Here is a 226805-nt window from a genome sequence, read left to right as displayed (position 1 = left end):
TTAAAATTCCAAGCTCGACTAGCGAACTAGCATTACAAGCGTTTGTGGCTAAATTTAGATGAACCGCGTTTTCTATCAAACAATAAGCCAAAATTTGTTTTAAAAACGACCTTCTTAAAATAAATCCGCAAACCCCAATCCAAAATGTAAAAATTGCAGCACAAATAACCACTTCGTTTTGAATAATTGCAAATTTCATAAATATCGGCGTTAAAAGAAGTGCCAATCCAAGCGAAAATGCAAAAGCTATCACAGGCGATAAGAAAAATCCTGTGTATGGATCATTTTCATAACGCATATCGATTTTACTAAGAGCATAAAACAAAATCGCAGGAACCAAAATAACCTTTGTAATAATCGCAATTACCGCCCAAGAACGAAGCTCGTGAGCATCAAATTTAGCTGCCATAATAAAAAATAGAGTTACCAAACAAACAGTATTTAACGCATAAAGAGAAATTGAAATTTTATAATCCCTAAACGAAAATACCGCCAAAGAAATCATCATTAAAAGTATTGCAAATGCTTCCATATTAAACCCCCGCAGCAAACAAAATCACGCTTAAAACGCCAAGTCCTAACATCCACGAAGCGTTTAATTTCAAAGTCGAAAGCATTGCATACCTAGGACCGAAGTTATCGATTAGCACAGCAGCCGTTGTGGCAAATTCGACCAAAATCACCGTAAAAATGCAATCTAGTAGTAAATTATTAAACCCAAAAGGAATAAAAATTTTAACAAATAGGCAAATTACGGCAAATTGTTTTAGCATAGCGCCAATGTCGATGAGCGCCAAATCTCTACCGCTAAATTCAGCCACGACACCTTCTTGAACCTCTTGTTCTGCTTCTGCTATATCAAAAGGCTTTCTTGACATTTCGATATAAACAGCCCACAAAAACACAATCCCAGCGACTATAAACGATGCTTTTGCGCCGATTTCGCCATTTATCACAGCTTGGTGAATTTTGACCAAATTTGTATCGCCAAACATCGCACAAACCACGATTACACCGCAAATCATAATAGGCTCAGCATAAAGAGCAAGCATATTTTCTCTGTTTGCGCCGATTGCCGCAAATGGGTTTAGGCTATCAAATGCTGCTAAATTTAGAATAACTCTAAATGCGACCAGCAGATACACGATAACAATCAAATCTGAAATGCTCTCACATCTAGCAGCCGTTAGCATTACCAAAAACGCTCCGATTGCCACAAGCAAATACGGCGTCCATTTAAAGACAAAATGGGCTGAATTTGGAGCCGTTCGCTTTCTGCGCAAAAGTTTTAACAAATCATAATAAGTTTGCCAAATCGGCGGTCCTTGGCGAGACTGGATTTTTGCACGCAAACTTCGACAAATACCGTCAAATAGTGGCATCAAGGCAAGAGCTAAAAGTAGTTGTAATATCATAGTTTGCCTCCAAAAAAGTAAAATATTCCCACGCCCATAACGCCAAGATAAAGCACCATATAAAATGCGTAAGTCGCACTCTTGCCATTTTGCATAATGGCGATTTTATCGGCTATTTTCATATTTATATCAATTATAGGCTTGTAGATATATTCCATAAAAACATCTTTTACGATAATGCTATAAGATGAGCCTTTTTTGCGCATTTTTATGCACATAAATTTAGATAAAACTCGCCTTAAATCGCCTACGGCTGTGTTTGAATTTGGCAAGAAATCATTGCTAAATTTAAATCCGTTCGCCCATGGATCGCTTAGTTTTGGTTTATCAAAAGGCGATTTGAAAACTAACAAAATCACAAATGGCAAGATTAACATAGCAATCAAACATAGCCAAAGCAATGAAAACGATAGCGTCGCTCCGCTATCTGCCACTGGCATAAATGACCAAATTTTGCTTACAAACATAGGCGATGAAAGAGCCAAAATCACGCAGAAAAGCGCCAAAATCACCATAGGCACGAGTGAGAAAATCGAAGCCTCCCTATACTCGCCTTTGGCTTTGCCACTAAATATTAATCCGTAAAATTTAACGAAGGCAAACGCACAAAGCACGCCAGCTAGCGTCAAACCGATAGTCGAAAGCGCAAAAACTAATCTTGAAATTCCAGGATCTGTTTTTGATAAAAGTGCTTTATATATCAACCACTCGCTCGCAAAGCCGTTAAATAGCGGAATTGCGACTATGCTTAACACAGCTATTAGCGAACAAAACGCAGTGATTGGCATAAATTTGGCCAAACCGCCCAAAGAGTTGATTTTTAGCTTTTTGCTTGCATTGTAGATATTTCCAGCAGCAAAGAACAAAACAGCCTTGAACACGCTGTGATTTAAGCTATGCAAAATCGCACCAGCCAAACCAAACGCAGCTAATATATTATTATTAGTCGCCAAGCCATAAAGTCCAGCACCAAGTGCTAGCAAGATAATTCCCATATTTTCAACAGAACTATATGCGATTAGTTTTTTATACTCGTTTTGAAGCGCAGCAAAAATGATACCCCAAACAGCACCAAATGCGCCCAAAATCATCATAGCTAAGGCAAAAGAGGCAGGGATTTTGGCAATTAACATAAATTTAATCAAACCAAAAATTGCGACCTTACTCATCGCAGAACTAAATAGTGCTGAGACATTTGAATTTGCAAGAGGATATGCTAGCGGGCTCCACACATGAAACGGTGCAAGACCAGCCTTCGTGCCAAATCCGATAAAAAGCAAAATGCAAATAAATAAAGATGAAGCATTGAAATTCCAGTCGCTAAAATGCAAGCTTCCAGCACTATGCGCCATAATCAAAAACGCTATAACGATACAAAACGCGCCCACTTGCGCCACGCCAAGATATAGCATAACTGTGAAATTCGAACTTGGAGTGTCGTTGAATTTGAGCATTAGCGCAGAAACTAGCGTCATTAACTCCCATAAAACCACGAATCCAAAAACATCATTACTACTAATAACCATTAGCATGCTTAGCATAAAAAAGCTAAAAAGCGCAGATTTTACAGCAAAATTTAGCTTGAAATTTTGCAAATATCCAAGCGAATAAATCGCACTCATCGCGCCTATAAAACATACTATAAAACTAAAAAATGCACCCAAAGGCGTTAGCAAAAAGCTTGGTTCAAACAAAAATCCCCTAAGCACAAATTCGCTACTTCCATGCAGTTGCGATAGGAAATACAGCGCGCCCACTACCGAAATAGTGGCATTTGAAATAAATCCAAAATACAAAGCAGTCTTTTGCGAATTATAAAGAGCTAAGCTGATAACGCCTATTAATAAGTATGAAATAAAAATAAATTCAAGCATTGTCATCCTTATTATCGTTAGATTTCAAATTTGGATTTTTTGCCCCTTTGCTCTCTTTTTTCGGTTTAGAGGCTACTTTTTGCGGTTTTATCTCATCACTAGGCTTAGCTTCTACTTTTGGCTCAGCTTTTAGCTCGGTTTTTGCTTCGACCTTTTGAGGAGTCGGTTTTTGAGCTACTTTCTCAGCTGGCGCAGGAGTTAGGGCAGGAGCTGTTTGTGGGGCTAGTTTTTCAGCCGGTTTTTGGGCTGACGCACTCTGTGGCGCAGAAGCCGTATCAGAAGCCGCTTTTTCAGCCACGCTCGCTTCTGGCGCAGGTTTTGGCGCAGGTGGAGCCACGAACTCGCTTAGATCAACATCTCTATCGCTGATAGCCTTGATGAAATTTTGCATATTTTCCGTATTTTTGAGTTTTTTTCCGATTTTATGCTCTGAATTTGAATCTAGCATTATAATCGCGCCTTTTGGACAGGCTTCGACACAGGCCGAGCCCTCCTCTCTACCATCACAAATATCGCATTTGACAGCGAGACTTGGAAATCCCGGTTGGCTAAGATAGTTCGCGTCTTTTTCGACTCCAAAAACACCAGTGCTATCTAATGAGACGGCGCCATACGGACAGGCTACGGTGCAAAGCCCACAGCCGACGCATAAATGCTCATTGAGATGGACAAAATCTGTTAAATTTTGCAAAGCACCGCTTGGGCAAACTACGGCGCATGGAGCATCGTCGCATTGGCGACATTGGTTTGTAGAAGAGGTTTTTTCTACTTTGAATACTCTAATGCGTGTAATTCCTAGTTTGCCGCGTTTTATAGATTCTTTAACACAAGCCTTCTCGCACGCCTTACAACCTATGCAAAGCTCCGGATTTGTGATTACAATTTGATGAATTTTACTCACACGACAGCCTTTTCAAAGAAATCTGATAATTGACATGTGAATTTATCAAAATTCGTCTAAATTTAGGTTGAAAAATTTATTTATTATTAAAATTTTATTAATATGAAACTAAAATTTAACTACCAAATTTCAAAATTTTAAAATTTCGGCGTGAAAAATGTGTCGTCGTGGATGTTGTTAAACGCACTTTCTAGGCTGATAAAAAATTTCGGGTGAGCCTTTTCATACTGGGCTAAAAGCTCCTTTGTCGCGGCTCTGGCGATTGGTTCCTTGCCTCCGTATTGTTTGGCTGGACAGCTATCTTCTTCGTTCATCACTGGAAGCTCATTTTGCGCCGCACACGCGCTTAGCTGGCGCTCTCTGGCTAGGATTAGTGGGCGGATTATTACTAGGCCGTTTTGGGCGGTGTATTTTGGAGCTAGGGTGCGAAGTGCGCCATTGTAGGTGAAATTCATAAAAAAACTCTCCGCAGCGTCGTCTAAATGGTGAGCTATGGCGATTTTGTTAAAGCCGTTTTCGAGTGCGTATGTGTAGAGATAGCCTCTGCGCATGCGCGAGCAAAAACTGCAAAATGTGGTGTTTGCGCGGATTTTTTCCTTGCCAAATTCGAAAATTTTGGTTTCAATGATACGATATGGGATTTCGTGTTTCTTAAAATGCGCTGAAATTTCGCCTAAATTCTCGCCTATACCATAGCTTATCGTGACGGCCTCGAACTCCCATTTTAGCGGGCTTACACTTTGGAAATGCTTCAAAATATGTGCCAAAGACATGCTGTCTTTGCCACCACTTAACCCGAGCAAAATTTTATCGCCCTCTTCGAACATTTTGTATTTTGCGTTGGTTTGGCCGACCACGCGCAAAAGTTTTTTGGAGATATTTATCAAAGAAGTTCGACCATTTTTAGGGCTAAATTCGCGCTGATTTTCGCGCTTTTTACGACGAATTCGTCGAAATCAAACTCGGCTTTGTTTCCAGCCTCGTCGCTAATGGCTCTTAACACGCAAAAGCCAACACCTAGCGCGTGGCAAACCTGCGCTACGCTAGCGCCCTCCATTTCGACCGCGCTCGCGTCAAATTCGGCCCCAATCCAAGCTTTGCGCGCCTCGTCGCATACGAATTGATCGCCACTTGCGATAATGCCTGATTTTAAATTTAGCCCCAATTCCCTTGCCGCGCGCTGTGCGATTTCGTTAAGATTCGCGTCAGTATCCACAAAAATCGGGCTTCCTGGCACAAATCCGTGCGGATGACCAAAGGCCGTGATATCCAAATCATGCTGGACTAGGCGGGTAGCGTATAAAATTTCGCCGATTTTCAAACCCTCTTTAAGCGCGCCTGCAACGCCCGTAAAAATAAGCTTCTCTGCGCCGAATTTTTCTATCATCAGCGTGGCAGTAAGGGTAGAATTTACCTTGCCGATTTTTGAGTAAGCGATGATAAGCTCGTGCGCGCCGAATTTCGCAAGGTAGAATTCGTTGTTTGCATAATCAATCTTTTTGGCGTCTAAATTCGCCAAAAGTGGCTCTATTTCCTCTGGCATTGCGCCTAAAATTGCGATTTTCAAGCGTTTTCCTTTGCGAATTTTACAAATTCTTCTAGCGAGCTTAAATTTGAAATGCTAAAAGTCGGTTTGTCGGTGATTTTTTTGTTTATCCCTTTTAGCACGCTTGCGCCAAATTCGACGAAGCAATCCACGCTATTTTCGTAGTTTTTCACGCTGTGTTTGTATAGTACTGGGCTGATTAGTTGCGCTTTTAAAAGCCCTAGGGCTTCACTTTTTGTGCTATAAATTTTAGCTGTTGCATTGGCTACGACTGGGGCAAAACTATCATTTAGCGTAGGCTCTAAATGGCTCACAAGCTCGTCGCTTGCGCTTTGAAGCATTGGGCAGTGGCTAGCTACGCTCATATTAAGTAGCATTGCGCGCTTTGCGCCAGCTTCTTTAAATTTGGCTTCCAAACTCGCCAAATCATCGCGGTTGCCAGCCACGACGATCTGTCCGTCGCAGTTGAAATTCGCAGCCCAAACCTGCTTGCCCTGCGCCCTAGCCTCGTCGCAAATAGCGCAAACTACCTCGTCGCTAAGGGCCAAAACCACCATCATACCGGCATTTTTGCCCTCGCAAGCATTTTGCATTAATTTCCCGCGGATATTTACAAGCCTTAAAATTTCCTTTGCCTCAATCGCACCAGCAGCGCCAAGTGCGCTAAACTCGCCAAGCGAGTGTCCTAGCAAAAACTCAGGCGAAATTTTAATCTGCTCATTTAGCGCCAAAACACACATTATCGAATTTAGCGCGATTGCTGGCTGAGTAAATTCAGAAATATCAAGTTTATCGTTTGCCTCAAAAAGCAAATTTGCAAAATCGATTTTAGTATGCGCGCTAGCAGTGTCCAAAAGCTCTTTTGCGCTGGCAAAATTTTCGTAAATTTCTCTGCCCATACCCACGCTTTGTGAGCCTTGACCCGGGAAAATAAATGCGTATTTCATATATTAGTCCTCGTGGTGATGACCGTGTCCGCCGCAGCACTCATGATCGCCATGGTGGTGGTGTCCATGCCCGCCACAACACTCGTGATCTCCGTGGTGGTGGTGTCCATGTCCGCCGCAGCACTCATGGTCTTCGCCATGATGATGTCCGTGTCCGCCACAACCGCAAGTATGCTCGCCCTCTGGCACGCCTGTCATTAGCTCGTCTTCGCTCGGCTCGCGATTTTCGACGACTTTGACATTAAATTCTAGCTCTTTGCCTGCAAATGGGTGGTTAAAGTCGATTGTAACATCTTCTTCGCCGATTGCTTTGACGATTACGCGGGTTGTCGCGCCGTCTTCTGCCTGACCGAAAAGCTCCATACCTACGACCAAATCAATACCTGCAAATTCCTCTTTTGGCAAAATTTGGATAGCGTTTTCGTTGTATTCGCCAACGCCGTCACTTGGTGAAATTCTAACGATTTTGCTCTCGCCCTCGCCTAGGCTTAGAACTTCATCTTCTAGTTTTTGGATAATTTGCTCTTTGCCAGTGATGAAGGCAATCGGATTTGCGTTGAAATTTGACTCTAAAATTTCGCCTGAATTTGCGTCTTTTAGCTCATAATACATTTTTATAACTCTGTTTTGCGCCATAAAATTCTCCTTAAATTAAAATTTATCAAATTTTGATTTTAGCGTGTTGGTGCAGCTTTAGCCTCTTTTGAATCAGGGTAAGATGATTTTAGAGCGTTGTAAAATTTCGTTCCGCTTGCGCTATCCCCGATTTTATCGAAGCTAATTGCTGTGTGATATAAAAGTCTTGGTGTGTAGTCTTGTTTTTGATTGTGCGAAATGCTCTTTTTGTAGTAATTAATCGCGTCCCCGTAAGAGCCCGAAAAATACGCCACTTCGCCTAACATATAATTTGATCTTGCTGGTTGATAATTTTTGCTAGCAAGGTAAGCGTAGCGCTCTTTGGCGCCTGCATAGTCTTTTTTCTTAAATAATTCCTCTGCCTCTTTTGCGATTGAAGCATTGTCTTTGGCGCTAAAATTTGATTTATTTGTGATAGTTGCACTAGCGCCCTTGGCACTTTGAGCGCCAGTATTTTTGCTTATTTCAGCGTTTTTTTTTACGCTTGAATTTCCAAGTTTTGCATTAATTTCAGAAATTTGAGATTTTAGCCATGCGATATCTTTTTTCATCTGATCTAGCTCGCTGCTGCCGTTACTGCGACCAGTCGTGCGAATCTCTAAATCAGCCACTCTGCTTTCTAAATTTGAAACTTTTTCATTAGCCCCTTCTACGACAGTGCGCAAACCCTCCATGTTTTCATTAACACTATTTAGGTTGTTTTGCATATCATTTACTTTTTTACGATTGTCGCGTAGGAATTGCTCGTTTTCTGTCAGACCATAAGAGCTGTCTGAACCGATATTGCCAGCGTCAAATGCCGAAACTTCTGCATGTAAAAAAGCTGTAACGCCAAGAAGCGCCACAGCTAAATTTGATTTGAAACTCAAATTAGAAACCTACTTTGAATTCGTCGCGTCTGTTTTGAGCGTCGCACTCTTTTGTGCCATTTTTGCATACTGTGTTGCTCTCGCCGTAGCTAACAACTGATAGTCTGTCGCCATTTACGCCTTGTGCAACCAATGCATCTTTTGCAGCTTTTGCTCTTTTTAGACCAAGAGCGTAGTTGTATTCATCTGTGCCCCACTCATCGCAGTTACCTTCAACTTTAACAGTTAAAGCCTCTGCGCCAGCTTGGTTGAATAAAGCTGCGTTGTTGTTGATTGTACCTTGTTGATCAGCGCGGATATTAAATCTATCGAAATCAAAATATACATTGCCAACTTCGCTTTGAATTTGAGCAGCTAATGCAGCCAATCTGTCAGCATCGCTTAAATTTGAATCTACCTCTGGATTCTTTTTAGAACAACCGCTCAAAAGTAGAGCAGCAACTGCAACTGAAGTTAAAACTAAATGTTTCATACTTATCCTTTCAAAAAAAATTACAAGATTATAGCATAAAAATATTTAAAATTACCAATCAACCGATTGAATTTGACCGATTTTTAATGGAAATTGAAAACTTTTATTCTCATTTACACGGATAATTCCTACTGAACTTCCACCGCCTGCTTGTTTGATATACATAACACTGCCACCGTCGCTAGAAAATCTAGGGAACATATTTTTGCCACCAGATGTTAGCTGGCGAATCATATCTGTTTGAGTTGAGATCATATAGATATTAAAGCTACCAGATCCGTCGCGACTAGAATAGACTATATAATTTCCATTTGTGCTAATTGAGTTGTTATTTTTGCCATGATAGACCATTTGTGTTACATTTCCACCATTTATGCTAGTGGCAAAAATATTTGGATATCCAAGTCTATCGCTTACAAAAGCCACCCTTGAATCGCCGTCGATGAAATTTCCATTTACATCGATTCCCGGATAATCTGTAATCTGTTTAGCTGAACCTGAGCCTATGTCATATAGATAAATATCTGGTTGGTCTTTTGGTGCGTTTGTAATTAGAAGTTTGCGACCATCAGAGCTTACATCGCCTACGATTGTCATACCTTTACCTGTGAAAATTTTACTTTTTGAGCCGTTTGAAAGGTTGTATTTATAAATCGCAGGGGTATTTTGATTCACATAGTAAGTATAGTAAAATTCATTTTGTGCCGCACTCGCCCATTTAGGGAAGATGTTTAATCCACCACGCAAAACTACCTTTTGGTATGTCAGCGTATAATCAGCCACCATAATCTCACTCTCTTTTGTCGAAGTATATCGAGAGAGCAAAATCATCTCTTTCATCCAATCCACATCAGAATATCCTAGCTCTTTTACGATTTCAGAAACTGCCATGTGAGCCAAAAATGGGTATTTCTCGGCGTTTGAGAGAGAAAAGCTTTTCTCATACATTACTCTGCCAGTCCCAGCCTCGATGACTTTGGCCTTTAAATTCATAGGCGATGTTTTGTCGCTAACTGCGTATCTTACGATAAGCGCAGCCCCTAGCTCGCCCAAATTTGAATTAGCGTCCCCGTTATAATCGCTCACCAAATACTCGTCGCTAACATCGAAAGTAGCGCCAACCTTTAAATCCCCTACCATGAGTTTAAAAAATTTGTTGTTAAACTCAGCGTTTGAAAGATTTGATGCATTTTGAACGACAATTCTTGGCAGGCTTACGCCCTCGTTTGTAATCGTAGTCGTCGCATCTGCCGCAAAAACAGCCATACAAAATGCAAAAATCAACATTAAATTTTTCATTATCTCTCCTTGCAAAATTTTAAAAAAATGCAATTGTAGTAAAAATTTGTAAATTAAAATTTATTTCTAACTACATCGTTTAAATTTATCTCATAAATAAAAGGCTTCCCGTCAGGCGATTTTGGGAAATTTTGCATTTCCAAATTTCCTAGGAAATCTCTTAGTTTTTGGTTAAATTCGGTATTTGCTCCAAGTCTTTTGATCTGATAATCGCTAATCCTGCCGTCCCCGCCAAAGGTTACAACGACGGTAGAATCGTCATTGACGGTGGTTGCGTATTTGCTCCAAAGGCGTTGGAGGATTTTATTTATCTTGCCACGGTATGCGTCGTATTCGCCAGTAAGCTGGGTTTTGCCGGTAACGACATTTGATTTTACTAGCGCGTTGCGCGAAGTCGCCTGATTTTTCGCCTTGGTTTGGGTTTGTTTGTCTGATTTTTTGCTACTTTGCACAGCGTCGTTTTTAGAAACACTCTCGCTTAGCTTTTTGTTATCTTTCGTAGTATCAGAAAACAGATCGTTCAAATTTGGCTCAGGCTCTTTTTTAGCCTCCTCTTTTGGTTTTGGCTCTTCTGGCTTTTTCTCTGGGATTGGCTCGGGTTCTGGCTCTGGTTTTGGCTCCTCTTTTTTTACCTCTTCCTTTGCTGGCTCTGGTTTTGGCGCAGGTGGTGGAGGTGGGGTAGTAACCTCAGTCGTAGTTTTTAGAGTTTCTTCTTCGACTGGTTTTTCTTCTTGCTCGTGTTGGTCGCCCTCTTTGTCCTCTTCGGCGATATTTGGGGCTGTTGGTATCGGCGAATCATCAAAATCTATTGGGATTGCGATATCCATAATCGCGCCCAAATCATCGGTGTATTTTTTCGCTTTATTTTTGTATTCTGAAATTTGATAAAGAAAAATAGCAAGCAAGCTAAAATATAGAGCCAAAGCGATTAGAAATGATCTGAAATTATCATATCTAACCCCGGTGAAATTTGAATATCTAGCCATTTGTTTGAAGCACAACCTTATTAAAACCAGCTTGTTTTAGCGTCTTTAAAACAAACATTACATTATCATAAATGATTTTTTTATCGGCTTGGATATAAACTGGCTTATCCACAGCGTATTTGCCGCTACTTTTGATGAGTTGCAAATTATCTGGAAATTCAGCCAAACTCATAGTGCTAGTGTCGATATAAATTTTGCTATCTGGATCTACGCGCACTAGCATAAATTCGGCTGTATTTTGTGATGAAGCCGATTTCGAACCGCTTGGAAGCTCGATTCTCTCATCATAAATAATCGCAGTTTGCGCCACCATTAAAATAGCGAGCAAAACCAGCATAATATCGACAAGCGGAGTTATATTTAATTCAGGATTTTCATCGAAATTATACATACAACTCTACTTTGCGCCTGCTTTATGAAGCAAGATATCAGATGTGCGGTTTATAATGCTTGTAACCTCATAAGCTTTACGCTTAATAAGTAAAGCAAAAGTATATGCAGGAATAGCGACGAAAATTCCACAACCTGTCGCAACCAAAGCCTCACTAATAGCTGGTGCGATGGTATCTATTCCCGAATTTCCGCCCCCTAGCTTTGAAAATGTATCCAAAATACTAACAACCGTTCCAAAAAGCCCTATAAATGGCGATGTCGAAGCGATAATAGAAAGCCAAGTTAGCCCACTAGTAGCGTCGCGCTCAGCCTTGCTTTTATAGACATTTAGGGCCTCTTTGGTCGTTCGCTCGGGAGTAATTTTTTGAAAAATCGATCCAGAAAGCGCAATCTTGCCACCCATTAAAAGCGATTCTAGCGCCTTTGTTTCTTTGACTTGCCATGCACTAAGCCCTGCGTAGCGCGAAATTAAAATGGTAAATGTAACTATAAAATATATCGAAAGCCAAGAAAGCACAAATATTGTAATAAATGTGCTTCTTGTAAAATAACTTAAAATAAGATCCAACATACTTATTTTTGCCTTGCAAATTCATCAACTCTGGCCATGATAGCAGAGGTAGCCATAGTATCTGTGCTGATAGAATTTAGCAATTCTTTGGCTTTTTGCAACGATTTTGCGACAGCATTTTCGCTATCGCCACCTATCGCCACAGCCTGAGTTGCCAAAATAGTGGTTTTTTCCTCATCGACTTTTAAAAATCCACCATTTACTATGACTAATTGTTTTTTGCCCTCTTTATCTACAATCTCAACGATACCACCCTCGTTGCCGTTTTTCAGACCAGTCAGCAAGGTAGAGTGTCCAGGCAAAACGCCAAGTTCGCCAGTTTGGCCTGGAAGTTGGACAGACGCAACTTCGCCAGAGAATACCAAACCCTCTGGCGTAACGATTTCTAATAGTAAAAATTTATTCATAGCAGATTCCTATGCCTTCATTTTTTCGGCTTTTGCCACTACCTCGTCAATATTTCCTACCATATAGAAAGCATTTTCAGGTAAATCATCATATTTACCCTCTAAAATTCCCTTAAATCCAGCGATAGTCTCTTCAAGGCTGATATATTTACCAGGGCTTCCTGTGAAAACTTCGGCGACAAAGAAAGGTTGTGAAAGATAACGCTCGACCTTTCTAGCTCTATCAACCACAAGTTTATCCTCTTCGCTAAGCTCGTCCATACCAAGAATTGCGATAATATCTTGCAAATCTTTGTATTTTTGAAGCACAGCTTGAACGCCACGAGCTACCTTGTAATGCTCTTCACCGATGATTTGCGGATCAAGCATTCTTGAAGTTGAATCAAGTGGATCAACCGCAGGATAAATTCCTTTTTCTGCAATCGCTCTGTTTAGAACGGTTGTCGCATCAAGGTGAGCAAAAACCGTTGCAGGAGCAGGGTCTGTAAGGTCATCAGCAGGAACATAAACAGCTTGAACTGATGTAATTGAGCCTTTTTTAGTCGATGTAATACGCTCTTGAAGTTTTCCCATTTCGCTAGCCAAAGTCGGTTGGTAACCAACGGCACTTGGAATTCGTCCTAGAAGCGCTGACATCTCTGAACCTGATTGAGAAAATCTAAAAATGTTATCGATAAACATCAAAACATCTAGTCCTAGCTCATCACGGAAATACTCAGCCATTGTAAGACCAGTCAAAGCGATACGGTTTCTTGCTCCCGGTGGTTCGTTCATTTGACCATAGGTTAAGGCAACTTTATCCAAAACTCCGGATTCCTTCATTTCGTTATAAAGGTCGTTTCCCTCTCTTGTTCGCTCGCCAACGCCCGCAAATACAGAGTAACCGCTATGTTTGAAGGCAACATTGTGGATTAACTCCATAATAATAACGGTTTTACCAACACCGGCACCGCCAAATAGTCCAACTTTTCCACCTTTTGCATAAGGAGCTAGCAAATCTACGACTTTAATACCGGTTTCAAAAATTTCGCTTTTTGTGCTTTGATTTTCAAAGCTTGGCGGATCTCTGTGGATTGACCAGCGAGTTTCGAAATTTTCCTCTTCGCCCTCATCAATCAAATCGCCTGTAACATTAAAAATTCTACCCAAAACTTTTTCGCCAACAGGAACGCTAATAGGCGCACCAAGTGCTACGGCCTCCAAACCACGGCGCAAACCATCACTCATATCCATAGCGATTGTTCTTACGCGGTTATCACCTAAGTGAGCTGCAACTTCTAAAATTAATCTTTTTGATTCGCCTTCGACATCGTATTTGACTTCGATAGCTTCGTTAATTTTAGGTAAGTAGTCATTGAAATCGACATCAACGACAGGACCCATTACCTGAGAAATTATTCCCTTCATTAATTCTCCTTTCATTTATTATTTCATTGATTCTACGCCGCTGATAATCTCTATCAGCTCAGTAGTAATAGAACTTTGTCTAGCTTTATTATATGCCAAATTTAGCTGAGCGACACGCTCTTTTGCGTTGTTTGTCGCGTTTTCCATGGCATTCATTCTAGAACAATGTTCTGCTGCAAGTGAATCTATCAGAGCATAATACATACTATAACTCAAATAGCTTTGCACCAAATTCATCATCAAAATTTCTTCATCTTCTGGATACTGAACTTCTACTTCCATTACAGAACCAGTTTTAAAAGCACTCTCATCGATTTCCGGCTGTCCGATAGGCACGAGGGTAGAAACTCTCATTTCTTGCGAAATCATATTCAAATATCCATTGTGGATAAGAACGATTTTATCAGTTTTGCCCTCTCTAAAATCAGCAACCGCAGCATTTACGATATCATTAGCCTTCTCAGGATTTGGCGATGAGCTTACGCCAACATATCTTTCTAAAAGCTCGACACCTTGGAAGTTAAAATACTCGATGCCTTTTTTGCCCACAGCTCTTAGGCGAACTTTTACATTTTTCGCTTTATACTCTTCGATTAGGGCTTTTACTTGTTTAATGGTATTGATATTAAAACCACCGCAAAGTCCCTTATCTGCTGTGATAAAAAGCAAATCAACAACTTTGACTTCTCTGCTTGTGTTAAAAATTTTTAGCTTATCATCATCACCCACGCTAGCGGCTACATAATCTTTGATTCGTGCTGAAATTTCGCCAAGAACATCGTTGATCTTCACAGCATAAGCACGAGAGCGCATAGCAGCTTCTTTGGTATTTTTAAGCTTTACATTAGAAACAAGCTTCATAGCTTTTGTTGTTTTTTCTGTATTTTTTACGCTTTTTATCTTTAACTTAATATCTTTTAAATTTGCCATTTTTTAGCCTTATTATGCCGAAAATGTCGCTTTAAAGTCATTTAATGCTTTTGCCAAATTCTCTTCTAAATCTTTTTCCAAAGTCTTTTTGGTTCTGATTTGCTCGAAAATTTCAGGGTATTTAGCCTCGATAAATGGATAAAGCTCAGCTTCAAATTTGCCGATTGCGCTTGGTGCGACATCGTCTAAATATCCCTTGCTACCTGCAAAAATAATGACGATTTGATTTTCAACTGGAAGCGGGCTGTAAGGTGGTTGTTTTAGGATTTCAACCATTCTTTGACCGCGGTCTAGTTGTTTTCTACTGCTTTCGTCCAAATCGCTTGCAAATTGTGCAAACGCTTGAAGTTCGCGGTATTGGGCAAGGTCTAGGCGAAGTGTGCCTGAAACTTTTTTAATCGCTTTGATTTGCGCTGAACCACCTACACGGCTAACTGAGAGACCAACATTGATCGCAGGGCGGATACCTGAGTTAAATAGACCTGATTCAAGGAAAATTTGACCATCAGTAATCGAAATAACATTTGTAGGGATATATGCTGAAACATCGCCCGCTTGTGTTTCGATAATAGGAAGCGCTGTTAAGCTACCAGCACCTAGCGCATCGCTTAGCTTACTAGCTCTTTCAAGTAAGCGAGAGTGTAGATAGAAAACATCGCCCGGATAAGCCTCGCGACCTGGTGGTCTTCTTAAAATCAATGACATTTCGCGGTATGCAACAGCGTGTTTGCTTAAATCATCATAAATAATCAAAGCATGGCGTGAGTTATCTCTGAAATACTCGCCCATTGTGCAACCTGAATATGGGGCTAGGTATTGAAGCGCAGCGGCCTCGCTAGCACCAGCTGAAACTACGATAGTGTATTCCATAGCGCCGTATTCTTCTAGTTTTTTAACGACTTGCGCTACGGTTGATTGTTTTTGACCGATAGCGACATAGATACAAACGACATCTTGACCTTTTTGGTTGATGATAGTATCAACTGCAACGGTTGTTTTACCTGTTTGTCTATCGCCGATGATTAGCTCTCTTTGACCTCTACCGATTGGAACAAGGGCGTCGATCGCTTTAAGACCTGTTTGAAGTGGCTCATGAACTGATTTTCTAGCCATAATACCTTTTGCTTTTTCTTCAACGAATCTTGTTGTATTTGTATCGATTGGACCTTTGCCGTCAATCGGCTCGCCAAGGGCATTTACAACGCGTCCGATTAGCGCGTCGCCTACCGGAACACGCAAAAGTTTGCCAAGTCTTTTTGCGCTACTTCCTTCATTAATACCGCTTGTATCGCCTAAAATAACGACACCGACACTGCTTTCTTCCAAATTCAGCGCAATACCGCGAGAGCCGTTTTCAAACTCAACCATTTCATTGGCCATAACATTTTTTAGGCCATAAACATTAGCGACACCGTCAGCAACAGATACAACCTTACCTGTCTCTTCGACATCAACGCTAAGATCAAAGCTTTCAATTCGCTCTTTAATTATGCTACTAATTTCGTCTGCTTTAATTTTCGCACCCACACTTTACTCCTTATTAAATTGCTTTTAAAATATATTCACTCATTTTTTGTTTCAATCTATCGATTGAAAAACTAATCTCAAATCCCAAATCCTCGACCTCGATTTTGATACCCTCATAGTCGCATTTGACTAGTTCGAGTAAAATTTCGGCGTTAAATTTCTTTGAAATTTTGCCTTGCAAATCTTTGATTTTATCCTCGCTAATATCTTGATTTGAGTAAATTTTGCCGTGGAATTTGTTATCCATAGCAGAGATATTTTTACGCAAATCATCTGTGATTTGAGGAATCAAACCAATTCTTCTGTTTTTGGCAAGAAATTTAATGAAATTTACGATTTTATCGCTTGGATCTTTGATAAAAGAAAGTATTAAATTCACTTTATCAGCGTCTTTGATTGTTGGAGATTTTATAATATCGCCAAATTTTGAAACCTTAAACGCAGATGAGATAGTCTCCAATGTGCCTAAAACAGCGCCTAATTCATCTTTTTTATAAGTTTTAATCAGTGCGCTTACATATTTTTTCGCCGTATTATCTATCATCACACAGCCTTTTTCTCAATGATATCAAGAAGCTTGTCTTGCTTGAATTCCATAGTATCTTTTGCAAAAACCTCATCTAAGATTTCATTTACGACCTCTTTTTCGATACGGCGTGTTTCGAAATCTTTTTGCTCAGCGAAAGATTTGTTTAAATTTTTAATCTCTTGCTCGCTCATTGCTTTTACTTTATCAGCCGCAAAAACAGCCTCTTTTTTAGCAGTTTCGATTAACGATGCGCCTTGGGCTTTTGCCTCTTCTAAATCTTTTTTTGCTTGTTCTTTTTTCTCATTTGATTCTTTTAAAATTCTTTGATTTGTTTCAAGGCGTTTAGCGATACTATCGATTCTGGCTTTGAAAGCGTCTTTTGCAGGGCCTTTTAGAAGGTAATATAAAATGCCGAAAAACAATACGAAATTTATCGTTCTCCATACTATATCGTAGTCTTTGGGGCCGTCATGTCCGCTAGCTAGCGAGATAAGTGGCAAAATAAGGAAAATTAGATATTTTTTCACGCCGACTCCTTAAATTTTTGAAAGTGCAGATTTGATTTCGTCTTTGAAATCAGGGATTTTCGCACTCAAATCACTTTTTAAGCTTGCTTTTTGTTCGTTTAAGCTTTCGCTAAATTTCGCAAAATCGGCCTCTAATTTAGCTTTTTGCTCAGCAATTTCCTTGCTAGCAACCTCTTTTGCGCTATCTACCGCTTCTTGCTTAATTTTACTTGCCTCGACCCTCGCAGCGTCAAGAACCTTTGCTATCTCTGCTTTGTTAGAATCGACATCTTGTGCGTTTTTTCTAGCATTTTCCTCATCTTCTCTAATCGCTTTTTCGCGCGCTTCCATGTGCGCAAGAAGCGGTTTGTAAAGCTTGGTATTTAAAAATGCTATTAGAGCTAAAAACACAATGATTGTCGTCAGCATTGCAGATACACTAATTTCTAGCATTACACCTCCTTGGCTAAATTTTATATAAACTTTGGATATTACAATAATTAAGATTAAAATTTAATATAATTTTAACCTATTTGTTTCATAAAGTCTGAAATTTGTGAAATTTCGCTAAATTCTATGAGAATTTTCTTATCTTTCACGCTGATTTTTCCAAATTTGTTTAATTTTTCTTTCAGCTTCATAAGTTCTGGCTTAAAGGTTTGGAATTCTTTATGGTTGTTTGCAGTTTTGACATTTTCTTTGCTTTTTAGTTTTTTGATTAAATCCTCGGTCTCTCTGACGCTGAGTTTTTGCCCAGTGATTGTATTTAAAACCAAAATTTGCTCATCTTCGCTAAGACCTACGATTACCTTAGCATGGCCTTGGCTGATTTTTTCTGTGCGCAAAGCATCTTGGAGCGGGGCTGATAAATTTAGCAAACGCATAGTGTTTGTGATTTGCGTGCGGGATTTTTTGATGATATCAGCCAACTCTTCTTGCGTGATTTTATACTCTTCGATTAGTTCGCGGTATGATTTGGCTAGCTCGATTGGGTTTAAATTTTCCCTTTGGATATTTTCGATTAGGGCTAGTTCGCGCATGTTTTGCGAACCAAGGTCCGCTACGACGGCTTTGATTTTGCCTAGACCTGCTAGCTTGGTTGCTCTTAGCCTTCTTTCGCCGGCGATTAGGACATAGGCGCCATTTTTTTCGATGACTACAATTGGCTGGATAAGGCCGTGTCTAAGGATACTCTCGCTTAGTTCGCGAAGTGCTTCTTCGTTGAAATTTAGCCTTGGTTGATATGGATTTGGCGAAATTTTATCCACATCGATTTCGATGACTAAATTTTCAGATTGTCCATCTTCTAGCTCTTTTGTGTATGCCTTTTCGACATCTTCTAAAATACTGCCTAAACCCCGTCCTAGCACACTTTTTTTGACCTTGCTCATCTTTTCTCCATTATTGCTTTTGCTAAATCCTGATACGCTAGCGAACCAGCCGATTTTTTATCATATAAAATTACCGGTTTGCCAAAGCTTGGGCTTTCGGCGAGTTTTACATTGCGTGGGATTACGACAAGGTTTTTATCCTTGCCGATGTAAAATAGATTTTTACCAAAATACTCTTGCAAATTCGCCACAGTTTCCTTGGCAAGGTTGTTTTGCGCAGAATACATTGTCGGCAAAAAGCCCCTGATTTGCAAATTTTTATTTATGGTTTGTTTGACGATTTTTATGGTATTTAGCACGAGTGCAACACCCTCTAATGCGTAAAATTCGCACTGAATCGGGATTATCACGCTATTGCTAGCTGCTAGGGCATTTACCGTGATACTGCCAAGCGTAGGTGGCGAATCAATAATGATATAATCATATATATCTTTTATCTCTTCGATTTTGTTTTTTAGGATTAGTTTGAAATCAGCCTCGTCAGCACTTTCGCGCTCGATACCAACTAGGCCGATATTTGAAGGGGCTAGATCCATATACTCCATTTGTGTTTTTTGTATGACTTCGGAGAGTTTTTTGCGACCAGTTAAGACATGGTAGATATTAAACTCAAAATCGCTTCTGTTAAACCCAAGCCCAGTCGTGGCGTTTGCCTGAGGATCGACATCGATTAGAAGCACTCGCTTTTTTTTCATCGCAAGCGATGCGCTTAAATTTATCGCTGTGGTTGTCTTGCCTACACCGCCTTTTTGGTTTGCAATCGTTATTATCTCGCTCATCTTAAACTATAAATCCTCTTTTTGTTTATTATTATCGCCCCGTCGTCGCAAAGCCTCGCTTGCGAGAGTGGGACCTTTTCGCCCTCGATATGAGCGCAAAAATTTTGAGACAGGCGAAATTGTAACGAAAATTTACTAAAAATTTGCTTCCACGAGATTTTATTTTTGTATAAATTTAAAAACCCCTCCACAGCGTCTTTTGGAGTGATTTTTATGTCTAATATACCCGCAAATTCGGGCGCGCTAACTAGGTTTATACCTATGCCACAAACTAGGATATTTTTTATTTTATTTGTCAAAATTCCGCCAATTTTGCGATCATTTATGTAAAAATCATTTGGCCATTTAAGCCAAATTTCAGAACCACGCGAAGCAAGAAATTCTCTCATTATCATCGCAAAATAAATGCTGCTCGATTGCAGTGGCACATCCTCTGGCAAATCGCTAATCTCCACGCAAAACGAAAACGCCAAATTTCCGCTTGCACTCTCCCAGCTATTTCCGCGCGAGCCCAGACCGCTACTTTGCGCCTGCGCCACTAGACAAAACGGCGCGCGAACGCTTTCGTTTTTCAATCTTTCGATTAATTCGCTTTGCGTCGAGGGCAAAATCCCAGCAAATTCTATCTGCATAAAAACTCGCCTACGCCCAGGCGTTTGCCATTTATAAAATCTAGCGCGCCAACTGGCTTTTTGCTTGGTTCTTGCAAGGCCGTGATTTTAATCGCGCCCCTTTTGCAAGAAAGGCAAAATCCGTCCTTTTGGATACTTAAAATTTGCCCAAATTTATCAAATTCTTTGTCTTTGAAATCCTGCGCTAACTCTAAATTTAAGATTTTAAGCCCCGAGGCAGTATAAATTCCAGGCCACGGAGTTAGAGCGCGAAATTTATTGTAAATCTCGCTTGCACTCTCATTAAAATCCACAAGGCCGTCAGATTTAAGGATTTTTTTGCAATGCGAAGCAAGGGCGGAATTTTGTTTAATCGGCGAAATTTGGGTGAAATTTTGCAAAACTTTGACAATGAGCTCACCTGCCAATTCTCCAAGCTCGCTAAAAAGCTCGCTAGCCATTTTGCCCTCGCACGAAGTGCGGGCAAAACCCAGCATATCGCCAGTATCTAACCCCTCGTCCATGAGCATTGCCGTTACGCCAGTTTGCGCTTCACCCGCTAAAATCGCGCTTTGGATAGGGCTAGCGCCACGGAATTTTGGCAAAATAGAAGCGTGCAAATTTATACACGGCGCAATCTCTAAAATCCCTTTTGGCAAAATTTGACCATACGCTGCCACGACGATAAAATCGGGTGCAAGTTCCCTAATAATGCGCTCATTATCACCCTCGCGCAATCTATTTGGCTGAAAAATCGGCACGCTTTTTAAATTTTCCTGCGCCCAGATTTTCACGCTTGGCGGGGTTAAAATTTGTTTTCTACCCACAGGGCGATCTGGCTGACAAAATATCCCCACAATCTCAAATTTAGCCGCCAATGCCCTTAAAATCGTCGTCGCATACTCTGGCGTGCCCATAAAAACTATTTTCATTTTTCCTCTTTTTTCACAAGTTTAAATAGCTCAAATTTTAGCTCGTTTATACCTGCGCCCGCAACGCTCGAAATCCCCATAACAAAGGCTGGTTTGCTCTCATCGAGCTTGCCAAACATTTCGTAATCTTGCCTTTTTTCGTATCCAAATTCGCGCAAAAATTCCTCGTATTTTTCCTCAAAATTTTCGCATGCGTCAAATTTCGTAAGCGCAATCGCAAAGGCGCGCTTTGCGAGATCTGGCGAGAATTTTTCAAGCTCGGCGCGAAGTGCGCGATATTGCTCGCCTAGGCTTCGATAATTTGCAAGATCAAGCATAAAAAGCAAAATTTTAGTTCTCTCAATATGGCGCAAAAATTTTAGCCCAAGCCCCTTGCCGTCGCTCGCCCCCTCGATAATACCAGGGATATCAGCGATGACGAAATTGCTAAACTCATCTACGCTAACCATGCCAAGCTTTGGCGTGATTGTGGTAAATTCGTAGTTTGCGATTTCGGGTTTGGCGTTTGAAACGACAGAGATTAGCGTGGATTTGCCGACATTTGGGAAGCCTACGAGTCCGACATCTGCGATGAGTTTTAGCTCTAATCGCACATTTTTAGCCTCGCCAGGAAGCCCTGGTTGAGCGTATTCAGGGCGCTGATTTACGGAATTTTTAAAATGCACATTTCCAAGGCCCCCTTTGCCGCCCTTTAAAAACAGCTCCGTTTGCCCGTCAATCGTCAAATCAAGCAAAAGCTCGCCACTATCATCGTCATACACCGCCGTTCCGGGTGGCACTATGAGATATAGATCCTCGCCGCTTTTGCCAGTTTTCTTGCGACCCTCGCCAGGCGCGCCATTTTGGGCTTTGAAAGCGCGTTTGCCTTTATAAAATGAGAGAGTATGGGAGTTTTTATCTACTTTAAAAAATACATCGCCACCTGCTCCGCCGTCTCCGCCGTCAGGTCCGCCTAAAATGACAAATTTTTCGCGTCTAAAACTTACGCACCCTGCTCCGCCCTTGCCGGAAGTTACACTAAATTTTGCACTATCTATAAACATAACAATCCTTAAATTTAAAAACGGCAATTATAGCCAAATCGGTTAAAAATACTTTTTAAAGTGGAAATTTTAAGAAGAAAAGGGGCGAAATGCCCCTAAAATTACGCAACAGGATAAACTGATACTTGTTTGCGATTTTTGTCTTTGCGCTCGAATTTTACTACGCCGTCGATTAGAGCGAAGATTGTGTGATCGTTGCCAAGACCTACATTGCTACCTGGGTGAGTTGCAGTGCCTCTTTGGCGGATGATGATATTGCCAGCTCTAACAAACTCGCCACCGAATTTTTTCACACCTAAGCGGCGTCCGATACTATCACGGTTATTTTGGGTTGAACCTTGACCTTTTTTGTGTGCCATTAGCTATCCTTTATGCGTTGATTGCGACAACTTTGACGCGAGTGTATTGGCGTCTGAAACCGCGTTTTAATTTTGAGTCTTTTCTTCTGCGTTTTTTGTAGATTACGACTTTTTTGTCTTTACCCTCTGTAACGACCTCTAAAACCACCTTTGCACCCTTAACAAATGGCGCACCTACCTTTAACTCGCCGTCATTTAGCGCTAAAACTTCGCTAAGTTCGACTTTACTTTTTGGCTCTGCTGCAAAATGATCTAGATTTAGGTAGTTTCCCTCTTCTACTCTATATTGCTTGCCGCCGTGTTTGATGATTGCATACATCAAAGCTCCTTAAAAATTTGGTAGCCAAAAGGGCATTTGCATTGCAAAATTTAATAGCCCGATTTGGTAATAAACTTGGGATTTTATCTTAAATTTCATAAATTCCTACTGAAACGCATAATAAAATTTAAGATATTTGCAGTTTTAATTTTAAACTAAACATAAATGTGATACTATCAGCCTGAATTTATTTTAGGAGAATTTAGATGAAAAAATTAGCTGCGATAATCCTTTTATCCGCTATTTTCACAGGCTGTTCTAACTGGAATATAGCCAACCAACCAACCGGCGCACGCACTCAAAGCGCTTCTCAAACCACTGCCCCAGCAAATGAGCCGAGCATAAGTGGCGTGACAGACAAAGTCCAAGAGGTCTCAAACGACACCGTAGAAATGGTCGAAGAAAACCTACCAGATGCAAGCACAACCGATGCCGTAGTCAATAAAAGCGATGCTTTTCATATCAACCAAGTAATTTCAGCGTGGAATAAACAGCCAGATTCTATCCGCACTACCGCAAACAACGGCAATATCTACACTTGGAAAAACTACAAGCCAGGTTGCGATGTCTCTTTAACTAGCGATTCTGAAGGCTATGTCCCTAAATCTGCGATCTCATCAGCAATCTCAAAATGCTTATAATCCACCTTCCTTGCCAAATTTGGCAAGGAATTTTTAAAATTTAATCTTTTGTCATATAATCGCCACAATTTTTGTAATCAAAGGATTTATAATGAATAAAATTTTACTCTCCACAGCGCTTTTTGGCGTATTTTGCGCGAATTTGCACGCTAGTAATTTCATCGAAATTTATCAGGGCTTAACCTGCGAGTGCTGCCACAAATGGTCAGCTTATCTGCGCGAAAATGGCTTTGAGACCAAACATATCTACTTGGACGATGAAGCTTTTATCCAAAAAAAATACGATGAAAATGTCCCATTGGAGCTTGCTAGCTGCCACACTGCACTGATTGATGGCTATGTCGTCGAAGGCCATGTCCCAGCAGGCGAAATCCGCATAATCCTAAATCAAAAACCAAGCGATATTGTAGGAATCGCAGTTCCTGCCATGCCATTAGAAAGCCCGGGCATGGAAGTGGGCGCCGAGCCTGAGATTTACGATGTCATCGCAATCAAAAAAGACGGCACCACAAAGGTCGTCGCCACATACAAAGGCAAGGAAAAAATCAAATAAAATTTGGCGAATTTTAAAATTCGCCAAATTTGAGTTACAAGAAGTTATTAGTTAAATTTATAGTTATATCCGATTTCATAAAAATCCTTTCAGATAAAATTTTACTTAAATTAAAAATTTAAATAAATCCTCGCCATGATACCCCCCCCTTTTTTTTTTAAAATTTTCTTAAATTTCGCTGAAATGGGAGCTTGCGAGCAGAATTTTTATAAAAATTTCGATTTTTTGGAGTTTTGGATGGGCTAATAGGGGTCGAACCTATATTCACGAATCCAGAGTTCGTTGTCCTGCCATTAGACGATAGCCCAAGGGGAATTATAAATTTTGTTTGATTAAACTCACTGCCGCGTAAGCGTTTTCGCAGACAAACTCGCAGTGCTTTCTAAGCTGCGCCTCATCGCCATACCCACACATTACACCCACGCTACGCGCTCCGGCGTTGCTTGCGGCTAGTGCGTCTAGCTTCGTATCGCCCACCATAAAAACGCTTTTATCCACAGGCAAACCTAATCCCTTCATCGCGTTTATGATAGGTTCTGCGTGCGGTTTGACATACTCTACATCTTCTCTGCCGATTATCACGCTAAAAAACTCGCCAACGCCAAGTTTGTCTAGCAAGAGTTTCGAGAATTTCGATGTTTTCGTGGTAACTACGCCTAAATTTGCAAATTTAGCACCAAATTCCACAGCTTCGTAAGCACTCTGCAAAAGCGTGGTTTGATCTAGATAAATTTTGACATATTTTTCTTTATAGAGCCTTACATATTCGCTCGTATCGCCCACTACGCCAAGTCCAGCGAAAATTTCATCTAGCGGATAGCCGATTAGTTTTTTGATCGCTTCATTATCTGGGCAAGCCTCGCCCATTTTAGAAAAAGCATAAGCAAAACCCTCCAAAATCGCAGAGGTCGAATCTATCAAAGTCCCGTCTAAATCAAATAAAATTGTAGTGTTAAATTTCTGCATTTTTGTAAATAAAAAAAGCGGAGCCTAAGCCCCGCTTAAAATTTTTAGAAAGATTATTTTCTAAATTTAGCATCAACGCGTCTGTTTTGAGCGCGGCCTTCTTTTGTAGCGTTTGTAGCGATTGGTTGAGACTCGCCATAGCCTACGCTAGAAATTCTAGCAGCATCAACGCCGAAGTTTTGCAATGCGCCAGCAACAGCAGCTGCTCTTCTCTCAGATAGTTTTTGGTTGTAAGCGTCTGAACCAGTGCTATCTGTGTGGCCTTCTAGGATTACGCTGTAATCTGAGTGCTCGTTTAGATAGTCGCTTACATTTTTGATTTCGCTCATGTATTCATCTGAAATTTTTGAGCTATCAGTAGCGAAATTTACGCCTAGGTTTAGTCTGATTACTTTTTCGCAGCCGTATTCATCTACAACTACACCAGCAGCTGTGCCTGGGCATCTGTCCATATCATCGCATACGCCGTCATTGTCTGAATCTACGCAGCCAGTTGCAGCGTCAGCGAATCTTTTACCGAAATCAACAGCGAAGCCAAGTGTGTAGAATAGAACATGGTTGCCGTCTTCGAATCTGATAGCATCTCTTGCTTCAAGTTTTGTAGCGAAGTTTCTTGTGATGTAGTATTTCATACCTAGACCATATTGCCAGAAACCGCTGTCTTGGTCGCCGTCATTAAATACATCTTTGCTATAATCCATATAACCAACACCAGTTAAGCCATATAGTTTGAAGTTGTCAGTGAAATTTACTAAATCTTTTACCAAGTTGATGTGGTAGTATTTAGCGTTTGGCTCTTTGCCACCATTTCTGTGAGCAAGGTCTTCTAAACCGATATCGCGAGAATAGTCAAAACCTAACTCGATTTGATCGATAAATGAATCTTGAAGGTTTTTAGCTAGGCGAAGACCTGCCATGAAATTTGAATCCAAATCCATGTTACCTTCGTGAGTCATACCACCGATTGTAGGAGTGATCTCCCAGTGATAATCCGCATCTGTTGCAAGTAGTGCACTTGATGCACACAAGCTTAGTACAAGTAAAACTTTTTTCATTAAACATCCTTTCGAAATGAATTTAAAACTTTTAATTATAGTAAATCTTTTTTTAAAATTTTTTAAAATTTTCCAATTAAGTTTAAAAAAACCTTGAAAAATAACAGCCAAAACCCTATTATCTTTTTGAGAATTGTGGGCTTCTGCGCGCTTTTCTGCGACCAAATTTCTTTCTTTCTACTGAGCGAGAATCGCGAGTTAAAAGACCTTTTGGTTTTAGAGCTGCTCTGAAATCCTTATCCATAGCTGCTAGTGCGCGTGAAATACCGTGGCGCAATGCCTCTGCCTGAGCCGAATAGCCACCGCCTAGTGTTTGAGCAGTGATATCCATAGATGTCTCTTGTTTTGTAACTAAAAGCGGTTGAATAACCTTTAATTTAATAGCCTCGTGACCGCCAAGCCAAGTATTTAGGTCCATACCATTTACAACCATTTTACCGCTACCTGGTTTTAACCATACCTTAGCTACGGCTGTTTTTCTTTTGCCTGTTGCGTAAATTGTTGCCATAATTATTTTCCTTTACTTGTTGTTTGCGCTGTATGTGGGTGCTCGCTACCCTCATAAACGAAAAGCTTTTTAATCATTGCTTTACCTAGTTTTGTTTTAGGAAGCATACCGCGAACTGCAAGTTTGTATAATTTAGCAGGATTGTTTTTCAACATATCCTCAAATTTAACGCTTTTTAGACTTCCAAAATACCCTGAATAGCTATGATATAGCTTATCCTCGCCTTTGTTTGCACCTGTAAAAACTGCTTTTGAAGCATTTACGATAATGACATAATCGCCACAATCAACATTTGGTGTGTAGCATGGTTTGTGTTTGCCGCGCAATAAAACTGCGACTTCGGTTAGCATTCTACCGAATCTTTTGTCAGTTGCATCAATAACAACCCAGTCGCGTTTGACTTCGCTAGGCTTTGTAATTTCTGTCATGATTTCCGCCTTCTTAAAAATTTTGAAAAATGGGATTTTACAGAAATAACCTTATAAAAAACTGAATTTAAGTAAAATTTAAAGAATTTAAGTTTTTTGGGGCAAAATTTTGGAAATTTTGATACCTTAAATACATTTTCTTTAAAATTTTTTTAAAAAATAATTAAAGTATTCTTTTTTATTTATTATTTATTTATTTTTGTATAGACTTTCAATTTAAGAATTATCAAAAGATAATCTAAATTTATCTTGCAAAGGAGATCTAACGATGCATACCTTGCTAGCCTTTTTACCTATTATCGTCATTTTGGTTATGATGATAGGGTTTAAACTTAGTTCTAAGCTCTCGCTTAGTGTTGCCATGTTTTTAGCGATTGGTATAGCTCTGTCTGCGTTTAGTGTAAATGCCGATGGCACCAGCGTTTTGGCGTATGTGCTTTTGGGCTTTATGAAGGCGTTTGATATCTTAGTCATCATTTTTGGTGCTATTTTGATATTAAACACTATGAAATACTCAGGCGCTATGCAATCAATCAACAACGGCTTTACCAAAATTTCAACCGACCGCCGTGTTCAAGTATTGATTATCGGTTGGGCGTTTGGTGCATTTATTGAGGGTGCGGCTGGTTTTGGAACACCTGCTGCTTTGGCTGCTCCACTTCTAGTAGGTCTTGGCTTTCCTGCTCTTAGTGCAGCTCTTGCATGTCTTGTGCTAAACAGCTCACCTGTTAGCTACGGTGCGGTTGGAACTCCAACATTTGGTGTTAAAACTACCGTTCAAAGTCTTGTAGAAGGAAGCGGTGGAAATATAGAACCGTATATAACTACCGTTAGCACAAATACTGCTATCATCCACTCAGTAGGCGCTATTTTTATTCCTTTTATCGTTGTTATGATAATGGTAAAACTATTCGGTAAAAACAGAAGCTTCAAAGACGCTCTTCCTGCATTGCCATTTGCTATGCTTGCCTCAGTTAGCTTCATCGTTCCTTATTTGATAGGCGCAAAATTCTTGGGTATTGAGTTACCATCACTTCTTGCTGGTCTTATATCTCTTGGTATCCTTATCGCATCTGCAAAAGCTGGATTTATGACTCCAAAAGAGAACTGGGATTTCGTTCCTCGCGCACAATGGCAAGAATTTTGGATAGGTTCAACTCAGGCTTCTGAAAATGCACCTAAACAAGAAGAGAGTAGCAAAAAAGAGATGCCATTGTTTATGGCTTGGTTACCATACATCCTTATTTCATTTATACTAGTTGTTACTCGTATTCCTGCAATCGGATTAAAACCAATTCTACAAAGCTGGAAAATAAATCTATTTACTGCTCCTGATAACTTGATGTTTGGTGTCCCTGGCACTGCATATAGCTTCAACTACGGCTATTTACCAGGTATTATTCCATTTATTTTGGTTGCTATCCTTACTATATTCTTGCACAGAATGAGTGGCAATGATGTAAAAGAGGCTTGGAGCAAAACTTTCAAACAAGTTGCAGCAGCGGCAATTCCACTAGCAGCTGGTTTGGCTTTGGTTCAAATCATGTTAAATGTCGGCACAACAGTTGATGGAACTAACTACTCTATGATTAAACTTATGGCGAAATTCTTTGCTGATATTTCAGGTCAAGCTTATGTTGCTGTTGCGCCACTAGTTGGTATTCTTGGAGCATTTTTCTCTGGTTCAAACACAGTATCAAATATGCTCTTCTCAGGTCTTCAATACGAAACAGCTACGCTTGTTGGCTTAAAAACCGAAGTTATTGTTGCACTCCAAAATGTTGGTGGTGCTATCGGTAACATGGTTTGTATCAACAATATCGTTGCTGTGTGTGCGACTGTTGGCTTGCTAGGTAAGGGTGAGGCTAGATGTCTTACTTACAATATAGCCCCAGCAGTATTTTATGCAATAATAGCCGTTATAATCGGTGTGATATTGCTATAAATTTTATGAGTGAAATTCTATCTTTGCGGATAGAATTTCACTATTTTTTTATCTTATTTTTGCACTTAAATTTTAGAATTTTCAAATTTTTCTTTTTTTAAACTTAAAAAATGTTGTAATAAAAAAATTACATTTCATTTTAATTATAATTTAATGTTATTTTAATCCAAATTTAATACAAAATATTCCAAAAGCGTGATAAAATAACTAGTTAAATTTAAATTTATTCGAGAAAGGAGAATAAAGGTGAATAAGGTTTATTTTTTTGCAACCTGTCTTGGCAACGCGGTTTTTACCGATACTGCTTTAAATGCAGTTAAGCTTTTAAGAAGAGAGGGTGTAGAGGTTATTTTCAAAAAAGATCAAACTTGCTGTGGCCAGCCAAGCTACAATACAGGTTATTTCGAAGACACTAAAAAAATAGCCCTACACAATATCAATCTTTTTAGCGAAAATTATCCTGTTATCGTTCCGTCTGGTTCGTGTGCTGGTATGATGAAGCACGATTATGTCGAGCTTTTCAAAGGCACAGAATACGAAGGAAAAGTCAAAGAATTTAGTTCTAGGGTTTATGATTTGTGCGAGTATTTGGACAAGGTTTTGCATGTCAAATACGAAGACAAAGGCGAAAAAGTAAAAATCACTTGGCACTCGAACTGCCACGCTTTGCGCGTCCAAAAATCAATCCAAAACGCTAAAAATTTGCTAGCTCAATTCAAAAATGTAGAATTAATCGAGCTTGAAAGAGAAGAGGAGTGTTGCGGATTTGGTGGAACTTTCGCTGTAAAAGAGCCTGAAATTTCTAACGCTATGGTTCAACAAAAGATTAAATTCATAGAAGAAAGCGGAGCTGATTATATTGTTTCAGGCGATGGCGGCTGTTTGATGAATATCGCAGGGACTATGAAAAAAAATGGTTCAAGAGTAAAAGGTATTCATCTGTATGATTTCATAATCAAAAGAATTGAAGGAGCAGCGCTATGATGAATCATGAAAATTTAGTAAATCAAAAGCTTGCTGACAAACAACTAAGAGCAAACCTTGACTCTGCAATGCACACTCTTCAAGGTAACAGAAACAGACTTAGCACTACAAAATTTAAAAATTTTGATGAGTTAAGAAGCAGAGCAAGAACCGTTAAAAATAACTCTCTTGCGACACTTGATGAAAGACTACTCGAATTTGAAGCAAATGCTACAAAAAACGGCATGAAAGTGCATTGGGCAGTAAATGGCGAGGAAGCAAACGAGATAATTTATCGAATTATAAAATCTCACAACGGAGATAAAGTTCTAAAACAAAAAACAATGGCTAGTGAAGAAATTCACCTAAACCACTATTTAGAAGAAAGAGGCATCAAAGCCCAAGAAACCGACCTTGGTGAATTGATTATTCAATTAATCCAAGATCCGCCTGTTCATATCGTCGTCCCTGCGATTCACAAAAACCGCAATGAAGTCGGTAAAATTTTCCAAGAGCGCTTAGGTGCGCCATTAGAAAGCGAACCTGAAAAACTAAATGCAATCGCTAGAAACCACCTAAGAAACGAATTTAGAACGATGAAAATCGGAATTTCAGGCGCAAATTTTGGTATTAGCAAGGCAGGAGCCATTTGGTTGCTAGAAAACGAAGGTAACGGTAGAATGTGTACCACAGCCCCTGATGTGCATATCGTAATCTGTGGTATAGAAAAAGTTTTAGAGACATTTGAAGATGTAGTAAGCGCTCACTCGCCTGTTACTCCATCAGCCGTAGGTGCGCCTATTACTTGCTATAACAACATCATCACAGGCCCTAGAAAAGAGGGCGAGTTAGACGGTCCAAAAGAAGTCCATGTTGTCTTACTAGATAACGGTAGAACCGATATGCTAACAAATGAAGAATACTTCGAAGCTCTAAGATGCGTTAGATGCGGTGCTTGTATGAACTACTGCCCTGTTTATGATAAAATCGGTGGTCACACATACCACGCTGTATATCCAGGACCAATCGGTGAAGTAATCAGCCCACAAATTTTTGGTATGGAAAAAAATGCAGATATTCTTAATTTCTGCTCACTTTGTGGTAGATGTAGCGAAGTTTGCCCTGTTAAAATTCCGTTAGCAGAGACAATCAGAAAGCTAAGAAGCAATAAAGTAGGTGAAGGTAAGAAAAAAGCAAAAGGCTCTGATTTGCTAGAACACAGCAAAATCGAAGCAATGGGATTTGCTGGATTTAGAACAGTTGCTACAAATGGATTTATGTGGAGAACTGGAATTTCCATAGCTTCTAAATTCTCAAATTTCGTAGTTAAAAAGGCAGATTCAATCCCTGTGGTAAAACTATGGACAAGACATCGCTCAGCACCTGTCTTAAAAGGAAATCTACACGCAGATATCCAAAAAATCGAAGGAGTAATCTATGAGTAGCAAAGAGACAATTTTAGCTAAAATTAGGTCAAACAGAGTAGCTAAAAGAACAGAAATCGAACCACTAGATATAACTAAATTTGTCGAAAACGAAGGCGATAAATATGAAAACTTTAAGACAAATTTGACAAACAATAAAGCCGTTGTTCATGAGACAGACGAAAAAGGACTTCAAGCGCTAGTAGAAGAGATCGTCAAAACAGTCGGCGCAAAAACAGTTATGTTTGGTTCAGATTTGCCAATCAAAACAGACAAATTGCAAGCAGAAAAATTGCCGTTTGACAAACCAGTAAATGAGATAAGAGAAGCGCTTTTTGATGCGGATACTTCGATTATAGAGGCGAAACTTGGCGTTTCAAACTTTGGCGTATGCTGCGTAGTTAGCTCAAAAGCACAACCAAGACTTCTTAGCTTGCTTCCGACAAACTGCATTATTTTGCTTAGAAAAAATGCCCTTGTAGAAAGCTTAGATAAAGCCTTAGCAGAGGTTACAAAAGATGAGTTGCCTACAAATATCAACTTTATCATGGGACCATCTCGCACCGCAGATATCGAGCTTATCACAGTTCTTGGCGTGCATGGACCACGAAATGTCCATGTAGTGCTATACTAAAATTTAACTCCCATTTTGGGAGTTAAATTTATTCTTTTACCTCTTCGATTTTTACAGAATTTTCTAAAACCACGATAAATGTGCGAACGCTCAAATTTGGATTTTTGCTTGACAGGATTAAATCTTTTTTGTATGATTTAATCTGTTTTTTGTTTTTTTCCAAGAAATACGGCGAACTTTTATAATCAAAAAGCAAAATTTCATCGTTTTTTACACACATCAAATCCACCCTAGAAACTCCGCCATTTTCCCGTTTTATCGAAATTTCTTTGTAAATTTCGCACCCTGATATGTATGATAAAAACTCCTCATTAGCGCACAAGCTTTCGACCTTTTGCCTAATCTCATCAAAATCGCTCGAATCCAAATATTTCGCATAGCGATTTTTTGCCAAATTTAGCGCACTCTCCAAGCTAGAAACCTCAAAATCATCGAGCATTTCAAGCGTGTAGTGCAACGCCTCGCCCTTATAAACCTTGCTAAATTCCGCCACGACAGCCCTATCGCTGGCTCTTTCATACTCTGTGATATTTTGTTTCGCGACTGGTTGTAGATTTATCTTTTTTGGTTTTTGCACTAGCGCTGGCGTAACGCTACTTGGTATGATGTAGCCATACTCAAAATCCTCGATAACTAAAAATTTCTTCTCCACTTTATTTGAAGTATAAGGCGTAAAATAGCTAGGGTTGTTTCCGTTTAAATCACCGCCTTTTTTTACGATTATCAGCGATTTTTCGGCTCTTGTAAAGCCCACATATAGCTTGTTGAAAACCTCAGCTCGTTCCAAATTTTCGCTATCTTTTTTAAATTTTGCATACTCTGCATCGTAAATTTCTCTATTTGTCATACGGTATTTTATGCGCCACTGCCCGTCGTAACCTAGCATAAATTTATCCCTCTCGCCGCCTCCTTTGCTAAGCAAATCGCACAAAATCACATGCGCAAATTCTAGCCCCTTTGACTTATGCACTGTCATAATCTTGACCCCGCTAAGCTCCTTGGCATAGGCGTCGCTGTTATCATCTGCGAAAAGATACTGCACGAAACTATCATACTTTTGCAAAATTTCAAAAAATATGAGTAAATTTTCATCGCCAAAATTTAGCCCCAAATTTTCGGCTATTGTCTTAGCTACGCTCACAGCCTCATCGCTTAGCGAAACTGGGCTAAAATCTGGCTTGTCGCTTAAATTTAAAAGTGATTTTATATTTAAAGCGTGAATTTCATCTTTGCTAATTAGATACTTCGCATACTCGCTAATCGCCTTAACTTGGGGTGTAGCAATTAGTTTTTTCGTAGCGCCAGTCGAAGATGGAATATTTTTTAGCGACAAAAGCTCTTGTATCTTTGCTACATCTTTATTCGTCCAGCACAAAATCGCTATGTCGCTAGGGCTTACGCTATGCTCTTTAATCAAGCGTATAGCCTCGCTTACAGCGCCCTCGCAAACATCTTCGTATGTCTTAGCGCAAATATAGCCAAAATCGTCGTCATCTGGCGTGAAAAACGATAAATTTTTATTTTCTTTTGGGAATTTCAAAATTTTATCTAAAACCTCTGCGCTAAATTTGCTCTCATTAAATTTATTTGCTTCTTGCGGTTTGTAATCGTATTTTTCGCCCGTTTCTTCATTTATCTCCAAATCCCCAAAAATCGCATTTACAAATCGAACCAAAAGCTTTAAACTGCGATAATTTTTTGGCATAGTTTCCAAAACTATTTGATTATGCCTATCTTTGAGCGAATCGAAAAGCTCCTTTTTTGCCCCACGAAATTTATAAATACTTTGCTTTTTATCACCCACATAAAAAAGGCTTCCTAGCCCACTTTGACCGAGCCCCGCGACGATTTCATCAATCAAAGGAAGCATGATTTCATACTGCAAAACGCTGGTGTCTTGAAACTCATCGATTAAAAGGTGCTTGATTTTCGAATCGAGCCTGAAATAGAGCAAATCATTGTGCTCTCCAATCTCGCCAGTTTTGCAAAACAGCTCATGCACGCCCACGCTAACATCAGAAAATGTCATCTTAGCGCTTTTTTTGCTAAGTTCTTTTTTATTTTGTGAGTAGAAATTTAGAAATTTTGCCAAAGATGAAATTTGGTAATTTTCAAATTTTATCGCATATTCAAGCATTGCACGCTTTAAATTTGCAAATTCATCATCTAAATCAGGCGAAAAAGCCTTAGCAAAAGTTCTGTAATCTAAACTTGGTTTATCAAACCACGATCTGCCACTTAATTCGCTAATATTGTTAGTTTGCACCATAAAATTTAGTTGTTTATCGCTCGCTTTATTGCGCACTAAAATTTCGTGCATACGGGCTAAAATTTCATTGATTTCGTCTAAATTCGGGACTTTGCTTTGGCTAATATCTGCGCTTATTCCATTTTTCCACAGCTCGCTAATGCCCTCAAAAAACGCTTGTTTGTTTAAATTTGCATCGTTTATATATTCATACATTTTGCCCGATAATTCATCGTTTTTGAAAGCTTCTTTGATAAAGGCGTCATTTTGGGCTTTTAGTATATTATCGTCGTTTTGAAAATTTGGATTAATCCCCGCATTTAGGGCAAACGCGCGCAGTATTTTGCCAAAAAACGCATCAAAGGTCGAAATATTTAAAGCGCAATCCATAAATTTCGCCAAATGCTCATCTCTAAGGCGCAAAATTTCCTCTTTTTCCTTACCCAAAAGCACGCAAAGCGCGTCAAGCTCAGCCTCTTTTTGTGGCGTGTGAAGCAGCGAAAATGTATCAATTATACGCACCTTCATCTCAGCGGCCGCTTTTTTAGTAAAGGTCAAAGCCAAAATTTCATTTATATTCTCGCCCAAAAGCACGAGCCCTACGAACCTAACCGCCAAAGAAAATGTCTTTCCGCTACCCGCACTAGCTTCAAGCGCTAGATATCTTGCGTCCTTGCCTTCATTTGTCTTCATCTTAATCATTGATTTCGCCTTTACAGATTATTTTATACGCGCAATATTTGCATGCACCGCTCTTGCTCGCGCGCTCAAAGCTGATTTCGCTTTCGCAAAGCGCTCTGATTTCTTCAAATTTTTCAGATAAAATTTCAAATGCGCTTTTTCCGGCATCATCTTTTTCGTTTTCATCGAAAGCGAATTTTTTATCCCTTAGCGAGAGATACGCAGCCTCCATTTCATCATCGCCCAAAAGGGCTTTGTAGAATTTTAGCTGCATTGATTTGGCGTTGTAATCGCCTCTTTTGTAATCAATGATAAATCTATCACCACTTTCGTTTGTGTCTATGCGGTCGATTTTTCCGTTAATTGTGGCAAATTCGTTAAATTTAACGCCGTCAAAATTCGCCTCACTTTGCGCAAAATTCCACTTTTGTTCATGTTCGACTATGGTTTTAGCCAAAAATTTAACCCTGCATAAATCATAATAAATGCTGTAAAAATCGGCATTTTTTTTCATAGCCTTTTTAAGGTAAATTTCCTCAAATTTTTCGTAGTCAAATTTAGGGTATTTAGCGTAATACTCCTCAAACGCCTCGTGCAAGATATTTCCCATCGTAGCGTTATCCTCGCCAAATTTCAGCCCCTCTTTGATATTTAAAATATATGAGTAATAATACTTTCTTTTGCATGTGCTAAATGTATCAAATCTAGCGTGCGAAACAGGCTGGGCAAAAAAATCGTGCTTCATATTTGGCGTAAAATCGCTAAATTCTGGCTTTTCATAGAGCTTGCCATTAAAAATGCGCAAATAATCTTGCATACTAAACTCGTCCATATCTTCTTGCGTGTTAAAATTTTTCAAAAACCTAGACGGCGATTTTTCCACCGTGTCGTGGTAGCAAATCGCCACTTTTTTCGCGCCAAAAATCAAACAAGAGTAATAAAACCTCTGCAAATCCTCCCTGTCTTTGTGGCTAATTAGCCCAGCCTTGGCCCGAAGAGTGCTGTTTAAAAACATCTCGCCCTCACTTCGCTTTGGCACAAAATCATCATTGAAATCAGGGATTATCACAGCCTCAAAGTTTGCACCACGACTCTCTAAAAGCCCCATTACAGTGACCTTTCCGCCATTGATATCATCGAGTTTGACATTTTTTAGCTCGCCAAGGAAAAGATCAATCAAATTTGATAGCGTAAGGTTTTCGCCAAATTTTTCGTTTAGAATTTTGATTAAAAATTTTGGCGATTTTAGCTTGTTTGCTAGGGCATCGTTTTTGGTTTTGACTGCGCGCAAAAGCTCATTTATACAAGCATCAAAAACCTCAAATTCCACGCTTTTGTTGAAATTTTCTCTAAATTTATAAAAAATTTCTTCACTAATCCCAGCCTCTTTAAAAAACAAATCATACTCATTTGGCAAATCCCGCGAAATGTCTTTGCCTAAATTTAGATATTGTGGGTTGAAATTTGGCCTTATGTTTTCTTTAATGCACTCTGAAATTTTAGCCAAACTCACGCCAAATAGGCTATCTCTGACACTTTCGCCCATAGCAAAATTCAGCATTGGGGCGTTTTTGTTAATTTTTTCGTCCAAAGCTTTAAGGGTTTTAGCAAATTTCTCATCAGGCAAGATTACTGCGATTTTTTCCGGATTAATTCCAAGACTAATAAATTTTGAAATTTTCTCAAAAATATAGCAAGCCTGCAAAGCCCTAAGCTCAAATCCTTTTAGCACGATTTCGCTATTTTGTGGGATTGGCGCAGTGTAAGGCTCTAAAATTTTATTCTCGCTTAAATTTAGCTTGTAGCTAAATCCGCTCTCAAAGCTAAGTCCGCAAAGTTCGCCAATACTACGAAGCGTTTTTTGATTAAATTTACTTGCCTTAAAATTTAGATAAATTTGCGTAACCTGCGAAGCTCGCTTTAAAATCTCAAACTCAAATTTACTCGGATTTCCGTCGATATCAATCTCAATGCTATCAAATCTTTTGAGATAGTTTTCGTTTAATTCATAAATTTGCGGAAGCGTGATTTCGTCGTAGCTTTTAGCGTTTTGCAAAAAATTTTGGTAATTTTGCAAAAGCTCTTTTAAGATTTCGAAATGTTCGCTGTATTGCGCGTAAGTATCACTAAAATCGAGAGTTTGCAGGCTCACCTTTTCGCTAGCAAGCTCTTTGAAAAATTTAAACAGATAATCTTTGTGTTGCATAAATTCGAAAAATTCGCTTGGGAAACGGAGTTTTTCGTTTGCATTTTTGGTATTTTTGACGGCCTCTTGCATAAAAAGTGTGCGCTCGATCTGCCCGCACTCATCAAAGCCATTTACAAAAACCGCCTTTTTGTAAAATTCGCTTAAACTCTCGGCGAAAACTATTCCGCCCTCTGCCCTATTTACGGCCTCCTTCAAGGATCTGTAAGTCGTAAATACCCGAAGTTGTTTTGGTTGCGTTGAATTCAAATTTGTAAAATCCTGTGTCTATGGAATCTGAAATTTTCGCCATTACCTGCCACCTGCCAAGCTTTTCGATACTAAAATTTTCGCTTCGTAACGCACCATCTAAAAACTGCGTATTAAGCCTTTTATCAAAAGTCGTGCTATCTGGTCTAGTGAGTAAAATTTCGGCTGAGATTTTATCAAATTTGGCATTATTTTTCGCTTTTATCGGCAAATTTAGGCTAAATTTTTCTGTATTTTGCGGATTTGAAATTTCAAAATTTACCTCATATTTTTTTTCGAAATTTTGCTGTTTTAGCTGAATTTCGTTGTAATTCTCATCGACTTTTTGGTATTTGTCAAAGTAAAAATTATCGCTATGCACCGGATAATCTAGCGAGAAAATTATCGTCGCTACGCACGCTGCGATGATTGCTACTATGCTAAATGCGATACCATAGGGCCACAGAGTTTTTTTATTTTGCGCCATTTTTTCTGCCTTTTTTGTATAGATATGAGCCCAGCGCGAAAATCAGCGTCGCGTAAAAAATATAGCGCAAGAAATTTATGAAATTGTTGTTTGTATTGCCGATAGAATTCTCCAAGCTCACACCCTTTGAAGCGGCGATTTGGTCGCAAATCTCGGCATATCCGTTTAAAAGCGCAGCATTATAAACGCCGATTTTTTGGGTTTTGTTTAGATCTTTTTTTTGCGAAGCGATGATTGGGATTATACGCCCACGGCTTCCCACGCTTAAAATTTGCTCTCTATCAAAAAGTGCTAAGGCTTCAACCGAGCCGTAAATTTCGACCTTATGCTCAGCCTCGGCAAAGACTAAAAGCGCATAAGGCGAGCTTAAATTCGAAGCGAAATTTAGGGCATAATTTTCTAAGCTCTCACCTCCAAGGCTCTTCGTGGCTAGGACATAGACGCCTACGCCGGTTTTATCCTGCGTCTCAGCGCCTAGAATTTCGATTTTTTCTGTAAGCATAGGCGTGATAATCTCGCCTGTGTTTAAAACAAATTTTGCCTGCGCTAAAATGCACAGGCAAAAAATCGCAAAAATTGCTCTCATTAACCGATAAATAGGATATTTCTAGTCAAAACAGAGGCAGCAGTTGCCACAGCCAAAGCGATACAACCAAGTAAAATCAATTTTTCAATCAATGCATCACTCATCACTTATCCTTTATCACAAATACTTTTTTTTGCGTATCGACTGAGCTTTTTTCGCTTACAGAGCTAATGTCTTTTAGCTCATAAGGCTTATCCATGACGGCTTGCTGTGTCTTAATGCCAAGGCAGGTAAGGCATGCAAGAATCGCCAGCAAAAGCGCAGTTGCGATTAGCATTCCAGTTACGCCATTTAGCGCAAAAACCGATCTTTTTACATTTTCCATAATCGCCCCTTTATTTGATAGAGTTGATATACTCGCCAACGGCGCGTTTTTGCACATCGTTTAAACGCCCGTCATCAAAGGCTGGCATTGTGCCGATGAAGCCCTTTTTGCCACGATTTAGCACATCGACGCTAAATTCAGCCGAGCCGTATTTGCTAAGATCTGGCGCTGAGCCGTCCATACCTTTGCCGTCATCACCATGGCAAGCAGCGCAAGTAGGCCATAGCTCTCTACCTTTTTCAACCAAATTTTCATTTTTTGTAGCTTTTAGGCTAGAAATTTCTTTCGCCATAAATGCAGCTACTGCTTTTGCGTCATCAGGGCTAACCATACCTGCTGGCATTTCACCAAGTGGATAATTTAGGCCTTTTGAGCCTTTGTTGATAGCGTCAATTATGCCAGCTTCTTTGCCCCATTTAGTAAGGTCAGCAGACTCGCCGTCGATTCCATCTCCGTCAAGTCCGTGGCATTGTGAGCATTGCACCAAATATACAGACTCTCCCATTGCTTTTAGCGTAGTGCTATCAGCGTTTGCATAGGTTTTTTCAAATTTAGCGTTGTGTTCTTTTACCTCATCGTTATACTCGCCGATTTGTGAGTAAGAATTTAGCGGATAAGCGATGAAAAAATACACTAACGCATAGACAAACATCAAAACAAAACATATAGCCCAGCCTTTTGGCAAGCCATTTTTTAGCTCGGCAATTCCGTCAAAATCTTCGCCAGTTGTCTCAGTGGTTTCGTTTAAGCTTTTACTTTGACCAGCATATTTTTTAACGATAAAAGCCGTAACTGCGACAAGTATAAACGACGCTATCAGCGCCGCAACATTAACATTATCGCTTAAATTTAGCCATTTCATATCATTTTCCTTTTTCTTCTTTCGTAGGTGTGCGAGACTCTATGATTTCACTGCCAAGCTCATCATCAAGCGCCAAATTTGCATACTTTTCATAGTTTCTGCGCCCTGTTTTTTCAGAGTGCTTCAAATGAAACCAGTATCCATAAACTCCAATGCAAGCTAGCACTACAAAGGCGATAAAGCCGTAAGCTTGTAACTCTCTAATGAAATCAGCACTCATCGCAAACCCCCTATTTTAAGCTATTTAAATATGCTATTAACGCAACGATTTCGCGTATTTCGCCATTTTTAAATGCCGCTTTGACATCTTCGTCGCGCATATCATTTACGATTGCCTCAGCCTCTGCCATCATTTCAGCTTTATAGCTTTCGAAATTTGACATAGCGTCCTTGCTAGGATCAGCTTCAAGCTTTGGTGCGCCAGCTGTATCATAAGGGACATTGAAGGCTTTTTTAATCGTCAAAGCCTCAGCATAGGCTGTTTGCATATCTGCGTTTTTCTTAAACATAGATTTGTATGCAGGCATGATTGATTTGCCGACTAGGACTTTTGGATCTTTCATGTGAGTTTCGTGCCAGCCTGTGGTTCTGTTGCGTCCGACCCTAGCAAGATCCGGGCCAGTTCTTTTAGAACCCCACAAAAATGGTCTATCATAAGCAAATTCACCACTTTTTGAATAATCACCATATCTGTCAGTTTCTGATTTAAACGGACGGATAAGTTGTGAGTGGCAGGCATTACAGCTCTCTTGGATATAGACATGGCGACCAGCGAGTTGCAAAACAGTATATGGTTGTTTGCCCTCGATTGGACGAGCGCTATTAGCAAAATCTGGCAAAATCGTAACGATACCAGCATAAGCGATGACTACAAAAACACCAACCGCAAAAAAGAACGGATTTTTTTCTAACCAACTAAACATCTTTCTCTCCTTACGCAGCCATAGGTGAAGCGCTTCTAGGCTCTTGGTCTAAGCTTCTGCCTGCGCGAATAGACATCAAGATATTATATACAAACATACACAAACCTATGAAGTATAATAAACCACCAATCGCTCTAATCCAGTAATAAGGAACTAGCGCGCTAACTGTATCTATAAATGAATATAGCAAGTTGCCATAATCATCAGTTGCTCTCCACATCATACCTTGTGTGATACCAGCAATCCACATTGAGCTGAAAAATAGCACAACACCTGTTGTTTGGATCCAAAATTGAGCCGTCATTAAAGATTTTGAATAAAGCTCTCTTTTAAACATTCTAGGCACCATGTGATACATAGCAGCGATTGTCATAAATCCAACCCAGCCAAGTGTGCCGTCATGGACATGTCCTGGGATCCAATCTGTAAAGTGCGCTAGGGCATTTACTGATTTGACAGAAAGGATTGGACCTTCCAAAGTAGAGAATAGATAGAAGGTAGAAGCCAAAATCATAAATTTGATTAATGGACTTTCTCTTAGCTGATTCCACTCGCCTCTCATTGTAAGGAGCATATTAATACCTGTTCCCCAAGATGGCAAAATCAAAACAACAGAGAAAACCGAACCCATTGTCTGAACCCAATCAGGAACTGGTCCATGGATAAGGTGGTGACCGCCAGCCCATAGGTAGATAAACATCAATCCCCAAAATGAAAACAAAGATAGTTTGTATGAGAAAATTGGCTGACCGCTCTCTTTTGGCAAGAAATAATAAATTTCAGCGATAATCGCTACGGTAAATACAAACGCAACGGCGTTGTGACCGAACCACCATTGAACCATAGCGTCGTTTGTGCCAGCATACATTGATACAGAGTGTATCCAGCTACCCATGCCAGTAAGCAATCTAGTTGGGATTTCCATGTTGTTAAACAAATATAGCATAGCAACGCCAAGGAAGGTAGCGATATAATACCAAACAGAGATATAAAGCGTTTTTTCGCGTCTGATACCGATTAGACCAAAAATGCTAATTCCCCACAAAACCCACACGACAACAACCAAAATATCGATAGGCCACTCTAACTCAGAATACTCTTTTGATGTCGTAACGCCAGCCAAAAGCGAAACCACAGCGAGTAAGATGATTAGGATATAAATCACAAAGTGCAATTTACCCACGCACATCAAAAATTTTGATTCGCTCATCGATGCTTTTAAAACTCTCTGTCCTACATAATACCATGTAGCCCAAATTCCAGATAGCATAAAACCATAAATGACACCATTTGTGTGTAATGGTCTAAGTCTGCCAAATGTACCATACTCTCCAAGCAAGTAGTTAAGATCTGGATATGCTAGCTGAAATGCTATAAGCGTGCCTATAAGCATACCGATGATACCAAATGCAAGAGTAGAATACAAAAACAATTTCGCCACTGTATAATCGTAGCTTAGCATCTTGCCACTGCGTAATGCCTGTTCAGGATTCATAAAACCCTCCTTTAAAATTTGGTTAAAAGTCGAGAAACTTTATGGAGGATTATAAGAGTTAATAAGTTTTAAAAAGCTTAAATTTGACTTTTTATTAACTTTTTGTTTGCAAAAGTTTTAAACTTGTGACATTTTTATCAACAAAAATTTTACTCTTTTTTAGATTCGATTTTATAGCCCAAACTTGGGATATTTTTGATAACATCTGCGCCGATTTTATCTCGAATTCGTTTGATAAAAGTTCTGATTGCCACATCTGAGACTGAGTTGTCGTTCGCCCAGACATATCGTTTAATCTCTTCGTGCAAGACCAAAGTATCGATTCGCGAGACCAAAAGCGAAATAAAGGCTAACTCTTTTTTCGTAAGCGAAATTTCCTCTTCGCCGTGAGTTAAGACCCTTTTTAGTGGATCAAAACTATATCCACCTGAAATTTCTACCACGCTACTGACGCTAAGTTTCGCGCTCATTAGGCTTTTTATCGCTTCTTTAAATTCTTCCATATCAACCGGTTTTATGAAGTATTTGGCTACACCTGCCTCGATTGCCCCTAGAAGCTGAGCCTTCTCGCTAAATCCGCTAAGCACGACAACTGGGGTATCTGGGGAGATTTGTTTGATTTGGCGTGTCATTTCAAGCCCGTCTTCGATAGGCATCAAAATATCTGTAACGACCAAATTTGGATTGTATTTTTTGAATTTTTTAAGTCCCTCTACGCCATCTTTAGCCTCATAGACATTTTTAAAAATCCCTTCAAATGTATTTCTTAGAGAGTTTCTCATCTTACTCTCATCTTCGACCAACAATATGCTTAAATTTTTTAAAATATCACTCATAAAACGCCCCTTAAAATGTAATTTGTCATTTTTTCAAAATTTAACTTATATAAGACTTAAAAAATTTATCTTGTGAGAATAAATCCACAATAAGCCCAATAAATTCCAAAAATAATTATGATAAATGAAGAAATATAAAGCATAGCGCGCGAAAATTTTGCGCTGATAAAATTTGCCACGCCACCAAAAGCTAATAGCGCAGGCAAGGTAGATAATCCAAAAACCGCCATTACAAGCGCACCTTGGAGGGCATCGTGGCTCATTATCGCCATGGCTAGGTAGGTATAAACTAGCCCGCACGGCAAAAGTCCGTTTAAAAACCCAAGCAGACAAAACCCCAAAATATCCTCCCTACCAAGGGCGAATTTCATAGGTTTGGCTAAAAAAAGATTATAAATTTTTTGATTTTCGATAAATTTTAAAAGTGCGCCCCGTTTTAGTAGGGCAATCCCTAAAATAATTAGCAAAATTCCCGCGCAAAACTGCATAAGACCAGCTGTTTTATCGCCAAAAACTATAACCGAGCCAAACGCCCCACCAAGTGCGCCAAGCATGATATAAGCACAAATTCTACAAATTTGATAAACAAGCGAGAAAAAAAACGCCCTAGCAGGGCTAAGGCTAGATAATTTTGCGTTATAAGCTATCACAAAGCCCCCGCACATGCCAATGCAGTGCGTCAAGCTCAGCATTAGCGTGGCGGGTATGATAGCAAAAAAACTAATCATAAAATTTCTAAAAATTCTTTGAAAATGTATTTGCTTTCGTTTGGTCCGGCACTCGCTTCTGGGTGGTGTTGAACCGAAAAAACAGGGTAGTTTTTGTATCTCACGCCCTCGATTGTGCCGTCAAATAGATTTCTGTGCGTGATATCGCAAATCTCAGCTATGGATTCTGGCACATTGTAGTTGTGGTTTTGCGCTGTGATTTCGATAGATTTGTTAAACAAATTTTGCACAGGGTGATTTGCGCCGTGCTGGCCAAATTTGAGTTTGTATGTCTCATAGCCCATAGCGTTTGAAAGCAGCTGATGACCAAGGCAAATGCCAAAAATCGGAATCCTAGCCTCGATTATCTCTTTGATTTGTGCGATTTCGTCTTTTAACATTTTTGGCTCACCAGGGCCGTTTGATAAAAATACGCCGTGAATTTCGCCAGAGTTAAATTTATCAATCAGCGTTTTTGCCTTAGTATTATACGGGAAAACCTCCACACTAAGGCCCAAATCGCAAAGCTCATTTAGGATATTTCGCTTCACACCATAATCCATTACAGCGATTTTTTTGCCATTTTTTTTCGGCGTGCTATAAGCACCCTTGACTGCGTCCCAATGGCCTTTTTCGTGGATATATGGGGTTTTGGTGCTTACAATGCTGACATAATTGACCTCTTCAATCCTAGCTGAGTCTTGAAGAGCTTTTTTCAAGGTTTCTTTATCACTGATTTCAGTCGAGACAAAAACCCGCAAATTTCCCTCATCGCGAAGCATTTTTGTAAGATATCTCGTATCTATATCATACACGCCAAATTTGCCGTTTTTGATGAAATACTCTTCCAAATTTTGCTCGGATCTGAAATTTGAAGGAGTGTTGTTAAACTCGCGGATAAAAATTCCACTAGCGTGGATTTTGCCACTCTCCTCATCGTCGCTGTTCGTGCCTACAATGCCGATTTCTGGCATAGTGAATACTATAAACTGCCCAGCATAGCTAGGATCTGAGATGATTTCTTCATATCCTGTAATAGAGGTGTTAAATACAAGTTCGCCAAAAGCACTTCCGCCCTTGCCAAACGCCTTTGCCTCCAAAAACACGCCGTTTTCTAAATAAACATACGCTTTCACAGCATACCTCTTTTTTTAAGCTCTTTTTCGTAAGTTTGCGCAAACACAAGCTCGTATTCCTCGGTGCCCGGGATTAGCTTTTTGCCATGTCCTTGCATGAGTTCATAGACATCTTCTTCGATTTTTTTGTAAATTTTCAAATACCCCTCGATTGAGTTGTAAATGATAGTTTTGATGCGGTTTTCGCTCACTTGATAATCTACTAAATTTTTCTTCCAAATCGTCTCTAAAATTTCATGCGAGATATTTGAGTATCTATCCTCGAAAATCAGCTCAAAATTCTCTTGTGCGGCGAGTTTGCGCTTGATGAGCCAAAACATATCTTTTTTATTTACATTCATTTCGTCAAATTCATCGATTCTCTCGTCCATTAGCTCATTTGCGCGCTCGTCTATGGCTTTTTCTTTTTGCAAATCAGTTTTGATGATTTCTGAGGCTACCTTGGCTATGGGCTCTACGCCAAAGCTAAGTGTAACCATGCCAGAATTTAATATATCTATCGCAATTTTTTGCGCTATGTATGGAACATGTGCTAGTTGTATTCGCATTATCCGCCTTTCTTATAATATAATTGTATCTGTTCGCTCAGGGCTAGTAGAGATAAATCCTACCTTTGTGCCTGTTAGTTCCTCGATTTTTCTAATATAATTTTGCGCATTTTGTGGCAAATCTTCAAATTTTTTAATTCCTTTTACGCTATCCCAGCCCGGCATTTCCTCATATACAGGCTCTACCACGCCAAGCTCGATTGGGAAATAATCAATCACTTCGCCATTTATCTTGTATGCTTTGCAAATTTTAATACTCTCAAATCCGTCTAAAACATCAAGTTTCATAAGGGCAAATTTATCAATTCCGTTGATTCTAGATGTGTATTTCGCTGCTACGCCGTCAAACCACCCACATCTGCGTCTTCTACCTGTCGTGGTGCCAAACTCATGCCCGATTTCGCAAAGTCTATCGCCATACTCATCTTTGGCCTCTGTTGGGAAAGCGCCGTTTCCTACGCGCGTAGTATAGGCTTTGACGATTCCGATGACCTCGCCAACATCTTTTGGCGCTAAGCCAAGACCTGTGCAAGCCCCAGCTGCGATAGTCGAAGAGCTAGTTACATACGGATATGTGCCGTGATCGATATCTAGCAAGCTTCCTTGCGCCCCCTCTACAAGGACTTTTTTATCATAATCAAGCGCCTTCCAAATCATATTAGTCGTGTTTGCGATATATGGTTCTAGCACAGATTTGTAGCGTTTGATTTCCTCGTAAATTTCCATTTTATCAGGAATTTTGATATTTAAACTCTCGAAAAGTTGCGCTCTGCTCGCAAAATCCCTAACCAAAGCCTCAGTTAATTTCTCTGGCTCTAAAAGCTCGATTATGCGGTGTCCTGTGCGCGAAATTTTATCCGCATACGCAGGTCCGATACCCTTGCCTGTGGTGCCAATAGCCTTATCGCCTTTTAATTTTTCCTTAGCTTGGTCGATTAGCGAGTGATACTCTAAATTTAAAAACGCCTTTTCGCTGATAAAAAATCTACCCTTCAAATCCCCAAATTGCGCCATTTCAGTAATCAAAACATCAGGGTTAATAACCACGCCATTTCCGATGATATTTATGATATTTTTGTGCAAAACACCGCTTGGGACTAAGTGAAGTGCGTATTTTTCGCCATTTACGATGATTGTATGACCGGCGTTGTGTCCGCCGCAGCTTCTACATACGAAATCGTAATTAGCACTAATCATATCTACGATTTTACCTTTTCCCTCATCGCCCCATTGAGCGCCTACGATTACATCAACCTTACTCATGTTTAATCCTTTATCATTAATTTTTCTATCAATGCATCAACCAAAAGTGCAAAACCACTCGACTTCAATCCGTCAATCTCATAATTTCCGCCATTGCAAAGCACGCTATTTTCGTCTAAAAATCTAAAAAATAGCGCCTTGTAATAGCGCATTTTTGAATAATACAAAAGTGAAACTCTGATATTTTTATACTCTACGCCTAAATTTAAAATTTCATCTAAACAAGGCTTGATTTCCTCTGGGACGATTTTTCGTAAATTTTCCACATCGCCCAAATTTGTCGCGCGCGCTGTTTTAGCCAGCCAGTCGCAGTTTTGAGCCAAAATTGTCTCAATCTCGCCCTTTTCAAAAACGCTAATTGGCAAATTTAGTATTTCGCAAATTCGCTTTGGAATTTCGATATTGCTTAGTTGCAAAACAGGTTCTAAGCTAAATTCTCTAAAAATTTGTATTGCGATTTTTATCGCCAAGGCTAGGTTGCTCTCGTCGATTAACTCTGCGCCGATTTGGTAAAATTCCTCGCTAGGGTATTTAAATGTAGGCTGGATATAAAAAAGTCTTTTTAGGCTTTCATCTTTTAATCTTCGGCGCACGATTCGCACGACATCGACCGTGCTATCAGCACGAAGCGCGATTTCGTGGTTGCTAGGATCGGAAAATTTCAAAAGCTTCGCCCCAGCCACGCTTAAATGCTGATGATACGAAAAATACGGTGTGAGAATTTCGCTAAAACCGTGATTTTCTAAAATTTTGCTAGCTTTGTTTTCGAGTTCTCTTTTTAGTTTTGCGCTTGTGCCAAAATATAGGCGCGAACCATTTGGTATTTCGTGATCAAAGTCCGCACTGACGCTATTTATCATGATTCCTCCAAATTTAGTATAAACTTATCTACTCGCGCTTTGTATTTTGTAATGAAGCTTTGTAAATCTTCAAATTCAAGCGCAAGAATATCCAAAATTTGCTTATTAATTTCTGTATTTAGCATAAATTTATGGCTTGTGGATTTTTCGATTCTGGTTTTGATCTCTTTGATTTCTTCTTGGAAAACCTCAAAGCGAAGATCAGTGATATCGCCGTGTTCTGCGTTTTCTAAAAATTCAAGCGCGATATTTTTGTAATCAAGGGCAATCAAAAAATTTTCAAACTCATCTTTTGTGATTGGCTTAGCGCCTTTGGCCTCTTTTAGCTTGGCAATGATAGCGGTGATTTCCTTCCTATCGACGGCTTTTCCGAGGAAATTTCCTTGCATAAAATTAAATTTAAAATTTTTAAGCAAACGGCGTGAGAGCGCGTTTTCGATACCCTGCGCGCCTAGTTTTTCAAATTTCAGCTCGCCGCGCAAGTATTTCACCAAATCTAGCAGATTTTTTATACCTTCGCGCTTTTTAGCGACATCTAGGCAAAGCCTCATATCGATTTTAATGATATCAAAAGGCATACCTTTTAGGTATTTTGAATTTTGGTGATTTGCATTATTTAGAGCAAATTTAATGCCAAAATCAGCGTATCTTTGTCTAATGAGTTTAAAATCAGCCGCGGTTCTGTCGTTAAAATCGGTGATTTCAAACATAAATAGCTCAGTCTTTGGCGCGTATTTTTCTATCGCGCGCGAAGCAAAATGGTAAAATTCATCGCTTTTTAGCACTTCTAGGCTGATATTTATCGAGCAGAGAGAATTTGTCTCTTTGTTAAATTTCAACATTTGCGTAAATGAAAATTTAGAGATTAAAATTTCAAGTTTCGGCTCTCTGATATCAAATAAAAAGTCGCTAGGCAACAAAACGCCCAAATTTTCGCGTCGCCAACGAAGCAAAAGTTCGTAGCCGTAAATTTTGTCTTTATCATCGATGATAGGCTGATAAAGCATGAAAAATTCGTTGTTTTCGATAGATTTTTTCAGCCTTTCCTCGCTGATTTGCAAATCGTCGAAATTCTCTTTATCAAAGATACAATATCTATTTTTTCCGCTCGTTTTAGCGCGGTACATCGCTCTATCTGCCCTACTTAAAAGCTCGTTGAAATCGATTTCTTCGCTTCCGTCGTAAAACGCCGCGCCCACGCTCACGCTCGCACTTACCTCGTTGCCATCAAGATTAAATTTTTTATTCGCAATTCCTAAAAGTCGCTCTAATAGCGCGTGCGCTGCTTTTTCGTCTTTCAAATCCCCTATAATCGCGCCAAACTCATCTCCGCCAAGTCTGGCTAAAATATCGCCCTTGCGAAGTAGGTTATTCATAGTCTTGCTGACCTCTTGCAAAAACAAATCCCCCACATCGTGGCCGAAATTATCATTAATCGCCTTAAATCCGTCAAAATCTATAAATAGCACAGCCGCAAGCCTGTTTTGTTCCTTTGCCGCGCTTAGATACTCGCCCGCTGCGTTCATAATGTAGATTCTATTTGGCAAGCCTGTGAGCGCGTCGTGGTGAGCGATTTTGACAAGCTCGCTCTCTTTTTTCTTAATCTCAGAAATTTCGTTAAACATTAAAATATAGTTGCTTACCACGCCAAATTCATCTTTTATCGCGATAGCCGAAAACAGCGCAGGGAAATCATCGCCGTTTTTCTTGACGCAGTAAATTTCATCTGTATAGCTTAGGCTCTCTTTGTCAAGCTTTTCCTTGATTTCGCCCATTATACCGCCGTCGTGATCGACTCTGAAATACTCTGGCACCTCGCCCACGACATCGGTTTCGCTAAATTGCATAATCGTATAAAATGCCCTATTTGCGCGGATAATCCTACCGATATCATCTGTAATGACAATCGCTTCTAACGACCTTAAAAATACATTTGAATTTAGATTTAGCTCAGCTTCAATGTCTTTTTTAGCGGTGATATCCTCGATAGTAGCGACGATTTCTTCGGCACCGCCACTTCTTTTTTCTTTTTTGCTAGCATATCCTTGCAGGCTAATCCACGCGTATTTTAGCTCGTCGTTATCGCTTAGCTCGTCATTTAGCTTGATTCTGATTTCGCATGAAATCTCATCGCTTATGCCTAGCTTGCATTTGTTAAGTTCGTCGTTAAATTTCTTCAAATCCACATAGTAAATTTTCGCTACGAAATCGCCTATACTCATCTCTGTATCGACGCTAGCTTCCTTACTACCTAAAATCTCCATATACTCTTTGCTAAGCATAATTTTTTTGGCTAGCAAATCAATCGTGCATGGGCTATACGATCTGGTTTTTAAAAGCTCTTCGTTGCTTTTCATATCTGATTTGAGTTTGTTGATTTCCATAAGCTTATCGTGTATGTTGGTAAAATACATAACGACTTTGCGCTCTTTTTTATACACGCAAATCGTAATCTCATAAAACGCCCTAATCGAATTTCTATGCAAAATCGGATAAACCCGCTTGGTAACTTCATTATTTTGCCTAGTATCGCTCATAAGGTTTCTTAGCTCGTTTTGCAAAGAATCGGCGTCGCTTTTTTGAAATAGGCTCCAAAAATATGTCTTACCCTCTAAAATTTGAGTATTTTCATATCCCCAAATTTCACGCGAACTAGCGCTGACATCGATTATTTCGCCACCTTTGATGACTACGGTTACGATTGGAGCGTCATTTAGATATTTATACTTTTCTTTGGTATCGGTGTAAAATTTGCGGTATTTTGAGGCGTCCAGTAGGACATAAAGCACCAAAATATCCTCACCATTGCGCACAAAGGTCTTTTTGATATACATATCCTTTTTGCCGTTTGGGGTATCGTGCGTGTGGATAACATAATTTTCTTTGGTGTAAAGTGAAATTTGGCTTTGGCGGGCGTTTTCATACAGCGAAGTCGCTTCTAGCGTAAAGATATTTTTGCCCACGATATCATCGCCGTAAAGCTCCTTGGCTCTAAGGCTAGCGTTGTTTATCATGCCATTTGTGTTTTCGACGCTAAAAATCATTAGCGAGCTTTTTTTCAGCGCGTCGATAAATGTAAAATCCACCTTGCTAGCCCTGCCAGAATACTGCACGCTTTCATCGAGTTTTTGCGCGATTTCTAAAATTTGATCTAGCGCGCCCATGGTTTCGATTTTACTCGCTGTGGATTTATACACGCCACCTGAAACCGAGCTGTGAAGCAGGTGCAAAGGCTCGAAAATTCGGCGTTTTAAAAATTTGTAATTTGTCAAAGTGATTAGCAAATACAAAAACAAAAAGCCAAGCGCTAGCAAAACCAAAAGGTTTTTTAGGCTTAGATATTCTTTTAAATTTTTGCTTATCATTATGAAATTGTTCGAATCGTCAAATTTCTCAAAATAGACAAATTTGCGCTCGCCAAGGCTTTTTAAAATTTTGAGTTTTTTCTCGCCTTCAAAATCAAATCTATTTGTATAAAGCACGAAAATATCGTTTGTGATATTAAAAATTTCGCCATCTTTGTTAAAAAGCAAAATTTCGCCAAGGCCGGTAAATTTGTCATTTAGCGAGGTTGTGTTTGCAAAGGCTATCAAAAATGTATTTGCCTCGACCCTTTGGATCAAAAAATATCTATTTGCGCCATTAATCTGCATGAAGCGCGAGATATAGCGGTTGTCTTTGATTTTTGAGATAAAATTATCAAGCCTAAGTTCGCCCAAATTTGCCATAGCCGAATCGTTGAAATACGAAGCTATAACCTCGTCTTGGTTGCCCACAGCCCTGACATAAAAAATCGCGTCGAAATTTTGCTTTTGTAAGGCTGTATGCTCGATAAGACGGAAATACAAGGTTCTTCTTGCATACTCGTTTTCGGTTTTTAAACCTTGATAGGTTTTAAGGTTTTCAGATAAAATTTGAAGTTCGCTAAAAAGCTCGTCGTTGCGGTCTTTTACAGCGTTTTTTGCTACGCTTAATTTAGTAGAAAGCTCGGCTTGGATATTTGAGCCCACAAAGCCAAAAATGCAAAAAACAAGCGCGAAAATAGCCAAAATTCCAAGAATCAAAGCTATAAAAAATCGTTTGGTTATTACTCTTTTATCTTCCATTTTTATGCCAAAAATTTAAATTTTTCGCGCCATTTTAGCAAAAAAGTGATTAAAGTCTTATTTTATTTGACCTTTCACCCAAAAAATGCATAGCCAAAAGCACCAAAAAGCTAAAAATCAGCATAATCGCCGAGTATAAATGCGCGCTGGTAAAATCTAAAATTTCAGTCGCCTCATAAATCGCGATCGAAGCCACCTTGGTCTGCTCGCTCACAGAGCCTCCTATCATCAGCACCACGCCAAACTCTCCCATAGTGTGCGCGAAACATATCACCACAGCACTTATCACCGAGGGTTTCATCGCAGGTAGTAGCACCCTAAAAAGCGTAGCAAAAAATCCCTTACCTAGCGACCACGAAGCGTGGCGAAGCGAGATTGGAAGCGAACGAAAGCCACTAAGCATTGGCGAAAACATAAATGGTAGAGAATAAATACAGCTTGCAATCACCAAACCACTGAAATTAAAGACAAATCGCACACCAAAATTTTCATCGAAAAACCTGCCAAGCGTCGAATACGGCGATAAAAACACAAGCAGATAAAATCCCAGCACACTTGGTGGAAGCACGAGCGGAAGCGAAATGACGCTTTCAATCACGCTTTTGGCGCGAAACTCCCTATACGCCATAAAATATGCCAAAAACAGGCAAATCCAAAACAGAGTAAATGTCGTCACCACCGAGAGTTTAAGCGAAATCAAAAACGGCGTAAGGTCTAAATTTTGCAAAGCTTCAATCATCGTTTTCCTCGATTTTTTTCAAATTTATATTAAAGGCCTTTGCGCCCACGCTCACGCTATCGCCCACGCGCAAATCCCTAGCCTCGCTCACGCTTAAAACCACTTCACAAAGTTGCGCCCCAACAGCGATTATAGCGATATTTACGCCACCTGCTTCGCGCAAAGCAACTACCTTGCCACGAAAGCTAAATTTTTGCGAACCGCTAGTTTGCAAGAAAATTTCACTTGGCGAGCCCTCGCGCACAAGGCTTCCATTTTTTAGCTCATACACACGCTCGCACAGCCTGTAAATCTCGCTGATATCGTGGCTGACAAGGATAATTGTAGGGCGAAATTTCTCATGGATTTTTTTGAGATAGTCTTGGATTTTTTCACGAATTTTATAATCTAGCGCCGATAATGGCTCATCAAGTAGCAAAATTTCTGGGTTTTGCATTAGAGCGCGGGCTAGTGCCACGCGCTGTTTTTGTCCGCCAGAGAGCTGCGAAATAGCGAAATTTGCGTATTTTTCAAGCTCTAAAAATTTTAGCATTTCGCCCGCTTTTTGCAAATCTTTTTTGGCAAAAAGCAGATTTTCTATCACGCTCATATTCTCAAAAAGCGCGTAGTCCTGGAACAAAAAGCCGATTTTACGCTGCTTAGCGTGCATAAATTTTCGCCCATTATCTAGCGTGATTTCGCCGTTTGTAATCGCCCCACTATCTATTTTCATAAAGCCAGCAAGTAGCCTTAAAATCGTAGTCTTGCCAGATCCGCTAGCCCCATACAGACAGACAAAGGCGCCTTTTTTTATCTCTAAATTCACGCTGATTTTAAAATTTTCGTTTAGCCGTTTTTCGCAATCAATCTTAATCATAAATTTTCTCTATAAAAATCGCGCTTGCATTTGCGTAAATGTAAATTTCATCACCCACGCAAAGCCCTAAATTTCGCACGCTCTGTGTGGTTGCGATAATGTCAAATTCTAAATTCTGCCCGCTTTTGCAAAAGCTTAAATTTGATAAAATTTCACCAAATTTAATATCTGAAATTTTGGCGCAAATTTCATTTTCTGCTGAAATTTCGCATTTTTTGCGCGCTAATACTGCCTGCGTCGCTTTAAAGCCAATTTCTACGCCAGATCCCACGACAAGGGAGCTTGGGAGTTCCAAAAAAACTCCGCAAAGCCCATGAGAGAAAAGAATTTTATAAATTCCCTCGCTCGCTAAAATTTGCTCTACCCTAACTCTCAAAACTCATATCCGTATTTTGCGAAAATTTCTCTGCCCTTATCGCTTAAAATAAAGTCATAAAACGCCTTTGCTTCGGCGTTATTTTGGGCTTTTTTAAGTATTACCATGCCTTGTGCAATCGGCTCGTAAAGCGAGCTAGGCACAAGCACGAAATGTTTGCCCTCCTCGCACGGCGCGCCTGCACAACCGCCATCTTTCATTTTTGGCGCATACATCGCACTGGCTGCGATAAATCCCACATCAGCGGCACTTATCGCCTGAGTTAGGGCTTCGCCGATTGATTTAGCCTCGATTATTTTTGCTTTTACGCTATCAAAAATCCCAGCTTTTTGCATAGCATTTACGCTGGCTGTGCCGTAAGGGGCTGTTTTTGGGTTTGCGATAGAAATCGTTTTTACCTTTTCGTCTTTTAGCGCGTCAAGCCCTTTCCCTAAATCCACGCTACGCACGCTTAGCATTGCAACCTTGCCCTTGGCGTAAGTTTGCGCCTTTGCCGTAGCAAAACCAGCCTCAAACAAATCATCGGCAAATTTCATATCAGCTGCCATAAAAATATCAAATGGTGCGCCGTTTTTGATCTGCGTATTTAGCGCGCCACTAGCTCCTAGGCTCACATTTAGCTTAGTATCTGGGTTTAGCTTTTCAAACTCAGACTTAATCTCGTCAAAAGCGTAAGTCGTATTCGCAGCCGCTGCGATAGATACCTCGCCCGCATTTAAGACGCCACATAGCGCAAGAGCGCAAAGTAAAAATTTGTGTTTCATAAATTCTCCTTAAAAAAATGGATTTTAAATTTTAAAATTTATCGCTCAAATCACACGCCGATAATGATATCATCGGGCTCTATGCACGCCATCACCTCATCGCCCACGCCCAAATTTAGCTCATTTGCGCTTTTACGCGAGATTATGGCGATTATGTTTTGATGACCTGCGGTATCAAGGCAAATTTGAGCGTTTTTAATTCCGATTTTAACATCACTGATTTTGCATTTCACGCCGCTACGCTCGCCCAAATTTTCGCCTTTTAAAATTTTCACACTTGGAGCTTTAAATATTAGCAAAACCTCTTTGCCGGGCCTTAATTCTAGGTTTTTTTCACTTTCGATTGTGATTTGCGCGTCTAGCTTTTCGCCACCTGAGAGCGTGAGCGTGATCATACTATCGACTGCGCCTCTGCTAATCTCGCTAATTACGGCATTTAATTGATTTCTGGCTGAGAGTTTTATGCCAATTCTTTCAAGTCCAATTAAATTTTCATCGCTGATATCATCGGCCTTTAAAATTTGCTCCAAAAAGCTATCGCCGACCCTGCTGATAATATCATAGGAGCGAATTAGGCTTTTAGCGTAGTCAGTGAGCTCCGAGCCACTATTTTTTTTCGAGCCTTGCGCGCGAGAAATCAGGGGCTTTTTGCTCGCGTTGTTTATCAAATTTAGGCTATCCCAGCAGTTTTTATAGCTAATGCCGATTTTTTGGGCGGCTTTGGTGATTGATTTGGTCTCATCGACAGCTTTTAGCAAGGCGATATGGCGTGAAATCAGCGTCGTATCCTTGCTAAGATAAAGTTCTAGCGCAAATTTAGCGTTCATAAATTTTCCTTTTTATTTCATTTACTTTTTGTGATTTTATCTGTATAAAATAATATATTTAAAAAGCTTAAAAATACCTTTTTATGGGATTTTATTTCATTATTTTAATTTTAATTTCACACATAGACAAAAATTTACTTAAATTTTGTAAAATCGCCCTTTCGATTAAATTTAAAAGGATAAGGGTTGAAATTTCATAGAGCTTTTTTATGCGCCGTTGCGTGTAGCTGTGCGCTGTATGCCACCGATACTAACGCCGAAATTGATGAATTTGACGCTGAGTATAGTCAAAAGGAAGTTTTCGATCCACTAAGTGGCTATAACCGCGTAATGACGGGCTTTAACGATGTCTTTTACCGCTATTTGGTGACACCTGTGGCCACAGGCTATGATTATGTCATGCCAGATCCCATACAAGGGGCGTTTGCGAACTTTTTCCACAATCTAATGTATCCAATGCGCCTGACAAACAACCTTTTACAAGGCAAATTCGAAAACTCATGGGACGAGACAAAGAGATTTTTGATAAACACCACAATCGGTTTTGCTGGGCTTAGCGACGCGGCGACCTTGCATTTTAACATACCGCGCCACGATGAGGATTTCGGGCAGACACTAGGATACTGGGGCGTGCCAGCAGGACCGCATATCGTCTGGCCGATACTAGGGTCTAGCAACCTGCGCGATACTTTCGGGCTTGTGGGCGATTTTTTCACCAATCCGGTAAATTATATCGACGATAGCACCGTGAGCATGTCGGTAAATGCGTTTAGGATTTTTAACGATTACTCTCGCGATCCTGAATTTTACGAGAAAATGACGAGTGGGGCTGTGGATTTATACCCATTTTTACGCGATGCTTATGAGCAAAGCAGAGAACAAAAAATAAAGGAATAAAAATGAAATTTTTTAAAATTTTAACTTTGGCGTTTTTGCTTTTTAGTTTTTCACACGCTATTAGCGACGCTGATATCGAGCCAGTAATGAGCCAAAAGGTCGCCACAGCAGTTTCGATTATGAGGGACGGCGCACTCGCAAAGGACGCAAAACCAGCCAAAATTTTCGCTCTATTTGATGAGTATTTCGACTATAAACAAATGGCAAAACTATCCCTTGCCAAGCATTATGCGAACCTTTCAGACGCCCAAATCGCCGAGTTTAACAAAGCTTACGAGGCGCATTTGAAACGCTCATTTATCGATAAACTCTCGCTTTATACCGACCAAGATATGAAAATTTTAAGCAAAGAAGCTCCAAGCGAAAAAAGACGCGTGCTAAAAACGCAAATCATCGGCGAGGATAAAAACTACGCAATAGATTTTAAATTTTTCCCAGCTGGAAGTGATTGGCGCATTTACGATGTCGATATCGTGGGCGTTAGTCTAATCCAAACCTACCGCTCACAATTTGGCGATGTCGCGCAAAATTTGGGCTTTGACGAGTTATTAAAACGCCTTAATGCGACCGTAATCGAAAGTGGCAAATAACGCTTGAAACGCATTTTTCGCTTAATTGTCAAATTTCCAAAGAGCGTTTTAGCTATATTTAGCGCTCTTGCGCTCTTTTTTGGTTATTTTTGCACGCACCTGCAAATCGACGCTTCTAGCCAAACTTTGCTTTTGGAAAATGACAAAGACTTAGAAATTTGGCGCGAGGTTAGCGCGAGGTATGCTACGCCGAATTTTTTCGTCGTGGCATACACACCCTCGCAAGACTTGCTAAGCAAACAAACACTTGAAAATATCGCAGAACTTAACGCCAAATTTAGCGCGCTAGATTTCGTTGATAGCGTGGTGGATTTGGGAAATGTGCCGCTTTTGTTAAACAAAAAGGGCGATTTGAGCGAACTTTTAAAACATATCCCCACACTAAAAGACGCAGATATCGACCTAGCCGCTGCTAAGCGTGAGCTACTAACTAGCCCATTTTACGCTTCAAATTTAGTCAGCGCGGATTTTGGCACGACTGGAATTTTGATAAATTTAAAACCAGAGAAAAAATACGAAGAGCTACTTCGTGCGCGAGATAGTGCGAAAAATGCCCTAAATTTGGCAAAAAAATCAAATTTGGCGAATTCTGATATTTCAAATTTAAAGCAAAATTTAAAACTTGCCGAGCAAAATTTCAAAGCTTACAGAGATGAATTACGCATTAAAGACCACGAAAATTTACAAAACCTTCGAGCTATAATCGCCGAATTTTCTAGCGCGCACCCTAGCGAGCGGCTGTTTTTGGGCGGTATAAATATGATAGCCGATGATATGATAAGTTATGTCAGAAACGACCTTAGCACTTATGGCGTGGGCGCGCTGGTGCTTTTGCTAGCATGCTTTTGGCTCTTTTTTAGGCAGGCGAAATTCATCGTGCTTCCGCTTATCATTTGCGCTTACTCGGTGGCAATTAGTAGCGGACTTTTTGGACTTTTGGGCTTTGAAATCACCGTAATTAGCTCAAATTTCATCGCCCTTGTGCTAATCATCACGGTTTCAGTATGTATCCACCTAATCGTAGCTTACCGCGAATACAGCGCGCGTTTTGCCAGCTTTTCGCAACGCCAGCTAGTATATGCGGTCTTGCGCGAGCGGGCTAGGCCATGCTTTTTTGCGATTTTTACCACGATTGTGGGATTTATGTCGCTAATCTTTTGCGATATTAAGCCTGTAATTTCGCTAGGAATTATGATGAGCGTGGGAATTGCATGCTCGCTAGTCGTGGTGTTTTGCCTCTTTGGCGCGGTGATGAGCATATCTAGGCGAACGCACAATAATCGCAGTTTTGAGAAACAGTTTCGCTTCACCCATTTTTGTGCGAATTTAGCCCTAAATCACAGAGGCAAAATTTACGCAGTTTGCGCGCTAGCTGTTTTGGCTGGGATTTTTGGGATTAGCAAATTGCGTGTGGAAAACAGCTTCATCGGATATTTTAAAGAAAATACCCCGATTTATGCTGGTATGGAGGTTATCGACACCAAGCTTGGCGGCACGATTCCACTCGATATCGTGATAAAATTCCCAAAATCGCAAAGCGCGCCAAGCGAGGAAATGGACGAATTCGAGGCCGAATACGCTGCGAACGAAAACGACCCAAAATACTGGTTTAGCTCCCAAAAAATGCGCATTATCAATAAAACTCACGCATTTTTAAAAGACCAAAACATTAGCGATCACAAATTTATCGGACAAGTAAGCTCTCTAAGCTCGCTTTTGCAAGTCGGGCGCGAGATAAACTCGGGCGAGGAGCTAGATGATTTAATGCTAGCGCTAATTTACTCCGAACTGCCTGAGAAATACCGAGAAATGGTGCTTTCGCCCTATGTTAGCATAGAAGAAAATGAGGCGCATTTTAGCGTTCGCACGATTGATAGCGATCCAAATTTGCGCAGAAATGAATTTTTGCAAAATTTACAAAATGATTTAGATAAATTGCTCGCAAATGACGGCGTAAGCGCGCAGGTAAGCGGTATAATGGTGCTTTATAATAACATGCTCCAAACCCTAATGAGCTCGCAAATCGGCACGCTTGGCATTACGATTGGGGTTTTGTTTGTGCTTTTTGTCTTTATTTTTCGCTCTTTTTCACATGCGTTTATTGCTATTTTGGTAAATTTAATCCCACTTTGCGTATGCTTTGGGATAATGGGGATTTTGGGCATTCCACTAGATATTATGAGTATTACGATTGCCGCGATTAGTATCGGTATCGGCGTAGATGATGTCATACACTATCTATTTCGCTTCCGACGCGAGTTCGCGCGCACGCGAGATAGCGCAGAGGCAATCCGCGCAAGCCACGCTAGTATCGGGTATGCGATGTATTACACATCGTTTGCGATAATTCTGGGATTTAGCGTTATGATGATAAGCAATTTTTGGCCGACGATTTATTTTGGGCTTTTAATCTGCCTTGTAATGGCACTTTTGTTGCTTGGCGCGCTCATAATCCTGCCTTCACTCTTAATGAGCAAATCTAGGTTAAAAATTTAATCTAAAATCAAATTTAGCCTGCTATAATGGCGAGTTTTGGAGAGGATGATGACCTGGTGGCGTCTGCGGACTTCAAATCCGATAAGAGGGCGGTTGACCGCTTTCTGGGGGGTTCGATTCCCTCACTCTCTCGCCAAAGTCTAAATTTCAAAATTTCAAATTCTTAGCGCAAAATTTTCCAAAATTCACAATTCTGCAAATTTTATACAAATTTAAAATTTAACTCAATGTTTTTGCAAATTTTAAAATTTTAAAATTTACATAAACCCCAACCATAAGGCGTGGCTGGGGTTTGAAATTTAAGAATTTAGAATTTGATTAATTTGAGTGTTCTAGATATGAAATCACGCCAAGGGCGGCTGTCGCGCCGTCTGCGGCTGCGCAAACGACCTGTTTTGGCGCATCTATGCGCAAATCACCCGCTGCAAAAAGACCCGGCAGGCTTGTTTGCATTTTTAGATTTACCACGACCTTGCCCTCATCGTTCATATTGCAGATAAAATCGCCGTTTTCGTCCCTTAACACGCTGTTTCGCACATCAAGCCCCACGAAGGTAAAAATCCCGGGCAAGCTCAATTCTCTTTTTGTGCCCGTGTTTTTATCGCTAACGACGATGCCCGTTACTCCGCTATTATCGCCTTTGATCTCATCGACAATGGCATTTGTGATAAGCTCGATTTTCTCGTTATTTTTGACCTTTTTGATAGTGTTTGGCGTAGCGCGGAAGCCGTCTCTTCTGTGGATTAGATAGACTTTCGAGCAGATATTTGCTAGATACAGCGCCTCTTCGAGCGCAGTATTTCCACCGCCAAGAACGGCTACTTCTTTATTTTTATAAAAAAATCCGTCGCAAGTAGCGCATGTGCTAACCCCGCGTCCGAAAAACTCGTCCTCGCCCTTGACCCCTGCTCTGCGAGGTTTCGAGCCAGTGGCTACGATTACAGCCTTAGCACGAGCAGTTTTGCCACCCTCTAAGATTATGCTAAATGCGCCGTCTGCGTCTTTTTTGATACGCTCGACGCTTATCATTTCGTGTTTGAGCCCGAAGCGAAAGCACTGCTCCTGCCATGGCGCCATGAAGCTCATGCCGTCCATCACGGTCGCTACGCCGGGGTAGTTCTCCATTTCAGAGCTACTTGTGATTTGGCCTCCTGGCATACCCATTTCATACATTACGACATTTTTAAGTCCGCCCCTTGTGGCGTAAAGTCCCGCACTTAGCCCAGCTGGACCGCCACCAATGATTGCTAAATCTAACATTTTTTCTCCTTTGTTTTATTTTTTAATCAAATTTAGGGCTAAATTTCAGTGAAAAATAAAAAGGGCTTTCGCCCTTAAATTTTAAAGTAATGAGTTGATTTTATCAGTGATTACTTGTTTTGATTGCGCGCCGATTAGTTGAGCTGCAACTTCGCCGTTTTTGAAAAATAGCATAGTTGGGATTGAGCGAACGCCAAATTCTACCGCCAAATCTTGCGCTTCATCGGTATTTACCTTGCAAATTTTAGCTTTGCCCTCAAACTCGTTTGCTAGCTCGTCGATGACAGGGGCAATCATACGGCATGGTCCGCACCATGGAGCCCAGAAATCAACTAACGCAACACCCTCGCCTACTACATCTTTGAAATTTGCAGATGTAAGTTCGATATATTTTCCCATAAATTCTCCTTTAAATAAATTTGGTTGAAAATCGGACTATTATAGTTTTACAATATTAATGAAAGGTAAAAATTTGGGTTATAATGAAATATTATTGATAAAATTTATCCGTTGCGGATAAATTTCAATTAAATCAATCTGCCAATCATCGCAAATTTCGTTTGTCAAAATGTAATAATCAATCGCCTTTAAAATTTTACTCATCTTCGCAGGCGTTACACGGCTAGCAGCGCAGTAATCGCCACTAGTCGCCTTAACCTCGATAAAATGCAAAATTTCATCTTTGCTCGCGATGATATCAATCTCGCCAAAGCGTGAGTGAAAATTTCGCGCAATTATCTTAAATTTATTCTGCTCTAACCACCCAGCCGCCCTATCCTCGGCAGAAAATCCAAAGAGATAATTTTTTAGCCCCATTACTCTTCGATTCTAATCATAAATGGTCGCTGTATGATAAACTCCTGCGCGTCCAGCTCGCCCATAGCGCGCTTGACATCGGCTTCTAAGCTCGTGTGAGTAGTGAAAAACAGCGTTACGCACTCTTCTGTTTTTTGCTTTGGTTTTTGCAAGAAACTATCAATTGAGAGGTTGTTTTCGCTTAATATATTTGTGATTTTGGCCAAAACGCCCTTTTCGTCTTTGACGCGAATTCGCAAATAATACTTCGTGCAAATTTCACTCATAGGCGAAATCACAAAATCATTTTCAAGCTCTTTTTTATAGCCTAAAATCGGGCTTTTGTTACCGCGAGCGATATCGATTAGATCGCTTATAACCGCACTTGCAGTAGCCCTGCCACCAGCTCCTGGCCCATAAAACATACTCTCGCTCATACAATCCCCAAAAACGCTCACACCGTTCATCGCCCCACCGACCTTAGAAAGCATTGCGTTTTGCGGGATTAGGGCTGGATGGACACGAAGCTCGACACGGCTTTCGTCAATGCGTTTTGCAATCGCCAAAAGCTTGATTACATACTCAAATTCGTGCGCGAAATATATATCTTCTTTGCTAATCCTATCAATACCTTTAATCAAAATATCCTCAGGCCTACCTTGCGCCCCATAAGCAATGCTAGCTAGGATTAGCAGTTTGTGTGCTGCGTCAAATCCGCCTATATCAAAGGTCGGATCAGCCTCAGCGTAACCTAACTCTTGCGCCTTTTTTAGCGCGTCTTCAAAATTTTCGTTTTTTTGCATCATATTTGTGAGGATATAATTGCTAGTGCCGTTTAATATACCGATAATTTTTTCGATTTTATTCGCACTTAAACCCTCGCGCAAAGCCTTGATTATCGGAATTCCACCAGCTACGCTAGCTTCGTAACCAAAAGGCGTGGAGCTGGCTAAATTTTCAAGTTCATATCTATGATAAGCCAAAAGTGCCTTATTTGCAGTAACGACAGCCTTTTTGCGTTTTAAAATTTCACTAACTATCTCATAAGGCTTTTCGACCCCGCCCATGAGTTCGACAAAAACATCGATATCATCGCGGTTTATGACTGAATTTAAATCATCGCTTAGCGGGATTTTAGCACTGCGCTTTTTGCTTAGATCTCGCACCACACCGATAACTGGCTCAATTTTAACCCCAGCGCGCGCAGTGATTGGCTTTTCGTTTTCGATGAGTATGTTTGCTACCTCATTACCGACGGTTCCGACGCCTAAAATCGCTACTCTCATTTGACCTCTTTAAGATATTTTTTGATATTTCGCGCTGCTTGGCGGATTCTATTTTCGTTTTCGATAAATGCAATTCGCACATAATCATCTCCCGCGCTTCCAAAGCCAATTCCTGGGCTAACAGCCACGCAAGCCTGCGTTAGAAGCTGTTTTGAAAACTCCATACTTTTTAATCCAGCGCATTGTGGAGGCAGTTTCGCCCACGCAAACATGCTAGCTTGTGGAGTTGCGATCTCCCAGCCTGCGTTGCCAAAGGCTTCTAGCAAGACATCTCTTCGTTTTTGATAAGTCGCCCTAATCTCTTCGATACACTCTTGCGGACCATCAAGCGCGATTGTAGCGGCTACTTGGATAGGGGTAAACATACCATAATCAAACCACGATTTTATCTTTTTAAGCGCGGCAACTAGGCGTTTGTTTCCACAGACAAATCCCACGCGCCAGCCAGCCATATTGTAAGTTTTCGATAGCGTGTATGCCTCGACTGCGACATCTTTGGCGCCATCGACTTCAAAGATACTTGGAGTTTTGTATCCATCGAAGCTAATCTCAGCATAAGCTATATCGCTGATGATATAAAATCTCTCTTTTTTCGCCATTGCTACAAGACGCTCATAAAAACTCTTTTCGACGGTTACGGTTGTTGGATTGTGCGGGAAATTTACCACGACATATTTTGGTCTAGGAATACTCTCATCAAATGTTTTTTGAAGCTCGATGAAAAATTTATTCTCGTCAAATTCCAAAGTTTGCGCATCGTAAGGCAAAGGGATTTTCACCACATTTCCGCCTGCGATAATGAAGGCTTGGGTGTGGATCGGATAGGCAGGATCTGGGACTACGGCTACATCGCCAGGGTTGATTATCGCGCTTGTTAAATGCACAAAACCCTCTTTCGAGCCCATTGTCGCGACGATTTCACTATCAGGATCAAGCATGACGCCGTATTTGCGCTTATACCAGTTAGCACATGCCAAGCGAAGCTTGTAAATGCCCTGACTTACGCTATATCCGTGAGTTTTGTCCTTTTGCGCGCTTTCGCAAAGTTTATCGATGATGTGCTGTGGCGTGCGGCCGTCTGGGTTACCCATAGAAAAGTCGATTATATCATCGCCCTTGTGGCGTGCTGCCATTTTAATCGCATTAACCTCAGCAAAAACATAATTAGGCAATCGCTCGATTTTGCCAAATCTAATCTCGTCAAACATCTCATCCTCCTATAAGTTTGATTTCTAAGCCTTGTTTGATATTTTCCCCAGCAAATGCGTCGCAAAGGTGCATATAATGCGCATTTGGCGGGAATTTAATCTCCAACTCTTTTACTTTTGCCTCACTGATTTTATTTGAAATTTCATCTAAATTTTTGTCATAAAAGGCTATGTTTGGATACCAAACCTGCGCGCCTTTGGTTTTAACAACTGCTTTTTTGGTGTTTGCGATATTTATAAAATAGCTACTTTTTAGCTCGTTTTGTTCTTTGTTTGTGAGTAAATTCATACTCTCAAAATTTAGGCGAAACAGCATTACATCGCCTAAAATCATAAAATCCTCGACATAAATTTTATGCTTTTTAAGCTCAGTATAAATCGCGCCAGGATCGACCATACGGTTTGTGCGCAAAAGTATGCTTCTTAGCTTTTCACCCTCGTCTAAATTTAGAAAAGCTAAATTTTTGTAATTCTCTAAATTTAGCCTATCAAAGACCAAATTTAGCGGTTTTAAAAGAAATTTTGAATTTTGCTTCGTAAGAAATTTTATCTCAATCCCGCGCGCCCTATCGCTTGGAGTGAAATTTAAAATTTGGTTTTTTTCTAAAATTTTGCTTATCTTTGTAAGGTCAGCAAAGCCGTTTTTATCGCTCAAATCATCAGTTGCGTTGATATCGTAACGCGCCAAAATTTCGCTAGGACTCGCACAAAAAGCCAGTCCCAAACAAAACGCGAGCGCGAAAACGATTTTTACCACTTTTTGCCCTTATTTAGCCGAATAAACTCTTCGTTTGAAATTTTGTTTATTTCGCCGTTTTTAATGTGGAGTTTGATTGTGTTTTTCTCGCTAAATTTCACTGGATCGCCCGGCTTTCCTATGTCAAACATACCATGCCCAGTAGCGATTAAAAGCTCGTCGCTCGCACTTAGCGTATAGCTTTCACTTGTAACAAATTCTCGTTTTTTGCCAGTAGTTAAATTTATTATTCCTAGCCAAATTTTAACATGCGGTGTGAGTTTAAGCTCGTCGCTTGGGCTAAATTTCGCGCTTGTGTTATTATCGCTAGCATTGCTATCACTTGCGTTTGCGTCGCTTGCATTAGCCTCTGCTTTGATGATTTGTATGCTTCGATCTAGCGCATTTGGCGCACTTGCGTTGTAATCGCTGGTGCTATAAGCACTAGCGTTAAATTCCAATGCGCGTGGCGATTCATAAGGCTTAATGCCTACATTTTCTAGCTGTTTTTGCGTATCGCTGACCACGCTATTATCGGAATATGTGGCGTTAGTTTCTTCATTTAGCACTGAGCCTAAAAATTCGTTAAATTTCTTATGAAGCTCGAAATAAAAAATCGCAGCGATTATCAAAAATATCGCCACTAGCCATATTATCCAGCCTCCACCCTCTCTTTTGCTGCCACTTGCACGCGCATAGACCTTTTCGACATGGGCTCTTTTGTTTGGTTCAAAACTAGCCTTTGCAGCCCTAAACTCGCTCAACCACTCGCTCAAATCCAGCCCAAATTCGCGCTCTAAAATTTTAATATATCCAGCGACATTGAAATTCGCAAGTTTTTGAAAATCTTTATCTAAAATCGCTTTTAAATTTTCCACTTCGATATGCGTTGCATTGGCGACCTCGCCTAAATCCATGCCTCGCAAACGCTCTAAATCTAGATCTTTTTTTTCCTTCTCATCCATTTAAAATCCTATCACAAAGTATCGCAAAAGCGGCGCTTACATTTAACGAATCCCAGCCCTCGCGCATTTTGATCGATACTTTTTTATCGCATTTTTTAAGCACTTTTGCAGGGATTCCAAATCCCTCATTTCCCATGACAAGCGCTCTTTTTTTGGCAAATTTTAGCTCTTTGAAATTCTCTCCGTCCGCACTAGCAGCGCAGATTTCAAACCCAGATTGTTTTAGCTCGTTTAGCGCGCTAAGCCCGTCAGCGAGCCTAACTACATTTAGCTCATAGGCTGCGCCCGAACTAGCCCTTAAAATGCCTTCGATGTTTAGATTATTTGCGACAATTATCACGCTATTTGCGCCCAAAGCGTAAGCCGTGCGCATAATCGCGCCGATGTTTCCCACATCGGTTAGCCCGTATAAAACGACCAAAAATTCATCGTTTTTCACACTCGCAAACTCGGCGAATTCAAACTCGCTAACCTCGGCTAAAAAACCTTGATGATTGCCGCCATGCGCCAAAGCTTGGGCTTTTTTGCTATCTACGCGCTCGACTTTGACACCAGTGCGCGCAATACGGCGAAAAATATCGCTCTCGCACTCCTTAGCAAGCATAATGCGAACAAATTTTTCGCTATGGTGTTCTAAAATATGTAAAAATAATTGTTTTCCGTAAATAATCATTTTGCGATTTTAGCAAAAAATGGTTAAGAGATGCCTTATTTTATCAAATCGTTGTAGATTTCTTTGACAGATTTTCCGGTGATTTTGGCAAGCAATTTTGCCTTGATTTTTGGCGAAATTTCGAGGCTTTTAATGTCGTTTTCGCTGATTTTTTCGAAATTTGCCTCTTTTGCACCGGCTACCACCACAGCCCACTCGCCGTTTAAATTCGCGGTTTTTAGGATGAGGGCTAGCTCTTTTGCGCTGCCAAAAAATTTGGTTTCAAACTTTTTACTCGCCTCTTTTATGGCAAAAATTTGGCGATTTTCGTCTAAATTTTCGATACCGCAAACAAGGCTTAAAATCCGCTTTGGCGATTCGTAAATCACGCATGGATAGGGGTTTTTGAGCATGTTTTCTATGGCGATTTTGCGCTCTTTGCCAGTATTTGGCAAAAAACCTAAAAAGCAAAATTCCTTCTGCACTATCCCGCTAGCCGCGACTGCTAGCAAAAGCGCGTTTGCCCCGCTTAAAATTTCGTATTCGATGCCGTTATTTTGGGCAAATTTCACAAGCGCAATCCCTGGATCGCTAATGCAAGGCATGCCAGCGTCGCTTAAAAATGCGCAATTTTTTTGGGTGAAATTTGAGGTGTCAAATTTGGCGAAAAATTCGCTTTCGTTGTGCGTGTGAAGCGAATAAAACTCTTTTGGAGTGAAATTTATCTGATATTTTTCGCTAAGTAAGTTTAGAAGTTTTTTACTAAATCTTGTGTCCTCGCAGATAAAAATCTCGCATTTGGTGAGTATTTCAAGGGCATGGGTTGAAATGTCAGCGAGATTTCCTATCGGCGTAGGAACGAAATAAAGCAATTATTTCATTCCGTATTTTTGTTTAAATTTCTCAACACGACCCGCGCTATCTACGATTTTTTCGCTACCTGTGAAAAATGGGTGGCAGTTTGAGCAGATATCTACACGGATTTCTTCTTTGTTTGAGCGTGTTTTAAAAGTGTTGCCACAAGCGCAAGTTACGGTTGTTTCAACATAATTTGGGTGAATATCTTTTTTCATTTTAACTCCTTGCAAATTTTAAAAGGTTGCGATTATACAATAAAATTTTTAAAAAATCAAATTTGACTTTTTTAGAAAATAAGCCTTGCGCAAGCAGTCATTATCGCGGTGTTTGAGCGCAAAATATATGGCAAATTCAGCTCGTAAGATTTGCTAAATTTTTTGCGTTCATTTTCGGAAAATCCACCCTCAGGTCCTATAAAAGGAATCTCATTTTTATCAAAAATCTCCAAACTTTTGCCCTCAAAATCAATCAAAACCGAATTTGGATATTTAGCCAAAAGCTCGTCCGAGCTAGCTAAAATTTCAAGCTCTATGATAGAATTTCGCCCGCACTGACACGACGAATTTATCAAAATTCGCCCCATGCGCTCCAAATCCAACCTAATATTTTTTTGCGAAAAATCGCTATAAACAAAAATGATTTTTGCCACGCCCATTTCATTTAAGCTAGGAAGCGTTTTTTCGATCACGCTTGGCTCGACCACCGCCCAAGCAAGGCAAAATTCGTGCTTTGGCGCGATGACTGAGTTTTTAAAAACCAAATTCGCTACCGCGGTTTTGCGCGAAATTTCAGTGATTTCATAGATATAATTGCTTTCATCGCGCAAATTTCTAAAATCCACTCTATCGCCCACGCTAAGGCGTCTAGCCTTTAAATGCGAAAAATTTTCGCCCGAAATTTCCAAAATTTCGCTTCCTGCGTTTTTATCATAAAAAAATACCATTATATAAAACTCACTATCAAAATTATCGCAAAAATTGCGCCCAAAATTTTAGCTATTTGCGCGCGGTAAATTTCAAATTTTTGCCCCAAAAATGCGCGTTTAAGGCGTTTGTATCCCACCGCGCACAGCCCCATTATGCACACTGCGCCCACGCACATTAGCCCCACGCTCACGCTCACGCTAGCCATTACTGGCAACATCACAGCCCCAGTTGTTACAATCGCTGCCAAAACAGCGTAATACACGGGCAAAAATTTACGAATTCTAGCCAAATATTTTCGCCCATTAAAAAGCTTTTTGCGCGCTTTTATCCCCCTTAAATTTCGCAAAGCAGGAAATTTCACGACGCCGTTTTTCTCGGCTGAATTTAAAGTATAAAATTTAATGTTTTTATCGATTTTAAGGCGCGTTAATGCAAAATAAATAATCGTAAGCGCGCCAAAGACAAAGGCGAAAAATTTATGAAAGCCTAGCGCGCTAGCAAACATATACTCCATTACTCTACCACTGGTTCTGGCGGGAGTTGCGGGTTGATTTGCGGGAGCGGGTCAGGGTTTGCGATGCTCACATCACTAGGCACCTCGCTAGATACAGGCGGCTTTTCTAGCACCTTTTCTTCCTCTTCTTTGCACCCCGTAAAAAGTGCTAAAACCGCAAAAATACCCAAAATTTTCGCTCTCACTAACAATCCTTTTCGTAGCTAAATTTTACGCCATTTACGAGCTTTTCAAACATTTTTTTATCTCTCCACTCAGCCATTACACCTGAGGAAAATTTAATCTCTTCTAGCTCGATTTTGCCCATATTTTCGTTATCAGCGTCTTCTTCGAAGCACTGCGCATAGCCCGTGGAAGTCTCATGCACGATGACGCTATGAAGCCTTACTTCGCGCTCGCCGTTTTTCATTTCGCTTAGTTCTAAAAGTCTGCGAATTAAGATAAAAAATATTCTCGCAAACTGCTCTGCGCTCGCATTTTGCGGGATCTCTATCCAGCGCGCGCTGTATTTTTTCAAATCGTTTTTGTATTCGTCGCTCTCGCCAGAAAATATCGTCGTAGCATGGTCGAAACTATCGATTAAATCCCTAATCCCAAGCTTCATATAGCCAAAATCATAGACCATGCCAGCATTATCAAGGTAATTTGAGCTAAGCAAAACCTCGCATTTATACGAGTGCCCATGGATACTGCCCCTGCACCTTTGCGACCCGCAAAAGCGCACTATATGGGCGTTTTCGAACTCATACATTTTTCTGATTATCATACACTTTCCTTATCGTTCCAAATTCTAATATGCGCTCTATCGGAGTAATTATAACCATTTTTTATGCAAAATTTAGCGACAAATTCTGCGTTTTGCTCCAACTCCGCCTTGTTTGCGCCAAGAGGCATACAAAAAACCTCGTTTTCGCACTCTCTTAAAATTTCGCAAATTTCAGCCTCGGCGTCAAATTCAGGCGAAATTACAAATTTATAAAAACTATCTTTTGCATTTTTTTTAATCGCTTTTAAAGCCTCGAAATTTAGCCGTTTTTCGCGCGGTTCGCCCGAATTTGAAAGCTTCGGCGAGATAGCAAAAACGCAATCTTTATAAAACGCAAACTTTTCAAAATCGATTAAAATCGTGCCGTTTGTTTCGAAATGCACCTCGAAATTTAACCTTTGTAAATTTTGGATAAATTCGATAAAAATTTCGTTTTTGTGGTGCAAAAGCGGCTCGCCACCAGTGATGATTATAATGGGTTTTTGCGAATTTGCATTTGAAATTTCGCCATTGATTTTTTCTATTAAATACTTCGCCGAAATTACTTCTTCACTCTCAAAATGCCCCGTCTGCACCGCGCGAATCGTATCGCACCCAACCAAAATTTCGCCAGTTTTAATTGAGCGCGTGCTCACGCCAAATCCAGCGCATTTTAGATTACACCCCGCAAAGCGCATAAACAGCGCAAGTCTGCCTGAGTATTTGCCCTCGCCTTGGATACTTAAAAAGCTCTCTACTAGGCGCAATCTCAACCACCGGTTTGGTAAAATGCGCGGCTTGAAATTTCGTTTTGAGCGCCGATTTCCCAGCGATTTTTTTCTGGTTTGTTTTCTAAGACCTGCGCTAAAATTTCGCTAGCTTTTGCGATGTCACCGGCGCGCACAGCCTCTTTTATACTTAGGGCGTCCTCGAAATACAAACACGGTATCAAATGCCCCTCTGCGCTCAGTCTTAGCCTATTGCAACTAGCGCAAAAATCGTGTTTGTGCGGATCGATTATGCCAAAAGTGTAGCCGTCATCTAACGCATAAAGCGAAGCTGGGGAGGTGGCTTGCTTTTGAAGCGGTGAAATTTGGTATTTTTCGCCGATGATTTTTAAAATTTCATTTGATTTCACACCCTTTAAATTTTGCGCATGAGTGTTTTCCATAAACTCTATGAAGCGAATTTGCACCCCTTTTTCTCTGGCAAATTCGATTAAATGGCAAATTTCATCGTCGTTAATCCCAAGCAAAACGACGGTGTTTAATTTGACTTTCAGCCCCACTTCCAGCGCTGCTTCAAGCCCTTCTAAGACATTGTATAAAACGCCCTTTTGAGCGATGTATTTGGCGCGCTCTGGGCGAAGTGAGTCAAGCGACATATTTATGCGTTTTAGCCCAGCGTCCGCTAAATCTTTGGCATAATTTTTGAGATAATATCCGTTTGTGGTAAGGGCTAAATCGATACTTGGCGCATAATCGCTTATCATTTTGACAAATTTTGCGATATCACGCCTGATTAGTGGCTCGCCGCCTGTGATACGGATCTTTTCTATGCCTTTGTCGATTGCGACCTTGACGAAGCTAAACATCTCCTCAAAGCTTAGAAGATTTTCCCTAGGCACCCACTCAAATGGGGTGTTTGGCATGCAGTAACGGCACCTGAAATTGCACTTTTGGGTAACTGAAATTCGCAAATAATTAATATTTCTACCAAATTTGTCGATTAGCATTATAAACCTTAAATTTCTAAATTTCAGCGATTATATATAAATAAAATTCTTTTTGCAAAATTTTATTTTTATATTGATTGGTTTATTTTTTCACGCTTACAAGTAGCTCTTTTAACTGCTCTAAAAGCGGGCGGATTTGCGCCTCGACCCTAGTATCGACCAAAGATGAAACCCCGCTTAGTCTTTGCTCAATCACCTCATCAATGACATCAGCGACTGCGTTGATATCTAGGCTGGCTACGCCATTGCCTCCATTTTCAACCATAGCGTGAAGCTCTTCGAGCTTTTTCTTTAACATATAGTTTTCTTGCATGCTATCGGTGATGACCTGATCGAAGCGTTCGAATTTTTTATCTGTCTGCTTGTCCTTGATAAACATAACGATTAAAATCAAAACTATAACTACACAAAGTCCCAAAATAATAAGCATATTTAAATCCACTTTATCTCCTTAAAACAAACTTATCCAAACAAATATAAAGAATATAATACCCAAATATCCGTTTAAAGTAAAAAACGCTCTATCGATTTTGCTAAAATCTTTTTCGACGATTTTATGCTCTTTGTATAAAATCAGCGTACACACAGCCACGCCGATATAGGCAAATGTGCCTAAATTTGCCAGCGCGCAGTATAAAAACCAAAAAATCACACAAATTGCGTGAAAAAGCTTCGAAATAAACATCGAAGCCTCTTTGCCATAACGCGACGGTATGCTAAATAGCCCATTTTGCCTGTCATACTCCATATCTTGGAGCGAGTAGAGCACATCAAATCCCCCTACCCAAAACACCACGCCCAGACACAGCACCACAGACCAAATCGAAATCTCGCCTGTTACTGCGATATTTCCAGCAATCGGCGCAAGGCCTAGGCAAAGACCTAGCATTAAATGCGCAGTTTCGCTAAATCGCTTGAAATACGAATACGAGCCAAGCGCGAGCAAAATTGGCACGCTAAGCCCAAAGGCAAGGCTATTGATAAAATAGGCTACAAGCACGAAAATCACGGCATTTGCTATGATAAATGCAAGCAAATTTTTGCGACCTATGCGCCCATCGACACTTGGGCGAGAAGCGCAACGAGGGTTGTTTCGGTCGATTTCTTCGTCCAAATAGCGATTTACGGCCATTGCGAAGCTTCTAGCACTCACGGCGCACAAAATACCCAAAACAAAAAGTCCAAAGCCAAACCACATTGAGCCGTTTTGCGCCTTTGAGGCTGTTATCATCGCCACGAAAATAAACGGCAGGGCAAAAACCGAGTGTTTGAAAACTATTAATTCGTTGATATCTTTTAAAATTTGTTTAAATTTTTCCATAAATTCCCTTATTTCGGGCGGTATTTTAGCAAAAATTTGGCAAAAAATCTATTTATAATTAAATTTTTCTATCTTAAATTTGCTAAAATTAGCCCCAAAATTTAATTAAAGGCAAAATTTGAGCGAAATTTTACAACTTGCACTCATCGGCACGACAGCCAGCGGAAAGACAGATTTAGCGCACAAAATCGCCCTAAAAACAGGCGCTGCGATTTTAAGCCTCGACGCACTTTGTGTCTATAAGCTAATCGACATCGCTAGCGCAAAACCTAGCAAAGACGAGCTAGCGCAGGTGCCGTATTTTGGGATAAATTTGATAGAACCAAACGAATATTTTAGCGTGGGCGAGTTTATCAAAGAATACGAAAAAGCGCGCGAATTTGCCACGCAATCGCAAATTCCACTCATCATCACAGGCGGAAGCGGATTTTACCTAAAATCCATGCTCTCAGGCCTTGCGCCCAAAATCCAAGACGCTCAAATTTTCCCACAAAATAGCGAAATTTTCGCGCTTGCTAGCAAAATTGATAGTGAGTTTTGCGCCAAATTTAGCGCATTTGATACATTTAGACTGCGCAAATGGTATAGCATTTATGTCGCTACTGGCGAAATTCCAAGCGAATTTTTGCGTAAAAATACTGCCCAGCCTGTGATAAAAAATCTCAAAATTTTTGAAATTTTGCGCGAAAAGGACGAAATCAATGAGCGAATCGCACTTCGAACAAAAAAAATGTTTGAAGCGGGAATTTTAGATGAGGCGAAATTTTTGTTTGAGCGATATGGATATGAGTGCAAATCCCTATCCTGCGTGGGTTTGAAGGAGTGCGGAGAGTATTTGCGGGGCGAGATTTCAAGGGCTAGTTGCGAGGAGCTCATCACAATCCACACGCGCCAGCTCGCCAAACGCCAGCGCACATTTAACAAATCGCAGTTTGAGGGCAAAATACACGCCCCAAGCGAAATTTTAGAGAGAGAAATTTTAGAATTTTTGGGTAAAAACGGCTAAATTTGACACCAAATCTGTCGTTGTAAGAAATGTGGCGCAAGCTATGAGTGTAAAATTTTAAGTGTGCAAATTCCGTGTCATTGCGAGAATTTGCGTAGCAAATTCGAAGCAATCTAGGGAAGTTTAAATTCAAAATTCAACCTAAATTTAGCATTGAATTATTTTTAAAATTAACCTGCGCCGTGAAATTCTCTGTAAGGGGGAGGGCGCGCTTTTTAGGAGACGCTACCCTCCCCCTTACCAACCCCCACCCCTGTAAAACCTTAGAAGTGGCTAAATTTAAAGCTTCGCTTTAAATTTAGCTGATTTAATTTTACTGAAATGCTTCGCATTTCTCGTAACGCCAAATTTAAAATTTAAATCACATGCCTTAAAACTATAAACATCACCGCAGCTAAAAGTGATGAGGCAGGAAGTGTGATAATCCACGCTAGCCCTATTGGCTTCATCAAAGACCAGTTTGTGTTGCCATTGACTACGCCGATTCCCAAAATCGCGCCGATTAACACATGCGTCGATGAAATCGGAAGCCCTAGCACAGAGGCTACCATGACTACGATTGCGCTGGCTAGCTCTGCGCTAAATCCAGAGGCAGGGTGTATCTCGGTCAGATTCGTCCCCACAGTGGCGATTACCTCTTTTCCTACAAACCAAAGCCCCACGATAAGCGCTACGGCAAACATTACCATGATTTGCGGTGGCACAGGGCTATCGCCGTTAATCGAACCACTCGCAAGCGTATCAAGTATCGCAGCAAACGGCCCTACGGCGTTTGCGATATCGTTCGAGCCGTGCGAAAAAGCAAATCCGCACGCTGTTAAGACCTGCAACCAGCTAAACATCAAAAATGTCGATTTATGCAGATCAGACCTGCGCAAAGTCTTGGCGAAAATAAACATCAAAAGCCAAGTTACCACCGTGACCATGCCGATAATTAGGTAATTGTGAATATCGCTTAGCCCTAAATCTAAATTTTGAAGTCCCTTAAAAATCAGCATTGATGAGATTACAAACGCCCCAATCCCTGCCACGGCTGGAATTCCAAATTCTAGCGCTCTATGCGATTTTAAACCCTCTTTTTTCCTATCCAAATTTACGATTTTTTTATAATAATCGCTATCTAGCTCGCTCGGATCGAAATCAGGGTCTTTCATAGCGTAGATATCGTGATTGACAGCCTCTGCGTAGGCGATTTTTTGGATATCATCGAGCGTTTCAAATGTTTTTTTGTGTAGTTTGCGAAGTGCCTTTTTTTCGCGTTTTATGCGGTCAATGCGAATTTGCGCGTATTTGTTATAATCCAAAATATAGTGCTTAATCAGCCAAAACACACCATACGAAATCAGCCCCCCAAGAAGTGGCGAGAGCACCCATGAGCTGGCGATTTTACCGATTTTGCCCCATTGGACTAAGCCTAGGGCTGAGATTTCAGGATTATTCATCAAAAATCCAAGCGTTATGCCAGAGCCGACAATTCCGCCTACAATCGCATGTGTGGTCGAAACAGGAAGTCCGTGCTTGCTAGCGAAAAGTAGCCACGCCCCAGCCGCAAAAAGCGCACTCATCATAATATAAATAAAATCGCTCGGGTGTATGTGAGAGCCACCAAAATCAATAATCCCGCTTCTAATCGACGCCGTAACCTCGCCGCCAGCGATGATTGCGCCACTTGCTTCAAACACAGCCGCGATACAAAGAGCCTGCGTGATAGTCAGTGTCCCGCTTCCCACGCTTGTGCCAAAGCTATTTGCCACATCGTTTCCGCCGATGTTAAACGCCATGAAAACGCCCAAAAATACGGAGATTACGAAGATTAGTTTATTAGCATTTCCTATAAATCCAAAACCCCAAATAAAAAAATAAATCATCGCACCAAGAGTTATACCGATTAAAAGGAGGTTGATTTTTTGTGTTTTCAAAATTTATCCCCAAAAATTTAAAAATAACCTCTCAATTCTACCCTTTATCCATTTAAAAAAAACTAAAAAACGGGGGCAAAATTTATATTGACATTTTTTATCTTTTTTCTTAAATTTTTATGAAAAAGCTTATTTAAAACGCAAAGTAAGATTTTATAAATCATAAAATGATAAAATTAAGCCAAATTTTCAAATTTAAGGTAAAAAATGTCAAGACTTCCAAACGATTCATCATATTTAGGCATTTTTATTATGTTTATTTTGGCGTTTTGCGTGTTTTCACTCACCGTAAAATTAAGCTCGATTATCAGTAAAAAACTCGCCAATCGCAATGATGAGAGATTGAAAAATGATTTTTACGAAGCAGGCCCAGAGGCCGTAAAACAGCCAAATTCGATAAATTCACACTTCTACATAGTTGCGGTTTTGTTTATACTTTTTGATGTTGAGATTATCTTTATGTTTCCGTGGGCTGTGAATTTCAAACTCTTAGGCGCGTTTGGATTTGCCGAGATGATTTTATTCATCGCATTGCTTGGCGTAGGATTTGTTTATGCGTGGAAAAAAGGAGCGCTTTCATGGCAGAGCACAAAATAGACTACACCAAAGAAAATGGCCTTCCTATCGTGCTTACCACTGCCGATAAGCTGATAAATTGGGGCAGGTCAAATTCGCTGTGGGCTATGACCTATGGGCTAGCGTGTTGCGCGATAGAGATGATGGCCGCGGGCGCTGGCAGGTATGATTTCGACAGGTTTGGGACGATTTTTCGCGCCTCAGCCAAACAAGCCGATGTGATGATAATCGCAGGCACGCTTACGAAAAAACACGCCGAATTCACCCGCAGACTATATGATGCGATGCCTGAACCAAAATGGGTGATTTCAATGGGTTCTTGCGCCAATACAGGCGGTATGTTTAACACATACGCCACGGTTCAGGGCTGCGATAGAGTGGTGCCTGTGGATATCTATCTGCCGGGCTGTGCGCCTAGACCAGAGACATTGCAGTTTGCGCTGATGATTTTGCAGAAAAAAATCCGCCGCGAAAGAGCATGTAGAACGCAAAAACCAAAAAGGCTGATTTGATGAGAAAATACACACCAAAGGGCGATAAAAACGCGAAAAACTACTACAACGATAGATTTTTTATCCCCAAAAAAAGTGAAAAATTTGACCCGAAAAATTCCAAATTTAGCGATGATTTTGAAAATTTATCAAATTTAGCCAAATTTGAAATTTTAAACGCTTATGTCGAATTTGACACCCTTGTAATTTACACACAAAAAGATGAAATTTTGTCTGCGCTTAAAGCGTGCAAAGAGCTAGGATATGAAATTTTATGCGAGCTAAGCGGGGTTGATTTCATAGCTAAAAGTGGCGGAATCGAGGTTTTTTATCAGCTACTTGACATACACAGAGCGCGCCGTATGAGAGCAAAATGCTTCGTAAAAATCGGCGAGTATCTGCCAAGCGCGACAGGTATTTTTAAAAGCGCGAACTGGGCGGAGCGTGAATTATACGATATGATGGGGGTATGGATTGCGGGACACCCAAATTTAGGACGAATTTTAATGCCAAATGACTGGTTTGGCCACCCACTTTTAAAATCATATCCGCTCCAAGGCGACGAATTTGCCAAATGGTATGAGGTGGATAAAATTTTCGGGCGCGAAAAGCGAGAATTAATCGGCGAGGAAAACCGCGATTCGGCTATGGTTGATGACAAAGATACCTTTAATTTCTCACGCATAAACCACGAAACCCCTTATGGCGAGGCTAGACCGAGCAAAGCTAGCGCGCAAGAATACCAAGAACCTAGCGGAGTGCGCTTCATCAAAAAGGCCAAACGAGGCGCACACAAAATCATAACAGAGAGAAAATAATGCAAAAACCGACCAAACTTAGACCATTTTTTGAAAATACCGAATTTACGCGCGTTGGGAGCAATATGATACTAAATTTCGGCCCCCAACACCCTAGCGCGCATGGTCAGCTAAAATTAGTCTTGGAACTCGACGGCGAGCTAATCGTGCGCGCACGCCCAGAGGTTGGCTTCATGCACCGAGGCGTGGAAAAAATGGCAGAAAATATGATTTATAGCGAATTTGTGCCAGTAACTGATCGCATGGATTATATCGCAGCAAGCGCGAATAACTACGGATTTTGCGCTGCTGTGGAGAAGTTGTGCGGTATCGAGGTGCCACGCAGAGCCCAGATTATTCGCACGATTTTATTAGAGCTAAATCGCATTAGCTCTCACCTGCTTTTTTTGGGCACGCACGCCCTAGATATCGGGGCTATGAGCGTGTTTTTATACTGCTTTCGCTCGCGCGAGCATGTATTGGATCTCATAGAAAAATACTGCGGCGCAAGGCTAACGCACAACAGCATAAAAATCGGTGGCGTTTTTGTGGATTTGCCTGAGCTTTGGTGCGAGGAAATGCTTAGCTTTTGCGATGATTTCCCAAATGATATTAAAGAATTTGAAGATTTGCTAGATAATAATAGAATTTGGCTTTTGCGCACACAAAATGTCGGTGTAATCTCCAAAGAAGACGCCCTAAATTTGGGCTGTTCTGGCGTCATGCTAAGGGCTAGCGGGCATAAATGGGATATCAGAAAAGAGGAGCCTTATCTCATCTACGACGAGCTAGACTTCGATGTGCCTTACGCGAACGCTGGGGATTGCTACGCTAGGTATAAATGCTATATCGCCGAAATGAAGGAAAGCCTTAAAATTTTGCGCCAGTGTGCGGGGCTGTATAAAAGCTCGCCAGCTGGAATTTTAGCCGATAATCCGGAATTCATAAGCCCTAGCAAAGAGCAGATTATGACGCAAAACTACTCGCTAATGCAACATTTTGTCCTAATTACACAAGGGCTAAAACCCCCTGCTGGCGAGATTTATCACGCTACCGAGACCCCAAAGGGCGAGCTTGGATACTACATTTACTCCACAGGGGATTCGCGCCCGTATCGGCTCAAAGTGCGCACACCTAGCTTTTGGCACTGCGCGCTGTATGAGGAGATACTGCCAGGCCACTACCTAGCCGACGCAGCCGCGATAATCGGTAGTTCAAATATACTTCTTGGCGAGGTGGATCGATGAGGCGATACGATTTGCGCCATTTACGGGGAAATTTCCTAAACCGCATGGGGGAAATTTTGAAAAACTCTGCCCCAAACGAGACTATGATTTTTATCTTTGAAATGGGCGAATTCGACCAAATCAAAGCCAGTGCAAACCTCGTGGAAGGGCTAAATTCGACACTTTTAAACTCACTTAGATACAACCAAGCTGACTGGATGATAGTCGCTAGAAAAGGAAAAAAATGAAAATACTAAATTGCGCTTCGTTGCTAAGATTGCAAGCACCAAATTTATGGGAAAAATTTAAAAATGATGAAATTTTAACCCTTTCTGCCCTGCAAGATGAGGGCTATGAAAATTTAATCAAATGTGAAATCGGCGCACAGGGCTATGTTTTGGCGCTTTTGTGTATGAGTTTGCCAAATTTGGACGCCACGCAAAAGGCGTTTTTTGAGGATTTAGACGATGCGTTTATGAGCGCAGAGAGCAATGTCGGAGACGAGGAAATCGAGGTTTTGAGCGAATTTTTGAGTGGTTGCGAAATACTCATTATAGATGACGCTCTTATCGATACTCACAGCGACAAGGCAAATATCCAAACATTTTTATCGCTTTTGCAAGATGAGTATAAATTTAAAATTTTGCGCCTAAATGGCGAGGAATTTTGCCCGCAAAAGCAAAATTTAAGCGAGCTAAAAGAGCTTGAAAGCTTCGACGGCGCCGTGGTTTTCAAACACAGCCTCGATGATAAATTCATCGGTGGGGCGTATTTTAGCATGGTCGCAAAGATCAAAGACGGCGATATGTGCGAAATAAGCACGCCAAATTTTAGCGTAAAACGCAAATTTGAGTTAGACGCAAATTTAAAAGGCACGGTCGCAAGACTTGGTTTTGGGGGAGAAAATTTCAGTGGCTATGACTTCGAAATAGCCAAAATAAGCAGGATTTAATGGCAAAAATTACAATTGACGGGCAAATTTGCGAATTTAGCGAAGGGCAGAGCATTTTAGAAATCGCGCGCGAAAACGGGATTTATATCCCGACTCTATGCTACCTGCATGGCGCGTCGCCCACGCTAGCGTGCAGGCTGTGTATGGTCGAGGCCGATGAAAAGGTAGTATATAGCTGTAACGCCAAGGCAAAAGAGGGCATGAGCGTGATCACAAACTCGCCAAATTTAAGCAAAGAGCGCAACGCCATAATGCAGGTTTATTGTATAAATCACCCATTGGAGTGTGGTGTATGCGATAAAAGTGGCGAGTGCGAATTGCAAAACCTAACCCAGCAAATGCGCGTTAGCGCTCAATCCTTCGCCGTGGTTGATAGCGCGAAAAAGGTAGAGGATTGGGGGTTTTTAAGCTACGATCCTAGCCTTTGCATTGTGTGCGAACGCTGTATAAAAACAGCCAAAGATCGCCTAGGATTTGACGCCTTTAAACTAGTAGCGCGCCAGAGCGAACCACTAAGTCCAAATTTAAAAGATAGCATGCCAAAAGACGCCTACGCCGTGCTAAATAAAATGCAAAAAAGCCTAATCGCGCGCGTTAGCGATGATGATGATTGCGTAAATTACGGCGAGTGCGCGGCCGCGTGCCCTACTGGCGCGCTAAGCGTGAGTGCGTTTAAATACAGCTCAAATGCTTGGGAGCTTCGCAAAATACCAGCCTCCAACCCGCACACGAGCGATTGCGAACTGCTTTTTTACGAGGTAAAACGCACTGCAATTTCCGAGCCAAAAGAGAAAATTTACCGCGTAAGTAGCGATATAAATTTTGCCCCTCTTCACGCCGGGGCGCGCTTTGGCTGGGATTTTTCAAACGAAAACGCGGTTAAAAATGAAGCCAAATTTAATGAAATTGTAGAAAAAATAAAAACCAGCGTTATCAAAAATATCAAATTTAACAGCTTCATCACAAACGAGGAAGCGCGAATTTTAGAGCTTTTGCGCGAAAAATTCGACCTAAATTTGATAAATTACGAGGCCAAAAGATATCAAGATTTTTTGCGAAATTTTAGCGAATATAGCGGTATGAGATTATACAGCGGGAGCGAACAAGCCGTGCGAAATAGCGATTTTATCGTGTGTGCGGGCAGTTTTTTGCGCTCGGACGCGCCAAATTTGGCTTACGCGCTAAATAACGCCCTAAAAGTGCGAAAATCGCGCGCTCTGTATTTTCACGCCGTGCGTGATAGCGGACTAGACGCATTTGGCAAAAATCTCATTTCATGCCAGCACAAGGCGGGTTTGGAAGCGCAAATTCTGCTATGGATTTTGCAAAATTTTGGCACGCAAATGCCAGAGTGGCTGGATAAAAAACTGGGCGCAAATTTTGAAATTTCAGGCGAAAATAAAGTTTCAAATTTCGCAAAAAACCTAAATTTAGACGAAAACGTCCTCCGCGAAATTTGCCAAAACGCCCAAAATCCCGCCCTAATCATCGGCGAGGATTTTATCAAACACCCACGCGCTGACACCCTTGCGAAACTGCTTGGGCTTATTGAGCGATATACGAATTTTAGCGTCTTAATCATACCGCCTCGCACAAATAGCCTTGGCGTGGCGCTAATCTGCAATCTTGGCGAGAAGGGAGTTGGCGAGATTTTAGGATACAACGAGGACGGCGATTTTAAATTTGGCGTGATTGACGCGGATTTACACGCGCCTAGCCTAGTGCAACAAGAGGGCACCTTCACTAACTACGACAAGCGCGTAGTGCCGACAAATGCGGCATTGGCATACGGCGGATACGAGCTAAACGATATCGCAAACGCCCTTGGCGTTAATGCCACTTTTGCGATTTCATACACGCCAAATTTGGGCGAGTATTTCGAAAAAATCAAATTTGATGATTTAGAGAATTTTTACGACAACTGCGGGGAAAATCACCGCGGATACGCTCTGCAAAACCGCCAAATTTCGCCAAATTCTGATAAATTTGACATCTTTGTTTCAGATGAGATTTGCGCTAAAAACGGCGAAATTTTAATCTATGAAGCAAACCCGCTTCACCAATTTAACGCATTTACCGGCATTAGCGCAGCTCTTGGCGAAAGTGGCGCGATATTTATGCACCCGCAAATCGCGCAAGAGCTAAATTTAGCTCTAAACGATATGGTAAAAATCGAGTGCGAGGGCGAAAAAATCGTAATTAAAGTCAAATTTGATGATAAATTTCACGGGGTTTATCTAGGATATTTCGACGCAAAAATTCCTACGCAAAATATTTTTGTAAATTCGCGCTACAAAGCCGTAAAAATCGAAAAAATCGGAGGCAATAATGAGTGAGTTTGCCCTAAATTTCGCATTTACCTTCATTAAATGTCTAATCATCATCGCTCTAATCGCCACAATGGCGGGCTTTGCGACATATATCGAGCGCAAGGTCATCGCCTATATGCAGCGCCGCTTAGGTCCTGCTATCGTGGGGCCTGCTGGCGTGCTTCAAGTCGTAGCCGATATGATTAAACTAATCACCAAAGAAGATACGATTCCAACGCATGCGAATAAGTTTCTTTATAAAATTTCGCCGATTATCTCAGCTGCCGCTGCGCTTGTGGCTATTAGCGTGGTGCCGCTTTTGCCTGAATTTAGCCTTTTTGGCCATACTATTCGCCCGATTATCGCTGATATAAATGTCGCGCTTTTGTTTTTGCTTGGAGCTAGTGCTGCTGGCGTTTATGGGCTAGTTATCGGAGGTTTGGCAAGCTATAATAAATACGGCTTAATCGGCTCATTTCGCGCCTTTTTGCAACTAATTAGCTTTGAGGTTATTAACGCTTTAAGCCTAATTCCGATTATTATGATTGTGGGCTCACTCTCACTGATTGATATCGTAAATACCCAAAGTGGCGGGATTGAGAAGTGGTTTGTGTGGAAAGAGCCGGTATGTTTCGCGCTATTTTTAATCGCTTCGTTTGTGGAGTGTAACCGCACGCCACTTTGCCTTACCGAGAACGAAACCGAGCTTTTAGCAGGGGCTAGCACGGCGTATTCTGGGTTAAGGGGCGGTATGTTTTTCATCGGCGAATACGCCAATATGATAACCTACTCTATCGTAATCTCGCTCATATTTTTTGGCGGATACAATAGCTTTTGGTTTATTCCTGGCTGGGTGATGATAGCCCTTAAAGCGGGCTTTTTCTTCTTTTTGTTTTTATGGAGCAGAGCGGCATTTCCGCACCTGCGCCCAGACCAGCTAATGGCGCTTTGTTGGAAGGTTTGCATGCCACTAGCGCTACTTAGTATTTTGATCACTGGCATTGTGATTTTATAGGAAAGATTATGGGAATTTACAAAGAAATCGACAAACGAAAACCGCTTTTAAATAACAAAGACAAATTTAGAGAATTTTTAATTCGCACATTTAGGGGCGAGCTTTTTGTGGGGCTTTGGGTCGTGCTTCGCCAAATGCTTGCCCGTGGCAATACCCACACTCTAATCTATCCGCAAGAAAAATTTGATTTGGGATTAAGGTATCGTGGCGTGCATAGGCTAATGAGATTGCTAGAAAGCGGAAATGAGCGCTGCATAGGCTGTGGGCTATGCGAAAAAATCTGCGTCTCAAACTGCATTGCCATGCAAACTAGCCTTGGAAGCGACGGGCGCAAAAAGGTCGAAAACTACTCCATAAATTTAGGCAGGTGCGTGTATTGTGGGCTGTGCGCCGATGTCTGCCCAGAAATCGCAATCGTGCATGGTAGCGAATACGAGCTAGCAAGCGAACAGCGGGCGTATTATGGATTTAAAGAGGATTTTTTAAGCAGGGGCGAGGATTTGTGCTTGGTAGATGCAAATAAAGAATTTGAGGGCTATGGAAGCTTGGACGCGAACGCAGGAGCGCGCGTGAAGCGCACGCCTACTGCGTATTTTAGCGATGAAAAGGAGAGCTTATGATAGAGGCTTTTGCGTTTTATTTTTTCGCAATCCTTACCTTGGGGCTTTTTAGCGTGAGTGTGTTTTCGCGAAATTTGCTTTATGCTATGAGCGCACTGGCTGGCGGCATGATATTTTTGAGCGGATTTTTCTTTTTGCTCGGGGCTGAATTTCTAGGCGTAGTGCAAATCATAGTCTATACGGGCGCAGTAATGGTGCTGTATGGGTTTTCGCTTATGTTTTTTGACGCTAGCAAAAATGTTAAAGAGAGCGCAAAACATGCCAAAATCTTCTACACCTTAGCCATTTTTATCTCGCTTTTGCTAGTGCTAATCATCTCAGGTGCGCTCATCGCAAATGACGCGCCAAGCCTAAAAATCCCAAATAGCGACAATATCCAAGCTATCGGAACTCTGCTTTTTACGAAATATTTGCTGATTTTCGAGGTGGTCGCCATAATGCTACTTGTGGCGATGATTTGCGCTATCGTGCTAACTCACAAACAAATGGATATTTGCCAAAGCTACGAAGAAAGCGCGATAAAGGAGGAGGCATGAGCCTAAATCACTATTTAATCGTGGCAAGTCTTATGTTTGTTTTGGGGCTTGTGGGGGTTATGAAAAGACAAAATTTAATAATGCTATTTTTCTCAACCGAAATTTTGCTAAATTCTGCAAATTTAGCCCTTGTGGCAATCGCTAAATTTCACCAAAATTTAAATGGCGAAATTTTCGCCCTTTTTATCATAGCAATCGCTGCTAGCGAGATTGCCGTGGGACTAGCGCTTTTGATTTTGTGGTATAAAAAAACAGGCAGTATCGAAATAGATAGTTTTGTAAATTTTAAAATTCCACGCGGAGAAAAAAATGCTTGATACTATGTTTTTTTGGCTATTAATCGCACTTTTTGCCCCGCTAGTTTCGGCGATTTTCGCTGGGATTTTTATCAAATTTAGGGATAAATTATTCGTGGGTGTCATCTGCTCGTGCCTAATAGTGCTTGGCACAATCGCTTCGCTGTGGCTAGTGGAATTTGTCCTGCAAAACGGCGGTATGGACATTGCGCTAGCAAATTTCATAAGTGTGGGCGAACTAAATATAAAATACGGCGTGATGATCGACTCTCTTAGCACGATTATGGCGATTACCGTGGGGATCGTAAGCTCCGTGGTGCATATTTATTCGATTTATTATATGCAAAAAGATCCGGGCTTCGCCAAATTTTTCGCTTACCTTGGGCTTTTTGTCTTTTCAATGCTAGTTTTAGTGCTAAGCGATAATTTTATCGGGCTTTTTATCGGCTGGGAGGGCGTGGGGCTTTGCTCGTGGCTACTAATCGGCTTTTGGCACGATAGGGATAATAACGCCTGGTGCGCGAACGAAGCCTTTATCATGAACCGCATAGCCGACCTTGCCATGCTACTTGGAATTTTTGCGATTTATCTAAATTTCGGCTCGTTTGCCTATGATGATGTCCTAGCAAACGCTAGCAGTGCCGACAGGGGCGCACTTGCGCTCATTGCTGCATTGCTTTTCATCGGTGCTATGGGCAAAAGCGCACAGTTTCCATTTCATACATGGCTAGCTGACGCTATGGCGGGACCTACGCCAGTTTCTGCGCTAATCCACGCTGCGACTATGGTTACGGCTGGCGTTTATTTGGTGATTAGGGCAAATTCTATCTTTGCGCTCGCCCCTGATGTGGCGCAAGCTATCACCTATCTTGGGGCGTTTGTAGCGATTTTTGCCGCGTCAATGGCGTGCGTGCATAATGATCTTAAAAAAATCATAGCCTACTCTACGCTATCCCAACTTGGCTATATGTTCGTAGCAGCAGGGCTTGGGGCGTATGCTATCGCGCTTTTTCACCTTGTAACTCACGCGTTTTTTAAATCGCTTCTTTTCCTTGGGGCTGGAAATGTAATGCACGCTATGGCAGGCAAACTAAATATCCAAAAAATGGGCGCGCTGGCTAAATTTATGAAGCCTAGCCTTGCGCTTATGAGTATCGGTTCGCTAGCACTTTGCGGGTTTTATCCATTTTCTGGATTTTTCTCAAAGGATAAAATTTTAGAAACTGCCTTTGCTAGTGGGGCGCACTTTATCTGGGCGGTTTTGTTTTTTGGCGCGCTTTTGACTACATTTTATAGTTTTAGGCTTTTAATGCTTGTCTTTTTTGGCGAGAAAAAATACGACCACGACCCGCACGAGGCGAAGTCTTATGCTCTGCTTGCAATGAGCGTTTTGGCGGTTTTGGCGATGATTTGCGGCTTTTTCGCGGCTGAGTTTTACGGCTTTGTGGGCTATGTTTTGCCAAGCTTTCATAATGAAATTTCACGCAACACCGAAATTTTGCTAATCGCTTTAACGCTAGGTGCTATTAGCGTTGTGGCAATCGCTACAATTTTTGCATATAAAAACGCAAAATTTAGCCCAAATTTGAAAAATTCTAAAATTTACAAAATTTTAAGCGCGCAGTATTTTATACCGCAATTTTACGACATTTTCATAGTGGGAAGCTATAAAATCATAAGCCAAATTTGCGCCAAAATAGATAGCGCGATCATTGATAGCATTGTAGATCTAATCGCCAAAGCGCTACTAAAAATGGGCTTTGCGCTCCAAGGCGCAAACGACGGGACAAATTTGGGCACAAATTTGAGATTGATGATTTTTGGCTTTTTTGCGCTTTTGGTTTTAGTATTTTTGATTTAAGGTAGATTATGGAGCATTTTTTAAGTTTAATTATATTTTTCCCAGCCGTCGCTGGGGCGCTTGGGGTTTTTATCGATGAGCGGAGCATAAAAACTTATGCCGTGATGATGAGCCTGATAGAATTTGCGCTTTCGCTCTTTTTGCTGGCTTTTTACGAGGGCGGGACCTCGTTTAGCACCTCGGCTAGCATAATTAGCGCGTATGGGATAAGCTATTTTATCGGCGTAGATGGGATTAGCCTATTTTTGGTGATTTTAAGCACGCTAATGACATTTTTGGCCCTAATTAGCCTAAGCATAAGGGAGAGGGTTAAAAATTTAATCATCTCGGTTTTGTTTTTAGAAATGACGATGATTGGGGTATTTGTCGCGCTTGATGCGATATTGTTTTATATATTTTGGGAACTCTCTCTTATCCCAATGCTCTATATCATCGGCGCGTGGGGAAGCGGACGCAGGATTTATGCTGGGGTGAAATTTTTTATCTACACATTTTTTGGCTCTATGTTTTTGCTCGTGGGGCTAATCGCAATGGCGTATTTATACTACAAATCCACGGGCGAACTAAGCTTTAATCTCATCGCGTGGCAGGGGCTAAATTTGCCAATAAATGCGCAAAATTTGCTATTTTTGGCTTTTGGAATTGCTTTTGCGATAAAAACACCGATGTTTCCATTTCACACTTGGCTACCTTACGCGCACGGACAGGCCCCTACAATCGGCTCTGTTTTGCTAGCAGCTGTTTTGCTAAAAATGGGAACTTACGGCTTCGTGCGATTTTCGTTGCCACTTTTCCCTGATGCGTGCGTGCATTTTGCCCCTTTAATGTGCGTTTTGGCGGTAATTATGGTGATTTATACCAGCTTCATCGCATTTGCGCAAAAAGACATAAAACAAGTCGTCGCTTACAGCTCTATCGCTCACATGGGCGTGATAATACTAGGCATTTTCTCGCTTGGAAGCGAGGGCGTTAGCGGGGCGATATTTTTAATGATTAGCCACGGAATCACCTCTGGCGGGCTTTTTATGCTTGTGGGATTTATCTATGATAGACGCCACACGAAGCTACTAAGCGAGTTTGGCGGACTTGCCAAAATTATGCCAGTTTATGCCTTTTGCTTTGGCGTGGTTTTATTTAGTGGGATTGGACTTCCGCTTACGATTGGATTTGTGGGCGAGTTTTTAAGCCTGCTTGGCATTTATAAAATCGGCTTTTTGTATGCGCTTTTTGGCGGATTTGGTATAATTATGGGGGCGATTTATAGCTTAAATTTATACAAAAAAACATTTTTTGGCAAAATTTGCGTCGAACAAAACAGAAGCTTAAAAGATTTGAAATTTAGCGAAATTTCAAGCATTGTTCCGATTTGTGTTTTGTGCATTTTTCTAGGTGTCGCGCCAAATTTTATGCTTAGTCGCATTTCGCCAAGTGTGAGCGAAAATATCGCTCTCATGGCGCACAACGCCCAAAATTTAGCCACCAAAAACTACATAGAAAAAGCAAATTTCAAGGCGGTGATAAATGCAAAATAGTCTTTTAAATTTAGCCGTAATCGTGCCAATGGCGATTTTGTGCGTATTTGCGCTACTGATTTTAGCACTTTGCCTTTTTGGGCGCAAATTACCCCAAAACTTCTACGCCATAATCACACTTTTAGCCCTTATTTTGGACTTTGGCTTCGTTTTTGGATACAGCGGCGGCGCAAGAGGCTTTTTCGATATTATGCTAGTTGATAATCTAGCAATTCTTGCAACTCTTATAATTTTAGGTTGTAGCGTGTTTTATATCTGGCTAAGCCTTGGGGCTAAAAGCGCGCACGAATACAGCGTGGCGGAGTTTTTCGCCATTTTTCTTTTTATGATTTTAGGGTATGAATTTATGGTATCAAGCGAAAATTTAATGATGATTTTCGTTGGATTAGAGACCTCATCGCTAGCACTTTATACACTCATTGCCATGCACAACCGCGCGCGCTCTGCTGAGGCTGCGCTCAAATACTTCGTAATGGGCGCGCTAGGTTCTGCGTTTTACGCATTTGGTGCGGCGCTATTTTTCCTAATCACAGGCTCATTTGAAATTTCGCAAATCGCTATGATTGCGCAAAATTCAGGCCTTAGCACGAGCGCGGCTCTGTTTGGCGCAAGTGCATTTATGATAGCTTCTATCGGCTTTAAGCTATCATTTATCCCATTTCACGCATGGATTATGGACGCTTACGAGGGCGCTAGCTCAGCCCTTAGTGGCTTTATGTCTGTCGCGCCTAAAATCGCAGCCTTCATTGTGGCCATTAGGCTTTTTGAAGCACTGCAAAACATAGGCGTAGCGTGGCTTAACTCGGTTTTATACGCAATCGCCGTGCTTACAATGAGCGCGGCAAATATCATGGCACTAGTCCAGCACGATGTCAAACGCATGCTTTCTTACAGCGCGATTAGCCACGCCGGATTTGGGCTTTGCGCCATAGTTATCGGCACGACGGAAGCAAATTTAAGCCTTTTTGTTTATTGGGTTTTATACGCAATGGCGAATTTAGGCGCATTTGCCGTGCTTTGGAGCGCGAGAGAAAAAAGGGATTTGCACGGCGTCGGTAGCGAAATTTGGAGCCGTTTCGAATACCCGTATGAGAAATTTAATGGCCTTATCCACACATTTCCACTGCGCGCGATTGCTCTGGCTATTTTTATGCTGAGCCTCGCTGGAATTCCGCCGTTTGGGCTGTTTTGGGGCAAATTATATTTGCTAGGCTCTGCTATTAGGGGCGAATTTTACGGCTTGGCTGTGATAATGGCGGTAAATAGCGCGGTTGCGCTGTATTATTATCTGCGTTTAATCGTGTGTATGTTTTTGTGCGAGGCGGACTTTCGCTCGGCTAAATTTCGCGCCGCACTGCGCCAAAGTAGCGCGCCGATAAATTTCGCCGTGGCTTTGTGTGCGGTTTTGTGCGCTATAATGCCGTTTCTTGTGGATTTTATAAGTAGTAGTATGGGTAAGGTTGTGCTTTAAGATTAAAATTTTGGCTCAAATTTGAGCCAAAATTTAATTAATTTACGGGCAAATTTTACTCTGCCACCCTAGTTTCGTTTGGATCCATTTCGATGATTTCCCATGGTAAGCCTTGGCGATTTAGCTCGTCCATAAATGGCTTAGCATCAAATTCTTCCATATTAAATACGCCTTTTCCACTCCACTTGCCAGTTGCTATCATCATCGAGCCTATCATCGCAGGCACACCTGTGGTGTAGCTAACAGCCTGTGCGCCGGTTTCAGCGTAGCACTCTTCGTGGTCGCAGACATTGTAAATATAAACTTTGCGTGGTTTGCCGTCTTTAAAACCTTTTATCACGCAGCCGATATTTGTTTTGCCTTTGGTGCGTGGTCCTAAACTTGCTGGGTCAGGAAGTAAAGTCTTTAAAAACTGAATTGGCACGATTTTCATGCCGTTATGCTCGACTTCGTCAATGCGAAGCATGCCGACATTTTCTAGGCAACGCATGTGCGTTAGATAGCTTTGTCCAAAGGTCATAAAAAAGCGAATTCGCTTCAAGCCTTTGATATTTTTAACCAAACTTTCCATTTCTTCGTGATAAAGCAAATAGCTATCTTTCACGCCGACACGCGGGTAGTCCCATTTCATCATTATTTCAAGCGGTTTTGTGGTGATCCACGAGCCATTTTCCCAGTAGCGACCGTTAGCTGAGACTTCACGCAAATTAATTTCTGGGTTAAAATTTGTCGCAAACGCGTATCCGTGGTCGCCTGCGTTGCAGTCAAGTATATCAATCTCGTTTATTTCATCGAATAAATAATGCTCGGCGTAGGCGCAAAATACATTTGTAACGCCCGGATCAAATCCGCTTCCTAGAAGTGCGGGAATTCCTGCATTTTTAAAATCATCATTTTTCGCCCATTGAAGTTTGTATTCAAAATGCGCGGTGTCCGGGTGCTCGTAGTTTGCGGTATCGATGTATGGGATACCAGCTTTCAAACAAGCGTCCATTAGTGTGAGATCCTGATACGGCAAAGCCACATTTAAAAGCAAATCTGCTCCGATTTCTTTGGCGAATTTTGCCACGGCTTCCGTATCATCAGCATCGATTTTAGCCGTTGCGATTTCTACGCCAAGGCGATCTTTTATAAATTTAGCGATTTCATCGCATTTGCTTTTGGTTCTACTTGCTAGTGTGATTTTAGTAAAAACCTGCGAATTCATCGCACATTTCACGGTTGCCACACGGCTTACTCCACCTGCTCCGATAATCAAAATATGGCTCATTTTTCTTCCTTTAAACAAAATTTGCAAATTTTATCAAAAACGCACTTAAAAGCTAAATTTTAAACAAAAATTCCGCTATCAAATACGCCATATAGACCATTATCACGCCCACCACGCTATCTATGATCCGCCATGCTTTTTCGTTCGCAAACAGCCCGGCAAGCGCCCTAGCGGCGTATCCTAGGCTAAAAAACCACGCGAAGGATACCAAAACCGCCCCGCAAAAAAACCAAATTTTTAGCTCGCTTGGCACGGGAGCTGATGTCGAGCCGATAACGACGATAGTATCTAAATAAACATGCGGATTTAGCACGGTTACGGCTAAGGTTTTTAAAACCACCGGAAGCAGTGAGGCGTTTTTAGCGTTTTTGATTTTGGCAAAGTGCGAGCCCTTGTATGCGCTACGAAATGAGGCTATGGCGTAGCTTAGCAAAAACAAAATTCCACTCACACCCAAAATCAGTGTCAAAAGCTCGTTTTTAGCGAAACTCTCGCCCACGACAAAGACGCCAAAGCCCGTAAAAACGATATCAAGCAGGGTGCAAAGCGCGCAAACGACGAAAATATAGCTTTTGGCTAAGCCTTGCGAGATGACAAAGATATTTTGTGCGCCAATCGCCACAATCATCGATAGCATGAGTCCAGCCCCGCGCAAAAATGCGCTGGTGATGGCTGGGTCTATCATTTGCGTTTGCCGTGTTTTTTAGAATTTGCGCTAGGCTCTTCGGGTTCGTTTTCAAAGCCCATTTTAGCGCGCAAAATTTTATTTATTTCATAGATTGAGGTTTCGTAGATATCTGGCATCGTAGCCTCTTTATCAGTATAAAAATGCAAGAAATTATAAGTATCGTCCAAATCCAGAGCGCGCTTGAATTCGAAATTTAAAAGTTTAACCTGCTTTTTGCCAGCGGTGAAAGTTTTGACATTGATATTTTTAATATCGGCGAATTTAAACTCACACTCACGCTCGTTTATGACGATTTTTAGGGCGTCATCGGTGATTTCGATATGTTTTTTGCTAAACATTTTTTTCAGACAAAACAGCGCACTCACAGCACAAGTCGCCGACATAAAAAGCGCAATCCCACCATATCCGATATGATACAAATATCCGCCACAAACTGCCAAAATAAGGGCAGCGACTAAGGTTGCTCTAACTGGTTTTTTATTTTCGTTTATTATCATTTTTACCTACTTAAAATTTGTTTTATATGTTCGTAAATTTTATAGTTAAATGCGTCGATTGCACGCGATTTTGACAAATTTGAGCTACTATTTTGATAGGTCAAATTCGTAGTATAATCCTGCCAAGCTTTGCCCTCTTTCACACTGATTAGCAAGCCAACCTGCGCATCATAGAGCCTCTCTGGGATATCATCATACCATGGATCATAAAACATCGGAAATCCCATACCTACGCCCCAGTGGCTGTGTCTATGACCTCTGCCACCACCAAAACCAAAGCCAAAACTAAACCTAGGTCTTGCATAATAATCCCCACCAACGCTTAGCAAGCGAAAATAATTAATATTTCCTCCAACCTTAATCGTGGCGTCTTTTTCGTTTTTTACTACCACAAATCCGTCTTTTACCAGATACTCGCTCACAGCCGAGGTTAGATTTAAATCACTCGTGCTGGTATTTGTAAAACTCACGCTGATGAATTTTTTCTCTGGCATTTTGGTGATAAAAATCGGCTCGCTCGTGCGCACAATCCCGCTATTTACCGGCGCTTTTGCGCAACCTGTAAAAAACGCAAAAATACAAATCGTAAAAACGCTTAAAATTTTAATTTTCATCAAATTTCTCCGAAAAAATTTCAGAGATTGTAGCAAATTTAGGATTAAGAATTTATAGAATTAAGAAATTTTGGGAGATTTCTCTCCCAAAATTTTATAAATTTGTGCCCCGAGTAAGCACGCGTTTGCGATAAACTTCCGAAACTTTCGTGCTATCGCCGACTAAAAGCGCATTTGTGCAACAAATCGCTGCGCACATTGGCACCTTGCCCTCGGCTATGCGGTTTTGGCCGTATTTGTGAAGCTCGGCACTAGAAAATGTCTCTTCTGGACCACCTGCGCACATTGTGCATTTATCCATTGCGCCTTTTATGCCAAAAGCTCCGTCTCGTGGGAACTGCGGCGCACCAAACGGACACGCATACAAGCAATATCCACAACCGATACATTTATCTTTGTCATGCAAGACAATTCCGTCAGCCCTGATATAAAAGCACTGCACCGGACAAACCTGCGCACAAGGCGCATCTGTGCAGTGCTGACATGCGATCGAGCTAGCCACTTCCTTGCCAGGAACGCCCTCATTTAGGATTAAAACCTTGCGTCTATTAATGCCCACAGGGACTTCGTGCGCATTAGAGCAGGCCACTTGGCAGCCGTAGCATGCGATACATCTTTGGACATCTACATAAAATTTCATTCTTCCCATTATCTACTCCTTACGCTTTTTCCAAACGGCAAAGTCCGGCGTTAAATTCCGAAATTTGCGTATTTATATCAAAGCCGTAATTCGTGATAGTGTTCGAACTCTCGCCGATGACATAAGGTTTTGCGCCCTCTGGATAGCGCGAGCTTAGATCCACGCCCTGCATAATTCCAGCGAAGTTATACGGAAGCACTATGCGATCTGGCGTAACAGAGTGCGAATATATACATTTGACCTTGATTTTCGTGCCTTGTGGCGAGTGTATCCACATCATCGCCCCGTCAGCTATACCATAATCTGCTGCTAGTTTTGGATTGACATGGGCAAACATCTCTGGCGTGATTGCTGCAAGGTATTTGCTAGTGCGCTCTAACATACCAGCACCGCTTAAATTTACAAGTCTCATCGAACTCATAATCGTAGGGAAATCCTTGCTCCAATCCTGCTTTTTCTGCTCGCTGATAAATTTAACCTCAACACGGAAATTTTTAGCCTGATCGTCAAATGTAGGATATTTTTCAACCAAATCCCAGCGCGGAGAGTGCAACGGCTCTCTGTGTTTAGGGATAGGATCGGCAAACTCCCAAACTTTCGCCCTAGCCCTTGCGTTTCCACAAGGACAAATTCCAAATTCACGCGCTTTTTGGTTGATGATTCCGCTATAATCATCACTCCAACTAGGCCCCATTTTCGCCTTTTCTTCCTCGCTAAGCGTGATTCCTAGCATTTCTTCGATATTATCTTTTAGCAAATGCGCATGTCCGCCAGAAATTTTCGCTCCCGGCAAAGTTATGCCCTCGCCTGCTAGCTGTGAAACGCCGTCGTGCTCTAAACCAAAGCGATTTCTAAATCCCATACCGCCCTTTTCATAAGGTTTGCTTAAATCATACAAAATAGGCGTGCCTGGGTGCTTAATGTCCCAGCAAGGCCACGGAAGTCCGAAGTATTCGCCCTCTACCTCGCCACCAATTCCCATTAGTGTATCAGGATCGAAAAATTCCCAGTTTCTTTGGTGGCGTCTTAATCTCTCGGCAGTTCTACCTTGTGCGCCGATACTATGACCACACCTTGCGATCTCGTTTGTAGCGTCATCTGGCCAGACAAAAGGCTCGTTATCGGCTTTTACCTGCTTGATCTCGCCATTTACGACTTCCATTTTCATACCGCGAGTGTATTCATCATAAAAGCCAAATTTTTTAGCGAACATAAACATTACTTCGTGGTCTTCCTTGCTCTCATAGATTGGTTTGATGACCTGAGTGCGCCACTGACCAGTTCTGTTTGTAGCCTGCAAATGCCCCTCTGTCTCAAACTGCGTGCAAGTTGGAAGGACATAAATGCCGTCCTTTCTATCGCTTAAAATCGCAACTTCGTTTAAGAAAGGCTCAGCTACGACGAGCATATCTAGCTTATCAACAGCTTGTTGAATTTTAGTCAAATGCGCCATAGAGGTGATTCCTGTGCCCTGAACCCAAAGCACGCGTAAATTTCCGCTTGAATATGTTTTTTCCTCTTTTAACACGCCTTGCCACCATTTAGAGAGCGAATAGCCTTTTTCGTTGCGCCAAGTTATCTCTTTCTCGGCGTTTGGATCGACATGGAAATACTCATCAAAATTTGTTCCAGCAACTTTTCCGCCTTGTTTTGGCTCTTTAATGGTCGTAGCGAAGCGTTTGACAAATGTATCAAAATCCACGCCCCAGCCCTTGCAGTAGTGTTTCCACGCCGCATCACCTAATCCATAATACATAGATAAGGTATCAGCCAAACAACCCATATCGGTTGAACCTTGAACATTATCGTGACCGCGAATAATATTCGTTCCACCGCCCGGTTTGCCCATATTTCCTAAAACTAATTGCAAAATCGAAAGAATTCTAGTATTTGAGCTACCCACAGAGTGCTGAGTGATACCAAGAGCCCAAATCAGCGTAGCTGGCTTGGTCGTAGCAAACATTTTTGTAAATTCAAGCAACTCTTCGACCTTACAGCCTGTAACATTTACTGTCTCTTCTGGTGTCCATTTTTCAGCCTCTGCGCGAATTTCATCAATTGCGTAAGATTGATTTGCGATGACATCTTTATCTTCCCAGCCATTTTTGAAAATCAGATGAAGCATACCATAGACAAATGCAATATCTGTGCCAGGGCGGATTCTGATATACATATCAGCCTTGGCCGCAGTTCTAGTAAATGCGGGATCTACAACGACGATTTTTGCACCATTTCTATCTTTGGCTTGCAGAGCATGTTTCATACCACCAACTGGGTTTGCCACGGCTGAATTTGCACCGATGAAAAGTATCATTTTTGAGTTTGCTGCCATATCACCGAAGTGATTTGTCATAGCGCCATAACCCCATGTATTCGCCACACCGGCGACTGTTGCGCTATGTCAAATTCTAGCAACATGGTCTATATTATTAGAACCCCAAAATGCTGCAAATTTTCTAAAATAAAATGCCTGTTCGTTGCAAAATTTAGCTGAACCTAGAAATTCTACGCTATCTGGACCATCTTCTTTTCGCACTTCTAGCATTTTTGCTGAAATTTCATCAACTGCTTGCTCCCAGCTTATGCGTTCCCATTTGCCACCAACTTTTTTAAGTGGGTATTTTAAACGCATTTTTGACTTGGTTAAATCGATTTGATCGATTCCCTTACAGCAATGGCTTCCCTGCGAAATCGGGTGATCTACCGCCATGTCTTGGCGAATCCAAGTGTTTGTGCTCTCATCGACCTGTGCGATGATACCGCACCCTGCCGAACAAATCGAGCAAACCGTCTTTTTATAAACCGAATTTGGAAAAGGGTTTTTAATCTCTTGCTCCGTCGCCTCGCGAAGTGTGTCGTTAGCTCCAAACGCACTTACGCTAGCACCGCCCAAAGCAGCGAGTTTTAAAAACGACCTTCTGCCGATCGTATTTTCACTCATAATCTACTCCTAATACGCTACTTTGTAGTATTTTTGCCACGCTTCACTTTCAAAGTAAAGCACCTCTTTTTTTGGTGATTTTCCGCGAACTGTGTTTGGTTGGGGAGTGTCTTTATCACCGTTTGCACTAGCTACGCTAGCAGCTATACCTACGGCACCGACGGCGCCGACTTTTAGAGATTTTTTGAGGAAATCTCTGCGTTTGCTTTGCATAATCTCTCCTTCAAAAGGAAATTTTATTTTAATCTTTGTCGTAACGCCTGCTACATATCTTAAAATAGCTGATATTAACGAAAAGTTAATAATAAAGCGGTTAAAAATAAAATTATAATTTAAGATTAATTTTATTTTAAGAAAGGCTAAAATTCGGCGAATTTAGCCAAAATTTTAGCGAATTTACTCGTCAAATTCGAAATTGTGCTTCGCGTTTTTGAAATTTCCGCGATAAAGCTTAGCATTAATTGATTCTTTGGCGATATTTTTATCTTTTTGCGGTTTTGGCAGAGCCAAAAGCGAACGCTCCAAAGCAAAAAAACTCTCCATAATCCCAGCCAACGCCCTAAAAAATTTCGAACTCTTATGCTCTTTTAAAAGCCCCATAAAATGGTCGCAAAACTCATTTATCACGCTTGCAAAAAGCTCGGTTGAAAGGAAAATATTTCCATTTTGCGCCTCCGCCTCATCGCGCAAAAGCGAAGATTGCAGATAAAAAATAAATCCCACGAAATCCTCGCTATCCTTGCAAAGCTCGCTGTTACGGCGAAATTTGCTCTTTTTAAGGGTGTTTGTAATGAGGATTTTCATCCTGCCCTCGTCCCTGCCCTCATCGTAAAAACTAGCCGTCGTCGGGACATTGACAAAGGAAAAATCAAACAAAACATCGTTTTGCTCGCGCCTAAACTCCTCAAAACTAAAATTTTGCAAAATTTCAAAATTCTTAGCGTCCGCTTCGCTAATCGGCGATGATTTTAGAAATTCGAGTTGCTCTTTCCACAGGCTAAATTTAGCCCCGTTTTCGTAGAAAAAAAACGGAATTGCGAAAAATTCATAATAATACGACCTAGCCTTAATCAAATTTAAATCCATTTTCAAATCTCCTCTTGCATTTGCTTTAAAATCATAATTTTCGCCTTGCAATCAGCGCAACAAAACAGCGTTTTTGCCTTATCTGCGTCGTCTGCGAAGTGTGCGCTCATCAAATTTGCGATTTTCATAATCGCCTTTTTTGTGGCAAATTTTTTGCCACACTCGATACACTCAAACAGCTCGTCGCGGGCTAAAATTTGATACTCGAAAAACTCTTTTTTAAGCTCTACGCCACATAAATCAAGCGCCATAGTATCTTTTTCGGCGCAACTTAGCACGCAGTAATCGCACCCCACGCAAAGCGAAGCGTTAAATTTGAGCGAATTATCGCTTTTATCGGCAAAAAGTGCGCCTGTGTTGCACGCACCCGCGCACGATAGGCACAGCGTGCAGGTTTGCTCGTTTATGCTGATTTTAGCGTGGCTTTGCGACGAGCCGTTTGCAATCACGCCGTAATCGCCCTCGCCCACCATAAATGCCATGCGAGATGAGAAAATTTCAATTTTGCTTAAATTTGTCTCATTTAGGCTAAATTTCCATTTTTGCCCGCTTTTAGCCAAATTTAGCGCAGTTTTTAGCTGAGCTTCATTGCTAGCCACAAACACTCCCTGCACGCCATAAATCGCCATTGTCGCGCTATTTATGAGACTTATCGCATCTTTTGTGGCTTCGCAAATCTCGCCCTCAAAAAGCACGATTTGCGAGCCTGTTTCTTGCATTATGCTAAGCAAAAAAATCTCATCAAGCTGAAATTTAGCAAAAATTCCAAATGGAAGCACATCGCAGGGCAAACTCACGCCCGAAATCTCGCCAAAGCTCGCCTCATGGGCAAGAAGTGGAATTTTGCCAGCGTAGAGTTTCGCCATTTGGCTAATCGCGATTGGTGGCTGTTTTGCCGAGCTAATCGCGCCTGTGGGGCAGATACTCACACACCTACCACAGGCTATGCAATCAATATGCGAAATTTCGAGCTTGCGATTTTGCTCATCTTTCAAAAGTGCCACGCTAGGGCAAACCTCCACGCATTTGGCGCACAGCTCCTCACGCCTGCCCTCGTATTGACAGAGGTTTGCGTTAAATGAAATGTTGTTTTTGTAAGTGTAAATCGGCGATTTTTCGGATACGAGAGCTAGAATTTCATCATCATTTAACCCTGCGATTTCATAGCAACCACTTTGGCGAAGTTGATAGCTTTTTGCATTTTCTACTAGGAAAAAATCGGCCTCTACCTCGTATTCATCGGTGCAGTTTAGCACGCTTACACTCAAATCCCCAATCCCACCATAGACAAATTTTACCTCAGCGTGCCTTAGGCAAATCACCTTAAATCCAGCGTTTTTGAGCGCATTTACACTGCTTTTGCGCTCATTATCGCTTACGAAAATTATATTTTTTCCCACTGGTTTTTGATAGGCATTATCCGCGCCATAATCAAACATCACCGCCTTTGCTTCGTATAAAATTTCGACATTTCTAGCGATTTGAAGCATTTCATCGTTTGTGGAATTTATATAAAAATTTATCTCTGGCGCGTAAATTTCAGCCTTTAAGCTAGGCGAATTTGCCACGACAAAGTGTCTGTCGCTATCAGCGCAAACCTCTATGCTATCGCCTAAAATGGCCTCTTTTACGCCCACTGGGCTAAATCCGTATTCGCTCATTTTCTATCCTAAAAACAAAATTCGCATTTTTTACACTCATTTTCTAAACAATCGTTAAATGTAAATTTAAACTAAACATAAGTTAAATTTGTAATTTTTTTGGCATGTTAAATTTTAATAAAAATAGTGATAAAAATGGTCCGTAAAAACAAAATTTATAGGATTTTTTAAATGCAAATCAAACTTCCCAAAGTCGATAAAATCGCAAATAGCGCGGAATTTCACGGACTTTTGAAGCCTGTGGTTTTACGAATCGCAAAAGAGGTCATAAACGAATTTAGAACCAGCCTAGTAAATGGCGAAAATTCGTGCGCTAGCGAAGAGCAAATCATCGCGCAAATCAAATCTCGCTACGAAAAATTCGCAAATCTCGCACTTCGTCCGCTCATCAACGCAACCGGCGTCGTGCTTCACACCAATCTCGGTCGTAGCGTGATTTCGCCTGAAATTTTATCTCGCGCGCAGGGGGCGATTTGCGCCTATTCTAACCTCGAATTCGACCTAGATAGCGGGACGCGCGCCAATCGCTACGATTATACTAGCGCGCTTTTGGCTGAGCTTTTTGGCTGCGAGAGCGCACTTGTGGTAAATAACAACGCAGCGGCTGTGTTTTTGGTGCTAAATACCTTTGCTAGGGGGCGCGAAGTCGTGGTAAGCCGTGGCGAGCTAGTCGAAATCGGCGGGAGTTTTAGGGTAAGCGAAGTCATGGCGAACTCTGGGGCGATTTTGCGTGAGATTGGCACCACGAATAAGACTAAAATTTCGGATTATCAAAACGCCATAAACGAAAATACGGCAGTTTTGATGAAAATTCATCGTTCAAATTTTGAAATTTCAGGTTTCACGCAAAGTGTGGAAATAAGCGAAATTTCGCGTTTAGCAAAATTTGCGAGCGAGAAAAAGGCTGAATTTTACGAGAAAAAAGAGCTGGAATTTAAAATTTGCGAAGAGGAAAAATTTAACGAAATCATTGATTATTACGATCTTGGAAGCGGGAGCGTAAATGATTTAGGCTCAAATTTAGCTAAAAACGAGCCAAAAATTGGCGAAATTTTAGCCTCTGGGGCTAGGCTGATTAGTTTTAGCGGGGATAAACTTTTTGGAAGCGTGCAGTGTGGAATTATACTAGGCGAGAAATCATTAATCCAAAAACTGCGCAAAAATCAGCTTTTGCGCATGCTTCGCGCTGATAAAATCACACTTGCGATTTTAAACGAAACGATTAAGGCTTACATTAACAAAGAATTTTCGCTAATTCCTACGATTGATCAAATTCATCTGCCCCTTAGCGAGCTTGAAAAGCGCGCCAAGGCTGTTTTGGACGCGCTAAAAAACACCAAATTTCAAGCAAGCCTTATTCGCACAAAAACCTTTGTGGGTGGCGGGAGTCTGCCTTGCAAAAACTACGATAGCGTTGCTTTGGTGCTTAGCCAAAACGCTAGCCCAGAGGAAATTTCGGCGAAATTTAGGGCGCGTGGGATTATCGGGCGCATTGAAAATGATAAATTTTTGCTTGATTTTCGCGCCATTTTAAAGCACGATTTACAAAAACTAATAAAAATTTTAAAGGAAATGTATGAATAGCGTCATAATCGGCACAGCAGGGCATATCGATCATGGCAAAACCGCACTCATAAAGGCGCTAAATGGCGTCGATGGCGACAGATTAGCAAGCGAGATTGAGCGCGGAATCACGATTGATTTAAGCTTTTCAAATTTAAAATCAAAAAACGCAAATATCGCATTTATCGATGTTCCGGGACACGAAAATTTAGTAAAAACCATGATTAGTGGGGCGTATGCGTTTGATTGCGCGCTTTTAATCGTCGCTAGTGATGACGGGCTAATGCCCCAAAGCAGGGAGCATATCGAAATTTTATCGCTTTTAGATGTAAAAAGCGTGATTTTGTGTATCACAAAGTGCGATCTCACGGACTCTGCGCGCCAAAACGAAGTTAAAAAAGAGTGCGAGGAATTTATAAGTAAATTTTCAAATTTGCAAATTTTAAACACATTTTTCCTAAGCGCAAAGACAAATTTAGGCATTGATGAGCTTAAATCTTATCTATTTAACATAAAGCCAAAACCGCGCAAAAATGGGGGAATTTTGCACTATTATATAGATAGAATTTTCACTTTAAAGGGCATTGGCACGGTGGTAACTGGCTCGCTTATTAGCGGGGCGATTTCGCGTGGCGAAAAGCTTCTTTGCGCAGATTGTGGCAAAATTTTAACCGCCAAAAGCCTGCAAATACACGATACCGACACGCAGGTTGCGTATGCGCCAAACCGCGTAGCAATCGCGCTTGATGCTAAAACTAGCGAGTTAGAGCGAGGCTATATCCTCACTAAAAAGGGCTTTTTTAGGGGATTTAACGAAGCCGATACGCTCTTTCGTGGCAAAATAGCGCATGGGGAGGATGTGAGCTTTTGTGTGGGCTCAAAGCAAACGCCGGCAAAAGCGCGCATTATCAAAGAGCTTGATAGCGGCGAATTTTTGATAAATTTCAAATTTGAAAAAACTATGTTTTTGAAATTTGACGAGCCATTTGTCTGCTTGGCAAACTCTCGCGTGTGTGGTGGCGGAAGGGTGCTAAATGCGGTCATCGAGCCACTAAAAAAGGCAAACAAGGCAGAGTTTTTAACAGCACTTTTGCACAAAAATTTCAAAAAAGCCTTTGAAATTTTAAGCAGATTTCACCGCCACGGATTTGGGCTGTTTTCGGCGTATCAGAGATTTGATATGGATTATGATAGCGCAAAAGCGATCGCTAAGACGATACCAAATACATATTTTGACGAAGCGACCCTGTGCGTGTATGATAATAGCGCGATTGGCGATATCAAAGAGCTGATTAAATTTATCATAGACAAAAACCCGCACGCTGTATTTTCCCCAACCTCAATCGCCCTAAAACTCTCTTGGGCTAGCGAAAGCTTAGCCTCCCTCGTGCTTAGCGAGCTAGAAACAGCCGGCGCGATAGAAAAAACTGGTGGCGTGTATATCAAAAAAGGGGCGAATTTACAGGATTTAAAACAGAGCTTGGAGGGCAAAATTTTTGACATCATCAAAAAAGGCGGAATCGCCCCGCTCGCGCCATATAATATCTACGAAATGCTCGATATCGACCGCGTCAGTGGCGATGACGCTCTGAAAAAACTGACATATTCTAAAAAGGTAGTTCGCCTAGCGCACAATCTCTTTGTGGAGGCTGGCAATTTAAGCCAGATTATCAAAAAGCTTTATGATTTGATAAAAGAAGCTGGTTTTGCCGATGTGGCAAATGTCAAAGAGAGGCTAAATTTAAGCAGGAAATTTGCGATTTCTTACCTAGAATACCTCGATAATCTAGGCGATATCATCACAATCGATAATAAACGCTACTTAAAAAAATAAGTTATTTACAAATTTTGGCTAAAATCGTTGGATTTTTTAAAAAAGGAAGAAAATGAAAAAAGTTTTACTTTTCTCGCTTGCGGGCGCGCTAAGCCTAAATGCCGCGCTTAGCGATAGCGAAATTTTATCTATGTATGGCGGTTTGCCAGCAAATTTAAAAATCAGCGTGGCTGAGCGTATGCCAGTAGAAGGGCTAAAAGATATCCAAGCTGTGATTTTGAAAATTTCAAATGGCGAAATTTCACAAGAAGAGGTGATTTTCACTAGTGGAGATTTGGTTTTAATGGATGTGATCGACCCTAAAAAACAGATTCTTTACAAAGATCAAATCAAACAATCTAGACTTTCAAAAGGTGTAGCAAGCGTCTATAAAAGCGAAAGCAAAGACAATATCATTACCCTTGGAAATGACCCTAAAAAGCCAACCTTGCTAATGCTAACTGACGCTGAGTGTCCGTTTTGTCGTAGAGAGCTAGCCGAAATCGAGCGAACGCTTAAAAGCAACAATGTCGAGATCGTAATGACATCAGTGCATGGAGATAGCGGTCATGCCAAATCAGCGCTGATTTACAAAGAGGTCAAATCAGCCAAAACTGACGCCGAAAAAATCGCTGTTTTGCGCAAATACTATGCCGAAGATAACAAAGCAAACGCTTCAAGCGTAAGCCCAGAGGAGCTAAAAAGCGCAAAAGCTATCGCCGATAAATACTTCTCATCTGGCCTAAATTCAGTGCCATTTATCATCGAAACTTCGAAATTAAAATAAATTTCAAAATTTATACTTCAAATTCCGCGCTAAATTTACGAATTTAGCGTGGGGTAAACTTCATTAAAATTTAAATTTTGGAAATTTTAAAATTTCCAAAATTTTTGGTAAGTTATTTAGATTTTTTTGTAGAATTTGCAAGGTTTAGGTTGCGATCTATTATGCGGACATTTGCGTTAGAGCGGATTCTATCGTTAAATTCCTCGACCATTTTTTTGCGTTTGTTTGTCACATAGGCCTCGATTGCCTTTTCTTGCACACTTTCGAAATCAGCCGTTTGCACGCCCTTTTTATCATTGACATAAAACATCTCATATCCGTTTGCCGTAGGGATAACTGGCGAAAATTTACCCTTATCCACGCTAGTTACGATATATTTTAGCCCAGCGTCCATTTGATTGGCTTTTAGCGTGCCACGCATTACATATACATTTCCTGGTCGTGCGTTTGGATTGCGTTTGATTGGATTAAGAGCGCTTTCAGTTTTGGCGATATAGCGAGTTAGCGTAATGCTATCAAAGGTCGTGAATAAAGAGGGATTTTGCTCGTAAAATCTGCGCACATTTTGTGGCGTTACGGTGCGTTGCACATCGGCAAAAAGTGGCCCATAGAGCTTTTCTTCTAAAATTCCGCGACGCACATTTTCTCTAAACGCCTCTTCTGACATTTTTTGCTGTTTTAGCGCCTTTTGCAGCTGTTCTAGGCTGAGCTTGTTCTGCTCGGCAATCATTTTTATGCGGTTATCTATTTCGGCTGGGCTTACGGTGATTCCTCTGCGCTTAATCTCAGAATCTTGCAATTTTTGCTTGATTAAAATTTCCATTGCAGCTTGCGGGCTGGCACCTGTGGCCTTTTGGACTCTGGCTAATTCGTAATTTGTAATCGGCTCGTTTTCTACGACAGCTACGACGCTATTTACGACATTTGCGTTTAACGCGCCAAAACCTAAAAGTGCAACAACGGCTAGTTTTTTTATCATTTTCAACCTTTATTTAGTCTTTTTGCTTTATAATCCCACGATTATAACATTAAAAAGTAAAATTTTAAAAAGGAAATTTATGATTGTAACTCGTTTCGCACCAAGCCCGACAGGGTATTTGCACATCGGCGGATTAAGAACCGCGCTGTTTTCATACCTATACGCAAGAGCAAATAACGGCAAATTTTTGCTTCGCATTGAAGATACGGATTTAAAAAGAAATTCAGTAGAGGCTGCAAAGGCTATCGAAGAGGCGTTTAAATGGTGCAGTCTAGACTACGACGGCGAAATCGTCTATCAAAGCTCACGATTTGATTTATACAAAGAATATGTCCAAAAGCTCCTTGATGAGGGCAAAGCATATAAATGCTATATGAGCAAGGCTGAGCTAGACGCACTAAGAGCCGAGCAAGAAGCCAGAAAAGAGCGCCCAAAATACGATAATAGGTATCGCGATTTCACAGGCACTCCACCAGTTGGTATCGAGCCAGTAATCCGCATAAAATCGCCACTTGACGGCACGATTGAGTTTAGCGACGGCATTAAAGGCGATATGAAATTTGAAGCCAAAGACATTTTAGACGATTTTATCATCGCTAGAAGCGACGGCACGCCAACTTATAATTTCACGGTCGTCATAGATGACGCGCTAATGGGCGTTACAGACATCATCAGAGGCGACGATCACCTATCAAACACCCCAAAACAAATCGTGCTTTATAACGCACTTGGCTTTAAAGTGCCTAAATTTTACCATGTTGCTATGATAAATGGCTCTGACGGCTCAAAACTCTCTAAACGCCACGGCGCGACAGATGTCATGGAATACAAAAAAATGGGCTATTTGCCACAAGCTCTGCTAAATTTCTTAGTCCGCCTTGGCTGGTCGCATGGGGACGATGAAATTTTTAGCATGGACGATATGAAAAAACTCTTTAATCCTAATAATATCGGCAAAAGTGCAAGCACATTTAACCAAACCAAACTTGATTGGCTAAATGCGCATTACATTAAAAATTTAAGCGTTACAGAAGCCTGCGCCCACCTGCTAGAATTTGGCGTAGATATAGTCCAGCACCCTAAAAAAGAGCTTATCATTGATCAATACAAAGAGAGGGCAAAAACCCTAGCCGAAATGGCGAACGGAATCGCAACCTTAATCAATCCTTTAAAAATTTATGATGAAAAAGCGTATAAAAAGTTTATCAACGAAAATTCGATAGCCTTACTCGCAAAATTCCAAGAAATTTTAACCTCAAATTTCGTTGCAAGCGAAATCGAGGCGAAGACAATGGAATTTTTGGAGGCAAACGAAGTGAAGCTAAAAGATTTAGCCCAACCTTTGCGAGTCGCCATAACAGGAACGAGCGTAAGTCCGTCGATATTTGAGATGATTGAAATTTTAGGTAGCGACGAGGTTAAAGCTAGAATTTCTAGCTTATTACAGAAAGGAATTTAAATGGCACAAAATGATTTGAAAGAAAGGGCATTAGAGTATCATATCGGCGGAAAAATCGGCATAAATGTCAAAACCCCATGCGCTAAACCAGAGGATTTGACCCTAGCATACACACCGGGTGTGGCCGAGCCTTGCAAGGTGATTGAGGCCGATAATGAGCTAGCATACAAATACACCAACAAATCAAATCTTGTCGCAGTTATCACAAACGGAACGGCCGTTTTGGGGCTAGGAGATATAGGTGCAATCGCAGGAAAGCCAGTAATGGAGGGAAAAGCGGTTTTGTTTAAAAAATTTGCTGGCGTAGATGCCTTTGATATCGAGATCAACGAAACAGACCCTAAAAAAATAGTCGAAATTTGCAAGGCTATCTCGCCGACATTTGGTGGAATAAATTTAGAGGATATCAAAGCTCCTGAGTGCTTTGAGATCGAAAAAGAGCTACAAAATGCCGTCGATATCCCTGTCATGCACGATGATCAGCACGGCACAGCGATGATTACAGGTGCTGGATTAATCAACGCAGCCTACATCAGTGGCAAAAAAATCGAAGATATGAAAATCGTAGTATCTGGTGCTGGCGCAGCAGGTATTGCGTGCGCGAAACTCTATAAAAGTCTTGGCGCAAAAAATGTAATTATGCTCGATTCAAAGGGCGTGATTCATACTGGCAGAAATGATTTAAACCCGCAAAAAATGGAATTTGCTATCGACACAAACGATAGAAGCCTAGCAGATGCGATGAGGGGGGCGGATATGTTTCTTGGCCTTAGCAAACCGGGCGTCGTAACAGCCGAAATGGTAAAATCAATGGCGCCAACGCCGATAATCTTCGCTCTGGCTAACCCTGTGCCTGAAATCTACCCAGATGAGGTACATGCCGTGAGGGACGATGCAATCGTAGGCACTGGTAGAAGCGACTTTGCTAATCAAATCAACAATGTTTTGGGTTTCCCTTACATTTTCCGTGGTGCGCTAGATGTAAGAGCTAAAAAAATCACCGAAAATATGAAACTAGCCGCTTCTCGCGCTATGGCGGAGCTAGCCCGTGAGCCAATCCACCCAGATGTGCTAAAAATGCTAGGCAAGCCTGATTTAAAATTTGGACGAGATTATGTCATACCAAATCCATTTGATCCGCGCGTATTTGCTATCATTTCAGCCGCTGTGGCAAAGGCTGCGATCGATGATGGCGTCGCGAGAGTAAGCAATTTCGATTTCGAGGCTTACAAAAAATCTTTACAATCAAAATAATCGAAATTTCCCGTTTTCGGGAAATTTCAAAATTTAAGGTATCAAAAAAATGCAAAATTTCGAAAATTCATCAAATTTAGCCCTACTTACTGACTTTTATCAACTCACAATGATGCAAGGATATTTTTTCTTAAAACCGCGTGAAGTCGCAGTTTTTGATATGTATTACCGCAAAAACCCATGTGGTGGCGGTTATGCGATATTTTGTGGTATGAGCGAAGTGGTGGATTATATAGAGAATTTGCATTTTAGCAGTGATGATATAGAGTATTTGCGCTCGCTTGGGAGTTTTAAGGACGAATTTTTAACCTACCTTGAAAATTTCAAATTTAGTGGCGAAATTTACGCTGTCGATGAGGGCGAGGTCGTATTTCCACACGAGCCACTAATCCGCGTCAAAGCAAATATCATCGAGGCACAGTTAATCGAAACTGCGATTTTAAACACCATAAATTTCCAAACCCTAATCGCTACCAAAAGCTCGCGCATAAATTTCAGCGCAGGAGAGGGTAGCGTAATGGAGTTTGGGCTTCGCAGAGCGCAGGATAAAAGTGCTGCGATTTTTGGTGCAAAGGCCGCTATAATCGGCGGTTGCGTGGCTACCTCAAATGTTTTAGCTGCCAAAATTTTTGACATACCAGCTATCGGCACGCACTCTCATGCGTGGATTGGAAGCTTTCCTAGCGAAATCGAGGCCTTTCGCGCTTACGCCAAAATTTACCCAGACTCCGCGCTTTTGCTCGTCGATACCTACGATACGCTAAATTCTGGCGTGCCAAATGCGATTAAGGTTTTTGAAGAACTTCGCGAGCAAGGCCACAAACCGCTTGGAATCCGCATTGATTCTGGCGATTTGGAGTATCTGACCAAACAATCTCGCAAAATGCTTGATAACGCTGGATTTAAGGACGCCAAAATAACAGCCAGCAACGATTTGGACGAATACGCGATCGATCAGCTCAAACTTTTCGACGCTAAAATTGATAGCTGGGGCATTGGCACGAGATTAATCACAGGTGGCGATAGTTCAAGCCTTGGCGGCGTTTATAAGCTAAGCGGTATCGAAAAAGAGGGCGAAATTTTGCCAAAGATTAAAATTTCAAACGACCCACGCAAGATAAACAACCCCGGCTACAAGCAGTTTTTCAGGCTCTATGACAAAGATAGTGGCATGGCGCTAGCGGATTTAATCACGCTTGAAAATGAAAGTATCGACGAGAGCGCACCACTTGAAATCTTCCACCCACTCTACACTTACAAGCGCAAAAAACTCGAAAATTTCAGCGCAAAGGCTATGTTAAAGCCCGTGTTTGTCCATGGCAAATTTGTCGGCGAGAAAAAATCCGTCATGCAAATCGCCGAATTTTCGCGCAAGGCTAAGGCAAAATTTTGGTGCGAATACCTGCGAAATATCCACCCGCAAACCTACAAAGTAGATTTATCGGCTAAGCTTTGGGAGACGCGAAAATCGCTGATTGATGAAATCAATGCAAATTTAGGCAAATCGTAGAAAATAGTAAATTTTTATTTACTTTTAAAATAAAAATTTTGACTATAATTGCGCGTTTGCAAGATTTCTTGCGTAAAATTTCATTTTAAAAGGATAGAAAATGAGCAAAATTCTCTCATGCGCGGCTGCGCTTTTACTTTTGGCAGGTTGCGCCTCAAAGCAGCTTCGCCAATCCCCAGAGGACGCGATTAATGAGCAAAACCACACCACAGCGACCGCCAAAATGGAAGTGCTAAATTTCAAAACCGAAAATGGCAAAAAACTAAGCCTAGCTTCAAACGATTTGTTTGACACAGCGGTTTTAACTGACAGCGAGGGCAAAACTCACAACCTAACTCGCCAACGCTCAGCTAGCGGAATTTACATGGAAAATGACAAAGGTGTCAGTATCCACTTCAAAGAGGGCGGCGAGGGTATAGTCGAGTTTAGCAAATACAACTCGCTCTCAATCTCACAAGTCAATTAATCCAAATTTTGCCACCTCCTTGGTGGCAAAATTTATTAGTTTTATTAATTTTAAAATTTTAACTTTTTCTTACAAAAATAGTAATATAATTTACGAATTTTAAAATAGGAATATGGATGCGATTTGGCAAGATAGATTATTTAAATTTACTCCCTTTTCATGTGTATTTAAAATCTCTACCTTTGCCAGCGCATACCAAAAAATTCATAGAGCTCAAAAAAGGCGTCCCTAGCAAGCTCTGTCGCGATTTGCGCGCAATGCGTGTCGATGCGGCCGTGATTTCTAGCATAGAATCCCGCCACAAAAAATACTCCACCCACCCTCTTGGCATAGTCGCCCAAAAAAAGGTAAAAAGCGTGCTCGTGCGTAAAAACACCACCCCACGCCTAGATCCAGCCTCGATGAGCTCAAATATGCTCTCGCGAATTTTAGGCATTAGTGGCGAGGTCATCATCGGCGATAACGCTCTGCGCGCGATTTTATCGCAAGGGGAAGAGAAATTTTACGATTTGGGCGAAATTTGGCACAAAAACACAAATTTGCCATTTGTTTTTGGAATTTTATGCTCGGTTAAAAATCACGAAATTTACGCCAAACTTACCGAGGCGTTTTTACGCACTAAGGTCAAAATCCCGCAATATATCCTCATCAAATACGCTAGAAGCAGAGGAATTGCTGAAAAAGACATCTTAGAATACCTCCAACTCATAAGCTACAAAGTCGGCGCGCGCGAGAGGCGCGCACTTAAAATTTTCCTAAAAAAAGCAAGCAAATTTAATTATAAACCAATTTAAGGAGGAGATATGAACAGTTATGTGGCAGGGTTGTTAAACAACCTTAAAGAGCAAAATCCGGGCGAAGAAGTTTTTATACAAGCAGCGACTGAAATTTTTAACTCTCTTGCTCCCCTAATCGAGCGCGAAGAAAAATACACAAAACACAGAATTTTAGAGCGAATCACCGTGCCAGAGAGAAGCCTAAGCTTTCGCGTAGTCTATACAAACGATCGTGGCGAGCCTTGCGTGCATACGGGATACCGCGTCGAGTTTAACTCAGCACTTGGCCCATACAAAGGCGGTCTTAGATTTCACCCTAGCGTAAATATGGGTGTTTTGAAATTTTTAGGTTTCGAGCAAATTTTCAAAAATTCACTCACAGGCGTTAATATCGGCGGCGGCAAAGGTGGCGCAAATTTCGATCCAAAAGGCAAAAGCGACGGCGAGATTATGAGATTTTGCCAAGCATTTATGTTAGAACTTCACAGACTTATTAGCGAAAATACAGATGTCCCAGCCGGCGATATCGGCGTGGGTGGTAGAGAGATCGGCTATATGTATGGCGCATACAAAAAAATCACTCGCAGATTTGATGGCGCACTTACTGGCAAAGGCCTAGCATGGGGCGGAAGCCTAGCTCGCATGCAAGCCACAGGATACGGCTCAGTGTATTTCGCACAAGAAATGCTAGCTAAAAAAGGCGAAGGGCTTCGTGGCAAAATCTGCGCAATATCTGGCGCAGGAAATGTCGCAATCTACACAGTCGAAAAACTATATCAATTAGAGGCAAAACCAGTTACTATTAGCGATTCTACCGGCTTTATCTACGATCCAGATGGCATTGATTTAGCTCTACTTAAAAAGCTAAAAGAGGAGCTTAGAGTAGGACTAGCTGAATACACCAAAGAGCGCAAAAACGCTAAATTTACCCCAGTTAGTGAGTATCCAGAGGGCAGAAATGGTGTATGGAGCGTCAAATGCGACGCAGCCTTCCCAAGCGCTACACAAAACGAGCTAAGCTTAGAGGACGCAAAAACCCTATACGCAAACGGATGTCGCCTTGTATGCGAGGGGGCAAACATGCCTAGCACGCTAGCTGCGATTGATTTTATGCTAAGCCAAAAAGACTTTTTATTTGGCCCTGCAAAGGCAGCAAATGCTGGTGGCGTGGCGACAAGTGGCTTAGAGATGATGCAAAACGCTCAACTTGAATCATGGAGTTTCGAGGAGGTCGATGGCAGGTTACACGAGATTATGAGGCATATCTTCCGCACTAGCTATGAAACCTCGAAAGAATTCGGCGATGAGGGCAACTTAGTTCTTGGCTCAAATATCGCAGGTTTCCGCAAAGTAGCCGATGCAATGATAGATCAAGGCTATGTTTAATAGCTAAATTTCGCTAGGATTTCCCTAGCGAAATTTTAAAATTTAATGCTCAATTTTATTGCTTAAAAGTGTAGCGATAGATTTCGTGCGTTCGTTCGAATTTAGCGCGATTTGTATGCTCATAGTAAGTGGCACAGCCAAAAACATACCCCCCACACCAAAGACAAATCCCCAAAGAAGAAGACCGCCTAGCACGCTTAGTGTCGAAAGCCCCAACCCCTCGCCCATAAATCTAGGCTCGATGATATTTCCGATGACGACATTTATGATGAGATAGATCGCCACGACCCAAATACTCACGCTTAAATCCATTGTCGCCAAGGTTACAAAAAGCGTCGGAAAAACGGCGATTATAGAGCCGATTGTAGGGATATAATTTAGCATAAAGGCTACAATCCCCCAAAGTGCTGCATACGGCACGCCAAGTAGCCACAGACAAAGCCCGATTAGCGCGCCTGTCGTGGCGCTTGAAATCGTTTTGATAAGTAGATATTTTTTCAGGCTTGGGGCAAATTTTTTCATAAATTTATGCATACCGCGGTTGCGAGCGGAAAAATATTTGATTTTCGCATCAATTACCGAGCTTTCAAAGACCATGAAAGAGACCAAAATAAAGACAAAAAACCCGGTGCTTACAATTCCGCCTGTTTTTTTCGCCACAGCTGTCGCGCGAGATACCATTTCAGAGGGCTCAGCACCGAGGCTAGCTAGATCAAAATCAATGCCGTAATTATTCAGCCTCTCTTGCGCGCCACCTAGGACCTGGTTAAATTTCGCCCCCAGCTCTGGTAACTGCGCCGAAAACTCTCTAACCGCCTTAAATACGATATCGCCCATAAATCCCATAACGCCAAGAAATCCCAAAACCACGATCAAAAAGCTAAACAATCGCCCAACGCGCAGTTTTTGGATAGATAGCATTAGTGGCGAAATCAAAACCGTGATAAAAATCGCTAGCAAAAACGGCACGATAATCGAGCCAGCAGCTTTAAGTCCTGCTATGATTATCACCACGCAAGCAGCCGAGATTAGGGACATTTGAAGTTTCATTGTAATCCTAAATTTTGAAATTTGTTCTATATTTTAATAAAAATTTGTAAATTTTAGATTTTTTGCAAAGTGGAATTTACCCGTAAATTTCACGGGTAAATTCGGCTAAATTTAATCAGCGCACACCGCGTTTGGCTGGATTCTCGTCTCGCCAGAGTATGATGAAATCATCAGCGCCTCGCCATTAGCATACTGGCACACGCGACCTGCTTGTGTCGAGCTTTTAAGCGATTTGCCCTCTTTGTATGTGATTGTCACGGCGTCGATTACCTTGGTATCGCTTACCATCGATCCTGCTCCTGCTCCTAGCACGCCACCTATCGCGCCACCAGCCACAGCACCGCCTGTTTCGTGGCGGCCGCCCATTTTATGACCTAGCACAGCTCCGCCCACAGCGCCTACTACGCCACCTGCGGCTTGGGCTAGGCGTTTGTTTTCGGTATTATCGACCCTGACCTTGGCTGGGACGATTGAGAGAATTTGGATAGTTTTGGCGTTTTGTTCTTGGTTTAATCCATGCTCGTCATAGACATCAGGTCCCAAAGTTTCCGATTTGTTAGAGCAACCACTAAGCGCAATCATCACAACTACGCTAAGGCTAAGTAGAGATTTTTTCATTAAAACTCCTTTAAAATGAGATAAAATGCGAGGATTATACACTTCCGTGGTAAATTTATTTTAATCATATATTAAATTTGGCTAAATTTTGCTATTACAAATTTAAGCCTAAATCGTTATAATTCTTGCAAAATTTAAAAAAAGGAAATTTATGAGAAAATTTCTAGTTTTGGCTGGTCTTTTGGTGCTTTTAGCGGGGTGTGGAGAGGAGAAAAAAAGAGAAAAACAGCGCTTAGCTAACACGAAAAAAAATGATTCCATAGAGCTAGAAATTTCGCGCGAATTTGACAAAATCGCCGCCGCAAACTCCGCAACACCGACAAAACCTATAAATTCTACCACGCTAGCCATGCCTGATACGCCAGCTGTTTTTGATGCGAGCAAAGATGGCTTGGGTGAAATTGCAAGCGCGCCAAAGACGCTAGAAGCGCCAAATTTCGCGCAAGAAAAAAGCGCGCCGAGTGTTTCAAATGAGCCAAATACAAAAAATCTCGCGCCAAGTGAGCCTGAGACGGCAGAGGCACCAGCCACTTCCACGCAAACGATAATTTTATCGGCTCCAAATCAAAATAAAAGCGAACAAGAAAACGCCGATAAATGCCAAAACGCCGAAACTATCGCGCTAATCAAGGCCAGCAAAAAAGATTTACCATACAAAAACGGCGTTGTAATTTATAACGACATAACTTGCCAAAACAATCTTTTAACGCACTACTATGAATTCGACCTTCCACCAGAATCAATGGCAAAAATAGGCGAAATCGAAGATAAGTTGCGCTCGAATTTGGTATTAAAAAGCGGCGAGCTTTTGGAGCTTTACTGCAAAGCCGAGGAGCTAGCCGAATACAGAGATAACGAAATCGCCATGGAGTGGCGTTATATCTTGCCTAAAATCGACAATAACCTAGCTTCTATCGTAATTTCGCCAAGCGATTGCAAGTAAAATTTAAAAGAAATTTAGCCAAATTTTAAAATTTGGCTAAATTTTGGATTATCTGTTTAGAAGTTTTTTCGCTTCGTTTGCGACATTTAGATCGCTAAAACCGAAAAGTTTGAATAGCTCGCCAGCTGGTGCGCTCTCGCCAAAGCTCTTCATGCCTAAAATTTCATCAGCGAATTTATACCATTCTAGCGCGCTTGCAGCCTCGACGGCTAGGACTTTGCCTTTGAAAATTCTAACCTTGTATTCTTCACTTTGTTCGCACAAAAGCTCGAAACAAGGCGCACTAACGACATTTGCTCTGATATTTTCGCTTTGTAAAAGCGCGGCAGCTTTTAGGCAGATTCCTACTTCACTACCGCTAGCTACTAGCGTGATATCGGCGTTTTCGCACTCTTTGATTAAATACGCGCCGTTTTTTGCCTCGCCAAATACAGCCTTTGGCAAAGCCTCTAAGCCTTGGCGTGAGCAAACAAAGGCAGCAGGGGCGTTTGTGGCCAGTGCTGCGCGCCAGCACTCTACATTTTCGTTGCCGTCAGCCGGACGGAAGGTGTAAAAATTCGGCATTGCGCGGAAGGTTGAGAGTTGCTCGATTGGCTCGTGAGTCGGACCGTCCTCGCCTACACCGATACTATCGTGAGTGAAAACAAAATAGTGTCTTAGGCTCATAAGTGCCGCCATTCTCGCGCTATTTTTGAGATAGTCGCTAAAAATAAAAAATGTCGCAGAAAATGGGATAAACAGCCCGTATCTGGCAATAGCGTTGTTTATCGCAGCCATTGAGTGTTCGCGGATCCCGAAGTGGAAATTTTTGCCATACGGGAAGTCACCAAAGCCCTTTAATTCGGTCTTGTTAGAGGCTGCTAGGTCTGCGCTTCCGCCTATGAAGCTAGGAAGCGCGGCAGCGATTGCGTTTAAAATTTTGCCATTGCTATCGCGCGTAGCGACCTTTTGACCGCTAAAATCAGGGAATTGTATAGCGTCAAAATTTGGATTTTGAAGTGAATTTAATAAATTTTTCTTCTCTGCGCTTAAATTTGCGATTTTTTCGTTCCATAGTTTCTCAGCCAAATCGCCCTTTTCTACGGCTGCGCGAGTGGCGAAAAGCACATCTTCGCTCACGCTAAAACTCTCATCAGGGTTAAAGCCCAGTGCCTCTTTGGCTCTTTTTATGAGATCCTCACCCAAAGGTGCGCCGTGAGTTTTGTGGCTACCTTCTAGCTCCAATGCACCCTTGCCGATAGCGGTATTTGCGATGATTAGGTATGGTTTGGTTTTGTTTTTGGCCTCGTCTAGGGCAAATTCGATTTGGTCGAAATTGTGTCCGTCTATGCGAGCCACCTCGAAGCCTTGGGCTTCGAAGCGAACCTTGATATCCTCGTCCCACGCAATCGAAGTTGAGCCATCTATCGTGATTTTGTTGCTATCGTAGATAATGACTAGATTATCTAGGCTGTGGCAACCTGCCAGCGCGCATGCTTCGTAGCTGATACCTTCCTCTAAATCGCCGTCCCCGCAAAGGCAATAAATTTTATGATCGATTACCTTTGTGTTTTCGTCATTTAGCAAATTTGCAGCGTATTTTGCCGCCATTGCAAAGCCCACAGCGTTTGCCACGCCTTGACCTAGCGGACCTGTGGCGATTTCTACGCCTGGGGTTGTGATTTCTGGGTGACCTGGGGTTTTGGAGTGAAGCTGACGGAAATTTTTCAAATCTTCCAGCGCGATATCATAGCCACTAAGATATAGATAGCTATATACCAAAGCACTTGCATGACCGCCGGAAAATACGAGGCGATCGCGGTTTAGCCAGTTTGGGTTTTTTGGATTATGCACTAGCTTTTCCATAAGCACGCTCATCACATCGCTTAGCCCCATAGGAGTGCCCGGGTGGCCAGAATTAGCCTTTTGGATCATATCCGCACTCAAAAATTTAATGGTGTTTGAAATTTTACTTCTCATTTTTATCCTTTCAGATATTTGTTTATCAAATTTGATACTAAATTTTGCAAATTTTCACTCTCATCGCTCATGCTTTCTTCGATTTGCGAAATGAGTGAGTTTTTATACTCTTTGGCGCGTTCGACGCCGAGTAAATTTGTAAAAGAATTTTTATCCGTGTCGTGCATAGTAGGCTTTCCTGCGGTTTGGGAGCTTTGCGTAGCGTCGATGATGTCATCTTGTATCTGAAAAGCTAGTCCCAAATTTAACCCGACGCCATAAAATTTCCTCGCCTTTTCATCGCCCAAACCCGCTATAACAGCGCCTAGTTCAAACGAAGCGGCTATTAGGGCGCCTGTTTTGTGAAGGTGCAAAAATTTTAAATCTGATATTTCTAAGTGTTTTTTCTCAAAATAACAATCAATCGCTTGACCTAAAACCATGCCCGCCGAACCAGCATTTTTGGCTAAAATTTCAACGCATTTTACCTTAATATCTGCGCTTAAATTTGACTTAGAAATCACCAAAAACGCGTCAGTATTTAACGCGTCGCCCACAAGTATCGCTGTAACCTCATCGTATTTTTTGTGTATGGTTTGATGAGCGCGTCTAAAATCAGCATTGTCCATAGCAGGTAAATCATCATGGATTAGTGAGTATGTATGCACCATTTCTAGGGCTTTTGCGACAGGCAGGGCGTCTGCAAATTTATTTTTATTTATAGCAGCGACCACGCCAAGAAGCAGTTGAGCGCGAAAATGCTTCCCACCAGCACCCAACATATAATTTAACGCCTCTTCGAAATATGGGTGAAAGCTAGGTGCATGAAGTGGGTTTTCGCGCAAATACTCTTTAAATTCCTTTAAAATTTCCATTTTTATTCCTAATTCGCGCCAAATCCGCCTAGTCCGCCAAGACCGCCTAGCATGGCAGTTGCGGCGTTTTTCTTTTCGTTTTCTATGAGTTTTACGGCGTCATTTATCGCTGAGATTAGCAAAATTTGCAAGCTATCTTTATCCTCCAAAAGGCTATCGTCAATCTCCACATCCAAAACCTCGCCAGCGCCGTTGATTTTGATAGCGACCATACCAGCACCGACTTTGACGCTAAATTCTTTTTTGGCGTTTTCTTCTTGGATCTGCTTTGCCTTTTCTTGCATTTGCTCGATCATTTCGCCCATTTTAGAAAAATCCATTCCCTCAAACATCTCTTACTCCACAATCTCATTTTTTTCATTTACATGCACGATTTTTGGTCTGAATTTTTTCGCCTCGTCTGGCTTCATTTGCGCATAACTTACGATGATTACCACATCACCCACACAAACTTTGCGCGCAGCCGCGCCATTTAGGCAAATCTCGCCCTTTTTCTCGCCCTCGATGATATATGTGCTAAATCGCTCGCCGTTGTTGATATTTAAAATTTCAACCTTTTGAAACTCTATCATACCGCTGGCTTTTAAAAGCTCCTTATCAATCGTAATCGAGCCGACATAATTTAAATTTGCGTCCGTTACACGGGCTCTGTGAATTTTGCTTTGAAGCATTGTTATTTTCATTTTTGCTCCTTTAAAATCTCTAAAACGACATCTTTATCGCTAAATGGATATTTTACGCCCTTGATTTCTTGGTAAGTCTCATCGCCCTTGCCCAAAATCACGACCACTTCGCCATTTTGCGCCAAATTTATCGCCTTTTTAATCGCCTCTTTGCGATCTGCGATTTTTGTGATTTTTTCTTTATCTCGCATGCCCTCTTCGATTTGGGCGATGATTTTTTGTGGATCTTCGCTTCGTGGATTATCGCTAGTGATGATTGCAAATTTAGCGAAATGCTCCACCATAGCCCCCATTAATGGGCGTTTTAGAGGATCTCTGTCGCCACCTGCGCCAAAAACCACGATTAGTTCGTTATCTTTGAGCGCATTTAGCACCTTTTCGATCCCATCTGGCGTGTGTGCAAAATCCACGATGACAAGGGGGTTTTTGGCTACTACTTGCACTCTACCCTCAACCCCTGCGAAATTTAATAGAGCTTTTGCTATATCTTTTTCGTTTTTATTAGTTAGCATTTTAACTGCGCCAAAGGCCGCTAGGGCGTTGTAAAGGTTAAATTCGCCGATTAATTCGCTAGAAATTTCAAACTCTCCATTTGGAGTTTTTATCATAGCGTCGATTGCGCCTTTTACGCTGTAAGCTAGCACGCTAAAAGTAGCTGGATTTTTCACGCCATAAGTTAGGGCATTTTTTAGGTTAAATTCGATATGGCCGTCGTCTTTGTTGATAAGCTTTGCGCTCTCATCGGCGAAAAACGAGCTTTTTACCGCGGCGTATTCGCCCATAGTTTTATGATAATCCAAATGGTCTTGGCTTAAATTTGTAAAAATTTTAAGCGCGAAATTTAGCCCCTCAATGCGGTTTTGCGCGATTGCGTGAGAGCTAACCTCCATGACGAAAAATTCGCACTTTTGCTTAGTCGCTTCTAGCAAATAACTCATCGTTTTAAAAACAGAACTTGTCGTAAGCCCCTTTTCATCGATCCTTTTATCATTTATGAAAGCCCCTCTGGTGCCACACAGCCCCACAGAATACCCCAAATCCAAAAGCATAGAATAAATCAGTGCTGCGGTCGTGGTCTTGCCATTGGTGCCGGTAATGCCTACGATTTTGATACCCTCATCAATCCCTAAAAGCGCCTTTGCTTCGCTAATAGAAATGATTTGTGCGCCGTTTTGCACAGCTTGTGCGCTAAATTTGGAATTTGCGCTAGTTTGCACAAAATAGCACCCGCTCTCGCACTCGCCCGAATTATCGGTGATAAAACTATTTTTAATCCCTATTTTCATTTTTTATCTTTTTTATAATCTCATCTAGGCGCAAATCCCCAGCGAAATGCTCCGAACTCGCCTCGATATAATTAATGCAAATTTCATCAAATCCATTTGCAAGCAAATTTTGCAAAAACTCAATCATCTCGTCTTTGTTCTCAACCGCGATTTTTGATGAAAAAATCACGCTCTCAAAGACATTTTTGAAGCTTCCGCTCTCCTTTACAGCGCGCATGAAATCTTTGTATAAAATCGCGTCTATCCCCTCTGCCTCATCTGAAAATTTCTTTGAAATTTCAGCATTTTTCTTAGCGATTTTTTCGTTAATTGAGTTTAAAATTCGAAACAAAACGCTAGGTTTTGGCTTAGGTTTTAGGGTGTAAAATTCATACAGCATCAAGGCCTCTTCTGGCTCGCTAAGCCCCAAATCGCAAAGCTCGATTAAAAACAAAAGCTCGTCGCTTGGTTTTTGCTCTTGCGCTAGGGCAAAAAATGTTTTAGCAAACTCAAATTTGCCAGATTTTAGGGCGTTTAGCCCTTTTGATTTATAGCTCAAAATTCTCGCCTTGTGGGATATTTACGACGCTAAGTTCTGGGTGGATATCCATACGAAGCTGTCTTTCTACGCCAAATTTCAGCGTCTGTCCGCTAGCAGCGCAACCATGACAATGTCCTGTTAGCGTAACATACACAACGCCGTTTTTAATGCCACGAAGCTCCATATCACCGCCGTCGTTTTGTAGCATTGGGCGGATAGTATCGAGGCTAGCCTTGACAGGATTTAAAAGCTCTTCATCGCTAAATGGTATCATTAAAATTCCTTTAAATTTGCTCTTTAATTGCTTTTTGGCGCGTCTTTTGCCATGATTTTATCGCCTAGGGTTTGTAGATTGCTTAGGCTTTTTAGGTGGAAAAACGCTAGCTCCAAATAGCCTTTGCGCGCAAATTCGGCTAGTTTTTTATCATCTAGGCCCAAAAGTTTCTCGCGGTTTAGTATCAAAAAGCCGTTTAATAGCGTAATCGTCTCGCCGTCTTTTTGGATATTTAGCTCTTTTGCCTCCAAAACGCCAGCCTCTTTTAGCTCTTTTGCAGCCTCGCTAGTAATGGCGTTTAGCTCCCAGTAGTTTTTCATTACGCTTTTCAAATTTTCCAAAAACTGCGTTGGTTTGCCGTCTTCAAACAGCGCCTCGCCCTCGCCTTTGATTTGTTTGGCGTCCTCATCGAAGCAAATCACCATGCGATCTTCGATTTTGGCTAGGAAAAATGGGTAGTTTTGGATAGCTGATGGCACCATGCCTTTGTAGCTTTTGTCGATTAAAAGGTTTTTTGAACGGCCTAGAAGTGCTACCATTTTTGGCTCAGGTTCGTTTGTAAAAACGATGACTAATTTATCAGAACACGCTGGAACCTCAGGCGCGATTACAGGCACAAACGGCTCGTTTGGAATCGCGTCTGCGTGGTATTTTAGGTCTGCGTGTTTTACGCTATCGAGTATAACTGGTCTCATGATTTGTCCTTAAATAAAAAATATCCCGCGATTATACTAAATTTAGGATTAGAATAAAATTTATTATGGCGCGAAATTTGCGAATTTAGCGTTTAAATTTTCAATTCATTACAAATTTAAATTTAAACGCTTTGATTTTATTATTGTAGGGATTTGGTCTATGTGATTTCAGGCAAAACAGCGAAATTTGCTTAAAATCCTAAATTTTCGTTGATCAAAATCACTTCGTATTCACAGCCATACGGCGGATAGTAAAATATGCTAAACCCCCTGCACATGCGCTCTTTGCTCTTGCAATCGTAGCATTTATCGCCATTAGCCACGCACGGGGTTTTTGATTTAAAGCGATTTGTATTTTTCACGGCAGCTATGTTTCTAGCCCTGCTCATCGCGCTATCAAAATCTGGCGCGATTTTGTTTTTGCCCACGATGAAATAGACCTTTTTGTGCCCGTAGCAAATCGCTGCTATGCGGTTACCGGTGCCGTCGATGTTGATGATTTCGCCGTCTTCTGAAATGCCATTGACAGACGAGATATAAACATCGGTCGTAAGGGCTTTTTTGCGCGTTTCATCGACGCTGAGATTTTTGTCAAGTAGCCAGTGCCAGTAGGTTTCGTTGTGCTCTCTGAGGCTCTCATACAGCCCCATTTCCTTTACGCTCATCGAACCGCCAAAGCCCACACTGACATCGTGGATATAGATATTTAGATACTCCACAGCCTTTTCTTTGCTCTCAAAAGCGCTGACCTTGTAGCCTAATTTTTCCAAATTTTTGGTTATTTTGTCGAAATTCATTTCTGCCCCTTGAAATAAAATTTGGTTATTTTATCAAAATTTGCAAAAATTTTAGCCGTTTTGGACGCGCTCTGATATATTTAGCTAAAAATTACAAATCAATCCAAAATTTCCACAATTCCATTTTTGCCATCTACGCGCACTTTTTGCCCGTTTTGCAAAATTTGCATTACGCTTTTTACAGCCATGACAGCTGGTATTTTCATCTCTCTTGCGCTAACTGCCCCATGCGATAAAACACCGCCACTTTCGGTAATCAGTGCTTTTGCGCTGTAAAAAAGTGGCGTCCAAGCCGGATTTGTCGTCCGCGCAACAAGGATAGAGTTTGGTATAAAATTTGCAAAATCATCGCTACTTCGCACCACGCAAACACTTCCTTCTGCCACACCCATGCTAGCAGGAAGCCCTTTTAGGATTTTGGCATTTGGGTTAAACTCGCTCTTTTCATCGGCCGATAAATCCCATTTCGGGGTCAAATTTTTGTTTTTCAAATACGCGGTTTTATTCGATTGAATCTCGCTTGCTAGACTTTCATACTCGCCAGATTTTACCGCGGTTTCTAGCGTTTGTAAATGCGCGAAAAATAGATCATACGGCTTGGCGATGATATGTTTTTGCGCCAATTTTTCGCCAAGGGCTTTTATGCCTTTTCTCATCATCGGAGTTAGTCTGGTGGTTTGGTAGTGTTCTTCATCATCAAGCATAGTGTAAATTTGGACTAAATTTGCAAATTCAAGGGTAAATTCTTGCAAATTTTTTGGCACTGCGTTTAAAATTTCACTAAGAGCTTTATTTGTTTTGGCTGAAATTTCGCTAGATTTGTTTTTGTGTTGCATGACAGGATTGTTTAAGATATTTTTTATATTATCCAAAACTATGTGTGGCGCCTCAGCCCATGTAGGAATATACGAGTCAAACTCGACCTCTCTGTGTCCGTGCAAATCTATAAATTTTTCAAATTTGGCTTTAAAATCGCTAAATTTATCGAGTAAATTTTCGCTTAAAATTTGCCTTGAATTTCGTGAAATAAAAATATCTTTTAGCTCACTATTTTGGGCGACATGCGAGGCTAAGCTTAAAATTTCATTATTTATCAGGCTGGTTTTGGTTTGCGCTGTGCATAGAGCATCAAACCACGAAGCAGCCCTGCTCTCATCGATCATTTGCAAAAATCGCATAAAAAATTTATAAATCATAAACTGCGTTATTGATATTGCGATATTTGGCTTGAAATACTCTGTGCCGATACAAACTAAGTTTTGAATAAATTCCCAAATTTCTTTTTCGCTTTTATTGTCTAAATTTTGGGCTTTTAAACCGCCTATTTGCAAGAGATAATTCGATAAGTTTATATTCCAAGAATTAGGCAAAGAAAAAGCGTAGCTAAATTTTTGTTTCAAACTAGGCAAAATTTGGGCTAATTGCTCTAAATTTTTTACATTTAAAGGTGGGGTTTGCATATACAAATTTACCGCGTTTTGGTTGCCATAAATGTAGTTGTCAAACATTGCAAACCATTTGCCGTTAAATGGTGGAAGCCCCATTAACTCAAACGAGTGTTTTAGCGAGATATGAAAGGCCAAATCCACATAATCCCAAGTCAGCGGAGTTATCACGCTTGGATAGCGTTCTGCGGCTTCATCTCTGGTGAAGTGTGGCACGATTGTCGTTATGGGGCGAGATTGCAAAAGATAGAGCTTATTATCCTTTATCGCCCACTCTATGTCTTGGACGAAGCCGTAATGCGCGCTTGTTTTTATATTTAACTGCGCGATTTGTTTTAGCTCATCTTCGCTAAGACAAGCCAAATTTGCTAAATTTGGTTGAATTTCGCTCTCATAAGTGCCATTTTCTCCCCATAAAATGGATTTTTGCTTGTTTGCGATAACGCTTGAAATCAAATTTAGAGAATTTTTGTCTATGTGGTATTCATCGACATCGTATTCCCCACACACCACAGACTCACCAAGTCCGTAGTTTGCGTTGATTAAAATTTCGTCAAAATTTCCATTGACTGGATTTATGGCAAAACTCACACCGGCTTTATCTGCAAAAATCATCTCCTGCACGACCACAGCCATATCGGCATTTTCTTGCGCAAAACCTTGTTTGTGGCGATAGGCTATGGCGCGAGGAAGCCAGAGCGAGATGAAACACTCTTTGATTTTTTGCGTAATTTCATCTATGCCTTTTTGGTTCAAAAATGTATCGTGCGCCCCTGCAAAAGCCGAATTTGCAAGATCTTCTAGCGTAGAAGATGAGCGAACGCTGTAAGATTTATTTGCGCCAAGTAGCGCTAAATTTTCTTTGATTTCATCTTTCAAATCATCTGGCAGAGGCAAATTTAATAGCTTTTTTCGTAAATTTTCGCTCTGTTTTTCTAAAATTTCTAAATTTTCATATTCGAAATTTAACTCTAAATTCGCATTTGCGATAAATTTCTTATACGCACTAGCTGTAACGATAAAACCCTGTGGCACAGCAAAACCAGCTTGACTCATTTTGGCTAAACTTGCACCTTTTCCGCCACAAAGCGCGATATTTACGGCTTTTGGGTCGTTAAATTTTAATATATTCATTTTTTTCCTTTACGCAATAAAAACAAATCGTAGCTAGCATAATACCTACAATGCAATCGATTAAATAATGATAGTGCAAATACACCGTAGAAACCCAAAGTAGCAGTGTCGGGATTAGCCAAATGCGAAATTGTTTTTTATCAAATTTGAAATTAAAAAGCAAAATAAAGCACGAAACACCACAATGCAGACTTGGGAAAACATCGGTTAGATTGCTGCCTTTGGCGTAGTTTTCGTTTAATAAATCAAAGAAAAAATATCCTTGTAAAGGGGAGTGAAATTTCGGAGCCAAAAACTCATACGGTCCGATTGCTGGGACAAAAATATAACCCAAAAACCCGGCAGCATAAAGGCTCATAAGGCCGATATAAAATTTTGCGGTTAAATCTTTTTTAAAAAGATAATAGATAAAAAAGAAAAGCAGTTGTGGCAGAAATAAAAGATAAAAAAATGCAAAAATTTCAGTTAAAGTTTCGCTATGAAATTTTTGCAAATACAAACCCACAAAATCCCCAAATAGCGCACAATCAACGCTGTATAAAAATGCGTCTTTTTTGCCACTAGGATTAATGATGGGCGAAATGTATCTAAGCAAGACAAAGATTAAATTCATTAAAAATACATAAAATCCAAAACGCAAAATTTGGCTTTTGCTAGAAATATTATAAACTATCGCACCTATGCAAACCGCGCAAAACACGCTAAATCCGTAGCCACCAAAAAACAAAAGCCTAATTAGCAAAATTCCGAAAAACGCAAGCCAGAGTATTTCATGCGGTAAGATATTTTTATAAATTTGTGCAAATTTCATTTTCTAATCTCAAAAAGTTTTTTCTTGCGTTTGGAAAAATTGCTAAGTTTAAAATAGCAAAAAGGTGTTTTTTAAAAGCGCCGTATAATCTAAACCCAAATAGCGAAAAAATCAAGGCAAAAATCACAACCAAAGCCCCAAATCCTCCACCAAAAACTACACCCAAAACAGCCAAAATAAAGTAAAAAACCGCCCCGATTCCATATCCTACAATAATTTTATATAGCGATATAGTGTGGATTTCCTCTGATTTTTTGCCCGCGAAAAACGCACAGATTATGGGGATAAAATTTAGCGCAAATGTCGGCAAAACCACAACCGAAGTTATAAATAAAGTCCAAAAAGCAAGGAGGATATTTTTTGGATAAATTGCAATTTTTTTGTAAAAAAGTAGATTTTTGCCTTTTATTTTTTCTTCGTAAATTTGCAAATTTTGCACCAAATTTGTAAAATTTCGCTTTTGTAATTTTAATAAAATTTCGCCGTAATTTTTGCTCTCATCAAACAGCGTGGCTAAAATAGCGATTTTATGCGCATTTTGCATATCTTTTTCGCTTTTGTAGCTGGTTAAAATTTTTTCAAAATTTTGGGTTAAGTTTGTTTGAATTTCATCTGAATTTATGGAATTTACGATAATTTCCTCGCCCGAATTTACAAAAACCTTTCCGCCCATACAGGTCGGATCATCGTAAAATATCGCAAACGGCGTGATTGCAAGGGATTTTTTATTTTGTTTTACAAAGGTAGCACTAAGCGTAGAAATTCCCTTTTCGAAAGGCAAATGCGATAATCCAAGCGAACTTGTGCCTTCTGGAAATATGCAAAGCGGAGTGTGATTTAGGGTGTTTAGCATATTTTTAAAGGCTCGTATATTTTTTTGTTTGTATGTTTTTGGTTCGTCTTTTTCGCGAAAAATCGCAATTCCTGGAAATAAAATTTTTAAAAAGAAATTCCTTTGAAGGGACTTTGCAAGAGTAAAAACTGCATTTTTAAAAATGTATGAATAAACCCAGCCATCAACCGCCCCGTTTCTGTGTGAAAGGGCGAAAATTTTGGCGCACTTGGCGCGATTTGTGGCAAATTTGTCAAATTTGGTAATTTTTCGAAAATATGAATTTACTATAATCCAAACTAAAATTTTAGAAATCACTTCTGCTCTTTGAAAATAAAATAAGCAGGTATTTTACAATAAATTTTATAAAATTTCTACGCTTAATAAGTAAATTTAAAGCTAAATTTGGATAAATTTACCATTTTTTGCAACTAACTGCGTGAAGAAGTGTTTTCAAAATCACCGCTATTTTGAAAACAGTTGGTTTGATACTTTCGCCTGAAATTCGTTAAACCTAAGTGCAAGTTGCATTAAGCGGAATAAAATTTTAGGAGTCTAGGATGAAAGTTCGTCCTTCTGTTAAGAAGATGTGCGACAAATGTAAAGTCGTCAAACGCAAAGGTGTTGTCCATGTAATTTGTGACAATCCAAAACATAAACAAAGACAAGGATAAGTTATGGCTCGTATCGCAGGTGTTGATTTACCAAAGAAAAAAAGAATTGAGTATGGTCTAACTTATATCTATGGTATAGGTCTTTTCACTTCAAGAAAAATTCTTGATGCCACTGGCATTTCTTACGACAAAAGAGTTGCTGATCTAAGCGAAGATGAGGCTGCTACAATCCGCAAAGAGATCCAAGAAAACTATATGGTTGAGGGTGATCTTAGAAAAGAAGTTGCGATGAATATCAAAGCTTTGATGGATTTGGGTGGTTATAGAGGTTTAAGACACAGAAAAGGTCTTCCTGTTCGCGGTCAAAAAACAAAGACAAATGCTAGAACCCGCAAGGGCAAACGCAAAACTGTCGGCGCGGCAACTAAATAAGGATTGAGAAATGGCAAAAAGAAAAGTTGTTAAGAAAAAAACCGTTAGAAAAAATATAGCAAAAGGTATCGTTTATATCTCTGCTACATTTAATAACACAATGATTACAGTTACAGACGAAATGGGAAATGCTATCGCATGGAGCAGTGCTGGCGGACTAGGATTTAAAGGCAGCAAAAAATCAACTCCATACGCAGCTCAACAAGCAGTAGAAGATGCGCTTGGCAAAGCAAAAGAGCATGGCATTAAAGAAGTTGGTATCAAAGTTCAAGGTCCAGGTAGCGGTAGAGAAACTGCTGTAAAGAGCGTGGGTGCTATTGAGGGTATTAAAGTTACATTTTTAAAAGACATTACTCCTTTGGCTCACAATGGTTGCAGACCACCAAAACGCCGCCGCGTATAATAAATTTAGGAGAATATAATGGCTAGATATACAGGACCAGTTGAAAAATTAGAAAGAAGACTAGGCGTTGATTTATTTATGAAAGGCGAAAGAAGACTAGCTGGAAAAAGCGCTCTTCTAAAAAGACCTTATGCGCCAGGCCAACACGGACAAAGACGCGCTAAACTTAGCGAATACGGCTCACAACTAAGAGAAAAACAAAAAGCTAAATTTATGTATGGCGTAAGCGAGAAACAATTCCGCAAACTATTCGCAGAAGCTGCTCGTCGCGATGGAAACACAGGTGCGATTTTAATCCAACTATTAGAGCAAAGACTTGATAATGTAGTTTATAGAATGGGCTTTGCTACAACTCGCCGTTTTGCAAGACAACTTGTAACTCACGGACATATTTTAGTCGATGGAAAAAGACTAGATATCCCATCATACAATGTAAAAGCTGGACAAAAAATCGAAGTTATCGAAAAAAGCAAAAACAATCCTCAAATTTCAAGAGCTATTGATTTGACAGCTCAAACAGGTATCGTTGCTTGGGTCGATGTAGAGAAAGAGAAAAGATACGGAATTTTCTCACGCGTTCCAGAAAGAGATGAAATAGTTATTCCTGTCGAGGAAAGATTTATCGTAGAGCTTTACTCTAAATAGTAGGTGAAACATGAGAAAAATTACAACATCAGCTCATATGCCAACTGAATTAAAGGTTGAAAATGTCAGCGAAAATGTTGCTAAAATCGTAGCATATCCTTTTGAGACAGGATACGGCGTCACTCTGGCTCACCCTTTAAGAAGATTGCTATATACTAGCACTGTCGGATTCGCTCCGACTGCTGTCAAAATCGAGGGTGTAACCCACGAATTTGATAGTATGAGAGGTATGCTCGAAGATGTTGCTGCATTTATCATAAATTTGAAAAGCCTAAGATTTAAAATCAAAGGCGATTCAAAAAGAGAGGTTGTAGAATACAGCTTCAAAGGACCAAAAGAGATTTGCGGAAGCGATCTTGCCAACGATTTGGTCGATGTAGTAAATCCTAGCGCATATTTGGCTACTATTAACGAAGATGCCGATTTGAAATTTACTCTAATCGTAGAAAAGGGCATTGGTTATGTTCCAAGCGAAGAGATAAGAGACACTCTTGATAGCGATTATATCGCGCTTGACGCTTTCTTTACGCCTGTTACAAAAGCAGTGTATGATATCGAAAATGTCCTAGTCGAGGATAACCCAGACTTCGAAAGAGTAGTATTTACGATCACAACTGACGGACAAGTAAGCGCAATCGACGCATTTAAAAATGCGTTAGAGGCTATGTATCAACAACTAAGCGTTTTCAAAGGCATAGTAAATATCAATATTTCTGATACTTTGGGAAAACAAATCCCTACAAATTCAGAATTTGCTAAATTATTTGAAAGCATTAATAGTTTGAATTTAAGCGCAAGAAGCTTTAACTGCTTAGAAAAAGCCGATATTAAATTTGTCGGTGAAATCGCTATTATGAGCGAATCAGAGCTAAAAGACCTTAAAAATTTAGGTAAAAAATCTCTTGAAGAGATTAAAGGCATTATGGAAGAAATCGGTTATCCATTGAGTAATGATAAACCAGAATTTTTAAGCAAAAAAGATAGCCTTAAACAAAAGCTTGAAGAGCTTAAAGCACAATCAAAAAATTAAGGATAATAAATGAGACACAATCACGGATATAGAAAGCTAGGTCGCACTTCGTCTCATCGTGCTGCACTGCTAAAAAATTTAACTATCGCACTAGTAAATAGCGGCAAAATCGAGACAACGCTTCCTAAGGCAAAAGAGCTTAGAAGTTATGCTGAAAAACTAATCACAAGAGCTAGAAAAGGCGATAGCGAAGCTCATAGATTTGTTTTTGCTGCATTACAAGACAAAGGCGCAACAAACAAACTAGTTACCGAAATCGCTCCAAAATACGAGGGCGTAAATGGTGGCTACACTCGCATCATCAAAACTCGCGTTCGCCGTGGCGACGCAGCTGAGATGGCATACATCGAGCTAATTAGCAAATAATCAAAATTCGGGAGAAATCCCGAATTTTAAATTTTAAAATTTTTCAAATTTCCCTTTAAATTTCAACCTTTAAATTTAGATTTTAATCCCAAATTTACGCAAAATATTGTAATATTTCGACTTTTAAAAGCCTCAAAAATAAAAAAAGGAAAAAGTTGCAAATCCAAAATGATTTTTTAAAAAAACTAATTGATTTAAGGCACAAAATCGCCTTTGGCCTTATCCTTATCATCGCCTGTGCGCTAATGGCGTATTCAAAGAGCTTTATGACAATCGCCTTTGGAATTTGCATTTTTATCTTTGCGATAAATTTGCTAAACCAAGCCCTAAGCGGTCTAAGCATAATTGAAAATTTCTTACACAGCGTAACTTCTAGCAAATTTAAAAGCTTCCTTTTTGGGTTTATCACGACCTTTGTCATGCAATCAAGTGGCCTAGTTAGCGTGCTTGCGATATCGTTTTTAAGCGCGGGGCTAATCGGGCTTAGCGCTGGGCTAGCTATCATTTGCGGGGCAAATTTAGGCACGGTTTCTGGCGGTTGGCTCTTTGCGCTGGGGCTAAAAACGCAAATCGCATACTACGCAATGCCTCTGATAATCCTAGGCTCGCTGTTTTTATTCACCAAAAACCAAAATTCCAAAAGTTTTGGCTATTTTTTATTTAGCTTAGGGCTTTTATTTTTAGGAATCCACTATATGAAGGGCGGATTTGAGGAGATCAAAGAGACGGTCGATCTAGCAAAATACGCTATGAGCGGGTTTGGCGGGCTTTTGATTTACACATTTGTGGGTATTGTCATTACGATACTGACTCAGAGCTCGCACGCCACGCTCGCCCTTGTCATCGCAGCTCTTGGCGCGTCGCAAATAAGCTACGAAAACGCAATCGCAATCGCCATTGGCTCAAATATCGGAAGCACAATCGTGGCAGTCATCGGCTCGCTTTCAGCAAATTTCGACGGGAAAAGGCTAATGCTTGGCCATGTGATTTTCAATGTCGCCACAGCTGTTTTGGTGATCGCACTGATAAAATACTTTGTGCTTGCCACAGACTGGGTGAGTGCGTATGTGGGGATAAAAAGCGATGATTACGCGCTCAAACTCGCTGTTTTTCACACGATTTTTAATACTTTTGGGTGCATGATTTTTTATCCACTGATTTCAAAACTCGAAATTTTACTAAACAAAATCATCACCGGCAAGGTCAAACGCGCCAAAATCATCAAGGCAAAATTTCTCGATGAAAACGCGCAAAAGGTGCCAAATACCGCATTTATCCTGCTTATCAAAGAAATGGGCAGGTTGTATTCTAACACCGTCTCAATCGTGGCAAAATCAATCAGCATTAGCAAAAATGACCTTAGCTCAGAGCTTGGCTCGGCTGAGATTATCGCCAAACGCTCGAAGCCAAAGGAGATAAATTTCGATGAGCTTTACGAAAACCGCTTCAAAGAGCTTTACTCGCAAATCACAGACTATCTCATCGGCGCTAGCGCAAACGCCAAAGACAGCGATTTGACGCGCTTTATGAATATCCGCAGGGCAAGCCTGCTTTTAGCCGAAACGCTAAAAGATGTCAAACTAATCCAGCCAAATATCTTTAAATTTATGAGCTCATCGAACGAACATATCCGCGCCGAATACGACAAACTGCGCGCAAAAATCGTAAAAATGCTACGCATTATGGAGAGTTTGCGCGATTTCGAAATCGATAGCAAAGAGGGTATGAAGGAGCTTAGGGCGCTTTTTGAAGAATACCGCAAAAGCGCGCTTGCGCCCGATAAACTTCTAGCCGAAAAGCTCATTTCAAACAAAATGGCGACCTCGCTGATGAACGATATGGAGATCGTCAATGAAATCACTTCAAGGCTTTTAAAAATCGTGGAAATTACATTTAATTACGGCAAAGAAAACGATGATTTTGAAATCATACGCGATAATCTGCGCCCAAAAGAGGCGTGAAATTTCGCTTTTATAAAATTTTACTTTTGCATGAAATTTTACTTTTGCGCGAATTTGCTCTTTTAAATTCGCACCAAATTTAGCCCCTTTTGATAAAGGGGCATTTGGATTAATCCGCCAAATTTATCGTATCGATAATCTCTCTGGCATGGATTGCGTAGTCGTTGGCAAGGGCTTTTTGGAAAATTTCGGCTAGTTGCTCATACGAGCCATCACCTCCGCCGAAAAACTCGCTATCACCGAAATTTCTCTCGTTTGTAGAGATTGTTTTATTATAAATCGGCTTGCCGTTTTTTAGAATTTTAAGCTTCAAATCGTAGCTTATAAATGGCTTTGCTGTCACATCAAAGCCGTCTGCGCTATAAAAGCCAAATTTAAAATCGCTGATTTGCGGGACGATTAAAAGCGCACTAGGGCTTATGAGCTTTTCATCGCTTATCGTATTTGTTCGCACCAAATACGAGCCGATAAATCGCTTTGTCTCGCCTCCGACAAACTCGCCAAGGCTAAGGGTTAGATCCTTTTTTTTGCCAAGGCTAGTTGAAGAGATGAAAGTTTGCTCACTCATAATCTCAGCCGGGATATAAATTTGGGCTTCCTGCATGGCGTTTGCGACTAGGATATTTTCATCATACGGGGCGACATCTGCGCCGTTTTTGAACTCGGCCTTGTGCGCACAACCAGCAAAAAGTGCGCAAACAAGGGCAAAAGAAAAAAGCTTTTTCACGAAAATTCCTTTATTTTATCACTTTTACGACATCGTCAAATGCACGGCGTAGTTTTTTAGGCTGTGGATTTACGCGGTATCCAAACGGAAGCACGAGTGCCACACGGCGGTCGTTTGGCTCGTATCCTAGCACTCTTGTAAGTTCAAGTCTATCATCAATCCCCTCGATTGCGCAGCTATCAATCCCACGGCTTGCAGCCTCGTTCATCATAGTCATCGCTGCGAACATACACTGAGCGTGCGACCAGCCAAATAGCAATTCATCGTCATTTTTGAAATTTGCATTTAAAAATTCATCGTAGAATTTTACCCTTGCCTCGCGCTCTTCTGCGCTTTTGTCCTCACGGCGAGAAATCATTTTGGCGATGTATTCACTGCCGTTTTTGAGCTCAGAAATTTTCGCCATGATTACGACAAGGCGCGCTGAGGTGGTGATTTGAGGCTGTTTCCAGCAAAGATTGCAGATTTTTTGCTTCATTTCATCATTTTGTATAACCAAAAAATCCCATTGTTCAAGCCCAGTCGAGCTTGGAGCTAAAATTCCCGCTTCTAGGATTGCTCTGAAATCCTCGTCTGATATTTTTTTGTTTTCGTCAAAAATTTTGCATGCGTGGCGAAAATTTAAAATTTCTGTATGTGTCATACTCTCTCCTTATTTTAGTTTAATTATGTAGCCATTGGCGAAATTCTCAAAGCTAGCGTTTGATTCGCCGCTGATTTCGAGGGTGTAAAAGCCCTCATCTCTGGTGATATTAATGTCATAAAACCCGCCCACATTTACCATAAATCCAGCCTGACTAAGCTTCATTTCGTCCCTAAAAAGCTCGATTTTTGCAAATTTGCTTTTGTTTGTGTCGAGGGATTTGATCTCATCTTTTGTGATGATTTCAAGATTATGATTTTTGATAACGAACTGCAATTTATCATCAAATTTAATCGTCTCTAACGGCAAATCAAGGCGTGGCGTAAAATATGGCTTAGGCATAGAAATACCGCCGTTTTGCTCCAAATTTGGGTCGTTTGAAGTGACAGAAACATCTAAAATTTTAGAAAGCGCAGGTTTAGCTCGTGCGCTTAGCATAAAATCATCTCGCCAATCCACAGAGCGATTTATGTCGATGATTTTTTCCTGTGTTGCGCCGTTTTCGTCGCTGTAACGCACCACGATTTGCTCGATTACCTTGGCGTTTGAGGGGAGTGAAAACAGCTGCGAGGTGAAGTCATCTGGCGGGATTATGGGCTTTATGACTTGAAATTTAGGCGCACTTAAATTTTGCTCTGCGCTTGAATTTTTGTCTTTGTTTGTGGAATTGGCGTCTAAATTCGCGCTAGAATTTGTATCAGCCAGCAGTAAAACTGCGCATAAAAAGGGTAGTAAAATTTTCATTTAACCAAATCCGGATCTAGCAATCTGCGCTCCAAATATGTCTTTTGAAGCTCGGCATTTTCGCTTTTTAGCCTCTCGATATCCGAAAACAAAAACGCCTTTTGCTTTTGCAAATCTCGCAAAACCTCCAACGAGCGCTTGCCAAAAAGCACATCGTATAAGAAAAATCCAGCATAAGCGATAGCCACTAGCCCGCAAAGCGCAATGGCGATCTTTTTAAATGGCGATTCGATTTTTCTGAAATTTCTAGGTTTGCTAAATTTTGGCGAATTTTGAGAATTTGGGCTTTGCGAGGCGCTCGTTTTCGCGCCCGAATTTTGGCTAGAATTTGGCGTAAAATTTGCGCCCGAATTTGGCTTTTGCGCCGAATTTGCGCCAAATTCTTGCTCGTAGAAATCTCGGGCTAAATTTTCACTTTTGCCCTCTTGCTCATCGTAAAATTTAGCCCCGATTTGGCTTAAAATTTCGCTATCATCGCCAAATTGTGCGCGCTGGGCGTAAGAGCCAAGCTCGCGCGCACCACTACCCTTTTTTTTAAAAAGCATTATAGTTTATTGCCCAAAAATTCGTCGCTTTCGCACTCGATTTCAAGCAAGCGGTTGTATTTTGCGTTGCGCTCGCTTCTTGAAGTTGCACCCGTTTTGATTTCGCCTGTATTTAGCGCAACCGCAAAATCAGCGATAAATGCGTCCTCGCTCTCGCCGCTTCTGTGGCTCATAATGCAGCGATAGCCGTTGCGTTGCGCTAGGCGGACGGTTTGCATGGTTTGGCTAACAGAGCCAATTTGATTTGGTTTAATCAAAATCGCGTTTGCTACGCCTTTTTTGATACCTTCTAGCAAAATTTTCTCGTTTGTTACAAACAAATCATCGCCTACGAGTTGCACTTTTTTGCCAAGGCGCTCGGTTAGCTTTTTCCAGCCGTCCCAGTCGTCTTCGCTTAGACCATCTTCGATAGAGAAAATTGGGTATTTTTCGCACAAATTCGCGTAGTATTCGATTAGCTCTTCGCTTGTGAATTCTCTGCCTTCTAATTTGTATTTTCCGTCCTCGTAAAGCTCGCTAGAAGCGACATCTAGGGCGATTTTAATCTGCTCGCCTGGTTTATATCCAGCCTTTTCAATCGCGCTCATAATGATTTTAATCGGCTCTTCGTTGTCTTTTAAATTTGGCGCGAAACCGCCCTCATCGCCCACAGCTGTGCTATGACCTGCGTCGTTTAGAATTTTCTTTAAAGTTTGATAAATCTCGGCTGCTGCGCGCAAAGCGTCGCTGAAATTATCGAAACCAAACGGCATAATCATAAATTCTTGGAAATCCACGCTGTTGTTTGCGTGTGCGCCACCATTGATAATATTAAACATCGGCACTGGCAAAATACTAGCGTTCGCCCCACCCAAATAGCGATATAGTGGCATATTTAGGCTTTTTGCAGCCGCTCTTGCAACCGCCATGGATACGCCTAAAACAGCATTTGCGCCTAAATTTGAGTAGTTTTCGGTGCCGTCAAGCTCCAACATAGTATCATCGATAAATTTTTGATTATACGCATCGGCTCCCACGATTGCCTCAGCGATTGTTTCATTTACATTAGCGACCGCTTTTAGCACGCCTTTTCCGCCAAATCTCGCGTCTTTATCGCGCAACTCCAAAGCCTCTCTTTTGCCAGTGCTTGCCCCACTTGGCACTACTGCGCTCGCTACCGTGCCGTCGCTTAGCTCGACTGTAGCTTTGACCGTCGGATTACCTCTGCTATCTAAAACCTCGATTGCATACACATTTTCTACGAATACCATTATTCTTCTCCTTTATCATCATCGCTAGAATCGCTTAAATTCACGCCTTCGCTTCCCATTTGTTCTTTTATTTTGCCTAGAATTTCATCAGCCACGCTTGGGTTATTTTCTAGGTAAATTTTGGCATTTTCTCTGCCTTGACCAAGCTTCGTATCGCCATAGCTAAACCACGCGCCACTTTTATCGACAATGTCGAGTTTGACGCCATAATCGATTAACTCGCCGACTTTGGAAACGCCCTTACCAAACATAATGTCAAATTCTGCCACTTTAAACGGTGGAGCGACCTTGTTTTTGACCACTTTTACCTTCGCGCGGTTGCCGATTGGCTCTTCGTTTTGTTTAAGAGTGGCAATTTTGCGAATATCAATACGCACTGATGAGTAAAATTTCAGCGCATTTCCGCCTGTGGTGGTCTCTGGCGAGCCGTATCCTGTCATACCGATTTTCATACGAATTTGGTTGATGAAAATCACCGTTGTTCCCATTTTATGCACGACACCTGTGAGTTTGCGAAGTGCTTGGCTCATAAGGCGGGCTTGAAGTCCTACATGCTGATCGCCCATATCGCCGTCGATTTCGCTCTTTGGCGTAAGCGCTGCGACGCTATCTACAATTATCAAATCAATCGCGCCACTTTTGGCTAGGGTTTCGACGATATCAAGGGCCTGCTCGCCAAAGTCTGGTTGGCTCACATACAAATTGTCTGTATCTACGCCCAAATTTGCGGCGTATTTGACATCTAGCGCGTGCTCGGCATCGACAAAAGCGCAAATTCCGCCAGCCTTTTGGCACTCGGCGATGATATGAAGTGTCAAAGTAGTTTTACCAGAGCTTTCTGGTCCGTAAATTTCGATAATTCTGCCCTTTGGCACGCCACCGATTCCAAGGGCGATATCAAGGCCGACTGAGCCTGTGGAGATTGCGTCGATCGCCTCGACTTGCTTATCGCCAAGGCGAACCAAAGTGCCTTTGCCAAACGCTTTGTCAATCGATTTTAGCGCGGCGTCAAGGGTTTTTTTCTTTCCTTCGTCCATAGTATTCCTTAAAAAAAATTTACCGCTGATTTTAGCAAAATAACTTTAATAATAGGTTGTGTTATATGGCGAAATTTAACCCTTTTTTGTTATGATTGCACAAAATCAAATTTAAGGTAAGATTATGAAAAACATTAGCGTTGCTCACTCGCCCGATGCGGACGATATTTTTATGTATATGGCGATAAAATTTGGCTGGGTTGGTTCTTCGTGGCTGAGATTTTCTAACCACGCAGACGATATTCAAACGCTAAATTTAGCATCTTTGGCTGGGACTTACGATGTTTGTGCTATCTCTTTTGCGCTGTATCCAAAAATTTACGCTGATTACGCTCTACTTCGCACGGCTGTGAGCTTTGGCGAAGGCTATGGCCCAAAACTGATAAAGAAAAAAGGCGTGAAGCTAAAACCAAATTTCAAAGTCGCCCTAAGTGGCGAACACACGACAAATGCGATGATTTTTCGCATTGCTTACCCTAATGCTAGGATTGTTTATAAAAATTTCTTAGAGATCGAAAACGCCGTGCTTAGCGGCGAAGTCGATGCTGGGGTGCTGATACACGAAAGCATTTTGGATTTTTCTAGTGATTTGTGCGTGGAGCGCGAAATTTGGGATATTTGGAGTGAGTTAAACGGCGAAAATTTACCGCTTCCACTTGGTGGTATGGCACTTCGCCGCTCACTGCCACTCACAGACGCGATAGAGTGCGAAAGGGTGCTGACTGATGCCGTGCGGGTCGCTCACGCAAATAAATCTTTGCTATCAAAAATGCTAATTGAGCGAAATTTGGTGCGGGTTGATGATAAAAAATTAGAAAAGTATCTAGGGCTGTATGCAAATGAAAATTCGATTTCAATGAACGAAACGCAATTAAAAGCGGTGCAAAAGCTTTTTGATTTGGGCTTTTCGCATGGCTTTTATAGCGAACAAATTTGCGTAAGGGATATGCTGATACCAAGCGAGTATAAGGAAATTAGGAATTTGTAGAATTTTAAAATTTCGCAAAAATACTGCCCTGAAATTTTAAATTCGTGGCAATGACAAATCGAGTGTAAATTTTGCCTAATTTGTCATTGCGAGCGAGTGTAACGAGCGAAGCAATCCAGCCACGCCGTCAGGCGTTTTTTTTGAGTTGTAATTTTTTAATATATCATAAAAAATAATTTAATTTATAATTTAAGAATTTATATTTTTTTAATATAATAATAAAGTTATTTATACAAAAATTCATAAGGAATTTAATGAAAAAAATTATCTTAATTTTAATGTTTTTTTTGACAAATTTCATTTTTGCGCATAGATTAGACGAAATGATGTCAAATCATCTACAATCAATAGATTATACAAGTTGCAAAAGTTCTTCTCAATGTGTTTGGAATATTTTTGTTAATTGCGAAAAAGAAGAGTGTGAAAAAAGAAAGCAAGAATTACAAAATTTTTATGATGAAATTTTAGAAGAAGATATTTTAAATTTGGATATTGATGATGAAGATAAAGTTTTTTTAGAACTTGAAAAATCTTTTGTAACAAAGGATTTTTCAAATCTAAAATCAATGCTCGATAAAAATCCAAATTTAATAAATCAAGATTTGTTTTTTACTACAACAGAAGTGCCAGTGGCTCAAATGTGGGCTACACAATCTTTTGATAAAGAGCATTTTTATAATGTTTTAAATTTGCTTTTAAGCTATAAACCAGATTTGAATAGCAAATTAAAATATAAAGACAACACATTATTTGCTTCTTTAATAATATTTCCATTTGAAAACAAAGATAAAATTAAAATTTCAGATATGCTTTTAAAAAATGGTCTTAATATAAATCAACATAGTAAATACATAAGCAAAAAAAATAAATATCCAGAAAACAGTGTGCTAAATATTGCATTAATGTCTGATAATTTTGAAATGTTTTCATATTATTTAAAAAATGGAGTAATTGATGAGAAAATACTATTTTTTAGTATTTTTGACCCTATGGATAAATACAATGATGAATTGATGTCATATTGGAAAAATGGAATTGACAAAAACTATGAAAAACTTATAAATTCATTGGAATTTAAACAAGCGAAAAAAAATGGAATAAAATATTTGCGAGAATATCTAAAATACAGAAAATTAATGGAAGAAAAAGAAAAAGCTTTAATTGTTACAGCTAAATATGTTGCTCTATCAAATCACTTAGATGCTTTAAAAATTTTGATTGACAATGGAATTTTAGAAAATGAAAAAGCAAAAAATATCTTTATAAATTTTGCAAAAAACTATAATATGATAGAAATGTTGGATTTACTAAATAATGCCATTCATGTGGAACAAAAAATTGAGTTGCCGTCGCAAGAAAAATGATTTAAAATTTTAAAATATTGTATAATAACGCAAAAATTTTAAGGCATTATTGTGGCGAAAATTTATAAAGAAATTGACTTTTCTAAATATAGTTCGGTGAAAATCGGTGGCGTGGAAAAAGTTGAAATTTTAGACGAAAATAGCGAATTTAATGGCTTTGTAGTGGGTGGTGCAAATAATCTTTTAATCTCGCCTAATCCGCCACAATTAGGAATTTTAAGCGATAAATTTGACTTTATTTCGCTTGATGACGACATTTTAAAAATCGGTGCAAAAACAAAAAGCGGTAAAATTTACAATTTCGCAAAAAAAGAAAATCTCGCAAATTTCGAGTTTTTAAAAAATATCCCGGGCACACTTGGCGGTTTAATAACCATGAACGCAGGACTTATGGGCTTTGAAATCAGCCAAAATTTGCTAAGCGTTCGCACAAACAAGGGCGAATTTAGCAAAGACGAGTTAAATTTCGCCTATCGCCACAGCGAAATTAACGGAATTATTTTGGAAGCTAAATTTAGAGTTTCGCCCGGTTTCGACGCTATTTTAAGCGAACAAATCGCGCAAAAAAGGGCAAATCAGCCAAAAGGTGCAAGTTTTGGAAGCTGTTTTAAAAACCCGCAGGGCGATAGCGCTGGCAGGCTCATCGAAGCAGTGGGCTTAAAGGGCTTTCGTGTCGGCGGGTGCGGATTTAGCGAGATCCACGCAAATTTTCTTATCAATTACGGCGGTGCGACATATTTTGAGGCAATCACGCTTATAAATTTAGCCAAAATGCGCGTGAAAGCCGAATTTAGCGTGGATTTACACGAAGAAGTGGTGATTTTGTAACGCAGGGCTTGCGCGCGTTTGCGATAAATAAATTTTAAGCGAATTTGCGATATAGGCTAGCCAAATTAATCACGGAGTTTTTCATGACTTGCAAGCACGATTTTTATAACCATAAACCTATTATCCCAAGCCAAGCGTCGCACTCACACAGCCACTCTCATGGCAACTCGCACAGCCACGAGCATTTTCGCGACCACGCTCACTCGCACCACGATCACAGCCGCGCAGTGAGGGCGAACACAAACAAAAAAATGCTTAAAATTTGTATCGCAATTACGATTTTTGCGATGATTTTTCAATTTGTTTATTCTATTATTACAAATTCTCTCGCGCTTTTAAGCGATACTTTGCACATGTTTAGCCACGCTTTTGCCCTAACTCTAAGCTATTTTGCGGTGAAAATTTCAGAATTTAGCGGTGGAAATGAACGGACATTTGGATTTTTTAGAGCTGAAATTTTAGTCGCTTTTGTAAATTCTATTATGAGTTTTGGGTTCGCCCTTTTTATCGTGTATGAGGCTGTGTGCAAACTAATAAACCCTGAAAGCATAGACGCAAAAACCCTTTTGGTGGCTGCTTTTATCGGGCTTGTAGCAAATGCGATAAGCGGACTTTTGCTAATCAAAGCCGATATGCAAAACATAAATATAAAATCCAGTTTCATACACATGATGAGCGATTTGCTAAGCTCGGTTGGCGTTATTTTGGGTGCTGTGATTGTGTATTTTACGGGTGCGTTTTGGGTGGATTGCGTTTTGGCTATGATGATTGCCTTTGTGATTGGAAAATGGTCGTATTCTTTGGCGAAAGATAGCGTAAATGTGCTTTTAGAAACTTCGCCGATACCTATACAAAGCATAAAAAATGAAATTTTATCGCATGAGTTTGTGCTGGATACGCACGATATTCACCTCAGCGAAATTACGCATAATTTTTATGTTTTGACGGCTCATATCGTAATCGAGCGTGAAAATTTGGATAAATTTTCGCAAATTATATGCGAATTATCGCAAAATTTAATGCAAAATTTACATATTGCACACTGCACATTTCAGCCAGAGTGGAGTTGAAATTTGTGTTAAATTTGCGCGAAATTTAACATTGAACGATTTCTTAAATTTTAGGCAAAATTTTGAAATTTTGCAAAAACACTAACCTTGAATTTTAAATTCGTAGATTGCTTCGTCGCTATCGCTTCTCGCAATGACAGATTGGGCATAAAATTTTAAATTTATGCCCAATGAATTTTACTGATAGTTTTACTCACTGACCATCATTTACCCATTTTCCGCTGATACCCTTTACGGCGTCTGCTACTTTGATTTCCACATCGCCGTTATCTATATCTATCAGGTGATAACGGTCGTTGCCCATATCCATTTCCTTCATATATGAAAGCTGTCTAAGACCATGGCGAGTTTCTATACGCTCGACGAGATCGTGCTTTGATGACTCTGGCAAGGCATAGACGAGATCAACTGATGCCTGATCTGCTGCTAGGATATCAAGCGAGGCGACGATGCCGATATCGGGAGTTACAACAGGAGCTGCGGCAGTTCCTTCGCAGTCGCAAGAAACGCTCATATTGCGCAATACATTTATAAAGGCGATTTTGTGAGCGAAATATGTCGTTATTGCTTTGGTAGATTCGCTCATGCGCTCCATAAGCTCTTCTTCGCTGATGCTCCACTGATCTTTACCCTCTGCGGAGTGGATCCATTTTTTGCCTATTCGTCCGTCAGCGCAACCGATACCGATATTTTTATTCGAACCGCCAAATCCGCCCATCATGTGTCCCTTGAAGTGAGTAAGGGCAAGAAACGAATCATAATCAAGGATATTTTTTCCCATAGACATTTCGTTAAACCATTTACCATGTGGCACCGGTAGCAACGCTGTCCCAGCTTCGTCTATTATATCTACCCTAGAAAAAGTCCAGCCATTTGTTTCGAGAGTTTTGCGGTGATCTTCTGTGTTATACCTTGCGCCTGCGTAATATGTGTTTGTCTCTACAATAGAGGCATTAGAAAGACGAGAGCTCATAAGCTCCTTTACCCATGGGCGTGGAATAATATTTGGTCCGTGTGGCTCTCCGGTGTGGAGTTTGAGTGCAACTTTGCCGACCAATACGCTTTTGATTTTATCAAATATTTTAGTAAGTCCTGCTGGTGAAAGATCCCTTGTAAAATATACATAAGACTCAGGCCCTTTGCGCTGCTCATACGGGATATAGCGCTCTCCACCGACACCAGGGACTGGGGTTTTAGACGCGTTTGTTCCCTCTTTTTTCTCCGTTGCGCTAGCATAGTTTGAGAGAGCACCAAGTGCCGCTGCGGCTCCTGCCATTTTCACAAACTTGCGCCTTTTTATATCTTCCATAGCATATACCTCTCTTTCTTAAACTTATATAGTATATTTAGTATTATATAATATTTTAGCTAATAAAATATTTTTGCGCTTCGGCCTTATCCTCAAACGGCGTGGCTATAAATTTTTCATTTTCAATGATGACTTCGTAGCTTGTGCCTGGTTGAAATTTCATATAAGTTAGCGCAAATTTCGCCGCTAATGCCATGTCATCACCACTAGCACCACGCGAAATGAGCGAGTATGCACCTACGAGTGGCTCGGTAAATTTAATGCGAGTAAATTTAGGATTTTGGATATTTCTTAGGCGCGCATTATCATCTTCGTTGCGTCCGATTATCATTTTTGCGCCACCACTTAGGCGCAAATGACGGCCAAATTTTAAAATTTCAGCGTCCTGCGAAGTCTCGAATTTTTCAAATTTCATCATATCTTTGATTTTATCAGCGTAGCTTTGGATCGTAAGCAAACATCCACCAGCTGGCGTTTCGTAATCATCAAAGCCAAATTCCCCCGCTAACTCCATTTGGCGCGTTCGTCCCCTGCCACTGATATCTAGCAGTTTTTCGCGATCGACCCAGCCGTTGATTTCAGGCGCGCTTGGTGCCATTAGTTTTGCGCTTAGCGGGCGCAAGATTAGATTATTTTCATCACTACTTAGTTTGCGCACCTGCGCCATTGCAGCGGCTCTTTGGCTCATTGGACGCTGTCCTAGCACCTCGCCAGAAATCACAAAACTAGCCCCAAGTGCTTCTAGCATAGAAAGCGCGGTTTTAAACATATACCCATGGCAGTCTATGCAGGGGTTAAACTGCTTGCCATAGCCGTATTTTGGGCTAAAAAGCACATTTTGCAAATACTCATCTCTAATATCTACGCGCAAAAATTCAGCCCCAGCCATGCGCGCTCGCTCGCTCATAATCTCGCTTTTATCATCTTTACCACCAAAGCCAATATCCATATAAAGTGCCGTAACGCCGATATTTTGCATAGTTATTAATTTTATGGCTAGCATCGAATCTAGCCCACCGCTAAAAAGTGCGAGTGCCTTCATTTTTTTCCTTTTAATTCATTTATTTTTTTTTGATATTCGAGGATTTTATCGAGCCTATCAGGGTCGTTTGAAACAAGCAATTTTTGCATTTGTTCTTCCAAAACCCTGCGACGAAGAAGCATGCAGGCCTTGATAAAATTCGTCTCATTTGTAATGGCTAAAATTTTATTATCTAAGGCAAGCGCGCGCAGACTTTGCTCGTCATCTTCGCTTTTTTGCGCTGATATTAGGGCTTCATACACCCTGCCATGCATACGGAAATCCTGCACGCTAAGGCAGTTTAGGCCATTTGCCATGAAATTTTCGTTTAAAAGCATGGATTTTATGACTTGAAGCTCGGTTATATCTTTTAAATTTGAGCTTTCTGGTTTTGGCGGGTTTTCTTGCGGTTTTAAATTTTGCTTTGGCGCGAAATTTGCGCTCGCACCCGAATTTGAACTTAGCGAAAACGCGCTAGGCGAAACATCTAAAATTTGCGCTACCAAACTCGTATATGACTGCGCCACCACGGGATTTAGCGCGTTAGTAAATTCTTTGATTTCATTTAGAGCCTGCTCTTTTTGCACAGGGCGGGTTAGGTCGTATTTTTTGGCGATTTCACGGATCAAAAATTCTCCGCCCTCCATGCCATTAGCGTAAATTTGGGCTAGTTCGCGCACTTTGCCAGCTTGCACCATATCGGCTGGATCTGCGCCACCGCCTATGATAACCACGCTATTATCAATGCCGTTTGCGCATAAGAGTCTAGCACTTTTTATCGCAGCGTTGATTCCTGCGCTATCTCCGTCGAAGCTTAAAATTACGCGCAAATCCCCGCGCTTAATCAGTGGCAAATGTAGTGGCGTCAAAGCTGTGCCAAGCACGGCTACTGCGTTGTCGATACCTGCTTGGTGAAGCATTATGACATCCATATAGCCCTCTGTGATGATGAGAGTTTTTTTATCATACGCGCTTTTTTTGGCTAGATTGTAAGCGTAAAAAATCCGCGATTTATCAAAAACTGCGCACTGGGGCGAATTGACATATTTGGCTGGATTGCCACTAATCGTGCGCCCACCAAAGCCCACGATTTTGCCCGTGTGGTTGTGAATCGGAAATGTAATGCGCTCGATAAAGCTAGCGTAGCTTCCACGCTCGTTTTGCTTAATCGCACCCACATTAAAGGCGTCGCGCGCTTCGATTTGCTCGTTTTGCAAAATTCGGATTGTCTGCGCGCTAGACCCAGCCCAGCCAAGGCCAAATTTCTGTATCGTCTCATCGCTAAGACCGCGCGAATGCAGATACTCTACCGCGCTAGGATTGTTATAAAGCTGACTTTGGTAAAAAGCGTTTAAAATTTCTAAAATTTTTTTATCTTCGCGCTGAAAATTGCGCTCATTTGTGTATTCGAGCTCGAAACCATACATCGAGGCTAGCTTTTCTACGGCTTCTTTGAAATTTAGCTTTTCGTAGTCTTGGACGAATTTTATGGCATTTCCGCCAGCCTTGCACGAAAAGCAGTGAAAAATCCCAAGCCGTGAGCTCACGCTCATACTAGGGTGTGAATCATCGTGAAATGGGCAAATTCCGACGAAATTTGAGCCAGAGCGTTTGAGTGGGACATATCTTTCTACGACATCTACGATATCAGCGACGGCTAAAAGCCTTTCAATACTTTCATTTTTAATCATTTGCAAATTATACCCACACTTTGCTATAATCGCCCTTTATTTTATACCACGAGGCGAAATTTGGACAATTTTTTTCTTGATGATCGCGATCCGATTTTTGGGCTAATTGTTTTAATCAGCATTATTTTGTTAGTTAGCGTTTTAAGCTATGTTTGGGGGATTTTTCACAAAAAAAACGAAAGGACAAATTTAGAGAATTTTATCAAAAAATTTGACACCCTCGACGCACTTAGCGACGCTCACCGCGAGCTTTTATCAAGCCCGCAAATCGATCAGCCTACCCTTGGGGTGTTAGCGAATTCTTTTGTCAAAAGCGGGGATTATGAGCGGGCGATTGAAATTTATCTAATCGCGCTAAATAAAACCACAAACGGCGCACAAAGGGAGTTTGTGCTGACAAATTTAGGCATTGTATATTTTAAAGCTGGATTTATGGGCAGGGCTGAGGAGGTGTTTTTAGAGGCTTTGCGCCTGCGCCCACGCAATCAAACCGCGCTAAATCACCTAACCGTGATTTATGAGAGGCTTCGCAGGTTTGACGAGGCGTTGCAGGTTTTAGACGCGTTGCAAGAACAAGGCGTAGATGTCTGGCAAGGCGCGCAATATATCAGAGCTCAAATCATCGCAAATGACGCAAATACGCCATTTAGCGAGAAAATAAGGCAAATTTTAGCCCTAAATTTCAAGGGCGCAAAGAGATTTTGCATAGAGCTTTTTATCAAAAACAAAGAGCCCTTTGGCGAATTTAGCGAATTTCCAAATTTGAGCGAGGTGATTGATCTAATCTATCCGCTAAAAACAGCCGTAAATTTGGGCGATAGCGACTATAATGCGCTTTTTTACGCGCTTGGTAGAAGCGAGAAAAAGCCAGAAAAACCTAGCCAAAATTTCGAAATAAACGCCCTTGTAGCGATGAAGGAAGCGGGATTTGCGGGGGCTAGTTTAGCATTTTCGTATTCGTGCGCGAAATGTAAAAGCCAGGTGGGGATATTTTCTCATCGTTGCCCTGTGTGCTACGAAATGGCTAGCGTAGGCGTGAGTGCGAAAATCTCGGAAGCAAACAATGAAATCGGTCAGACTTTTTAGCGACGGTAGCAGTCTTGGAAACCCAGGAGCTGGGGGCTGGGCGTATATTTTAGAATACAAGGGCGCTAAAAAATGCGAGTGTGGCGGCAGTGCGTGCGCTACAAACAACCAAATGGAGCTAACCGCGGCGATTATGGGCTTAAAGGCGCTTAAAGAGCCATGCGAAGTGGAGCTTATCACAGATAGTCAGTATGTGGTAAATGCGATAAATTCGTGGCTTCATAAGTGGATAAAAACGGATTTTAAAAACAAAAAAAACGAGGATTTATGGAGGGAGTATATCAGAGTGGCAAACGGCCATAAAATCACGGCAATTTGGGTCAAAGGGCATGCTGGACACCCGCAAAATGAGGCTTGCGACAGCCTAGCTAGGGGCGAGGCGCAAAAATACAAAAAGGCTTAAATTTTGCAATGAGCGTTGCTAAATTTAAGAATTTTTGCAAATTTAATAAAGGAAAAAAATGCAAAATTTATCAAATTTAGAAGAAAAACTTGGTTATAAATTTAAGGATAAGGCAAGGCTTGCGGTCGCGCTAACGCACAGAAGCGCCAAAAATGGCGCAAACAACGAGAGATTGGAGTTTTTGGGCGACGCGGTTATGGATTTGATAGTGGGGGAGTATTTGTTTGTGAAATTTAACTCAAACGAGGGAGATCTCAGCAAACTGCGCGCGGCACTTGTCAATGAGACGAGCTTTTCGAAATTTGCTAGGTTTTTGGGGATTGGGGCGTGTCTGAATATGTCAGCTTCCGAGGAAAAAAACGGCGGCAGGGAGAAAAACTCGCTACTTTCTGACGCTTTTGAGGCGACGATTGGCGCGCTGTATTTGGAGGTAGGGCTAGAAAAAACGGCCAAAATCGTAACCACTTTGCTAGAAAAAATTTATCCAAAGATTGAATTTAACGAACTTGTGAAGGATTACAAAACCTCGCTTCAAGAAATCACGCAGGCGAAATTCGGCGTTACGCCCGAGTATCGCTTGCTAGGCTCAACTGGACCTGATCATAAAAAAAGCTTTGAAATGGCGGTTTTCGTGGGTGGCAAGGAGTTTGCTAGGGACATCGGAAACAGCAAAAAAGAGGCCGAGCAAAAAGCGGCAAAGATTGCGATTGAGATTTTAGAAAAAAATTAGGATAAAAAAATGAACACACTAGGTATAAAACTCAGGCTTACGACTTTTGGGGAGAGCCACGGCGTGGCGATTGGTGGGGTGTTGGACGGCTTTCCGGCGGGTGTGAAAATCGATACTAAATTTTTACAAGCCGAACTAGACAGACGCAAACCCGGCGGTAAATTTGCCACTTCTCGCAAAGAAAGCGATGAGGTGCAAATTTTAAGTGGTGTGTTTGACGGGCTTAGCACGGGTGTGCCCATTGGATTTGTAATTTACAACGCAAATCAGCACTCAAAAGACTATGAAAATTTAAAAGAGCTTTTTCGCCCGGGACACGCTGATTTTGGCTATTTTGCTAAATACGGCATTAGGGATCACAGAGGCGGCGGCAGAAGCTCGGCAAGAGAAACGGCGATAAGGGTCGCAGGTGGGGCAATCGCGCAAATGCTTTTAAATGAATTTGGCGTGAGCGTGAAAAGCGGAGTTTTAAGCGTAGGCGAAATAAATGCTGAGAATTTAGACTTCGAAAATGCTGATAATAGCGAGATTTTCGCGCTTGATAAGGGTGTGGAGAATTCGCAAAAAGAATTAATCGCAAATTTAAAGAAAAAAGGCGAGAGCGTGGGTGCTAGTGTGCTAACTATTGCAAATGGCGCGCCAAAGGGGCTTGGAGAGCCACTTTATGCTAAGGCTGACGCGTTAATCGGCGGGGCGTTCATGGGGCTAAACGGCGTAAAAGCCGTAGAAATCGGTGATGGCGTAAAAGCTTCGAGCAAATTTGGAAGCGAAAATAATGATTTTATGGATAAAACTGGCTTTAAATCAAACCACGCAGGGGGCATTCTTGGCGGTATCACAACAGGGGAGCAAATCATCATAAAAACGCATTTTAAGCCGACCCCTAGCATTTTTGCTGACCAGCCGACGATTGATAAAAACGGCGATGAAACGATTTGTTCGCTTCGTGGTCGTCACGACCCTTGTATCGGAGTGCGTGGCAGTGTCGTCTGCACGGCACTTTTACGGCTAATCTTGGCTGATTTGCTTCTACTAAATGCTAGTGCAAATTTGGAAAATTTAAAGAAAATTTATGGGTAAATTTGGTGGTTAGAAATGATAAAAATCAAATCAATTAAATTTAAAGACCATAAAATTTTAGGAAAAAAATTAGAGTTAGATTTTTGCGATAAAGACGGCAATCCTGCCGATACTATTATCATCGCAGGAGAAAACGGCACAGGTAAGACGACTATTTTGGAAGAAATTGAAAAAATTCTGACATACCAGTTTAGTGAAAATGTGATTTATACTATAATAAACAACGATGATATTTTTAAATATGACAATAAGAAATTTTGGAAAAACAATGATGAAATATCCTATCCGTTTAAAGTGGGGACTGATTTTAAAAAAATTTTTGAAGATGATTTCAAAGAATTTAAAAATTTATCAAATTTTTTAGCACCTTTATATGCGACCGTAAATATTAATTTTTCTCCAAATACAAAGATAAAAAAAATTGGTGGCGACAATACAGATATAAATGATGATGAAAGAAAAAAATTTACTGATAAAACAGCTGAAAATATAAAACAATTGTTTGCAGATATTATAAATTATGACTATAAAATAAAAGCAGAGAAGTATGATGAAATATCTGAAAATATAAAACAATCAAAAGTAAAAATAGAAAAAGTGATTAAAAAAATACAAAATGAAATAAATACAAATTTACTACTTAAAATGAATAGATTTAAAAAAGTTTTTAATAACAAGATGTTTGAAGGACTAGAATTTGAAGGAATAGATAATATCGACGGCAATATCGAAATTTTATTTAAGAAAAATGGCGAAAAAATTTCTATCGATGATTTAAGTTCAGGCGAAAAGCAGATTGTATTTCGTGGAGCATTTTTATTGCGAGATAAAAATGCATTAAATGGTGCAGTTGTTTTGATTGATGAGCCTGAAATCAGTATGCACCCAAAATGGCAAGAAAAAATTTTAGGTTATTATAGAGATTTATTTGTCGATAATGATAAAAAACAAACTTCGCAAATTATTGTATCAACGCATTCAAATTTTGTGATAGAAAATGCTTTGAAATTAGATAATTTCGTTATTGTTGCTTTGCAAGAAAATAATCAACCCAAAAAAATAATGAAAAATGACGGAACATTTATTTTACCAAGTGTTACTGCGGCAGAAATTAATTATCATGTTTTTGATATTGTAAGCATAGATTATCATATACAATTATTTGGTTATTTTCAAAGTTTAATGGAAGATGAATTGTCGGATAAAAATGGTGAAAAAATAAATATGAGTATAAATGATGTAGATAATAAAATAAAAAGTTTATTATCTGAAAAAGTTTTACAAGATAGTCAAGGAAATGCTTGTAAATGGATACATAGCTTTGTTGATAAGAAAGGTAATCCACGAACTACTATTTACAACACAATCTGCTGTTTTATCAGAAATGCCATAGACCACCCAGAGAATTTACCAAATCAAAATAAAAAAGAATATACAAAAGCTGATTTAAGGTATTCCATTGAAATTTTGATAGAATTGATAAATTTAGCAAAACAAAATAGGTTAAATTAAGGATTTTTATGTTGCCAAACCCAAATGAAATTTTCCCCTTGAAATCTGGGTTAGAAAGCGTAACTTACATTAAGCCGACTATTAAAAATAAAAATATAATCGTGGGCGAATTTAGTTATTATGCGGGGCAGGATTTTGAGAGCCGTGTTACGCACCATTATGATTTTATCGGCGATAGGCTAATCATCGGCAAATTTTGCCAAATCGGGGCTGGGGTGGAATTTATGATGAACGGCGCAAACCACGCTATGGGCGGTGTTAGCACATTTCCGTTTTATATTTTTAAGGGGTTTTCGCAAAATGTACCTAGTCTAGATAAACTGCCAATCAAAGGCGACACGGTGGTCGGAAACGATGTGTGGATAGGGCAACGCTCGCTCATCTTGCCGGGAAGCAAAATCGGCGATGGCGTGATAATCGGTGCTAGTAGCGTAGTGGGCGGCGAAATACCGCCGTATAGCATAGTCGCCGGAAACCCTGCAAGGCTAATTCGCAAACGCTTTGATGATGAGATGATAAATTTGCTCTTAGAGCTTAAATGGTGGGATAAAAGCGTGGCAGAAATCGACAGGCTGGGCGAAGTTTTTTTAAATGATGATTTGCAAAAAGTGAAAGAAAAAATCAAAGAAATGCTTGGAAAAACCGAATAAATTTAATGAAATTTGATTGAAATTTAGCGCTGCAAATTTCAATCAAAACCAAATTTTAAATCTCGCCTTTTAAAATTTTAACTATTGTGCGAGGCAGTATTTCATGCTCGATTTCGTGGATTTTAGCTTCCCACTCATCGCGCGTTTTGCCCTCTCTGGCAAAAGCCTCTTGGGCTATGATTTTGCCCCCGTCAAGCTCTGCGCTGACTAGATGCACGCTCACACCGCCCACTTGCATATCACTTGCAAAGCTCTCGTCGATTGCGTGCGCGCCCTTGAAAAGTGGCAGAAGCGACGGGTGCAGGTTGATCGCCCTGATTTGCTCACAAAATACCGGCGTAAGCACTCTCATAAAGCCCGCTAGCACAGTTAGCTCGGCGCCACTTTTTTTGATAACTTCTACTACTTTTGCGTCAAATTCCTCTCTACTAACAAACGCTTTATGATCAATAACAACGCTTGTTAGTCCGTATTTTTCGGCTTTTTGGATACCTAACGCGTTAGCTTTGTTAGTTAGTGTTAGCACAACCTCGATTTTAATATCCCCAAAAATTTTGCCATGAAGCTTTTCTAAAATCGCCTCTAAATTACTTCCGCTACCGCTAAAAAGCACGGCTATTTTTTTCGTAACCATTTTATCTCCTCGATGATGTCAAATGGGTTTAGTGAATATGAGTTTTTCCTAAAATTTCGCCCAGCTAAGGCATGGGCCAAAACGCCATTTATCGCGGCTTCGCGCGAGCTATAACCTTGGGCTAAAAGCCCTGTGATTAGGCCTGATAGCACATCGCCACTGCCTGCTTTGGCTAGCGCGCTAACTCCCCTCTCGCACACAAAAAGCTCGCCACTATGCGCTATAATGGTGTTTGCACCTTTTAGCACGAGCACAGATTTGGTAGCAAGCGAAAATTTGCGCGCTAAGGCAAAGCGATCTTTTTGCACTTCGCCCACGCTTAAATTTGCGATTTTTGCCAAGCTTAACAAGGCGGCAAATTCCTTCGGGTGTGGCGTGATAACGGCGTTTTCGTTCGTGCGTAAAATCTCGCAAATTTCGCTTTTGTAGCACAAATCTGCGTCGATTACGCAAGGAGTGTGGCGCAGATTTTCTATGTCAAATTTCGTCTCCCCAAGCCCACAACCTGCGCAAATCGCACTTGCACCGACAAAGCTTTTTTTGCTCATCAAAATAGGACTTAGTTTTTTTGCCACCCCTACGACACTGACTAACCCTGCGCCGATTGCGTGTGCGCTAAGAGCGGCAATCTCGCCAGCCCCGCTCATATCGCCAAGAGCGATAAAGGCGTGGCCAAATTCGCCTTTGTTTGTGTTTTTTTTCTTTCGAAATGGCAGGCGTAAATCAGATTTTTCTAGCAAAAACGCCTCTGGCGAAGTGGCAAATTTATCCTCACAAATGCCTAAATTTGCCAGTTTTATCTTGCCGGTAAAATCTTTTGCCAAATCGCTAAAAAGCGAGATTTTCAGTGCTCCCATACACACCGTGTAATCCGCCTCGAACGCCATAGGTCTTGGCACGCCAGCCAAATCAATTCCGCTTGGGATATCAATAGCGATTTTTAGGGCTTTGGCATGGTTTGCTCGCCCTAGTATCTCGCATACTTTCTCGTCCATATCGCGCGATAAACCGCTTCCAAAAACGCCATCGATTATGCAGTCAAATTTGAAATTTTCCAAATTTTGGCTAAATTTCACGCCGACTTTTTTGGCGATTTCGCTTTGAAATTTAAACGCTTCGTTTTTTGGCTCGCCAAAGATTAAAAACGCCTCGCACAAATAATCCCCGCTTAGCCTGCGAAGCACGCAAATAGCGTCGTTTGCGTTGTTTCCTGCCCCGCATAGGGCTAAAATTTTTGCCCCCTTTTTAAGCTTTTTTCGGATTAGAATTTCTGCGCCACTAGCGGCGTTTTCCATTAAAATTTTCTCATCAATGCCTAAATTCTGGCTTGCGTTTTTGTCAAATTCGGCTGTGCTAAAATACAAATTTTTCATATCTCGCTCCTAGTTCGAAAGCTCAGAGCTTCGAGTAAATGGGCCTTCGCGATGACCTCGCTCTCGCTTAGATCGGCGATACTGCGCGCTACTTTTTTGGTTTTTATAATCCCTCTTTGGCTTAGATTATACCTGCCAATCGCGCTTTCTAGGATATTTTGCGCGCTTGATTCCAAAACGCAAAACTTCTCCACATCTTTATCGCTTAATTTCGCGTTTAGCTCGCTTTGCTGCCTTAGCTTTTGCGCGCGAAAGGCGCACACCACCCTCTCATACATCTCCTCGCTAGATATGCTAGATCTATCGTCCTTGCTGACCTCGTCCATAGCCACATACAGATCAATCCTATCAAGCAGTGGCCCAGAAATCACGCTTTTGTATTTTTTGATTTCGTTTGCCGAGCACGAGCACGAGGTTGATTGCGAAAACAAATGTCCGCACGGGCAGGGGTTTTGCGCTGCGACAAAGATAAATTTCGTCTCATACTCGGTTTTGGAATTTACTCGCGAGATTAAAATTTTATTATCTTCGAGCGGTTCTCGCAGGCTTTCTAAAATTTGCTTTCCAAAGTGCGGAAGCTCATCGAAAAACAGCTCGCCGCCGTTTGCCAAAGCCACCTCGCCGATACGCGCACCAAGCGAACCACCACCGAAAATCGAGCTTCTAGTGCTTGTGTGATGAGGCGAGCGAAAGGCTCTGAGTGCGCTAAAATCGACATTTTTGTTGTTTAATGACTCATAAGCACACGAAAGCAAAATCTCACTCACGCTTTGAGGTGGCAAAATTTGGGCTATGCGTTTAGCGCACATTGATTTTCCGCACCCTGGGCTACCCTCAAAGAGTATATTATGCATACCGCTAGCGGCGATTAGGCTCGCTCTTTTGGCTCTTTCTTGGCCTTTTATGTCTTTGAAATTTAGGGTGAAATTTCGGTTTGGGACATAAATTTCACTGCCTATTTTGATAACATCTTTGAAAATCGGGTGAGTTTCGCTCATAAGGCAGGTTACGGCAAATTCATCATCACTAAAAAATCTAATCGCTTCTGCTAAATTTTCGACCGCATAAACCTCGTAATTCGGGATTGTCGAGGCTCTAAGCGCGATTTCTTTTGGCACTAAAATTTTAGCATTTTTCACATGCGCGCTTAAAAAAAGCAGTGTCGAAAATAGCGAAGCTGTGGATTTTAGCGTGCCATCTAATCCTAACTCGCCAAATACGAAAAAATCGTCCCCGAAGCTCTCTTTTTGCAAAGCGATTAAAAGCGCGATTGCAAGGTCGAAGTGCGAGCCGTTTTTGGGCACATCAGAGGGGGAGAGATTTATAATGATTTTAGAGGCTGGGAATTTGAAATTTAGGCTCATCAAAGCCGCTTTTACCCTGCTTTCGCTCTCTTTAATCGTTGTTCCGGCAAGTCCTACGATATTAAAGCCAGGAAGGCCTCTGACAAATGTGCTTTCTACACTGACACTGATTAAAGTATCGGTAAAAACAGCGCATTTTAGAGATTTCATTTTGATTTTTCTTTTTTGTTTTTGCGGTATTCTTTGTCAAATTTTTTGCGGTTGTTGTAGCCTATGCGCTCGATAAAAAGATGTCCGTCTAGGTGGTCTAGCTCGTGTTGGATACACACAGCCAAAAGCTCATCAGCGCTTAGCTCGTGTTTTTGCCCACTTCTGTCTTGGTAATTTAGCGTGATTTTGCGCGCTCTTTTGACCTCTTCGTAGTATCCTGGCACGCTAAGGCAGCCTTCTTGGTAGATGATTTCATCTTCTTTTTGTGTGATTACGGGATTTATGAGTTCGAGCAAAGCGGCTTTGTCTTGCACGCCCTCTTCGTTGGCTAAATTTATCACAACGGCTCTGATTGGATTAGCCACTTGGATAGCAGCTAGTCCAATGCCGTTTTTGTTTATCATGGTTTCATACATATCGTCTAAAAATTTCGCCAGTTCATCGTCAAATTTGACGACCTCTTTGGAGCGAACATGGAGTTTTTTGTTTGGATATGTAAGAATTTCTAAAACCATTATTTAAAGCTCTTTTCCAATACCTTGTCGATTAGTCCATACTCGCTGGCCTCTTTCGCGCTCATGAAAAAATCTCTCTCGCAGTCTTTTTCGATATCGCTTAAATTTTTGCCTGTGTTTTGGGCTAAAATTTGATTTAGTTGCGATTTCATACGCAAAATTTCTTTTGCTTGGATTTCGATATCAGTGGCTTGGCCTTGTGCTCCGCCGAGAGGTTGGTGAATCATAATGCGCGCATTTGGTAGGGCGTATCGTTTGCCCTTGGTGCCACAACTAAGCAAAAATGCGCCCATTGAAGCAGCCTGACCTATGCAGATCGTGCTGACATCTGGTTTGATGTAATTCATAGTATCATAAATGCTAAATCCGCTCGTAACCACGCCACCAGGGCTGTTGATATACATATAGATATCTTTGTCCGGATCTTCTGCCTCTAAAAATAACAGTTGGGCTACGATTGCGCTGGCTACATCGTCGTTAATCTCGCCACTTAGCATTACAATGCGATCTTTAAGCAAGCGAGAGTAGATATCATAGCTTCTCTCGCCTCTGCTTGTTTGCTCGATTACATAAGGTAAAAACATTATTCGCCTTCTTTGTCGTCTTTGTTTTTGCTAAAAATATTGTTGAAAAGTTTTTCCTCGATTAGCGCCATTTTAACAGCTGGCAAAACGCCTCTTTTGCGATATTCTTCAAGGTGAGCTTTCGGATCTAGGCCGTTTGAGTAGGCTTCGAAGTAAATGGCTTGGATTAGCTCTTGATCGCTTACATCAATACCGCGTTTTTTAGCCAAAGCGTCGATCAAAAATGTGATTTTTACGCTTTTTTCTGCGCCAGCTCTAAATTCATCGCGTTTTTTCTCGATTGCTTTTTGATCTTTTTTAAATTCCTCGATTGTAGCCTCGTCAAATGAACGCCAAGCGTTGTTGAATTGTAAATTTATCTCTTGCTCGACGATTGATTTTGGCAAATCGAAGTTAAATTTCTCAGCCAAAGCATCAGCCATTTTTGGTTTTAACTCTTCTTCGATTTTTTTGCGAAGTTTGTCGTTTTTGAGTTGTTCTTTGATAGTGCTTTCAACCTTTTCTTTTGTAGGTTTTTCCTCGCCTGGAAGTATGCGTTTTAGCATATCCTCATCAAGCTCAGCGGCTGGTTTTTTGCACTGAATTTCATGTAGTTTTACTTTAAAAATCGCGTCTTTTCCTGCAAGGTGTTTCGCGCCGTATTCAGCTGGGAATTTAACTGCTACATCGCGCTCTTCGCCGACTTTTAGTCCAATCATACCGTCTTCGAAACCTGGGATAAATTGATTTGAGCCGATTTCAAGCACATAATCTTTTGCCTCGCCACCCTCGAAAGCCTCGTTATCAACGAAACCTTTGAAGTCAAATTTGGCAAAATCGCCCTTTTCAAGCTCTGTTTTATCTGATTTTTCTAGTGGAGCGACCATTAATAAAATTTTATTTATCTCGTCCTCAATCTCTTTTTTGGTTACGCGAGGTGTCGAAAACTCAGGGATTAGCTCCTCGTATCCGTCGATATTGACCTCTGGGCGGAAAGAAATTTCCATCTCTACATCGATGTTTCCGTCTTTTTCATCGTATTTAGAAAAAATTGGCTCGCCGATTACTTCATCAGCTTTTTTATTTACGCTTTTGATTGATTCGTCGATGATATTTTTAAAAATCTCTTGTTTTGCGTCTTGTTCTAACTGCGCGCCGTATCGTTTCATCACGACTGCTACTGGGACTTTGCCCTTTCTAAAACCGTCGATTTTAAGGTTTTTGGCGGCTTTTTTAGCAAGATCATCTACTTTTTTAGCGATGGTGTCTGCATCGATTTTTGTGCTTGCTACTGCGTTAGCAGAGTTTGTTAGCTTTGCATTGATTTCCATAAATTTCCTTTTAAAAAATTTTAAAATTAAAGCGCAGAATATACCAAAATTTTGCTTAATAATTTTAAAATTTGGCAAATTTTATTGTTTGGGGCTAAATTTTGCTTTTAAATTTTAGCGTTATAAAAGGGGAGTTTAAGTAATATGCGCGAAAAATTTTAAAGGAAAAATATGGACGAAAAAAGCAGGGAAGAATTCGCTTCTTGTGTCGCTAAAATGCTAACTCTACTTGGCGAAAATCCTGAGCGCGAAGGGTTAATAAAAACGCCAATGCGTGTGGCAAAAGCGTATGAATTTCTTACTAGCGGATACGAGCAAGACCCCAAAGATGTGCTAAATGACGCGCTTTTTGAGAGCTCAAATAACGAAATGGTGCTTATTAAGGATATTGAATTTTACAGCCTTTGCGAACACCACCTTTTGCCTATTATCGGGCGGGCGCATGTGGCGTATATACCTAATAAAAAAGTCGTTGGACTATCCAAAATTCCGCGTATGGTAAATATTTTCGCGCGAAGATTACAAATCCAAGAACAACTCACCGAACAAATCGCAAATGCGCTCCAAGAGGTCATCAAGCCCCTTGGCGTGGGCGTCGTAATCCAAGCTCGCCACATGTGTATGGAAATGCGTGGCGTGCAAAAAATCAACTCCACCACGACAACTTCGGCTTTGCGTGGGCTATTTATCAGCCGAAACGACACCAGAAAAGAGTTTTTTGATTTGATAAATTCGCCAAAAACATTTGGATTTTAGCGTCGGTAAGTTAAGGTGAAATTTAGTCTAATGATTATATTATCAAACTAGCTTTCAAAAGATTAAATATATCTCATTAATAAAAATTTAAGAAAGGAAATTTATGGAGCGTGTTTATTTAGACAATAACGCTACAACTATGGTCGATCCCGAAGTTTTCGAGGCAATGAAGCCATATTTTTGTGACAAATTTGGAAACCCAAATTCACTGCATAGCTTCGGTAGCGAAACCCACCCAGCTCTAAGGCGGGCTATGGACGAGCTATACGAGGGGATTGGCGCAGCAGACGCGGACGATATCGTCATCACTAGCTGTGCGACAGAGAGCAACAACTGGGTTTTAAAAGGGATTTATTACGACAAAATTTTATCAGGCGAAAAGGACAATATCATAATCAGCTCTGTCGAGCACCCAGCTATCAGCGCGACCTGTGAGTTTTTGGAGCGAGTGTGCGGGGTAAAAATCATCAGGCTAGGCGTGGATAGCAACGGCTTAATCAGCCTAGATGAACTAAGAGAGAAAATCAACGACAAAACAGCCCTTGTTAGCGTAATGTGGGCAAACAACGAAACAGGCACGATTTTCCCTGTAAAGCAAATCGCAGATATCGCGCACGAATTTGGCGCACTTTATCACACAGACGCCGTGCAAGCAATGGGAAAAATCCCTGTAAATGTGCGCGCAGCAGGCGTGGATTTTTTAAGCCTTTCTGGGCATAAATTTCACGCTCCAAAGGGCGTTGGCGCACTATATATCAAAGATAGCAAACCGCTTACTAGCCTGCTTCACGGTGGCGAACACATGGGCGGTCGCAGATCTGGCACGCTAAATGTCGCTAGTATAGTAGGCCTTGGCAAGGCAATGGAGTTAGCGAACAAATTTATGGCTTTTGAAAATTCGCATGTCAAAAGGCTACGCGATAAATTAGAGGACGCTTTGCTTGAAATTCCACATGTCTATGTCGTGGGAGAGCGCGAAATTCGCGTGCCAAATACGATTTTAGCCTCAATTCAAGGCGTAGAGGGCGAGGCTATGCTTTGGGATCTAAACAAAGCTGGAATCGCCGCTAGCACGGGCTCAGCATGCGCTAGCGAAGCACTAGAAAATAACCCAATCATGGAAGCAATCGGCGCAGATAAAGAGCTAGCTCACACAGCGCTTCGCCTCTCACTTTCTCGCTTTAATACAGAGGCCGAGATCGATTATGCCATAGAGCATATCAGCAAGGCAATCACCAGACTTCGCGGGATTTCTAGCACATTTGCTTACGCCCCACAAGGTTATCAAAAATAAGGATTTAAAATGGCAAAAAACGATTTAATAAATGGTTCGATTTGGGAGCAATACTCAAACAAGGTTCAAGATCGCATGAATAACCCTAAATTTATGGGCGAAATCACAGAGGAAGAAGCCGCTGCGCGTGGTGCGAAGCTAATTGTGGCTGATTTTGGCGCAGAGAGCTGTGGGGACGCTGTGAGATTATACTGGCTCATCGACCCTGCCACTGACATTATCATCGACGCTAAATTTAAAAGCTTTGGCTGTGGCACGGCAATCGCTAGTAGCGACACTATGGCAGCGCTTTGTATCGGCAAAACCGTCGATCAAGCTGTAAAGATTACAAATTTAGATGTCGAGCGCGATATGCGCGACACCCCTGACGAGCCAGCTGTCCCACCACAAAAAATGCACTGCTCGGTAATGGCGTATGATGTCATAAAAGCAGCTGCGGCAAAATACAAAGGCATAGATCCTGAGCATTTCGAAGATGAGATTATCGTGTGCGAGTGCGCTAGGGTGAGCCTTGGCACGATAAAAGAGGTGATTAAGCTAAATGATTTAAAAACCGTCGAGCAAATCACACAATACACAAAGGCTGGCGCGTTTTGCAAATCTTGCATTAGGCCTGGCGGACACGAGGCTAGGGAGTATTATTTAGAGGATATTTTAGCTCAAACAAGAGAGGAAATGGAGCTAGAAAAACTCCAAGCCCAAGCTGGTGCGTGTGCTAGCTCTGGCACGGCGCCAGAGGCGAAACTAAGCTTTGAAGAGCTAAATTTAATCGGTAAATTTAAAGCGGTCGAGGCGATACTTGATAGCGATATTCGCCCAATGCTTCAAATGGACGGCGGAAATCTCGATGTCATCGACATCAAACCAAGCGATGACGGCAAAACTGACATTTATATTCGCTATTTGGGTGCGTGCTCTGGGTGCGCTAGTGGCGCAGGCGCGACGCTATATGCGATCGAGGCGGTTTTGAAGGATAATCTAAGCGAAAATATCCGCGTAATGCCGATTTGATAATACACAGGCTAAATTTGAGCTTTTGCTTCAAATTTAGCCGAATTTTAAATTTTATAAATTTTAAATTTTCTAAAACACACGCTTTTAATTTTAAATTCACAGATTGCTTTGGCGATAAATCGCCTTGCAATGACAAATCAATGCTTTTAAATTTTGCTACAATGAATTTAAACGCTAAATTCGCAAATTTCGCGCCATAATAAATTTTATTCTAATCCTAAATTTAGGCAATTTTGCGAAGAATTAAAATAACATTTAATCTCATCTCTTTTAATTGTAGTTATAAAACTAATAATTAGACAAAAAATTACAAATATCCAAGTTAAAATCTGTTTTTTATTCATAAACTTCCTTTCTGAAATTTTCAGGTTTATTTCCTTTAAAATTTAAAACAAAAATTAAAATTAAGAAAAACAAACTTGCCTTTAAACAAAAAAATGTCGTTTTTTCATTTCTTTCTGGTTCTTTGAGCTTGTTTTCATAATCGTATTTTATAAAAACTTTATCGTTTTTATCTTCGAGTTGCAATATGTGGTCGTAGTAAAACAAAATAGCTGGTTCGCTGTAAATTTTAACTCTCTCACCAATAAGTTTTGAGTAAATTTCTCGCTCACTTTTTCGAATTTGATAAAATTTATGCTCTTTTTCGTTTAAGTCCAGTCGCAAAGTCCCGCCAGTGCCCTTTGCTTTATACCACGCTGATTGTAAAATTCCTTCGTTTATATCGAGATTTTCGAGCGTTCTTGGATTGTAAGACAGTGCCTTTAAATATCCCAACACTACAAGATAAAGAAAACAACCGATTAAACCTAATGACATTATCGAAATTACGGAGCCAAAAACAGATTTTGGCTTTTTAAAAACTCGATAATAAAAAATCAAATAGATATAACTATTTAGCCAACGGCTTCGTAAATTCAATTTTATCCTTTGAACTTTCATATTTTTAACTCCGAAATTCGAAGCAATCCAGTAAAATTTAGAGAGAATTTGAATTTTTAAATTAAAATTTATGTGAATTTCCCTGAATTTCTTCGCTTTGCCCGTAATGACAACGAATTCGCAGGATTTTATTTTTCCTGCCTTGAATTTTTCTCCTCTATCCCGCTGATACCCTCACGGCGTGCAAGCTCGCGCAAAATCGTCTCAGGGTGGATTCCATGATCCCCCAAAGCTACTAGCATGTGAAAAATAATATCCGCGCCCTCGTAAATCGCGTCGTATTCTGGCTCGCCCGCTCTATGCTCGCCAAAACGCGCCCGTTCGGCCTCTGGCGCAGATTTTGCACGGGTTAGATCCTTGCAAGCTAGCGCGAACTCGCACGCTTCCTCGGAGATTTTTTTGAGATAGCTATTTTCGCCCTTTTTATACAGGCTTGCGACATACGATTTTGCGGGATCTGCGTTAAATTTCCTATCCAGGCAGACATGGTAAATTTCATCTAAAATATCATAAGGCGAAATTTTGCGAGCAGTTTTGGGCGCAGTGTTTTCATCACCCAAATTTTGCGAATTTTGCGTCAAATTCTCGCCAAATTTTACTTCGTTAAAAAAACAGCTCTTCTCTCCCGTATGACACGCCACACCGCCCTTTTGCTCGACTTTGAGCAATAGCGTATCATTATCGCAGTCTAAAAACGCAGATTTTATGATTTGCTCGTTGCCGCTTGTTTCGCCCTTTTTCCAAATGCGATTTTTCGTGCGCGAAAAATAGTGCGCCACTCCCGTTTCTAGCGAGAGAGATAGCGCCTCTTCGTTCATATAGCCAAGCATCAAAACAGCCCCGTCACTGTAATCTTGCACCACCACTGGGAGCAAGCCAGCGACCTTTTGCCAATCAACCTTAATCATAAAATCTCCGTTTTTGATAAATTTGCGCAATTTTGCAATCCTAGAAAAGGATTGCAAAATTTGTTATTCGCTAATCGCCGATTGTTGCGGTTTGTTTTTGGTATCGACCCAAATATTTGGCACCGCACCGCCTGGGGTTAGGAAAATCTGCGTGTCTTTGTTCTCACGCAAAGCCTCGTTGAATTTCGCCTGAGTTTCGATTTGCTTTAAATTTAGCAAATTTTGATTTAGGCTTTTTGCGATTTCAGTGTTTGCATACGCCTGCGCGTCAGCCTCGATTTTCACGGCGTCCGCCTTACCTTGGGCTTCGATTTTTACAGCATCTGCGTTACCTTTGGCAAGAGCTGCTTTTTTAAGTGCTTCTTGGTTAGCACGCTCGACCTCGTATTTGGTGCGCTCTGCCTCTTGTTTAGCGATTTGCACGCGCTCGATTTGCTCTTTGATTTTTGGCGGTAGGATTATCTCGCGAAGCTGCACAGCTCTTAGCTCCACAGGCGAGTTTGAAAGAGCGTCGATATTCGAGCGGATTCCTTGATCGATCGCCTTAGCGATTTCCTCGCGTTTGGTCGGAAGCTCTTCTGCTGGATAGTTGCCGATGACGCTTCGCACGACATCTTTGACGCGAGGATCGATGATTTTGTCTTCCCACAAAAGCCCCCACTCCGCAATCGTCGCAGGCGCGGTGCTCTCGTTTAGTTTGTATTGAACAGTAATATCAACACTAACTGGCAGGTTACGAGAGTCTAGCACTGAAAGCGAATTTTTGCGGATGATTCCGCCGATACTTCCGCCACTTGCCCTGCTTGTAGCCATATCCTCGTTGCTAGTGTAGTTGATGATTCTCACGCGCGTATCAATCACAAAAATATCTTGGATAAACGGCACGAAAAAGTGGATTCCAGCGCCCAGCGGTGTGGGATCGTATTTACCCAAATTTGACTTAATGCCAACCTCGCCTGATTGGATAGTGGCAAATGGTTTTGCAATGATAAAAAGCGCGATAATAGCGATTAAAAAGTAGAAAAATCCGCCGAATTTAAAGCCGCCTAAATTCTGCAAATTTGGCCCCTTAAAGCTAAATCCACCATTTTCGTTGCCATTATTTTTTTTATTTTTGTTGAAATAATCATTTAAATCTGCCGGCATAATTATCCTTATTTGATATATGTGAGCCAGTGCTCAAATTTAGGGTCTTTGCCAGTAACGACTGCGAAATACGCTTTTTGCAATTTGCTTGTGATCTCGCCCATTTCGCCCTTGCCAATAATGCGTCCGTCGATATTGCTAATCGGCGTAACCTCGGCAGCTGTGCCTGTGAAAAACGCCTCATCAGCCGCATAGACTTGATCGCGTGAAATGCGTTGGCGAAGGACTTTTATGCCCAAACTCTCGGCGATTTGGATAACTGAGTTTTGAGTGATTGACTCCAAGCTAGTATCGTTTGGCGGAGTGATTAGCGCGCCGTCTTTTACGATAAACAAGCACTCTCCTGGACCTTCTGCCACAAATCCTTGCGGATCAAGCAGTAGCGCCTCATCGTATCCAGCATCGACAGCCTCGAAGTTTGCCATTTGTGAGTTGAAATAATTCGCACTTGCCTTTGCTTTTGCCATCATTGAGTGTTGAGCAGGTTTCGCCCAAGATGAAATTTTCACCTTAATGCCCGCTCTTAGGGCTTCCTCGCCCATATACGCGCCCCATTGCCATGCAGCTACTACGGTATCGACTGGGACATCTTTTAGCGAAACGCCCATAGAGCCGTATCCTAGGTAGATTAACGGGCGGATATAGACGGTTTGATCGAAGTCGTTTTTAGCTACGACATCGATTTGCGCCTGACGCAACTCATCGAAGCTATAAGGGGTTTTGATTAGGCAGAGTTTGGCTGAAACTAAAAGTCTTTTTGTGTGCTCATCAAGGCGAAAAATCGCATAACCTTTATCTGTCTTGTAGGCTCTTACGCCCTCAAATACTGCGTTGCCATAGTGAAGCGAGTGGCTTAAAACATGCGTTGTAGCCTCAGCCCATGGGATTAGCGAGCCGTTTTTCCAAATTAAATTTGCCGGTTGAACCTTTGCCATTTTACATCCTTTTTTGAAATTTAAACCTATGATTTTATCTAAAATTTTATAAATTTTGACTTTTCAAATTCGTTTAATCTACCACCCAAAGAAATGCGAAGCATTTCAGTAAAATTAAATCAGCTAAATTTAGAAAAACGAAGTTTTTCTAAATTTAGCCACCTTAAAAGCGTCGTCGGGGGTTGGGGGATTGTAAGGGGGAAGGGGCGCGACCTCGCAATTCAAGCCCCCTTCCCCCTTACGAGAAAAGCACGGCGCAATCTAAAATTGAAAAAATCGTTCAATGCTAAATTCGAGTTGAATTTTGAATTTAAATTTCCCTGGATTGCTTCGAAAACTTCGTTTTCTCGCAATGACAGCGAATTTGGCGCAAGGAATTTTAAACTCATAGATTACCACAAATTTTGCTACGCAAAATTCTCGCAATGACAAATTATACAAAAATCAAGGTCAGTATTTGGCAAAATTTAAAATTCCACAAACGAAACGCCAAGGCCGATTTTATCGACACTTTTTTTATAATCCGCTAGGCTCTCAGCGTATCCGCTAAAATACCTAAAATACCCATAAAGCCCGCTGTTAAATAGCGGAAATATAAAATCAAGCTCGATTGCACCGCGATTTTGCGAGTTTAAACGCAGATTGTTGCGCCATTTGGCCATGACTTTGTGTCGCCCGAAACTATACGAAGCGCGCAAATCCCCATACCCCATATACTCGCTAATGTCCTTGTTGCGCTGATCTAGCCCGAAAGCATACCAAAGTCTCGGCGTGATTTCAAAGCCCCCAAACCTCCACGAACTTTGCGCGTAAAGATGATTTATCGAGCGCGAATCCGCCCCGTCCTTGCCGTTTGATTCGTGCAAAACGCCAAGTTTTAGCTCATCGGCAAAATCTGGCGCTAGGCTCATAAAAAGCTCTGGCTTGTAGTTATTTTCCCTAAATGGCGCGCTATCAGCGGTGATTTGCCACCACGAATTTTGCGTGTAAGCAAAGGAAATTTTCTCGCCAAAGCCAAAATAATCATAGCTTATAGGCCGTTCGAAACTAAACGCAAAGTGCGCTTCATTGGGGCTACGACCCTCTTTTTTATGATGATCGTGAGTAAAAACTGCATAAATTGGCTCGTAATATTTAATGCCCAAAAATTCGCTAAAATTCTGTTTTTTGCTTGGTTTTGGCGTGGAATTCAAGTCTAAATTCGCTAAATTTTGCTTTTTCGGATACTGCGCCGAAATTTCATTTGAATTTGACGCCAAATTTGGCTTTGAAATTCTGCTTGAATTTTGCGCGCTAGTGTTTGCAAGGGCTAATTTTTTGTAATAAATCATAGCGTTTTTATAATCGCCCTTTGCCTCAAAATCCCTAGCTTTCGCCAAAATTTCGCCATCATCTGCGCACAAAACGCTAAATAGCGCCAAAAATAAAATTTTAGTTTTCAACTTTTTCTAAATCGCTTTCGTAATTGATATTTAAAAACTGCGCTTTGTCTTTAAATTTTAAAATTTCACTATCGCAAGAAGTAATAAATTCGCCGATTTTATGGTTGTTTTCGCGGTAAAATTTCAGCGCACGCTCCGCTAAATCCCCGCTAAAAAATCCGCATAAATTATGCGTTTTTTCGCCATCGCTTGCAAGCGAAATCTCAGCCCTGCTCTCCCAAAGCGCGCGGATTGCCTCTTCGCTCACAAATGGAGTATCAGCAGGCACGATGAAAACCCTTTCCCCAGCAAATCCCCTAAGCGCCGAATACAGCGCGCCCATAGGCGAAAAATCCTTAAAATCGTCTTTAATCAAAGGAAGTGGTGGGCTAAATTTTTGCGATTTTGCGCAGACGAAAACCTGCGAAAAAATGCGCGAATACCTTTTAAAACAAAAATGCGTCATGCTAGGCTCGCCCAAAAATGGCTCTACTGCCTTATCCCTGCCAAAGCGAGAGCTTTTGCCGCCGCACAAAATCACGCAAATTCTAGGCTCGCCCAAGCCTATCCTTCTTGCATATATTTTGCCTTGCCAAGCGCGTTATTTCCGATAAAATGATACAGGCTTGGGGCTTGAAGTTTGGCTAGTTTTGGGTATTTTTGCCTTAGTGTTTTCCAGATATCATAGACCCTCATGCCGCTTTTATACAAGCTCATAATCTCGTCGAAATGCTCATCATACAGGCTTGGTTTTTTAAGAAGCGAGATTTTGCGCCCCATATCGAGTTTGGCGTTGGTTTCTATAAACTCATGGATTTGCGCCTCTGTGATTTTGGTGAAATCCTCAGGGTATTTTTCCCTCATTACTCTCAAAATATCTTTGTCAGAAATGCCCTTGAAATGGAGCTTTTTAAGCTCAAATTTATACGCTTGCAAAAGCTCGTTTTTGCTCTTTGCAATTGCGCGAATTTTGTTTTTTTCGTCCTTACAATTCGTAGCTATGAAGTGCGTTAGCCCCGAAGCGCTCACAGATTTTTTAAACTCCGCGTCCTTCTCGCCGATATGGGCCAAAATCGCTTTGACCGTGTATCCTCTTGAAACCAGCTCCTCGATATCTTTCGCGTATGGGGTATAGTCAAATTTCGCGCGCGAAAACCCAGTTTGCGCGGTGATTTTTTTGTAAATTTTCGTATATTGCGACTTGTTAATATAATTTTTTTTCAGGGCTTTTCGAAGCTCTGCGCTAATCGCGCTAAAATCATCATACGACGCAATACTTGTAATCAAATCAGATTCATTTACGACACTGCCATCTACTACAACAATACTTACAACCTTCATACCGCCCTCCTTAAAATTTGTCCTAAAAGCCTTTTGCTTTTAAGTGAAAGATTATACTACTTTTATAGCAAATAAAGGGCAAAATTTTGGATTTTTTTAAATTTTAATAATTAAGAATTTATCTGTATAATTTCGCAAAATTTCAAATTTAAGGCAAGATTATGATAGAGGTTTGGAAGCTGACAAAACGCCATGTAGATGAGCCAGACGCTGCGCCGAAATTTAGGGATATCACCATTTTTACGAGCCTTGGGCATGGGGTTGGCACGATTGATTTTAGCGAGAAGATTTGCGAATTTAGCGAAAATGAGTGGGAAGAGATACTAAGCGCGGGCGATGAATACGCGAAATTTAAGCTAGGAAATATCGCCACGATAAACGAAATCGAAATTTTCCCAGAGCACGCCATAAAACTTTTGCAAAGCCTTAAAAATTCGGCTTTGGGTGAGTTTTTAAAGAATTTAGATGAGGGTTATTTAACGCTTAGGAAAGTTTTTAGATGAAAAAAGCGATTTTGTGCGTAGGAAACGAGCTTCGTGGCGATGACGGCGTTGGCGCGCAGGTCGGTAAAATCGCCATGCGCGAGCTTCCTGGCTGGGAAGTATTTTTTGGCGGGGACATGCCAGAAAATGAATTTTCCAAAATCAGAGCTTACGCGCCAGAAATTTTAGTCGCTGTCGATGCAATCGGCGTGATAATGGACGAAAACGCCAAATTTGAGTGCGAATTCGTGGATTTAAGCGATGATGTGAGTTATTTTTACAGCGCGCACAATATCCCAGCGTGCGTGTGGATCAAATACCTGCGCGAATTTATCCCAAAAATACTATTTTTAGGCATTAAGGTTGATTTGCTAAATTTGGGCGAATTTTCCTCCGCGCTCTCTGATACAGCCAAAACTGGCGCACTTCTTGCAATCGAAAAAATCAAAGAATTAGATAAAAATTTGCAGGATTAGGCAAGGGATTTGGAGGATTGTTCTACCAAATTCCACCCCAAATTTGGTAAAATTTCTGCAAATTTAACCTCTCGCAAGGAAATTTTATGCAAAGACGAAGTTTTTTAAAAAATTCTGTAATTTTTGGCGCAGGCGTAATTGTGAGCGCAAATTCGCTTTTTGCAAGTAAGGGGGCAAAAATGCAAAATTTAGTTCCAAATTTCACTCTAAATAACGGCGCGAAAATCCCTATTTTAGGATACGGGACTTGGGATATTCGTGGCAAGGACGGGCTAAAAGCCATAGAAAATGCCCTAGAAGTGGGATATCGCCACATTGACTCGGCGCAGTATTATCGCAACGAAGAGATCGTGGGCGAAGCTGTGCGAAATAGCGGTATCACTAGAAGCAAAATTTTCGTAACTTCAAAGCTTCAATGGGGCGCAAATGTGGGCTTTGAGGGCGCAAAAAGGGCAGTTTATGAAAGCCTAGATGCGCTTAAATTTGATTATATTGATTTGTATCTAATCCACGCTCCTTATGGCGATATTAAGGGTATTTGGGCTGGGTTTTGTGAGCTAGTAGAAAAGGGACTAATAAAATCAATCGGCGTTAGCAATTTTAGCGTGGATTTAGTGCGAGAGCTTTGCGATGAATTTGCTATAAAACCCGCGCTTAATCAAATCGAGCTTCACCCCTTCAAACAGCAAATTTTGGCGCAAAACGGGCTTGACAAGCTTGGTGTCGCCACACAAGCCTATTCGCCTTTTGGCTCAGGTAGTGCGAAAATTTTAAACAACGAAACGCTTCAAAAAATCGGCGAGAAATACGGCAAAACCGCGGCGCAGGTGATTTTGCGTTGGCAAATACAAAGAAATATCATCACTATCCCAAAAACCGCGACAAAGTCCCGTATGATCGAAAATATCAGCATTTTTGATTTTAATTTAAGCGATGATGATATGAAAAAAATCGCAAATCTTGAAAATTTTTAAAGGAGAGAGTATGTTTTTTAAAAAATCAATCTTAACACTAGCCATAACTTCGCTATTTTGCGGGGTTTGCATGGCAAATGAAACGGGGGAGAATATGCAAATTTCACAAAGCGAAATCAAAAATTTAAACCAAAAAGAGCTAAATTTAACCAAAATTTCAGCGTTTTTAGCTAGTTCAAATTTAAACGAATTAAAAACTGCTGTAAATTCTGCGCTTGATAGCGGTATAAGCGTGGCTGAGATTAAAGATTTAATGGCGCAACTTTATGCGTATTGTGGCTTCCCAAAAGCCCTAAATGGGCTTGGCGTTTTGAGCGTTTCGCTTAAAGAGCGCGAAAAAATGGGCTTAAAAACCACACAAGGCACGGAAAATAAAATCATAGAGAAAAATTTAAATAGCCTTGAAATCGGCTCTAAAACACAAACCGATTTAGTGGGCGGTAAAGTCGATTTAAGCGCACTTAGCGCAGATGTGGATTATTATTTGAAGGCGCATTTATTTGGCGATATTTTTGCGAGCGAGATTTTTTCGTGGAAGGAACGCGAGATCATCACGGTCGCAGCATTAGCGGCGATGAGTGGCACCGAGCCACAAAGGGACGCTCACATAAAAATCGCTAAACTAAACGGCGTTAGCGACGCGCAAATTAATGAGATTTTAAAAATTTCAAATTCAGCTAAATTTAGCAATCCTAGCGCCATGAGCAAGGACGAATTTGCCAAAATTAGCCCATTTGGCGTGGGCGAACTAAACAGCGCGTATGCGAAGTATTTCAGCGGAAACAGCTACCTAAACGCTATCTCGACCCAACAAGTCAAAATGTATAATGTGGTCTTTGAGCCGAGCTGCCGCAACAACTGGCATATCCACCACGCTAAAAGCGGTGGCGGTCAAATTTTAATCGCCACAGCAGGTCGCGGATACTACCAAGAATGGGGCAAGGAAGCCATGGAAATGAAACCAGGAGATGTCATAAATATACCAGCTGGCGTCAAACACTGGCACGGCGCGGCAAAAGATAGCTGGTTTGCCCATATCGCCGTAGAAGTCGAGGGCGTGAAAGCTAGCAACGAGTGGCTAGAACCTGTAAGCGACGAGCAGTATAAAAAGCTAAAATAAGGAGCAAAAAATGGCAATTATTAATGTCGATATTCAAAAATCCTACCACATTTTAAACCACGGTGCCACGACGATAGTCTCGGCTGAATTTGAGGGCGTAAAAAACGCTATGGCGGTTACTTGGGCGTGTCCGCTGGATTACGACAAAGTCACGATAGTGCCGCACAATGGCTCATTTACACGCACTCTTATCGAAAAAAGCGTATATTTTGCCGTGCAAATCCCCGTCGCCACGCAAAAAGATTTGCTTTTAAATTTGGGCGATGAAAACAATTCTCGCTTCGACAACCCGCATAAAATGGACGGCGTGGAGCTGTTTTATAAAGATGGCTTCAAAGTTCCGCTAGTCGCAGGTTGCGCTGCGTGGATTATTTGCAAGGTTATCCCGGAGCCTCACAACGAGCAAACTTACGACCTTTTTATCGGGCAGGTTGTGGCAGCTTATGGCGATGATAGAGTTTTTGACGGCTCACATTGGCGTTTTGATGAAGTTGGCGATGAGCTAAAAACGCTTCATTATGTCGCAGGGAAAAAATTTTATCTTGACGGCAAAGGCGTGTAAATTTAGCAAATTTAAGGAGCAAATATGTCAAAAATTCTACTCATAAACGGCAGTCCGAACAAAAACGGAAGCACAAATTTAGCGTTAAGCGAAATCGCAAAAGAGCTTGAAAACAACGGCGTTCAAAGCGAAATTTTATACCTTGGCAAAAAGGCGATAAATGATTGCATTGCCTGTTTTTCTTGCACCAAAACAGGGCGTTGTGCCATAAAAGACGATCTGGTAAATGACATAATCCAAAGGCTTGATGAATTTGATGGCATCGTGGCTGGAAGCCCTGTGTATTACGCTGGACCCACAGCTAGAATTCAGGCGTTTTTGACAAGGCTGTTTTTCGTAGGCGGAAATAAATTTAGCGGTAAAATCGGCGCAAGCGTCCTTATAGCTAGGCGTGGCGGGGCTAGTGCGAGTTTCGATAGGCTAAATAAATTTTTTACGATTGCAAATATGTTTTTGGCTGGTTCGCAGTATTGGAACGAAGCCCACGCCATGACGCCCGATGACCTTCCAAAGGACGAAGAGGGCTTGCAGACCATGCGAACACTAGCCAAAAATATCGCTTGGTTTGTCAAAAACAAAGAATTTGCCAAAAACGCCGTTGCTATGCCTGAGTATGAAGAGCAAATTTTGACAAATTTCATTAGGTAAATGCGCAAAAATTTATCGTAGGCAAATTTTAAATGAATAAGGCGAAATTTACAGATAAAATTCACTCAATTTTTGAGATAAAGCGCGAAGAATTCAAGCTTTTGCTTTACAGCGCGTTTTTTATTTTTTCGCTTTTTTGCTCGTATGCGCTACTCCGCCCGATTCGCGATGCGCTTGGGATTCACGGCGGAAGCGACGAGCTAAAATGGCTATTTTTAGGCACTTTTGTCGCTACGATTGTTTGTTCTGTTTTAGCTATGTGGCTAAGCGGGGCTATTAGGCGCAAACTCTACACCGACGCCATTTTTATATTTTTTGCCCTAAATTTGCTAGGATTTTTCGTGGCCATGAGATTTATTGACGCCCAAAGCCCCGCATTTGCCACACTTTGCAGGGTTTTTTACATTTGGGTTAGCGTTTTTAATCTCTTTGTCATAAGCTCGGCTTGGAGTGTTTTAGCAGATGTTTTTAGCAAAGAAACGAGCAAATCAATGTTTGGCATAATCAGCGCGGGAGCTAGTTTAGGCGGGATTGCAGGGGCTAGTTTGGTTAGTTTTTTGCGAGAAGTTTCGACGCAAAATTTCATATTTTTATCGGCGTTTTTGCTACTTTTTGCCTTGATTTTGAAAAATTTAATCATAAAAGAGGGGCTAAATTTGCTCCAAAACGAGAGCGAAAAAGCAAATTTCACTCAAAAATTTAGCACTCCACTACCTAGCAAAAACCCGCTTGATGGCTTTAAAATCATCGCTAAATCGCCCTATTTGCTATCTTTTGTAGGCTTTGTTTTATTGCTTACAAGCGTTAGCACATTTTTATACATGGAACAAGCTAGAATCGTCCGAGCCGTCTTTGAGACGCGCGAAGCCAGAGCCGCAGCCTTTGCAAACATCGATCTCATCGTGCAAAGCGCTAGTTTTTTTATACAAATTTTCCTAACGGCAAAAATCGCTAAATTTTTTGGCATAAAGTGGCTTTTGGCTCTGCTTGGATTTGCGATTGCGCTGGGATTTATTATGCTAAGCTTCACACACCCAGCATTTTGGGGCATTGCACTTGTGATGAGCCTGCGCAGAATCGGCGAATACGCCCTTGTGAAACCAGCTCGCGAAATGCTTTTTGTCCCGCTTGATAGTGAGAGCAAATACAAAGTCAAAAACTTCCTTGACACGGTCGTTTATCGCGGTGGAGACGCGCTCTCATCGCAGGTCGAGGGCATAGCACTAGCTAAATTTGGCGTGAGTGGAGTTTTGATTTTGGGTGCAATAATTTCGTTTGTTTGGGGAATTTTGGGACTAAATTTAAGTAAAAAATATGAAAAATTAAAATAAAATTTGCAGAATTAGGCAATAAAAGGAGAAATTATGAAATACACAAATTTAGGGCAAACTGATATTAAAATTTCGCAAATTTGCCTTGGCTGTATGGGTTTTGGCAGACCAAATCCAAACTTTCTTACTTGGACTGACGGGGACGAGAAAACCTGCGAAAAGGTCGTCGCAAGGGCATTGGAGCTTGGTATAAATTATTTTGATACTGCAAATGTCTATACCAACGGCGATTCTGAGATTTATCTAGGCAAGGCGCTTCGAAATTTAGGCGTCAAAAGAGAAGATGTCATCATCGAAACTAAGGTATTTTTCAACGAAGGCAAACTAAGTAAAACGGCAATCATGCGTGAAATCGAAGGCTCACTAAAACGCCTAAATATGGACTATGTCGATGTGTATATGATACATCGTTTCGACTACGACCACGAAATTTTTGAGACTATGAGCGCTTTGCACGAATTAGTAAAAGCCGGAAAAGTCCGTGCGCTCGGGGCTAGTGCGATGTATGGCTATCAGTTTTTTAACATGCAACTATGCGCCGAAAGGGAAAATTTAACCAAATTTAGCGTTATGCAAAACCATTATAGCCTGATTTATAGGGAAGATGAGCGAGATTTGATCCCCGTGTGTAGGCAGTTTGGCACAAGTATCGCGCCGTATAGCCCACTAGCTGGCGGTCATCTAGCTCACACTTCGTGGGATGGGTATTCAAAGCGAGTAAATGAAGACAAGGTTTTGCGCGTAAAATACGACGAATTTAAAGAAAGCGACTTAAAAATCATCGCTAGGATTGATGAAATAGCAAAAAATCGTGGTGTGAGTATGGCGCAAATCGCTTTGTCTTGGCACTTTGCTAAGGGCGTGGATAGCCCAGTTCTTGGCGCAATCAAAACAGAGCATTTAGACGACTGGGTAAAAGCCCTTGAAATCAGCCTTGATGAGAGTGAGATCAAATATCTTGAAGAGCTGTATGTCCCGCACAAAGTGGTAGGCGCTATCAATAAAGGCGGTCCAGAGCGAATCGAGCGAAAATAAAATTTGCAGGATTAGCAAGGAATTTGGAGTATTGTTCTATGAATTTTACTCTCAAATTTGCTAAAATTTCATCAAATTTGCCGAAAGGATTTTTATGCAAAGGCGAGAATTTTTAAAAAATTCTGCGATCTTAGGTAGCGTGGCACTGCTTGGCGGTGCGCTAAATTTAAACGCGAATTCGCAAAATTTAAAAGGAGAAACTATGAAATTTATCACTTTAAATGATGGCAACAAAATGCCTATTTTAGGATACGGCGCGTATCAAATCCCACAAAACGACACCCAAAGGTGCGTTGAAGACGCCATTAGCGTGGGATACCGCTCTATTGACACGGCTCAGGCATATCAAAATGAGCTTGGCGTGGGAGCGGCGGTAAATTCGGCTATTAAAGGCGGGATTAAGCGAGAAGAGTTTTTTATCACAACCAAAATTTGGGTTAGCAACGCGACAGAAAGTGGCGTTTTACGCAGTTTTGAAGCTAGTATGAAAAAGCTGGGCTTAGATTATCTTGATTTGCTTTTGCTCCACCAGCCATATAACGACATTTACGGAGCGTGGCGCGCGATGAGTAGGCTAAAAAACGAAGGGCGCATAAAATCAATCGGCGTTAGCAATTTTTATCCTGATCGCCTTGTGGATTTCGCCCTAAATAACGAAATCAAACCCGCCGTTAATCAAATCGAGCTAAATCCATTTCATCAGCGTAAATTTGACCGCGAAATCGCCAAAAAATATGGCATTGCGGTGCAAAGCTGGGCGAGTTTTGGCGAGGGTAGAAACGATATGTTTAATAACCCAATTCTCAAAAAAATCGGCGAAAAATACGGCAAGAGCGTGGCGCAAACGATTTTGCGCTATCTTATTCAGCTTGACATCATCGTCATACCAAAAACCACTCGCAAAGAACGCATGATAGAAAATTTCAGCGTTTTTGACTTCGAGCTTAGCACAAACGATATGCAAACAATCGCCAATATGGACGAGCAAAAATCCCTTTTTAGCGAAGTTTATCACAACGACCCTGCGACGGTAGAAAGGTTAAACAGCTGGAAGTTGCCTGATTAAGGGGCTTTTATGCAACGAAGAAATTTTTTGAAAAATTCGCTGATTTTAGGCATAGTTGTAAATTTGGTGTAAATTTACTAAACGCAAACAAAAATTTAAAGGAGAAAAAGATGAAAACAAGAAAACTAGGCGACATAGAAGTTTCGCCAATCGGCATTGGTTGCATGGGCTTTTCGCACGGATACGGACAAATTCCTAGCATTGATTATAGTATAGAAGCCATTAAAACCGCTTTTGAATTTGGTTGTTCGTTTTTCGATACTTCCGAAGTTTATGGTGCACAACTCTACCACTACGGACACAACGAGCAAATTTTAGGAAAAGCTGTAAAAGAATTTAGAAATAGCGTGGTTTTGGCTACAAAACTAATGTTTGACAAATCTGAAATTTCAGCCGAAGGCTCGGCGTATGCGGTTATCAAAAAGCATTTAGAAAAATCGCTTGAATCTTCAAACTGATTATGTTGATTTGTATTATCTGCACCGCGTAAATCCTGAAATCCCCGTAGAAATCGTAGCTGAGGCTATGGGAAAATTGATTGATGAGAAATTAATTCGTGGCTGGGGACTTTCGCAAGTTGCCAAAAACACTATCCAAAAAGCACACGAAATCACGCCTGTTTCAGCCGTGCAAAATCTTTATAACATGGTCGAGCGAGATTGCGAAAGCGAAGTTTTGCCATACTGCTTAGCTAACAATATCGGCTTGGTGCCGTTTTCGCCAACAGCTAGCGGTCTGCTTTCGGGCAAATTAAACGCTAAAAGCGATTTTTCGCATAGCGATGATGTTAGGAAATTTATCCCGCAGTTGTCAAAGGAAAATATGCAAAAAAACGCTCCATTGGTAGAGCTTGTGAGTGAATTTGCCAAACGAAAAAACGCAACTCCTGCACAAATCGCCTTAGCGTGGATGTTGCACAAATATCCAAATGTCGTGCCGATTCCAGGCTCAAAAAATAAAGAGCGGATTTTAGAAAATTTAGGTGCTTGGAGCGTGGAATTAAGTGGGAGCGAATTTAGCGAACTTCAAAGCACACTTGATAAAATCGAAATCCACGGACACAGGGGAATAGAAGAGTTTCAAGGTGGCGGTATGAAAGACTGGGGTAAAAAATAATTTTGATGAAAAGACGAGAATTTATTAAAAATACCGCTATTTTTGCCACTATGGCGGTATTTGGTGTGGCAAATTTAAGCCCGAATTTAAAAGAAAATTTAAGCAAATTTGCTAAAAATCATAAAATTTTGATTGTTTATTATACTCGCACATTAAATACAAAAATCATCGTCGAATACCTTGCTTGGCTAGTTGGCGGTGATTTATTTGCTTTGTATTACTCAGGCGGTGCGACTCTCGGCGATGATATAAAAGCATGGCTAAATGCTAACGGAATTTTGGTAAAATAAAATTTGCAGGATTAGGCAATAAATTTAAGGAGAAATATGAAAAAACTACTTTTTTTGTGTTTGAGTATAATTTTTGCATTTGGAGGCGAGATGAGAGTAGAATTTAGTTGTGAAAATGTCCGCGCAGTGGCTGTTTTGGGCGATACTAGCGCGGCAAAGAGTTTTTATGAAAATTTGCCATTAGAGTTAAATTTGAAAGATTACGCAGGGCGAGAAAAAATCGCGGATTTGCCCGTGCGACTAAATTTTGCCGGCGATCCTAGTTCGGACGGCAAGGTTGGCGATCTTGGCTATTTCTCGCCGTGGGGAAATTTGGTGCTTTACTACAAACCTCAGCCATACTACGAAGGCGTCATAAATCTCGGTAAATTCGAAAGCGGTTTTGATGAAATCATAAAATGCGAAAGAGTTTTAATCCAAAAAGCGGATTAAATTAAGCCCTAAATTTTGCATTTTCTAAATTTAGCAAAAACTCTTTTTTATCCAGCCCGTATGCGTAGCCTGTGAGTTTGTCGCCACTGCCGATAACTCTGTGGCAAGGGATAATTATCGCAATTGGATTTGCTCCCACTGCTCTGCCTACGGCTCTGGCGGACATTTTTGGGATTTGTCTTTTTAGTGAGATTTCGTGCGCAATATCGCCGTAAGTCGTGGTTGCTCCAAAAGGAATTTGCATTAAAATGCGCCAAATTTCAAGCTGAAATTCGCTGCCAATTAGTGAAATTTTAGGTGTGAAATTTGGTAAATTTCCGCTAAAATAAATATCCAACCAAGCGCAGGTATCCCCAAAAATTTGCAAATTTTGCTCTTTAAATTCTGCGCCAAAATCGCTAAATTTGCCAAATTTAAGCGCTGTTAAATTTACTCCATCACTTTGCATAAAAATCTCACCAAGCGGTGAGCTATAACGCCAAAAATATTTCATAAGCTTTGCCTTTTTTCTAAATTTGGCAAGAAAAACGCCATGATTAGTGGCAAAACGCAAACACCGCAAAGTGTGTATAAAACATAACCAAGTCCAAATTTATCAGCTATTAAGCCCAAAATCGGCGCAAAAATCCCGCCAATGCTAACGGTTAGCCCAAATGTAACGCCAGAAGCAAGCCCAACGCGGTTTGGTAAATATCCTTGCCCAAGCGCGATAATCGGGCTATAAGAAAGAGCTAGAAAAATGCCAAGCGGTGCTAATAAAACCACGGCAAAGCCCAAATTTTGCGCGGTTGCAAGCATTATCATAATCGGCAAAAGGCAGAGAAATGAGATTTTTATCATCTTTGTAAAGCCAAATTTATCGGCAAACCTGCCACCAAGAAGGGTAAAAATCGCGCTCACGCCAATATATGCGCTTAATAGCGTGTTTGCATAAGCCTTACTTTGGTCAAATTCGTAGATAAAATAAAGTGCCAAAAATGTATTAAATCCGTGAAAAATGATAGAACGCCCACAAATCAACGCCATGAGTTTATAAAATCCGCCCCACTCATCGACGCCGTTAGTTTGGGTGTTTGTGGCTGTTTTGGGGGTAATTTCGCCAAGTTTTTTAAATTCGGCGTAAAAAAATTTATACAGGGTGCTAATTAAAATTTGCGGAATCAAAAAAATCAGCGTGCCTTTTAGCCCAAATGCACTAATGGCTGCTGTCATGAAAAGCGGTCCCAAAGAAAATCCCAAAATCCCACCAAATGAGAAAATACCGATATTTTGGGCTTTGTTGTGCGGATTAGAGCATTTATTTATGGCTCTTGCGGCTTGTGGGTGAAACATCGCTACGCCGATTCCTGTGATCATCACGACCGCGCAAAGCAGGGCAAATGAGGGCGCAACGCCACTTAGCGCGATACCGCCACCTGCTAAAATAAGTCCTAGCGGGATAATGTAGGGGGTGTTTTTCTTATCGGCTAGCGAGCCAAAAACGGGCTGGATTAGCGAGCCCACGATATTTGAGACCATGACTAGGCTAGCTGCGGTTGCGTAATCGTAGTGATAGCTGGCGATTAAAAACGGCAAAATCGCCACAAGCGCGCCTTGGTTTATATCACAGCACAAATGCGAAAATGCCAAAATATAGACAAATTTGTTTTTCATTTTAAATTTAGGATTTTATATGGGAAAATCCCATATAAAATTTACATTAAAACAGGAATTTGCGTGTTTTGCAAGAAAAATTTGCTCGTTCCTGAAAGCAGAATTTCCTTAATTCCAGTGTTTGAGTGAAGTCCAGCGACGATTAAATCGTATCCGCCGTTGTTTGCATAGTCTATCAAAACCTGCCCTGGAATTTTGCCGTCAATGTTTAAAAGCTCGAATTTATCGACTTTCACATCGTGCAGTGCTAGATACTCAGTGATTCTGCGCTTAGTCTCTTCTGCGCTATCTTGGAGATAGTGATTGGCTGTGATGATTGTGACATTTTGCGCTTTTTTGAGCAAGTCTAGCGAGTGATCGAGCGCTCTGGCACTTGCAGCCGTGCCAGTGAGAGAGACTAAAATTTTATCAGCTTTGAAGCTTTTTAGCTCTCTTGGGATTACGATACAAGGCTTGCCACTTTTTGAAACAGCCGCCTCGAAAGTGCCCGTAATCGTGCCAGTTGGGGGCACTGAGACCACGACAAGATCGCAGTATTTAGAGTGCTTTTCAACTAGCTCAGAACGAATTCCTACCAAATGGCGCAAGCAAGCACTTTTTCCCACTCTCTCATCTTCGTGCATATCAAGGCCGATTTTTTTGCACTCTGCCTCGAAAACTGCGCCGATTTCATCGCGCTCAGCCTTCATCTCCTCGTTTGCTGACTCCAAAAACTCGTCCATTAAAACCCCGCCTTTTAGCGTCATGCGGACATTATAAATCATCTTAGGATCTAGCTGGCACGCCATGATATTCATGTGTGTGCCAAAAAATTTATTCACAAGCAACGCACCACGAATTCTGCCCTCTAACTCTTCGCCGCCACCGATTGGAAAAAAAAGTTTTTTAAGCTCCATTTTGCCTCCTTTTTACACTAATTCAAGCGAAATTTTACTACCTTTTTGCTCTGTTACACGCACTCTAACCACATCGCCTGGTTTAAATGGAGTTGTGATAAATTTCGCTCTTAAAAGCCCATCTACGCCGTCACGAAGTGAAATAAATGTGCCAAAATCTAGCGAGCTTTGCACTACGCCGTCAAATTCCTCGCCGATTTCAAATTTAACCTCTTTGCGATCGTGCCTATCGCCTCTATCGCCACGCGGTTTGCGGAAATCTTTCGAATTTGAAACGATAGAGAGAATTCTCTCTTTTGCGCCATCGACGCCGTCTTTGTTCGCTCCTTGGATTTTAACCTCGCCTTTTTCGCGATCCAAATCAATGCTAACGCCGAATTTTTCGGTGATTTCCTTAATCGTTTTTCCGCCTTGACCGATGATATCGACGATTTTGCTAGGATCGACGCTGAAAATTTCGAGTTTTGGAAGCACGGCTTCATTGATTACGATATTTGCGTTTGCTTCCTCCATTAAATTTAATATATGCGCCCTGCCCTCTTTGGCCTGCACTAGCGCCTCTTTTAGCACTTCTAGGCTAATTCCGCCAAGCTTGATATCCATTTGAAGCGCGGTGATTCCGTCGTTACTACCAGCGACTTTGAAATCCATATCCCCGTCGTGATCTTCTAAGCCCATAATGTCAGTTAAAATCGCGTGTTTTTCACCCTCAAAGATTAGCCCCATTGCGACACCTGCGACTAGTTTTATAGTTTTTACACCGGCTGCGCGAAGCGATAGTGCGCCACCGCATACTGACGCCATTGAGCTAGATCCGTTGCTCTCTAAAATTTCGCTTACTACGCGCATTGATTGAGGAGAGTTTATATCAATGCTTGGAAAAATCGCTCGTTTTGCCAAATTTCCGTGTCCTAGCTCCCTGCGACCTGGGCTTTTTAGCGGGCTTGCTTCGCCTACGCAAAATCCAGGGAAGTTGTAATTAAACATAAATTTCTCAGCTATCGGCTCTGAGCTAGTTAGACTATCGCTAAGCTGAGCGTCGCTATCTCCACCCAGAGTTGCCACCACCAAAGCCTGTGTTTGACCGCGGGTAAAGAGGCATGAGCCGTGTGCGCGTGGCAAAATGTTTGTTTCGATTGAAATTGGGCGCACCTCATTTAGTGCGCGTCCGTCGGCTCTGCGACGCTCTTCGATGATTTGAGCGCGTATGATTTGGCGTTTGTATTTGCCAATGACATTTGTTACTACATCTTTTTGCCACTCATTTTGCACCGTGATTTCATCGGTTAAAATTTTATCTACGATTTTATTTAGCTCGGTTGCGCGCTCGCTTTTTGCCATTTGATTAATCGCCTCTTTTACGGCGTCTTTGTAATTTTCGTCGATATATTTGGCGATATTTTCATCTTCGATTTCTGGTTTATACTCTAAATTTGCGTCTGGTTTTTTAAGCGCTAAAAATGCTTCCTCGTATTTGCGCGAGCCCTCTTCGATAGCCTTAGCAGCGAAATTTATCGCCTGGGCTGTCAAATCCTCTGGTAGTTCGTTCATGCTTTGGACGCCATCTACGATTTGAGGGAGCGAGCGCATCTCAATCATCAAAAGCTCGTCGCCCACGCCAGCTACATACAGATCAAGGGCTGATTTTTTAAGGGCTGAATTTGATGGATTTAGCACAAACTCTCCATCTATTCTACCCACACGCACACCGCAAACTGGGGCTTTCATAGGAATATCACTAAGATACAGTGCCACACTTGCCGCATTTAGGCTCACGACCTGCAAATCCACCTCAGGATCTGCTGAAAGGACATAAACTACGATTTGGGTAGGATAGGCATATCCTTTTGGAAAAAGTGGGCGAAGTGAGCGATCTATAATACGGCTAGTTAGCGTCTCAAAATCGCCCGGCTTGGTCTCTCTTTTGATATATCCGCCAGGGATTTTTCCCACGGCATACATTTTTTCGATATATTGCACGGTTAGTGGCAAGAAATCTTCCTCTACCTGTCTATCTTCCCTAGCGACCGTAGCTAGCACCACAGTATCACCTACACGCATAAGCGCAGCACCCGCTGCTTGTTTTGCGACCTTGTCTATGTCAAAAATTTCTAATTGATTATTTACATCAATCTTGCACTGCATTGTTACTCTCCTTGTTTTCGTTTTTATCAATGTTTTTTTCTTTGTGAAATGGTAGGTAAAATTCGCAATTATTTAAAATTTGCATAATATCCTCGGCTTTTTCCTCTTTTTTCTCTTTATAATAAAAATCCACATTTACAAAATCTTTTATTTTATGCACGGCGTATAGCCCATCTACCGCGGCTTCTATCTCTTCGGCATTATCAGTGCTAATAACCGGCGTAGCATAAAAAATCGTCTTTGCATTTAGCTTGATTAGGGTTTTTATACATGTCATTGTCGTAAGCCCACTCTCGCAACCCTCATCGACCAAGATTACATTTTTTCTAGCCAAGTCAGGCAAGAGCGCGCCCTTGCGAAATTTATAGACATTTTTTAAAATTTTTTCCTCATATTTGCGGCTAGCCTGCCCGTAAATATAATCCAAACTTATCCCAAAGCTTTTGACAAGTTCATCTATGAAAACTATCTCTTGCGTTTCGCTCACACAGGCTATCACGCACTCTGGATTATTTGGCGCATAAATCATCTCACTAAATAAAAATTCATAGCTTAAATTTAGCTTTTCAGATAGTCTTTTTACCAAATAAATCGATGATAAAGACTGAGCTATGATTAGGAAATTTTCGTTTTTTACCGCATTTGAGGGCAGAATTTCAGCTAGCTTTTCGGCTGCTTCTACTTCGTTTTCAAACATCAATTCCGCTCTTGGTATCATTGCGCTTCACCATACTCGGTATCAACCGAAAAATCATATCCAACCCCGCCAAATGGGTAGAAATTTACGAAAAAGTAAAATCCATGCTCTTTTTTAGCCTTGGTGTAATCGGCATTGCTCGTGTTTTTTGGCTCGATGTCTTCTTGATAGACGAAAGAGTAGTTCCAGCACTTTCTCGTATGCGTGATACCTAGCCTCCACATTTTTGAATACGACCTAGCCAAATCATACTCCCAGCGCCCAAAAATTTTGTTATTTCCTGGCAAATTCGCGCTTAAATTTGCGATTGTGTAGTTGTCTTTTTTATATCGTTTTTCGTTTTCATCGCCGAATTGATCGTAGGTATAAGCGTGGCTTATGCTCGCGCTAAAATCAGAATTCGAGTAGTTTGCGTAGGTTTGAACCTTGCTAAAACTATCGTATTTGTGCGAGTATCTGAAACGATTGCCTAAATTTAGCCCATTTGCGAAATAAATATCAAATCTATGGTCGAAATTTCCCAGCTCTTCATCGTCAAAATCATAGCTTTGTTTAGCCGAGTGGCGGATAAATTTGCGCCCATTTTTGTCGTAAAAATACTGCGTCATGCCAAGGGCGATATTTTCGTGCGTGTATTCTTCGCCAAGCTCGCCAAGGAAATTATCCTCCCAATACAGCGAATCTTGTAACCTTGCCAAGCGGGATTTGCGTAAATTTCCATTTTTTTCATCGTATTCGTATTGATGAGATTTCAAAATTCTCTTATCAATCTCGCCCTTTTGCCAGCCAGGAATCCTTAAATCAGCCCTCCAAGTCATAGTATGATAAAAGCTCTCATACGCCTTGGCCAAATCCGTAAATGCTGAAAATTCGGTGTATTGATTGGCGTAAAATGTGCTTTTATCAGCTTCTAGTTCGCCGTTTGCGTAGTAGTATTTATCGCTCCAATCTATATGCGTCATATACACACGCTCGCTCACGCTAAGCCCCAAATAATCGCCTAGGAATTTATCACTATAACTAAGCGGAATATCAAGCTCGTATTGGCGCGCGGTAACGCCTTCTTGGCGGGTGAAATTTCGCGCCTTTAAATCCACAGAGTAGAGCAAATTTGGCACAAAGATATCATCGATAAATTTATGATATTGCGCAGTCGGTAGCTCTTGGACTGTGTCGCGGTTTTGGAAGACGCTATCTTGGTTGAGCTTGCTAGTGTCGATATAATACCTGCCATAAAGCCCGAAATAATGGTCATCTGTCGTCAAATAATAATTTAGCTTAGAGGTTACTAGCGCGTTATCGTCCTCATCGACGCCACCTTTGCTCTTTAAATCATAGTATTCAAGGTCGTTTAATTTCGTAAAGTCGATCCATAAATTTTCTTTGAAATTTCCGTCGATTAGGTATCCAGCTAGCTTGCTTCTATCGTATTCAATCTCGTATCCGTGGTGTTTTTCATTTTTATACTCTAAGCGTTCTTGGGCGCGGGTAAAATTATCAAACACACCGCCACGAATTTCGCCCCTTGAATACGGCGAATCCGCGAACCTAAATGTCCCATACACACCAAAACCACGGCGCGAACGAACCTGCGGGTCTAACTGCAAATCCCAGCTATCATACGGCGCGAAATAAATTGGCTGTTTATAATACACGCCCTCATCGCCGATATATCCGCCCTCAGGTGGCAAGAGGCCTGTCCTACGCGTAGTATCAGTAGGCACGCCAAAATACGGCAGATAAAACACAGGCACATCGCCGATATAAAATCTAGGATTGAAAAGGTGTAAAAATTTGCTCTCTTTATTTAGCTTGCCACTGCTAAATTTGATTTTCCAGTCTGGATCTTTGACATTACAGCTAGATATCACAGAGCCCTTGACACGGTAATACTCGCTATCACTGCAACTCTCATCATTTTGCATCCAAAGCTCAGCGTCTTTATCCATCATAAAGGTCGCTTTGCCCTCTTGGGTATTGTTTTTCAAATCAATTTTAACGTATTCGGCTCTGGTGGTTTCGTTATCCCCACGCATAGCATTTACATTGCCAAAAAGCTCGATTATTTCGTTTTTTTCATCATAAGTGGCGCGATCGGCTGTGAGGAAATAGTCCTGTGAATACACAGTCACATTGCCTCTGGCTATGGTTAAAAAGCCGTTTCGCTTGACATTATCGGCGATTAACTCGACATTTTGCACCTTTGCGTTAAGCAAATTTGCCACTAACGCACCAAATGTTAATATTAAAATTTTACTTTTTTTCAATTTCTACCACCAAGGTTTTTGCTGCCAAATCCTGCAAACTCTGACGAAATTTCGTCCAAAATGCAAACAAAAATCCGATATAAAATGCTGTTTCGCTAACAAGCCTAACGCCCGATCTAAACGCGCAAACGCCAAAGCTAAGCCTCTCATTTTCGTCCCTAGCGCTGATGACTTTTATTTTTAGGGCTAATTTTCCCAAAGTCGCGCCATAAAAATATACAAAAATCGCGTGATATAAAAATTTCACCATTACTAAATAGGGCAAATACGGCGCGATTGCGTTATTCAGCGCCATTGGGTCGCTTCCGCTCATCTGCGATGCCGCAAGCAAGGGCTCGGAAGCTGTGCTAATGAGCATAAAGGTAAAAAGCACGCCCATAATCACCTCATCTAAAATAAAGGCGAAAATTCTCTTAGGAAGACTAGCAATCACCTAATTAATCCCTAAGTGCCTGATATGCGATATCGCTTCGGTGTTGAGAGCCTTCGAATTCTATATTTTTGACTAATTCATAGGCTAAATTTCGCGCTTCTCTGATATTATTAGCTACACCCACACTTACCAAAACTCTTCCGCCGTCTGCATAAATTTCGCCGTTTTCTTCGCTAACGCCAGCGTAACAAATGTGAGTGTTAGCCGGAATTTTGCCTAAATTAATCTTTGTTTTTGGCGTAGATTTATAAGGGTAGTTTTCGCTAGCACTTACGACGCCAACAGCAAATTTATCGCGGAGTTTGATGTCTGTTAGCTTGCCAGTGGCTGCATCGTATAAAATTTGGCTTAAATTTCCGTCGATTAAAGGCATCAAAACCTCGCACTCAGGGTCGCCGAATCTGACATTGTATTCGAGCACATACGGCACTCCTTTTACAATCATAAGCCCCACGAAAAGCACTCCGCAAAACGGATTGCCGTCTTTTTTCATACCTCTTAGAGTCGGAGCTACGATTTCGTTTTCGACCCTTTTTATCAGCGCCTCATCTGCTAGCGGGCTTGGAGCGTATGCGCCCATACCGCCTGTATTTGGACCCTGATCGCGGTTTAGCAATCGTTTGTGATCTTGGGCTACTGGCAAAGAGACGAAATTATCCCCGTCGCAAATCGCAAAAAAGCTAAGCTCAAACCCGTCTAAATACTCCTCGACAACCACGGTTTTGCCAGCATCTCCGAAACTGCCTTTTAGCATTTCCCATGCCGCGTCTCTGGCCTCGTCGTGGTTTTGAGCGATTATTACACCCTTGCCTGCGCAAAGCCCGTCGGCTTTGACAACGACTTTTTCATCTAGGGTGTGGATAAATTTAGAAATTTCCTCGAAATTATCGCTGTTTAAAAATCTAGCGGTGCGGATAGCGTTACGAGCCAAAAACTCCTTCATATAGGCTTTTGAGCCCTCTAAACGAGCTGCCGCTTTACTCGGTCCAAAAATCACTAGACCTTTTGATTTGAATACATCGACAATGCCCTTTGTAAGCGGATCTTCTGGGCCTACAATCGTCAAATCGATTTTGTTGTCTTTCGCAAAATTTGCAAGTTCCTCAAAAGTTTTCAAATCCAAATTTTCGCCAAGTGCGCTAGTCGCGCCATTTCCTGGGGCAAAATATAGATTTGAAACATTTTTATCCTCTTTTAGTCTAAGTGCGATAGCGTATTCTCTGCCACCACTGCCGATGATTAAAATTTTCAAGGTAAAACTCCGTGTAAAAATAGCCCAAGTGAGCGTTGCGTGAAAAAGATTCGGCCTAAAACAAAGCCAATCTTGCAACTAGGACAAGCCCTTAGGTCGCAACCCGTAAGCTCAGAGCCTCAAACCGAGCCGCGTCACACCGGCAAATCACATCGTCGCCTACTAAAATATGTTAGACCCTCATAAATAACGCTGGCGCATCACCCAGGCAAGCGAAATTATATGTTTTTTTGCCTTAAAATACAAGCAAACGCCAAATCCACACACGCTTTTATGCTTTGATTTTCGCTGATTATGGGCGTTGTAAATTTGGATAAAATTTTAGCCGTGCTATTTCCTATGCAAATCGCCTGATATGAGCTATCCCAGCCAAAATTTGAGATAAAACTTTTCGCATTTAGTGGCGAAGTAAAAATTATCACGGAATTTGTGGCTGGTTTTTGCGAAATGCTGACTTTTTTGGGTCTGTTTTCATAGCCGATTATATGGGTCAAATTTACGCCATTTTCGTGCAAAATTTGGGGTAAATTCGACACTCTGTCTTTGGCGCTGATATAAAGCGCGCTTTTGCCCTTTAAATGCGTGGCAATCTCGCGCGCAAACTCGTCGCCATGGGAGTTTTGCGCTACGAAAATATTTTTGTATCCCTGGGCTCTTATCTCGTCAGCGCACGCCTTGCCAATGGCGTAAATTTGGATATTTTCATCAAATTTAATGCCGTTAAATTCCAAAGATTTTACCCCATTTTTCGAGGTAAAAATAAGTGCGTCAAATTTGGAATTTATGCTAAATTTGTGAAATTTTATCTCGCATAAATTTAGCCAAATCACCCTCTCATCGTCGAATTTAGTGTTTGAAACTAAATAGAGCTGCTCTTCTCGCCCAGCCACTTTTGCACACTCGCGATCTGCGCTAGCACGCTAGAACTGCTAGCCCCGCCGAAAGATTTCCTAGCGTCCATCGAAGCTTTTAGCCCCAAAAATGCAAGCGCATCAGGCGTGATTCGCTCATCGACCAAGCGTAGCTCTTCTGCGCTCATTTGGCTTAGATCCTTGCCCGCTCTCTCTGCTGCGGCTACGCATTTTCCGGTGATGAAGTGCGCCTCGCGAAACGCCACGCCCTTTTCTCGCACCAAAAAATCCGCCAAATCAGTCGCGCTTAAATGGCCACGCTCAGTCGCGCTTAGCATATTTTTTTTGTTAAATTTGGCTGTTTTTAGCATTTCATTTAGGATTGCAACACTCTCCAAAATAGCTTTTACGCTATCAAACACGCCCTCTTTATCCTCTTGCATGTCTTTGTTATACGCCAGAGCAAGACCCTTCATAACGGTTAAAAGCCCCATTAAATTTCCATAAGCCCTGCCAGTTTTGCCCCTGATTAGCTCGGCTACATCGGGGTTTTTCTTTTGTGGCATTATCGAGCTTCCAGTCGAATACGCATCGCTGATAGTGATAAAACCAAATTCGCTCGAACTCCACAAAATCAGCTCTTCGCACAGCCTTGAAGCGTGCATGAAAAATAGGCTAATGTTAAATAAAATTTCAAGGGCGAAATCTCTATCACTCACGCCGTCCATAGCATTTTCCATAGGGGCATAAAATCCAAGCGCACTAGCCGTGGCGTGGCGATTTATGCGGTGCGGGGTGCCTGCAAGCGCAGCCGAGCCAAGCGGGCTGAAATTTCCACGCTCGAAGCTTGAAACAAACCTTTCATAATCTCGCTTAAACATATTAATGTAAGCTAGCAAATGAAAGGCTAGGCTCACGGGCTGGGCGTGTTGGAGGTGAGTGTAGCCCGGCATTAAAGCGTCTGTGTGGGAGTTTGAAATTTCAAGCAAGGTTTTGATCAAATTTAAAATTTGAACCGAAATTTCGCGGTTTTTTCGCATTACAAAACGCCTGAAATCAAGGGCTACTTGATCATTGCGAGAGCGCGCAGTATGGAGCTTGCCACCGATTTCTTTGCCTACAATTTCGCTTAGGCGTTTTTCTACCGCCATGTGGATATCCTCATCGGCGATTTTCCACTCAAATTTCCCCTCATTAATCTCGGTTAAAATTTGCTCCAAACCAGATTTTATCGCGCTAGCTTCGTCTTTGGTGATGATTCCTGCATCGCCTAGCATGCTCGCATGAGCGATTGAGCCTGCGATATCGTCCTCGTAAAGCTCTCTATCGAACATAATCGAAGCGTTAAATCTCTCCAAAAGCTCGCTACTAGCCTCGCTAAACCTGCCTTCCCACATTTTTTTCATCAATAATCCTTAGAATAAATTTATAATTTTGCGTTTCAAACTAGAATTTTTTGGCTCGTCTGTTAGATACAAGCTCACCACCCTGCCATTATCCGTGCTGATTTCGAGCTTGGCGCCCCGTTCGCCATTTACGCGCACCCTTAGCATATTTGTGGCGGTGTTTTGGATTTCGGGCTTGTCGATTGCGCCATTGTAGCTGGTTTTGTAGTTTTTGACCTCATCGTTGCAATCTTTTGGCGCAAAAAATATATCGTAAAATTTGCCGTTTTTTATGGCTAAATTCTCTCCACCACTGACTATAAAATAGTCATATTTTGGGGTTTGGGTAGTGAAATCCCAGCGAATTTTATCTTGCCTTTCGCCCTGCTTATAGCTAAATTCCGCCGTGTAAGTAGCGTCGAATTTAAACACTTCCTTGCTAAAAAGCGCGAATTGTTTGTCATTAAATCGTCTATTTGGATCGCTTTTTTTATTCAAAATTTTAGTATCTTTTATCTCTGCTCCCTCGCTATCAAATAGCCTAAATTCTAGCATTTCCACAGGTTTGGCTTGGGGGTGAAATTCTATGCTAATAGGATTTGCTGTAATCGCGCACTCTGGCACAGGATCAGGAAGCTCGTGGCTAAAAAAGGCAAGCGAGGGCTCTTTGTTTGGATAATGCGCGTAAGGCGTGGTATTTAGCGATCTAGTGCGCTCGTAGTTTTCGTTTCGTATGGCAAGGCTTTTATTTTTGCAAAGCCCTATGATAAATTTGCCGTCCCCACTCTGGCTCTTTCCGCCACCGCAAATTTCCTCTAAATACTCATTTCCCATTTCATAGACATAAGCAGATTTTTCGCCCTGCTCGTAGTATCCCACGCCAAGGAGATTTGCGTCAAATGTCAAAAACCCAAAACGATGATAAATCGCGCTTAATAGCCCGTCGATTGAAGCTTTGATATCGTGGGCGTTGTAAGAGAGATTTTCTACAATCCCAGAGTTAAACCCTACCGCAAATGCGCGATCACTTGGGGTTTTGCCGCTAAATTCAGCCCTTCCTTCGCTCTCATCATGGGTGACTTCATCGTTTGTAACGACATATTTGGCGTGATTTAGCGCAGCCTTGTCTAAAAGCGAATTTGGCGCAAATGGGTTTAAATTCGAGCTTTGGCGGATATAGTTTATGTAGTTGATCGGCGTATCATAAAAAGAAAAACCGCTTTTACTAGGAAGCGGTTCTTTTAAATTCGCAGGCTCGCCTTTGCAACCCAAAAACAAGCCCGCAGTGCCTAACAAAAGCCAAATTTTAAGCTTTTGGGCCGGCTTTTGCATACTCTACGCCCTCTTTGACATCTTCGTAGCGTTTGAAATTTTCTACAAACATTTTCGCTAATTTCTCGCGAGTTTTTGCGTATTCGTCAGCATTTTCCCAAGTGTTGGCTGGATTTAGAAGTTTTGTCTCAACACCAGCTAACTCTTTTGGAACGGCTAGATTAAATTTTTCAAAATTTTCAAATTCGCATTTTGTGATACTTCCATCAAGGATTGCATTTATACAAGCACGAGTTGCCTTTATGCTCATGCGTTTGCCAACGCCATAAGCTCCGCCACTCCAACCTGTATTTACTAGATATACATTTACGCCGTGTTTGTCGATTTTTTCGCCTAAAAGTTTTGCATAAACTGTCGGATGAAGCGGCATAAACGGCTCACCAAAACAAGCACTAAAAGTCGCCACAGGCTCGGTGATACCGCGTTCAGTTCCTGCGACTTTGGCAGTATATCCGCTTAGGAAATAATACATCGCTTGTTCTTTTGTAAGCTTCGCAACAGGCGGTAAAACGCCAAAAGCGTCAGCGCTTAGGAAAATGATATTTTTTGGATGTCCTGCGCTCAGGCTTGGTTCGTGGTTTGCGATATGCTCGATTGGGTAGCTTACACGGGTATTTTCTGTCTTGCTACCATCGGCGTAATCGACCTTGCCGTTTGCGTCAGCTACGACATTTTCTAAAAGTGCGTTGCGTTTAATCGCACCATAAATTTCAGGCTCTGAGCTTGGATCGAGATTTATACATTTTGCGTAGCAACCACCCTCGAAGTTAAACACGCCCTCATCGTCCCAGCCGTGCTCGTCATCGCCGATTAGCGCGCGGTTTGGATCAGTAGAGAGTGTAGTCTTGCCGGTGCCTGAAAGTCCGAAAAATAGCGCAGTATCGCCATTTTTGCCGACATTTGCTGAGCAGTGCATTGACATTTTACCCTCTAATGGTAGCCAGTAATTCATCATAGAAAAAATTCCTTTTTTCATCTCACCACCATACCATGTGCCACCGATGACTGCGACATTTTCTTCCACATTAAAAATAACAAAAACATCTGAGTTTAGCCCGTCTTTGGCGTAATCCTCATTTACGCATTTGCAAGCGTTATAAACCACGAAATCTGGGTGGAAATTTGCTAACTCATCATCGCTTGGGCGGATAAACATATTTTTTACAAAATGCGCTTGCCACGCTACTTCGGTTACGAAACGCACGCTTTTACGGCTTTTTAGGCTAGCACCACAATACGCGTCTTGGACATAGATTGATTTGTTTGAAAGCTGATTTTTGGCCTTTGCTAGAAGTTTATCAAAAAGCTCTTTGTTAATCGGTTGGTTGATTTTGCCCCAGCTGATATATTTCGCGCTTGGATCTTGCTTCACGAAATACTTGTCTTTTGGGCTTCTACCTGTAAAAATGCCAGTATCGACCATAAAGGTGCCATTATCGCTTACCTTTCCCTCGTTTGCGCGTTTTTCGTGCTCAAAAAGCTCATCATAGCTAAGATTATAAAAAATTTCTTTTTCACCGCTAATTCCTAGTTTTTCAAAATCATTTGGAATTCTCATCTTAAATCCTTTTTTAAAAAATTATAAATAAGTAATTATATCGAAATTTGATTAACCTTTATTAGGATTGTGGAATTTGAAGTAAATTTATCGTTTTTGTAAATTTAAAAAGGGGCGAAACCCGCTAAATTCCACCCCTGTGGTAGTTAAATTAAAGTTATTTTAAGTGGATTAATGGGTCATCTGCATCGACGCTTTGACCTTGGAATACCAAAATTTCAGCGACTTCGCCGTCTCTTGGGCTTTCGATGTTTATCTCCATTTTCATAGCTTCTAGCACGACTACGGTTTGACCAGCTACGACTTTTTCGCCAGGTTTGACTAAAATTTTAAACACATTACTTGGCAGGCTAGCCACGATATCATCGCTATTTGCAGTTGATTTCGCCTCAGTTTTGGCCTCGCTAGGCTCTGGCGCGCCAATGCTGACATTGTAGCTATCGCCATTTACTAAGACCTTATTTCCGCTAAATTCCACCGCATAGGCTTTGCCATTGACATTAATGTCAAATTTATCAGATTTTGCCTTTTTCTCACTGCCCTCGCTAGATTCTTTTGCTTCGTTTTTGCGGATCATTACCTTGCCCTCGCCTTTTAAGAAGGCAATGCCCTTTTCACGGCACGCAAGAGCAATAAATATATTTTCCTCGCTTGGCTCGATATTTTCATCTTCTAGCTGTTTTTTAGCATAAGCAATGCTCTTTGTCTCGTCCAAATCAGCCAAATCAACGGCATTTTTGGTAGTAGGCTCTAAGCCAAGTTGCTCGCTAGCTAATCTTACGACCTCGCTATCAGGGGCAACTGGGGTCTTACCAAAGTATCCAAGCACCATTTTGCCGTATCCCTCAGCGATTTTTTTCCACTCTCCAAACATTACATTATTAAATGCTTGTTGGAAATAAAATTGACTTACAGGCGTTACACTCGTGCCATAACCGCCCTTTTCGACGACTTCGCGCATAGCTTTGATGACAGAGGGGAATTTATCCATGATTTTGTTATCGCGCATCATTTGCGTATTTGCGGTTAGGGCACCGCCCGGCATAGGCGAAAATGGGATTATCGGACTTACCATTGTCGCTTCTGGTGGCAAGAAATAATCCTTCAAACAATCCTCCAAAACCTCTTCGTATTTTAAAATTTTCTCAGCGTCAAAGCCGAAATCAAAATTTTGCCCCTTTGTCGCGTGCAAAATCGTCAAAATATCTGGTTGGCTAGTTCCTCCACTGACTGGATAAGCAGCTAGATCGATTCCATCGACGCCTGCTGCTAGGGCTGCTTGATAGCAAGCCACGCTAACACCAGCTGTTTCATGGGTGTGAAGTCTGATATGAATATCGTTTCCTAGGAGTTTGCGCGCTCTTCTTATGGTCTCAAAAACCTTTTGTGGGCTTGAAGTTCCGCTAGCGTCTTTAAAACAAACGCTATCAAAAGGAATTCCAGCCTCTAAAATTTTGCGTAAAATTCCAGCATAAAATTCAGGATCATGCGCGCCAGAGCAACGAGGTGGTAAATCCATCATAGTAACGGTAATTTCGTGTTTTAAGCCGTGCGCTTTGATACGCTCGCCACTATATTTTAAATTTTCGACATCGTTTAAGGCGTCAAAATTTCGAATAGTCGTAGTTCCGTGTTTGGCAAAGAGTTTGGCATGCATATCTATCATTTCGCGCGAACCAGTATCAAGCGTAACGGTATTTACGCCTCTGGCTAGGGTTTGCAGGTTTGCCTCGTCTCCCACGGTTTCGCGGAATTTATCCATCATCGCAAACGCGTCTTCGTTTAGATAAAAATACAAACTCTGAAATCTAGCTCCACCGCCAAATTCAAAGTGTCTAATCCCAGCCTCTTTTGCCGCGCTCACTGCTGGCAAAAAGTCCTTCATCGCTACACGCGCACCAAAGACAGATTGGAAACCATCGCGAAATGTAGTGTCCATAACATCAATAAATTTTTTGCTCATGCTAACTCCTTTAAAATAATTCTAAATTCTACAATTTCTAGCCTAAAAAAGCTTTTAATCCAAAAATTTCTGGATAAATCGCAAGGGCGAAAAGAACTAAAATTTGAAGTCCGATAAACGGCAACACTCCACGATAGATATCTATTGTGCGCACTGATTTTGGCGCGACACCTTTTAGGAAAAATATCGAAAATCCAAAAGGTGGCGTCATAAATGATGTTTGTAAATTTACAGCGATTAGTATCGCAAACCAAACTGGATTTATATTCATTGCCTCTACAATCGGGAATAAAATCGGCAAAATGATATATGAAATTTCAACATAATCAAGGAAAAAGCCCAAAATTATGATGACAATCATAGTTAGCGCGATAAATCCCCACTCTTTGCCAGGAAGCGCGTGCATGAAATCCTCCACGACATAGTCCCCGCCTGTATATGAAAAAATCATAGAAAAGGCTGTTGCGCCCATTAAAATCATAAAAACCATGCCAGAAATTTTCACGCTTTGGCGAAGTGCGTCGTAAAGCAAAGAAAATGAAAATGTGCGGTATAAAAATGACAAAATTATCGCGCCCACGCAGCCCACAGATGAACTTTCCGTAGGTGTTGCAATACCGCCAAAGATTGATCCTAACACTAGCAAAATCAGCACAAAAACAGGCACGACATTTTTTAGAGCATTAAAAATTTGGCGAGCTTTGGTTTCATCATCGATTTTAGGAAGCTCTGGCGCGCAGTCTTTTTTGGCATACGATATTATGAGGATAAAAACTATATAAAGTCCCACCAAAACGAGCCCCGGCACGATAGCTGCGGAAAATAGCTCGCCTACTGATACCGAAAAAACATCGCCTAAAATGATTAGCACGATTGAGGGCGGAATAATCTGCCCAAGCGTGCCAGAAGCTGCGATAGTGCCGGTAGATAGGGCTTTGTCGTAGCCGTATTTCATCATCACAGGCAGGCTAATAATACCCATAGCGATCACGCTAGCACCCACAATCCCAGTCGTAGCCGCCAAAAGCGCACCCACCAAAACCGTGCTAATCGCCACGCCACCGCGCACCCCGCCAAATAAAAACGCCATAGATTCTAAAAGTCTCTCAGCTAAGCGCGTTTTTTGCAAAATCATACCCATTAAAATAAAAAGCGGAACCGCGATTAGAAGCTGATTTTCCATAATCGAGTAAATTCGGTTTGGCATAAGAGAGAAAAACTGGTTGCTCATTTCGCTTATAGCCTCTGTAAAAACCTCGCTTCCCTCGGCGTATTCCCACGCCTCACTCACGCCATAAATAAATCCAAAAATCACCGCCACAGCCCCAAATGTAAAGGCTACTGGAAATCCCAAAAGCAGCATAAAAAGCGCTGCGCCAAACATTATAATCCCTATCATCACACAGCCTTTGCGCTAGAATTTTCGTCTAAAAATTCGCCGTGGTGGTTGTGGATTAGCAAATTTATATTTTTTATCAAAAACCCAAACGAATAAATAAACAAAAAGACATAAGATAGGCTAATAAATGATTTGATTATCCATAAATTCGTTAATCCGCCTGGATTTGGGCTGGATTCTTTGCTCTCATAGGCTTCGAGCGCGAAATCTAGCGAAAAATACGCCACGAGCGCCACAAATGGCAAGATAAAAAAGATTGTGCCTAAAATATTGATAATCGCCTTTGTTTTGGGGCGAAATTTTTCATATAGCACATCGACCCTGACATGGGAATTTTGCTGTAAAGTATAGGTTGAGCCGAACAAAAACATCGCCGAAAACAGCCACCAGCTAATCTCTTGCATAGCCACAGAATTCGCACTTGGAAAGAGATAGCGCGCAACGACATTGTAAAAAACGCAAAGGACTAAAAGGGCTAAAAAAACAATGCTAAAAAAACCTAAAATTTTCGCAAAACTATCGAAAATTTTTTCTAAAATTTGGAGATTTTTCCTCAAATTTGAACCTTTTTGTATTAAATTTCAAAATAAACCTGCGATTTTATCGAAATTTAGCGCAAAAAATAATAAAATAACGAACAAAAAAGGATAAAAATGGATTTAAAATTTAACAATAAATATTCTCGCAAATTTCTGCTATTTTGCGCAGTTTGGGCGGGTTTGTGGGTTTGCTTTTCATACTGCTTTTTGCAAAATTTCTTGTTTATGTATCCTGAAATTTTCAGCGCTAGGCTTAGGTTTGATTTGTGCGTTTTAGCTCTGGGCGTGATTTTTGTGGCATTTAGCAAGGAGGGCCTAAGCGCGATTTGTGGGTATTTTTTGTGGTTTTATGGCGCGCTTGGCGGGCTAATTTGTGCGAAAAGCCTATCGTATCTGCACAAAGCAGTGCGCGCTAGTAGCGATATGGACGGCGTGATGAACTGCGCTGGAGCGAATAAATTTTTGAGTTTTGATTTAAATAAAATTTCGCTTTTTAAATCATATAATTCTTGCGCTTTTGATATACCCACACCGCCTGCAAATTTCGAAATCAGCGGTATGCGCGCGAATTTAATTAGCGCTTATAATGATGGCTGGTATCTTTTTGTAAGCTCAAAAAGCCTAAGTTTGCCTACGCTTTGGTTTATTGTATTTGGGTTTTTTGCTTTTGTCTGTGTTTTGGGAGTAGTTTTGGGATTTATCAGGCGCAGGGGATAGCCCCTGCGTGAGAGTTACTCTACGATGATTAGAGCATCTGAGCTGTAAATGGTCGATAGATCTTTTAGATCATTAAACCTCCAAACGCTAGTGCAAAGCCCGTCGTAGCCTCTTTTTAGCAATATTTGCTTATCGGTTACAAATGAGTATGTAGCGCAAACATTATCTTTTACTTTGATAGGATTTGCAACACTTGTCATTTGCTTAAATTCCTGCGCATAAGCACCTTTTGCCGTGTAATAACCCATGAGATCGGTTAGCGATGTAGTGATATTTTGCGCCGCTTTGACAATCTCTGCGTCATCTCTGGTAGCAGCTAGTCTAGGGATAGCTACCGCCGCCAAAATACCCAAAATAACAATCACGAAAATTAATTCGATCATTGTAAAAGCCTGTTTCATTTCTTATCCTTTGATAAAAATTTTGCAGGCGTATTCTACCACAATCTATAAATTTTTCGCAAATTCTACCATTTTTGATAATAAATTTATTGTATTTGCATCGACGACAATGTAGTGATTATTTATCAAACTTTTGCCGTTATACAGCGGAGCGACGCCTGTTTTAAGGTCGATTATCGCGCCGCCGCTTTGATGGATTATAAAATCCCCAGCCGCGATATCCCACAGCGAACAATCGCTAAACCTACCATACGCGCTCGCCCCATTTTCCGCCATTACGCAAAATTTCAGCGCAGAGCCAAGCCTAATAAATTCAAGCCCAAATTCCTCGCAAAACGGCATGTATTTTGAGCCTCTGCCATTTCGGCCTATCATAAAGGTCTTTGGCGAATTTGGTTTTTGCTCGATTTTTTCGCCATTTTTATAGACGATGCCACCGCCATTACTGCTATACACATCGCCACTTACAGGCGATGAAATCACCGACAAAATCGGCCTTCCGTCCTCTATCAGCGCGATACAAACGCAAAATTCGCCATTTCGCGCGATGAATTCCTTCGTCCCATCAAGCGGATCGACTAGCCAAAACCTCTTTGCGCTCATGCGCTCATCTGCGCTCATCACGCTCTCTTCGGAGCAAATCGCAATCCCACTAGGTGCTAGCGTGCTTACAATCGCATCATTTGCAGCCAAATCCGCGGTTGTTAGCGGAGATTTGTCCTCTTTGACATAGACATCAAATTTCTCATAATGCTCCATAATCGCCTTGTTTGCGCGCTTTGCCGCAACCACGGCTAAATTCAAAAGTTCATCTTTATTCATTTTCGCCTCCAAAAATAAGCGGTAAGAATCGTTGTAATCGTAGAATTGAAAGATTTGTATTTTAGCACAACAAAGCTTTAAAAAAGCTAGATTAAATTTTAAGGGCAAAATTTATAAAATTTTTGCAAATTCAAGGGGCAAAAAATGGAAATTTTAGAGAATTTGCGAAATTTAAGCGATGAAAAATACGCCAAATTTAGCGCGAAAATTCTGCCGGGAGCGCGAATTTTGGGCGTGAAAATGCCACATTTACGCGCGCTTGCAAAGCAGGTTTTGCATGAAAAAAGCGAGGGTGAAATTTTAGAATTTATCCGCGCCAAGGGCGAATTTAGCGAAGAAATGACCCTAAAAGCGATTTTGATAAATTCGCTAAAAATCAGCGAAAAAAATCGCATAAATTTGGCGCGAGATTTTATCTCTCGTATCACAAACTGGGGCGTTTGCGATACATTTTGCGCCAAACGCAAAAATGATTTAGAGCTGTGGAGGGAATTTACGCTTGGTTTTAGGGAGGCTAGGGGCGAGTTTGAGAAGCGATTTTTTTATGTGAATTTGCTGGTAAATTTCGTAAATTCGCGAGATTTGGCGCTTTTACTAGATACTGCGCGCGCTGAGCGAAGCGAGAAATACTATGTCCAAATGGCAGCAGCGTGGGCGCTGTGCGAATTCGCCGTGAAATTTGAGCGTGAAATTTACGAGTTTTTGCAAGGGTATAAAAACGAAAAAATCAAAAATCTTGCGATTAAAAAAATCTGCGAAAGTTTGCGATTTAGCAATGAAAGTAAGGCGAAATTTAGAGCATTAAAAAGTTAGGTTGCAAAGCAACCTAACTTTTATAATTCATCATAATTCCAAATTTCAAAAAATTCTTTTATCAAATTTTCACTTCTTTGTTCAATCTTGTTTTTATCCCAAATTTCTTTATCTAAAAGTTCTTTATTTATCGATAAATTCCCGATATATTTATCATATTCTAGTCTTTTATCTTTCCATGATGAATTTTGAACTTTTGCATTTAATTTACCTTTTAGAAGTGCCATATTTCCAATCTGATAAATCAATTTATCCGCCTCGTCCTTACTATTTGCGTTATCTGACCAATTTTCTTGCCAAGATTGTGGCATAATATGTTCTAGCTCATAGACATAATTTAAGCCACTCTTATCAATATAATCCTTTTTACCAAATTCCCTACAAAGCTCAATCCAAAACAAGATAAATTTCGCAGATTTGTTAGAAATATTATAAAATACTTCTCTAACCTCATCTGCTAGTGGAATATCAGAAAGATTTTGTTTTAAGATTTCATAAATGCCTTTATTAGTTTGATAATCTTTTATGATTTTTATTACATTTTTATTATATGGCGATGTTCTTTTGCCACAAATACTTCTGAAAAATATAAAAATTTCCATTAATAAAAAACATTTTTTATATTCATCGGATTTATCTCTAAATTCATCTTTTAAGATAAAAATAATTGGCAAAAATGGCGTTTTTACATTTGTAAATTGACAAATATGAAAAAATCTTGTCTCATAATTATATACAAACAAATCATCATTTTTCATTTCTGGCAAATTTCGATATATCAACGCAAATTTTTTAATTTCTTTTAAAAAATTTATCAATTCATCTTCGTTCAATTTGTATATATGGTTTTTATATATGGCACTTAATTTAGACAAATTATCCGTTTCTTTAAAAATACCTTTTACAACTGCAATCGCATGAAATAAAATTTCGCCTTTTGTTCTAGTATCACTACCAGTTTTGATTGTGGTATCCCAAAATGTCTGCTCATCATCATCTTTTTCAAAAATATTTCGCCAATATTCATCGTATAATTTTATGGCTTTTTCTTCATTTGTTTCTTTAATAATTTTATCAAACAGCGAATTTTTTATAATATCTGTTGCGCTTAGTGTAACACCTGTTGAATTTATGGCATCAAAGATTTTTTGCTCATCTTCTTTATCTTGCAAAAATACAGACACTAATGATTTATGTTCAGAAAAAACAGTTTGCGCAAATTTAAATTTTCTATCTTCGTCTTTGCCAAATTCTTCTTGTATTTTCTTTGTAAAATAATTATAACACCCAAAAATGCCAGTTTCTTCATTTTGATCAAAATTTTCATTATTTAAAACTTTTGAATATTTTTCTCTATCTATCAAAGAGTGTTGAATTTTTATCTCATTTTTTGTAAATGGTTTATAGAGAAAATTTTTAAAATCAGATATATTTTCATTGTCAATTTGATCAATTAAGGCTTTTAGTAAAATCGATAATGTTGTTAATCTTTGTTGTCCGTCTATTATCTGCGCTTCATTTTTGCTACCTTGAAGTCGTTTTAAAATAATAGAACCCAAAAAAGGCTCAACACCATCATTAAAAGACGAAATCAAATCTTCGAATAATCTTGCCCAATTTTCACTATCCCACTTATATGTTCTTTGAAAAAATGGAATAATAAGTTTATGTTCTTGCAAAACTATTGCACTAAAAGTATTTTCACGAGCTTCCACATTACACCTCACTAAAATTTTCAAAATAAAATTCGGCTATTATACATGGGGGGTGTAAAAGTTCAATAAAATTTGGAAAAATTTAAAAATTTGATTAAAATTTAATAACAAATTCAGGGCTAAATTTGTAGTCAAATTTGCCCTAATTTGCGCTGAATTTTAGCGAATTTCGTCGCTATTTTTATCATCGTTTTCTAGCGCATTTACCCTTTTGCCAATGTCTTTGAGCTGCGAAAACTCTTCGATTAGGCGCGGCGCGTCATCTAGGCTAATCGCAAAAGTCCAAATATAATTCATCACGGTAAAAATATACCCAGCGTCTGTTTGTTTGACCGCCAAAAGATAAGCTGCCAAACTAAACGCTAGCGCACAAATCGAGCCTACGATGAGATAGCCAATCGCCTCGCGGTTCGAGATAGTGCGAATACGCGAAAGCAAATCGTAGTGGCGCAAAACGGCGATAGGGCTACCTTTTTCTATGAGATTTACCTCGTTTTCGTTGCGGTTGTTTAGCTTCAAATAAAATCTATCATTTTTGCGAATATATCGTGGCAAAAAGGGTGCTAAAACAGCGACTATGATTAGACAAAAGCTCGCTACAATCGGCTCGTAAAAATATAGCATAAAAACACTTCCCAAAATCGAAACCACAGAGGTAAAAAGCATAGGAAAGGAGTGTTCGAAAAAATTTATAAATTCACGCGAAAGCGCGACGCGTGCGCTTGTCTGGCTCACGCTTGCGTTTGAGCTTCGTTCGTTTGAGATGATATTGACGGCTAAATTTGCATAAATTTTGCTAAATGCGTAGGTGTCGATTTTGCGCCTAATAGCGCCCAAAAACCAAATTCCAAATATCACAAAAATATAAATTATCGCGATTTTCGCCTCGCCTGCTAGAATTTTATTTATCGCAAATCCGCCAAAAATCGGATAGAGCATAAAGGCCAAATTTTCCAAAATCACCAACGAAAATGTAAAAATCAGCTTTTTGTAATGTTTCAACGCGATGAAAATAAGCGTTTTAAACGCACTTTTTTGCATAAAAATTCCTAAATTTGAATTAAATCGCGCAAGTATAAAGGGGAAAATTTAATAAGATTTAAATTTGATTTTAATTATAAAAAAGTATCTAAAATTTAACTATGCAGTTAAATTTTAGACAATGCAAAATTTATTTGTAGCGATAAGTGATTCTGCCCTTATCAAGGCTGTATGGCGTAAGCTCGACTTTGACGCGATCGCCCGGCATGATTTTGATATAGTGCATACGCATTTTGCCTGCGATATGGCACAAAATCACATGCTTGTTATCAAGCTCGACCTTAAATGTCGCATTTGGCAACGCCTCGATTACATTGCCATCAATCTCAATGACATCATCTTTTGCCATTAAATTTTCTCCTTTTAATCTTTCAAGCTTTTGCTTAGAATTTCGACTTTGTTATTTACCACAGCCAAGCAATGCTCATAATGAGCCGTCCTAAGGCCGTCTTTGCTCGTCGTCGTCCATTTATCAGCGCCCACGACTGGGGTGCCGTCTTTTTGGCAAATCATCGGCTCGATACAAAAGACCATGCCGTTTTTGATTTTTGGCCCTGATTTTGGATTGTTGCCCTCTAAATAATTTGGGATCTCAGGCTCTTCGTGCGGTTTTTTGCCGATTCCATGCCCGCAAAATCCATATAGTGGCACATATCCGCGCGCTCTGATAAATTGCTCGATAGCTAGGCATAGCTCTTTGAAGTGCATGCCGACCTTTATCGTGTCGATAGCATGATACAGTGCGTCTTTGCTGCATGCGATGAGCTCTTCGTCTGATTTTGAAATTTTACCAATCGGCAAAGTGCGTGCGCTATCGCCGTAATATCCATTTAACCGAGAGCCTAGATCGATACCTAGTATGTCGCCCTCTTTTAGGATAGTGTTATCAGGTATGCCATGGATTATAACTTCATTTAGCGAAAGACAAGCTGCGTTTGGGAAACCATAAAGCCCTTTAAATGCCGGATATGCGCCCTTGCTTGTGATAAAATCATCGATTTTTTTATCCACTTCTAAAAGCGTCATACCGGGTTTTATGAATTCTTCCGCATAATCAAGGGCAGCGGCGACGATTTTATTCGCCGCTCGCAAACCCTCTAAATCTTTTTGATTTTTGAGTAAAATTGCCATTTTATAGTCCAACGGCACTTAGGGTTTGGTATTTGTTCATATACACTTGCGCTTCGATTCTTCTCATAGTATCAAGTGCAACTGACACTACGATTAGCACGCTCGTGCCACCGAAATAAAATGGAACACCCATAAATTTGACTAGCAACCATGGAATAACAGTCACCAAGCCTAGATAAATCGAACCCCAAAATGTAAGGCGAGATGCAACATCATTTAAAAATGTCGCTGTGCCCTCACCCGGACGAATTCCGGGGATAAATCCACCTTGTTTTTTCAAATTTTCGCTGATATCTTTGGAATTAAACGCGATTGAAGCGTAAAAATACGCAAAAAATACAACTAAAATAAATGTCAAAAGATTAAAGAAATAGCTACTTGGATTGATAAAGTCAGCTACTTTTTGGACAAAAGAATTTGTGCTAGCAGTCAAAATCGTGCTAGGAAACATCAATACCGCACTAGCGAAAATTGGCGGAATAACACCGCTTAAATTTAGCTTGATTGGCACATAATTCATAATGCGTTTGTTTTGGTTCGCCATTAAAATTTTGCGAGGAAACGAGATTGGAATCCTGCGCTCGCCTAGCTCGACATACAAAATCGCCGCGATTGTAGCAAAAATAATTAAGGCGATTGCGATTAATTTTAAGATATTAAGTTCGCCATTATTTACGAGCTGAACTGTGCCGCCGATCGCCGTTGGTATTGCGCTAACAATACCGGCAAAGATGATTAAGCTCGTGCCGTTTCCAACACCTCTTTGAGTAATCTGCTCGCCAATCCACATCAAAAGCATAGTGCCTACAAGCATAGAAATACACGAAATAAATATAAATTCGTTTGTATTTTCTGCCATGATAGCCTTCGCGCCATTTACGCCCGTAATGCCCTGCAAACCGATACTAACACCGATTGCTTGCACAAGCGCAATAGCGATTGTAGCGTAACGAATAATTTGCATATATTTTTGCATACCGTCGCGCTCTTTTTTTAGTTTGCCTAAATTTGGAAATGTAGCAGATAATAGCTCCATAATAATCGAAGCTGTAATGTATGGCATAATGCCCAGCGAAATGACGCTAAATCTTTCGACCGCGCCACCGCTAAACATATTAAACATACCAAAGGCATTGTCTTTGTTTGTATTGAAAAATTCTTTTATCACCTCAACATCAACGCCCGGCACTGGCACATAAGCCAGTAGCCTGAAAGCAAATAGAAAACCCAATGTAATGAGTATCTTGTTGCGAAGTGTTTTGTTCATTAGTTTTGTCCGCTAAATTTTACATTTTCGTCTTTTATCTTGCTAGCAAGATCTTTTGCACTTGCACCGATAAGTTTTACTACTTTTACAGAGCTAGACATTTTATGAACAGTTCTGATAGTATCAACTGTAATCTCGCTTAGCTCTTTTACAGCTGAAATTTTTTCTACATTGATTACATAAGGTTTTTCAAATCTTGAATAAAAACCAACCTTTGGTAATCTTCTTTGAAGTGGTTGTTGACCACCCTCAAAACCTCTTTTTTCATGTGAGCCAGTGCGCGCAGTTTGACCTTTGCCACCGCGACCTGCTGTTTTGCCAAGACCGCTACCTTGACCACGACCTAGTCTTTTGGTGCTATGAGTAGAGCCTGGTGCTTTTTGAAGATTTTCTAATCCCATCTTAAATCCTTGTTAGTGTTTTAGCATGCTAAGAGCCTTCATTGTAGCTCTTACGACATTTGATGAGTTGTTTGAACCAAGAGACTTAGTCAAAATATCTTTAACGCCTGCAAGTTCTAAAACAGGGCGAACAGATCCGCCTGCGATTACGCCGGTACCTTCGCTAGCTGGTTTAAGCAAAATTCTACTAGCGTTGTATTTAACCTCTACATCGTGAGTGATTGTCGAACCGTTTAGTTTAACCTCGATGATGTTTTTAAACGCATCATCTACGGCTTTTTTAATCGCGTCTGGAACCTCTTTTGATTTTCCAAAACCAAAGCCAACTAAACCATTTCTGTTACCAACAACGATTAGGGCAGTAAATCTAAATCTTCTACCACCTTTTACGACCTTTGTAACCCTACCGATATTAACGATTACTTCTTCGAATTCTTCTCTATTATATTTTTCCACGATAATTCCTTTGGTTTATAGTTTGATGCCGTTTTCGCGTAACGCATCAGCAAAACTTACAATCACTCCGTGATATAAATAACCGTTTCTATCAAAAAGCGCCTCAGAAATGCCTTTATCTTTTAGCTTAGCAGCCAAATCTTTGCCAAGGCTAGCAGCGCCTTCTTTGTTTGCTTTCACACCCAAAGTTTTACCGCTGGCAGCGCATATTGTTTTTCCCTCAACATCATCGATTACTTGCGCATAAACTGTTCTATTTGATTTGAAAATAGAAATTCTAGGGCAAGAGCTAGTGCCGGAAATTTTTGCACGAATTCTTCTTTTTCTCTTAATTCTTAGAGATATTTTTCTTTTTAATACATTTGCTGTCATTTCTCAACCCTTATTTTTTAGATGTTTTACCGGCTTTGCGGATAATATGCTCTTCGACATATTTTACACCTTTGCCTTTGTATGGCTCAGGTGGTCTAAATCCTCTAATCTCAGCAGCGACTTGACCAACTTTTTGTTTATCGTCGCCTTTGATTGTGATGATGTTTTTATCTACTGAAATTTCAATACCTGCTGGTGAATCGAAATTTATCGGATGAGAAAAACCTAGGTTTAGCTCTAAAACTTTGCCTTTCATCGCAGCTCTGTAACCAACGCCGTTGATTTCAAGCTGTTTTGTAAAGCCGTCAGTTAGGCCAATAACGATGTTGTTAGCTAGCGCACGGTATGTTCCCCAATACGCTCTGCTTTGTCTATCTTCACCTTTTGGTGAAAATGAAATTTGGCCATCTTCGATTTTAACATCGACATTGCCCTTTAAATCAAGGACTCTTTCGTTGTTTGCTTTTTTAAATTTTAAAGATGAACCATCGATTTTTACCTCTACTCCGTTTGGAATAGAGATAGGTTTTTTACCAATTCTTGACATAATTTTCCTTTTTATTTGTCTAGGGTATGACTACTTTTACGAATGGATACCACAATGCCATAAAAAGTAGAACTTTTTACCAAATAGTGCAAAGCACTTCGCCGCCAACGCCAGCTTTACTAGCTTCGATACCGCTCATAACGCCTTTGCTAGTGCTAACAACTACTGTTCCATAACCATTTTTAAATCTTTTGATCTCGTCTTTACCTTGATAAACACGGCGTCCAGGTTTTGAAACTCTTTTTACTTCGTTGATTACACTTCTGCCTTTTTCATCATATTTTAAAACAACATTGATGAATTTTTTGTTTCCCTCTTCTACTACATTGTAGCTCTCGATATAGCCCTTTTGAGCTAAAATTTTAAGAGTAGCCTCTACAACATTTGAGTGAAACAATTTAGCAGTGTCTAAGCGTCTCATAGCTGCATTTCTAATGCGGGTTAATCCGTCTGAAATAAGATCATTTACCATATCTACTCCTTCTTACCAGCTAGCTTTTTTAAGGCCAGGGATTAGACCCTCATTAGCCATTTTTCTTAAACATACACGGCAAATTCCAAAATCTCTATAAACAGAGTGCGGACGACCGCAAATTTGGCATCTTGTATATGCACGAGAGCTGAATTTAGCAGGGCGTTTTGCCTTAGCTATCATTGATTTTTTTGCCATATTACTTTCCTTTTGCGAAAGGCATGCCAAATAATTCTAGCAATTTAAACGCCTCTTTATCGCTATTTGTTGTAGTTACGATTGTAATGTTCATACCGTGAGTTCTTAGGATATTATCATACTCTACCTCAGGGAACATTAATTGCTCTTGCAAACCGAAGTTATAGTTACCGCGACCATCAAAGCCATTGCGTGCAACACCACGGAAGTCTTTTACTCTTGGTAATGCGATTGAGATAAGTTTATCAAAAAACGCATACATTTGCTCTTTGCGCAATGTAACCATAATACCGACAGGAAATCCCTCTCTGACTTTAAAACCAGCAACTGATTTCTTTGCATTTACAATAAGTGCTTTTTGACCTGCAATCAAAGAGATTGTATCAGCCATGTTTTGAAGCACTTTTTGATCTTTGCCAGATTCGCCTACACCAACGCTAATTACGATTTTTTCAAGTGCCGGAATTAGCATAGGATTTTTTATATCAAATTCTTTTTGTAAAGCTGGTCTAATTGACTCAACATATTTAGTTTGTAATCTGTTCATAATCAACCCTCAACCAATGCGACATTTGAAATATCCATAGGCATTTCTTTGTTTGTGAAACCGCCACTTGGATTTTGCTCAGTTGGTTTAACAGCTTTTTTAGCTATTTTACAACCCTCAACTATAACTTGTGATTTTTTAGGGAAAACAGCTTTTACAACGCCAGTTTTGCCTTTATCATCACCTGCGATAATTTTTACTTGATCGCCTTTTTTAATCTTAAATTTCACTGCCATTATAGAACCTCCGGAGCCAATGAAACGATTTTCATAAAACCGCCGTATCTGACTTCTCTACCGATTGGGCCAAAAATACGAGTGCCAATCGGCTCTTTTTTTGCATCCAAAATTACAGCTGCATTTTCATCAAATCTAATCAAAGAGCCATTTCCTCTGTGAAGCTCTTTTTTTGTTCTAACGACGACGGCTTTTACAACTTGACCGCGTTTAATCTTGCCATTTGGTAGAGCTTTTTTTACAGAACAAACTATAATATCGCCTACTGTTGCATAGCGGCGTTTGCTACCACCCAAAACTTTAATACACATAAGTTCTTTTGCACCGCTGTTATCAGCTACTGCAAGTCTTGTAAAACTTTGTATCATTATTCAACTCCTGTTTTCAAAACCGCTTTTAAGCGAAATGTTTTTTTCGCACTAAGTGGTCTGCACTCAACTGCTGATATAGTATCGCCGATTTTGACGATATTGTTCTCGTCATGGATAAGATATTTTTTAAATCTTTTGACGATTTTTCTATATCTTGGGTGGATAACTCTTCTCTCTACCAAAATAGTAGCAGTTTTATTGCCCGCTTTTTTTACGACTACGCCTTGAATTTCTCTTTTAAATGCCATAACTCTATCCTTATTTTGCTTTTATAGCAGTATTGATTCTAGCGATATCTTTTTTGATCGCACGAATTTCATTAGGATTGCTTAACTGCATTGTTTTAAGCTTTTGCTTAGCCGTAAATAAAAGCAACTTATTATCTTTTAACATCTTATTTAGCTCAGCTAAATCTTTATCTTTCAAATCAGTATATTTCATTTTCGCTATCCCTAGTTACAATTTTTGTTTTGAAAGGTAATTTGTGGATTGATAGCGTAAGAGCTGCTCTTGCTTGCTCCTCACTTACACCAGTCATCTCGAAAATCATTCTGCCTGGTTTGATATTCATTACCCACTCTTCTACACCAGCTTTACCTTTACCCATACGAGTTTGTAGAGGTTTTTTAGTAAGTGGTTTATCAGGAAATACCTTAATCCAAATTTTAGCTTGGCGATTTACATAGCGAGTCATCGCGATACGAGCTGCTTCGATTTGGCGTGAATTAATTCTACCTGCTTCAACAGCTTTGATACCAAAATCACCAAATGTCAAAGCATTACCGCGAGTTGCGTAGCCGCGATTGCGACCTTTCATCATCTTACGATATTTTGTTCTTTTAGGCATCAACATGGCTATTTACCTCTTCTTGTTCTGCGTGGTTTTTTAGAAGCTTCTTCTGTTTTTTCAGCTTGAATTCCTTTTTGCAAAATTTCGCCTTTGAAAATCCAAACTTTAATACCGATATTTCCGTATGTAGTATGAGCCTCAGCAAAACCATAATCGATTTTTGCTCTTAGAGTGTGAAGTGGAACGCGTCCCTCTAAATACCACTCTGTGCGAGCCATTTCAGCGCCACCTAAGCGGCCAGAAACTGAAATTTTAATACCTTTTGCGCCTGCTTTTTGCGCACCTTGAATTACTTTTTTCATAGCGCGTCTAAATGCAACCCTGCGCTCTAATTGCATAGCTACATTTTCAGCTGCCAAAAGTGCATTAGCGCCGACTTTGCGCTCTTCTTTGATGTTTAAATTCACATCTTTATTTACTAGTTTAACAACTTCGGCTCTTAAATTCTCTACTTCGCCACCTTTTTTACCGATGATAACACCTGGGCGAGCTGCAACGATAGTTACGCGAACTTTTTTAGCTGTTCTTTCAACAAGAATTTGGCTAATTCCTGCGTAATAAAGTTTAGCTTTTAGGAATTTACGGATTTTGTAATCCTCGCCGATGTTTTCTGATAGTGTTGATTTAGCAGGAAACCATCTTGATTCCCAGTTTCTATTGATACCTAGTCTTAAACCAATCGGATTAACTTTTTGTCCCATACTACGCTTCCTTACTTGGTTTTGCTACTTCAACGCTAATGTGTGAAGTTGGCTTTCTGATTCTGCTTGCTGTTCCACGAGCGCGTGGTCTAAATCTTTTTAGAACTGGACCAGCATCTACGCGACAACTTTTTACTATAACTTCCTCTGGTTCAAAACCGCCATTAGCAACTGCGCTTGAAATAGCAGTAGCGATATATTTTGCACCACGATTTGGAGTGAATTCCAATGTAGCAAGTGCAAATTCAGCGTTCATGCCTTGAACTTGTTTTGCGATAAGTCTTGCCTTAGTCGGTGAAAGGCGAACAAATTTGATAGTTGATTTACTCATTTATTTCCCCTTATTTACCGATTTTCTTTTGAACTGAGCCTTTGTGGCCTTTGAAAGTTCTAGTTGGAGCAAACTCACCTAGTTTATAACCAATGTGGTGTTCTGTAACATACACTGGGATAAAATTTTTGCCATTATGCACATTAAATGTTAGTCCAATCATATCAGGAACGATTGTGCTGCGTCTTGACCAAGTTTTAATTGGTTTGTTATCGTTAGCAGCTTTTGCAGCTACTACTTTTTTCATTACATGATCATCTACGAAAGGACCTTTTTTAAGCGATCTAGCCATTTTTATTTTCCTTTCTTTCTAGAAATTATAAGCTTATCACTAGCTTTTTTACGACGAGTTTTCGCACCTTTTGTAGGTTTGCCCCATGGAGTAACTGGATGACGACCTGAATTTTTCTTGCCTTCACCACCACCGTGTGGGTGATCTACTGGGTTCATAGCAGAACCTCTGGTTTGTGGGCGAATTCCTCTGTGGCGATTGCGACCAGCTTTTCCTAGAACGACATTGGCCCAGTCTTCGTTACCAACAACGCCGATAGTAGCCATACACTCAGCCAAAACTCTTCTCATCTCGCCTGATGGCAAACGAAGGATTACATATTTTTCCTCTTTACCCATTAGTTGAGCATATCCACCAGCAGATCTTGCCATTTGAGCGCCTTTGCCAGGTTTTAGCTCGATATTGTGCAAGATAGTTCCCACTGGGATACTTTTCATTTTCATTGCGTTGCCTGGTTTGATATCTAGTCCTGCCTCAGCAGAAGCAACGACATCGCCTACATTTAATTCATTTGGTCTGATGATATAGCGTTTCTCGCCATCGGCATAAGAGATCAAAGCAATTCTACAATTTCTGTTTGGATCGTATTCGATAGCCTCTACTTTACCTGGAATTCCAAATTTTCTTCTTTTGAAATCAATAATTCTGTAAAGTTTGCTAGCACCAGCTTCTTTATGGCGGCTTGTAATGCGACCATTATTGTTTCTACCAGCAGCGGCTGGGATTTTTACAAGTAGGCTTCTAACGCTTGCTTTTGCAGTGATATCATCGCTGCTAAGACCTGTCATAAATCTTCTACTTGGAGTATATGGTTTGTATGTTTTAATCGCCATCTTACGCCTCCGCATTTTCTAGGGTTGCACCCTCTGGAAGTTTGACATAAAATTTCTTTACATCATCTCTTACGCCTAATCTTCCTCTAAATCTTTTAACTTTACCATCTTGGCGCAATGAATTTACTTTTACAGGCACGATGCCAAAGTATTCTTTCAAAACGCTTTTTAGTCCATTTTTAGTCATTGACGGACTTGTTTGAATAACAACTACGCCACTTTCTTGTAGGCCAAGAGACTTTTCTGTATAAAGTATAGTTTTGATATCTGTTATATCTGCCATTTTAGTCCTCTTTCACCAATGTTTCAAATGCAGCTTTTTCGCATACGATTGAGCTATATACTGCAACCAAATAAGCATTTACTTCGCTAGCATCAACTACATAGCAATTTTTCAAATTTCTGTATGCTAAAAGTGTTTGTGCATCTAGCTCGTTTTTAACGATTAAAGCATCTCTTACACCTAGTTTTTCGATAAATTTAGCAGCGTCTTTTGTTTTGCCGCTTTCTACGCTTAGGTTATCGAAAACATAAAATTTGCCCTCGTTTGCTTTTTCGTTCATAGCAAATTCAAGCGCAAGGCGTTTTTGTTTTTTATTGACTTTTTGCTCATAGTTTCTGTTGTTTGTCGGACCAAATGCAACCGCACCGCCAACCCAAACATTTGTTCTAGTCGAACCAGCTCTTGCACCGCCACGACCTTTTTGACGCCATGGTTTTTTGCCACCACCGCTAACTTCTGAACGACCTTTTGTTTGTGCCGTATTTGCACGAAGTGAAGCAAGGTAAGATTTTACATATAAATATAAATTGTGCGAATTTACCTCTGCATATTTTGCAGGAAGCTCGATTTCGCTAGCTTTTTCTAATTTTTCATTAAGAACGCTTACTTTACTCATTTTACTATCCTTATTCTGCCCATTGCACCATTAAATCCTGGGATAGAACCTTTTACTACCAAAATTTTATTCTCAGCATCGAAGCTTACTATCTCGTTTTTAGCAGTGATTGTCTCATTGCCTGTGTGACCTGCCATTCTCATACCTGGTTGGACGCGACCTGGCCACTCGCAGTTTCCGATAGAACCTGGTCTTCTGTGGAAGCGTGAGCCATGAGCTGCTGGGCCACCAGAGAAACCGTGGCGTTTGATAACACCTTGGAAACCTTTACCTTTTGAAGTAAAAGTAACTTTTACGATTTTAGCTGAGCTTAATACTTCTGTGCTTTGATCGCCAACCTCAGCATTTTCGACATTTAGTGTCGCGAATTTGTTAAATTCTTTGCTTAGGCTATATTTTTTCTGAATTCCTGCGATAGATTTGTTGTATGCTTTGCCGTTAGCGTAAGCTACGATAGCTTGCTTGTCGTTGCATACTTCGCAAATTTTAGTATTAATAAGCTTTAAAAGCGTTACAGGCGTGCTTTTGATGCCGACTGTTCTACTCATGCCTATTTTTTCTACGATATATTCCATACTTTAACTCCTTATTTGCCCATCGCATGAACTTCGACATTAACTTCTGGGGCTAAGTCAAGTTTAGTTAGCGAATCAACTGTATCAGGGGTTGCCGCTACGATATCTAACATACGAGCGTGAATTCTCATCTCAAACTGCTCTCTCGAATCTTTGTTAATGTGTGGAGATTTCAAGACTGTGTAGCGTTTGATCTTCGTAGGCATTGGAACTGGACCTCTCACATCGGCGCCTGTTCTCTTGACGGCTTCTACAATTGCCGCAACTGTGCGATCTAAAACCCTATGGTCATAAGCTTTTAACTTTAACCTGATTTTTTGCATCTGCTTTCCTTAAAAAGAACTTGTCACAACGCGTGACCTTTTGCCTTAAAAACAAAAGACTGGGATTATATGAAAAAGGCAAAATTTTGTCAAGAAATTCGGTGAATTTTATAGAATTTTTTCCTTTTTATAAGGAAATATTCTGAAATTTGGAGCAAAATTTTTGAAATTTTAAAATTTTGTAAATTTTGCTGAATTTATTTCCTTTTAATAAGGAAAATTTTAAAATGCGTTTTATGCAAAATTTAGAATATTTTTATGACAATCCGCCAGAAGAGGCGAAATTTATAGCTAGAAAAACCTCCATTGATACGCCCAAAACTATACTTTATGGCGCACTTGGGGCTGGGAAAAGTTTGATTTTGTTTGATTATATTTCAAATTTCAAAAAGGGCGAGTTTTTGTATGTAAATTTCGCGGATTTGCGCTATGAATTTTTAAATCTAAGCGATGAATTTGATAAAATTTTTAAATTTTTAGAGCAAAATTCGCAGATTATCGCGCTTTTTTTGGATAATTTAGATGAAATTTTGCCGGGTGAAATTTCGCATTTGCAAAATTTGCTAAACTCTGGTGCCTTGCAAAATTTGCAAAGCATTATCATCTCCACGCGCAAAAGTAGCTTTGGGCTAGAAAATTTTGCAAAGCTAAAAATTACGCCACTTTGTTTTGAGGAATTTATCGCTTTCGATAAACGACACAGCGAGATAAACGCCATTATTTCGGCATTTTTCTCACAAGGCGGTAGCGTGGGTGGCTCGCTTTTGCACTCAGCAGGGAGCATAAATTCCGAGCAAAACGCGCTAAAATCGGCTCTAAGCGCAAATGAGATTAAAATTTTAAAAGAGTGCGCGGCTTTCGTCGCAGCGTCATTTAGCGCGAATAAAATTTATACAAATTTAAAAGAAAAAATCCGCATTTCAAAGGACAGCGTCTATGCGACCATAGCGAAATTTGACGATGAAAATTTTATAAATTTTATCCCAAAATTTGGCGATGAAAAAGCGGCGAAAAAGATGTTTTTTTCGAATTTCAATCTCAAAGAAATTCTCGGCTTCAAAAAAGATTTTGTGAAAAAATTTTTAAACGCCGTGTATTGCGAACTGGCAAATTTGGGCGCGCCCATTTATTACACCAAGGATTTGGATTTTTACCTGCCAAGCCGAAATTTAGGGGTTTTGGTCGTGCCATTTAGCGCGAGTGAGATTGTGTTTTTGAGATTTAAAAAGCTGATTTTGGAGCTAAAACGGCTCAAAATCACGCGCCTTGCCGTGATCTCCATGGCAAATACAGGCGCGCTTGAAATCGAGGGGATAAAGTGCGAAGTCGTGCCGTTTCCGCAGTTCGCACTTGGGTTGTGATTATCGAGTAATAATTTTGCCCTTAGTTTGTGCGCCCTTAATATCGATAACTTTGCCGCTATTTCGTGCAAAATCCCTACATTTTTCATCAGTTTTATTCATTTTTATTTCAAGTTCGCTTTTGTTTTTTACATCAAAATCAACGCAAACTACGCCATCTACCTTAATCGGCAACACGATTTTTGTCATATTTTGCGCCATCTCATCGAATTGTCCGTTTTCTAAAAAATACTTGTAAAAATGGTTAATCGCTGACACAAAATCATTTTTCGCATCACCTATTTGCGAAGCTTGCATTACAATAAAAACAAAGCACAAAATCAAAAATTTTTTCATTTTTAATCCTTAAAATAAAGTCCGTGATTATACAACTTTTAAATTTTATTTTGAAATTTCGCTTACGCAAATTTTGAATACTGCGCCGAAATTTTACCTTTTATTATAAATGCAAAATTTTGCATTTAAATATCATTGCGAGTCCGCTTTGCGGGCGTGGCAATCCAGCAACGGCAAAGCCGTTTATAAAAATCAAACATTGTTTAAATTTACTGGATTGCTTCGGCGGTAAATCGCCTCGCAATGACAGATTATACAAATTTCGTTCGCTATTGTCATTGCGAGGAGCTGTGAAACAGCGACGAAGCAATCTACAAAGTCAAAATAAACAATATGGTAAATGGCAAAATTTTTGAATTTCATGGGTTTTAGAATTTCAAAATTTTGCCATTTTTGTGGTTGGTAGTTTAGGCTTTGTAGATTGCCACGCTCGTTTCACTCGCTCGCAATGACACTTAAAAGCGAAATATAAATTTCCCTAGATTACTTCGCTTCGCGCCAAATTCCGCTATTTCGCCCCTGTTTTGGCCTCATCTGCCTTTTTTTGACGCCTTATTTCTTTATCGCACTCGCCCAGTTTCCCTAAGGCTTCCACGAAATTATCGTGAAACTCACTCTCGCTAGATTTGCTTTCTAGCAGCGCAAACGCCTTATCTGCCTGCTCAAATTTAGCTTTTATCTCTGGCGTGATTTGCACGCCACCAGTGATTTTATTGATATCAGAAAATATCTCGCCCCGCTTCGCCCGAATTCTTAGCTCCTCTTTTTCTATGCTAGCATACACGCTAAACATACTTGCGCTCCCTCTGCCACTATCTTTGAAAGATCTTTGGCGCAAAATATCCATAGTGCGTATCCTCATGGCGCTTTTGCACGCATACACGCCAGCTTTGCTACCTTCTTTTATATATGGTGGCTCGTTTAGTCCGTTTTCGTTCATGATAAAGACCGCGCACTCGTTATCGTCGCCACAGCCCGCAAGCCCCATAACCACGCAAACTGCAAAGCCAAATTTAAGAAATTTTTTCATTTTAATCCTTGATAAATTTATGAAATTTTGAAATTTTAAGGCAAATTTGGCGCAAATTTTGCAAAATTCACGCCAAATCAAATTTAATAAACCGAAATTTCGACCAAATTTCCGTCTGGATCATATAGATACACGCTTTTCATCTTGCCAAGCGCGCCAGTTCGCTCCACAGGTCCTAGCTCGATTACTGCGCCACGAGAGGTGATTTCGCGCGCGATTTCATCGATGTTGCCTTGCGCGATTAGGCAAAAATCAGCCGAGCCGTAGGTTTGATTTTTTGCTACGGGTAGAAATTCAGCTAGTTTTTGGTGGATATTGATTTTAGAATCTCCGAATTTCACAGCCATTTTGGCGCCGTTTTGCACGATTTCAAGGCCTAAAATTTCGCCGTAAAATTTCAGTGTCGCCTCTAAATTTGCGCTTAAAATCACAAAGTGATCGATATTTTTGATTTTCACGCTAGCCCTTTATGCGATAAAATCGCCGTCGAAAAGGTGTCTGACATCGCCTGATATGCACGCAGTCTCGCCACGCATTTTTACGCCGATTTTTTCGCCACTCACGCACGCCATATTTGCGTTTTCGCTCAGATTATAGTGTGCTCTGCCTGCGATATATGCGCTAGCTATGCCAGTTCCGCATGATAGCACCTCTTTTTTCGCGCCGTGTGCGTATGTGCGCACCCTAACCCCTGTGTTACTCATCTCAGCATAACTTACATTGGCATTAAATTTCTCGCTAAGCTCGGTAGCTAGGGTGTGGTTATATGCGCTCAAATCTTTGACAAAGGTTACGACATTTGGCATACCGACCTCGTATAAATACCACATGTGGCCATTGCTCATAAATCCCTCGCCAAGGCGATTGACATTATCAAACTCAACCTCGACATTTGCTGTGATTGCGCGGTTTGAGCCCATGCCATAAATTTGACCAAAATTTGAATCTCGTTTTTTTGTGCCAAAACTCACGCTTCTGCCAGTATCAAATCCGCGAATTTCGCCGTTTATTACATTGGCGTCGTTTTTGAATTTCACATTTTTGCCAGATAAAAATCGCTCGTAGGCATACATACACACAACCATTGCGGCGTTTGCGCTTATCGGGCTTCTAGTGCCGTCTGGGTTGTAAAACTCCACAATGATATTATTGTCGTTGCTTCCAGGGGATGTTTGGTTGCTTAACGAAATAAATCCGTTGGCTCCGATACCCTCTGCGCGGTTGCAAAGCACCCTTGCTAGACTGCCACGCTCGGCACTTTGTGAAAACTCGACTACTACAAAATCATTTCCGCATGCGTTATACTTTGAAAAATTCAATTTATCTCCTTTAAAAATTTTTTCACATTTTTTTCAAGTGTTATTTTATCGCTAACATTTTCTATAACAAAATTTGCGTTTGCACGCTTAAATTCGATATCTGCTTGCAAACTAACGCGAAGCGTGGCTTGCTCACGCGTTAGTGCATTTCGCTCCATAATGCGCTCTATAAGCAAGTCGCGTGGGGCATATACGACTACGATTTTGTCGAATTCATCGTATTTTTGGCGCTCGAAATACAGCGGAATATCGGCAAAAAACGGCTTATTTAGGTGTTCTAAAATTTCAGATTGTCTTAGAATTTCATCTTTGATTTTTGGGTGCAAGATTGCTTCTAGTTTGGCAAGCTCAGCCTTGTCGTTAAAGACCAAATCGCCTAGCTTTTTCCTGCGGATTCGCACGAATTTGCCGTCTTTTATGATGTATTCGTTGCCAAAAATTTTTGAAATATCTATCCAGGATTTATCCAGTAGCTGGTGCGAGATTTCGTCTGCGTCGATGATTTGATAGCCCAAATCACGCAAAATTTTACTAACGCTAGATTTGCCAGATCCTATCGAGCCTGTGATTACATAACCATTTTTATATGCCATTTCACACCCCTTTATAGCGTTTTTATGCAATTTTAGCTAAAATAATTTAATTTTCTAATAAATCCAAAAAAAGGAAAAACCGTGATTAGCTACAAAGAAGCAGGTGTCGATATCGACGCAGGAAATGAGTTTGTGCAAAGTATAAAACCCCTAGTCAAATCCACAATGACCCCAGGCGTGATTGGCGGAATTGGCTCATTTAGCGGTGCGTTCGCGCTACCAAGCGGGTATAAAAAACCAGCGATTTTGGGCGCGACAGATGGCGTAGGCACCAAACTTCGCCTAGCAATCGACACAGACAAGCTTGACGGCGTGGGTATCGATCTAGTCGCAATGTGCGTCAATGACCTCATCTGCAACTTCGCTACACCGCTATTTTTCCTAGATTATTATGCTACGGCAAAACTTGAAATTGCAAGCGCAAAACGCGTAGTAGCAGGTATCGCCGAGGGCTGCAAAATGGCTAAGTGTGCGCTAATCGGCGGCGAGACAGCCGAAATGCCGTCGATGTATGAGGGCAAAGATTTCGATTTAGCCGGTTTTGCCGTAGGAATAGCCGAGCAAGACGAGATAGATCGCACGAAATTTGTAGAGCGTGACGATGTTTTGATTGCTTTGCCAAGTAGCGGTTTGCACTCAAACGGCTTTTCGCTAGCGCGCAGAGTAGTTTCTGAGCTAGGGTTGAAATTTGACGAGAAAATCGGCGAAAAAAGCCTAATCGACACGCTTTTAGAACCAACCAGAATTTATGTAAAAGAGTTTTTGGCACTGAAAGATAAAATTCACGCTTGCGCACATATCACGGGTGGTGGTTTGGTAGAAAATCTGCCTCGTGTATTCCCCGCTGGGCTTGGCGCGAAAATCGAGAAAAACGCAATCAAAACGCCTGAGATTTTTAAAATTTTAGCCAAAAAAGTCGAAGCAGCCGAAATGGAGCGCACATTTAATAACGGCGTGGGTTTGGTGTTAGTCGCACCGAAGGCTAACGCTGATTTTGTGTTAGCTAACACTGACGGATATGTTATCGGCGAAGTATGCGAGGGAAATGGCGTAATAATGGCGTAAATCACGCGCTAACAAAGGCTAACGAATTTATGAAAAATTTCGTTTTTTGTTTGTTTTTGTGTGTTAGTGCGTTTGCTAACACACAAATTTCAGGGCTCGAAAAAGAGTGCGAGGCTGGGAATTTAGATAAATGCTTTGAGTTGGCGACAAATTTAGAAAATAGTTGCGATAAAACCAAAAATTTTGAAGTTGGCGCAAAAGCCATAAAATACTATGAAAAAATATGTAATTCGGATGAAACCTTTTTTTATGGCGCTTGCCTGAGGTTAGCGGGTATTTACATAAGAGGCAATTGCACACAGAAAAATTCAGCAAAAGCACTAAAATATCTAAAACTATGTTGCGACAAAGAGCATGCCGATAATGCTTGCAGTGTTTATCAAAGAGGTTTGGCATCGGTCGAACATTTCAGAAGCAAGTGTAAAAACGGAGATAGGGGATCCTGCGAGTGGCTAAAATCACAGGGATATTAAATTAAATTTTGGCGAAATTTTAAAATTCCGCCAAAATTTCAGACTATTTTGCTAGATCAAAAATATCTTTCACAGCTTTTGCGTCGTATTGTGGTAAGCCCCATTTTGGCGCGTCTCGCACGATGATTTCCATGACTTCGCCTACATTGCTATCATCAATTTTTACCCCGCCAAGCGTCGTTGGGGTGCCAACCTTATCAAACCACGCTTTAAGCGCGTCAATTCCAGCCTCTGCGCTATCAAGCCCAAAAATCTCTTTGGCAAAGCGCGCAAATTTGGCTTCATTGTTTTTCTTATACCATTTCATCCACGCTGGCATTATCACGCTTAGCCCCGCTCCGTGCGCACAATCTACCACCGCGCTCATTGCGTGTTCTAACATGTGATTTGGGTAGCTATAACCGCTCACGCCCACATAAGTTAGCCCATTTAGCGCCATTGTCGCAGCCCACGCGAAATCCCCCCTAGCCTCGTAATCATCAGGGTTTTTAAGCAAAATTTCGGTTGTTTTCATAACGGTTTTGATGTTTGCTTCGATATACATATCGATGATTTCAGGGTGTTTTGTGGCTGTGAAATAGCCCTCGATTGAGTGTGCGATGATATCGCTAGCCGAATACACCAAATACTCAGGCGTTACGGTAGCTTGAAGCTCTGGGTTTATGATTGAAACTTTTGGGAACAAAGCTGGGCCATCTATGCCAAATTTTTGCTTTGTCGCTTCGTTTGTTACCACGCCGCCTCTATTCATCTCAGAACCAGTCGCGGCAAGTGTGATAATGTCAAAAATCATAAGTGCTTTTTGAACCTCTTTTGCGAAGAAAAAGTCCCACACATCGCCCTCGTAGCAGGCCCCTGCCGCGATTGCCTTACAGCTATCTAGCACGCTTCCACCACCGATTGCTAGCACGCTATCTGCGCCGAAATCTTTCGCGATTTTCACGCCCTCATGGACTTTGCTAAGCACTGGATTGCTTTTGACCCCGCCAAGCTCGGCGTATTCTATGCCGTGCGCTTTGAGCGAATTTACGGCCGTATCGAAAAGCCCGGATTTTTTCACTCTATCGCTTCCATAGACGACAAGCGCCTTTTTCGCGCCGTATTTTGCCATATACTCGCCGATATTTTTCTCTTTGCCCTTGCCAAATTCGACCTGCACAGGGTTTTTGAAACTGAAATTTTCCATAATTCTCCTTTAAAAAATTTCGCACATTATAACCGAATTTACAAAATTCTTATAGACAAATTTTACAAATTTATTGCCTAATTCTGCAAAATTTAAAATTCTTTGCTAAAATAAATCAAAAATTTCAAAAGGGGTAAAAATGAAAGATAAAAACAAAATTTTAGATGAAATCGCAAATTTTATTGATAAAAATTATCCAAATTACGGCGTTATAGATACACAAATCGAGCAGATTAAATTTTACCGCGCGGACGAAACTACCGAGTTTCGCAGCGGAATTTACAAGCCTAGTATCTGTATCGCTCTACGCGGAAACAAGCTAGTGAAATTTAACGGCAAAGAGTATTTTTATAACAAAGACCAATTCATGCTCACCCCTACTCACATACCGATTTCGGGCAGGGTTACGCAATGCCCACTTTTGTCAATTATTGTCGAATTTAAAGTCGATGATTTGGCTGAGGCGATCAAAAACATAAATTTCACCCCGTCGAAAAAAAAGCTCAAAGAAAGCCTTTATGTGAGCAAAATCAGCTTCGATTTGGCTGATTCTATCGCTAGGCTGGTGCATTTGCTAGAACGAGGTGGCGCGCACAGCGAGTATTTGGTAAATCTATCGGTAAAAGAGGTTTTGTATTCGCTGATGAGTGGCGATGAGGGAGCTGCGAATTTTTTATACAAATTTATCCTAAACGGCACCATGCAAAACCAAATCGCACACGCTATCAGCGAAATTTCAGCGCATTTTAACGAAGCGATAAATATGAGCGATTTGGCTGAAAAAATTGGCATTAGCGTTTCGTCTTTTTACCACAATTTTAAAAAATTTACCGCCCTTTCGCCACTGGAATTTCAAAAACGAATCCGCCTAGAAGAGGCGAAATTTATGCTACTAAATACCACGACTTCGGTCTCGCAAGTGGCCTTTGATGTAGGCTATGAGAGCACAAGTCAGTTTAGCAGAGAATACGCGCGCATGTATGGACTGCCCCCAAAAGCACATATCCAAACGCTAAAAGAATTGACGCTGAGCTAAAATCGGTGTAATTTAAAATCGTATAAAAAATGGTGTCAAGAGAGAGACTTGAACTCTCGACCTCCGGCTTATGAGACCAGCGCTCTAACCAGCTGAGCTACCTTGACACATTGTAGGAAAAATGGAGTTTATCCAAATTTTACTTATATAAAATTTAAAAAGCGCAAAATTTTAAATATAATTTATGCTAAAATAGCAAAATTTTATTTTCAAAGGGAAAATATGGGCGGTTTTACTATTTTTTTAATCATAACCCTAGTTTTGATTTTTAGCATTATTGGGATTTATAACTCTTTGATTGCCAAACGAAATCAGGTCGCAAATATCGCTTCTAGCGTCGATACACAGCTTAAAAAACGCTATGATTTGATCCCAAATTTAGTCACTACCCTTAAAGCATATTTGACACACGAGCGCGAAGTTTTGACCAAAATTTCAACCCTACGAAGCGAAGCGATGAATACCACAAGTAATACACAAAAATTCGCCCTAAACGCCGAACTCTCGCGCATACTTGGCTCGCTAAAAATCGCTGTGGAAAACTACCCAGAGCTAAAAGCCAACGAAAATGTCCTTCATCTCCAAGCCACGCTAAGCGAAGTCGAGGAGCAAATCAGCGCAGCCAGACGCGCTTACAACGGCGCAGTTATGGTGTATAACAACGCGTGCGAAATGTTTCCCACAAACCTCATCGCTAGCTTTTTTCACTTCAAAAAGAGCGAATTTTTCGCCGCCGATGAGAGCGAAAAACGCACGCCAAATTTATCTGAAATGCTAAAATAATGGAAAAAATTTTAAAATTTAAAAACGAAGAAATTATCCAAAATTTGGAAATTTTAGAAAAAAAGCGCGCAAAAATCGCCAAAAATTTACGCATTTTAAAGGTCGCTTCCTTTGCGCTCATTTTCGTCCTACTCCCCGTTTTGCTACGATTTGTGCCTGATTTGCTCATTTCTAGCATAATTTGCGTTTTTGCCTCGCTTATGTTTTTTAGTGTTTCGCACGCTAGGCTTATAACGCCCTTTAACGCGCGCTTTAAAGACGAAATCCTAAGCCTAATCGCCAAAGACGAAAATTTAAGCTACGAGCGCAAGAAATTTTTCGATTTCGCCGAATTTAACGCGCCCGGATTTTATGAAAGCGGTTTTAGCGTGTATAGGGGCGATGATTTTTTCGCCGGGGAAATCGAGGGCGTGAGGGCGCAGTTTTGCGATATTTATCTCGCCAAACAAACACAAACACACACTAACCAAAAACAAACGCCCAAACTAACAACCCTGTTTTACGGCATAACGCTCATAGCCGAATTTAACCAAAATTTCGCCTCCACGCTCCATGTCATCGACACTAACGCCAGAGCTAACTCGCACCTAAAACGCGTTAGTATGGATAACACTGAGTTTGAGCAGTATTTCCGCACATACTCAAATGATCCTATCAGCGCGCATTACATACTAACGCCCAAATTTATGGAGCAGCTAATCGCACTAAGGGATTATTTCAAGGCTCCACTTAGCCTAGCGTGTGAGGGAGGTAAAATTTGGTTATATATCGCACTTGGTAAAAACAGCTTCGAGCCAAATATTTCATACCCGCTCCTTGGCGAAAACTCCCCAGCCGTCACGCTAAAAAAGGAGTTGGAAAAATTTAAAATTTTGGCTAAAATTTTGAAAAATAATCAAAAAGCATTTGTGGAGAAAATATGAGTATAGTATCGTTTGAGCTGAAAAAAAAGACGATTTTAGAAGATGAAGCGAGCGCGAAAAAACGGCTAATTATCGTCGTTTGCGTAGTTTGTGCGCTGGCGTTTTTGATTTTAAGTGGCGGATATTCGCTGAAATTTAAAATCATTTTGGGCTGTTTGATTGGGATTTGCGGGCTTTTGGCGCACTCGTATTTTGACAAAAACCAAAAACAGCACTTTTCAGCCCTGCTTGACAAGGCGTTTGATAATGAAATTTTGCTCTGGATCGCCAAGGAAACTGGGCTTACTTTTAAGCCATTTGGCGCATTTTTTTTAGAGGATTTAAGCTCACTTCCGATTAAAAAAGACGCTAACACATGCGTTTGCAAACGCTCGCTAGTAGGCAAAGTAGGTGAAATCGAGGCGAAATTTGGCGATGCTGCGCTAACACGCACTAAGGGGCGCAAAAAAAGTTTGCTCGGACTTGATAAATTCGAGTGGGGGCGCATAAATGACGGCAAAATTTACACTGGATTTATAGCGAAATTTGACTATCCACTCGCCTTTGCTAGCGATTTTTCGGCGATTGGCAAGGGTGAGTTTATGCTCCAAACCCCGCACCTCAAACTCCAAAAGGCAAATATCGCCAAATCCGATATTTTCGACATTTACGCTGGCGAGAATTTTGACAGCGAGGTTTTAAAAGACGGCAAAATCCTAACCACGCTCGAACTCATCAGCATTAGCCTAAACTCCCCAGTGCAAATGCACACTGTGAGCAACTCCGTATTTATCGCGGTTTCGAACGACACGCTTTTTACTCGCATAGACACGAACCAAAACGCAAATGTGATTTTAAGCATAAATATGATGATAGAAATCGCGCGAAATCTCGCTCCATTCGCCACTAGCGAAATCAAAGCGAGCGAAGAGCCAAAGATTACGGCTTTGCTAAACGAAATGCGCTCTTAGCGAAATTTAGCTTTTAAATTTGGGGTAAATTCGAGTGCTGAAATTTAGCCTTCTAATTTCACGGCAAATTCGCCAAATTCGGCTTTTGTTGCAATCGCTAAATCGTTTGGGTTTAGCCAAATTTGTTTGCCACGGATTCCAGCACTAACGCAAATTTGCGTTTGTGTTAGTGCGCGTGAGTCGATAAATGTGCGAAAGTGCTTTTTCATGCCAAGTGGCGAGCAGCCACCCCTAACATAGCCTGTGATTTTTGTTAGCTCTTTTAGGTTCATTAGTTCAGCGCGTTTGACTTTCGCAATTCTAGCTAACGCCTTTAAATCAAGGCTTAAATCGCCTTGCAAACACGCCGTGATATATTCATTTCCACACTCGCAAACTATCGTTTTATAGACCTGCTCTATTGGCTTTTGGCACGAATTTGCCACATGCACAGCGTCAAGGTTGTTTTCATCGACTTCGTATTCTAAAATTTCATACTGAATTTTAAGCCCGTCAAGTATGCGACAAGCGTTAGTTTTGTGTTCGTGTTTAGACATGGTCAGCCTGCTTGAAAATATCTCATAACTAACAATATACAATAAAATAAAGCTACACAACAAAATGAAAAAATGCAATTATCTTGAAAAAAGTCTGCAACTGCATTTTTTAACTTTGCAACTTTACAAATTATCATTCCTATCAAATGAACAACACAAATACAAATCGCACTAAGTGGAATTAAAAATGCCAATACGCCAAAGCCAGAAGGGTCTCTTTCGAAAGTGCCAGCCTTAATTTTTAATGCCCCGATAATTGTATAAATAAGCAAATAAAATATAGGCGAATAACCTATAATTACATTTAGTATAAATTTTAAAATTCTTTTCGAATTTATTTGCACATTATCCCTTAATACACTATTTTTTCTTGCTTCAAAAAATCTCTCAAATCATCATATTCCGAGCTGTCCAAATATCTCCATTTGCCCGGCTTCAAAGTTCCTAGCGTAACCCGCCCAAATGCCGTGCGTTTAAGATCTACCACTTCTAGGTCAAAATACCCAAAAAAGCGCCTTAACTCTCTGTTTTGCCCTTCGTTTATGATAGCTTTGATTTTGGTGTATCCGCCGCTGCTTGGCATTATGCGATACGCCAAAAATGGCTTAAATTCCATTGATTTGATTTTGCTTTTGGCGTGAGCGCCCTTGGTGGCGTCGTCTGCATAAAAGCCCTCTTTTATCGCCGTTACGACTTCGTCAGTTACTTCGCCTTTGACTTTTAGGTAATATTCTCTTTCGATGTCGCTTTTCATTAACGCAGTGGCGATAGCAGGGGCGTCAGTTAATAGCAAAAGCCCTTCACTGGCAAAATCGAGCCGTCCGATACTAACAAATTTAGAAAATCCATTTGGCAAGCTGTCATAAATCGTCTTGCGACCGCGGTCGTCTTTTTTGGTGACTAACTCGCCCTTTGGTTTGTGATAGACAATCACGCTAAATTCGGTTTTTTTCTTGATTATTCGCCCGTTTATACGGATTTTTTCTTCGCCACTGACTTCGACAAACTCACTAACAACTCGCCCGTTTATGCTAACTTTGCCGTTTTTGATTAGCTCGTCGGCTTCACGGCGCGAATAGCCTGTATTGTGCGAGATAAATTTATTTAAACGCATTTTTTCCATTTTTATAGCCCTATGTTTTTAAGGTCGTGGATATGCACGGTGCCGATTGGGGTGCCGTTTTCGTCCGTAACGGCAAGAAGCTGAATTTTGAAATTTTCTATCATCTCCAACGCCTTGGAAGCTAAAATTTGCGAATTTTCAATGGTTTTTGGCGATTTTGTGGCAAATTTAATCGCGCTTTCTTCAAGGCTAAAATTTTCGCCCATTAACGCCCTACGCAAATCGCCGTCGCTTAAAATCGCCGTTAGCTTTCCGTTAGTGTTAGTTAGCAAAACGGTGCCTAGTTTGCCGTGCGTCATCGCATTTATGGCTTCTTTTAGGCTAACACTTTCGCTAACAATCGGCAAATCGTTAGTTCGCATGACATCGGCGACTTTTAGATATAGCCGTTTGCCAAGACTTCCGCCCGGGTGGAAGTTTGCGAAGTCTTCTTTTTGAAATTTTCGCTCGTTCATCAAGCACACGGCTAACGCATCGCCAAGTGCGAGTGTTAGCGTGGTAGAAACCGTAGGCGCCGCCCCAAGCGGACACGCTTCTTTTTCGATTTTTAGACTGATAAACTCATCGCTTATTCGCCCCAAAGAGCTATTTTTGTTACTTGCCATTGCGATGATTTTTACGCCAAATCGCTTAATGTGTGGCAAAATTCGAACCAGCTCTTCGCTCTCGCCGCTAAAACTTATTGCCAAAACCAAATCATCTTTGCCTACCATGCCAAGATCGCCGTGCAGGGCTTCTGTGGGGTGCATGAAAAAGCTAGGCGTGCCTGTGCTTGCCAAAGTAGCAGCGATTTTCGCGCCGATATGACCGCTTTTGCCCACGCCTGTTACGATTAATTTTCCTTTGCAATTTAAAATCAAATTTACCGCTCTTTCGATTTCATCGCCGATAAGCTCTGCGTGGCGTAAAAGCTCGCTACCTTCGAGCCTCAAAACCTCTTTTGCGTTTTCTAAAATGCCCATAAAATGCCCCTTACATTAGGTAAATAACCGGCACGATTGTCGGATATTTTTTCGTTTTTCTGAAAATATGCTTTCGCACGGCTTGGCGAATTTGCGACTCCAACACGCGGTTATCAAGCAAAATTTCGGTTTTCATATTTGCCAAAAACTGCTCGATTAAGCCCTCCATATCCTTGGTAAATACCGTTACTTGCGATTCTGCGACAAGCCCGTAGGTAATGACGCGAGATTTGATAAGCTTTTTGGCTGTTTTGTCGATTTGAGCGATGATTACAGCCACGCCAGCGTCGGCCAAATTTTGCCTGTGTTTTACGATTTCATCGGAAATTTGTTTATTGATTTGATTGTCAATGAAAACCTTGCCAGTTTTGACGGTTTTGACCCGTTTTAGGTATTTTTCGCAAATCTCCATTTGATCGCCGTCGTTCATCAGATAGATATTTTTCTCATCAATCCCACATTCTATCGCAGTTTCGCGGTGTTTGACTATGTGGTTATACTCGCCATGAACAGGTAGGAAAAATTTCGGCTTGATTAGGCGAAGCATTAGTTTTTGCTCCTCTTGGGCAGCGTGTCCGCTGACATGGATTTCGCTGAAATCCTGATACGCCACCTTTGCGCCACTTTTTAGTAAGAAATTTAGCACGGTTGAGACGCTGTTTTCGTTGCCTGGAATCGCCTTTGCTGAGATTATAACCTGATCTGTGGGTTTGATTTTTATGTATTTATGCTCGTCTGTGGCCATGCGATATAGCGCACTCATAGTTTCGCCCTGAGAGCCTGTGGTTACGATTAAAACCTCATTGTCAGGGTATTTGCTAACCTCATCTGGATCGATGAAAATTTTGCGATCAAGCTCGACATAGCCTAGCTCCATTGCCGTAAATAGGTTTCGCTCCATACTTCGCCCTATCACGCAGACCTTGCGGCCGTATTTCACACCGCGCTCGATTGCCTGATAGACACGGTGAATATTCGAGCTAAATGTGCTCATAATCACGCGCCCTTTCGAGCTAGCAAAAATGCCGTCAAATGTCCTGCCTACCGAATTTTCGGATTTGGTAATGCCGTCTCTGTGAGAATTCGTGCTATCGCTCATCAGTAGCATTACGCCACGATCGCCATAATGCGCCAAGCGGTTTAAATCGGTCGGATAGCCGTCGATTGGGGTGTGGTCGATTTTGAAATCGCCCGTGTGGATAATCGTGCCGGCCTTTGTGGTAATCGCAAGCGCGCTAGCGTCGATAATCGAGTGCGTTATGTGGATAAATTCGACCTCAAAATCGCCGATTTTGTAAATTTTGCGCTTTTGCACTGGGCGAAAATAGCTTCGCTCCGCCTTTAAGCCATGCTCTTCAAATTTGTTTGAAATCATACCCAAAGGTAGCGGCGTAGCGTAGATTGGAAATTGAAATTCCTTGAAAAAATAGGGCATTGCGCCGATGTGATCTTCGTGGGCGTGCGTGATGATGATACCTTTGACTTTGTCAGCGATCTTGCGAACATAGCTAAAATCAGGGATCAAAATATCCACGCCGGGCATATTATCATCAGGGAAACTCATACCCACATCGACGATAATCGCGCTCGTAGCGGTCTCGAAAATCGTCATATTCGCGCCGATCTCGCCAAGTCCGCCAAGCGGAGTTATACGGATAGTCTCAGCCGAGCTTGCATTTTTTAGTGGATAGAGCCTTGCTTCGTGCATGGCCTTATTCGCCGCAATCGCCTCGTCCATAGCCACATGCCACGGCTCGGTACCGGTTAGGCTTTTTGGCATATTTGTCTTGCGTTTGGAGCGTTTTTTCTTTTTGGTGCCCTCCTCTGAATTTGGGCTTTGCACGGCTGTTTCGCTGGATAGATTTTGCGCTTTTTCGCTTTTTGATTTTTTATTTTTTTTGTTTTCGTTTGCTGGGGTTTTTTGCTCGTCTTTTTGATTTTTGCTCTCATCAAACGATTTTTTTAAATTTTCCCTGTGTCTGCGGCGTCTATTTACCTTTTTTAAGCGCTCAGGGCCTGTAAAATCAGAGTTTTGCGCTTGGTTGTTAGTTTTTTTCTCTTCCATTTTTCACCTTTAATTTTTTAAAAATATCTAAAAATAAGGCGAAATTTAACTCGTGCGGTCTTGTGTTTTTAAAAATTTCTAGTTCTTCGAAAATTTGGGTTATATCTGATTTGGACGCGATTGCACTTAGATTTTTGGCTAGTGTTTTTCTAGGAGAGGCGAAACACGCTCTCAGAAACGCCTCAAAATCGTGCTTTTGCTCCACGCTTTGGAAAGGATTGCGCGTCTTTTCTATCCTCATCACGGCTGAAATGACCTTCGGAGCTGGCTCGAAAGCGTGTGGAGGCACCTCGAAAAGATACTGCGCCCCGCCACAAAGGCTAGCCAAAACCGAAATCGCGCCAAATTCCCGCTTCCCAGAAACTGCGCAAAATTTCTGCGCGACCTCTTTTTGCACCATTACGACCAAACCCTCACACAGCGGGTCTTCAATGGCTCGCAGGATTATATTTGTCGCGATATAATACGGCAAATTCGCAACCAAAAAATATGGTTTTTCGCTAAGAGAATTTTCCCAAATTTCCAAAACATCGCCCAAAACCAGCTCTAAATCGCGGTTTTTTATCTCTGTGGCGAAGCTTTGGCACAAAATCTGATATAAATCATTATCAATTTCGAAACTTTTTACTTTATAACTCTTTAAAAGATTACGAGTTAAATCACCCAAGCCAGGCCCAATTTCTACGATATTTTCAGCATTTTTGGGAATCGATTGGATAATTTTGTCTAAAATCAAACTATCTTTTAAAAAATTTTGTCCGAATTTTTTCTTTGCAACTATCATCGAGAGATTTTATCCAATTTTTACTTATAAAATGGTTATATAAGCGAAATTTGGCTAAAATTTACAAAAATTTTAAAGGGCAAAATTTTTGAAAACATTTGCAAAACGAATAATTCCATGCCTAGATGTGCAAAACGGGCGCGTGGTAAAGGGCGTAAATTTCGTAAATTTACGCGACGCAGGCGATCCTGTCGAAATCGCAAAACGCTATAACGACAAGGGCGCAGACGAGCTTTGTTTTTTAGACATTACGGCTAGTTTTGAGAACCGCGACACTATCGTGCATGTGGTCGAAAGCGTGGCAAAACAGCTTTTTATCCCGCTAACCGTGGGTGGCGGAATCCGCAAAATCGACGATATTTCACGACTTTTGGATGTGGGTTGCGACAAGGTCAGCCTAAACTCATCGGCTATCGCAAACCCAGGTTTAATCGACGAAGCGGCGAAAAAATTCGGCTCTCAATGCGTCGTCGTGGCAATCGATGTCAAACGAACCGGCGAGGGCTATAATGTCTTTGTCAAAGGTGGTAGAGAAGACACCGGACTGGACGCTTATGCGTGGGCAGAGGAAGTGCAAAACCGCGGTGCGGGGGAGATTTTGCTCACTTCTATGGACTGCGACGGCACCAAAAACGGCTTTGATTTGGAAGTTACGGGCAAAATTAGCAAAATGCTAAAAATCCCCGTTATCGCAAGTGGCGGTGCAGGAAATATGCGTCATATCAAAGAAGCCTTTGAGTGTGGGGCAGACGCGGCACTGGCGGCGAGCATTTTTCACTTCGGCGAGATAAAAATCAAAGATTTAAAAGCCTATCTTTTGCGAAACGGCATAAGGGTTCGAAGTTGATAGTGTGCGCAGGAAATGGCGAAAAATTCGACTTCGCACGCGCTGTCGGCGTGGGGCTCGTGGATTGTGCTATCAATTTAACCAAAATTTTAGCGAGCGAAAAACATAGTGAAATTTTGTTTGTAGGCAGTTGCGGTCTGTATAATGAAGGTAAAATTTTTGATATTTTCGAGTGCGAAACAGCTACAAACCACGAAATTTCCGAGCTTTTAGGCTATTCATACAGCCCGATTTTTGACCCAAATGTTTCATATGAAACATTTTGCAACTCATCAAATTTCATCACCACAAATGAAATTTGCGCACAAAAATTCGCCACACTCGGCTATAAAATCGAAAATATGGAATTTTACTCTGTCGTCAAAGTTGCCGAAAGTTTCAAAATCCCAGCTCGCGGAATTTTCGTCGCGACGAATTTTTGCAACCAAAACGCACACGCAGATTTTTTGAAAAATCACGCAAAAGCCAAAGAAATTTTAGAAAATTACTTAAAACAAAAAGGAATAATTTGAAAAATATCCTAGATTTCACACTTGATGAACTCTCCGAGCTTATAACGCCAAAATTTCGAGCCAAGCAAATTTACGAGTGGATTTACAAAAAAGGCGTTAAAAATTTCGATGAAATGCTAAATTTGCCAAAGGAATTAAGGGCAAATTTAAGCGAAAATTTCTATTTAGACCCTGTAAAATGCGTAAAATGCGAAGAGAGTATCGACGGAAGCAAAAAATATCTTTTCGAGCTAAAAGACGGCAAAACCATAGAAAGCGTTTTGCTTCCTATGAAAGACGAACTCGCTGATGAAAACGGCAAAATTTCACGCCATGCAAGATACACGATTTGTGTCAGTTCGCAAGTCGGTTGCAAAATGGGCTGTGCATTTTGCCTAACTGCCAAAGGCGGATTTGTGCGAAATCTCACAGCAGGTGAAATCGTCGGGCAAATTTTATACATAAAAATCGCAAACCAAATCCCTTACGAAAGACGCGTAAATGTCGTATATATGGGTATGGGCGAACCACTCGATAACCTAGCAAATGTCTCAAAAGCTGTGCAAATTTTAAAAGAAAATGACGGCCTAGCTATCGCTCCACGCCGCCAGACTATTAGCACAAGCGGTCTAGCTACGCAGATAAAAAAGCTTGGCGAAATGGATTTAGGCGTTTTGCTTGCCATTTCGCTTCATGCCGTAACCGACGAGCTTCGTGCCAAGCTAATGCCGATAAACAAAGCCTACAACATAGCTTCGGTTATGGACGCCGTGCGAAATTTCCCCATAGATATGCGAAAGCGAGTGATGTTTGAATACCTTGTCATGGGCGGCGTAAATGATAGCGTAAATGACGCAAAAACCCTTGTAAAGCTACTTCACGGCATAAAAGCAAAGGTAAATTTGATATACTTTAACCCGCACGAAGGAAGCCCGTATCTGCGCCCAAGCACGGAAAATATGGTGAAATTCCAAGATTATCTCAGTGCGCATGGCATAACCTGCACGATTCGCCAAAGCAAAGGGCTAGATATTAGTGCCGCGTGCGGACAACTCAAAGAAAGAAGCAAAAATGAGCATACTTGATATAATTGAAATTGTTTTCATCGCCATTGTCGCTATAATCGGCATTGGCGGAATTTTGTTCGTAGTTTTGAACGAGAAAAAATAATGGGCTAAATTGCTAGAAAAAATTCTTAAAACAATC

Annotated in this window: 247 protein-coding genes, 3 tRNA genes and 4 pseudogenes (1 of these 254 only partly in view); 79 read left to right on the top strand and 175 right to left on the bottom strand. The window is 41.0% G+C overall.

Going from position 1 to position 226805, the window contains the following annotated elements; translation table 11 throughout:
• From hyfE to rplU, 28 genes are all read right to left on the bottom strand, one after another.
• Window positions 1-532 carry the 5' portion of a hydrogenase 4 membrane subunit gene (hyfE, locus tag OFO00_RS03250; protein ID WP_270861447.1) on the bottom strand. It extends 104 nt beyond the left edge of the window, so the window shows 532 of its 636 coding nt (coding positions 1-532); it begins with the start codon at window positions 530-532; its stop codon lies off the left edge, out of view.
• Window position 533: 1 nt separating this feature from the next.
• Complete coding sequence (locus OFO00_RS03245; RefSeq protein WP_270864852.1) at window positions 534-1415, bottom strand: respiratory chain complex I subunit 1 family protein; 882 nt, start codon at window positions 1413-1415, stop codon at window positions 534-536.
• On the bottom strand, window positions 1412-3289 hold the full coding sequence (locus OFO00_RS03240; protein WP_270864851.1) for a proton-conducting transporter transmembrane domain-containing protein: 1878 nt from the start codon (window positions 3287-3289) through the stop codon (window positions 1412-1414). The genes OFO00_RS03245 and OFO00_RS03240 overlap by 4 nt, the downstream gene beginning before the upstream one ends.
• A complete protein-coding gene (locus tag OFO00_RS03235; protein ID WP_270864850.1) occupies window positions 3282-4190 on the bottom strand; it encodes a 4Fe-4S dicluster domain-containing protein in 909 nt (302 codons plus the stop codon). The genes OFO00_RS03240 and OFO00_RS03235 overlap by 8 nt, the downstream gene beginning before the upstream one ends.
• A gap of 137 nt (window positions 4191-4327) precedes the next feature.
• Window positions 4328-5077, bottom strand: a complete 750-nt coding sequence (locus OFO00_RS03230) for an ATP-binding protein (protein ID WP_270858360.1) — start codon at window positions 5075-5077, stop codon at window positions 4328-4330.
• On the bottom strand, window positions 5074-5757 hold the full coding sequence (locus OFO00_RS03225; protein WP_270864849.1) for a 5'-methylthioadenosine/adenosylhomocysteine nucleosidase: 684 nt from the start codon (window positions 5755-5757) through the stop codon (window positions 5074-5076). Before OFO00_RS03225 ends, OFO00_RS03230 begins: the two co-directional genes overlap by 4 nt.
• Window positions 5754-6683 (bottom strand): ACP S-malonyltransferase, encoded by a 930-nt coding sequence (gene fabD, locus OFO00_RS03220; protein ID WP_270864848.1) that lies wholly within the window; start codon window positions 6681-6683, stop codon window positions 5754-5756. The genes OFO00_RS03225 and fabD overlap by 4 nt, the downstream gene beginning before the upstream one ends.
• Window positions 6684-6686: 3 nt before the next feature.
• Entirely contained in the window at window positions 6687-7319 is a 633-nt protein-coding gene (locus OFO00_RS03215) for an FKBP-type peptidyl-prolyl cis-trans isomerase (protein ID WP_270858363.1), read from the bottom strand.
• Window positions 7320-7357: 38 nt separating this feature from the next.
• Window positions 7358-8188 (bottom strand): hypothetical protein, encoded by an 831-nt coding sequence (locus tag OFO00_RS03210; protein ID WP_270864847.1) that lies wholly within the window; start codon window positions 8186-8188, stop codon window positions 7358-7360.
• A gap of 1 nt (window position 8189) precedes the next feature.
• Window positions 8190-8660, bottom strand: coding sequence for an OmpA family protein (locus OFO00_RS03205; protein WP_270858365.1), 471 nt, complete (start codon window positions 8658-8660; stop codon window positions 8190-8192).
• A 51-nt stretch (window positions 8661-8711) separates the two neighbouring features.
• Entirely contained in the window at window positions 8712-9959 is a 1248-nt protein-coding gene (gene tolB / locus OFO00_RS03200) for a Tol-Pal system protein TolB (RefSeq protein ID WP_270864846.1), read from the bottom strand.
• A 53-nt stretch (window positions 9960-10012) separates the two neighbouring features.
• Window positions 10013-10945: a TonB C-terminal domain-containing protein gene (locus tag OFO00_RS03195; protein WP_270864845.1), complete on the bottom strand. Its 933-nt coding sequence runs from the start codon at window positions 10943-10945 to the stop codon at window positions 10013-10015.
• Window positions 10938-11336, bottom strand: a complete 399-nt coding sequence (locus tag OFO00_RS03190) for an ExbD/TolR family protein (RefSeq protein WP_270864844.1) — start codon at window positions 11334-11336, stop codon at window positions 10938-10940. The genes OFO00_RS03195 and OFO00_RS03190 overlap by 8 nt, the downstream gene beginning before the upstream one ends.
• Before the next feature lie 6 nt (window positions 11337-11342).
• Window positions 11343-11909: a MotA/TolQ/ExbB proton channel family protein gene (locus tag OFO00_RS03185; protein WP_270862173.1), complete on the bottom strand. Its 567-nt coding sequence runs from the start codon at window positions 11907-11909 to the stop codon at window positions 11343-11345.
• Between the two features lie 2 nt (window positions 11910-11911).
• On the bottom strand, window positions 11912-12316 hold the full coding sequence (gene atpC, locus OFO00_RS03180; RefSeq protein WP_270858370.1) for an ATP synthase F1 subunit epsilon: 405 nt from the start codon (window positions 12314-12316) through the stop codon (window positions 11912-11914).
• A 9-nt stretch (window positions 12317-12325) separates the two neighbouring features.
• A complete protein-coding gene (gene atpD / locus OFO00_RS03175) occupies window positions 12326-13723 on the bottom strand; it encodes a F0F1 ATP synthase subunit beta (RefSeq protein ID WP_270858371.1) in 1398 nt (465 codons plus the stop codon).
• Between the two features lie 18 nt (window positions 13724-13741).
• Window positions 13742-14653 (bottom strand): ATP synthase F1 subunit gamma, encoded by a 912-nt coding sequence (gene atpG / locus OFO00_RS03170; protein ID WP_270858372.1) that lies wholly within the window; start codon window positions 14651-14653, stop codon window positions 13742-13744.
• Window positions 14654-14665: 12 nt separating this feature from the next.
• The gene (gene atpA, locus OFO00_RS03165; RefSeq protein WP_270858373.1) at window positions 14666-16180 is read right to left on the bottom strand and encodes a F0F1 ATP synthase subunit alpha; all 1515 of its coding nucleotides are present in this window, start codon (window positions 16178-16180) and stop codon (window positions 14666-14668) included.
• A gap of 13 nt (window positions 16181-16193) precedes the next feature.
• Window positions 16194-16724, bottom strand: coding sequence for a F0F1 ATP synthase subunit delta (locus OFO00_RS03160; protein ID WP_270858374.1), 531 nt, complete (start codon window positions 16722-16724; stop codon window positions 16194-16196).
• Window positions 16724-17236, bottom strand: a complete 513-nt coding sequence (locus OFO00_RS03155; RefSeq protein WP_270858375.1) for a F0F1 ATP synthase subunit B — start codon at window positions 17234-17236, stop codon at window positions 16724-16726. The genes OFO00_RS03160 and OFO00_RS03155 overlap by 1 nt, the downstream gene beginning before the upstream one ends.
• 9 nt (window positions 17237-17245) lie before the next feature.
• Window positions 17246-17668: a F0F1 ATP synthase subunit B family protein gene (locus OFO00_RS03150; protein WP_270858376.1), complete on the bottom strand. Its 423-nt coding sequence runs from the start codon at window positions 17666-17668 to the stop codon at window positions 17246-17248.
• A gap of 71 nt (window positions 17669-17739) precedes the next feature.
• A complete protein-coding gene (locus OFO00_RS03145) occupies window positions 17740-18606 on the bottom strand; it encodes a ParB/RepB/Spo0J family partition protein (RefSeq protein WP_270864843.1) in 867 nt (288 codons plus the stop codon).
• Window positions 18603-19385, bottom strand: a complete 783-nt coding sequence (locus tag OFO00_RS03140; protein ID WP_270864842.1) for a ParA family protein — start codon at window positions 19383-19385, stop codon at window positions 18603-18605. Before OFO00_RS03140 ends, OFO00_RS03145 begins: the two co-directional genes overlap by 4 nt.
• Complete coding sequence (locus OFO00_RS03135) at window positions 19382-20017, bottom strand: biotin--[acetyl-CoA-carboxylase] ligase (protein ID WP_270864841.1); 636 nt, start codon at window positions 20015-20017, stop codon at window positions 19382-19384. Before OFO00_RS03135 ends, OFO00_RS03140 begins: the two co-directional genes overlap by 4 nt.
• A complete protein-coding gene (gene fmt, locus OFO00_RS03130; RefSeq protein ID WP_270864840.1) occupies window positions 20008-20928 on the bottom strand; it encodes a methionyl-tRNA formyltransferase in 921 nt (306 codons plus the stop codon). The genes OFO00_RS03135 and fmt overlap by 10 nt, the downstream gene beginning before the upstream one ends.
• Entirely contained in the window at window positions 20925-21971 is a 1047-nt protein-coding gene (gene obgE, locus OFO00_RS03125; protein WP_270864839.1) for a GTPase ObgE, read from the bottom strand. Before obgE ends, fmt begins: the two co-directional genes overlap by 4 nt.
• A gap of 101 nt (window positions 21972-22072) precedes the next feature.
• Window positions 22073-22330: a 50S ribosomal protein L27 gene (rpmA, locus tag OFO00_RS03120; RefSeq protein WP_270858382.1), complete on the bottom strand. Its 258-nt coding sequence runs from the start codon at window positions 22328-22330 to the stop codon at window positions 22073-22075.
• A gap of 10 nt (window positions 22331-22340) precedes the next feature.
• On the bottom strand, window positions 22341-22649 hold the full coding sequence (rplU, locus tag OFO00_RS03115; RefSeq protein ID WP_270858383.1) for a 50S ribosomal protein L21: 309 nt from the start codon (window positions 22647-22649) through the stop codon (window positions 22341-22343).
• 206 nt (window positions 22650-22855) lie between these two features.
• Here rplU and OFO00_RS03110 point away from each other — a divergent pair, with 206 nt between their 5' ends.
• Both OFO00_RS03110 and OFO00_RS03105 read left to right on the top strand, forming a co-directional pair.
• Window positions 22856-23290 carry a hypothetical protein gene (locus tag OFO00_RS03110; protein ID WP_270858384.1) on the top strand — a complete coding sequence of 145 codons (435 nt, stop codon included), beginning with the start codon at window positions 22856-22858 and terminating at the stop codon, window positions 23288-23290.
• Window positions 23291-23381: 91 nt separating this feature from the next.
• On the top strand, window positions 23382-23843 hold the full coding sequence (locus OFO00_RS03105; protein WP_270864838.1) for a DUF411 domain-containing protein: 462 nt from the start codon (window positions 23382-23384) through the stop codon (window positions 23841-23843).
• Between the two features lie 234 nt (window positions 23844-24077).
• Here the strand turns inward: OFO00_RS03105 and OFO00_RS03100 are convergent.
• The 5 genes from OFO00_RS03100 to rplM form a co-directional block, all read right to left on the bottom strand.
• A tRNA-Gln gene (locus OFO00_RS03100) sits at window positions 24078-24151 on the bottom strand.
• Between the two features lie 7 nt (window positions 24152-24158).
• Entirely contained in the window at window positions 24159-24809 is a 651-nt protein-coding gene (locus tag OFO00_RS03095; protein ID WP_270864837.1) for an HAD family hydrolase, read from the bottom strand.
• A 53-nt stretch (window positions 24810-24862) separates the two neighbouring features.
• Window positions 24863-25864 (bottom strand): OmpA family protein, encoded by a 1002-nt coding sequence (locus OFO00_RS03090; RefSeq protein WP_270864836.1) that lies wholly within the window; start codon window positions 25862-25864, stop codon window positions 24863-24865.
• Between the two features lie 118 nt (window positions 25865-25982).
• A complete protein-coding gene (gene rpsI / locus OFO00_RS03085) occupies window positions 25983-26372 on the bottom strand; it encodes a 30S ribosomal protein S9 (RefSeq protein ID WP_270858389.1) in 390 nt (129 codons plus the stop codon).
• Window positions 26373-26374: 2 nt separating this feature from the next.
• Window positions 26375-26800, bottom strand: coding sequence for a 50S ribosomal protein L13 (gene rplM, locus OFO00_RS03080; RefSeq protein WP_270858390.1), 426 nt, complete (start codon window positions 26798-26800; stop codon window positions 26375-26377).
• 268 nt (window positions 26801-27068) lie between these two features.
• On the opposite strand from rplM, the gene OFO00_RS03075 reads away from it, so the two are divergent.
• The 4 genes from OFO00_RS03075 to OFO00_RS03060 all read left to right on the top strand — a co-directional run bounded on the left by OFO00_RS03075 (window position 27069) and on the right by OFO00_RS03060 (window position 31766).
• On the top strand, window positions 27069-28745 hold the full coding sequence (locus tag OFO00_RS03075) for an L-lactate permease (protein ID WP_333720478.1): 1677 nt from the start codon (window positions 27069-27071) through the stop codon (window positions 28743-28745).
• 246 nt (window positions 28746-28991) lie between these two features.
• The gene (locus OFO00_RS03070) at window positions 28992-29729 is read left to right on the top strand and encodes a (Fe-S)-binding protein (RefSeq protein ID WP_270858392.1); all 738 of its coding nucleotides are present in this window, start codon (window positions 28992-28994) and stop codon (window positions 29727-29729) included.
• Window positions 29726-31153, top strand: a complete 1428-nt coding sequence (locus OFO00_RS03065; protein WP_270864835.1) for a LutB/LldF family L-lactate oxidation iron-sulfur protein — start codon at window positions 29726-29728, stop codon at window positions 31151-31153. Before OFO00_RS03070 ends, OFO00_RS03065 begins: the two co-directional genes overlap by 4 nt.
• Entirely contained in the window at window positions 31146-31766 is a 621-nt protein-coding gene (locus OFO00_RS03060; protein ID WP_270864834.1) for a LutC/YkgG family protein, read from the top strand. The genes OFO00_RS03065 and OFO00_RS03060 overlap by 8 nt, the downstream gene beginning before the upstream one ends.
• Before the next feature lie 28 nt (window positions 31767-31794).
• On the opposite strand, the gene OFO00_RS03055 is transcribed toward OFO00_RS03060, so the two are convergent.
• The 22 genes and pseudogenes from OFO00_RS03055 to OFO00_RS02955 form a co-directional block, all read right to left on the bottom strand.
• Window positions 31795-34716, bottom strand: a complete 2922-nt coding sequence (locus OFO00_RS03055; protein WP_270864833.1) for a RecB-like helicase — start codon at window positions 34714-34716, stop codon at window positions 31795-31797.
• Window positions 34709-37099, bottom strand: a complete 2391-nt coding sequence (locus tag OFO00_RS03050) for a PD-(D/E)XK nuclease family protein (RefSeq protein ID WP_270864832.1) — start codon at window positions 37097-37099, stop codon at window positions 34709-34711. The genes OFO00_RS03055 and OFO00_RS03050 overlap by 8 nt, the downstream gene beginning before the upstream one ends.
• Complete coding sequence (locus OFO00_RS03045) at window positions 37080-37616, bottom strand: 4-hydroxy-3-methylbut-2-en-1-yl diphosphate synthase (protein WP_270858397.1); 537 nt, start codon at window positions 37614-37616, stop codon at window positions 37080-37082. Before OFO00_RS03045 ends, OFO00_RS03050 begins: the two co-directional genes overlap by 20 nt.
• Entirely contained in the window at window positions 37603-38202 is a 600-nt protein-coding gene (locus OFO00_RS03040; RefSeq protein WP_270864831.1) for a TPM domain-containing protein, read from the bottom strand. The genes OFO00_RS03045 and OFO00_RS03040 overlap by 14 nt, the downstream gene beginning before the upstream one ends.
• Window positions 38203-38305: 103 nt before the next feature.
• A complete protein-coding gene (locus OFO00_RS03035) occupies window positions 38306-38527 on the bottom strand; it encodes a DUF4006 family protein (protein WP_270858399.1) in 222 nt (73 codons plus the stop codon).
• Window positions 38528-38537: 10 nt separating this feature from the next.
• The gene (locus OFO00_RS03030) at window positions 38538-39389 is read right to left on the bottom strand and encodes a c-type cytochrome (RefSeq protein ID WP_270864830.1); all 852 of its coding nucleotides are present in this window, start codon (window positions 39387-39389) and stop codon (window positions 38538-38540) included.
• A gap of 1 nt (window position 39390) precedes the next feature.
• Window positions 39391-39609 (bottom strand): cytochrome c oxidase, cbb3-type, CcoQ subunit, encoded by a 219-nt coding sequence (locus OFO00_RS03025; RefSeq protein ID WP_270864829.1) that lies wholly within the window; start codon window positions 39607-39609, stop codon window positions 39391-39393.
• 10 nt (window positions 39610-39619) lie between these two features.
• Window positions 39620-40312 carry a cytochrome-c oxidase, cbb3-type subunit II gene (ccoO, locus tag OFO00_RS03020; RefSeq protein WP_270858402.1) on the bottom strand — a complete coding sequence of 231 codons (693 nt, stop codon included), beginning with the start codon at window positions 40310-40312 and terminating at the stop codon, window positions 39620-39622.
• A 10-nt stretch (window positions 40313-40322) separates the two neighbouring features.
• On the bottom strand, window positions 40323-41774 hold the full coding sequence (ccoN, locus tag OFO00_RS03015; protein ID WP_442867883.1) for a cytochrome-c oxidase, cbb3-type subunit I: 1452 nt from the start codon (window positions 41772-41774) through the stop codon (window positions 40323-40325).
• A 182-nt stretch (window positions 41775-41956) separates the two neighbouring features.
• Window positions 41957-42205, bottom strand: a pseudogene (locus OFO00_RS08035) (helix-turn-helix domain-containing protein); the annotation flags it as partial.
• 90 nt (window positions 42206-42295) lie between these two features.
• A pseudogene (locus tag OFO00_RS08030) lies at window positions 42296-42643 on the bottom strand (response regulator transcription factor); the annotation flags it as partial.
• Window positions 42644-42708: 65 nt separating this feature from the next.
• Complete coding sequence (locus tag OFO00_RS03005; RefSeq protein WP_270864828.1) at window positions 42709-43371, bottom strand: sulfite exporter TauE/SafE family protein; 663 nt, start codon at window positions 43369-43371, stop codon at window positions 42709-42711.
• Window positions 43368-44486: a glutamine-hydrolyzing carbamoyl-phosphate synthase small subunit gene (carA, locus tag OFO00_RS03000; protein ID WP_270864827.1), complete on the bottom strand. Its 1119-nt coding sequence runs from the start codon at window positions 44484-44486 to the stop codon at window positions 43368-43370. Before carA ends, OFO00_RS03005 begins: the two co-directional genes overlap by 4 nt.
• The gene (locus OFO00_RS02995) at window positions 44483-45034 is read right to left on the bottom strand and encodes a DUF507 family protein (RefSeq protein WP_270864826.1); all 552 of its coding nucleotides are present in this window, start codon (window positions 45032-45034) and stop codon (window positions 44483-44485) included. The genes carA and OFO00_RS02995 overlap by 4 nt, the downstream gene beginning before the upstream one ends.
• A 12-nt stretch (window positions 45035-45046) precedes the next feature.
• Window positions 45047-46297: an adenylosuccinate synthase gene (locus OFO00_RS02990; protein WP_270862198.1), complete on the bottom strand. Its 1251-nt coding sequence runs from the start codon at window positions 46295-46297 to the stop codon at window positions 45047-45049.
• 2 nt (window positions 46298-46299) lie between these two features.
• On the bottom strand, window positions 46300-47157 hold the full coding sequence (locus OFO00_RS02985; protein ID WP_270864825.1) for an ATP phosphoribosyltransferase regulatory subunit: 858 nt from the start codon (window positions 47155-47157) through the stop codon (window positions 46300-46302).
• Window positions 47154-51263, bottom strand: a complete 4110-nt coding sequence (locus OFO00_RS02980; protein ID WP_270864824.1) for a sensor domain-containing diguanylate cyclase — start codon at window positions 51261-51263, stop codon at window positions 47154-47156. The genes OFO00_RS02985 and OFO00_RS02980 overlap by 4 nt, the downstream gene beginning before the upstream one ends.
• Before the next feature lie 49 nt (window positions 51264-51312).
• A complete protein-coding gene (gene modB / locus OFO00_RS02975) occupies window positions 51313-52002 on the bottom strand; it encodes a molybdate ABC transporter permease subunit (protein ID WP_270864823.1) in 690 nt (229 codons plus the stop codon).
• Window positions 51995-52858: an ABC transporter ATP-binding protein gene (locus tag OFO00_RS02970; protein ID WP_270864822.1), complete on the bottom strand. Its 864-nt coding sequence runs from the start codon at window positions 52856-52858 to the stop codon at window positions 51995-51997. The genes modB and OFO00_RS02970 overlap by 8 nt, the downstream gene beginning before the upstream one ends.
• Window positions 52851-53234: a hypothetical protein gene (locus OFO00_RS02965; protein WP_270864821.1), complete on the bottom strand. Its 384-nt coding sequence runs from the start codon at window positions 53232-53234 to the stop codon at window positions 52851-52853. Before OFO00_RS02965 ends, OFO00_RS02970 begins: the two co-directional genes overlap by 8 nt.
• The gene (gene modA, locus OFO00_RS02960) at window positions 53231-53998 is read right to left on the bottom strand and encodes a molybdate ABC transporter substrate-binding protein (RefSeq protein WP_270864820.1); all 768 of its coding nucleotides are present in this window, start codon (window positions 53996-53998) and stop codon (window positions 53231-53233) included. The genes OFO00_RS02965 and modA overlap by 4 nt, the downstream gene beginning before the upstream one ends.
• Before the next feature lie 50 nt (window positions 53999-54048).
• The gene (locus tag OFO00_RS02955) at window positions 54049-54825 is read right to left on the bottom strand and encodes a TOBE domain-containing protein (protein ID WP_270864819.1); all 777 of its coding nucleotides are present in this window, start codon (window positions 54823-54825) and stop codon (window positions 54049-54051) included.
• Window positions 54826-55011: 186 nt separating this feature from the next.
• On the opposite strand from OFO00_RS02955, the gene OFO00_RS02950 reads away from it, so the two are divergent.
• The 4 genes from OFO00_RS02950 to OFO00_RS02935 all read left to right on the top strand — a co-directional run bounded on the left by OFO00_RS02950 (window position 55012) and on the right by OFO00_RS02935 (window position 58944).
• A complete protein-coding gene (locus OFO00_RS02950; RefSeq protein ID WP_270864818.1) occupies window positions 55012-55722 on the top strand; it encodes an MlaA family lipoprotein in 711 nt (236 codons plus the stop codon).
• Between the two features lie 2 nt (window positions 55723-55724).
• The gene (locus OFO00_RS02945; RefSeq protein ID WP_270864817.1) at window positions 55725-56312 is read left to right on the top strand and encodes a Tgt2/MlaC family protein; all 588 of its coding nucleotides are present in this window, start codon (window positions 55725-55727) and stop codon (window positions 56310-56312) included.
• 3 nt (window positions 56313-56315) lie between these two features.
• Entirely contained in the window at window positions 56316-58808 is a 2493-nt protein-coding gene (locus tag OFO00_RS02940) for an efflux RND transporter permease subunit (RefSeq protein WP_270864816.1), read from the top strand.
• 38 nt (window positions 58809-58846) lie between these two features.
• Window positions 58847-58944: transfer RNA gene (locus tag OFO00_RS02935), tRNA-Sec, on the top strand.
• A 182-nt stretch (window positions 58945-59126) separates the two neighbouring features.
• On the opposite strand, the gene trxB is transcribed toward OFO00_RS02935, so the two are convergent.
• From trxB to mqnP, 18 genes are all read right to left on the bottom strand, one after another.
• Window positions 59127-60068 (bottom strand): thioredoxin-disulfide reductase, encoded by a 942-nt coding sequence (trxB, locus tag OFO00_RS02930; RefSeq protein ID WP_270864815.1) that lies wholly within the window; start codon window positions 60066-60068, stop codon window positions 59127-59129.
• Window positions 60069-60149: 81 nt separating this feature from the next.
• Entirely contained in the window at window positions 60150-60467 is a 318-nt protein-coding gene (gene trxA / locus OFO00_RS02925; RefSeq protein WP_270862210.1) for a thioredoxin, read from the bottom strand.
• 78 nt (window positions 60468-60545) lie between these two features.
• Window positions 60546-60884, bottom strand: coding sequence for a YraN family protein (locus tag OFO00_RS02920; RefSeq protein ID WP_270864814.1), 339 nt, complete (start codon window positions 60882-60884; stop codon window positions 60546-60548).
• Window positions 60884-62149 carry a homoserine dehydrogenase gene (locus OFO00_RS02915; protein WP_270864813.1) on the bottom strand — a complete coding sequence of 422 codons (1266 nt, stop codon included), beginning with the start codon at window positions 62147-62149 and terminating at the stop codon, window positions 60884-60886. Before OFO00_RS02915 ends, OFO00_RS02920 begins: the two co-directional genes overlap by 1 nt.
• Window positions 62146-63357: an LL-diaminopimelate aminotransferase gene (locus OFO00_RS02910; protein WP_270864812.1), complete on the bottom strand. Its 1212-nt coding sequence runs from the start codon at window positions 63355-63357 to the stop codon at window positions 62146-62148. The genes OFO00_RS02915 and OFO00_RS02910 overlap by 4 nt, the downstream gene beginning before the upstream one ends.
• Before the next feature lies 1 nt (window position 63358).
• The gene (locus OFO00_RS02905; RefSeq protein WP_270864811.1) at window positions 63359-64114 is read right to left on the bottom strand and encodes a hypothetical protein; all 756 of its coding nucleotides are present in this window, start codon (window positions 64112-64114) and stop codon (window positions 63359-63361) included.
• A complete protein-coding gene (locus OFO00_RS02900) occupies window positions 64108-65058 on the bottom strand; it encodes a helix-turn-helix domain-containing protein (RefSeq protein WP_270864810.1) in 951 nt (316 codons plus the stop codon). The genes OFO00_RS02905 and OFO00_RS02900 overlap by 7 nt, the downstream gene beginning before the upstream one ends.
• On the bottom strand, window positions 65051-65731 hold the full coding sequence (gene rlmB / locus OFO00_RS02895) for a 23S rRNA (guanosine(2251)-2'-O)-methyltransferase RlmB (protein WP_270864809.1): 681 nt from the start codon (window positions 65729-65731) through the stop codon (window positions 65051-65053). The genes OFO00_RS02900 and rlmB overlap by 8 nt, the downstream gene beginning before the upstream one ends.
• A gap of 35 nt (window positions 65732-65766) precedes the next feature.
• Entirely contained in the window at window positions 65767-66582 is an 816-nt protein-coding gene (rsmI, locus tag OFO00_RS02890) for a 16S rRNA (cytidine(1402)-2'-O)-methyltransferase (protein WP_270864808.1), read from the bottom strand.
• Window positions 66583-66783 carry a 50S ribosomal protein L31 gene (gene rpmE / locus OFO00_RS02885; protein ID WP_270858428.1) on the bottom strand — a complete coding sequence of 67 codons (201 nt, stop codon included), beginning with the start codon at window positions 66781-66783 and terminating at the stop codon, window positions 66583-66585.
• Between the two features lie 71 nt (window positions 66784-66854).
• Window positions 66855-67511, bottom strand: a complete 657-nt coding sequence (locus OFO00_RS02880) for a 16S rRNA (uracil(1498)-N(3))-methyltransferase (RefSeq protein WP_270864807.1) — start codon at window positions 67509-67511, stop codon at window positions 66855-66857.
• Complete coding sequence (locus OFO00_RS02875) at window positions 67511-68008, bottom strand: hypothetical protein (protein ID WP_270864806.1); 498 nt, start codon at window positions 68006-68008, stop codon at window positions 67511-67513. Before OFO00_RS02875 ends, OFO00_RS02880 begins: the two co-directional genes overlap by 1 nt.
• The gene (locus OFO00_RS02870) at window positions 68008-68193 is read right to left on the bottom strand and encodes a hypothetical protein (RefSeq protein WP_270858431.1); all 186 of its coding nucleotides are present in this window, start codon (window positions 68191-68193) and stop codon (window positions 68008-68010) included. Before OFO00_RS02870 ends, OFO00_RS02875 begins: the two co-directional genes overlap by 1 nt.
• Window positions 68193-68774: a 6-pyruvoyl trahydropterin synthase family protein gene (locus OFO00_RS02865; protein WP_270864805.1), complete on the bottom strand. Its 582-nt coding sequence runs from the start codon at window positions 68772-68774 to the stop codon at window positions 68193-68195. Before OFO00_RS02865 ends, OFO00_RS02870 begins: the two co-directional genes overlap by 1 nt.
• Window positions 68771-69520, bottom strand: coding sequence for a 7-carboxy-7-deazaguanine synthase QueE (locus OFO00_RS02860; protein WP_270864866.1), 750 nt, complete (start codon window positions 69518-69520; stop codon window positions 68771-68773). The genes OFO00_RS02865 and OFO00_RS02860 overlap by 4 nt, the downstream gene beginning before the upstream one ends.
• A 2-nt stretch (window positions 69521-69522) precedes the next feature.
• On the bottom strand, window positions 69523-70488 hold the full coding sequence (gene moaA, locus OFO00_RS02855; RefSeq protein WP_270864804.1) for a GTP 3',8-cyclase MoaA: 966 nt from the start codon (window positions 70486-70488) through the stop codon (window positions 69523-69525).
• Between the two features lie 82 nt (window positions 70489-70570).
• Window positions 70571-70930 (bottom strand): hypothetical protein, encoded by a 360-nt coding sequence (locus OFO00_RS02850; protein ID WP_270864803.1) that lies wholly within the window; start codon window positions 70928-70930, stop codon window positions 70571-70573.
• Window positions 70931-70939: 9 nt separating this feature from the next.
• Window positions 70940-71809, bottom strand: a complete 870-nt coding sequence (mqnP, locus tag OFO00_RS02845) for a menaquinone biosynthesis prenyltransferase MqnP (protein WP_270864802.1) — start codon at window positions 71807-71809, stop codon at window positions 70940-70942.
• Between the two features lie 127 nt (window positions 71810-71936).
• Between mqnP and miaA the strand changes: the two genes are divergently transcribed.
• Window positions 71937-72815, top strand: coding sequence for a tRNA (adenosine(37)-N6)-dimethylallyltransferase MiaA (gene miaA, locus OFO00_RS02840; RefSeq protein WP_270864865.1), 879 nt, complete (start codon window positions 71937-71939; stop codon window positions 72813-72815).
• A gap of 356 nt (window positions 72816-73171) precedes the next feature.
• Here miaA and OFO00_RS02835 read toward each other — a convergent pair whose 3' ends face one another.
• Window positions 73172-74734, bottom strand: coding sequence for an inorganic phosphate transporter (locus OFO00_RS02835; protein WP_442867902.1), 1563 nt, complete (start codon window positions 74732-74734; stop codon window positions 73172-73174).
• A 207-nt stretch (window positions 74735-74941) separates the two neighbouring features.
• Here OFO00_RS02835 and OFO00_RS02830 point away from each other — a divergent pair, with 207 nt between their 5' ends.
• Genes OFO00_RS02830 through nuoN form a run of 14 tightly spaced genes read left to right on the top strand, consistent with a single transcriptional unit; the run spans window position 74942 to window position 88416 of the window.
• The gene (locus tag OFO00_RS02830) at window positions 74942-75331 is read left to right on the top strand and encodes an NAD(P)H-quinone oxidoreductase subunit 3 (RefSeq protein ID WP_270864801.1); all 390 of its coding nucleotides are present in this window, start codon (window positions 74942-74944) and stop codon (window positions 75329-75331) included.
• A complete protein-coding gene (locus tag OFO00_RS02825; protein ID WP_270864800.1) occupies window positions 75313-75822 on the top strand; it encodes a NuoB/complex I 20 kDa subunit family protein in 510 nt (169 codons plus the stop codon). The genes OFO00_RS02830 and OFO00_RS02825 overlap by 19 nt, the downstream gene beginning before the upstream one ends.
• A complete protein-coding gene (locus OFO00_RS02820; protein WP_270864799.1) occupies window positions 75822-76619 on the top strand; it encodes an NADH-quinone oxidoreductase subunit C in 798 nt (265 codons plus the stop codon). The genes OFO00_RS02825 and OFO00_RS02820 overlap by 1 nt, the downstream gene beginning before the upstream one ends.
• Complete coding sequence (nuoD, locus tag OFO00_RS02815; RefSeq protein WP_270864798.1) at window positions 76619-77845, top strand: NADH dehydrogenase (quinone) subunit D; 1227 nt, start codon at window positions 76619-76621, stop codon at window positions 77843-77845. Before OFO00_RS02820 ends, nuoD begins: the two co-directional genes overlap by 1 nt.
• The gene (locus OFO00_RS02810) at window positions 77842-78072 is read left to right on the top strand and encodes an NADH-ubiquinone oxidoreductase subunit E family protein (RefSeq protein WP_270864797.1); all 231 of its coding nucleotides are present in this window, start codon (window positions 77842-77844) and stop codon (window positions 78070-78072) included. Before nuoD ends, OFO00_RS02810 begins: the two co-directional genes overlap by 4 nt.
• The gene (locus OFO00_RS02805; RefSeq protein ID WP_270864796.1) at window positions 78069-78776 is read left to right on the top strand and encodes a hypothetical protein; all 708 of its coding nucleotides are present in this window, start codon (window positions 78069-78071) and stop codon (window positions 78774-78776) included. Before OFO00_RS02810 ends, OFO00_RS02805 begins: the two co-directional genes overlap by 4 nt.
• Window positions 78776-81112, top strand: coding sequence for an NADH-quinone oxidoreductase subunit G (locus OFO00_RS02800; RefSeq protein ID WP_270864795.1), 2337 nt, complete (start codon window positions 78776-78778; stop codon window positions 81110-81112). The genes OFO00_RS02805 and OFO00_RS02800 overlap by 1 nt, the downstream gene beginning before the upstream one ends.
• Window positions 81105-82100, top strand: coding sequence for an NADH-quinone oxidoreductase subunit NuoH (nuoH, locus tag OFO00_RS02795; protein WP_270864794.1), 996 nt, complete (start codon window positions 81105-81107; stop codon window positions 82098-82100). The genes OFO00_RS02800 and nuoH overlap by 8 nt, the downstream gene beginning before the upstream one ends.
• An 8-nt stretch (window positions 82101-82108) precedes the next feature.
• On the top strand, window positions 82109-82720 hold the full coding sequence (gene nuoI / locus OFO00_RS02790) for an NADH-quinone oxidoreductase subunit NuoI (RefSeq protein WP_270862937.1): 612 nt from the start codon (window positions 82109-82111) through the stop codon (window positions 82718-82720).
• A complete protein-coding gene (locus OFO00_RS02785; protein ID WP_270864793.1) occupies window positions 82717-83256 on the top strand; it encodes an NADH-quinone oxidoreductase subunit J in 540 nt (179 codons plus the stop codon). Before nuoI ends, OFO00_RS02785 begins: the two co-directional genes overlap by 4 nt.
• Window positions 83253-83573, top strand: coding sequence for an NADH-quinone oxidoreductase subunit NuoK (nuoK, locus tag OFO00_RS02780; protein ID WP_270858447.1), 321 nt, complete (start codon window positions 83253-83255; stop codon window positions 83571-83573). The genes OFO00_RS02785 and nuoK overlap by 4 nt, the downstream gene beginning before the upstream one ends.
• Entirely contained in the window at window positions 83566-85413 is a 1848-nt protein-coding gene (nuoL, locus tag OFO00_RS02775; protein ID WP_270864792.1) for an NADH-quinone oxidoreductase subunit L, read from the top strand. The genes nuoK and nuoL overlap by 8 nt, the downstream gene beginning before the upstream one ends.
• A gap of 8 nt (window positions 85414-85421) precedes the next feature.
• On the top strand, window positions 85422-86945 hold the full coding sequence (locus tag OFO00_RS02770; RefSeq protein ID WP_270864791.1) for an NADH-quinone oxidoreductase subunit M: 1524 nt from the start codon (window positions 85422-85424) through the stop codon (window positions 86943-86945).
• Window positions 86935-88416, top strand: coding sequence for an NADH-quinone oxidoreductase subunit NuoN (gene nuoN, locus OFO00_RS02765; protein WP_270864790.1), 1482 nt, complete (start codon window positions 86935-86937; stop codon window positions 88414-88416). The genes OFO00_RS02770 and nuoN overlap by 11 nt, the downstream gene beginning before the upstream one ends.
• A 55-nt stretch (window positions 88417-88471) precedes the next feature.
• On the opposite strand, the gene OFO00_RS02760 is transcribed toward nuoN, so the two are convergent.
• The 9 genes from OFO00_RS02760 to OFO00_RS02720 form a co-directional block, all read right to left on the bottom strand.
• Window positions 88472-89686: a saccharopine dehydrogenase family protein gene (locus tag OFO00_RS02760; protein ID WP_270864789.1), complete on the bottom strand. Its 1215-nt coding sequence runs from the start codon at window positions 89684-89686 to the stop codon at window positions 88472-88474.
• 52 nt (window positions 89687-89738) lie between these two features.
• A complete protein-coding gene (locus OFO00_RS02755) occupies window positions 89739-90371 on the bottom strand; it encodes a LysE/ArgO family amino acid transporter (RefSeq protein WP_270864788.1) in 633 nt (210 codons plus the stop codon).
• Window positions 90368-90871 carry a hypothetical protein gene (locus tag OFO00_RS02750; RefSeq protein ID WP_270858453.1) on the bottom strand — a complete coding sequence of 168 codons (504 nt, stop codon included), beginning with the start codon at window positions 90869-90871 and terminating at the stop codon, window positions 90368-90370. Before OFO00_RS02750 ends, OFO00_RS02755 begins: the two co-directional genes overlap by 4 nt.
• Window positions 90872-90873: 2 nt before the next feature.
• Entirely contained in the window at window positions 90874-91485 is a 612-nt protein-coding gene (locus OFO00_RS02745; RefSeq protein ID WP_270864787.1) for a hypothetical protein, read from the bottom strand.
• Window positions 91486-91579: 94 nt separating this feature from the next.
• Window positions 91580-92134: a formate dehydrogenase FDH3 subunit beta gene (fdh3B, locus tag OFO00_RS02740; protein WP_270862929.1), complete on the bottom strand. Its 555-nt coding sequence runs from the start codon at window positions 92132-92134 to the stop codon at window positions 91580-91582.
• 10 nt (window positions 92135-92144) lie between these two features.
• On the bottom strand, window positions 92145-95066 hold the full coding sequence (locus OFO00_RS02735) for a formate dehydrogenase subunit alpha (RefSeq protein WP_270864786.1): 2922 nt from the start codon (window positions 95064-95066) through the stop codon (window positions 92145-92147).
• Window positions 95067-95075: 9 nt separating this feature from the next.
• Window positions 95076-95279 carry a twin-arginine translocation signal domain-containing protein gene (locus OFO00_RS02730; RefSeq protein WP_270864785.1) on the bottom strand — a complete coding sequence of 68 codons (204 nt, stop codon included), beginning with the start codon at window positions 95277-95279 and terminating at the stop codon, window positions 95076-95078.
• A gap of 183 nt (window positions 95280-95462) precedes the next feature.
• Window positions 95463-96152 (bottom strand): hypothetical protein, encoded by a 690-nt coding sequence (locus OFO00_RS02725; RefSeq protein WP_270858458.1) that lies wholly within the window; start codon window positions 96150-96152, stop codon window positions 95463-95465.
• A 2-nt stretch (window positions 96153-96154) separates the two neighbouring features.
• Window positions 96155-97813: a 4Fe-4S binding protein gene (locus OFO00_RS02720; protein ID WP_270864784.1), complete on the bottom strand. Its 1659-nt coding sequence runs from the start codon at window positions 97811-97813 to the stop codon at window positions 96155-96157.
• Between the two features lie 171 nt (window positions 97814-97984).
• Between OFO00_RS02720 and selA the strand changes: the two genes are divergently transcribed.
• The 3 genes from selA to OFO00_RS02705 are packed head-to-tail and all read left to right on the top strand — an operon-like array spanning window position 97985 to window position 101976.
• A complete protein-coding gene (gene selA / locus OFO00_RS02715) occupies window positions 97985-99397 on the top strand; it encodes an L-seryl-tRNA(Sec) selenium transferase (protein WP_270864783.1) in 1413 nt (470 codons plus the stop codon).
• Window positions 99390-101210, top strand: coding sequence for a selenocysteine-specific translation elongation factor (gene selB / locus OFO00_RS02710; protein WP_270864782.1), 1821 nt, complete (start codon window positions 99390-99392; stop codon window positions 101208-101210). The genes selA and selB overlap by 8 nt, the downstream gene beginning before the upstream one ends.
• A gap of 52 nt (window positions 101211-101262) precedes the next feature.
• Window positions 101263-101976, top strand: coding sequence for a histidine kinase (locus tag OFO00_RS02705; RefSeq protein WP_270858462.1), 714 nt, complete (start codon window positions 101263-101265; stop codon window positions 101974-101976).
• Between the two features lie 112 nt (window positions 101977-102088).
• On the opposite strand, the gene OFO00_RS02700 is transcribed toward OFO00_RS02705, so the two are convergent.
• Window positions 102089-102955, bottom strand: a complete 867-nt coding sequence (locus tag OFO00_RS02700) for a SurA N-terminal domain-containing protein (protein ID WP_270864781.1) — start codon at window positions 102953-102955, stop codon at window positions 102089-102091.
• Window positions 102956-103034: 79 nt separating this feature from the next.
• Here OFO00_RS02700 and gltX point away from each other — a divergent pair, with 79 nt between their 5' ends.
• The 6 genes from gltX to gdhA all read left to right on the top strand — a co-directional run bounded on the left by gltX (window position 103035) and on the right by gdhA (window position 109806).
• A complete protein-coding gene (gene gltX / locus OFO00_RS02695) occupies window positions 103035-104414 on the top strand; it encodes a glutamate--tRNA ligase (RefSeq protein ID WP_270858464.1) in 1380 nt (459 codons plus the stop codon).
• Window positions 104415-105668, top strand: a complete 1254-nt coding sequence (locus OFO00_RS02690; RefSeq protein WP_270864780.1) for a malic enzyme-like NAD(P)-binding protein — start codon at window positions 104415-104417, stop codon at window positions 105666-105668.
• Window positions 105669-105717: 49 nt separating this feature from the next.
• On the top strand, window positions 105718-107178 hold the full coding sequence (locus OFO00_RS02685) for a nicotinate phosphoribosyltransferase (protein ID WP_270864779.1): 1461 nt from the start codon (window positions 105718-105720) through the stop codon (window positions 107176-107178).
• A 100-nt stretch (window positions 107179-107278) separates the two neighbouring features.
• Window positions 107279-107644: a hypothetical protein gene (locus OFO00_RS02680; RefSeq protein ID WP_270864778.1), complete on the top strand. Its 366-nt coding sequence runs from the start codon at window positions 107279-107281 to the stop codon at window positions 107642-107644.
• 116 nt (window positions 107645-107760) lie between these two features.
• Complete coding sequence (locus OFO00_RS02675; RefSeq protein WP_270864777.1) at window positions 107761-108438, top strand: MqnA/MqnD/SBP family protein; 678 nt, start codon at window positions 107761-107763, stop codon at window positions 108436-108438.
• Between the two features lie 9 nt (window positions 108439-108447).
• Window positions 108448-109806, top strand: a complete 1359-nt coding sequence (gene gdhA / locus OFO00_RS02670) for an NADP-specific glutamate dehydrogenase (RefSeq protein WP_270864776.1) — start codon at window positions 108448-108450, stop codon at window positions 109804-109806.
• 42 nt (window positions 109807-109848) lie between these two features.
• On the opposite strand, the gene OFO00_RS02665 is transcribed toward gdhA, so the two are convergent.
• Complete coding sequence (locus OFO00_RS02665; RefSeq protein WP_270864775.1) at window positions 109849-110856, bottom strand: AI-2E family transporter; 1008 nt, start codon at window positions 110854-110856, stop codon at window positions 109849-109851.
• 111 nt (window positions 110857-110967) lie between these two features.
• Complete coding sequence (locus OFO00_RS02660; RefSeq protein ID WP_270864774.1) at window positions 110968-111474, bottom strand: glycine zipper 2TM domain-containing protein; 507 nt, start codon at window positions 111472-111474, stop codon at window positions 110968-110970.
• Window positions 111475-111625: 151 nt separating this feature from the next.
• On the opposite strand from OFO00_RS02660, the gene OFO00_RS02655 reads away from it, so the two are divergent.
• Window positions 111626-112417 (top strand): hypothetical protein, encoded by a 792-nt coding sequence (locus OFO00_RS02655; RefSeq protein ID WP_270864773.1) that lies wholly within the window; start codon window positions 111626-111628, stop codon window positions 112415-112417.
• Between the two features lie 48 nt (window positions 112418-112465).
• On the opposite strand, the gene tkt is transcribed toward OFO00_RS02655, so the two are convergent.
• The 12 genes from tkt to OFO00_RS02595 all read right to left on the bottom strand — a co-directional run bounded on the left by tkt (window position 112466) and on the right by OFO00_RS02595 (window position 124025).
• Window positions 112466-114376, bottom strand: coding sequence for a transketolase (tkt, locus tag OFO00_RS02650; protein ID WP_270864772.1), 1911 nt, complete (start codon window positions 114374-114376; stop codon window positions 112466-112468).
• 2 nt (window positions 114377-114378) lie between these two features.
• Window positions 114379-115230 carry a polyprenyl synthetase family protein gene (locus OFO00_RS02645; RefSeq protein WP_270864771.1) on the bottom strand — a complete coding sequence of 284 codons (852 nt, stop codon included), beginning with the start codon at window positions 115228-115230 and terminating at the stop codon, window positions 114379-114381.
• Window positions 115231-115238: 8 nt separating this feature from the next.
• Entirely contained in the window at window positions 115239-115562 is a 324-nt protein-coding gene (locus tag OFO00_RS02640) for a YbaB/EbfC family nucleoid-associated protein (protein WP_270858475.1), read from the bottom strand.
• Between the two features lie 3 nt (window positions 115563-115565).
• The gene (gene panD, locus OFO00_RS02635; protein ID WP_270864770.1) at window positions 115566-115913 is read right to left on the bottom strand and encodes an aspartate 1-decarboxylase; all 348 of its coding nucleotides are present in this window, start codon (window positions 115911-115913) and stop codon (window positions 115566-115568) included.
• The gene (locus OFO00_RS02630; protein WP_270864769.1) at window positions 115910-117199 is read right to left on the bottom strand and encodes a UDP-N-acetylmuramoyl-L-alanyl-D-glutamate--2,6-diaminopimelate ligase; all 1290 of its coding nucleotides are present in this window, start codon (window positions 117197-117199) and stop codon (window positions 115910-115912) included. Before OFO00_RS02630 ends, panD begins: the two co-directional genes overlap by 4 nt.
• A complete protein-coding gene (locus OFO00_RS02625) occupies window positions 117183-117737 on the bottom strand; it encodes a histidine kinase (protein WP_270858478.1) in 555 nt (184 codons plus the stop codon). The genes OFO00_RS02630 and OFO00_RS02625 overlap by 17 nt, the downstream gene beginning before the upstream one ends.
• Entirely contained in the window at window positions 117727-117993 is a 267-nt protein-coding gene (locus OFO00_RS02620; protein ID WP_270858479.1) for a NifU family protein, read from the bottom strand. The genes OFO00_RS02625 and OFO00_RS02620 overlap by 11 nt, the downstream gene beginning before the upstream one ends.
• A gap of 23 nt (window positions 117994-118016) precedes the next feature.
• Window positions 118017-118688 carry a SapC family protein gene (locus OFO00_RS02615; RefSeq protein ID WP_270858480.1) on the bottom strand — a complete coding sequence of 224 codons (672 nt, stop codon included), beginning with the start codon at window positions 118686-118688 and terminating at the stop codon, window positions 118017-118019.
• A 191-nt stretch (window positions 118689-118879) separates the two neighbouring features.
• Window positions 118880-119485 (bottom strand): lactate utilization protein, encoded by a 606-nt coding sequence (locus OFO00_RS02610; protein WP_270862949.1) that lies wholly within the window; start codon window positions 119483-119485, stop codon window positions 118880-118882.
• 98 nt (window positions 119486-119583) lie between these two features.
• Window positions 119584-122064 carry a PEP/pyruvate-binding domain-containing protein gene (locus tag OFO00_RS02605; RefSeq protein WP_270864768.1) on the bottom strand — a complete coding sequence of 827 codons (2481 nt, stop codon included), beginning with the start codon at window positions 122062-122064 and terminating at the stop codon, window positions 119584-119586.
• The gene (locus OFO00_RS02600; RefSeq protein WP_270864767.1) at window positions 122045-122875 is read right to left on the bottom strand and encodes a phosphatase PAP2 family protein; all 831 of its coding nucleotides are present in this window, start codon (window positions 122873-122875) and stop codon (window positions 122045-122047) included. The genes OFO00_RS02605 and OFO00_RS02600 overlap by 20 nt, the downstream gene beginning before the upstream one ends.
• Window positions 122853-124025 carry a 1-acyl-sn-glycerol-3-phosphate acyltransferase gene (locus OFO00_RS02595; RefSeq protein ID WP_270864766.1) on the bottom strand — a complete coding sequence of 391 codons (1173 nt, stop codon included), beginning with the start codon at window positions 124023-124025 and terminating at the stop codon, window positions 122853-122855. The genes OFO00_RS02600 and OFO00_RS02595 overlap by 23 nt, the downstream gene beginning before the upstream one ends.
• A gap of 242 nt (window positions 124026-124267) precedes the next feature.
• On the opposite strand from OFO00_RS02595, the gene rpmJ reads away from it, so the two are divergent.
• The 7 genes from rpmJ to OFO00_RS02560 all read left to right on the top strand — a co-directional run bounded on the left by rpmJ (window position 124268) and on the right by OFO00_RS02560 (window position 129158).
• Window positions 124268-124381 (top strand): 50S ribosomal protein L36, encoded by a 114-nt coding sequence (rpmJ, locus tag OFO00_RS02590; protein WP_270858514.1) that lies wholly within the window; start codon window positions 124268-124270, stop codon window positions 124379-124381.
• Between the two features lie 3 nt (window positions 124382-124384).
• Window positions 124385-124753 (top strand): 30S ribosomal protein S13, encoded by a 369-nt coding sequence (gene rpsM / locus OFO00_RS02585; protein ID WP_270858513.1) that lies wholly within the window; start codon window positions 124385-124387, stop codon window positions 124751-124753.
• 10 nt (window positions 124754-124763) lie between these two features.
• Window positions 124764-125156, top strand: a complete 393-nt coding sequence (rpsK, locus tag OFO00_RS02580; RefSeq protein ID WP_270864765.1) for a 30S ribosomal protein S11 — start codon at window positions 124764-124766, stop codon at window positions 125154-125156.
• Between the two features lie 18 nt (window positions 125157-125174).
• Entirely contained in the window at window positions 125175-125801 is a 627-nt protein-coding gene (rpsD, locus tag OFO00_RS02575) for a 30S ribosomal protein S4 (protein WP_270864764.1), read from the top strand.
• Between the two features lie 10 nt (window positions 125802-125811).
• Entirely contained in the window at window positions 125812-126831 is a 1020-nt protein-coding gene (locus OFO00_RS02570) for a DNA-directed RNA polymerase subunit alpha (RefSeq protein ID WP_270864763.1), read from the top strand.
• A 9-nt stretch (window positions 126832-126840) separates the two neighbouring features.
• Window positions 126841-127197, top strand: a complete 357-nt coding sequence (rplQ, locus tag OFO00_RS02565; RefSeq protein ID WP_270858509.1) for a 50S ribosomal protein L17 — start codon at window positions 126841-126843, stop codon at window positions 127195-127197.
• 155 nt (window positions 127198-127352) lie between these two features.
• Window positions 127353-129158 (top strand): Na/Pi cotransporter family protein, encoded by a 1806-nt coding sequence (locus OFO00_RS02560; protein ID WP_270864762.1) that lies wholly within the window; start codon window positions 127353-127355, stop codon window positions 129156-129158.
• A gap of 109 nt (window positions 129159-129267) precedes the next feature.
• Here OFO00_RS02560 and OFO00_RS02555 read toward each other — a convergent pair whose 3' ends face one another.
• The 6 genes from OFO00_RS02555 to recA are packed head-to-tail and all read right to left on the bottom strand — an operon-like array spanning window position 129268 to window position 134104.
• Window positions 129268-129885: a hypothetical protein gene (locus tag OFO00_RS02555; RefSeq protein WP_270864761.1), complete on the bottom strand. Its 618-nt coding sequence runs from the start codon at window positions 129883-129885 to the stop codon at window positions 129268-129270.
• Between the two features lie 10 nt (window positions 129886-129895).
• Entirely contained in the window at window positions 129896-130528 is a 633-nt protein-coding gene (locus OFO00_RS02550) for an NAD(P)H-dependent oxidoreductase (protein WP_270864760.1), read from the bottom strand.
• Between the two features lie 9 nt (window positions 130529-130537).
• A complete protein-coding gene (locus OFO00_RS02545) occupies window positions 130538-131272 on the bottom strand; it encodes a hypothetical protein (RefSeq protein ID WP_270864759.1) in 735 nt (244 codons plus the stop codon).
• Window positions 131269-131817 (bottom strand): FtsB family cell division protein, encoded by a 549-nt coding sequence (locus OFO00_RS02540; RefSeq protein WP_270864758.1) that lies wholly within the window; start codon window positions 131815-131817, stop codon window positions 131269-131271. The genes OFO00_RS02545 and OFO00_RS02540 overlap by 4 nt, the downstream gene beginning before the upstream one ends.
• Window positions 131817-133067, bottom strand: a complete 1251-nt coding sequence (gene eno, locus OFO00_RS02535) for a phosphopyruvate hydratase (RefSeq protein WP_270864757.1) — start codon at window positions 133065-133067, stop codon at window positions 131817-131819. Before eno ends, OFO00_RS02540 begins: the two co-directional genes overlap by 1 nt.
• Entirely contained in the window at window positions 133067-134104 is a 1038-nt protein-coding gene (recA, locus tag OFO00_RS02530; protein ID WP_270858502.1) for a recombinase RecA, read from the bottom strand. Before recA ends, eno begins: the two co-directional genes overlap by 1 nt.
• A gap of 124 nt (window positions 134105-134228) precedes the next feature.
• On the opposite strand from recA, the gene OFO00_RS02525 reads away from it, so the two are divergent.
• From OFO00_RS02525 to OFO00_RS02510, 4 genes are all read left to right on the top strand, one after another.
• A complete protein-coding gene (locus tag OFO00_RS02525; RefSeq protein ID WP_270864756.1) occupies window positions 134229-135092 on the top strand; it encodes a menaquinone biosynthesis family protein in 864 nt (287 codons plus the stop codon).
• Between the two features lie 254 nt (window positions 135093-135346).
• Window positions 135347-136456: a hypothetical protein gene (locus tag OFO00_RS02520; protein ID WP_270864755.1), complete on the top strand. Its 1110-nt coding sequence runs from the start codon at window positions 135347-135349 to the stop codon at window positions 136454-136456.
• Window positions 136457-136516: 60 nt separating this feature from the next.
• Complete coding sequence (locus OFO00_RS02515) at window positions 136517-137284, top strand: UDP-N-acetylmuramate dehydrogenase (protein ID WP_270864863.1); 768 nt, start codon at window positions 136517-136519, stop codon at window positions 137282-137284.
• Between the two features lie 83 nt (window positions 137285-137367).
• Window positions 137368-138354 (top strand): cation diffusion facilitator family transporter, encoded by a 987-nt coding sequence (locus OFO00_RS02510; protein ID WP_270864754.1) that lies wholly within the window; start codon window positions 137368-137370, stop codon window positions 138352-138354.
• A 193-nt stretch (window positions 138355-138547) separates the two neighbouring features.
• Here OFO00_RS02510 and OFO00_RS02505 read toward each other — a convergent pair whose 3' ends face one another.
• The 3 genes from OFO00_RS02505 to dnaG are packed head-to-tail and all read right to left on the bottom strand — an operon-like array spanning window position 138548 to window position 142375.
• Entirely contained in the window at window positions 138548-139663 is a 1116-nt protein-coding gene (locus OFO00_RS02505; RefSeq protein ID WP_270864753.1) for a DUF362 domain-containing protein, read from the bottom strand.
• Between the two features lie 55 nt (window positions 139664-139718).
• Window positions 139719-140705 (bottom strand): argininosuccinate synthase domain-containing protein, encoded by a 987-nt coding sequence (locus OFO00_RS02500; RefSeq protein ID WP_270864752.1) that lies wholly within the window; start codon window positions 140703-140705, stop codon window positions 139719-139721.
• A complete protein-coding gene (gene dnaG, locus OFO00_RS02495) occupies window positions 140702-142375 on the bottom strand; it encodes a DNA primase (RefSeq protein WP_270864751.1) in 1674 nt (557 codons plus the stop codon). The genes OFO00_RS02500 and dnaG overlap by 4 nt, the downstream gene beginning before the upstream one ends.
• A 60-nt stretch (window positions 142376-142435) precedes the next feature.
• On the opposite strand from dnaG, the gene OFO00_RS02490 reads away from it, so the two are divergent.
• Genes OFO00_RS02490 through OFO00_RS02465 form a run of 6 tightly spaced genes read left to right on the top strand, consistent with a single transcriptional unit; the run spans window position 142436 to window position 147836 of the window.
• Window positions 142436-143461, top strand: a complete 1026-nt coding sequence (locus OFO00_RS02490) for a tetratricopeptide repeat protein (RefSeq protein ID WP_270864750.1) — start codon at window positions 142436-142438, stop codon at window positions 143459-143461.
• Window positions 143439-143864, top strand: coding sequence for a ribonuclease HI (gene rnhA, locus OFO00_RS02485; protein WP_270864749.1), 426 nt, complete (start codon window positions 143439-143441; stop codon window positions 143862-143864). Before OFO00_RS02490 ends, rnhA begins: the two co-directional genes overlap by 23 nt.
• A 58-nt stretch (window positions 143865-143922) precedes the next feature.
• Window positions 143923-144594, top strand: a complete 672-nt coding sequence (gene rnc, locus OFO00_RS02480) for a ribonuclease III (RefSeq protein ID WP_270864748.1) — start codon at window positions 143923-143925, stop codon at window positions 144592-144594.
• Window positions 144595-144603: 9 nt separating this feature from the next.
• Window positions 144604-145674, top strand: a complete 1071-nt coding sequence (aroC, locus tag OFO00_RS02475) for a chorismate synthase (RefSeq protein WP_270864747.1) — start codon at window positions 144604-144606, stop codon at window positions 145672-145674.
• A 15-nt stretch (window positions 145675-145689) separates the two neighbouring features.
• Entirely contained in the window at window positions 145690-147186 is a 1497-nt protein-coding gene (locus tag OFO00_RS02470) for an AAA family ATPase (protein WP_270864746.1), read from the top strand.
• An 8-nt stretch (window positions 147187-147194) separates the two neighbouring features.
• Complete coding sequence (locus OFO00_RS02465; RefSeq protein WP_270864745.1) at window positions 147195-147836, top strand: CatB-related O-acetyltransferase; 642 nt, start codon at window positions 147195-147197, stop codon at window positions 147834-147836.
• 55 nt (window positions 147837-147891) lie between these two features.
• On the opposite strand, the gene purN is transcribed toward OFO00_RS02465, so the two are convergent.
• The 6 genes from purN to tig are packed head-to-tail and all read right to left on the bottom strand — an operon-like array spanning window position 147892 to window position 153766.
• On the bottom strand, window positions 147892-148470 hold the full coding sequence (gene purN / locus OFO00_RS02460; protein WP_270864744.1) for a phosphoribosylglycinamide formyltransferase: 579 nt from the start codon (window positions 148468-148470) through the stop codon (window positions 147892-147894).
• Entirely contained in the window at window positions 148452-149843 is a 1392-nt protein-coding gene (locus OFO00_RS02455; RefSeq protein ID WP_270864743.1) for an NAD(P)H-hydrate epimerase, read from the bottom strand. The genes purN and OFO00_RS02455 overlap by 19 nt, the downstream gene beginning before the upstream one ends.
• Window positions 149840-151357, bottom strand: a complete 1518-nt coding sequence (locus tag OFO00_RS02450; protein ID WP_270864742.1) for a YifB family Mg chelatase-like AAA ATPase — start codon at window positions 151355-151357, stop codon at window positions 149840-149842. Before OFO00_RS02450 ends, OFO00_RS02455 begins: the two co-directional genes overlap by 4 nt.
• Window positions 151354-151872, bottom strand: a complete 519-nt coding sequence (gene def, locus OFO00_RS02445; protein ID WP_270864741.1) for a peptide deformylase — start codon at window positions 151870-151872, stop codon at window positions 151354-151356. Before def ends, OFO00_RS02450 begins: the two co-directional genes overlap by 4 nt.
• Window positions 151872-152456, bottom strand: a complete 585-nt coding sequence (clpP, locus tag OFO00_RS02440) for an ATP-dependent Clp endopeptidase proteolytic subunit ClpP (protein WP_270858485.1) — start codon at window positions 152454-152456, stop codon at window positions 151872-151874. Before clpP ends, def begins: the two co-directional genes overlap by 1 nt.
• On the bottom strand, window positions 152456-153766 hold the full coding sequence (gene tig / locus OFO00_RS02435) for a trigger factor (RefSeq protein ID WP_270864740.1): 1311 nt from the start codon (window positions 153764-153766) through the stop codon (window positions 152456-152458). Before tig ends, clpP begins: the two co-directional genes overlap by 1 nt.
• Before the next feature lie 171 nt (window positions 153767-153937).
• On the opposite strand from tig, the gene folE reads away from it, so the two are divergent.
• The 3 genes from folE to OFO00_RS02420 all read left to right on the top strand — a co-directional run bounded on the left by folE (window position 153938) and on the right by OFO00_RS02420 (window position 156827).
• Window positions 153938-154522 (top strand): GTP cyclohydrolase I FolE, encoded by a 585-nt coding sequence (gene folE, locus OFO00_RS02430; RefSeq protein WP_270864739.1) that lies wholly within the window; start codon window positions 153938-153940, stop codon window positions 154520-154522.
• Window positions 154523-154625: 103 nt separating this feature from the next.
• On the top strand, window positions 154626-155816 hold the full coding sequence (locus tag OFO00_RS02425; RefSeq protein ID WP_270864738.1) for a NifS family cysteine desulfurase: 1191 nt from the start codon (window positions 154626-154628) through the stop codon (window positions 155814-155816).
• Window positions 155817-155825: 9 nt separating this feature from the next.
• Window positions 155826-156827, top strand: coding sequence for an iron-sulfur cluster assembly scaffold protein (locus OFO00_RS02420; RefSeq protein ID WP_270864737.1), 1002 nt, complete (start codon window positions 155826-155828; stop codon window positions 156825-156827).
• 339 nt (window positions 156828-157166) lie between these two features.
• Here the strand turns inward: OFO00_RS02420 and OFO00_RS02415 are convergent, their stop codons facing one another.
• The 7 genes from OFO00_RS02415 to OFO00_RS02385 form a co-directional block, all read right to left on the bottom strand.
• Window positions 157167-157751 carry a hypothetical protein gene (locus OFO00_RS02415; protein WP_270864736.1) on the bottom strand — a complete coding sequence of 195 codons (585 nt, stop codon included), beginning with the start codon at window positions 157749-157751 and terminating at the stop codon, window positions 157167-157169.
• A 149-nt stretch (window positions 157752-157900) separates the two neighbouring features.
• Entirely contained in the window at window positions 157901-158680 is a 780-nt protein-coding gene (gene hisIE / locus OFO00_RS02410) for a bifunctional phosphoribosyl-AMP cyclohydrolase/phosphoribosyl-ATP diphosphatase HisIE (RefSeq protein ID WP_270864735.1), read from the bottom strand.
• A 63-nt stretch (window positions 158681-158743) separates the two neighbouring features.
• Window positions 158744-159826: an SPFH domain-containing protein gene (locus OFO00_RS02405; protein ID WP_270864734.1), complete on the bottom strand. Its 1083-nt coding sequence runs from the start codon at window positions 159824-159826 to the stop codon at window positions 158744-158746.
• Window positions 159827-159834: 8 nt separating this feature from the next.
• Entirely contained in the window at window positions 159835-160761 is a 927-nt protein-coding gene (locus tag OFO00_RS02400) for a branched-chain amino acid transaminase (protein WP_270858518.1), read from the bottom strand.
• 467 nt (window positions 160762-161228) lie between these two features.
• Entirely contained in the window at window positions 161229-162203 is a 975-nt protein-coding gene (locus OFO00_RS02395) for a phospholipase A (protein ID WP_270864733.1), read from the bottom strand.
• Entirely contained in the window at window positions 162193-162744 is a 552-nt protein-coding gene (gene mobA / locus OFO00_RS02390) for a molybdenum cofactor guanylyltransferase (RefSeq protein WP_270864732.1), read from the bottom strand. The genes OFO00_RS02395 and mobA overlap by 11 nt, the downstream gene beginning before the upstream one ends.
• 2 nt (window positions 162745-162746) lie before the next feature.
• Window positions 162747-163523, bottom strand: a complete 777-nt coding sequence (locus tag OFO00_RS02385; protein WP_270858521.1) for a hypothetical protein — start codon at window positions 163521-163523, stop codon at window positions 162747-162749.
• A gap of 161 nt (window positions 163524-163684) precedes the next feature.
• Here OFO00_RS02385 and OFO00_RS02380 point away from each other — a divergent pair, with 161 nt between their 5' ends.
• The 12 genes and pseudogenes from OFO00_RS02380 (at window position 163685) to OFO00_RS02320 (ending at window position 173055) form a co-directional block, all read left to right on the top strand.
• On the top strand, window positions 163685-164026 hold the full coding sequence (locus OFO00_RS02380; protein WP_270864731.1) for a formate hydrogenlyase maturation HycH family protein: 342 nt from the start codon (window positions 163685-163687) through the stop codon (window positions 164024-164026).
• Window positions 164023-164481: a hydrogenase maturation protease gene (locus OFO00_RS02375; protein WP_270864730.1), complete on the top strand. Its 459-nt coding sequence runs from the start codon at window positions 164023-164025 to the stop codon at window positions 164479-164481. Before OFO00_RS02380 ends, OFO00_RS02375 begins: the two co-directional genes overlap by 4 nt.
• 86 nt (window positions 164482-164567) lie before the next feature.
• The gene (locus tag OFO00_RS02370; RefSeq protein ID WP_270864729.1) at window positions 164568-165455 is read left to right on the top strand and encodes an aldo/keto reductase; all 888 of its coding nucleotides are present in this window, start codon (window positions 164568-164570) and stop codon (window positions 165453-165455) included.
• Window positions 165456-165465: 10 nt separating this feature from the next.
• Window positions 165466-166575 (top strand): carboxymuconolactone decarboxylase family protein, encoded by a 1110-nt coding sequence (locus OFO00_RS02365; protein ID WP_270864728.1) that lies wholly within the window; start codon window positions 165466-165468, stop codon window positions 166573-166575.
• Between the two features lie 10 nt (window positions 166576-166585).
• A complete protein-coding gene (locus tag OFO00_RS02360; RefSeq protein ID WP_270864727.1) occupies window positions 166586-167137 on the top strand; it encodes a flavin reductase family protein in 552 nt (183 codons plus the stop codon).
• A 24-nt stretch (window positions 167138-167161) separates the two neighbouring features.
• Window positions 167162-167785, top strand: coding sequence for a flavodoxin family protein (locus OFO00_RS02355; RefSeq protein ID WP_270864726.1), 624 nt, complete (start codon window positions 167162-167164; stop codon window positions 167783-167785).
• 32 nt (window positions 167786-167817) lie between these two features.
• Window positions 167818-169116: an NTP/NDP exchange transporter gene (locus tag OFO00_RS02350; RefSeq protein WP_270864725.1), complete on the top strand. Its 1299-nt coding sequence runs from the start codon at window positions 167818-167820 to the stop codon at window positions 169114-169116.
• 33 nt (window positions 169117-169149) lie between these two features.
• Window positions 169150-170151, top strand: a complete 1002-nt coding sequence (locus OFO00_RS02345) for an aldo/keto reductase (protein WP_270864724.1) — start codon at window positions 169150-169152, stop codon at window positions 170149-170151.
• 94 nt (window positions 170152-170245) lie between these two features.
• Window positions 170246-171217: an aldo/keto reductase gene (locus OFO00_RS02340; protein ID WP_333721407.1), complete on the top strand. Its 972-nt coding sequence runs from the start codon at window positions 170246-170248 to the stop codon at window positions 171215-171217.
• A gap of 110 nt (window positions 171218-171327) precedes the next feature.
• A pseudogene (locus OFO00_RS02330) lies at window positions 171328-172333 on the top strand (aldo/keto reductase).
• A 5-nt stretch (window positions 172334-172338) separates the two neighbouring features.
• On the top strand, window positions 172339-172623 hold the full coding sequence (locus OFO00_RS02325) for a hypothetical protein (protein WP_270864721.1): 285 nt from the start codon (window positions 172339-172341) through the stop codon (window positions 172621-172623).
• Between the two features lie 36 nt (window positions 172624-172659).
• The gene (locus OFO00_RS02320; RefSeq protein ID WP_270864720.1) at window positions 172660-173055 is read left to right on the top strand and encodes a cyclophilin-like fold protein; all 396 of its coding nucleotides are present in this window, start codon (window positions 172660-172662) and stop codon (window positions 173053-173055) included.
• A 1-nt stretch (window position 173056) separates the two neighbouring features.
• On the opposite strand, the gene OFO00_RS02315 is transcribed toward OFO00_RS02320, so the two are convergent.
• The 15 genes from OFO00_RS02315 to OFO00_RS02245 form a co-directional block, all read right to left on the bottom strand.
• The gene (locus tag OFO00_RS02315; RefSeq protein ID WP_270864719.1) at window positions 173057-173548 is read right to left on the bottom strand and encodes a methylated-DNA--[protein]-cysteine S-methyltransferase; all 492 of its coding nucleotides are present in this window, start codon (window positions 173546-173548) and stop codon (window positions 173057-173059) included.
• Window positions 173545-174708, bottom strand: coding sequence for an MFS transporter (locus tag OFO00_RS02310; protein WP_270864718.1), 1164 nt, complete (start codon window positions 174706-174708; stop codon window positions 173545-173547). Before OFO00_RS02310 ends, OFO00_RS02315 begins: the two co-directional genes overlap by 4 nt.
• A 41-nt stretch (window positions 174709-174749) precedes the next feature.
• Window positions 174750-175604 (bottom strand): universal stress protein, encoded by an 855-nt coding sequence (locus OFO00_RS02305; RefSeq protein WP_270864717.1) that lies wholly within the window; start codon window positions 175602-175604, stop codon window positions 174750-174752.
• A 12-nt stretch (window positions 175605-175616) separates the two neighbouring features.
• Window positions 175617-177749 carry a polyribonucleotide nucleotidyltransferase gene (locus OFO00_RS02300; RefSeq protein WP_270864716.1) on the bottom strand — a complete coding sequence of 711 codons (2133 nt, stop codon included), beginning with the start codon at window positions 177747-177749 and terminating at the stop codon, window positions 175617-175619.
• On the bottom strand, window positions 177733-178467 hold the full coding sequence (locus tag OFO00_RS02295) for a phosphoribosyltransferase family protein (RefSeq protein ID WP_270862721.1): 735 nt from the start codon (window positions 178465-178467) through the stop codon (window positions 177733-177735). Before OFO00_RS02295 ends, OFO00_RS02300 begins: the two co-directional genes overlap by 17 nt.
• Window positions 178464-180671 (bottom strand): LPS-assembly protein LptD, encoded by a 2208-nt coding sequence (locus tag OFO00_RS02290; RefSeq protein WP_270864715.1) that lies wholly within the window; start codon window positions 180669-180671, stop codon window positions 178464-178466. The genes OFO00_RS02295 and OFO00_RS02290 overlap by 4 nt, the downstream gene beginning before the upstream one ends.
• A gap of 28 nt (window positions 180672-180699) precedes the next feature.
• On the bottom strand, window positions 180700-181146 hold the full coding sequence (locus OFO00_RS02285; RefSeq protein WP_270864714.1) for an RDD family protein: 447 nt from the start codon (window positions 181144-181146) through the stop codon (window positions 180700-180702).
• 4 nt (window positions 181147-181150) lie between these two features.
• Complete coding sequence (gene purD, locus OFO00_RS02280) at window positions 181151-182398, bottom strand: phosphoribosylamine--glycine ligase (protein ID WP_270864713.1); 1248 nt, start codon at window positions 182396-182398, stop codon at window positions 181151-181153.
• A gap of 218 nt (window positions 182399-182616) precedes the next feature.
• Complete coding sequence (locus OFO00_RS02275) at window positions 182617-183288, bottom strand: uroporphyrinogen-III synthase (RefSeq protein ID WP_270864712.1); 672 nt, start codon at window positions 183286-183288, stop codon at window positions 182617-182619.
• Window positions 183258-184655: an argininosuccinate lyase gene (gene argH, locus OFO00_RS02270; protein ID WP_270864711.1), complete on the bottom strand. Its 1398-nt coding sequence runs from the start codon at window positions 184653-184655 to the stop codon at window positions 183258-183260. The genes OFO00_RS02275 and argH overlap by 31 nt, the downstream gene beginning before the upstream one ends.
• 9 nt (window positions 184656-184664) lie before the next feature.
• Window positions 184665-185966 carry a CAP domain-containing protein gene (locus OFO00_RS02265; RefSeq protein WP_270864710.1) on the bottom strand — a complete coding sequence of 434 codons (1302 nt, stop codon included), beginning with the start codon at window positions 185964-185966 and terminating at the stop codon, window positions 184665-184667.
• Window positions 185941-187524, bottom strand: coding sequence for a phosphoenolpyruvate carboxykinase (ATP) (pckA, locus tag OFO00_RS02260; protein ID WP_270864709.1), 1584 nt, complete (start codon window positions 187522-187524; stop codon window positions 185941-185943). The genes OFO00_RS02265 and pckA overlap by 26 nt, the downstream gene beginning before the upstream one ends.
• A 157-nt stretch (window positions 187525-187681) precedes the next feature.
• Complete coding sequence (locus OFO00_RS02255) at window positions 187682-189487, bottom strand: biotin/lipoyl-containing protein (protein ID WP_270864708.1); 1806 nt, start codon at window positions 189485-189487, stop codon at window positions 187682-187684.
• Between the two features lie 37 nt (window positions 189488-189524).
• The gene (locus OFO00_RS02250; protein WP_270864707.1) at window positions 189525-190886 is read right to left on the bottom strand and encodes a TRAP transporter large permease; all 1362 of its coding nucleotides are present in this window, start codon (window positions 190884-190886) and stop codon (window positions 189525-189527) included.
• Window positions 190886-191443, bottom strand: coding sequence for a TRAP transporter small permease subunit (locus tag OFO00_RS02245; RefSeq protein ID WP_270862711.1), 558 nt, complete (start codon window positions 191441-191443; stop codon window positions 190886-190888). Before OFO00_RS02245 ends, OFO00_RS02250 begins: the two co-directional genes overlap by 1 nt.
• A gap of 96 nt (window positions 191444-191539) precedes the next feature.
• Here OFO00_RS02245 and OFO00_RS02240 point away from each other — a divergent pair, with 96 nt between their 5' ends.
• A complete protein-coding gene (locus tag OFO00_RS02240) occupies window positions 191540-192142 on the top strand; it encodes a hypothetical protein (RefSeq protein WP_270864706.1) in 603 nt (200 codons plus the stop codon).
• A gap of 14 nt (window positions 192143-192156) precedes the next feature.
• Here the strand turns inward: OFO00_RS02240 and OFO00_RS02235 are convergent, their stop codons facing one another.
• Together OFO00_RS02235 and OFO00_RS02230 are read right to left on the bottom strand one after the other, a co-directional pair.
• Window positions 192157-192543, bottom strand: coding sequence for a type II secretion system protein (locus OFO00_RS02235; protein ID WP_270864705.1), 387 nt, complete (start codon window positions 192541-192543; stop codon window positions 192157-192159).
• Between the two features lie 45 nt (window positions 192544-192588).
• On the bottom strand, window positions 192589-193365 hold the full coding sequence (locus OFO00_RS02230) for a 3'(2'),5'-bisphosphate nucleotidase CysQ family protein (protein ID WP_270864704.1): 777 nt from the start codon (window positions 193363-193365) through the stop codon (window positions 192589-192591).
• 144 nt (window positions 193366-193509) lie between these two features.
• Between OFO00_RS02230 and OFO00_RS02225 the strand changes: the two genes are divergently transcribed.
• On the top strand, window positions 193510-194178 hold the full coding sequence (locus OFO00_RS02225) for a DNA alkylation repair protein (protein ID WP_270864703.1): 669 nt from the start codon (window positions 193510-193512) through the stop codon (window positions 194176-194178).
• A 20-nt stretch (window positions 194179-194198) separates the two neighbouring features.
• On the opposite strand, the gene OFO00_RS02220 is transcribed toward OFO00_RS02225, so the two are convergent.
• The 25 genes and pseudogenes from OFO00_RS02220 to rpsJ form a co-directional block, all read right to left on the bottom strand.
• Window positions 194199-195893, bottom strand: coding sequence for a DUF262 domain-containing protein (locus OFO00_RS02220; RefSeq protein WP_270864702.1), 1695 nt, complete (start codon window positions 195891-195893; stop codon window positions 194199-194201).
• A 159-nt stretch (window positions 195894-196052) separates the two neighbouring features.
• Window positions 196053-196934 (bottom strand): ABC transporter six-transmembrane domain-containing protein, encoded by an 882-nt coding sequence (locus tag OFO00_RS02215; RefSeq protein WP_270864701.1) that lies wholly within the window; start codon window positions 196932-196934, stop codon window positions 196053-196055.
• A 130-nt stretch (window positions 196935-197064) separates the two neighbouring features.
• Window positions 197065-197283, bottom strand: coding sequence for a translation initiation factor IF-1 (infA, locus tag OFO00_RS02210; protein WP_005869854.1), 219 nt, complete (start codon window positions 197281-197283; stop codon window positions 197065-197067).
• 14 nt (window positions 197284-197297) lie between these two features.
• On the bottom strand, window positions 197298-198065 hold the full coding sequence (gene map / locus OFO00_RS02205; RefSeq protein ID WP_270858558.1) for a type I methionyl aminopeptidase: 768 nt from the start codon (window positions 198063-198065) through the stop codon (window positions 197298-197300).
• Window position 198066: 1 nt separating this feature from the next.
• Window positions 198067-199332 carry a preprotein translocase subunit SecY gene (gene secY / locus OFO00_RS02200; RefSeq protein ID WP_270858559.1) on the bottom strand — a complete coding sequence of 422 codons (1266 nt, stop codon included), beginning with the start codon at window positions 199330-199332 and terminating at the stop codon, window positions 198067-198069.
• Window positions 199332-199733: a 50S ribosomal protein L15 gene (gene rplO / locus OFO00_RS02195; RefSeq protein WP_270858560.1), complete on the bottom strand. Its 402-nt coding sequence runs from the start codon at window positions 199731-199733 to the stop codon at window positions 199332-199334. The genes secY and rplO overlap by 1 nt, the downstream gene beginning before the upstream one ends.
• A gap of 12 nt (window positions 199734-199745) precedes the next feature.
• Window positions 199746-200189: a 30S ribosomal protein S5 gene (gene rpsE / locus OFO00_RS02190; protein ID WP_270858561.1), complete on the bottom strand. Its 444-nt coding sequence runs from the start codon at window positions 200187-200189 to the stop codon at window positions 199746-199748.
• Window positions 200190-200204: 15 nt separating this feature from the next.
• Window positions 200205-200561 (bottom strand): 50S ribosomal protein L18, encoded by a 357-nt coding sequence (gene rplR, locus OFO00_RS02185; protein WP_270858562.1) that lies wholly within the window; start codon window positions 200559-200561, stop codon window positions 200205-200207.
• Window positions 200562-200571: 10 nt separating this feature from the next.
• Window positions 200572-201108, bottom strand: coding sequence for a 50S ribosomal protein L6 (rplF, locus tag OFO00_RS02180; protein ID WP_270858563.1), 537 nt, complete (start codon window positions 201106-201108; stop codon window positions 200572-200574).
• Window positions 201109-201184: 76 nt separating this feature from the next.
• Window positions 201185-201580: a 30S ribosomal protein S8 gene (gene rpsH, locus OFO00_RS02175; protein WP_270858564.1), complete on the bottom strand. Its 396-nt coding sequence runs from the start codon at window positions 201578-201580 to the stop codon at window positions 201185-201187.
• 12 nt (window positions 201581-201592) lie between these two features.
• On the bottom strand, window positions 201593-201778 hold the full coding sequence (locus tag OFO00_RS02170; protein ID WP_270858565.1) for a type Z 30S ribosomal protein S14: 186 nt from the start codon (window positions 201776-201778) through the stop codon (window positions 201593-201595).
• Between the two features lies 1 nt (window position 201779).
• On the bottom strand, window positions 201780-202325 hold the full coding sequence (gene rplE, locus OFO00_RS02165; protein ID WP_270858566.1) for a 50S ribosomal protein L5: 546 nt from the start codon (window positions 202323-202325) through the stop codon (window positions 201780-201782).
• A 2-nt stretch (window positions 202326-202327) separates the two neighbouring features.
• On the bottom strand, window positions 202328-202561 hold the full coding sequence (rplX, locus tag OFO00_RS02160) for a 50S ribosomal protein L24 (protein WP_270858567.1): 234 nt from the start codon (window positions 202559-202561) through the stop codon (window positions 202328-202330).
• A complete protein-coding gene (gene rplN, locus OFO00_RS02155; protein ID WP_270858568.1) occupies window positions 202561-202929 on the bottom strand; it encodes a 50S ribosomal protein L14 in 369 nt (122 codons plus the stop codon). The genes rplX and rplN overlap by 1 nt, the downstream gene beginning before the upstream one ends.
• On the bottom strand, window positions 202929-203180 hold the full coding sequence (gene rpsQ / locus OFO00_RS02150; RefSeq protein WP_270858569.1) for a 30S ribosomal protein S17: 252 nt from the start codon (window positions 203178-203180) through the stop codon (window positions 202929-202931). Before rpsQ ends, rplN begins: the two co-directional genes overlap by 1 nt.
• A gap of 10 nt (window positions 203181-203190) precedes the next feature.
• On the bottom strand, window positions 203191-203373 hold the full coding sequence (rpmC, locus tag OFO00_RS02145) for a 50S ribosomal protein L29 (protein WP_270858570.1): 183 nt from the start codon (window positions 203371-203373) through the stop codon (window positions 203191-203193).
• Entirely contained in the window at window positions 203360-203785 is a 426-nt protein-coding gene (rplP, locus tag OFO00_RS02140; protein WP_270858571.1) for a 50S ribosomal protein L16, read from the bottom strand. The genes rpmC and rplP overlap by 14 nt, the downstream gene beginning before the upstream one ends.
• A gap of 2 nt (window positions 203786-203787) precedes the next feature.
• Window positions 203788-204483 carry a 30S ribosomal protein S3 gene (gene rpsC / locus OFO00_RS02135; RefSeq protein WP_270858572.1) on the bottom strand — a complete coding sequence of 232 codons (696 nt, stop codon included), beginning with the start codon at window positions 204481-204483 and terminating at the stop codon, window positions 203788-203790.
• 19 nt (window positions 204484-204502) lie between these two features.
• Window positions 204503-204814: pseudogene (gene rplV, locus OFO00_RS02130) on the bottom strand (50S ribosomal protein L22); the annotation flags it as partial.
• Window positions 204815-204824: 10 nt separating this feature from the next.
• Complete coding sequence (gene rpsS / locus OFO00_RS02125) at window positions 204825-205106, bottom strand: 30S ribosomal protein S19 (RefSeq protein WP_270858573.1); 282 nt, start codon at window positions 205104-205106, stop codon at window positions 204825-204827.
• A gap of 2 nt (window positions 205107-205108) precedes the next feature.
• On the bottom strand, window positions 205109-205939 hold the full coding sequence (gene rplB, locus OFO00_RS02120; protein WP_270858574.1) for a 50S ribosomal protein L2: 831 nt from the start codon (window positions 205937-205939) through the stop codon (window positions 205109-205111).
• Between the two features lies 1 nt (window position 205940).
• Window positions 205941-206222 (bottom strand): 50S ribosomal protein L23, encoded by a 282-nt coding sequence (locus OFO00_RS02115; protein WP_270858575.1) that lies wholly within the window; start codon window positions 206220-206222, stop codon window positions 205941-205943.
• A gap of 1 nt (window position 206223) precedes the next feature.
• Window positions 206224-206838 carry a 50S ribosomal protein L4 gene (rplD, locus tag OFO00_RS02110; RefSeq protein ID WP_270858576.1) on the bottom strand — a complete coding sequence of 205 codons (615 nt, stop codon included), beginning with the start codon at window positions 206836-206838 and terminating at the stop codon, window positions 206224-206226.
• A complete protein-coding gene (gene rplC, locus OFO00_RS02105; protein WP_270858577.1) occupies window positions 206835-207413 on the bottom strand; it encodes a 50S ribosomal protein L3 in 579 nt (192 codons plus the stop codon). The genes rplD and rplC overlap by 4 nt, the downstream gene beginning before the upstream one ends.
• 11 nt (window positions 207414-207424) lie before the next feature.
• A complete protein-coding gene (gene rpsJ, locus OFO00_RS02100) occupies window positions 207425-207736 on the bottom strand; it encodes a 30S ribosomal protein S10 (protein ID WP_270858578.1) in 312 nt (103 codons plus the stop codon).
• Between the two features lie 227 nt (window positions 207737-207963).
• On the opposite strand from rpsJ, the gene OFO00_RS02095 reads away from it, so the two are divergent.
• Entirely contained in the window at window positions 207964-209097 is a 1134-nt protein-coding gene (locus tag OFO00_RS02095) for an AAA family ATPase (RefSeq protein WP_270864700.1), read from the top strand.
• Here the strand turns inward: OFO00_RS02095 and OFO00_RS02090 are convergent, their stop codons facing one another.
• The 5 genes from OFO00_RS02090 to coaE all read right to left on the bottom strand — a co-directional run bounded on the left by OFO00_RS02090 (window position 209098) and on the right by coaE (window position 212375).
• Window positions 209098-209433, bottom strand: coding sequence for a hypothetical protein (locus tag OFO00_RS02090; RefSeq protein WP_270864699.1), 336 nt, complete (start codon window positions 209431-209433; stop codon window positions 209098-209100). It abuts the gene before it with no gap.
• Window positions 209434-209941: 508 nt separating this feature from the next.
• Window positions 209942-210463 (bottom strand): hypothetical protein, encoded by a 522-nt coding sequence (locus OFO00_RS02085; protein WP_270864698.1) that lies wholly within the window; start codon window positions 210461-210463, stop codon window positions 209942-209944.
• Window positions 210464-210546: 83 nt separating this feature from the next.
• Window positions 210547-210921 carry a VOC family protein gene (locus OFO00_RS02080; protein WP_270864697.1) on the bottom strand — a complete coding sequence of 125 codons (375 nt, stop codon included), beginning with the start codon at window positions 210919-210921 and terminating at the stop codon, window positions 210547-210549.
• Between the two features lie 9 nt (window positions 210922-210930).
• Window positions 210931-211782: a diaminopimelate epimerase gene (locus OFO00_RS02075; RefSeq protein WP_270864696.1), complete on the bottom strand. Its 852-nt coding sequence runs from the start codon at window positions 211780-211782 to the stop codon at window positions 210931-210933.
• Window positions 211779-212375, bottom strand: coding sequence for a dephospho-CoA kinase (coaE, locus tag OFO00_RS02070; protein ID WP_270864695.1), 597 nt, complete (start codon window positions 212373-212375; stop codon window positions 211779-211781). The genes OFO00_RS02075 and coaE overlap by 4 nt, the downstream gene beginning before the upstream one ends.
• 81 nt (window positions 212376-212456) lie before the next feature.
• Between coaE and purM the strand changes: the two genes are divergently transcribed.
• Window positions 212457-213440 carry a phosphoribosylformylglycinamidine cyclo-ligase gene (gene purM, locus OFO00_RS02065; RefSeq protein ID WP_270864694.1) on the top strand — a complete coding sequence of 328 codons (984 nt, stop codon included), beginning with the start codon at window positions 212457-212459 and terminating at the stop codon, window positions 213438-213440.
• A 29-nt stretch (window positions 213441-213469) separates the two neighbouring features.
• Window positions 213470-213913, top strand: coding sequence for a tetratricopeptide repeat protein (locus OFO00_RS02060; RefSeq protein ID WP_270864693.1), 444 nt, complete (start codon window positions 213470-213472; stop codon window positions 213911-213913).
• A 43-nt stretch (window positions 213914-213956) separates the two neighbouring features.
• Here OFO00_RS02060 and OFO00_RS02055 read toward each other — a convergent pair whose 3' ends face one another.
• Window positions 213957-215099: an iron-containing alcohol dehydrogenase gene (locus OFO00_RS02055; RefSeq protein WP_270864692.1), complete on the bottom strand. Its 1143-nt coding sequence runs from the start codon at window positions 215097-215099 to the stop codon at window positions 213957-213959.
• 139 nt (window positions 215100-215238) lie between these two features.
• On the opposite strand from OFO00_RS02055, the gene OFO00_RS02050 reads away from it, so the two are divergent.
• Window positions 215239-216135 (top strand): AraC family transcriptional regulator, encoded by an 897-nt coding sequence (locus OFO00_RS02050; protein ID WP_270864691.1) that lies wholly within the window; start codon window positions 215239-215241, stop codon window positions 216133-216135.
• Between the two features lie 30 nt (window positions 216136-216165).
• Here OFO00_RS02050 and OFO00_RS02045 read toward each other — a convergent pair.
• Window positions 216166-216242, bottom strand: a tRNA-Met gene (locus OFO00_RS02045).
• Between the two features lie 115 nt (window positions 216243-216357).
• On the opposite strand from OFO00_RS02045, the gene OFO00_RS02040 reads away from it, so the two are divergent.
• Genes OFO00_RS02040 through OFO00_RS02030 form a run of 3 tightly spaced genes read left to right on the top strand, consistent with a single transcriptional unit; the run spans window position 216358 to window position 218791 of the window.
• Window positions 216358-216918, top strand: coding sequence for a LemA family protein (locus OFO00_RS02040; RefSeq protein WP_270864690.1), 561 nt, complete (start codon window positions 216358-216360; stop codon window positions 216916-216918).
• Window positions 216918-217841 carry a DUF3137 domain-containing protein gene (locus OFO00_RS02035; protein WP_270864689.1) on the top strand — a complete coding sequence of 308 codons (924 nt, stop codon included), beginning with the start codon at window positions 216918-216920 and terminating at the stop codon, window positions 217839-217841. Before OFO00_RS02040 ends, OFO00_RS02035 begins: the two co-directional genes overlap by 1 nt.
• Window positions 217838-218791, top strand: a complete 954-nt coding sequence (locus OFO00_RS02030; RefSeq protein WP_270864688.1) for a hypothetical protein — start codon at window positions 217838-217840, stop codon at window positions 218789-218791. The genes OFO00_RS02035 and OFO00_RS02030 overlap by 4 nt, the downstream gene beginning before the upstream one ends.
• A gap of 44 nt (window positions 218792-218835) precedes the next feature.
• Here OFO00_RS02030 and ybaK read toward each other — a convergent pair whose 3' ends face one another.
• From ybaK to rsmA, 6 genes are read right to left on the bottom strand one after another with little or no spacing between them, the layout of a single operon-like run.
• A complete protein-coding gene (gene ybaK / locus OFO00_RS02025) occupies window positions 218836-219327 on the bottom strand; it encodes a Cys-tRNA(Pro) deacylase (protein WP_270864687.1) in 492 nt (163 codons plus the stop codon).
• 2 nt (window positions 219328-219329) lie between these two features.
• Window positions 219330-219671, bottom strand: a complete 342-nt coding sequence (locus OFO00_RS02020; protein WP_270864686.1) for a hypothetical protein — start codon at window positions 219669-219671, stop codon at window positions 219330-219332.
• An 8-nt stretch (window positions 219672-219679) separates the two neighbouring features.
• Window positions 219680-220450 (bottom strand): pseudouridine synthase, encoded by a 771-nt coding sequence (locus tag OFO00_RS02015; protein WP_270864685.1) that lies wholly within the window; start codon window positions 220448-220450, stop codon window positions 219680-219682.
• A 2-nt stretch (window positions 220451-220452) separates the two neighbouring features.
• Entirely contained in the window at window positions 220453-221412 is a 960-nt protein-coding gene (locus OFO00_RS02010) for a KpsF/GutQ family sugar-phosphate isomerase (protein WP_270864684.1), read from the bottom strand.
• 10 nt (window positions 221413-221422) lie between these two features.
• On the bottom strand, window positions 221423-223477 hold the full coding sequence (locus OFO00_RS02005) for a ribonuclease J (RefSeq protein ID WP_270864683.1): 2055 nt from the start codon (window positions 223475-223477) through the stop codon (window positions 221423-221425).
• Window positions 223458-224261: a 16S rRNA (adenine(1518)-N(6)/adenine(1519)-N(6))-dimethyltransferase RsmA gene (gene rsmA / locus OFO00_RS02000; protein WP_270864682.1), complete on the bottom strand. Its 804-nt coding sequence runs from the start codon at window positions 224259-224261 to the stop codon at window positions 223458-223460. Before rsmA ends, OFO00_RS02005 begins: the two co-directional genes overlap by 20 nt.
• An 88-nt stretch (window positions 224262-224349) precedes the next feature.
• Here rsmA and hisF point away from each other — a divergent pair, with 88 nt between their 5' ends.
• From hisF to rlmN, 3 genes are read left to right on the top strand one after another with little or no spacing between them, the layout of a single operon-like run.
• On the top strand, window positions 224350-225108 hold the full coding sequence (hisF, locus tag OFO00_RS01995) for an imidazole glycerol phosphate synthase subunit HisF (RefSeq protein ID WP_270864681.1): 759 nt from the start codon (window positions 224350-224352) through the stop codon (window positions 225106-225108).
• Entirely contained in the window at window positions 225105-225620 is a 516-nt protein-coding gene (locus tag OFO00_RS01990) for a purine-nucleoside phosphorylase (RefSeq protein WP_270864680.1), read from the top strand. The genes hisF and OFO00_RS01990 overlap by 4 nt, the downstream gene beginning before the upstream one ends.
• On the top strand, window positions 225617-226684 hold the full coding sequence (rlmN, locus tag OFO00_RS01985; protein ID WP_270864679.1) for a 23S rRNA (adenine(2503)-C(2))-methyltransferase RlmN: 1068 nt from the start codon (window positions 225617-225619) through the stop codon (window positions 226682-226684). The genes OFO00_RS01990 and rlmN overlap by 4 nt, the downstream gene beginning before the upstream one ends.
• The last annotated feature ends 121 nt before the right edge of the window (window positions 226685-226805 follow it).

This window comes from Campylobacter sp. VBCF_04 NA7 (assembly GCF_027737405.1).
Taxonomy (GTDB): domain Bacteria; phylum Campylobacterota; class Campylobacteria; order Campylobacterales; family Campylobacteraceae; genus Campylobacter_B.
Note: the sequence above shows the minus strand (reverse complement) of the source record. Positions and strands in the feature narration are given on the sequence as shown.

What these genes read in the sequence shown, in the direction of transcription:
- rplC (WP_270858577.1), bottom strand. Translation starts at nt 207,413, where the DNA reads ATGGAATATATCGTAGAAAAAATAGGCATGAGTAGAACAGTCGGCATC.
- rplF (WP_270858563.1), bottom strand. Translation starts at nt 201,108, where the DNA reads ATGTCAAGAATTGGTAAAAAACCTATCTCTATTCCAAACGGAGTAGAG.
- OFO00_RS02310 (WP_270864718.1), bottom strand. Translation starts at nt 174,708, where the DNA reads ATGAAAAACAAATTTGTCTATATTTTGGCATTTTCGCATTTGTGCTGT.
- pckA (WP_270864709.1), bottom strand. Translation starts at nt 187,524, where the DNA reads ATGAGAATTCCAAATGATTTTGAAAAACTAGGAATTAGCGGTGAAAAA.
- OFO00_RS02805 (WP_270864796.1), top strand. Translation starts at nt 78,069, where the DNA reads ATGAAAATACTAAATTGCGCTTCGTTGCTAAGATTGCAAGCACCAAAT.
- OFO00_RS02510 (WP_270864754.1), top strand. Translation starts at nt 137,368, where the DNA reads ATGACTTGCAAGCACGATTTTTATAACCATAAACCTATTATCCCAAGC.
- OFO00_RS02325 (WP_270864721.1), top strand. Translation starts at nt 172,339, where the DNA reads ATGAAAAGACGAGAATTTATTAAAAATACCGCTATTTTTGCCACTATG.
- OFO00_RS02785 (WP_270864793.1), top strand. Translation starts at nt 82,717, where the DNA reads ATGATAGAGGCTTTTGCGTTTTATTTTTTCGCAATCCTTACCTTGGGG.
- OFO00_RS02600 (WP_270864767.1), bottom strand. Translation starts at nt 122,875, where the DNA reads ATGAAATTTGCACAAATTTATAAAAATATCTTACCGCATGAAATACTC.
- OFO00_RS02470 (WP_270864746.1), top strand. Translation starts at nt 145,690, where the DNA reads ATGATAAAAATCAAATCAATTAAATTTAAAGACCATAAAATTTTAGGA.
- OFO00_RS03055 (WP_270864833.1), bottom strand. Translation starts at nt 34,716, where the DNA reads ATGATTAAGATGAAGACAAATGAAGGCAAGGACGCAAGATATCTAGCG.
- OFO00_RS02350 (WP_270864725.1), top strand. Translation starts at nt 167,818, where the DNA reads ATGAATAAGGCGAAATTTACAGATAAAATTCACTCAATTTTTGAGATA.
- OFO00_RS02685 (WP_270864779.1), top strand. Translation starts at nt 105,718, where the DNA reads ATGCAAAATTTCGAAAATTCATCAAATTTAGCCCTACTTACTGACTTT.
- OFO00_RS02700 (WP_270864781.1), bottom strand. Translation starts at nt 102,955, where the DNA reads ATGATAAAAAAACTAGCCGTTGTTGCACTTTTAGGTTTTGGCGCGTTA.
- rplM (WP_270858390.1), bottom strand. Translation starts at nt 26,800, where the DNA reads ATGACAGAAATTACAAAGCCTAGCGAAGTCAAACGCGACTGGGTTGTT.
- OFO00_RS02500 (WP_270864752.1), bottom strand. Translation starts at nt 140,705, where the DNA reads ATGAAGGCACTCGCACTTTTTAGCGGTGGGCTAGATTCGATGCTAGCC.
- rsmA (WP_270864682.1), bottom strand. Translation starts at nt 224,261, where the DNA reads ATGATAGTTGCAAAGAAAAAATTCGGACAAAATTTTTTAAAAGATAGT.
- OFO00_RS02990 (WP_270862198.1), bottom strand. Translation starts at nt 46,297, where the DNA reads ATGAGTAAGGTTGATGTAATCGTAGGCGCTCAATGGGGCGATGAGGGA.
- OFO00_RS02730 (WP_270864785.1), bottom strand. Translation starts at nt 95,279, where the DNA reads ATGCAAAGCAAACGCAGAGATTTCCTCAAAAAATCTCTAAAAGTCGGC.
- OFO00_RS02690 (WP_270864780.1), top strand. Translation starts at nt 104,415, where the DNA reads ATGGCACAAAATGATTTGAAAGAAAGGGCATTAGAGTATCATATCGGC.
- OFO00_RS02040 (WP_270864690.1), top strand. Translation starts at nt 216,358, where the DNA reads ATGGGCGGTTTTACTATTTTTTTAATCATAACCCTAGTTTTGATTTTT.
- fdh3B (WP_270862929.1), bottom strand. Translation starts at nt 92,134, where the DNA reads ATGGGAAGAATGAAATTTTATGTAGATGTCCAAAGATGTATCGCATGC.
- OFO00_RS02770 (WP_270864791.1), top strand. Translation starts at nt 85,422, where the DNA reads ATGGAGCATTTTTTAAGTTTAATTATATTTTTCCCAGCCGTCGCTGGG.
- OFO00_RS02680 (WP_270864778.1), top strand. Translation starts at nt 107,279, where the DNA reads ATGAGCAAAATTCTCTCATGCGCGGCTGCGCTTTTACTTTTGGCAGGT.
- rpsI (WP_270858389.1), bottom strand. Translation starts at nt 26,372, where the DNA reads ATGGCAACAATTTACGCAACAGGCAAAAGAAAAACAGCCGTAGCTAAG.
- OFO00_RS02425 (WP_270864738.1), top strand. Translation starts at nt 154,626, where the DNA reads ATGGAGCGTGTTTATTTAGACAATAACGCTACAACTATGGTCGATCCC.
- infA (WP_005869854.1), bottom strand. Translation starts at nt 197,283, where the DNA reads ATGGCAAAAGATGATGTCATTGAGATTGATGGCAATGTAATCGAGGCG.
- rnc (WP_270864748.1), top strand. Translation starts at nt 143,923, where the DNA reads ATGCAAAATTTATCAAATTTAGAAGAAAAACTTGGTTATAAATTTAAG.
- OFO00_RS02230 (WP_270864704.1), bottom strand. Translation starts at nt 193,365, where the DNA reads ATGAATAAAGATGAACTTTTGAATTTAGCCGTGGTTGCGGCAAAGCGC.
- OFO00_RS02405 (WP_270864734.1), bottom strand. Translation starts at nt 159,826, where the DNA reads ATGCCGGCAGATTTAAATGATTATTTCAACAAAAATAAAAAAAATAAT.
- OFO00_RS02750 (WP_270858453.1), bottom strand. Translation starts at nt 90,871, where the DNA reads ATGATAATAAACGAAAATAAAAAACCAGTTAGAGCAACCTTAGTCGCT.
- OFO00_RS02660 (WP_270864774.1), bottom strand. Translation starts at nt 111,474, where the DNA reads ATGAAAAAATCTCTACTTAGCCTTAGCGTAGTTGTGATGATTGCGCTT.
- OFO00_RS02505 (WP_270864753.1), bottom strand. Translation starts at nt 139,663, where the DNA reads ATGGAAGATATAAAAAGGCGCAAGTTTGTGAAAATGGCAGGAGCCGCA.
- atpC (WP_270858370.1), bottom strand. Translation starts at nt 12,316, where the DNA reads ATGAATAAATTTTTACTATTAGAAATCGTTACGCCAGAGGGTTTGGTA.
- OFO00_RS03075 (WP_333720478.1), top strand. Translation starts at nt 27,069, where the DNA reads ATGCATACCTTGCTAGCCTTTTTACCTATTATCGTCATTTTGGTTATG.
- rplB (WP_270858574.1), bottom strand. Translation starts at nt 205,939, where the DNA reads ATGGCGATTAAAACATACAAACCATATACTCCAAGTAGAAGATTTATG.
- OFO00_RS03090 (WP_270864836.1), bottom strand. Translation starts at nt 25,864, where the DNA reads ATGAAAAAAGTTTTACTTGTACTAAGCTTGTGTGCATCAAGTGCACTA.
- OFO00_RS02620 (WP_270858479.1), bottom strand. Translation starts at nt 117,993, where the DNA reads ATGATACCATTTAGCGATGAAGAGCTTTTAAATCCTGTCAAGGCTAGC.
- OFO00_RS03240 (WP_270864851.1), bottom strand. Translation starts at nt 3,289, where the DNA reads ATGCTTGAATTTATTTTTATTTCATACTTATTAATAGGCGTTATCAGC.
- OFO00_RS03005 (WP_270864828.1), bottom strand. Translation starts at nt 43,371, where the DNA reads ATGATTAGTTTTTTTGCTATCATACCCGCCACGCTAATGCTGAGCTTG.
- OFO00_RS02745 (WP_270864787.1), bottom strand. Translation starts at nt 91,485, where the DNA reads ATGAAAATTAAAATTTTAAGCGTTTTTACGATTTGTATTTTTGCGTTT.
- OFO00_RS02865 (WP_270864805.1), bottom strand. Translation starts at nt 68,774, where the DNA reads ATGATAATCAGAAAAATGTATGAGTTCGAAAACGCCCATATAGTGCGC.
- OFO00_RS02830 (WP_270864801.1), top strand. Translation starts at nt 74,942, where the DNA reads ATGTCAAGACTTCCAAACGATTCATCATATTTAGGCATTTTTATTATG.
- rplX (WP_270858567.1), bottom strand. Translation starts at nt 202,561, where the DNA reads ATGGCAGTGAAATTTAAGATTAAAAAAGGCGATCAAGTAAAAATTATC.
- rpsD (WP_270864764.1), top strand. Translation starts at nt 125,175, where the DNA reads ATGGCTAGATATACAGGACCAGTTGAAAAATTAGAAAGAAGACTAGGC.
- gdhA (WP_270864776.1), top strand. Translation starts at nt 108,448, where the DNA reads ATGAACAGTTATGTGGCAGGGTTGTTAAACAACCTTAAAGAGCAAAAT.
- OFO00_RS02095 (WP_270864700.1), top strand. Translation starts at nt 207,964, where the DNA reads ATGCGTTTTATGCAAAATTTAGAATATTTTTATGACAATCCGCCAGAA.
- rplR (WP_270858562.1), bottom strand. Translation starts at nt 200,561, where the DNA reads ATGACAGCAAATGTATTAAAAAGAAAAATATCTCTAAGAATTAAGAGA.
- rplD (WP_270858576.1), bottom strand. Translation starts at nt 206,838, where the DNA reads ATGAGTAAAGTAAGCGTTCTTAATGAAAAATTAGAAAAAGCTAGCGAA.
- OFO00_RS02015 (WP_270864685.1), bottom strand. Translation starts at nt 220,450, where the DNA reads ATGGAAAAAATGCGTTTAAATAAATTTATCTCGCACAATACAGGCTAT.
- panD (WP_270864770.1), bottom strand. Translation starts at nt 115,913, where the DNA reads ATGAAAATAACAATGCTTCAAAGCAAAATTCACAGAGCCCGTGTAACG.
- OFO00_RS02570 (WP_270864763.1), top strand. Translation starts at nt 125,812, where the DNA reads ATGAGAAAAATTACAACATCAGCTCATATGCCAACTGAATTAAAGGTT.
- aroC (WP_270864747.1), top strand. Translation starts at nt 144,604, where the DNA reads ATGAACACACTAGGTATAAAACTCAGGCTTACGACTTTTGGGGAGAGC.
- moaA (WP_270864804.1), bottom strand. Translation starts at nt 70,488, where the DNA reads ATGCTAATCGACAAATTTGGTAGAAATATTAATTATTTGCGAATTTCA.
- rpsK (WP_270864765.1), top strand. Translation starts at nt 124,764, where the DNA reads ATGGCAAAAAGAAAAGTTGTTAAGAAAAAAACCGTTAGAAAAAATATA.
- ccoN (WP_442867883.1), bottom strand. Translation starts at nt 41,774, where the DNA reads ATGCTAAGCTACGATTATACAGTGGCGAAATTGTTTTTGTATTCTACT.
- OFO00_RS03145 (WP_270864843.1), bottom strand. Translation starts at nt 18,606, where the DNA reads ATGAGCAAGGTCAAAAAAAGTGTGCTAGGACGGGGTTTAGGCAGTATT.
- OFO00_RS02945 (WP_270864817.1), top strand. Translation starts at nt 55,725, where the DNA reads ATGAAATTTTTTAAAATTTTAACTTTGGCGTTTTTGCTTTTTAGTTTT.
- mqnP (WP_270864802.1), bottom strand. Translation starts at nt 71,809, where the DNA reads ATGGAAAAATTTAAACAAATTTTAAAAGATATCAACGAATTAATAGTT.
- OFO00_RS03040 (WP_270864831.1), bottom strand. Translation starts at nt 38,202, where the DNA reads ATGAGAGCAATTTTTGCGATTTTTTGCCTGTGCATTTTAGCGCAGGCA.
- OFO00_RS03185 (WP_270862173.1), bottom strand. Translation starts at nt 11,909, where the DNA reads ATGTTGGATCTTATTTTAAGTTATTTTACAAGAAGCACATTTATTACA.
- OFO00_RS02050 (WP_270864691.1), top strand. Translation starts at nt 215,239, where the DNA reads ATGAAAGATAAAAACAAAATTTTAGATGAAATCGCAAATTTTATTGAT.
- trxA (WP_270862210.1), bottom strand. Translation starts at nt 60,467, where the DNA reads ATGGGAAAATATATCGAACTTACATCTGCAAATTTCAAAGATGTAGTA.
- eno (WP_270864757.1), bottom strand. Translation starts at nt 133,067, where the DNA reads ATGGTATTCGTAGAAAATGTGTATGCAATCGAGGTTTTAGATAGCAGA.
- OFO00_RS02315 (WP_270864719.1), bottom strand. Translation starts at nt 173,548, where the DNA reads ATGAAATATTTTTGGCGTTATAGCTCACCGCTTGGTGAGATTTTTATG.
- OFO00_RS03245 (WP_270864852.1), bottom strand. Translation starts at nt 1,415, where the DNA reads ATGATATTACAACTACTTTTAGCTCTTGCCTTGATGCCACTATTTGAC.
- argH (WP_270864711.1), bottom strand. Translation starts at nt 184,655, where the DNA reads ATGAAAAAAATGTGGGAAGGCAGGTTTAGCGAGGCTAGTAGCGAGCTT.
- gltX (WP_270858464.1), top strand. Translation starts at nt 103,035, where the DNA reads ATGATTGTAACTCGTTTCGCACCAAGCCCGACAGGGTATTTGCACATC.
- OFO00_RS02085 (WP_270864698.1), bottom strand. Translation starts at nt 210,463, where the DNA reads ATGAAAAAATTTCTTAAATTTGGCTTTGCAGTTTGCGTGGTTATGGGG.
- ccoO (WP_270858402.1), bottom strand. Translation starts at nt 40,312, where the DNA reads ATGTTTAGTTGGTTAGAAAAAAATCCGTTCTTTTTTGCGGTTGGTGTT.
- OFO00_RS02240 (WP_270864706.1), top strand. Translation starts at nt 191,540, where the DNA reads ATGGATTTAAAATTTAACAATAAATATTCTCGCAAATTTCTGCTATTT.
- OFO00_RS02755 (WP_270864788.1), bottom strand. Translation starts at nt 90,371, where the DNA reads ATGATAGACCCAGCCATCACCAGCGCATTTTTGCGCGGGGCTGGACTC.
- secY (WP_270858559.1), bottom strand. Translation starts at nt 199,332, where the DNA reads ATGAACAAAACACTTCGCAACAAGATACTCATTACATTGGGTTTTCTA.
- rplN (WP_270858568.1), bottom strand. Translation starts at nt 202,929, where the DNA reads ATGATACAAAGTTTTACAAGACTTGCAGTAGCTGATAACAGCGGTGCA.
- OFO00_RS02550 (WP_270864760.1), bottom strand. Translation starts at nt 130,528, where the DNA reads ATGACACATACAGAAATTTTAAATTTTCGCCACGCATGCAAAATTTTT.
- OFO00_RS02875 (WP_270864806.1), bottom strand. Translation starts at nt 68,008, where the DNA reads ATGGAGTATATGTTTGCTAGCGCGCTAGGCTTTCATAAATTTTTCGCC.
- OFO00_RS02610 (WP_270862949.1), bottom strand. Translation starts at nt 119,485, where the DNA reads ATGAATTTCGACAAAATAACCAAAAATTTGGAAAAATTAGGCTACAAG.
- OFO00_RS02355 (WP_270864726.1), top strand. Translation starts at nt 167,162, where the DNA reads ATGTCAAAAATTCTACTCATAAACGGCAGTCCGAACAAAAACGGAAGC.
- OFO00_RS02300 (WP_270864716.1), bottom strand. Translation starts at nt 177,749, where the DNA reads ATGCAGTGCAAGATTGATGTAAATAATCAATTAGAAATTTTTGACATA.
- OFO00_RS02035 (WP_270864689.1), top strand. Translation starts at nt 216,918, where the DNA reads ATGGAAAAAATTTTAAAATTTAAAAACGAAGAAATTATCCAAAATTTG.
- OFO00_RS02915 (WP_270864813.1), bottom strand. Translation starts at nt 62,149, where the DNA reads ATGAGAGTAGCGATTTTAGGCGTCGGAACCGTCGGTAATGAGGTAGCA.
- nuoI (WP_270862937.1), top strand. Translation starts at nt 82,109, where the DNA reads ATGGGAATTTACAAAGAAATCGACAAACGAAAACCGCTTTTAAATAAC.
- OFO00_RS02420 (WP_270864737.1), top strand. Translation starts at nt 155,826, where the DNA reads ATGGCAAAAAACGATTTAATAAATGGTTCGATTTGGGAGCAATACTCA.
- modB (WP_270864823.1), bottom strand. Translation starts at nt 52,002, where the DNA reads ATGATTGAAGCTTTGCAAAATTTAGACCTTACGCCGTTTTTGATTTCG.
- OFO00_RS03215 (WP_270858363.1), bottom strand. Translation starts at nt 7,319, where the DNA reads ATGGCGCAAAACAGAGTTATAAAAATGTATTATGAGCTAAAAGACGCA.
- atpD (WP_270858371.1), bottom strand. Translation starts at nt 13,723, where the DNA reads ATGAAGGGAATAATTTCTCAGGTAATGGGTCCTGTCGTTGATGTCGAT.
- OFO00_RS03110 (WP_270858384.1), top strand. Translation starts at nt 22,856, where the DNA reads ATGAAAAAATTAGCTGCGATAATCCTTTTATCCGCTATTTTCACAGGC.
- OFO00_RS02455 (WP_270864743.1), bottom strand. Translation starts at nt 149,843, where the DNA reads ATGAAAAATTTGTATTTTAGCACAGCCGAATTTGACAAAAACGCAAGC.
- trxB (WP_270864815.1), bottom strand. Translation starts at nt 60,068, where the DNA reads ATGTTAGATTTAGCAATCATTGGTGGCGGTCCAGCTGGGCTAAGTGCG.
- OFO00_RS02540 (WP_270864758.1), bottom strand. Translation starts at nt 131,817, where the DNA reads ATGCTTTTTAAAAAAAAGGGTAGTGGTGCGCGCGAGCTTGGCTCTTAC.
- OFO00_RS02465 (WP_270864745.1), top strand. Translation starts at nt 147,195, where the DNA reads ATGTTGCCAAACCCAAATGAAATTTTCCCCTTGAAATCTGGGTTAGAA.
- dnaG (WP_270864751.1), bottom strand. Translation starts at nt 142,375, where the DNA reads ATGATTAAAAATGAAAGTATTGAAAGGCTTTTAGCCGTCGCTGATATC.
- OFO00_RS02645 (WP_270864771.1), bottom strand. Translation starts at nt 115,230, where the DNA reads ATGGAAATTTTAAAGGAATTTAAAGAGTATTTGCGCGAAAACCCACTT.
- rplU (WP_270858383.1), bottom strand. Translation starts at nt 22,649, where the DNA reads ATGTATGCAATCATCAAACACGGCGGCAAGCAATATAGAGTAGAAGAG.
- OFO00_RS03150 (WP_270858376.1), bottom strand. Translation starts at nt 17,668, where the DNA reads ATGCTAGAAATTAGTGTATCTGCAATGCTGACGACAATCATTGTGTTT.
- OFO00_RS03030 (WP_270864830.1), bottom strand. Translation starts at nt 39,389, where the DNA reads ATGAAATGGCTAAATTTAAGCGATAATGTTAATGTTGCGGCGCTGATA.
- OFO00_RS02380 (WP_270864731.1), top strand. Translation starts at nt 163,685, where the DNA reads ATGATAGAGGTTTGGAAGCTGACAAAACGCCATGTAGATGAGCCAGAC.
- OFO00_RS02060 (WP_270864693.1), top strand. Translation starts at nt 213,470, where the DNA reads ATGAAAAATTTCGTTTTTTGTTTGTTTTTGTGTGTTAGTGCGTTTGCT.
- OFO00_RS02630 (WP_270864769.1), bottom strand. Translation starts at nt 117,199, where the DNA reads ATGAAAATAGGGATTAAAAATAGTTTTATCACCGATAATTCGGGCGAG.
- OFO00_RS02520 (WP_270864755.1), top strand. Translation starts at nt 135,347, where the DNA reads ATGAAAAAAATTATCTTAATTTTAATGTTTTTTTTGACAAATTTCATT.
- OFO00_RS03140 (WP_270864842.1), bottom strand. Translation starts at nt 19,385, where the DNA reads ATGAGCGAGATAATAACGATTGCAAACCAAAAAGGCGGTGTAGGCAAG.
- rpsH (WP_270858564.1), bottom strand. Translation starts at nt 201,580, where the DNA reads ATGGTAAATGATCTTATTTCAGACGGATTAACCCGCATTAGAAATGCA.
- OFO00_RS02900 (WP_270864810.1), bottom strand. Translation starts at nt 65,058, where the DNA reads ATGGATGAGAAGGAAAAAAAAGATCTAGATTTAGAGCGTTTGCGAGGC.
- rpsS (WP_270858573.1), bottom strand. Translation starts at nt 205,106, where the DNA reads ATGGCTAGATCGCTTAAAAAAGGTCCTTTCGTAGATGATCATGTAATG.
- OFO00_RS02010 (WP_270864684.1), bottom strand. Translation starts at nt 221,412, where the DNA reads ATGGGCATTTTAGAAAACGCAAAAGAGGTTTTGAGGCTCGAAGGTAGC.
- rpsJ (WP_270858578.1), bottom strand. Translation starts at nt 207,736, where the DNA reads ATGCAAAAAATCAGGTTAAAGTTAAAAGCTTATGACCATAGGGTTTTA.
- nuoN (WP_270864790.1), top strand. Translation starts at nt 86,935, where the DNA reads ATGCAAAATAGTCTTTTAAATTTAGCCGTAATCGTGCCAATGGCGATT.
- OFO00_RS02880 (WP_270864807.1), bottom strand. Translation starts at nt 67,511, where the DNA reads ATGGTATTTTTTTATGATAAAAACGCAGGAAGCGAAATTTTGGAAATT.
- rpmJ (WP_270858514.1), top strand. Translation starts at nt 124,268, where the DNA reads ATGAAAGTTCGTCCTTCTGTTAAGAAGATGTGCGACAAATGTAAAGTC.
- rplP (WP_270858571.1), bottom strand. Translation starts at nt 203,785, where the DNA reads ATGTTGATGCCTAAAAGAACAAAATATCGTAAGATGATGAAAGGTCGC.
- nuoH (WP_270864794.1), top strand. Translation starts at nt 81,105, where the DNA reads ATGAGTGAGTTTGCCCTAAATTTCGCATTTACCTTCATTAAATGTCTA.
- OFO00_RS03095 (WP_270864837.1), bottom strand. Translation starts at nt 24,809, where the DNA reads ATGCAGAAATTTAACACTACAATTTTATTTGATTTAGACGGGACTTTG.
- nuoK (WP_270858447.1), top strand. Translation starts at nt 83,253, where the DNA reads ATGAGCCTAAATCACTATTTAATCGTGGCAAGTCTTATGTTTGTTTTG.
- OFO00_RS02705 (WP_270858462.1), top strand. Translation starts at nt 101,263, where the DNA reads ATGAAAAAAGTTTTACTTTTCTCGCTTGCGGGCGCGCTAAGCCTAAAT.
- atpG (WP_270858372.1), bottom strand. Translation starts at nt 14,653, where the DNA reads ATGGCAAATTTAAAAGATATTAAGTTAAAGATAAAAAGCGTAAAAAAT.
- OFO00_RS02250 (WP_270864707.1), bottom strand. Translation starts at nt 190,886, where the DNA reads ATGATAGGGATTATAATGTTTGGCGCAGCGCTTTTTATGCTGCTTTTG.
- OFO00_RS02345 (WP_270864724.1), top strand. Translation starts at nt 169,150, where the DNA reads ATGAAATACACAAATTTAGGGCAAACTGATATTAAAATTTCGCAAATT.
- OFO00_RS02970 (WP_270864822.1), bottom strand. Translation starts at nt 52,858, where the DNA reads ATGATTAAGATTGATTGCGAAAAACGGCTAAACGAAAATTTTAAAATC.
- rplE (WP_270858566.1), bottom strand. Translation starts at nt 202,325, where the DNA reads ATGAACAGATTACAAACTAAATATGTTGAGTCAATTAGACCAGCTTTA.
- OFO00_RS02655 (WP_270864773.1), top strand. Translation starts at nt 111,626, where the DNA reads ATGAGAAAATTTCTAGTTTTGGCTGGTCTTTTGGTGCTTTTAGCGGGG.
- obgE (WP_270864839.1), bottom strand. Translation starts at nt 21,971, where the DNA reads ATGTTTATAGATAGTGCAAAATTTAGTGTAACTTCCGGCAAGGGCGGA.
- OFO00_RS02980 (WP_270864824.1), bottom strand. Translation starts at nt 51,263, where the DNA reads ATGGAAGATAAAAGAGTAATAACCAAACGATTTTTTATAGCTTTGATT.
- OFO00_RS03035 (WP_270858399.1), bottom strand. Translation starts at nt 38,527, where the DNA reads ATGGAAAATGTAAAAAGATCGGTTTTTGCGCTAAATGGCGTAACTGGA.
- OFO00_RS02640 (WP_270858475.1), bottom strand. Translation starts at nt 115,562, where the DNA reads ATGTTTGAGGGAATGGATTTTTCTAAAATGGGCGAAATGATCGAGCAA.
- OFO00_RS02370 (WP_270864729.1), top strand. Translation starts at nt 164,568, where the DNA reads ATGCAAAGACGAAGTTTTTTAAAAAATTCTGTAATTTTTGGCGCAGGC.
- rpsQ (WP_270858569.1), bottom strand. Translation starts at nt 203,180, where the DNA reads ATGGCATTTAAAAGAGAAATTCAAGGCGTAGTCGTAAAAAAAGCGGGC.
- purN (WP_270864744.1), bottom strand. Translation starts at nt 148,470, where the DNA reads ATGGTTACGAAAAAAATAGCCGTGCTTTTTAGCGGTAGCGGAAGTAAT.
- OFO00_RS03160 (WP_270858374.1), bottom strand. Translation starts at nt 16,724, where the DNA reads ATGATAGATAATACGGCGAAAAAATATGTAAGCGCACTGATTAAAACT.
- OFO00_RS02985 (WP_270864825.1), bottom strand. Translation starts at nt 47,157, where the DNA reads ATGATAAATAGCGTCAGTGCGGACTTTGATCACGAAATACCAAATGGT.
- OFO00_RS02920 (WP_270864814.1), bottom strand. Translation starts at nt 60,884, where the DNA reads ATGGGGCTAAAAAATTATCTCTTTGGATTTTCTGCCGAGGATAGGGCG.
- OFO00_RS02605 (WP_270864768.1), bottom strand. Translation starts at nt 122,064, where the DNA reads ATGAATATATTAAAATTTAACGACCCAAAAGCCGTAAATATCGCGCTT.
- OFO00_RS02225 (WP_270864703.1), top strand. Translation starts at nt 193,510, where the DNA reads ATGGAAATTTTAGAGAATTTGCGAAATTTAAGCGATGAAAAATACGCC.
- OFO00_RS02030 (WP_270864688.1), top strand. Translation starts at nt 217,838, where the DNA reads ATGAGTATAGTATCGTTTGAGCTGAAAAAAAAGACGATTTTAGAAGAT.
- OFO00_RS02365 (WP_270864728.1), top strand. Translation starts at nt 165,466, where the DNA reads ATGTTTTTTAAAAAATCAATCTTAACACTAGCCATAACTTCGCTATTT.
- OFO00_RS02305 (WP_270864717.1), bottom strand. Translation starts at nt 175,604, where the DNA reads ATGGAGCTTAAAAAACTTTTTTTTCCAATCGGTGGCGGCGAAGAGTTA.
- OFO00_RS02825 (WP_270864800.1), top strand. Translation starts at nt 75,313, where the DNA reads ATGGCAGAGCACAAAATAGACTACACCAAAGAAAATGGCCTTCCTATC.
- folE (WP_270864739.1), top strand. Translation starts at nt 153,938, where the DNA reads ATGGACGAAAAAAGCAGGGAAGAATTCGCTTCTTGTGTCGCTAAAATG.
- tolB (WP_270864846.1), bottom strand. Translation starts at nt 9,959, where the DNA reads ATGAAAAATTTAATGTTGATTTTTGCATTTTGTATGGCTGTTTTTGCG.
- rpsM (WP_270858513.1), top strand. Translation starts at nt 124,385, where the DNA reads ATGGCTCGTATCGCAGGTGTTGATTTACCAAAGAAAAAAAGAATTGAG.
- hisIE (WP_270864735.1), bottom strand. Translation starts at nt 158,680, where the DNA reads ATGATTAAGGTTGATTGGCAAAAGGTCGCTGGCTTGCTCCCAGTGGTG.
- OFO00_RS02115 (WP_270858575.1), bottom strand. Translation starts at nt 206,222, where the DNA reads ATGGCAGATATAACAGATATCAAAACTATACTTTATACAGAAAAGTCT.
- OFO00_RS02820 (WP_270864799.1), top strand. Translation starts at nt 75,822, where the DNA reads ATGAGAAAATACACACCAAAGGGCGATAAAAACGCGAAAAACTACTAC.
- rpmC (WP_270858570.1), bottom strand. Translation starts at nt 203,373, where the DNA reads ATGAAATATACTGATTTGAAAGATAAAGATTTAGCTGAGCTAAATAAG.
- OFO00_RS03045 (WP_270858397.1), bottom strand. Translation starts at nt 37,616, where the DNA reads ATGGCGCAAAATAAAAAAACTCTGTGGCCCTATGGTATCGCATTTAGC.
- rlmB (WP_270864809.1), bottom strand. Translation starts at nt 65,731, where the DNA reads ATGATTATTTACGGAAAACAATTATTTTTACATATTTTAGAACACCAT.
- OFO00_RS02955 (WP_270864819.1), bottom strand. Translation starts at nt 54,825, where the DNA reads ATGAACGCTAAATTTGCGCTAGAACTTTATCTTAGCAAGGATACGACG.
- OFO00_RS02910 (WP_270864812.1), bottom strand. Translation starts at nt 63,357, where the DNA reads ATGTTTGACGAGATTAGATTTGGCAAAATCGAGCGATTGCCTAATTAT.
- OFO00_RS02800 (WP_270864795.1), top strand. Translation starts at nt 78,776, where the DNA reads ATGGCAAAAATTACAATTGACGGGCAAATTTGCGAATTTAGCGAAGGG.
- OFO00_RS02170 (WP_270858565.1), bottom strand. Translation starts at nt 201,778, where the DNA reads ATGGCAAAAAAATCAATGATAGCTAAGGCAAAACGCCCTGCTAAATTC.
- OFO00_RS02360 (WP_270864727.1), top strand. Translation starts at nt 166,586, where the DNA reads ATGGCAATTATTAATGTCGATATTCAAAAATCCTACCACATTTTAAAC.
- OFO00_RS03195 (WP_270864845.1), bottom strand. Translation starts at nt 10,945, where the DNA reads ATGGCTAGATATTCAAATTTCACCGGGGTTAGATATGATAATTTCAGA.
- OFO00_RS02665 (WP_270864775.1), bottom strand. Translation starts at nt 110,856, where the DNA reads ATGAAACTTCAAATGTCCCTAATCTCGGCTGCTTGCGTGGTGATAATC.
- rnhA (WP_270864749.1), top strand. Translation starts at nt 143,439, where the DNA reads ATGAAATCGGTCAGACTTTTTAGCGACGGTAGCAGTCTTGGAAACCCA.
- selB (WP_270864782.1), top strand. Translation starts at nt 99,390, where the DNA reads ATGAATAGCGTCATAATCGGCACAGCAGGGCATATCGATCATGGCAAA.
- recA (WP_270858502.1), bottom strand. Translation starts at nt 134,104, where the DNA reads ATGGACGAAGGAAAGAAAAAAACCCTTGACGCCGCGCTAAAATCGATT.
- OFO00_RS03025 (WP_270864829.1), bottom strand. Translation starts at nt 39,609, where the DNA reads ATGAGTGCTGATTTCATTAGAGAGTTACAAGCTTACGGCTTTATCGCC.
- OFO00_RS03105 (WP_270864838.1), top strand. Translation starts at nt 23,382, where the DNA reads ATGAATAAAATTTTACTCTCCACAGCGCTTTTTGGCGTATTTTGCGCG.
- OFO00_RS03135 (WP_270864841.1), bottom strand. Translation starts at nt 20,017, where the DNA reads ATGCAGATAGAATTTGCTGGGATTTTGCCCTCGACGCAAAGCGAATTA.
- map (WP_270858558.1), bottom strand. Translation starts at nt 198,065, where the DNA reads ATGGCAATTTTACTCAAAAATCAAAAAGATTTAGAGGGTTTGCGAGCG.
- rplO (WP_270858560.1), bottom strand. Translation starts at nt 199,733, where the DNA reads ATGGGATTAGAAAATCTTCAAAAAGCACCAGGCTCTACTCATAGCACC.
- ybaK (WP_270864687.1), bottom strand. Translation starts at nt 219,327, where the DNA reads ATGTCTAAACACGAACACAAAACTAACGCTTGTCGCATACTTGACGGG.
- OFO00_RS02215 (WP_270864701.1), bottom strand. Translation starts at nt 196,934, where the DNA reads ATGCAAAAAAGTGCGTTTAAAACGCTTATTTTCATCGCGTTGAAACAT.
- OFO00_RS02295 (WP_270862721.1), bottom strand. Translation starts at nt 178,467, where the DNA reads ATGATACCAAGAGCGGAATTGATGTTTGAAAACGAAGTAGAAGCAGCC.
- OFO00_RS02055 (WP_270864692.1), bottom strand. Translation starts at nt 215,099, where the DNA reads ATGGAAAATTTCAGTTTCAAAAACCCTGTGCAGGTCGAATTTGGCAAG.
- modA (WP_270864820.1), bottom strand. Translation starts at nt 53,998, where the DNA reads ATGAAACACAAATTTTTACTTTGCGCTCTTGCGCTATGTGGCGTCTTA.
- OFO00_RS02675 (WP_270864777.1), top strand. Translation starts at nt 107,761, where the DNA reads ATGCGATTTGGCAAGATAGATTATTTAAATTTACTCCCTTTTCATGTG.
- coaE (WP_270864695.1), bottom strand. Translation starts at nt 212,375, where the DNA reads ATGGCATATAAAAATGGTTATGTAATCACAGGCTCGATAGGATCTGGC.
- nuoL (WP_270864792.1), top strand. Translation starts at nt 83,566, where the DNA reads ATGCTTGATACTATGTTTTTTTGGCTATTAATCGCACTTTTTGCCCCG.
- OFO00_RS02725 (WP_270858458.1), bottom strand. Translation starts at nt 96,152, where the DNA reads ATGGATTTAAATTTGATTAAGGCTAGGTCGTATTATTATGAATTTTTC.
- OFO00_RS02255 (WP_270864708.1), bottom strand. Translation starts at nt 189,487, where the DNA reads ATGAGCAAAAAATTTATTGATGTTATGGACACTACATTTCGCGATGGT.
- nuoD (WP_270864798.1), top strand. Translation starts at nt 76,619, where the DNA reads ATGCAAAAACCGACCAAACTTAGACCATTTTTTGAAAATACCGAATTT.
- OFO00_RS02235 (WP_270864705.1), bottom strand. Translation starts at nt 192,543, where the DNA reads ATGAAACAGGCTTTTACAATGATCGAATTAATTTTCGTGATTGTTATT.
- fabD (WP_270864848.1), bottom strand. Translation starts at nt 6,683, where the DNA reads ATGAAATACGCATTTATTTTCCCGGGTCAAGGCTCACAAAGCGTGGGT.
- tkt (WP_270864772.1), bottom strand. Translation starts at nt 114,376, where the DNA reads ATGAGAAGTAAAATTTCAAACACCATTAAATTTTTGAGTGCGGATATG.
- rplQ (WP_270858509.1), top strand. Translation starts at nt 126,841, where the DNA reads ATGAGACACAATCACGGATATAGAAAGCTAGGTCGCACTTCGTCTCAT.
- OFO00_RS02450 (WP_270864742.1), bottom strand. Translation starts at nt 151,357, where the DNA reads ATGAAATCTCTAAAATGCGCTGTTTTTACCGATACTTTAATCAGTGTC.
- OFO00_RS02525 (WP_270864756.1), top strand. Translation starts at nt 134,229, where the DNA reads ATGAAAAACATTAGCGTTGCTCACTCGCCCGATGCGGACGATATTTTT.
- OFO00_RS02615 (WP_270858480.1), bottom strand. Translation starts at nt 118,688, where the DNA reads ATGAGACCAGTTATACTCGATAGCGTAAAACACGCAGACCTAAAATAC.
- fmt (WP_270864840.1), bottom strand. Translation starts at nt 20,928, where the DNA reads ATGAAAATAGTTTTTATGGGCACGCCAGAGTATGCGACGACGATTTTA.
- OFO00_RS02760 (WP_270864789.1), bottom strand. Translation starts at nt 89,686, where the DNA reads ATGAGCCATATTTTGATTATCGGAGCAGGTGGAGTAAGCCGTGTGGCA.
- OFO00_RS02385 (WP_270858521.1), bottom strand. Translation starts at nt 163,523, where the DNA reads ATGAAGGTTGTAAGTATTGTTGTAGTAGATGGCAGTGTCGTAAATGAA.
- OFO00_RS02720 (WP_270864784.1), bottom strand. Translation starts at nt 97,813, where the DNA reads ATGAGCGAATACGGATTTAGCCCAGTGGGCGTAAAAGAGGCCATTTTA.
- OFO00_RS02320 (WP_270864720.1), top strand. Translation starts at nt 172,660, where the DNA reads ATGAAAAAACTACTTTTTTTGTGTTTGAGTATAATTTTTGCATTTGGA.
- rpmA (WP_270858382.1), bottom strand. Translation starts at nt 22,330, where the DNA reads ATGGCACACAAAAAAGGTCAAGGTTCAACCCAAAATAACCGTGATAGT.
- OFO00_RS02340 (WP_333721407.1), top strand. Translation starts at nt 170,246, where the DNA reads ATGCAAAGGCGAGAATTTTTAAAAAATTCTGCGATCTTAGGTAGCGTG.
- OFO00_RS02400 (WP_270858518.1), bottom strand. Translation starts at nt 160,761, where the DNA reads ATGGCAAAGGTTCAACCGGCAAATTTAATTTGGAAAAACGGCTCGCTA.
- OFO00_RS03205 (WP_270858365.1), bottom strand. Translation starts at nt 8,660, where the DNA reads ATGAAACATTTAGTTTTAACTTCAGTTGCAGTTGCTGCTCTACTTTTG.
- OFO00_RS02375 (WP_270864730.1), top strand. Translation starts at nt 164,023, where the DNA reads ATGAAAAAAGCGATTTTGTGCGTAGGAAACGAGCTTCGTGGCGATGAC.
- OFO00_RS02995 (WP_270864826.1), bottom strand. Translation starts at nt 45,034, where the DNA reads ATGCGAATACAACTAGCACATGTTCCATACATAGCGCAAAAAATTGCG.
- selA (WP_270864783.1), top strand. Translation starts at nt 97,985, where the DNA reads ATGCAAATCAAACTTCCCAAAGTCGATAAAATCGCAAATAGCGCGGAA.
- OFO00_RS02810 (WP_270864797.1), top strand. Translation starts at nt 77,842, where the DNA reads ATGAGGCGATACGATTTGCGCCATTTACGGGGAAATTTCCTAAACCGC.
- OFO00_RS02005 (WP_270864683.1), bottom strand. Translation starts at nt 223,477, where the DNA reads ATGGAAGAGAAAAAAACTAACAACCAAGCGCAAAACTCTGATTTTACA.
- OFO00_RS02265 (WP_270864710.1), bottom strand. Translation starts at nt 185,966, where the DNA reads ATGCAAAAGCCGGCCCAAAAGCTTAAAATTTGGCTTTTGTTAGGCACT.
- OFO00_RS03190 (WP_270864844.1), bottom strand. Translation starts at nt 11,336, where the DNA reads ATGTATAATTTCGATGAAAATCCTGAATTAAATATAACTCCGCTTGTC.
- def (WP_270864741.1), bottom strand. Translation starts at nt 151,872, where the DNA reads ATGGTTTTAGAAATTCTTACATATCCAAACAAAAAACTCCATGTTCGC.
- rpmE (WP_270858428.1), bottom strand. Translation starts at nt 66,783, where the DNA reads ATGAAAAAAGATATTCACCCAAATTATGTTGAAACAACCGTAACTTGC.
- OFO00_RS03065 (WP_270864835.1), top strand. Translation starts at nt 29,726, where the DNA reads ATGATGAATCATGAAAATTTAGTAAATCAAAAGCTTGCTGACAAACAA.
- OFO00_RS03060 (WP_270864834.1), top strand. Translation starts at nt 31,146, where the DNA reads ATGAGTAGCAAAGAGACAATTTTAGCTAAAATTAGGTCAAACAGAGTA.
- tig (WP_270864740.1), bottom strand. Translation starts at nt 153,766, where the DNA reads ATGGAAATCAATGCAAAGCTAACAAACTCTGCTAACGCAGTAGCAAGC.
- rpsC (WP_270858572.1), bottom strand. Translation starts at nt 204,483, where the DNA reads ATGGGACAAAAAGTTAATCCGATTGGTTTAAGACTAGGTATCAATAGA.
- clpP (WP_270858485.1), bottom strand. Translation starts at nt 152,456, where the DNA reads ATGTTTTTACCTTATGTAATCGAGCAAACAAGCAGAGGCGAGAGAAGC.
- OFO00_RS02545 (WP_270864759.1), bottom strand. Translation starts at nt 131,272, where the DNA reads ATGAAAATTTTACTACCCTTTTTATGCGCAGTTTTACTGCTGGCTGAT.
- OFO00_RS02090 (WP_270864699.1), bottom strand. Translation starts at nt 209,433, where the DNA reads ATGAAAAAATTTTTGATTTTGTGCTTTGTTTTTATTGTAATGCAAGCT.